The following is a 230,686-nucleotide window of genomic DNA, read 5'->3' on the forward strand; positions in this document are numbered from 1 at the left end:
GGACAAGATCCGCGGGCTGCGCAGGGGCACCTGCGCGGATACCGGCCACCGGCATGGATGTCATGGCCCCTCCCTCGGGATGGCTGCCGACGGCCCCAGCGCTCCTGGCCGCGCAAACCGTGATCGCCGACCACGTCAGGACAGCACCGCGCGAGCGGCGTTCGCACCGGGGCTCCACCCCAGCAGGACGCACCCACCGACGGCGGGACCGCAGCATCGGCGCCGCCGTAGTACGCGCTCGCGTCCTGTGAGGTCGAGCCCGAGCGGCTGATCCGCGATGCCGGCCACGGCTGAGTACGGGCAGAGCACGTCGAAGAAGCTCACAGCCCGCATGATGCGGGCGGGAAAGAGGCATCCATGGGTTCCGCCGGCGACTCGTGCAACAACGCCCGGGTCATGGACCTCTGGTACTGATCGAAACCGAAGGCCTCAGTGGCCGCGGTTCACCACCTGGGCCGAGGCCCACCTCACGCTCTTCGAGTACATCGACGGTGCGCTCGCCCGCGCGATCCGCGCAGTCATGGACGGGACTTGCTCACCGGAACGGGGCGGAGGGACAACGGACACCTCGACATCCACATCAGCCTTCGAAACAGCCCCGGTCATGCCCGCCGACCATGCTGCCGCACTGGGCAGCACCAAGATCCCGGAGGGACGACTGCTCGAGACGCCGTGCGGGCGGGCGGATCTCGACGTGTGAACCAGGCTGCCTCCCGCGGCCTGGCACCGCTGTTTGGCCGAACCGGGTGACCAAAAAAGCCCCTGACCCGCGTTTCCGCAGGTCAGGGGCCTTTATGCAAGGGTGAGTGACGGGACTTGAACCCGCGACATCCTGGACCACAACCAGGTGCTCTACCAGCTGAGCTACACCCACCACGACCGGTCTTGGTTTCCCTGACCGGCCGAGAAAAAGTGTACAGGGTCCGAAGGGGTGCTCGCGCCAGACTTTCTCCGGGGTCCCTCGGGGCCCCGGACATGCGTCATTCGGCGGGCAGCACGTGCTTCGCCGCGATGGCGCGCGCGGTGTCCGAGTCGGGGCCGGGCTGCGGGACGAAGATCGCCTCGCGGTAGTAGCGGAGCTCCGCGATGGATTCGCGGATGTCGGCGAGGGCGCGGTGGTTGCCGTTCTTCTCCGGGCTGTTGAAGTACGCCCGGGGGTACCAGCGGCGGGCCAGCTCCTTCACCGAGGAGACGTCCACGATGCGGTAGTGGAGGTAGTCCTCGAGGGCAGGCATGTCGCGCGTCAGGAAACCCCGGTCCGTGCCGACCGAGTTTCCGCACAGCGGGGCCTTGCCCGGCTCCTTGACGTGCTCACGTACGTAGGCGAGGACCTGTGCCTCGGCGTCGGCCAGGGTCGTGCCCTCGGCCAGTTCGTCGAGGAGACCGGAGGCCGTGTGCATCTGGCGCACCACGTCCGGCATCGTCTCCAGCGCCCGCTCCGGCGGGCGGATCACGATGTCCACCCCTTCGCCGAGCACGTTCAGTTCCGAGTCGGTGACCAGCGCGGCCACCTCGATGAGTGCGTCCTCCGACAGCGAGAGCCCGGTCATCTCGCAGTCGATCCACACCATGCGATCGTTCATGGCCCTAACCCTACGGCGCGCTGCGGCGCACGGGCAGATCCGGGACGGCGGTGACCTGCGTGGTGGCCTGGGACGGGGGCGGCCCGGAACCCTCGTCGGGTCCCGGGCCGCCCCGTCTCGCGTCATCGCCTCAGGGCGCGCTGCGCTGCCCCGGCAGGCGCCCGGCCGCGTACAGCTCGGTGCCCGTCTTGCCCGGCTCCGCCGACAGGGACGTCGACGGGCCCAGGGCGGTGGCGGCCGCCGTGCGGCGGGTCTGCAGCGGCACCGGGCTCTCCTGGTTCAGGACGGGCGACGGCCCGGCCTGGCCTGCGGAGCCGTCCACGTCCGACGGCCGTTCCGACTGCGGCCTGCGCGCGCGGTACGCCGCCCGGTACGCGGCCGGGGACGAGCCGAGCTGGCGCCGGAAGTGACCCCGCAGCGCGACCGGCGAACGGAAGCCGCAGCGTCCGGCGACCTCGTCGACCGAGTAGTCGGAGGTCTCCAGCAGCCGCTGCGCCTGCAGTACGCGCTGAGTGATCAGCCACTGCAGGGGAGCGCTCCCCGTGAGCGAGCGGAACCGGCGGTCGAAGGTGCGGCGGCTCATGTACGCGCGCGCCGCCAGCGTCTCGACGTCGAACTGCTCGTGGAGGTGCTCCAGCGCCCAGGCGACGACCTCCGCGAGGGGGTCGGCGCCGATCTCTTCGGGTAAAGACCGATCGAGATAGCGCTCCTGACCGCCGCTCCGGCGCGGGGGCACGACAAGACGGCGGGCCAGCGCGCCGGCCGCCTCGTTGCCGTGGTCCGTCCGCACGATGTGGAGACAGAGATCGATTCCGGCCGCCGTACCCGCGGAGGTCAGTACGTCTCCGTCGTCCACGAAGAGTTCTCGCGGGTCGACGTGGACCGACGGGTAGCGCTTGGCCAGCGTCGGTGCGTACATCCAGTGGGTCGTCGCCGGTCGGCCGTCCAGCAGTCCGGCGGCGGCCAGCACGAACGCGCCGGTGCACAGTCCGACTATGCGGGCTCCCTCCTCGTGCGCCCGGCGCAGCGCGTCGAGCGCCTCCTCCGGTGGCGGCGAGGTGATCGAACGCCAGGCCGGCACCACGACGGTGCCCGCCCGCGAGATCGCCTCCAGGCCATGCGGCGCGGTGAGTTCCAGGCCTCCTGTGGTCCGCAGTGGGCCTTCTTCGCCGCCGCACACCAGAAGTCGGTAGCGCGGCACGCCGGCGTCCTGGCGGTCAATCCCGAACACCGACAGCGGTATGGAACTCTCGAAGATGGGGCCGCCGCTGAACAGCAGCACCGCGACGATCTCCTTGCGGCGTCGCCCGGAAAGTTTCCGGGCCGCGGCTTCCGGCGCGGCAGTGGAGTCGTGGCTCATACTGCTAAGCCCCCCTCGGTGGTCGCGGCTCCTCGGTTGTGTCGCTCCTGCACGTTTCCCCTCGGTCCTGCACGAGTCCCCCGCCGTAAGACAGTCAAGATCGAATCTACTGTGTCCCGTGGCGCCAAGGTGACCAGTTCGGCAGTCGGCAGAATGTCGACATGGCAACTTGGCGTGAAGCATTCGATCACGAAGCGTTGCACTCGTGGGCCTTGCAGGGAAGTGCGCCTCGTGTCAGTGGCCAATCCCCATAGGGTGCGCGAGCCCTCCAGAGGGCTTTCGGTGCAGGTGGAACGGGGGTTGGGGGGTCGTTCGAGCAAGAGATGCGCGGGTGGCCGAAGTTGGCTGAAAAGAAGCGGGGGCGTGCGCGGAAACCGGTCAGTCAACCGGCTTCTTCCCTCCGCCGTGACGTCCGCCCCTGTGCGCCCCCGAGCCACTACTGCCCCGCAAGCCGTTCATGATGTGCGAGTCGGCCAAATCCTGCGTGCCGCGGTGCCGTGCGGGGCGCTCGGGCGGGACGCCGCCGCGAGGGGCGTCGCGCTGAATGTCCTGGTCGCGCGTGTCCCGGCCCTGGCTCTGGACGCGGGTGTCCGGATCCTGCGTGTCCCGGTTCCAGCCGCCCGCGTCCCACGCGATCAGGTTCTGCGGGGCGCGGTCCCAGGTGATCAGGTTCTCCGGGCGCCCGTCTCGTTCGGCCAGGTTTCCCGGGGTCCGCTCCCATGCGGCCGGGTTCGCGGTGTCATGGGCCTGTGCGTCGGGATCGCGTCCGTCCACATCCCGCCCGTCCGGATTCTGTGTGTCCCGGTCCCGTGCGTCCCGGTTCTGTGGGCCCCGGTCCCGTGCGTCCCAGTTCCGTGCGCCCCGGTCCTGTCCGTTCCGGCCCCCCGCGTTCCGGTCCCGCGCGGCGCGGCTCTGGTCGCTGCGGGGCCCGGTGCCGGGGCTCCGTGCGCCGGGGGTGGTCCCCTCGGTATGGGCCGTCTCGCCGTGGGCCCCGCCACCGCCGTCCCGAGGGCCGCCTCCCCTCTCCGTGCCGCCCGCTCCTCGATGGCCCCTGGCGCCCCCGTCGCCGCGATCCCGGGTGCCGGGGTCCGCCTCCCCGCGGGGCGCCTCGGCGCGACCCCGGCGGCCACGCCCGGGGCGGCCGTGGTGGTGGTGCGGGGCGCCTGCGTGGAGGCCTGTCCTGCTGTGCCGGGCCCGGGGCGAGGCCGGCTCATCCGCACGGAGGCGGGCCGCGACGCGCTCGGACTGGCGCAGCAGGACCAGGCAGGCACCGGTCACGGCCGCCAGGCCCAGTGCCGTACCGGCCGCGCCGGCGAGGGAGGTGCCGAACCAGACGAGGACGACGGGGACCAGGACGCAGCTGAAGGCCGCCCACCGCACCACCTCGCTCGCCGTGTCCGGCCCGGGCGCCGGGGAGGAGCGGTGGGACGCGGTCTCTGGTCCTGGCACGGTCTGCTCCCTGGTTCCCTGGTACTCCAGTGCTCTCCATGGCGGTGGCTCATCGGTTCAACGCGTGTTCGACCCGCCGGTCACCTACGAAAGGGCTTGAGCCTGGGTGAACCCTGTGCAAACCGCCTGTATGGGGCAGCAACCATTGCGTTAAGGGCGCCTCTCATGCATGCTCCGGGGAACGCCGCGCAGTGCGCGCGAGATCTGGGCAGAGGAGGCGTGCCGCCGTACCCTTGGGGGTATGGGGTCGGGAAGATGATTCCCGGACACAGCTCTGCCGCACGTTGTCGTCCCCACCACGAGGATCTAAACGCCGAGATACCCATGGCCGGTCACGAATTCTTCGATCCCGCGGACCGCAAGCGCCCGCTCGCCGATCCCACGGCGGCCGAGCCCCTGGCGGCGGAAGAACCCCGCCAGTCCTGCGATCCTGCCTTCAAGCACGGCGTCGTCGTCGGTTTCGACGGCTCGACGTCCAGCGAGCGCGCCCTCGCCTACGCGATCGGCATGGCCCACCGCTCCGGCTCGGGCCTGATCATCGTGCATGTCGCGAACCGGCTGCCCACCACGGTGTGGGCGGGCTGTGAACCACCGGTCTTCGTCGACGTGCCCGACCACCGCACCGAGGTGCTCGGCCTCGAACTCGCATGCGCCGAATACCTGGCCGAGGTGCCCTGGATCCTCGTCGAGCGCGGCGGTGACATCTGTCACGAACTCGAAGAGGTCGGACGGGAGTACGAGGCGGACGCGATCGTCGTCGGCTCCACGCACGGCATCGTCGGGCGCATCTTCGGCTCGGTGGCCGGACGGCTCGCGAAGCGTGCGCAGCGCCCGGTGATCGTCATCCCCTGACGCATCCTCCGACGCGCCCCTGACCTACCGTCAACTCCCTTTGGCGGGTGTCTGAAACGGCATGAATCTACTCGCGCGTAGAGGTGGTTTGTGCCCTTGTGAAGGGTACATACCGGTCACCGGACCAACCGCACGGCCGGTACCACGCAGCACAACTGCACATGCATGAAGGGAGCCCGCCGTGGACAAAGACGTCTCCGCGGGAAGCATCACCTCGACCCTCGGCCACCTCGCGCTCGGCCTCACCCTGTTGCTCTTCGGCCTCGGTAACACCCAAGTGATCGACGGCGTGACAGCGGCCGACTCCGTCTCCCTCGCCACCTATGTCGGTGGCATCGCGCTCTTCGTAGCCGGGCTGTTCGCCTTCCGCGACCACGACGCCTTCACCGGTACGGCCTTCACGGCGCTCGGCGCGTTCTGGTTCACCTGGGGCGTCACGGCCGGCACGCAGATGTCCGCCAACGCGACCGGTCTCTTCCTGCTCCTGTTCGCGCTCGTCGCGCTCAGTCTGACCGCCGGAGCGAGCGGCGCCCCCCTCCTCACCCGGGGAACGTACGCACTGCTCTTCGTCGCCCTTCTCCTGCTGGCCGTGGGGCAGTTCGGCGACAGCGGAGGGCTGGGGAAGGCCGGCGGCTGGTTCGCCGTCGCGGGCGGCGCGCTCGCCTGGTACGGGGCCACGGCGGCGATGGCTCACTGGCCCACCGCACTGCCCGGACGCGCCGCCGGCCGGGGGGTGACGGCCACCGGCTGACGTCGGCGCGGGCCGGGGCATGGGCGGCCCCGGCCCCCTGAAGGAACGGGTCCCTGTGCGGTGGTGGCGTGCACAGGGACCCGTTCTCGTTGCTTTGCGCCCAAACCGGTGCCGCTCTCGCGGCGGTGGTCGCGCGCCGCGGGGGTTCCTCAACGGTCGCTTCGGCGGGCCGGCGGATTTTTACTCCACCGTCACCGACTTGGCCAGGTTGCGCGGCTTGTCGATGTCGCGGCCCAGGGCCAATGCCGTGTGGTAGGCGAGGAGCTGGAGCGGGATGCCCATGAGGATCGGGTCCAGCTCGTCCTCGTTCTTCGGGACGACGATCGTCTGGTCGGCCTTCTCCTGCTCCTGGTGCGCCACCGCGAGGATCCGGCCGCTGCGGGCCTTGATCTCCTCCAGGGCGGCGCGGTTCTTCTCCAGGAGGTCGTCGTCGGGGACGATCGCGACCGTGGGCAGCGCGGGCTCGATGAGCGCCAGCGGGCCGTGCTTGAGCTCGGAGGCCGGGTAGGCCTCGGCGTGGATGTACGAGACCTCCTTGAGCTTCAGGGAGGCCTCACGGGCCACCGGGTAGCCCCGGACGCGGCCGATGAAGAGCATGGAGCGGGCCTCGGCGTACTCCTCGGCCAGCTTCTTGATCTCGTCCTCCTGCTCCAGGATCTCGGAGATCTGCGCGGGCAGCCTGCGCAGGCCCTCGATGATCCGCTTGCCGTCGCGGACCGACAGGTCGCGGGTGCGGCCGAGGTGCAGGGCGAGCAGCGCGAAGGCGACGGTCGTGTTGGTGAAGCACTTCGTCGAGACGACGCAGACCTCGGGGCCCGCGTGGACGTACATGCCGCCGTCCGCCTCGCGGGCGATCGCCGAGCCGACGACGTTGACCACACCGAGCACCCGCGCGCCCTTGCGCTTCAGCTCCTGCACGGCGGCCAGTACGTCGTACGTCTCACCGGACTGGGACACGGCCACGTACAGGGTGTCGGGGTCGACGACCGCGTTGCGGTAGCGGAACTCGGAGGCCGGCTCGGCGTCCGCGGGGATGCGGGCGAGCTCCTCGATCATCTGGGCGCCGATCATGCCCGCGTGGTACGAGGTGCCGCAGCCGAGGATCTTCACGCGGCGGATCTGGCGCGCCTCACGGGCGTCCAGGTTCAGGCCACCGAGGTGCACGGTGGAGAACCGGTCGTCGATGCGGCCGCGCAGTACCCGGTCCACGGCCTCGGCCTGCTCGTGGATCTCCTTGTGCATGTACGTGTCGTGGCCGCCCATGTCGTACGAGGCCGCCTCCCACTCCACGGTGGTCGGCTCGGCCGTCGTACGGGTGCCCTCGGTGGTGTACGTGCGGAAGTCGTCGGCCTTGAGGGTGGCCATCTCGCCGTCGTCCAGCGTCACTATCTGGCGGGTGTGGGTGACCAGGGCGGCGATGTCCGAGGCGACGAACATCTCCTTCTCGCCGATGCCGAGGACGACCGGGGAGCCGTTGCGGGCCACCACGATGCGGTCGGGGAAGTCGGCGTGCAGGACCGCGATGCCGTACGTGCCCTCGATCACCCGCAGGGCGTCGCGGACCTTGTCCTCGAGCTTCTCGGCCTGGGAGCGGGCGATCAGGTGGGTGAGGACCTCGGTGTCGGTCTCCGAGAGGAACTCGACACCGTCCGCCTCGAGCTTCTTGCGCAGGTCGGAGGCGTTGTCGATGATGCCGTTGTGGACGACCGCGACCTTGCTGTCGCCGGACATGTGGGGGTGCGCGTTCACGTCGGAGGGGGCGCCGTGGGTGGCCCAGCGGGTGTGGGCGATACCGGTCGTGCCCTTGAAGCGTGCGGGGACCTTGGCCTCCAGGTCACGGACCCGGCCCTTGGCCTTCACCATCTTCAGACCGGCTGACTTCGGCGTCGTGACGACGATGCCCGCCGAGTCGTAGCCGCGGTACTCCAGGCGCTGGAGGCCTTCGAGCAGCAGCGGTGCCACGTCACGCCTGCCGATGTATCCGACGATTCCGCACATATATATGTATTCCTCAGCCATAGACAATGCGGCGCAGCTGCCTGAGCGTGAGCTCCGGCGGCGCGACCGCGCGGTACTTCAGGTCCGCCTCGATCCGTTCGAAGATCGTCGCGTTGACCAGGCCCTGGGCCTGGAGCTCGCGGTGGCGGCGACGGACGTAGTCCTCGGTCGTCTCGTCGAAGTAGGCGAGCACGTCCTGGATCACCCGCAGTGCCTCGCCCCGGTTCAGGGGGGTGGAGCGCGTCAGGTGATCAACAAGTTCCTCGTGCACCCGTTGATCCTGGGGTACGAGGAGCCGATTCGCAAGAATCCTGCCCGATATCGGGCAAGTGGCTGTTGAAGGTCTTATGGGGGGCTGTTAGCAAGCTGTCCATCCTGCGTCTTGTGCCGCGTCGATTGCCGGGAGCAACTTCTGTGGCCATGGACATTCCACGCATGGGCGTACCGGAGAAGCTCGCCGAGCGCATGACCATGGCAGAGCAGCACGAGTATCTCCGCGCCAAGTTCTCCCGGCGCAACATGATCAGAGGCGGGGCCGTGACCCTCGGCGCCGTCGCGGGCGGCGCCTTCGTGCCCGGCGCCGTCGCACAGGCCGCTGTCCCGACGCAGGCCACCACCTCCTCGGCCGAGAAGATCGACGGCGCCCTCGTCGCCCCCTTCGGCCGTCACCTCGCCTTCGGTAATGACCCGCGTACGGAGATCACGGTCTCCTGGCAGGTTCCGGCCGCGGTGAAGAAGCCGTTCATCCGCATCGGAGCCCACCCCTGGGACCTCTCCCGCAAGATCGAGGCCGAGGTCCGCTCCCTCTACACCCCGGCGGGCGTCGGCGCGAGCGGCGACCACACGCAGTACTACCTGCACGCCAAGCTCACCCACCTGCGCCCCGGCAAGACGTACTACTACGGCGTCGGCCACGCGGGCTTCGACCCCTGCGCGCCCCACCTGCTGGGCACGCTCGGCACCTTCACCACCGCGCCCTCGCACGCCGAGCCGTTCACCTTCACGGCTTTCGGCGACCAGGGTGTCAGCTACCACGCCCTGGCCAACGACAGCCTGATCCTCGGCCAGAACCCGTCCTTCCACCTGCACGCCGGCGACATCGCCTACGGCGACCCGGCCGGCCAGGGCAAGACCTCCGACACGGTGTTCGACTCGCGCACCTGGGACCAGTTCCTCGCCCAGACCGAGTCCGTCTCCAAGTCCGTGCCGTGGATGGTGTCGTACGGCAACCACGACATGGAGGCCTGGTACTCGCCCAACGGCTACGGTGGCGAGGAAGCCCGCTGGACGCTCCCCGACAACGGTCCGGACAAGAAGAACCTTCCCGGCGTCTACTCCTTCGTCTACGGCAACACGGCGATCATCTCCCTGGACCCCAACGACGTCTCCTTCGAGATCCCGGCCAACCTCGGCATCTCCGGTGGCACCCAGACGAAGTGGTTCGAGGGCCAGCTGAAGAAGTTCCGTGCCGCGAAGGACATCGACTTCATCATCGTGTTCTTCCACCACTGCGCGTACTGCACCTCCACGGCGCACGCCTCGGAGGGGGGCGTGCGACAGGAGTGGGTGCCGCTGTTCGACAAGTACACGGTGGACCTGGTCATCAACGGCCACAACCACCAGTACGAGCGCACGGACGTCATCAAGGGCAACGAGATCACCAAGAAGCTGCCGATCGGCGACACGGCGTACTCCGAGACGGAGGGCGTGGTGTACGTCACGGCGGGTGCGGCGGGCCGCAGCCTGTACGCCTTCACTGCCCCGGACTCGTACGAGGGGCACGAGAACGAGGTCGAATCCGTGGCCTCCTTCATCAACCTCAAGGACGGCAAGCAGAACGAGACCGTCGCCTGGTCGCGCGTTCGCTACCTGAACTACTCCTTCCTTCGCGTGGACGTCACCCCCGCGCCGAAGGGCCACTACACCACCCTGAAGGTCCAGGGCATCGCCGAGACCGGTGACCGGATCGACCACTTCACGGTGGCGCGCAGGGCGAAGTAGCCCCACAGCCCGCCCGGAAGGCGGTCCGCGCCGGCGCTGTTCCTAGATGCGCCTGAGGACCGCCTGCTTGGCCAGGGCGAACTCCTCGTCCGTCAGGACGCCGCACCGGTGGAGGTCGCCCAGTTCGCGCAGGCGGCGGAGCAGGGCGTCGTGGTCGTCCTCCGGGGCGGTCGCGGCCGGCCGCTCCGTCGCCTGTGCGGCTTCCGGGGAGGCCGTGGGATGCGGGAGCCGGGCCTGCACCGCCGCCGCGACCAGCGCCATCAGCGGGTCCTTCTTGAAGCCCCACAGTTCGACGGAGTTGGGGTCGTACTTCGGCGGGGCCTTGGTCTCCGCGCCGCGGACGGTAAAGCGCAGGTAGCCGTTCTCCAGGCCGACCGCGGGGTGCCACTCGACGGTGGTGAGGTCGCTGAGGGCGAGCGAGCGGGCTCCGGCGGCGGACTTGGAGTCCTCGGTCTTCCAGTTCCACTCCAGGCGCACGTGCTCGCCGTCGAAGCTCGCGGTGCCGTCGCCGGCGGAGACGGACAGCGGCACGGAGGGGCCCGGGAGCAGATAGCTGTCGACCGGGTCGGCCGGCACCCGGTCCAGAAGCAGCGCGTCCCGGACCTCGTCCACGACGTACTCGGCGACGCCGTAGCGGTCGGACTCCACGGTGAGCTGGTAGGGGTCGTTAGGCTCGGCGAGTCTGCCGCCGGTCGCCTGGAGCAGCGGGTCGGCGCCGTCGCGCAGCCGGAGCCGCAACCGGCCGCTCTTCCTGCCTTGTTCGAAGGAAATCCCCGCCAACGCTCCCAGCGGGAGCGTCAGTTCACCCAAGGTTCTGCGGAGCAGGCTCACGTTCTTGTCGCGCCCCGGAGTCAGCCGCAGCGCGTCGCCGTCGAAGGTCCACGTCCCGTCCTTCTGGATGATTTCCGCCATGAGGGGGATTGTTTCACCGGGTCTGCGGAAGAGTGGTCTATACCCATTCGCAATTCATTTGCAGGGTCCTTCGAAGGGAGCGCATGTGAGACAGCACAGAACGCCCCGTCTTCTCGGTACGCTGCTGCTCGTGGCGGCCGCCGGTGTCTCAGTCGCCGGTGCCGCACACTCCGAGTCGGGCCGCACCGCGACCCCGCTCGGGCAGGTGGTGCCGGCCCCCGCCTCGGTCCACGCGGGCGGATCCCCGTACCGCATCACCGACGGCACCCGTATCCGGGTCGAGGACTCGCCTCAGGCCCGCCGGGTCGGCGCGTATCTGGCCGGCGTCCTGCGTCCCTCCACCGGGTACCGACTGCCCGTCACCACGCACGGCGCGGGCGGTATCCGGCTGCGGATCGCGGCGGGGCCGACGGGCGCCGAGGGCTATCGCCTGGACAGCGGACGGGACGGTGTCACCATCACGGCCGCCGCGCCCGCCGGGCTCTTCCACGGCGTCCAGACGCTGCGCCAGCTGCTGCCCGCCGCCGTCGAGAAGAACTCCGTGCAGCCCGGCCCCTGGCTCGTCGCGGGCGGCACCATCAAGGACAGCCCGCGCTACGGCTACCGCGGCGCGATGCTCGACGTCTCCCGGCACTTCTTCGGTGTCGCGCAAGTCAAGCGGTACATCGACGAGTTGGCCCTCTACAAGGTCAACAAACTGCATCTGCACCTGAGTGACGACCAGGGCTGGCGCATCGCGATCGGCTCCTGGCCGCGGCTCGCGACGTACGGAGGGTCCACACAGGTCGGTGGCGGGCACGGGGGTTACTACTCCAAGGCCGACTACAAGGAGATCGTGCGGTACGCGGCCTCCCGCTATCTGGAGGTCGTCCCGGAGATCGACATGCCGGGCCACACCAACGCCGCGCTCGCCTCGTACGCCCAGCTGAACTGCAACGGGACCGCGCCCCCGCTCTACACCGGCACCGACGTCGGCTTCAGCTCGCTGTGCGTGGCGAAGCCGGTGACGTACGACTTCGTGGACGATGTCGTGCGGGAGCTGGCGGCGCTCACGCCGGGCAGGTACCTCCACATCGGCGGGGACGAGGCCCACTCCACCAGCCACGCCGACTACGTCACCTTCATGGACAAGGTGCAGCCGGTCGTCGCCAAGTACGGCAAGACGGTGGTCGGCTGGCACCAGCTGACCGGGGCGCACCCGGTGAAGGGCGCCATCGCGCAGTACTGGGGGCTCGACGACACCAGTGCCACGGAGAAGGCGCAGGTCGCCGAGGCCGCGCGGAACGGCACGGGACTCGTGCTGTCGCCCGCCGACCGGGTCTACCTCGACATGAAGTACACCGCCGACACCCCGCTCGGGCAGGACTGGGCGGGCCTGGTGGAGGTGAAACGGTCCTACGACTGGGATCCGGGCGCCTACCTTCCGGGAGCGCCGGCTTCGGCGATCCGGGGCGTCGAGGCGCCGCTGTGGACGGAGACCATCGTCAAGGGGTCCGACATCGACTACATGACCTTCCCGCGGCTGCCCGGCGCGGCCGAGCTCGGCTGGTCGCCCGCGTCGACGCACGACTGGGACACCTACAAGGTGCGGCTCGCGGCGCAGGGGCCGCGTTGGGAGGCCCTGGGGATCGGCTACTACCGCTCGCCCCAGGTGCCCTGGCCCACGGCGTAGGCGCTCCGCTGGAAGTGCGGGGAGGTGCCGTCGATCGTCCGAGGTTCCCTCGTGGCCGGTCGCGCAGGTCTCAGGGCGCGGCCCAGAAAGGTGGGGCTCAGGAGGACCGTACTCCTGAGCCCCACCGGTTTCAGAGACCCGCGATCGGGTTCTTCAGGCTGCCGACCAGCTGGAGTGCGCCGGACGGATCGGCCAGGTCCACCATCTGCTTGTTGTTGCGCAGCTGGAGCCGGTTCAGGCAGGACAGCGCGAACTCGGGCGCGAACATGTCGTACTGCCGGAACTTGTCGGCGAGTTCGGGCGCCGACGCCTGGTACTCGCGCACGGACTCGGCGACCGTCCGCCAGAAGTCGCCCTCGTCGAGGATGCCCTCGTCGGCCAGGTCGGCCGCCAGGAAGCGGAAGAAGCAGTCGAAGACGTCCGTGAAGATGGACAGGAGTTTCTTGTCCTCGGGGACCTCGACGCGGATCCGCTCGACCACGGGCGGTAGCACCGCCTGCGGGTCCATGACGGCGATCTCCTCAGCGATGTCCTTGTAGATCGCGCGCTGCACGGCGCCGTCCTTGAGGACGAGGATGACGTTCTCGCCGTGCGGCATGTAGACCAGGTCGTAGGCGTAGAAGCTGTGCAGGAGGGGCGTGAAGTAGGCGCGCAGATAGCGGCGCAGCCACTCCACGGGGGGCAGCCCGGACCGCTCGATCAGCGCGCCCGCGAAGGAGGCGCCCGCGTGGTCGACATGGACGAGGGAGGCCATGGTGGCCAGGCTCTCGCCCTCCTGGAGCGAGGGGACCGGGCTCTCGCGCCACAGGGCCGCGAGCATCTTGCGGTACGGGGAGTAGCGGTCGGTGGCGGCCTCGTACTCCAGGTGGCGGTAGCCGACGGCGGCGCGCTCGCGGATGACCGACAGGCCGGTGGACTTGAGCACCGGGTCGTTCTCGACGAGCTGGGCCAGCCAGTCGTTGATCGCCGGCGTCGCCTCCATGTAGGCGGCGGACAGACCGCGCATGAAGCCCATGTTGAGGACGCTCAGCGCCGTCTTCACATAGTGCTTCCCGGGGCTGGTGGTGTTGAAGAACGTCCGGATGGACTGCTGGGCCAGGTACTCGTCGTCGCCCTCGCCGAGGCAGACCAGGTGGCGCCGGGCGACCTCGGCCGCGAAGGTCACCGAGAGCTTGTTCCACCACTGCCAGGGGTGGACGGGGATGAGGAGGTACTCCTCGGGGTCGAGGCCCTGTTCGGTGAGGGTGGCGGTGAACCGCTCGACCGTTTTGGCCCCCAGCTCCTCGCGCACGAAGGACTCGTACTCGATGCCCGCACCGGCGGTGAAGGAGGCCCGGGAGCGGTGCGCGGCCAGCCACACCAGCCGGATCGGGCTCGCGGTCTCGGGGGCGTACGAGAGGTACTCGTGCACGCCGAAGCCCAGCCGCCCGTTGTTGGCGACGAAGCAGGGGTGGCCCTCGGTCATGCCGGTCTCGATCTCCTGGAAGGAGGCCTTCGCGAGTTCGGCGGAGGGGATCTGCGGCTTGGTGAGTTTGAAACAGGTGCCCGAGAGGGTGGAGGAGATCTCCTCCAGGTAGACCGGCAGCACCTCGTCGCTCAGGCCCAGTGACGTCTTCAGCTCGATGAAGAAGTCGAGTGCGGCCAGCGGGAGTTCGGCCCCGTCGCGGTGGCGGGTGATCGACTCGGGGTCGACCTGCCAGTGGTCGAGGGAGCGGAGGGTGGCGGTGAAGCGGTAGCGGGTCAGGCCGTCGTCGCTGCGGACGACGTACCCGCCGTCGCCCTCGGGCTCCGGAGTGATGAGGCGCTCGTGCGCGAACTCGGCGAGGGCCTTGCGCACGAGAAGGCGGTTGGCGCGCTCCCAGCGCTCGGGGGAGAGGTGGGCCACGGCGTCGGCGAGGCTCATACGGTCACCCCCGCCGTCCGCTCGAACCGCTCCCGGGTGCAGAAACTCAGCAGCGCCCTTTTCTCCGGCTTCTGTATCTCGCGCTCGGGCACGAACCCGACGGCTTCGTTCAGCGCGTGCACGGCCGTGTTGCGCACGTCCGGTTCGACGACGACCCGCGCGGTCGTCGGGTCGGCGAACAGGTGCGCCATGACGGCGGTGATCACGGCCCGGGTGAATCCGTGCACGGGTGTGTCGGTGGGCGCGACCAGGAAGTGCATGCCGACGTCGCCGGGCTGCGGCTCGTACAGGCCGACGAGTTCGACGTGCGCCGGGTCGTAGCGCTCCATGAGGAAGACGGGCTCACCGTCCCGCAGACCGAGGAACGCGTCGTGGTACTCGCTGGCCGCGATGGCCATGTACTCGCGCTCCACGTCGTGCAGTTTCGCCTCCTGCATCATCCAGAAGGCGGCCTTGGGATGCGTCACCCAGCCGTGCAGCAACTCGGCGTCCTGGAGGGCGTCGAGGGGGCGGATGGTGAAGGTGCCCATGTCGGTGGTCGTGCCTGTACGGCTTGTGGTGCTCATACGCTGAACTCCTGGAACGCGATCGTCTTCTCGACCGGGTAGTACTCGGTGCCGAGCAGCTCACGGATGATGGACGCGTTGCGGTACGGGCCCATGCCCAGGTCGGGGCTGGTGATGCTGTGGGTGTGGACGCCCGCGTTCTGCAGGAAGACGCCGCCGCCCGTGGTATCGATGGCGTAGTTGCGGGCCACGTCGAAGTTGCCGCGGGTGTCGTAGCGCAGCCGCTCGCGGATGGGCTTCAGGAACTTGGGCTCGGCGTACTTGTAGCCGGTGGCCAGGATCAGGCCCTCGGAGCTCAGCTCGTAGTCCTTGCCCTGCTCCTCCTGGCGCAGGCCCAGGGTGTACGTGCCGTTCTCGTGGGCGGCCGTGTTCAGGGAGGAGTTGGTGAGCAGCCGCGTCGGGACGGGGCCGGCGAGGTTCTTCTGGTAGAGCAGATCGAAGATCGCGTCGATCAGCTCGCCGTCGATGCCCTTGAACAGGCCCTTCTGCTCCGTCTGGAGGCGGTAGCGGGTCGGCTCGGGCAGCGCGTGGAAGTAGTCGATGTACTCCGGGGAGGTCATCTCCAGCGTGAGTTTGGTGTACTCGAGCGGGAAGAAGCGCGGGGAGCGCGTGACCCAGTTCAGCCGGTAGCCGTGGACGTCGATCTCGCTGAGCAGATCGTAGTAGATCTCGGCGGCGGACTGGCCGCTGCCGACGAGCGTGATCGACTTCTTCGCCTGGAGCTCCCGCTTGTGCTGGAGGTAGCGGGAGTTGTGGATGAAGTCGCCGCCGAGGTCCGCGCAGGCCTCGGGGATGTACGGGGGTGTTCCGGTGCCGAGGACCAGGTGGCGGGCGCGGAACACCTCGCCGGCCGCCGTCCGCACGTGGTACAGATCGCCCTCGTACGTCACTTCCTCGACCGTCGTGCTGAAGCGGACGCTGCTCAGTTTCGAGGCGGCCCAGCGGCAGTAGTCGTCGTACTCGACCCGGAGCGGGTAGAAGTTCTCGCGGATGTAGAAGGAGTACAGCCGCCCTGACTCCTTGAGGTAGTTGAGGAAGGAGTACGGGGAGGTCGGGTCGGCGAGGGTCACCAGGTCCGACATGAACGGGGTCTGGAGGTGCGCCCCCTCCAGGAACATCCCGGAGTGCCACTCGAAGTCCGGCTTGGACTCGAGGAAGACGCCGTCCAGTTCGGCGATCGGCTCGGTGAGGCAGGCGAGGCCGAGGTTGAAGGGCCCGAGCCCGATCCCCACGAAGTCGTAGGTCTTTCCAGTGGCTTCGACGGATTCAGGAAGCGCGGTCAAGGGACTCTCCCAGGTACTGCTCGGCGTGGCCGGCGATCAGACCGAGCACGGCGGCGATGTCGTCGGTCGTGGTCTCGGGGTTGAGCAGGGTGAACTTCAGGTAGTGGCGGCCGCCCACCTTGGTGCCCGCGACGACGGCGTCACCGGAGGCGAACAGGGCCTTGCGGGCGTAGAGGTTGGCGCGGTCGATCTCGGCCGGGTCGGTGACGGCGGCCGGGATGAAGCGGAAGACGAGGGTGGACAGGGACGGCTCGACCACCACGTCGAAGCGGGGGTCGGCGGCGAGCAGCTTCCAGCCCTCCTGGGCCAGGTCGCAGACCTCGTCGAAGAGTTCGCCGATGCCGTCGGCGCCCATCACACGCAGCGTCATCCACAGCTTGAGGGCGTCGAAGCGGCGGGTGGTCTGCAGAGACTTGTCGACCTGGTTGGGGATGCGCTCCTGGACCATGCGGCGCGGGTTCAGGTACTCCGCGTGGTAGGTGGCGTGGCGCAGGGTGGCGGCGTCGCGGACCAGCACGGCGGACGAACTCACGGGCTGGAAGAAGGACTTGTGGTAGTCGACGGTGACGGAGTCGGCGCGCTCGATGCCGTCGAGGCGGTCCCGGTTCTTGAGGGAGGTGAGCAGTCCGCAGCCGTAGGCCGCGTCCACGTGCAGCCACGCGCCGAACCGGGCGCACAGCTCCGCGATCTCGGGGAGCGGGTCGATGGAGCCGAAGTCGGTGGTGCCGGCGGTGGCGACGACGGCCATCGGGATCAGGCCGTCGCGCTCGCAGCGCTCCAGCTCGTGGGCGAGGGCGAGCGTCTGCATGCGCTTGTTCTGGTCGACGGGGATCGAGACGACGCAGTCCGCGCCGAGACCCAGGAGTTTGGCCGACTTCTTGACGCTGAAGTGGCTGGCCTCGGAGGCGAAGATGCGGAGTCTGGCGGCGTGGTCGCCGGGTTCACCCCCCGCCTTGGCCTCCTCGCGGGCCAGCAGCAGGGCCTGGAGGTTGGACTGGCTGCCGCCGCTGGTGAACACGCCGTCGGCGGCCGGGCCGAGGCCGATGCGCTCGTTGGTCCAGTCGATGAGCCGGCGCTCGATGAGGGTGCCGCCGGCCGACTGGTCCCAGGTGTCCAGGGAGGAGTTGACGGCGGACAGGACGGCCTCGCCGAGCACGGCGGGTATGACCACCGGGCAGTTGAGGTGCGCGAGGTAGCGCGGGTGGTGGAAGTAGATCGCGTCCCGGAGGTAGACCTCTTCGAGTTCGTCGAGGACCGCGCTGGTGTCGTGCAGCGGGCGGTCCAGGTCGATCTGCTCGATACGGGGAGCGAGGGCGTCGACCGTGACACCCGTGAACGGTCGGTCGGTGGTGGCGAGTTTGGCCGCCACCCGCTCGATTCCTTCGGTCACGGAGCGGCGGTACCGCTCCGCGGTCGTGTCATTGAGCAGGTGCGAGCGCATGTGGGGGTCCTCCGTGCGGGAGAGTCCGAGCGGGACGGGTGGGGCGGGGGCTGAGCCGGGACGAGAAGCGGGGCGGGGTCCTGGCGTTCGACTTAGGTTAGCCTAACCTAAGTCGATCTGCGACCCCGCCCCACCTGTGACTTTTCGTGAACGGTCACTCCTGCTCGCGCAGTTGCTCCTCGGTCAGCCCGCGCCGCCAGTAGCCGACGAAGGTGACCCGCCTGCGGTCGATGCCGCGCTCGCGCACGAGATGACGGCGCATCTCCTTCACGCACCCGGACTCGCCCGCGATCCAGGCGTACGGACTCCCGGCGGCCGGAAGCCGGGCGGTGCGTACCGCGTCGACGGCCATGGGGGCCCCGCCGTCGCGAACGAGCCAGGTGATCTCCGCCTCGGCGGTGACCAGCAGGTCCTGGACGTCCTCGGCGTGCTGGACCTCCAGCCAGGCGCGGACGCGGGTGCCGGCGGGCAGGGACTCGAGGATCGCGGAGGCGGCGGGCAGCGCGGTCTCGTCCGCCCACAGGACGACCAGGTCGGTGTCGGCGGGCGGGCGGAAGCGGATCGCCCGGTTGTCCTCGACCGCCGGGCCGAGCAGTACGACGCGGTCACCGGCCGACGCGCGGGAGGCCCACCGGGACGCCGGCCCCGCGGGGACCTCGGCGTCCGGCTCCACGCCGTGCAGGACGAAGTCGATGTCGATCTCGCTCGTATGGCCCCGGGCGTCCCGGCGCAGCGCCCGCAGCGTGTACGAGCGCATCACCGCCCGTTCGTCGTCGGGGAGTTCGCGCCAGCCCTGCCACCAGCCGTCGCCCAGTTCGTAGGGGACGGCGGGCTCGGTCTGGCCGGGGTGCGGCAGGAAGAGGGAGAGGCTCTGGTCCCGGCCGTGGGAGGCGAAGGCCGGCAGGTCGTCGCCGGCGAAGGTGATCCGGACCAGCGACGGGCCGAGCCGCCTCGTCCGTACGACCTGGAGGGAGAAGAAACGGAACGGGGCGGCTACGGCCGTCGTCATAAGTGCTCCTGAGTCATCGTCAGGTGGTCACGTCAGATGGTCACGTCAGGGGTGTCAGGCGACCTTCTTGGCCTTCTCGATCGCCTCGGCGAGGTTGTCGAGGAGCGGGGTGCACTTGTCGTACGACACGATCGGCTCGGGGGAGCGGGCGATGACCTGGCCGGCCTTGACCGCGGGCAGCTTCTTCCAGGTGGCCTCGGTGATGTCGGCCGGCTGGATGGTCGCGCTGCGGTCGTCCATGATGATGATGTCCGCCGGGTACTTGTCGACGTTCTCCCAGCTCAGGTTCTCGAACCAGCCGCCGCTGGCCTTCAGGGCCTTGGCGGAGGGCTCGACGATGTTCACGCCGAGTGCCTTGAAGTACTCCAGGTCGATGGAGAGGTTCGAGCCGGAGACGTAGAAGATGTCCTGGCTCGCGGAACCGGCGAGCACCTTGATCTCGGGGCGGGCCTTGGCGGCGGCGCGCAGCCTCTCGGCGGCCGTCTCGAACTTCTTCTTCGCCTCGGCGATCTTGGCGGACTTCTCGTCGGCGCCCAGCGACACGGCGAGCGCGAGCATGCGCTGCAACGACACGGGCATCTGGCGGTCGTAGACGGAGATGCCGACGCTCGGGGCGAGCTTGAGGATCTTCGCCTTGGACTCCTCGGGGACGTACCAGAGGGTGCCCGCGGAGTCGAACATGGTGGAGAGCAGCACGTCGGGCGCGAGGGCCGCGTACTTCTCGATGTTGAACTGGCCCCACTCGTTGCCGAGGACGGTCAGCTTGCTGACGTCCATGTCGCCGGCCTGGACGTCGGCCTTGCCGTCCTTGGTCGTGGTCGGGCCGAAGACGCCCTTGACCTCGATGCCGTAGTCGTGGAGGGCGGCGGCGACACCGGTGAAGGCGACGATGTTCGCCGGGATCTTGTCCAGCTTCACCGTCGTGCCGCGGTCGTCCTTGAAGGTCCAGGGGCCGGACTTGGCGGCGGCGGCCTTCGTCGACTCCGAGCCACCGCTTTTGCCGTCGTCGTCGCCGCAGGCGGCGAGGACGGCACCGAGACCGAGGGCGCCGCCGGCGGCGAGGATGCCGCGTCGGGTGAGGTGGGTGGCACGGGCGTTGGACATGTGTGTGGCTGCTTTCGGCACGGGGCTGTAGCGCCCGCCGGACAAGTTCGAAGATAGGTTAGCCTAACCTCACTGCTTGTCCAGAGGGTGGCTGCCGTCCGCCGGAATCTGCGGGCCGCCTGTGTGAACGCCTGAGCGACGGCTTGGCCGTCGGGCCTCAACTCCCGTGTGACACGCGACGTTTTCAGACATGACGCGCACTCAATGAGGCAAGTGCTGCGCGCCCACGGGGTCAAACCTGAATACATCGGGGCGTAAAGGGAGCCGATGTGCGTAATGAACGTTGACTGGCTTAACTGATCATTTCAGATGCGCACGCCGCAGCGTCCCCGCCATCTGTGTCCCACGCAAGTCCCCCAGGGACGCGCCCCTATAGGTCCACGCGCTGAGGGCGGGCGTCTGTCCGCCCGAACGCCAGGACTTGGGCGAGCACCTTCCGCATCCGCTCGATGTCCTCGGCCGGCAAGTCGAGTTCTGCCTCGATCTCGGGGTCTTCCAGTTCCAGATTGTCGAGCGAGGCGGGGTTCAGCGACACCGTGAGCAGCCTGTCCGACAGAGCGATCTCCCGGACGCAGCCATAGGCCGTTCCGTGGTGTGGGGTCACGAGGCAATGGCTGTCGAGTCCGAGTGACACGTTCTGACGGGTTGGTTCGCCGATGTTGCTCATGAACAGCAGGAAGAAGCCCTCGCCGTCATTGTCCGCGGCGACGCCAACTTGCATCACGTCGTTATCTGGGTCGACCTCTGCCGCCACTGCGCGAGCAGTGAACCTGTGTGTCATGGCGCGGTTCCAGCAGGAGGCCCGAGCCTCCCGGCAGGCAGGTCGACCACCGTCAGAAACGACGTTCATCGGCCGAGGGCCCGGTGATCGTGGTGTCGGCGGCATGGCTGCCGTTCGGCGGAGGGGTCGCCGGGTAGGAGGCGGTCGGCGTCGCCGACGGTCTGCCGGGGTTCGTGTCCGGCGCTCCCTGGAAGTCGTTCCTCCAGGGAGTCGTCAGGTAGTTGGCGACCGGCTGAGGTCACCGCCGGTCAGGCCTCCGTGAACAGCTCCTCGCTGCTGGTGGCCGTGATGGCCCGGTCGAACCAGGTGCTGAGGGTGTTCAGGTCGGTGCAGTCGCTGATGCGCTCCCTGGTGGCTTCGGGGAGGTCGATGCCGCGGACTTCGAGGATGCGGAGGATGTCCTCGGCTCGGCCCTCGGCCCGCCCTTTGATGTGGGTCTCCTCGATGAGGGTGCCGCTGCCGGGGAAGCGGCTGGTCCACGTGGCCATCAGGTTCCTCCAGAGTGTGCGGGTCCGGGAGTCTCCCAGACCGATCTCGGTGTACTCCGCCCAGCCCTTCGCGGTCTCGCCGCTTGCCTTGGCGAGCGCCGTCGCCAGTGCGTCCAGTATCACAGGAAGAGCGGGGTCCTTGGCGTGGGTGAGCGCGGAGAAGACGGACAGGGGGATGTCCTGTGCCGCTTCCTCCGGGTCGGTGATCGCGGGGAGGTTGTCGGGGCCCAGGACCAGCGGGAAGACCGCGATGCTGGTGTGGTGGGGTGGGCCGATGCGGATGGGTTCAGCGGCCCAGGACGCCGTGGCCTTGTCCTGGCACACGACGAGCAGGACCGGGGGCAGTTGGTATTTCGCGTAGAGGTGTGCCAGGTAGTACGTCCAGCTGTTGAGCTTGTCGGGGTCCCGTCTGCCCTGGGCCTCGACGGCGAGCAGGTAGCTTCCGTCGTCCGCCGTGCGGATCCGTTGCAGGGTGTCCACGCGGCGGTCCATGGGCTTGATCTCGGTGAGATCGGTGTCCAGTGGCTCGACTGCCGTGGGCTGGGGTAAGTCGATGCCCGCCTTCGGGAGGGCCCGGGCGAACAGTCCCGGGTCCTCCCTGAAGATCCTGTGCATCACCTCGTGTGCTGAGCTGACCATGTGACGGACCGTAGTGGCCTCGATCCGTTTCCGTGGCTGGGCGGTGCGGGCTTCAGCCGATCGAGTGACTTTGCCTCTGTCCTATGCCGGAGAGGCACGGCTTTCGCGAGTCGCTCCAGCCCGGTGGGGACTCCGGCCGGGTCAGCCCACCAGCCCCAACTCCCGCGCGATCAGCATCCGCTGCACCTCGCTCGTGCCCTCGCCGATCTCCAGGATCTTGGAGTCGCGCCACATGCGGGCCACCGGGTACTCGTTCATGAAGCCGTAGCCGCCGTGGATCTGGGTGGCGTCCCGGGCGTTGTCGACGGCGATGGTGGAGGAGTAGAGCTTGGCGACGGCCGCCTCCTTCTTGAAGGGCTCGCCCGCGACGAGGCGGGACGCGGCGTCGCGCCAGCCGACGCGGGCCATGTGGGCCTTCATCTCCATGTCGGCGATCTTGAACTGGATGGCCTGGTTCGCGCCGATCGGGCGTCCGAACGCGTGCCGCTCCTTGGCGTACTTCACCGACTCGTCGACGCAGCCCTGCGCGAGGCCGGTCGCCAGGGCCGCGATGGCGATACGGCCCTCGTCCAGGATGCGCAGGAACTGGGCGTAGCCGCGGCCCTCCTCGCCGAGCAGGTTCGCGGCCGGGACGCGGACGTCGGCGAAGGACAGCTCACGGGTGTCGGAGGCGTTCCAGCCGACCTTCGAGTACGGGGCGGCGACCGTGAAGCCGGGGGTGCCGGACGGGACGATGATCGCGGAGATGAGCGGTTTGCCGTCGGGCCCCCGGCCGGTGACGGCGGTGACCGTGACCAGGCCCGTGATGTCCGTGCCGGAGTTGGTGATGAAGCACTTGCTGCCGTTGATCACCCACTCGTTCGTCGACTCGTCAAGGCGGGCCGTCGTGCGGGTCGCGCCCGCGTCCGAGCCGCCGTCCGGCTCGGTCAGGCCGAACGCGCCCAGGATCTCGCCGGAGCAGAGACGGGGAAGCCACTCCCGCTTCTGGGCCTCCGTGCCGAAGAGGTGGATCGGCATCGCGCCGAGCGAGACGCCCGCCTCCAGGGTGATGGCGACGGAGGAGTCCACCCGGGCGAGCTCCTCCAGGGCGATCCCGAGGGCGAGATAGTCGCCGCCCATGCCGCCGTACTCCTCGGGGAAGGGCAGTCCGAACAGGCCCATGCGGCCCATCTCCCGCACGATCTCGTACGGGAACTCGTGCCGCTCGTAGAAGTCGCCGATCTTCGGGGCCACGACGTCGTGGGCGAACTCCTCGACCGTACGGCGGAGTTCTTCGAGTTCGGGGGAGAGGCGGTGGTCCAGGGACATGGGGATCATTCCTTGTGGGAGAGGGCTTTGACCGTGCGGGACGGGCTGGGTCGGCCCAGTCGCTCGGCCATCCACACGCTGGTGGCGGTGAGGCGGGCCAGGTCGACACCGGTGTCGATGCCGAGGCCCTGGAGCATCCATACGAGGTCTTCGGTGGCGAGGTTGCCGGTGGCGGACTTGGCGTAGGGGCAGCCGCCGAGACCGCCCGCGGAGGCGTCGACGGTGGTGACGCCGTGCTGGAGAGCGGCCAGGGTGTTGGCGAGCGCCTGGCCGTAGGTGTCGTGGAAGTGCACACCGAGCGCGCTGGTCGGCACGCCCTCCTCGTTCAGCTCGGCGAGGAGGGTCTGCACATGACCCGGTGTCGCCACGCCGATCGTGTCGCCGAGGCTCAGTTCGTCGCAGCCCATGTCCATCAAGGCCTTGCAGACGCGTACGACCTGATGGATGGGTACGGACCCCTCCCACGGGTCGCCGAAACACATCGAGATATAGCTACGGACGTGCACCTTGTCCGCCTTGGCCCGGGACACCACCGGCTCGAACATGGCGAGAGACTCGTCGACGGTCCGGTTGAGATTCGCTTTCGCAAAGGATTCTGTCGCGCTGGCGAACACGGCGACATGGCGGGCGCCGAGAGCCAGCGCCCGGTCCAGACCCCGTTCGTTGGGCACGAGGACCGGGAGGTGCACCCCCGAGGACCTGCCCAGGTCGCTCACGAGCGGGAACAGCTGCTCCGCGTCCGCCAGCTGGGGCACCCACTTGGGGTGGACGAAGCTGGTGGCCTCGATGGTGGTCAGGCCCGAGTCCGCGAGCCGCCGGACGAACTCGGCCTTCACCTCCGTCGGCACGGTCGCCTTCTCGTTCTGCAGCCCGTCGCGCGCGCCGACCTCGTAGATCCGCACCCGCGCGGGCAGGTCCGGGGCCGGTACGACCATGGGGAGGCCGAGTTCGGGGGTGCTCATGTCGTCTCCTCGTACGGTGTCGTCTCCTCGTACGGCGTGATCACGGCCAGCACCTGGTCCATGGCGACCGTGGTGCCCGGCGTGACGTCCAGCTCGCTGACGGTCCCGGCGTGCGGGGCGGAGATGACGTGCTCCATCTTCATCGCCTCGACCACCAACAGGCTCTGTCCCGCGGTCACTTCGTCGCCCACGGCCACCTTCACGACGGTCACCGTGCCGGGCATGGGCGCGGTGAGCGAGTCCACCCCCGCGTGCGCCGCGCCGGTGAGGGAGGCGGCCACGGAGTCGTGGTCGCGCACGTGCCAGGCGTCACCCTCGCGGCCGAGCCAGGTGCCGTCCGGCAGGGCGGCGAAGGTGTGGGCGACACCGTCGAGCCGGAAGGTGAACCGGGATGCGGTGGGCCCGCCGGCGGGCACGGGGAGGCTTCCCCGGAGGGGCCGCTCCTCGCCGTCGAGCAGCAGCTCGACGCCGCCGTCCGCCGCGCGGCGGACGCGGACGGTCACGGGATCGTGCCCCGGCAGCCGCACGTGGTGTGCCGTCCAGGCAGGCTCGCCGCCCAGGCGCCAGCCGTCCGGCACGGAGAACGGATCGACCCAGCCGGTGGCTTCAAAGGCCCCGAAGGCCACCGGGGCCCCGGAAGCCCGGGGGCCGAGGTCCGCGTGGCGCAGCAGCGCCGCTGCCGCGTACACCTCCGCCGGGACCGGCCGCGCGGCGAGTCCGTCCGCCTCCCGCTCCACCAACCCCGTGTCCAGGTCCCCCGCCACCACCGCCGGATGCGCCAGCAGCCGTCGCAGGAACCCGGCGTTGGTCTGCACGCCGAGCGTGACCGTCTCCGCGAGGGCGGCGCGCAGCTTGCGCAGCGCGGTCGCGCGGTCCGGCCCGTACGCGATCACCTTGGACAGCATCGGGTCGTAGAGCGAACCGACCTCCGTGCCCTCGCTCAGCCCCGAGTCGGTACGCACGCCGTCGCCCTGGGGTTCGTGCAGGGCGAGCACCGTGCCGCCGGACGGCAGGAAGCCGCGTGCGGGGTCCTCGGCGCAGATGCGTGCCTCCACCGCGTGCCCGGTGAGGGTGATGTCCTCCTGCCCGTACGGCAGTCGCTCGCCCGCGGCGACCCGCAGCTGCCACTCGACCAGGTCGAGCCCCGTGACCAGTTCGGTGACCGGGTGCTCCACCTGGAGGCGGGTGTTCATCTCCATGAAGTAGTACGACGACGGGTCGGAGCCGGGGACGATGAACTCGACCGTGCCCGCGCCCTCGTACCCGCAGGAGCGGGCCGCCTGGACGGCCGCCTCGCCCATCGCGGCGCGGGTGCCGGCGTCGAGGAGCACGCTCGGCGCCTCTTCGATGATCTTCTGGTGGCGGCGCTGGAGGGAGCACTCGCGCTCGCCCAGGTGGACGACGTTGCCGTGGCCGTCGGCCAGGACCTGGATCTCGATGTGCCGGGGCCGGTCGACCCAGCGCTCGACGAGGAGGGTGTCGTCGCCGAAGGAGGCGCGGGCCTCGCGGCGGGCCGCGGCGATCTCCTCGCCCAGCGCCGACGCGTCCCGCACCAGCCGCATGCCCTTGCCGCCGCCGCCCGCCGACGGCTTGAGCAGCACGGGCATGCCGATCTCCCGTGCGGCCTCGGCCAGCTGGGCGTCCGTGAGGCCGCTGCCGGACGAGCCGGGAACGACCGGGACCCCGGCCGCCTTCACCGTCTCCTTGGCGCGGATCTTGTCGCCCATCAGCGCGATCGCGTCCGCGGGCGGGCCGATGAAGACGAGCCCGGCCTCGGTGCACGCGCGCGCGAACGAGGCGTTCTCGGCGAGGAAGCCGTACCCGGGGTGCACCGCCTGGGCCCCGGTGCGAGCGGCGGCTTCGAGGAGCCGCTCCACCGACAGATAGCTCTCTGCGGCCGGCGCCGGACCGATCCGTACCGCTGTGTCCGCCTCGCGCACATGCCGGGCGTCGGCGTCCGCGTCGGAGAAGACGGCGACCGAGCGCACGCCGAGCGCGCGCAGGGTGCGGATGACGCGTACGGCGATCTCGCCCCGGTTGGCCACAAGGACTGTGTCGAACATCTCGGGCACCCTCATCACATCCGGAAGACGCCGAACTGGGGGTCACCCAGTGGCGCGTTGGCGCAGGCGGTCAGTGCGAGCCCCAGCACCTGCCGGGTCTCCAGCGGGTCGATCACGCCGTCGTCCCAGAGGCGGGCCGTCGCGTAGTAGGCGCTGCCCTGCCGCTCGTACTGGGCGCGGATCGGGGCCTTGAAGGCGTCCTCGTCCTCGGCGGGCCAGGAGTCCCCGCGTGCCTCCAGCTGGTCGCGCTTGACGGTCGCGAGGACGGACGCGGCCTGCTCGCCGCCCATCACGGAGATCTTGGCGCCGGGCCACATCCACAGGAAGCGCGGCGAGTACGCCCGGCCGCACATCGAGTAGTTGCCCGCGCCGTACGAACCGCCGATCACCACGGTCAGCTTGGGCACGCGGGTGCAGGCGACGGCCGTGACCATCTTGGCGCCGTGCTTGGCGATGCCACCGGCCTCGTACTGACGCCCCACCATGAAGCCCGAGATGTTCTGCAGGAACACCAGGGGGATGCCGCGCTGGTCGCACAGCTCGATGAAGTGGGCGCCCTTCTGGGCGGACTCGGAGAACAGGATGCCGTTGTTGGCGACGATCCCGACCGGGTGTCCGTGGATGCGCGCGAAGCCCGTGACGAGCGTCTGCCCGAACTCCGCCTTGAACTCGGCGAAGCGTGAACCGTCCACCACGCGCGCGATGACCTCGCGTACGTCGTAGGGGGTGCGGGAGTCGACGGGCACCGCGCCGTAGAGCCCGTACGGATCCACCTTGGGCTCGACGGACTGCTCGACCGCCCAGGGGAGGGGCCCGCGCGCGGGGAGCGTGGCCGCGATGTTCCGTACGATCCGCAGCGCGTGCGCGTCGTCCTCCGCGAGGTGGTCGGTGACGCCCGACACACGCGCGTGTACCTCGCCGCCGCCCAGCTCCTCGGCGGTGACGACCTCGCCGGTGGCGGCCTTCACCAACGGGGGCCCGCCGAGGAAGATCGTGCCCTGATTGCGCACGATCACGGCCTCGTCGCTCATCGCCGGGACATACGCGCCACCGGCCGTGCACGAGCCGAGGACGGCGGCGATCTGCGGGATCCCCGCCCCCGACATCCGCGCCTGGTTGTAGAAGATCCGCCCGAAGTGCTCGCGGTCCGGGAAGACCTCGTCCTGCATGGGCAGGAAGGCGCCTCCGGAGTCGACGAGATAGACACAGGGGAGGCGGTTCTCGAGCGCCACCTCCTGTGCCCGCAGGTGCTTCTTCACGGTCATCGGGTAGTACGTGCCGCCCTTGACGGTGGCGTCATTGGCGACGATCACGCACTCGCGGCCGCTGACCCTGCCGATCCCGGCGATCACCCCCGCGGCCGGTGCCTGCCCGTCGTACATCCCGTGGGCGGCCAGCGGGGCCAGCTCCAGGAAGGGCGAGCCCGGGTCGAGGAGCGTGTCCACGCGCTCGCGCGGGAGCAGCTTCCCGCGCGCGGTGTGGCGCTCCCGGGCCCGCTCACCGCCCCCGAGGCGCGCCTCGGCGAGCTTGGCGCGCAGCTCCTCGCCGAGGGCGCGATGGGCCGCCTCGTTGGCCCGCCAGGCCTCCGACGCGGGATCTGCCGCGCTCGTCAGCTCCGGTGCTTCGTGCATGTCCCGCGGTCCCCTCACCAGTGGTCCACCAGTTAATGAGCGTTAACGCATGTCCTCCAGGTTAACGACCGCTAACCTCCCTGTCTAGAATTGCTTCCATGGCCACGAGAACCGACGCCCCCACCCGACGCGAGCAGATCCTCCGGGAGGCTGCCCGCCTCTTCGCCGAGCGCGGCTTCCACGGCGTCGGGGTGGACGAGATAGGAGCGGCGGTCGGCATCAGCGGCCCCGGTCTGTACCGGCACTTCGCGGGCAAGGACGCGATGCTCGCCGAGCTGCTGGTGGGGATCAGCGGGCAGCTGCTCACCGGCGGCAGGCGCCGGGTGGCGGAGGCCGACGGGGGTGCGGAGGCGGTCCTCGACTCGCTCGTCGAGGGTCACATCGACTTCGCGCTGGACGACCGTCCCCTGATCACCCTGCACGACCGAGAGCTGGACCGCCTGCGGGACAGCGACCGCAAGCTCGTACGGCAGTTGCAGCGGCAGTACGTCGAGCTGTGGGTGGAGGTCGTGCGCGAGGTGTATCCGGCCCTCACCGAACCCACCGCCCGCTCGGCGGTGCACTCGGTCTTCGGCCTCCTGAACTCGACCCCCCACCTCGGGCGGCCCGGGGCGCTGCCGGGGCGCGGCGTGACGGCGGCCCTGCTGCACCGGATGGCGCGGGGCGCCTTCGCGGCGGCGGCCGGGGACACCGTTCTTTGACACGGGTCCTCGACACGGGCCTTTGTGCATACGGGCTCCATGCATACGGGCTCCATGCGTGCGGGACGGGCTCTATGCGTGCGGGCTTTTGTGCATGCGGATTTTTTTGCCAGCGGCGGCTCTGTCCCCTGCGCCATGATGGCGCTCATGAACGGACACATGGCCATGAGCGAACAGGCTTCCGACTGGGTGACCCTCTTCCGCTTCGAGAACGTCCCCGGCTGCCCGCGGCCGGGGCGGCTGATGGCGGTTTGACTGCGTGACCGGGGCATCGACTGGGACCCCTTCGCCGTACGGGATGTACGGATCGACCTCATGTGCGGGGTCCGGTCGGACGGTCACTGGCACGGCACGGTCGTCGTCCGCGTGCGCGCCGACACCCTGCGCAGGCTAGGTCTCCATCCCGATCAGCCGACCTCGGCGCCGGCCGACCCGGTGCCGCCCAAGTGGTGGGGGCCATGGGCGCGTTGATCCGTGATCGCGGCTTTCTTCGGTCGCGTGCCGCCCGCGCTCGGTAGGTTCACGTCATGAGTGACGACGAGGACTACCTGGAGAAGAGTCCGGCAGCCGCACGGATGGGCAAGGCCGCCGAGTACCTGGTAGCGGCCTCGGCGATCCTCGCCACGGGCGGTGAGCTGAACGTCTCCACCTCGCTGGTGGACGACGAGGGGGTGGACCTCGTCTTCCACCGGCGCGGGAGCTCGGCGACGCTGGCGGTGCAGGTGAAGGCCCGGATGTCCACCGGGGCGCAGGTTCGCCAGGGCAGGCTGATGGCCTTCGTGCGTGCTCAGACCTTCCAGCCGCGGGCCGACCTGGACCTGCTGTTCGTCGCGGTGGATGTCGAGCGGGGAACGATCATGACCGCCTGGCTGATACCGAGCGGCACGTTCGGCGAGATGGTCGCCGAGCCCAGCGGCAGGGGGCGCTTCCGGTTCTCGGCGTCGATGAAGCCGGACTCCGAGGACCGCTGGACCCCGTTCCGGCTGACCGCCGCGGAACTCCCCCGGCGCGCTCTCGCCCGGCTGGCCGAGCGTGACGAGCGTCATGGGGGAGGCCGGCCGATGACTCTGGACGGTCGTCGTGACCGACGGGTAACCTGACATCTGAGCAAGCGCTTAGCCAAGGGACCGCAGCCATCCATTGAGCAACCCCGACGGCGAGCAACCACATCCGCGAGAGCGGCGCCGGTTCAGGCGCAGAGAGGGGCCGGCGGTGCGCCGTACGGTGTTCAACGAGGACCACGAGGCGTTCCGGGAGACCCTGCGGGCCTTCATAGAGGCCGAGGTCGTTCCCGTCTACGACGAGTGGTTCGCCGCGGGCCAGGCGCCGCGCGACTTCTACTACAAGCTCGCCGAGCTCGGCGTCTTCGGCATCCGCGTGGACGAGGAGTTCGGCGGCGCCGGCATCGACTCGTACAAGTTCGAGGCGGTGATGTACGAGGAGACCGCGCGCGCGGGTGTGCAGTTCGGCGGCTCCGGTGTGCACGTGCTGCTCGGCCTGCCGTACATCAAGATGCTCGCCACCGACGAGCAGAAGAAGCGGTTCCTGCCGAAGTTCGTCTCCGCCGAGGAGATGTGGGCCCTCGCGATGACCGAGCCGGGCACCGGCTCCGACCTCGCGGGCATGAAGACCACCGCCAAGCTCTCCGAGGACGGCACGCACTACGTCCTCAACGGCTCCAAGACCTTCATCACCGGTGGCGTGCACGCCGACCGCGTGATCGTCTGCGCCCGCACCTCCGCGCCCACGGCCGAGGACCGCCGTCACGGCATCTCCCTCTTCGCCGTCGACACCAAGTCCGAGGGCTACTCCATCGGCCGCAAGCTCGACAAGCTGGGCCTGAAGACCTCCGACACCGCCGAGCTGGCGTTCGTCGACGTGAAGGTCCCGGCCGAGGACCTCCTCGGCGAGGAGAACAAGGGCTTCTACTACCTCGGCCACAACCTCGCCTCCGAGCGCTGGGGCATCGCCTTCGGCGCGTACGCGCAGGCCAAGGCCGCCGTCCGGTTCGCCAAGGAGTACGTGCAGGAGCGCACCGTCTTCGGCAAGCCGGTCGCGCACTTCCAGAACACCAAGTTCGAGCTGGCCGCCTGCCAGGCCGAGGTGGACGCCGCCGAGGCCGTCGTCGACCGCGCCCTGGAGGCCCTGGACGCGGGTGAGCTGACCCCGGCCGAGGCCGCGTCCGCCAAGCTGTTCTGCACCGAGGTCGCGCACCGCGTGATCGACCGCTGCCTCCAGCTGCACGGCGGCTACGGCTTCATGAACGAGTACCCGATCGCCCGCCTGTACGCGGACAACCGCGTCAACCGTATCTACGGCGGCACCAGCGAGATCATGAAGTCGATCATCGCGAAGGACATGGGCCTCTAAGGCCCGCGAAAGATCACAGGAAACAACCGCACGATACAACTGACGCATGAGTCAGGCACTTGAGTCCCTGCTCGATCTGCTCGACCTGGAGCGGATCGAGCAGGACATCTTCCGCGGCCAGTCCCGCTCCGCCGTCGTCCCGCGCGTCTTCGGCGGGCAGGTGGCGGCGCAGGCACTGGTGGCCGCCGGGCGCACGGTCCCCGAGGACCGGCACGCGCACTCCCTGCACGCGTACTTCCTGCGTCCGGGGGATCCCGGCGCGCCCATCGTGTACACGGTGGACCGCATCCGCGACGGGCGCTCCTTCACCACCCGCCGCGTCGTCGCCATCCAGCACGGGCAGCCGATCTTCCACCTCTCCGCGTCCTTCCAGACGTACGAGGAGGGCATGGAGCACCAGGCCCCGATGCCGCCCGCGCCCGACCCGGAGACGCTGCCCACGGCCGCCGAACTGCTGCCGCTGTACGCCGATGTCATCAAGGACCCGTTCGTCGTCGAACGACTCCTCGAAGCGCGCGAGTCCGTCGATCTGCGCTACGTCGACGCGCCTCCGTACGGCACGGTCGGCGAGATCCGCGAACCGCACTCGCAGGTGTGGTTCCGCACCAACGGCAAGCTGGCCGACGATCCCCTCCTGCACGTCGTCCTCGCCACCTACGTCTCCGACATGACGCTCCTCGACTCGATCCTGCTCGCGCACGGGCGGGGCGGCTGGGTGACCGGGGACGTCGTCGGGGCCTCGCTGGACCACGCGATGTGGTTCCACCGCCCCTTCCGCGCCGACGAATGGCTGCTGTACGACCAGGAGTCGCCGTCCGCCTCCGGAGGCCGCGGCCTCGGCCAGGCCCGCATCTACACCCAGGACGGACGGCTCGCCATCTCGGTGATCCAGGAAGGCGTGGTCCGGGTGCCGAGGTGAGCTGCGCGGGCGGACCGTGGAGAAAGGAAGCGATGCGGAGCGCTTGTTCCCGTTGCGCCGCTTCCGAGTGAATGCGGCGGAAGCATGCCTGACGGACATGGCGGCAGGCTACGGTCGTCCTGTCCGGCGACGAATGCCGGACCTACCGCCAGACCTCTCGGGGGCTGGCTGACGCCGATGAAGCAGGAACCCGCGGTGGCGCCGCCAGTCGGCGCGGACCAGAATCTCCTTCTCGTTGGAACGGGGAGGGCGCCAAATCTGGGCGATGCTCGGCGATGTTCGCCGCCGTGACTTTCTCGGCGGCGTCTTCGCCGACCACGGGTGTCCAACAGGCGCGCGGGGGAGGCGGACCGTGTGGGGGCGCCCTTCAAACGCTACCTCCGGTACACCCCGGACACCGCCGTGAAGGCCGTGGTCCTGGAGGACTCGGCCGCCCTGATCGGCCTCGTCCTCGCGGCGGGCGGCCTGCTCGGCGGACAGCTCACCGGCTCCGGCGTCTGGGACGGCATCGCGTCTGTCTGCATCGGTCTCCTCCTGCTGTACGTCGCCCGGGTCCTCGGCCGCTCCAACGCCGAACTGCTGATCGGCCGCCCCCTCCCCAAGCCGGTGCGCGAGCGGATCCGGGCCGAACTGCTCGTCGTGGAGCACGTCGAGGCCGTACCGGAGCTCACGACCCTCGTGCAGGGGCCGCGCGAGGCGCTCGTCGCGGCCAAGGTCGACTTCAGGGACGTCTCGACCGCCGCCCAGATCGAATGGGCCTGCGAACAGGCGGAGGCCCGACTACGAGAGGCGTTCCCCGTGGTGAGCCGGGTCTACCTCGACCCGACACCGGGCTACCCCCAACGCCGCCAGGAGGGCCTGAACCCTTGGCCGTGACGGGGATTGCGCTCCCGGGCCGGGGCTGAGCCCCGGATCGCCGCCCACCCGAATCGTTCGGCTGCGGGCCGGTGGGGGCTGGTCGCCCAGTTCCCCGCGCCCCGTTTCTACAGGGTCGCCGCAGCCAGCAGATACGCCGTCAGCGGGTCGTAGAACCGCGGGCTGGTGACGTGGTCGTCCAGGGGGACCGTCACCTGGACCGTACCCTCGGACTCGGCGAGGAAGAGGGCCGGGTCGTTGCAGTCGGCGTAGCCGACGGAGTCGATGCCGAGCTGGCCCGCGCAGCCGGCCCAGCCGTGGTCCGCGACGACCAGGTCGGGCAGGGGCCGGCCCGCGCCCTCCAGGCCCTTGAGGATCGCGCGCATCGGCTCGCCCGAGTGGGTGTGCCACAGCGTGGCCCCGTGCTCCAGCACCGCCACGTCCGCGAACTGCATGACGTACCCCTCGTCCGTCTGCAGCCCGTCCGGAATGACGACGATCTCGCAGCCGGCGCCGCGCAGCGCGGCGGCGGTGGCACGGTGCACGTCGAGCAGGCCGCCGGGGTGGCCGGTCGCGAACAGCACCCGCTGCTCACCGTCCGCCGCCTTGCGCAGCCGCGCCGCCATCCGGTCCAGGGCGTCGACGGTCAGCTCGGGGTCGATGGTGTCCTGGCCGTAGCGGTACTCCGGGTCGTCGTTCACACCGCACCGCTCCGCCATCACGGCGAGCACGTCCTGCTCGTCGGTCCAGCGGTCTCCGAGTTCCAGGCCGAGCCAGAAGTTGCGGTCGCCGTTGGCGAGCTTGCGGTAGTGGGAAAGGTTGTTCTCGCGGGGCGTGGCGACGTCGCCCGCGATACGGGTCTTCACGAGGTGGTCGACGAGCTCGGCGCGGCTGGGGGTCCCGGATATCGGCATGCCCCCCATTGTGCCGGGGTGCTCCGCTGGGAGGGTGGTTGTCCTGCACCGTGGGATGTGGGTCACTCGGCGTGAGGCGGGCGTCGAGGGGTGTGTTTCCCAGGTTCGTTCCCGGTTCCTTCCCGGGTTCTCAGGTGTCCCTCAGTGCGAACCACAACTCCATCCGTACGTCCGCGTCGTCGAGGTCCGCCTCCAGCAACGCCGCACACCGTGCGATGCGTTGGCGGACGGTGTTGCGGTGGACGGAGAGGGCGACGGCCGTGCGGTCCCAACTGCCGTGCAGGGAGAGCCAGGTGCGCAGGGTCTCGGTGAGGGCGGGGGTGGCGGCGATGGGGGCGAGGAGGGTGCGCGCGTGGGCCGCGGCGTCGGCCGGCGGCACGAGGTCCGCCAGGGCGGGGCGCTCGCCGTGACGGACGAGGGGCGTGCGGGTCGCTCGGGCGCGGGCCAGGGCGCGGGCCGCCTGCCCGTCGGCGGACGCCCACTCGTGCGGGCCGACCGCCGCGCTGACCCCGCAGATCCAGCCCTTCTGCGCGGTCGGCTCGCGGTCGCCGGGGATGAGGACGCGTACGACACTCCCACCGGTGTCGATGAGCGCGGAGCCCAGTGCCGTCCCCAGCGCGGACGCGGCGACGGCGTCCGGCGCCGGGCCGTCCGCCGCGGGGCGGGCGTGCACGACGGTCCACCGGTCCCCGCCGAGCAGCGGGGCCACCTCCTCGGGCGCGGCGCCCAGCAGGAGCCGTACGAGCGCCGCCGAGCGCGCCGAGCCGCTCCCGCTCTGCTGTTCCCCGGTGAGGAGGGAGAGGAGGACGGCCGCGACGGAGGCGATGGTGTGGTCACCGGGGTCCCGGTGCGGTGCCGCGACCCCGAGGACGAAGCCCCGCCCGCCGCCGAGGGCGTACGCGGCCAGGTGGGTGCCGCCCACGGTGTCGGTGGCGGAGGAGGGGGTGGGAGTGGAGGCGGGAGTCGGGGCGGGGGGTGGAGTGGGGTCCTGGGGGACCGCGGGCCGGTGCGGCCCGGGGCGTACGACGGCGGCCAGGGCGCCGAGTGCGGCCACGGGGCCGTCCTGCGGTGTTCTTCCCGCGCGGGCCAGCTCCGCACCCTCCGGTCCGTACAGCACCGCCCAGCCGCGCACCCGCTGGGCCAGCTGCCGCAGCACCGCCGCCACCGGGTCCGGGCGCGCGGCGGCCGCCGCCAGACTCTGCTGGGCCTCCGTGACCCGCCGCAGCTCCGCCAGCCGGGCCTGCGCCATCAGCTGCCACACCGCGCGGGCCACGCCCGAGAAGGTGGTCTGGGGCGGGACCTCCAGCAGGGGCAGGCCGTAGGAGTCGCAGGCCGCGACCAGCGCGCGCGGGACCGTGTCGTGCACCGGCGCCAGGCCGAAGCCGAGCGCCGCGCCGCCCGCCGCCACGATCCGGGAGACGTAGTCGTCGAAGTAGGTGCCCGAGCCCGCCGCCTCCGGGATGTGCACCCCGGCGGTCAGCAGCAGCTCACCGCCCAGCAGATACGGGTACGGGTCCGCCATCTCCGACGTGTGCGCCCAGTGGATCACCGTGTCCGGGCCGACGGGGCCCGCGATGTGGCGCAGGCCGAGGTCCTCCCGGGCCAGGAGGGCGGACAGCGGGACCGGTGGGGTGGGTGGGACAGGCGGGACCGGCGTGGTGGATGTGGTGGATGTGGCAGATGTGTCCGGCATGGTGGACGTTCCCTCCATCCGGATCGGCTGCAATGGATGAAACGTACACTTCAGAGTCATCTTCCGGCCACCTAAGGTCAGTGCCGTCGGCAGCCGCGGGTACGGGCGTATGTCCCCGCGATCAGCTGCCGGACTCCCGGCCGGGTATCGCTCGCCCGGCCCGCGTCCCCACGTCCATCTGCACGACACGCCACCGATGAGTGCGCGAAGGAGGGCCCCCTATGGCCGTCGACTACACAGTGATCGTCATCTATCTGGCCGGCATGCTGGCCATGGGCTGGTGGGGCATGCGCCGCGCCAAGTCGAAGAGTGAGTTCCTGGTGGCCGGACGGCGCCTGGGCCCCGCGATGTACTCCGGGACCATGGCCGCGATCGTCCTCGGCGGCGCGTCCACCATCGGCGGCGTCGGGCTCGGATACAAGTACGGGCTCTCCGGCGCCTGGATGGTGTTCACCATCGGCCTCGGACTCCTCGCCCTCTCGGTGTTCTTCTCCGCCCGGATCGCCCGCCTGAAGGTCTACACCGTCTCCGAGATGCTCGACCTCCGCTACGGCGGCCGGGCCGGTGTCATCTCCGGTGTCGTCATGTGGGCGTACACCCTGATGCTCGCGGTCACCTCGACCATCGCGTACGCCACCATCTTCGACGTCCTCTTCGACATGAACCGGACGCTCGCGATCATCATCGGCGGCTCGATCGTCGTCGCGTACTCCACGCTCGGCGGCATGTGGTCGATCACCCTCACCGACATGGTGCAGTTCGTCGTGAAGACGGTCGGCGTGCTGCTGCTCCTGCTCCCCATCGCGGTGATCAAGGCCGGTGGGTTCAGCGAGATGAAGGCCAAGCTGCCCACGGAGTACTTCGACCCGCTGGGCATCGGCGGCGAGACGATCTTCACCTACGTGCTGATCTACACCTTCGGCATGCTCATCGGCCAGGACATCTGGCAGCGCGTGTTCACCGCCCGCAGCGACACGACCGCCAAGTGGGGCGGCACCGTCGCCGGCACCTACTGCCTGGTGTACGCCGTCGCCGGCGCCGTCATCGGCACGGCGGCCAAGGTGCTCTACCCGACACTGCCCAGCGCCGACACCGCCTTCGCGACCATCGTCAAGGACGAGCTTCCGGTCGGCGTACGGGGCCTCGTGCTCGCCGCCGCCCTCGCCGCCGTGATGTCCACGTCCTCCGGCGCCCTCATCGCCTGCGCCACCGTCGCCAACAACGACATCTGGGCCAAGCTGCGCGGGGCCGTACGGCCCCGGGGGGACGACCACGACGAGGTCAAGGGGAACCGGGTCTTCATCCTCGTCATGGGTATCGCCGTGATCTGTACCGCCATCGCCCTCAACAACGTCGTCGAGGCGCTGACCGTCGCGTACAACCTGCTCGTCGGCGGTCTGCTCGTCCCGATCCTCGGCGGACTGCTGTGGAAGCGCGGGACCGTGCACGGCGCGCTCGCCTCCGTCGTCGTCGGCGGGCTCGCGGTCGTCGGACTGATGGCGACCTACGGCATCCTTGCGAACGAGCCCGTCTACTACGGGCTGCTGTCCTCGCTGGTCGCGTACGTGATCGTCTCCCTGGCCACACCCGCGACCGACCCGGCGGTCCTGGCCGCCTGGCGCGAGCGGCTGGCGGGGCGCGGCGCGGATGCCGAGACCGAGACCGAGCCGGCGGCCGTGGTCGCCTAGCCGCCGCACGTCGCCCCAGCCCCCGAAGAGCTTCGGCCCGGCCGCCGCACGGCGACCGGGCCGGGCGGCCCCCGGTCAGCGGGGTCCGCGACACTGGAAAAGCATCACCTGTACGACGTATCACCCGTACCACCTGGAGGAGTCCGACGATGAGCAGCACCGAGTTCCCGGCAGCAGGCGACAGTCAGCCACGCGGCCCCGTCGACTCGTCCCGCGTCCCGCGGTACGCGGGCCCCGCGACCTTCGCCCGGCTGCCGCGCCTCGACGAGGTCGGCCGCGCCGACGTCGCCGTGGTCGGCGTGCCCTTCGACTCCGGGGTCTCCTACCGGCCCGGCGCCCGCTTCGGCGGCAACGCCATCCGCGAGGCCTCCCGCCTGCTGCGCCCGTACAACCCGGCGCAGGACGCCTCCCCCTTCGCCCTCGCCCAGGTCGCCGACGCCGGTGACATCGCGGCGAACCCGTTCAACATCAACGAGGCCGTGGAGACGGTCGAGGCCGCGGCCGACGAGCTGCTCGGCACGGGCGCTCGCCTGATGACGCTGGGCGGCGACCACACCATCGCGCTCCCGCTCCTGCGCTCCGTCGCCAAGAAGCACGGCCCGGTGGCCCTGCTCCACTTCGACGCGCACCTCGACACCTGGGACACCTACTTCGGCGCCGAGTACACGCACGGCACCCCGTTCCGCCGGGCGGTGGAGGAGGGGATCCTGGACACGGAGGCCCTCTCCCACGTCGGCACCCGCGGCCCGCTGTACGGCAAGCAGGACCTCACCGACGACGAGAAGATGGGCTTCGGCATCGTCACCTCGGCGGACATCTACCGTCGCGGCGCCGACGAGGTCGCCGACCAGCTGCGCCAGCGCATCGGCAACCGCCCGCTCTACATCTCCATCGACATCGACTGCCTCGACCCGGCGCACGCCCCCGGCACGGGCACGCCAGAGGCCGGTGGCATGACCTCCCGCGAGCTGCTGGAGATCCTGCGAGGACTGTCCTCCTGCAACCTGGTCTCCGCGGACGTGGTCGAGGTCGCGCCCGCGTACGACCACGCCGAGATCACGGCGGTGGCCGCGTCCCACACGGCGTACGAACTGACGACGATCATGTCCCGCCAGATCGCGGCGGCCAGGGCTCAGGAGGCCGGGAACAAGTGACTCACGAACACGACCTGGTGCTCCGTCCGTCGGCGGCGCAGACGGAGGCCGCGCTGAATCCGCCCCCCGGCCGCAACGGCGGAGACCTGGTCGTGGAGACCCTCGCCGGTCTCGGCGCCACGACCGTCTTCGGCCTGCCCGGCCAGCACGCGCTCGGCATGTTCGACGCCCTGCGCCGGTCCTCGTTGCAGTACATCGGACTGCGGGTGGAGAACAACGCGGGGTTCGCGGCCGACGCGTACGGCCGCATCACGGGTGAGGCCGCGCCCCTGCTGCTCTCCACCGGCCCGGGAGCGCTGACCTCCCTGGCCGCGCTCCAGGAGGCCGCCGCGGCCTCCGCCCCCGTCCTCGCCATCAGCAGCCAGATCCCCACCGCCGGGCTGGGCGGCGGACGCCACGGCTATCTGCACGAACTTCCCGACCAGCAGGCCTCGTTCAGGGGTGTCGTCAAGTCCGTCCACACGGTCCGTACGCAGTCGCAGATCCCCTCCGCGATCGCGGCGGCCTGGGAGTCGGCGCTGACCGCCCCGCACGGCCCGGTCTGGGTGGAGATCCCGCAGGACGTCCTGCTCGCCGAGACCCACCTGCCGCAGGTCACGGCTATGGACGCGACCCCGGAGGACGTCGTCCCGCGCCCCGAACTGACGGCGCTGGCGGCCCACTTGCTGTCCTCGGCGGCCCGCCCCGCGATCATCGCGGGCGGCGGGGTCGTACGGTCGGACGCGTCCGGCAAGCTGAGGTCCCTGGCGGAGAAGCTGAACGCGCCGGTCGTCACCACCTTCGGCGGCAAGGGCGCCTTCCCCTGGACCCACCCGCTCTCGCTCCAGTCCTGGCTGGAGGACCGGCACACCACGGACTTCCTGGAGGACGCGGACGTCCTGCTGGTCGTCGGTTCCGGCCTCGGCGAACTGTCCTCGAACTACCACACGTTCAAGCCCCGCGGCCGGGTCGTCCAGATCGAGGCCGACCTCGGCAAGCTGGAGTCCAACCACCCGGCGATCGGCATCCACGCGGACGCCAGGCTCGCGCTCTCCGCGCTCCTGGAGACCGTCGAGGACCGCCCCGACCCGACGGCCGCGGACCGCGTCCGGGCGCTGCTCGACCGGGTGGGGGAGCGCATCGCCGCACAGGAACTCACCCTGGAACAGGAGGTGCTGGCGTCCGTCCGCCGGGCCCTCCCGTCCACCTCCCCGTCCTTCTGGGACATGACCATCCTGGCGTACTGGGCGTGGTCCGCGTTCGACCCGCGCGGAAAGAACACCATGCACTCCGCCCAGGGCGCGGGCGGCCTCGGCTACGGCTTCCCGGCGGCCCTCGGCGCGGCGGCGGCCGACCCCACCCGCCCGGTCCTCGCGGTCTCCGGCGACGGCGGCGCGTTGTACTCGATCGCCGAACTCGCCACGGCGAGGCAGTACGACCTGAACGTCACCTGGCTGATCGTCGACGACGGCGGCTACGGCATCCTGCGCGAGTACATGACCGACGCCTTCGGCCAGCCCACGGCGACGGAACTGACCCGCCCCGACTATGTGGCGCTGGCCGAGTCCTTCGGCGTCCCGGGGGTCCGTACGACCCCCGAGACCCTGGAGGAGGACCTGGCCAAGGCCCTCGCGAGCCCCGGCCCGTCCGTGGTGCTGCTCCCGGCGGTGCTGCGGATGTTCGCGCCCACGCACCTCGGGAGCTGACGGCACGGTCGACCGCTACGGCCCGGTGGCCCGGGCCGTAGCGGTCGACCGCCGTCACGGCCGTCTACCAGATCGCGTCGACCCACTCCGGGTGGTCGATGAACGGGTTGCGGTTGTGCTGGTAGGTGTCGTAGATGACCTGGTTGCGCTTTTCCTCGAAGGCGCTCGGCGGGTCCTCGTCGCTCCACGCCTTGAGCACGGAGAGCTTGCCGATGTACGGGTTGCTTCCGTTGTTCACCTTCTCGTTGGGCTCCAGGTCGGCGAAGCCGTCGCCGCCGTCGTAGCGCACCGCCATGTAGAGGATCATGCGGGCCACGTCGCCCTTGTCCGCGTCACGCGGCTCGAACGAGTCGGAGTCGGTGAGGCTGCCGCCCCCGCCGCTGACCGTGCTGCCGCCGTTGTCGAAGTCCTTGTTGCCACGGATGCTGTTGACCTGGACGTCCGCGGGACGCAGGTGGTGCAGGTCCGTGCCGGGACCCGTCACCTCGCCGAAGTCGCCGTGGGACTTGGCCCACACGTGCTCGCGGTTCCAGTCGCCGACGTCTCCGCCGTTGAGCGACTTGGCGCGCGAGGTGCCGCTGTACAGCAGGATCACGTTGTTGCTGTTGTTCGGGTCCTGGTCGGTGACCATGAGCGCGTTCCAGACCGCGGAGTACGAGATCTTGGTCTGGCTGCTGATGATCGTGTGCAGCGAGGACTTCAGGCTGCTGCCGGTCTTGCCGATCGCGTTCTTGTAGTACGTGCTGTCGTACGCGGTCGTCGTGGCGCTCGCGGGAGTGGCGGTCATCGTCGGCAGGGTGAGGCCTACCAGGACGGCCGAGGTGGTCAGCGCCAGCGTCTTCCAGCGGCGTATGTGCGTGGCGGGCATGGTGGGGGCGTCCGTTCTACGCGGGTTGAATGAGCGGGCAACCGGAGCGTGACATGGACATGCGTTTCAGGGAATGAACGGAGCGTGTCGGTTGCGTGACGGAAACCGGCAAGTCGCTTGTTGTGGGCGCGATGTGACACACCGAAAGGCCCCTGACCGCAGGTGAATGGTCAGGGGCCCTTCGGCGTTCGTGAGGGAGTCAGTTCACGTCGGACGGGTCCAGGCGGTAGAGCGTCGAGGCCGACTGGGCCGACTGGTCGTTCTCCGACCCGGAGCTCGTGGTCGAACTCGACTTGGATGCACTCGACTCGGAGGACGAGGTCTTGCTGTAGGCGCTCTCCTTCACCGCCGTGGCGTTCTTCTGCACCCAGGCGGTGACGGCGGAGCTGACGCTGTTGTTGCCGCCCATGCCGCCGCCCATGCCCGAGCCGCCGACCTGGATGTAGTGCAGCTCGCCCTTCTTCACCAGTTCCTTGAGCTTGGCGACCGTCATGCCCTTGTCGGTGCCGGTGAAGCCGTACATGGAGATGACGGGCTTGTGGGTGCTCAGGATCAGCTGCCCGGCGCTCTGCGAATTGGACACCGCGAGCAGCCACTTGGCGCCGTCCTGGTGCTTCTCCAGGTACGAGATCAGCTCGCTGCTGGTCTCGCCGCCCATGCCGCCACCGCCGCCGAAGCCGCCGCGCTGACCGCCCGTGCCGCCCGGGGCGCCGCCGTTCTCGCCACCGGCCTGGCCGCCCGTGCCGCCGCCCGGGAACTCGCCGTTCTGGCCGCCCGTGCCGCCGCCCGTACCACCGCCGGGGAAGCCACCGTTCTCGCCGCCCTGCGGGGCGCCGCCGGGCAGTTCGCCGGTTCCACCGCCGCCGGGCGTCATCTGGCCGCCCTCCTGGCCGGCCGCCTGGCCGCCCTGCTGGGTGCCGCCGGGCATCTCGCCGCCGCCCGGACCACCCGCGTTGCCACTGGGACCGCCCCGTCCGCCGCCGCCGAAGCCGCCACCACCCGTGGACGGTCCCGCGGTCGGATTGGTGCCGCCCATGCCGCCGCCCGCGCCGCCCGCACTGGCCGGGACGGCGAACGAGTACGCCGCCGGGCCCGCGAGAGCCGCGACGACCGCCGCCGCCAGGGACGCGGCCAGCAGCCGTACGCGGTTGCCGGAGCGGAAGACGAACAGGCCGACGACGCCCAGCGCCATGACCACCGCGATGGCCGGCCACAGCCAGGTGTTCCAGTCGGTGGCCCGGCGCAACAGCACGACCGCCCAGATGCCGGTGACCGCGAGAGCGGCGGGCAGCACCCAGGACCAGCGGACGTCGCCGCCGCGGAAGGCACGCAGCAGCATGACGCCGCCGCCACCGCACAGGGCCGCGATACCGGGGGCGACCGCGGTCGTGTAGTACGGGTGCATGGTGCCCTCGGCCGTGGCGAACGTCAGGTAGTGCAGCAGCAGCCAGCCGCCCCACAGCACCAGCGCCGCACGGGTCGGGTCGATGCGCGGGGCGCGCCCGCACAGCACCAGGCCGCCGACGAGGGCGATGCCCGCGAAGGGGATCAGCCAGGAGATCTGGCCGCCCAGGATGTCGTTGAACAGCCGGCCGAGGCCCGCGGAACCGGAGAAGCCGCCGCCACCACCTCCGCCGCCACCGCCGTTGCCCTCACCGCCGAGGACGCGGCCCAGGCCGTTGTAGCCGAAGATCAGGTTCCAGGCGGTGCCGTCCGTCGAACCGCCGATGTAGGGACGGTCGTCGGCGGGCACCAGCGAGACGGCCGTCGCCCACCAGAAGCTGGACACGGCCAGGGCCACGGCGGCCAGCAGCAGGTTGCGGATCCGCTTCGCCCAACCGAGGTGCGACGCGTACAGGTAGACCGCGAAGACGGCGGGCAGCGCGATGTAGCCCTGGAGCATCTTCGTGTTGAAGGCGAGCCCGAAGCAGACGGCCGAGCCGAGCAGCGGCAGCAGCCTGCCGTCGCGGGTCGCGCGCAGTCCGAGGGCCGCGCCCGACACCATCAGGAGGAGGAGCAGGGTGTCGGGGTTGTTGTCGCGGTTGATGGCGACGGTGATCGGGGTGAGCGCGAGCACCAGCGCGGCGATCGCGGCGGCCGCGTGGCCGAACACCCGCTTCACGGAGGAGTGCAGGATCCAGATCGTGCCGAGGGCGGCCACGATCATCGGCAGCATCATCTGCCAGGTGCCGAAGCCGAAGATCCGGCACGACAGGCCCATGACCATGAGGGCGAGCGGCGGCTTGTCGACGGTCAGGAAGTTGCCCGCGTCGAGCGAGCCGAAGAACCACGCCTTCCAGCTCTGGGTTCCGCTGTAGATCGCGGAACTGTAGAAGCTGTTGAGGCCGGAGCCGGACAGGTTCCAGGAGTACAGCACCGTGGCCAGCGCCATGATCGCGATCAGGGCGGGGAGGGACCAGCGGGGCGCGGCGGATGTGGGCGACGGCTCCTGGGGCGGCGCGGCGGCCGGTGCGCCGGGGGCCACGGAGGGGCCGGGGGCCGGGGGCAGTGGGTCGGTGGCAGATGTCACCAGTGCACCGTGCACACCGCCGATGGGTACGGGCTGTGCTCTGTCTGGGGGCGAGCTGTGGATGGATGAGACGCGGGTAAGAGAGTCACTCCCTCGAATCTCTCTCCGACCCTCTCTCCGACCCTCTCGAATCCCGCTCCAAAGAACACCCGTACAACTTTCGGTCACCCAGACGAGTCATGAGAGGCGAGTGCGCCACAGGCGCGCTCGTATTGGTAGAAGGGGATGGGGAACCTCCATGACTCACCGGATATCCCGGCGTGCCCGTGTGCTCGCGGCGAGCCTCGGCGCCGGGGTGATCGTGCCGTTCGCGGCCGCCGCCGCACCGGCCGCCGCCGCCACGGCACCGCAGGTCAGCTGTACGTCGAGCAAGACGGGCCTGGCCGCCAAGCTGCAGAAGGACATCACCACGGCGCTCAGGGGCCGCGCCGGCACCGTCGCCGTCGGTCTCTACGACCGTACGACGAAGACCACGTGCTCCCTGCGGAGCAGCTCCGCGTACGACTCCGCCAGCGTCGTCAAGGCCACCGTGCTGGCCACGCTGCTGTGGGACGCCAAGAAGCACAACCGGTATCTGACCACCCGTGAGCAGAGCCTCGCCACGGCCATGATCACCAAGTCGGACAACAACGCCACCAGCACGCTGTGGAAGCAGCTCGGTGTGACCAAGGTGAAAGGTTTCCTCGCCGCTGCCGGGATGACCCAGACCAAGCCGGGTGCCAACAACTACTGGGGTCTCACCCAGATCACCGTCCGGGACGAGCAGAAGCTGCTCGCGCTGCTCACCGCCAAGAACTCGGTGCTGAGCGACAACTCCCGTGCCTACGAGCTGAAGTTGATGGGCAAGGTCATCTCCTCGCAGCGCTGGGGCACCCCGGCCGGAGCGCCCTCCTCGGTCGCCGTGCACGTCAAGAACGGCTGGCTGTCGCGTGCCACGCACGGCTGGCGCGTGCACAGCATCGGCACGTTCAACGGCGCGGGTCACGACTACATGATGACCGTACTGACGCAGGACAACAGCACCATGCAGTACGGCGTCAACACCATCCAGGCCGTCGCCAAGGCCATCCACAAGGACCTGGTGCCGGCCCCGTCCACGACCAGCGCGAGCGTGCTGCGGTACGTGCCCACGGCCAACCCCCAGGAAGCGATCCCGGCGGTGCCGTCCGCGGGCTGACGCTTCACGAGGCGGTCTCCCGCGCGTCACCCCGCCGTCCTACCGTGACCGGCATGCGTATGAGATCCGTACTCGCCACCGTCACCGCCGGCCTGGCGGCGGCCACCTGTGTGACCGCCGCCGCTCCGGCCGACGCCCACGGCGGCAGCGCCCCGGGCGTCCACGCCTGCTCGCCCGCCGTCTCGATCACGAGCTACTCCGACGCACTCGACAAGACGACGTACGACGGCACCTTCGTCGGCAACCTCTCCGTCCAGTGCGGCTACCGCACCGACACCGGCCTCGGTGTCTCCGAGGCGCAGGCCACCGTTCCTCTGGACTGAGCAGGAGTGACTCTGCTCAGCCGCACGCCCCGAACGGTCTTGGGCGTACTGGTCCCCGGCGTACTCATCCCCGGGGCAGCGACACGCATCCTGTGCGTGGTCCGGGCCCGGGAGGTCGGTTCCCTGCGCGACCTGGCCACATGGGTACGGCCAGAGGCGACGGGGAGGCCCTGAACCATCACTCCGGTGGAGCAGGGGCCCCGCACGCTGGCGCCGTACCCGGCGTCCCAGATCACACGATCACGCTAACCCGGACGGCCCAGTAGGCCGCAAGCCCGGAAGCCGACCGTCACACGATCGAGCTAAACCGCCCTCATGCACGCTCCCCGGCGAGCAGTTGCCAACCCCCGACGGCCGCCTCCTCGTCCTGGAGCGCGGCTTCACCGCGGGCGTCGGCAACACCGTCCGCCTCTACCTCGCCGACCTCCGCCACGCCACGGACACCCGCCGTGTCGACACCCTGACCGGCCAGGACGGCGTGCGGCTCGCCCGCAAGACACTTCTCGCCGACCTCGTGAACTGTCCTTCACTGGGCGCCCAGGCCAAGCAGCCCCAGCCCAACCCCCTCCTCGACAACATCGAGGGCCTGACGATCACCGGCCGCACCCCGGACGGCCGTCTCAAGCTCCTCCTGGTCAGCGACGACAACCAGAACGCCGTCCAGACCACCCGCCTGTACTCCCTGAGCGCCCGCTTGCCGCACACGGCGAACGGCTGATTATTGCGGAGGGATGAAATCCGCTTGTTTCAGCGTTGGTGCCTTCCGGTGGAGTGAGATCTACGGAAGGCACCGGCGTGGCATTTGAGCAAGGGGACAAGGGCGGCTGGGCACAGCGGCTCGCGGGGTACGCATGGCGGTACCCGAAGTACGTCCTGCTCGCGCTCGGCTCCTCGCTCGGCGGCATGGCGGTCCTGGCGGTCGTCCCGCTGATCACCAAGGTGATCATCGACGACGTCATCGGGAACCACAGCAAGCCCATGGCGCCCTGGGCGGGCGCGCTCATAGGCGCCGCCGTCCTCGTCTACGTCCTCACCTACATCCGCCGCTACTACGGCGGCCGCCTCGCCCTCGACGTTCAGCACGACCTGCGGACCGAGATGTACGGGACGATCACCCGGCTCGACGGACGACGCCAGGACGAGCTGTCCACCGGCCAGGTCGTCGGCCGCGCCACCAGCGACCTCCAGCTGATCCAGGGCCTGCTCTTCATGCTCCCGATGACCATCGGGAACGTGCTGCTCTTCCTGATCTCCCTCGGGATCATGGCCTCGCTCTCCTGGCCCCTCACCCTGGTCGCGCTCGCCGTCGCCCCCGCCCTGTGGGTCGTCGCCAAGCGCAGCCGCTCCAAGCTGCACCCCGCCACCTGGTACGCGCAGGCGCAGGCCGCCGCCGTGGCGGGCGTGGTCGACGGCGCCGTCAGCGGCGTACGCGTGGTGAAGGGCTTCGGGCAGGAGGAGCAGGAGACCGGGAAGCTCCGGGACGTCGGGCGGCGGCTCTTCGCGGGGCGGCTGCGGACCATCCGGCTCAACGCCAGGTACACCCCGGCCCTCCAGGCCGTGCCCGCCCTCGGCCAGGTCGCGATGCTCGCGCTGGGCGGCTGGCTCGCCGTACGGGGACAGATCACGCTCGGCACCTTCGTCGCGTTCTCCTCGTACCTCTCCCAGCTCGTGGGACCCGTACGGATGCTCGCCGTGGTCCTCACCGTCGGGCAGCAGGCCCGCGCGGGCGCCGAGCGCGTCCTCGAGCTCATCGACACCGAGCCGTCGATCAAGGACGGCACCAAGACCCTCCCGGCCGACGCGCCCGCGACCGTCGAGTTCGACGACGTGTCCTTCGCCTACGAGGGCACCTCGAAGAATCAGCCGGTGCTCGACGGGCTGAGCTTCGAGATCCGCCCCGGCGAGACCCTCGCCGTGGTCGGCTCCTCCGGCTCCGGCAAGTCGACGGTCTCGCTCCTGATACCCCGCTTCTACGACGTGACGCACGGCGCCGTCCTCATCGGCGGGCACGATGTCCGCGAGCTGACGCAGGAGTCGCTGCGCGCCGCGATCGGCCTGGTCCCCGAGGACTCCTTCCTCTTCTCCGACACCGTGCGCGCCAACATCGCCTACGGCCGCGCGGACGCCACCCAGGAGGAGATCGAGACCGCGGCCCGCGCCGCCCAGGCGGACCGTTTCATCGCCGAGCTGCCCGAGGGTTACGACACCAAGGTGGGCGAGCACGGCCTCACCCTCTCCGGCGGCCAGCGCCAGCGCGTCGCCCTCGCCCGCGCCATCCTCACCGACCCCCGCCTGCTCGTCCTGGACGACGCCACCTCCGCCGTGGACGCCCGCGTCGAGCACGAGATCCACGAGGCCCTCAAGGGGGTCATGGAGGGGCGCACCACCCTCCTCATCGCCCACCGCCGCTCCACCCTCAACCTCGCCGACCGCATCGCCGTCCTCGACGGCGGCCGCCTCGCCGAGATCGGCACCCACGAGGAACTCCAGCAGCGCTCCCCGCTGTACCGCCGGCTCCTGACCGACCCGGACGAGCTGGGCGGCGTCTCGCCCGGCCACGCCCTGCCCGCCGTGCCCCAGGAGGACACCTCCGTACGGGACGAGCTGGACGCCGAGTTCGACGCCGAGCGCGGGGTCACCCCCCATCTGTGGACCGGCGACCGGGAGCCCAAGGACAACGCCCTGTCCGGCATGCCCGCCACGCCCGAACTCCTCACCCTGGTCGAGGCGCTGCCGTCGGCCACCGACACCCCCGGCATCGACGAGGCGCGTGCGGTCAGGCCCGAGGAGTCGTACGGCCTGCGCAGGCTGCTGCGCGGCTTCGGCCTCCCGCTGCTCGTCAGCCTGGGTCTCGTGGCCGTGGACGCGGGCATGAGCCTGCTGCTGCCGGTGCTGATCCGGCACGGCATCGACCGGGGCGTCACCCGGATGGCGACCGGCGCGGTGTGGGCCGCCGCCGCGCTGGCGCTGGTCACCGTGCTCGTCCAGTGGGCCGCGCAGATCGGCGAGACCCGGATGACGGGCCGGACCGGCGAGCGGGTCCTCTACTCCCTGCGCCTGAAGATCTTCGCGCAGCTCCAGCGCCTCGGGCTCGACTACTACGAGCGGGAGCTGACCGGCCGGATCATGACCCGGATGACGACGGACGTCGACGCGCTGTCGACGTTCCTCCAGACGGGCCTGGTCACCGCCTTCGTCTCGGTCGTCACCTTCTTCGGCATCATGGGCGCGTTGCTGGTGATCGACGTACAGCTCGCGCTGGTCGTCTTCATCACCCTTCCGCCGCTGGTCATCGGCACGTTCTTCTTCCGCCGGGCGAGCGTGAAGGCGTACGAACTCGCCCGCGAGCGGGTGTCCGCGGTCAACGCCGACCTCCAGGAGTCGGTCTCCGGACTGCTGATCCTCCAGGCGTTCCGGCGCGAGCGCGTGGGCAGGCAGCGGTTCGCGGAGGGCAGCGACAGCTACCGCACGGCACGCATCCGCGGCCAGTGGCTGATATCGATCTACTTCCCCTTCGTGCAGCTGCTGTCGTCGGTCGCGTCGGCGGCCGTGCTGATCGTGGGCGCGCACCGGGTGGACGCGGGCACCCTCACGACGGGCGCGCTGGTGGCCTACCTCCTGTACATCGACCTGTTCTTCGCGCCCGTGCAGCAGCTCTCGCAGGTCTTCGACGGCTACCAGCAGGCCACGGTCTCGCTGGGCCGCATCCAGGAACTGCTCCAGGAGCCGACCTCGACGAAGGCCGCCGACGAACCGCTGGAGGTCCTTTCCCTGCGGGGCGACATCGCTTTCGAGGACGTCGACTTCGCCTACGGGGACGACGAGGAGGCGCTCAGCGCCGTCTCGCTGAGCATCCCGGCCGGACAGACCGTCGCCTTCGTCGGCGAGACCGGCGCGGGCAAGTCCACGCTGGTGAAGCTGGTCGCCCGGTTCTACGACCCGACGGGCGGGCGGGTGACGGTCGACGGCACGGATCTTCGCTCGCTCGACCTGACCTCGTACCGGCACCGGCTCGGCGTCGTCCCCCAGGAGGCGTACCTCTTCCAGGGGACTGTCCGGGACGCCATCGCCTACGGGCGTCCCGACGCGTCCGATGCCGAGGTGGAGGCCGCGGCCCGCGCGGTCGGCGCCCACGACATGATCGCCACGTTCGACGGCGGCTACCTCCATGAGGTCGCCGAGCGCGGTCGCAACCTCTCCGCCGGCCAGCGCCAGCTGATCGCGCTGGCCCGCGCCGAACTCGTGGACCCGGACGTGCTGCTCCTCGACGAGGCGACGGCGGCGCTGGACCTGGCGACGGAGGCCCTGGTCAACCAGGCCACCGACCGCATCGCCGGCCGCCGTACGACCCTCGTCGTCGCCCACCGTCTGACGACGGCCGCGCGCGCCGACCGGGTCGTGGTCATGGACCACGGCCGCGTCGCCGAGGACGGCACCCACGACGAACTCCTCCAACTGGGCGGCCACTACGCGGAGTTGTGGAGGACGTTCGTCGGGGCCCCGGAGGAGGAAGAGCCGGTTCCCTCATCGGCCTGAGAGGGAGCGTGCCCCGGACCTGTCAGTTCTTCGCCTTGATGCCGGAGATCTTCTTCGTGGCCAGGTCCGACTGCACGGTCAGATAGGTGTACGTGGGGTGCTGGGCGGAGCCCCAGGTCAGGCGCACCGTCGACCAGGTGTGGCCCGCGCCGCTGTCTCCCGCCGTCACCTTCCACGCCCGCGGTACGTCCTGTGCGCGCAGCACTCCGTCGGCGTGCTCGCGGCTCTCCCACTTCGCCAGGCGGGTGCGGAGATCCTTGGTCAGGTAGAAGGTGCGCAGCTGGGAGCCGAGGTGGCCGCTTCCCTCGTCGGTGACCGCGTCGATGTAGGCGCCGTAGAAGTCGGCCACCCGGTCGTAGGCGGGACCGTTGGCGCCGCTGCGGGCGGGCGGGGGAGCGCTGGAGCCGGCGAACGCGGGTACGGAGGCACCCGCGGTGGCGAGGAGCGCCGCGGCGACGAGCGCGCCGACGGCCGTACGTGAACGTGACGTGCGGGACATGGATGAGTACCTTTCGTTCGGTTTTCCGACCAGTTGGACACCGAACAAAGGGGTGTGGTTGCCCCAAACGCGGAAGAAAACCTCTGTCGGGTGAAGGCAACCATCCGATGTACGTCCTGCGTCCGTACACCAGTACGCTGAATGGCCGGGGGAGGACAACAGTGGACCGTGGTGGTGCGATACGCCGGCGCCTGGCGCTGGGTCTTGCGGTGTTGACCGCAGCCGGGCTGATGGCGTTGATGAGTCCGGGCAGCGCGCAGGCCGCCGACTCGGACTGCTCGGGGCGCAAGGTCAGAACGCTCAGCTTCTCGACCGGCTCCGTGCAGATCTTCAAGCGCGACGGCTATGTCTGCGCGATGACCATCCCGAAGGATCAGCAGTCCCGCAAGCGGACGATGTCCGTCAGCGTGCAGGCGCGCGGCAGCCGACCCGTGGTCGACCGGGGCAGCTTCTCGTACCACGCGGGTCCGGTGACCGTCCACGCGGGCCACCGCTGCGTCCGCGTCAAGGGCTCGGTCGGCTCCGGTTCGGTGAGCTCGAACTGGATCCTCTGCTGAGCCGGCCGAGTGCTTGACCGGCCGGGTGCCGATTCGGCCGAGACGCCGCCTTCCCTCCAGGGTTTTCCCCATCTCCCCTGGTGCGCCTGTGAGTTGCTCCGATAGCTTCCAGCGCACATCCGTTTCACAGGGGAGTGTGCATGCGCAAGGCGCTCAGATGGCTGCTGGCGCTCACGGTGCTCATAGGCACGTTGAGCACGGCGGGAGCGGCCACCGCCGCCCAGCCGGAGGCCGCACCAGGCACCACAAGCACGGACACCGACATCAAGGACCGGCTGCTCGCGATACCGGGCATGAGCCTGATCCAGGAGAAGCCGTACACCGGTTACCGCTTCTTCGTTCTGAACTACACCCAGCCGATCGACCACCGGCACCCGTCCAAGGGCACGTTCCAGCAGCGGATCACCGTGCTGCACAAGGACGTCTCCCGCCCGACCGTCTTCTACACCGGCGGCTACAACGTCTCCACGAACCCGGGCCGCCGTGAGCCCACCCAGATCGTGGACGGCAACCAGGTCTCGATGGAGTACCGCTTCTTCACCCCGTCCCGGCCCGATCCGGCCGACTGGTCGAAGCTCGACATCTGGCAGGCGGCGAGCGACCAGCACCGCATCTTCGAGGCCCTCAAGCCGGTCTACCGCCAGAAGTGGCTCTCCACGGGCGGCTCGAAGGGCGGCATGACCGCCACGTACTACGAGCGCTTCTACCCGCGCGACATGGACGGCGTCGTCGCCTACGTCGCCCCCAACGACGTGGTGAACGACGAGGACTCGGCGTACGACCGCTTCTTCAGGAACGTCGGCACCAAGGAGTGCCGCGACAAGCTGAACGCCGTGCAGCGCGAGGCGCTGGTGCGGCGCGCACCGCTGGAGAAGAAGTACGAGGCGTACGCCGCCGACAACGGCTACACCTTCACCACCATCGGAAGCCTCGACAAGGCGTACGAGGCGGTCGTGCTCGACTACGTGTGGGGCTTCTGGCAGTACAGCCTGCTCTCGGACTGCGCCTCGATCCCGGCCGACGCCGCGCACGCCACCGATGACGCGATCTGGGACTCCGTCGACACCATCTCCGGCTTCTCGGCCTACACCGACCAGGGCCTGGACACGTACACGCCGTACTACTACCAGGCGGGCACGCAGCTCGGCGCGCCCACGATCCACTTCCCGGCCATCGAGAAGAAGTACATCCGCTACGGCTACCAGCCGCCGCGGAACTTCGTGCCGCGCTCGATCCCGATGAGGTTCCAGCCGTGGGCCATGGCGGACGTGGACTCCTGGGTCCGCCACCACGCCGACCACATGCTCTTCGTCTACGGTCAGAACGACCCCTGGGGCGCGGAGCGCTTCCGGCTCGGCAAGGGCGCGCGTGACTCGTACGTCTTCACCGCCCCCGGTCTCAATCACGGTGCCAACGTCGCCGGGCTCGTCGCCGACGAGAAGGCCCTCGCGACGGCCCGCATCCTGGAGTGGGCGGGTGTCGCCTCGGCGACGGTCCAGGAGAACCCGTCGGCGGCCAGGCCGCTCGCGAAGTTCGATGCGAAGCTGGACCAGCGGGACATCGAGCGCGAGCCCGCGCTGCGACCGTAACCCGGTTCACCCGCCGCACCCCGGTTCACCGGCCGCGTCCGCCCCTCGGCTACACGGGGCGGGCGCAGCCCACCGGTCTGCTGCCGCCCAGTTGGACGTAGAGGGCCGTGGACGACGGGCACTCGGAGCGGTCGACGACCGCCGACGTCACCTTGTAGTCCGGGGGCTTCTTGCCCTTGCCGTCGCACGCGGTCTCCCGCACCTGCCCGTCACCGGAGCTGTAGACGCAGTCGCCGACGATGGTGCGGGGCCCGCCGCCTCCGCCCGGATCGCCGGGGTGCGGGGCCTCCAGCTTGCGCATGCAGGCGTACCCCTGGGGCACGACCCCGTCGCCGTTCTCGTCGGAGGCGGGCCGGGTCTCGCTGATGTGCAGTACGAAGTCCGTGGTCGCGGGGCACAGCGGCCCGTCGGCCACCTTGCCGTCGTAGCGGGCGATCACCCGCGCGGCGGCCCGTTCGCTGCTGCAGGGCACCTCGGTGAAGCTGGTCGTCCCGAAGGAACTGCACTCGTCGACCGCGAGGAACACCGCCCCGTAGCCCGAGGGCTGCGTCGATGTCGTCCCCGCGCCGGGCTCGGCGCTCCCCGACTCCGACCAGCGGTCGCACCCCGCGAGCGCGGCGACGATCAGCAGCAGCGCGCACACCACCCCAAGGCAACGCCGACCCGACGAGCTGGCTCGCATGGCTTCCCCCCGATACCCCCGCCCAGCGTGACCCGTCGCGACGGGCACACGCCAGACATCCGGGGTGCTTTGCGTCCTTTGGGGGGAGTGCGCCGGGTGTGCGTCGTAGGGCCTGTACGTCAATCCCCACCCGGGGCGGTACGTCGGCCCATACCGGACCTAGTACGTCAATCCATACCCGATCGGATACAGCGCCTTCGTCGGGTCGTCCGCCCGCTGCACCTCCACCGGCAGCCTCCCGCGGGGCCGCGCGCTGCCCGCGATCACCCTTGCGGCGGCGCGCAGTTCGACGTCCGTCCAGGAGTAGGTCGCCAAGCATGCGCGCACGTCGGGGAGTTGGGCCACGTCGTACGGGTTGCGGATCGCGATCGCGACCACCGGGACGCCGGTGGCGACGAGCCGCTCGACGAGGGTCTTCTGCGACCCGGTCGCCGTCACGTTGTACGTGCCGACGACGACCGCGTCCACACCCCCGGCCGCCGCCACCGCGTTGTCGATGCTCGCCGCGGAGGGTGCCGTTCCGGTGGACAGTGCCGTCGCTGTGAAACCCAGCTCGGTGAGGGCGGTCGCGAGGACGGTCGTGGGCGGTCCGTCGGTACCGGACGGCGAGGCGGGATCGGCGCCGACGACGAGAACGCGCGGGGTGCTCCGGCGTGAGAGCGGGAGCAGGCGCTCCTGGTTGACCAGCAGGGTCGTCGTGCGCTCGGCGATCCGGTCGGCCGCCCTGCGGTGCGCGGCGGTGCCGACCGTGTGGTCGACGCCGGAGTCGCTGACGTACGGATTCTCCAGCAGGCCCAGCCTGGCCTTGAGTCGCAGGACGCGCAGGACGGACTCGTCGAGGCGGGCCTCGGTGAGCTCGCCGCCGTGCACGGCGTTCAGGACCGCGTTCCAGGCCACGTGGATGGACGGCGGGTTGAGGAGCTGGTCGACACCGGCCTTGAGCGCCAGTACGGGGACGCGGTCGTCGCCGTACTTCGTCCGGACGCCCTCCATGCCGAGCGAGTCGGTCACCACGACCCCGTCGTAACCGAGTTCCTCGCGCAGGATGCCGGTGAGGATCGGGTGGGAGAGCGTCGCGGGGTCCCCGGACGGGTCGAGCGCCGGGACCATGATGTGGGCGGTCATGACCGAGTCGATGCCGGCGCGGACGGCGGCCCGGAAGGGCACGGCGTCGAGGGACGACCACAGCTCGCGGCTGTGCGTGATGACGGGGAAGCCGAAGTGGCTGTCGACGGCGGTGTCCCCGTGCCCCGGGAAGTGCTTCGCCGTGGCCGCGACCCCGGCGCTCTGATAGCCCTTCACCTCGGCCGCCACCAGCCCGGCCACGGCGTCCGGATCGGCGCCGAAGGAGCGTACGCCGATGACCGGGTTCGCCGGGTTGACGTTCACGTCGGCGACCGGGGAGTAGTCCTGTCGGATGCCGAGGGCGCGCAGCTCGGCGCCGCCGAGGCGCCCGACCGTACGGGCGTCCTCCCGCGAGCCGCCCGCGCCCAGCGCCATCGCGCCCGGGAACAGCGTCGCGGGCTTGCCCACCCGGGCCACCGCTCCGTACTCCTGGTCGGTGGAGATGAGGACGGGCAGCCCGCGCGGCTGGTCGAGCGACACCTTCTGGATGCCGTTCGAGAGGGCCGCGATCTGGTGCGGGTCACGGGTGTTGTGCGCCCAGGTGAAGTAGATGATCCCGCCGACGCGGTACTTGGCGATCAGCTCGGCGGCCGTCCTGACGCCGAGCTCCTGGAGGTTGGTGTCGATGTCGGTCTGGTCGGGCGCGGTGGCCGAGTGCCCGTACACGCGCATCACGAAGAGCTGGCCGACCTTCTCCTCCAGCGTCATCCGGGAGACGAGCGCGCGGAGTGACGATTCGTCAGGTCTCTCCTCGGCCGCCCGGACGGAGGTGGTGCTCAAGGTCAGGGCCGCAGTGGTCCCGGCGGTGGCGGCGAGAACGGTACGTCTGGACGGTCTGGAAGAACTCGATGACCGCACGTGCGCTCCTCCCTCATGAAGGAAACTTCCGAGGAGCCACGAATATCCGGGAAGTTTCTTCCAGTCAAGGGTGTGCACAGTATCCCGGGGAGGGGCCGTCACCGGCGCAGTTGGAGGGGGGCGCGCCGGTGACGGCGTGCTGCCGGCCGCAGGCGGCGGAGAGGGTGGTCAGCGTTCGCAGCCAGCAGCGAGGCCGACACCGCTCTGCGGAGACTCATCCGGCAGTGTGCGGATTGGACGAAGCGGCGCGGGTCGGGGTTCCCCGGTTTCCGCCGGTTCGGGGAATTGGTGCGGGTGGGGCGAATGGGTGGGACGGTTCGACGCCGGGCACGCGCAGACAGGTCCATTTGGCGGACGTTCCCACGCCGGAGCGGGTCGGGGAGCCAGCATGAGGGCATGGCCGTCGTCGACATCCCCGGTTCCAAGTCCATCACCGCGCGTGCGCTCTTCCTGGCGGCGGCGGCCGACGGGGTCACGACCCTCGTACGGCCGCTCCGGTCGGACGACACGGAAGGTTTCACCGAGGGCCTGACCCGGCTCGGCTACCGCGTCGGACGCACCCCGCACGCCTGGCAGATCGACGGCCGCCCCCAGGGCCCGGCGGCCACCGACGCCGACGTGTACTGCCGCGACGGCGCGACCACCGCCCGCTTCCTGCCGGCCCTCGCCGCCGCCGGACACGGCACCTACCGCTTCGACGCCTCCCCGCAGATGCGCCGCCGCCCGCTGCTCCCGCTCACCCGCGCCCTGCGCGACCTCGGTGTCGACCTGCGGCACGACGAGGCGGAGGGCCACCATCCGCTGCGGATCGCGGCGGCCGGCGTGGAGGGCGGTGACGTGACGCTCGACGCGGGCCAGTCCTCCCAGTACCTGACGGCCCTCCTGCTGCTCGGCCCGCTGACCCGCAGGGGCCTGCGCATCACCGTCACGGACCTGGTCTCGGCGCCGTACATCGAGATCACGCTCGCGATGATGCGGACGTTCGGCGCGTCCGTGCGCCGGGAGGGCGAGGTGTTCGTGGTCTCGCCCGGCGGCTACCGCGCCACCACCTGCGCCGTCGAGCCCGACGCCTCCACCGCGAGCTACTTCTTCGCCGCGGCCGCCCTGACCGGCCGCGAGGTGACGGTCCCAGGCCTGGGCACCGGAGCGCTCCAGGGCGATCTGGGCTTCGTCGACGTACTGCGGCGGATGGGGGCGCGGGTGGAGGTCGGCTCCGGCGGGACGACGGTCGCGGGCACCGGCGAACTGCGCGGCCTCACGGTCAACATGCGGGACATCTCCGACACCATGCCGACGCTGGCCGCGATCGCGCCCTTCGCCTCGGGCCCGGTCCGCATCGAGGACGTCGCCAACACACGCGTGAAGGAGTGCGACCGCCTGGACGCCTGCGCGGAGAACCTCCGGCGGCTGGGCGTACGGGTGGAGACCGGGGCCGACTGGATCGAGATCCACCCCGGTGCGGAACCCGTGCCGGGCGCGGAGATCAAGACGTACGGTGACCACCGCATCGTCATGTCCTTCGCGGTGACCGGACTCCGCGCGCCGGGCGGCGTCTCGTTCGACGACCCCGGCTGCGTACGGAAGACGTTCCCCGCCTTCCACGAGGCCTTCGCCGCCTGGGCCGGCCCGCTCGGGTGATCAGTGCGGGATGTCGTCGATCAGTTCGCGGGCGCCCTGACGCAACAGGGCGACGGCGACCGACGTGCCGAGTGTCGCGGCGTCGAGGCGGCCCGCCCACTCGTGGGCGTTCAGAACGGTCTTGCCGTCCGGGGTGAACACGCAGGCACGCAAGGACAGTTCGCCACTGCGGTGGGCCTTCGCGAAACCGGCGATCGGAGAGTTGCAGTGGCCCTGGAGGACGTGCAGGAACATCCGCTCCGCCGTGGCCTCGCGGTGCGTGTTCGGGTCACCGAGGTCGCTGATCGTCTCGATCACGTCGGTGTCGCCCTCACGGCACTGGAGGGCGAGGATGCCCGCCCCGATCGGCGGCATCATCGTCTCGGGCGACAGGATCTCCGTGATCACGTCCGCCCGGCCGATCCGCTCCAGCCCCGACACCGCCAGCATCAGCGCGTCCGCCTCACCCGCCGCCAGCTTCTCCAGCCGCCGGTTGGCGTTCCCCCGGAACGGCACGCACTCCAAGTGCGGGTGCGAGGCGGCCAGCTGAGCGCCCCGCCGTACCGACGAGGTGCCGATCCGCGTCCCCTGCGGCAGCTCGTCCAGCGTGAGCCCGCCCGGGTGCACCAGGGCGTCCCGGATGTCGTCCCGCGCCAGGAACGCGGCGAACATCGTCCCCGCCGGGAGGGGGCGGTCCGCGGGGATGTCCTTCACGCAGTGCACCGCGAGATCGGCCTCACCGGCCAGCAGTGCCGCGTCGACCTCCTTGGTGAACGCGCCCTTCCCCTCGACCTTGGCCAGGTCGCCCATCCACTTGTCACCGGTCGTCTTCACGGGCACGACCTCGGTGCGGATGTGCGGATGGAGCGCGCCCAACTCGGCACGGACACGCTCCACTTGGGCCAGGGCCATGGGCGAGTCGCGGGAGACGATACGGATCAGTTCCGGTGCCGACATGCGCTCCACGATAGCCCGTCGGCGAGGGGCGGCGAGCCGCGGGACGCCCGCCCGGGCGGGCGCGCGCGTCGCCCCGACCGGTCCTAGGCGGAGTCATTCAGCAGGCGCCCGAGGTGCTCCCGGCCCGGTCCCAGCAGCTCAGGAAGCGGCGCGATCCCCTCGTACCACCGCTTCTCGTACTCCCAGCACAGCCAGCCGTCCCAGCCCTCCCGGGAGAGGAGTTCCACACAGTCGGCGAGGGGCAGGACGCCCGCGCCGAGGGGGAGCGGGGTGGTGTCCTCGGCGGAGGCGATGTCCTTGACCTGGAGATAGCCGAGGTAGGTGCACAGGGCCGCGTAGGTCTCCGGCGGCTCCTCGCCGCCGAGCCAGGTGTGCATGATGTCCCACAGCGAGCCCACGTGGTGGTGGCCGACCAGGCCCAGGATCCTGATCGCGTCCGCGCCGGTGCGGTGCGAGTCATGGGTCTCCAGCAGGATCCGTACGCCCAGGTCGGCGGCGTACTCCGCGGCCGTGCCGAGCCGGCGAGCCGCCGTCGCGTCCGCCTCCTCGACGCTCTGCTCGGAACTCGCGCCCGGGAAGACGCGTACGAACGGGGCGCCGAGGTCGTGGGCGAGGTCGAGGAGCTCCTTGATCTCGGCGATCACGGTGTCGTCGTCGCCCGGCGCCGCCACCCGCGCGTAGCCCGCCACGCCCAGGATCTCGATGCCGCCCGCCTTGAACCCGGCGACCACCTCGGCCCGCTCGGCCGCCCCGATCCCGGGGTGCACCGGCTCCTCGGGATGCGCGCGCAGTTCCACTCCGTGGTAGCCGTGCGCGGCGGCGAGTCGTACGACGTCGGGGATGGGAAGCCCGGGCACGCCGAGCGTGGAGAAGGCCAGCTTCATGGGCATGGACCCTACCTTTTCCACAAGCACTGCGACGTGCCCTTTGTGTCGCTAAGATGCCGAAATCGCTGGCGTGCGGGCGGTGGTGGGAGACGTCGACTTCGACGGGACGACGGGAGAGGTCAGCTTCGACGCGAACGGCGATGTCCTGTCCCTGGTGGTGACCGTCCACCGGATGAGCGGCGGCACCTGGAAACCCGTGTGAGCCCGAGCGGTCACTCCTGCGGGGGGTGCAGATCCAACCGCCAGTCCTGACCGGTCAGGTCCGCTCCGAACGAGCGGTGCGGTTTCTCGGCGACGAGGACGAAACCGTGGCGCTGGTAGATGCGGCGGGCGGCGGAGAGCACGTCGTTGGTCCACAGGACCAGGTCCCGGTAGCCGCCGTCCCGCGCGAAGTCGATGACGGCCTCGACCAGGCGGTCGCCGATGCGCAGCCCGCGCGCGTCGGGCTCGACGAGGAGGAGGCGGAGGCGGGCGGTCCCGGGCGCGTCGTCGCGCACGCACATCACGCAGCCCACCGGCCGGCCGTCCAGCTCGGCGATCCACACCCGCTCCAGGTGCGGATCGTGGTCCTCGGCGAAGTCCGCCACGATCCGGGCGACCAGGCCTTCGTAGTCGGCGTTCCAGCCGTACTCGGCGGCGTACAGCGCGGCGTTGCGCTGCACGATCCAGCCGAGGTCGCCGGGTCCGGGGTCGCGCAGGACGACGTCCTCGCGGAGGGGCGGGCGCCCGGAGGAGAGCAGCGTGCGCACGGTCCGCATCGCCTCGGCGAGCCGGGGGCGGTCGTCGGCCGGCACGGTCGCCAGCAGCGCCCCCACCGATTCCCGTGAGCGCTCGTCCAGCAGGGACGCCGTCTCCCTGCCCTGTGCCGTGAGCGTGATGCGGCGCCGCCGCGGGTCCCGCTCCGAGGGCGTCCGCTCGATCAGGCCGTCCTGCTCGAACTTGTTCAGGATGCGGCTCAGGTAACCGGCGTCCAGGGACAGTTCGCCGCGGAGGTCGGCGGCGTCGGTGCGGGGGGAGTGGGCGAGCTCGTACAGCACACGGGACTCGGTGAGGGTGTAGGGGGCGTAGAGGTGGCGGCCGTAGTCGAGGGCCCCGATGACGTTCGTGTAGAAGCGGTTGAAGGAGCGGATGTCCTGGACGGTCATGATCACTCAACCCCGGATGGTCGGCGCTGGTTGTTCCGGTCTGGCTCAGCGGCCTTGGCTGCTCGGACCTGATAGTTGACTCAGTCAGAGGTATGTGCCGAGCCTACGGCTTCGGCCAAGCGCGGGCAACGGTCGTTCATCGCAGGCCTCTGCCGACCCTCGGTCGCCCCTAGGAGAGTGAAGTGGCGGGCCCGCCCCCGTGCGGGCCGCTGTTCGACGTCCAGGGGCTGCCCATCGGGGGCGGCTTCCGGGTCCCCGCGATCATCGTCTCGCCCTGGACGGTGGGGGTCGAGGAGCCCGACGTCAGTGACTGGCGGCGGTCGACGTTCGGCGACTTCACGTCGGCGTTCCGCTTCTCGGACGGGCGTCCGCGTCCGCCGTGGCTGCCGGACGACACGGCGGAGCAGCTGGAGAAGGCGAAGGAGGAGGTCGCGACCCTTCCGAAGCCGACGCTGCCCGGCGCCGACCAGTCGTTCCCCTCAGGAGAAGGGACACCGCCCGCACGTGTGATCGCGGGCCCGGGTGGGTGAGTGGGCGGGTCGGGGCCGTGCTGCGGCCCCCCAGGGGCGCGGGGAACTGCGCGCCAAGCCCCCACCGGCCCGCACCCGAAGAACGCACCGCGGGGGTCGGGGGGCGGAGCCCCCAGGCAGGGATGGGACGGGTAGGGGCGGCGGGGGCGGAAACCCCACGTTCAGACCCGCGGCACTCCCGTGGACCCCCGCACCATCAACTCTCCCCGCACCGTCGCGATCCCGCCCGGCGGCGGCTCCTCGCGGCCCATCGCGATACGCCCGGCCCGGGCCCCCGCCTCCGAGAGGGGCAACCGCACCGTCGTGAGCGATGGGACGGCGTCGATGCTGAAGGGGAGGTCGTCGAAGCCGGCGACGGACACGTCGTCGGGGATCCGCAGGCCCGACTCGCGCAGCGCGGCACACGCGCCGAGCGCGACGGTGTCGTTGGCGGCGACGACAGCCGTCAACGACGGGTCACGGCGCAGGAGTTCGAGGGTCGCCTCGTAGCCGGCGCGACGGTCGTAGCGCCCGTGCACCGTGCGGCGCGGATCGTCCTCGATGCCGTGCGCGGCGAGCGCGGCGCGGTGCCCCTCGAGGCGGTGCCGGGTCGTCGTCCGTTCCTCCGGGCCCGCGATGTAGCCGAGCCTGCGGTGGCCGAGCCCGATCAGATGCTCGGTGAGCTGCTGTCCGCCGCCCCGGTTGTCGAAGGTGAGCGCGATCGCCTCGGGGGCGTCGGGCGCGGGCGGCCGTCCGCACAGGACCACCTGGGTCCCCGCGTCCCCGAGCTTGCGCAGCTTCGCCGCGACCGCCGCCGCGTGCGGCGCGTCCTCGACGGCACCGCCCGTCAGGACGACCGCGGCGGCGCGCTGGCGCTGAAGGAGGGTGAGGTAGGTCAGCTCACGCTCCGGGGAGCCGCCGGTGTTGCACACGACCCCGAGCCGCTCGCCGCCCGCACGTCCCCCGGGCCCGCCGATCTCCGACTGGATCGCGGCCGCCATGATTCCGAAGAAGGGGTCGGCGATGTCGTTCACCAGGATGCCGACCAGGTCGGAGGTGGCGGCGGCCAGCGAACTCGCGGGTCCGTTCAGTACGTAGTCCAGGTCGTCCACCGCGCGCAGCACCCGCTCGCGCGTGGACGCCGCGACGGGATAGTTCCCGTTCAGCACCCGGGACACGGTCGCGGGCGAGACCTGCGCACGCGCCGCCACGTCCGCCAGGGTCACGGTCATCTCGTCGTCCTCCGGTCACGCATCTCGTAGCACCTCATCGTGCTCTTCGTGCTCGCTGTGCTCTTTGGCCTGCCGTACCCGTCGTACCTGTCGTGCTCGTACTGCTCGTAGTGCTCCATCCGACCGTGCCACGCCCCCTACGTCCAGCCGTCCGGACGGTCGAACATCTCGTCGTCCGTATGGTCTTGTCCAATCGGCTCGACAGAGGCTAACTTCTCCTTATGTAGAAAGCGCTTGCTGTCACGTTCACCAGTGGGGCGTACGCGGCGCGGAACCCGCGTACGAAGGGAATCACGTGACACGCAAGACGGTGCGAATCGCCATGAACGGCGTGACGGGGCGCATGGGCTACCGCCAGCACCTCGTCCGCTCGATTCTCGCCCTGCGCGACCAGGGCGGCCTCGACCTCGGCGACGGCACGGTGCTGTGGCCCGAGCCGGTCCTCCTCGGCCGCCGCGAGCACGCGCTGAAGGCGCTCGCCGAGCAGCACGGCCTGGAGCACTGGTCGACGGACGTGGACGAGGTCCTCGCCGACCCGACCGTGGAGATCTACTTCGACGCCCAGGTGACCTCCGCACGGGAGGAGGCCATCACGAAGGCCATCGCGGCGGGCAAGCACATCTACACCGAGAAGCCCACCGCCACCGGCCTCGACGGCGCCCTGGAGCTGGCCCGCCTCGCCCACGAGAAGGGCATCAAGCACGGGGTCGTGCAGGACAAGCTCTTCCTCCCGGGGCTGCTGAAACTCAAGCGGCTCATCGACGGGGGCTTCTTCGGGCGGATCCTGTCCATCCGCGGGGAGTTCGGGTACTGGGTCTTCGAGGGCGACTGGCAGAGCGCCCAGCGGCCCTCCTGGAACTACCGCGCGGAGGACGGCGGCGGCATCGTCGTCGACATGTTCCCGCACTGGGAGTACGTGCTCCACGAGCTGTTCGGCCGGGTCACCTCCGTCCAGGCGCTCACCGCCACCCACATCCCGCAGCGCTGGGACGAGCAGGGCAAGCCGTACGACGCCACGGCCGACGACGCCGCGTACGGCGTCTTCGAGCTGGAGGGCGGCGCCATCGCCCAGATCAACTCCTCCTGGGCGGTGCGCGTCAACCGCGACGAGCTGGTCGAGTTCCAGGTCGACGGGACGGAGGGGTCGGCCGTCGCGGGGCTGCGCAACTGCCGCGTCCAGCACCGCTCGGCGACCCCCAAGCCGGTCTGGAACCCCGACATCCCGGCCACCTACTCCTTCCGCGACCAGTGGCAGGAGATCCCCGACAACGCCGAGTTCGACAACGGCTTCAAGGCGCAGTGGGAGCTGTTCCTGCGGCATGTGTACGCCGACGCCCCCTACCACTGGGACCTCCTCGCCGGCGCCCGCGGCGTCCAGCTCGCCGAACTGGGGCTGAGGTCCTCGGCCGAGGGCCGCCGTCTCGACGTGCCGGAGATCTCGCTGTGACCATCCAACTGCCCTCCGTCGGCGGGCGGTTGAAGGCCTACGAGCCGCGTGCCGTCCCGCTCGCCCTCACCACCGGCGCGCCCTTCACCTCCCGTACGGTCTTCTCGGCCGCGCACGTCGTCGCCGACCCGTTCGCGGACGTCTCGCCCGACTCGGCCGCCGCCGTCGACTGGGACGCCACCCTCGCCTTCCGCCGCCACCTGTGGTCCCACGGGCTCGGCGTCGCCGAGGCGATGGACACCGCGCAGCGCGGGATGGGCCTCGACTGGGCGGGCGCGGCCGAACTCATCCGCCGGTCCGCCGCGGAGGCGAAGGCGGTCGGGGGCCGTATCGCGTGCGGTGTCGGCACCGATCAGCTCACCGGTCCGGCCTCGTCGGAGGAGGTGCGGACGGCCTACGAGGAGCAGCTCGCCCTCGTCGAGGAGTCGGGGGCGCAGGCCATCCTCATGGCCTCCCGGGCGCTGGCGGCGACCGCGAAGGGGCCCGAGGACTACCTGGAGGTCTACGGGCATCTGCTCCGCCAGGCGGCCGAGCCCGTGGTCCTGCACTGGCTCGGCCCCATGTTCGACCCGGCCCTTGAGGGCTACTGGGGCTCGGGCGACCTGGACGCGGCCACGGACGTCTTCCTGGAGGTCATCGCCGCCCACCCGGACAAGGTCGACGGCATCAAGGTCTCCCTCCTCGACGCCCAGCGCGAGGTCGACCTGCGCCGCCGCCTGCCGCAGGGCGTCCGCTGCTACACGGGTGACGACTTCAACTACCCCGAACTGATCGCGGGCGACGAGCAGGGCTTCAGCCACGCCCTGCTCGGCATCTTCGATCCGCTGGGTCCGCTCGCGGCCGAGGCGGTACGAGTGCTCGACACCGGTGACGTGAAGGGCTTCCGTGAGCTTCTCGACCCCACCGTCGAGCTCTCCCGCCATCTCTTCGAGGCGCCGACCCGGTTCTACAAGACGGGCGTCGTCCTGCTGGCGTGGCTGGCCGGGCACCAGGAACACTTCACCATGGTCGGCGGGCTCCAGTCGGCCCGCTCGCTGCCGCACTTCGCGCGGGCGTACGAGCTGGCGGACACCCTGGGCCTGTTCCCGAACCCGGAGCTCGCCGAGGCCCGGATGAAGACCCTGCTGGCTCTGTACGGAGTGACCTCATGAGCAGCCTCGCCCGTTTCTCCATCAACCAGATGACGGTCAAGCAGCTGTCGATGCCCCAACTGGTCGAGTCCTGCCTCGAGCTGGGGATCCCGGGCGTCGGACTCTGGCGTGAACCCGTCCAGTCGTACGGCCTGGACGCCACCGCCAAACTCGTCCGCGACGCCGGTCTGGCCGTCACCACGCTCTGCCGCGGCGGCTTCTTCACGGCGATCGACCCGCAGGAGCGGGCCCGCGCCCTGGACGACAACCGTGCGGCCGTCGACGAGGCCGCGACCCTCGGCACCGACACCCTGGTGCTGGTCTCCGGGGGGCTGCCGGCCGGCTCGAAGGACCTGCACGGCGCGCGGGAGCGGATCGCCGACGCGCTGGGGGAGCTGGGCCCGTACGCCGCCGAGCGGGGCGTGCGGCTGGCCATCGAGCCCCTCCACCCCATGTACGCCGCGGACCGTTGTGTGGTGTCCACCCTCGTCCAGGCCCTGGACCTCGCGGAACGCTTCCCGGCGGACCAGGTGGGCGTCGCCGTCGACACCTACCACATCTGGTGGGACGACACGGCTCCCGCCCAGATCGCCCGCGCGGGCGCCGGCGGCCGTATCCACACCTTCCAGCTCGCCGACTGGACGACTCCGCTGCCCGAGGGCGTCCTCAACGGCCGCGGTCAGATCGGCGACGGTTCGATCGACATGCGGGAGTGGCGGGGGTACGTCGAGGCGGCGGGATACTCCGGGCCCATCGAGGTCGAGCTGTTCAACGACGGGCTGTGGGCGCGCGACGGGCGGGAGGTGCTGGCGGAGACGGCGGCGCGGTTCGTGGAGCACGCCGGGTAGCCCCGTCGGCGGCCGCTGTCACTTCCGGGTCACTTCTTGCGTGCCGCCCGCTTGCTGAGGACCGTCAGCACGACCGGAACGAGCATCTCGATGACACGGGTGACCGTGGCCACCGGGATGCCCGTCTTCTTGGCGACGGCGTTCGCGACCGGCTTGCTCACCCTGGCCAGCACCCCGGCCATCAGACCGCCGGTGGCGAACCCGCCCAGGGTGGACACGCCCTGGAGCGGGGCCTCCTCCTCGGGCGCCGCCGCGGCCTCCTCCTGTACGGGGCCGGCGAGTGCCGAGACCGTGGTCCCGACCACCTCGTGGGCGCCCGCCGTGTCGGTCCCCAGCAGCCCCGCGATCTCCTGGAGCTTGTCGTCGCCCAGTTCACCGAGCACGTCGTCCTCGAAGGAGGAAGCGGAATCACTCATACCGGAAAGCATCCCGAAAAAATCCCGGAAGGCCGTGCAACCCTTCCCGCAGCCCGCGTGTCGTACTTGGCATCAGGACTTCTGGAGGGGGATCTGGGGGGATCGCGGGGGTTCTGATGTCGGAGGGGAAAACCGAGGGGCCTGGTCGACGGACCGGGCCCCTCGAAGCATGTCGGGCACCGGGCTAGAAGAACACCCCGCACCGCAGCAGCACATTCGCGTACGGCCGTGCCTCTCCCGTGCGGACGATCAGTTTCGCGCCCGCCGACAGCGACTTCAGTTCCTCGTGGGAGACCGTCGACAGCGTGGGGAAGCGGGCGTCCAGCAGGACCGTCGCCTCCGGGTTCGCCCCGCGGACCTCGTGCGCGGCCGTGGCGCCCTCCACCACGAGTTCCTCCAGCAGCCCGTCGAGCACCTCGGCGAAGGACGGCACCCCGGCCCGGAAGGCCAGGTCCACCACGCGCGGACCGGCGGGGATGGGCATCCCGGCATCGCAGACGAGCACCCCGTCCCCATGGCCCAGCTCGGCCAGCGCGCCCGACAGATGGCGGTTCAGGATTCCGGCCTTCTTCACAGGGATGCGACCTCCTCGGCCGTCGGGAAGGACTCCTGCGCGCCGGCGCGGGTGACCGCCGCCGCACCGACCCGGGCGGCGTACGCGGCCGCCTCGGCGAGCGGCTCGTCGAGCCCGAGCCGCCACGCCAGCGCCGCCGTGAACGCGTCCCCCGCGCCCGTCGTGTCCACCGTCTCCACCTTCACCGACGGCACCCGCGCGGCGCCCTCGGCGGAGGCCACCAGCGCGCCCCGCGCGCCCAGCGTGATCACCACCGAGCGCGGGCCGAGGGCGAGCAGGGCGGACGCCCAGTCCTCCGGCGAGTCCCCGAGATCCGTGCCGACGATCACCCGTGCCTCGTGCTCGTTCACGATCAGCGGATCGCAGGCCGCGAGCACCTCGGCGGGCAGCGCGCGCGGCGGCGACGGGTTCAGTACGAAACGGCTGCCGGGAGCGAGATTCCGTACGACCTCCACGACCGTCTCCAACGGGATCTCCAGCTGCGCCGAGACCACGCGGGAGGCCGCCAGGAGGTTTCCGGCGGACCGAACGTCCTCGGGTGTGAGGCGGCCGTTGGCACCGGGCGACACCACGATGCTGTTGTCCCCGGAGGGGTCCACCGTGATGAGCGCGACCCCGGTCGGCGCCCCGCCGACGAGCACGCCCGCCGTGTCGACCCCGGCCGCCCGCTGCGTCTCGAGCAGCAGCCGCCCGTGCGCGTCGTCGCCGACCCGGGCCAGCAGCGCCGTACGGGCTCCGAGGCGGCCGGCGGCGACCGCCTGGTTGGCGCCCTTGCCGCCCGGGTGGACGACGAGGTCGGAGCCGAGCACCGTTTCGCCGGCCGCGGGCCGCCGCTCGACCCGGATCACCAGGTCGGCGTTGGCCGAGCCCACGACCAGCAGGTCGTAGTCGTACATGAACTTTCTCCCTATGAAGGTGAGTCGAAGCAACGGGGCGAGCCGCCCGGCGGCGCGCGGAGGTGGTCCGCGTCGCGCTGCCCGGGCGGCCCGCTCAGATCATCCGCCGAAGCCGGCCACATTCTCCTTCGTGACCACCTTCACCGGCACCATTACCGTCTTCTCGACCTTCTTGCCCTCGGCGGCGTTCAGCGCGTTCTGCACCGCGATCCGGCCGAGCTCCTTCGGCTGCTGGGCCACGGACGCGTACATCGTGCCGTCCTTGACCGCCTTCAGGCCGTCCGGTTCGCCGTCGAAGCCGATGACCGAGACCGACGTGCCGGCCTTGGAGCCGAGCGCCTTGACCGCGCCGAGCGCCATCTCGTCGTTCTCGGCGAAGACGCCCTGGATGTCGGGGTGCGCCTGAAGCAGGTTCGTCATCACGTCGAGGCCCTTGGTGCGGTCGAAGTCCGCGGGCTGCCGGGCGACGACCTGGATGCCCGGGTAGGCCTTCAGGCCCTCGGTGAAGCCCGCGCCGCGCTCACGGCTCGCGGACGTTCCGGCCAGGCCCTGAAGGATCACGATCTTGCCCTTGCCGCCCAGCTTCTCGGCCATCGCCTTGGCGCCGAGCTTGCCGCCCTCGATGTTGTCGGAGGCGACCAGCGCGGCCGTGTCGGCCTTGTTCACGCCCCGGTCCACGCCGACGACGGGGATGCCGGCCTTGTTCGCGGAGCGGACCGCCGGGCCCGCCGCGTCCGAGTCCACCGGATTGACGATGATCGAGCCGAGACCCGAACTGGTGAAGTTCTGGAGCTGGTTGGCCTGCTGCGAGGCGTCGTTCTGCGCGTCCGTGACCGTCAGGTCCACGCCGAGCTTCTTCGCCTCCTGCTGGGCACCCGACTTGATCTGCACGAAGAACGGGTTGTTCAGGGTGGAGAGGGACAGGCCCACCTTCTTCGTCGCCGACGAGGAGGAGCCGTTGTGCAGGAAGGACATCGCACCGACGACGGCCGCCGCGACCACGGCCGCGATGATGTACGTCGCCGCCTGTTTGCCCCTGCCGCCCGGCGCACCCGCCCCGGCGGCCACCGGAGTCGACCCGGCCTTGCGCCGCACCGTGTCCAGCAGCACCGCCAGCGCGATCACGACACCGATGACGACCTGCTGCCAGAAGGCGGAGACGGAGAGCAGGTTCAGACCGTTGCGGAGCACCGCGAGTATGAGGGCGCCGATCAGCGTGCCGGACGCCTTGCCGGTGCCGCCCGCCAGGGAGGCGCCGCCGATGACGACCGCGGCGATCGCGTCCAGCTCGTAGCCCTGCGCGGCCTGCGGCTGCGCGGAGGAGAGCCGGGAGGCGAGCACGATGCCCGCGGCGGCCGCGAAGAGACCCGACAGCGCGTAGATCGCGAGCTTCTGCTTCTTCACCCGCAGACCCGAGAGGCGCGCGGCCTCCTCGTTGCCGCCGATCGCGTACATGGAGCGGCCGATGTAGGTACGGCCCAGGATCAGGGCGGTGATCAGGCCCATGACGACCATCACCAGGACGGGGACCGGCAGCCAGCCGCCGAGGGTGTCACCGAGGTGCGAGACCGAGTCGGGGAAGGCGATCGGCGAGCCCTGCGAGATCACCAGGGACAGACCGCGGCCCACCGACAGCATCGCGAGCGTCGCGATGAACGGCGGCAGCTTCCCGTAGGAGATCAGGACGCCGTTGACCAGGCCGCACGCGATGCCGGTCGCGACCGCGAGGATCACCGCGATCCAGACCGGGACGCCCTGCGATGTCGCCATCCAGGCGAGGACGGTGGCGGACAGCGCGGCGACCGAGCCGACCGACAGGTCGATGCCCGCCGAGACGATCACGAAGGTCACACCGAAGGCGAGGATGGCGGTCACGGCCGCCTGGACGCCGATGTTGAGCAGGTTGTCCGTCGTCAGGAAGTCGCCGGACAGCGCCGACATCGCGATGACGAGGGCGATGAGCGCGGTGAGCGCCCCGTTGTCGAGCAGAAGGCGGCGGACCGCCGAGGCGCCACTCGCGCCCGTAGTGCTCTTGAGCGTGTCAGTGGCCACGGGAGCCCTCCACAGCGGTAACAGAGTTGGTGGTCGGTGTACTGACGGCGAGTGCCATCACGGAGTCCTGGGTCGCCTCGTCGGCGGACAGTTCGCCCGCGATCCGGCCCTGGGCCATCACCAGCACCCGGTCGCTCATGCCGAGCACCTCGGGCAGATCGCTGGAGATCATCAGGACGGCCGCGCCGGCGGCCGTCAGTTCGTTGACGAGCTGGTAGATCTCGACCTTGGCGCCGACGTCGATGCCACGGGTCGGCTCGTCGAGGATCAGCACCTTGGTGTCGGCCAGCAGCCACTTGCCGATGACGACCTTCTGCTGGTTGCCGCCGGAGAGCGTGCGCACGTGCTGGCCGAGACCGGCCATCCGGACGCCGAGCTGCTCGGCGATCCGCGCGGCGGCCGCCCGCTGGCCCTTGAGGTCGACGAGTCCGCCATGGGTCGCCGCCCGCATGGTGACCAGGCCGAGGTTCTCCTCGACGGAGGCGTCCAGGAGCAGCCCCTGGCCCTTGCGGTCCTCGGGGATGAGCCCGATCCCGGCCGCCATCGCCGCGTTCACGTCGTGCCGCCGCAGCGCGGAACCGGCGACCTTGACGGCCCCCTTGTCGTACGGATCGGCCCCGAAGACCGCTCGCACGACCTCCGTACGCCCGGCCCCCACGAGCCCCGCGATTCCGACGACCTCACCGGCCCGCACCTCGAAACTCACGTCGTGGAAGACCCCGTCGCGGGTCAGCCCCTCGACGGTCAGCAGGGTGGCCCCGGAGCCGCCGTCACCGGTGGCCCGCTCGCGCGGATACTGCTGCTCGATCGACCGCCCCACCATGAGCCGTACGAGCTCGTCCTCGGTGGTGGAGGCCGGGACCTGCCCGACGCTCTTGCCGTCCCGGATGACGGTGACGCGGTCCCCCAGGGCGGCGATCTCTTCCAGGTGGTGCGTGATGAAGACGATGCCGACGCCGTCCTCGCGCAGCCGGCGCACGATGGAGAAGAGTTTTTCGACCTCTTCGGAGGTGAGCACCGCGGTCGGCTCGTCCATGATCAGCACGCGGGCGTTCAGGCTCAGCGCCTTCGCGATCTCGACCATCTGGAGACGTGCGATTCCGAGTTCACGCACCCGCGCGCGCGGGGACACGCTGACACCCACCCGCTCCAGCAGTTCGGCGGCCTCGGCCTCCATCGTCTTCCGGTCGATCAGCCCGTAGCGGCGCGGCTGCCGCCCCAGGAAGATGTTCTCGGCGACCGTCAGATCGGGAACGAGGTTGAACTCCTGGTAGATGGTCGCGATCCCGAGGCGCTCGGAGTCCTGCGCACCGTGGATGCGCACCTCCTCGCCGTCGACGAGGACGCGCCCGGAGTCGGGCTGGTAGGCGCCCGAGAGCATCTTGATGAGCGTGCTCTTGCCGGCACCGTTCTCGCCGAGCAGCACATGCACCTCGCCGCGGCGCAGATCGAAGTCGACGCTGTCGAGCGCGACCACGCCGGGGAAGGTCTTTCGGATGCCCTCGATGCGCAGCAACTCGTCCTGGTTGCTCACGACTTGCTCCTGTTCGTTGCGGGGGAGTGCGGGGTGGGGGCCGGTTCGCCGCACGAGCGGCGGACGACGAGACGGGCGGCGAGGGTGACCGACTGCGGGGGGCGCCCCTCGATCCGGTCGACGAGCGCGCGTACGGCGGCCCGCCCCAGCTCGCCGGTCGGCTGGGCCACCGCGGTGATCGGCGGATCGGTGTGCACGAACCACGGGATGTCGTCGAACGCCGCGAGCGCGATGTCCTCGGGAACCCGCAGCCCGCGCGCGCGGACCGCGTCCAGCGCGCCGAGCGCCATCAGGTTGTCGGCGGCGAAGACGACCTCGGGTGGCTCGGGCAGGTCGAGGAAGCCCTCGGTGACCCGCCGTCCGCTCTCGGCCTGGAAGTCGCCCTGGCCTATGTAGGCGTCCGGGAGCGGCAGCCCGTGCTCGGCCATGGCCTCCCGGAAGGCCTCGACGCGCTCGCTGCCGGTGGTGGTCGCCGCGGGCCCCGCGATGATCGCGAGCCGGCGGTGTCCGAGCCCGTGCAGATGCGCCACGAGATCCCGGACAGCCGTCCGGCCGTCCGCCCGTACGACGGGCACGTCCACGCCCGGGATCCAGCGGTCCACGAAGACCATCGGCGTCCCCGCACGCGCGGCGTCCAGCATCCCGGGCGAGCCGCCGTCGGCGGGGGAGACGAGCAGCCCGTCGATCCGCCGGTCCAGCAGGGTCCGTACGTGGTGGTCCTGGAGGTCCGGCCGTTCATCGGCGTTGCCGATGATCACGCTGTAGCCGAGGGCGCGGGCCTCCTCCTCGACGGAGCGGGCCAGCTCGGTGAAGTACGGGTTGAGTACGTCGCTGATGACCAGGCCGAGGGTGCGGGTCTGATCGGTGCGCAGGGAGCGGGCGACGGCGTTCGGGCGGTAGCCCAGGGTCTGTACGGCGGCCAGCACGCGGGTGCGTGCGTCTTCGCTGACCGACGGGTGATCGTTCAGGACGCGCGAGACCGTGGCGACGGATACGCCGGCCTCGGCGGCAACGTCCTTGATGCTCGCCATCGCCGCTCCACCTCCTCGTGGAATCGATTACATGGAGGATTGGAATCGATTACACGAGCATTAATCAAGACCTCAACCACATGCCGAGATCGGATCGTGATGAATCGCGCTCGGATGAGCGGGGTGAGATGGGGGGCCGGCCGGAGGTGCCGGGACGATGGAGTGAGGGACGGGGCGAGCCCGTCTGGCGGGACGCCCCGCGATCCGTCCCGGCTGTCAGTCGTCACAGGTACCTTCGGATCATGTCCAATCAGGCGGGGAACCGGCAGGTGCAACTGGCGGTTGTCGAGGGCGTGCTCGAGCGGATCACGTACGCCAACGAGGAGAACGGGTACACGGTCGCGAGGGTGGACACCGGCCGTGGCGCCGGCGACCTGCTCACCGTCGTGGGTGCGCTCCTCGGCGCCCAGGTGGGTGAGTCGCTCCGGATGGAGGGCCGTTGGGGCTCCCACCCGCAGTACGGCAAGCAGTTCACGGTGGAGAACTACACGACGGTCCTGCCCGCCACCGTCCAGGGCATCCGCCGTTACCTCGGCTCCGGTCTGGTCAAGGGCATCGGCCCGGTCTTCGCCGACCGCATCACCCAGCACTTCGGGCTGGACACGCTCCAGATCATCGAGGAGGAGCCGAAGCGCCTCATCGAGGTCCCCGGCCTCGGCCCCAAGCGCACCAAGAAGATCGCCGACGCCTGGGAGGAGCAGAAGGCGATCAAGGAGGTCATGCTCTTCCTCCAGACCGTCGAGGTGTCGACGTCGATCGCGGTGCGCATCTACAAGAAGTACGGCGACGCGTCGATCTCGGTCGTCAAGAACCAGCCCTACCGCCTGGCCGCCGACGTCTGGGGCATCGGCTTCCTCACCGCGGACAAGATCGCCCAGTCCGTCGGCATCCCGCACGACAGCCCCGAGCGCGTCAAGGCGGGCCTCCAGTACGCCCTGTCGCAGTCCGCCGACCAGGGCCACTGCTTCCTCCCCGAGGAGCAGCTGATCGCCGACGCGGTGAAGCTGCTCCAGGTGGACACGGGCCTGGTCATCGAATGCCTGGCGGAACTGGCGGAGCCGACCGAGGACGAGGGCGAACCCGGTGGCGTACGGGAGCCGGGCGTCGTACGCGAGAAGGTCCCCGGTCCCGACGGCGGCCCGGACACGGTCACGGCCGTCTATCTGGTCCCCTTCCACCGTGCCGAACTCTCCCTCTCGGCCCAGCTGTTGCGTCTCCTGCGCACCACCGAGGACCGGATGCCCGGTTTCCACGACGTGGCCTGGGACAAGGCACTGACCTGGCTGAAGGGGCGTACGGGCGCGGAGCTCGCACCCGGGCAGGAGGAGGCCGTCCGGCTGGCGCTCACCAAGAAGGTCGCGGTGCTCACCGGGGGCCCCGGCTGCGGCAAGTCGTTCACGGTCCGCTCGATCGTGGAGCTGGCGCGCGCCAAGCGGGCGAAGGTGGTGCTCGCGGCGCCGACGGGCCGGGCCGCCAAGCGACTCGCCGAGCTGACCGGAGCGGACGCCTCCACCGTGCACCGGCTCCTGGAGCTCAAGCCGGGCGGGGACGCGGCGTACGACAAGGACCGGCCGCTGGACGCCGACCTGGTGGTCGTGGACGAGGCCTCCATGCTCGACCTGCTGCTCGCCAACAAGCTGGTCAAGGCGGTGCCGCCGGGCGCCCACCTGCTGTTCGTCGGGGACGTCGACCAACTCCCCAGCGTCGGCGCCGGCGAGGTCCTGCGCGACCTGCTCGCCGACCGCAGCCCCATCCCCTCGGTCCGTCTGACCCAGGTCTTCCGCCAGGCCCAGCAGTCCGGAGTGGTGACGAACGCGCACCGGATCAACTCCGGGCAGCACCCCGTCACCGACGGCATGAAGGACTTCTTCCTCTTCGTAGAGGACGAGACCGAGGAGGCCGGGCGGCTCACCGTGGATGTGGCGGCACGGCGGATTCCCGCCAAGTTCGGGCTGGACCCGCGCCGGGACATCCAGGTGCTGGCGCCCATGCACCGGGGCCCGGCGGGCGCGGGCACCCTCAACGGCCTGTTGCAGCAGGCGATCACGCCGGGCCGCCCCGACCTCCCCGAGAAACGCTTCGGCGGCCGGGTCTTCCGGGTCGGCGACAAGGTGACCCAAATCCGCAACAACTATGAAAAAGGGGAGAACGGCGTTTTCAACGGCACCGTGGGCGTGGTCACCTCGCTCGACTCCGAGGAGCAGCGTCTGACGGTGCTGACGGACGAGGACGAGGAAGTTCCCTACGACTTCGACGAACTCGACGAGCTGGCCCACGCGTACGCGGTGACGATCCACCGCTCCCAGGGCAGTGAGTACCCCGCGGTGGTGATCCCCGTCACCACCGGCGCGTGGATGATGCTCCAGCGCAATCTGCTCTACACGGCGGTCACCCGGGCCAAGAAGCTCGTCGTCCTGGTGGGCTCCCGCAAGGCGATCGGCCAGGCGGTCCGCACGGTGTCGGCAGGCCGCCGCCACACATCCCTCGGCTACCGCCTCACCGCCTGACGCCCCCCGGGATTTCAGGGGCGCGGGGAACCGCGCGACCCGCCCCCGGGGAGGGAACACCCGGCCCCCGGGGAGAGCGGGCACTCACCCTCGCCCAGGCATCACAAAAAATGATCGATCAAATGAGTCGCAAAGGTCACACAGCACTTCCGGAACCAGGGCGAAGGGGGGCAGGATGAGCAGGTTGGCGGCACTGAGTGCCGCCAATAGGCCCAATGGTCGACCCCGAGTGCACTCTCCAGGGCCAAATGGGGGATGGTAGAGACAGTCAGGGCACCTCGAAGAAGAGGCACAACGTCGGTGAGGGATGACGTGAGCGACAACTCTGTAGTACTGCGGTACGGCGATGGCGAGTACACCTACCCGGTGATCGACAGCACCGTCGGCGACAAGGGCTTCGACATCGGGAAGCTCCGCGCCCAGACCGGGCTGGTGACGCTGGACAGCGGGTACGGCAACACCGCCGCGTATAAATCCGCGATCACCTACCTCGACGGTGAGCAGGGCATCCTCCGGTACCGCGGCTACCCGATCGAGCAGCTGGCCGAGCGCTCCACCTTCCTTGAGGTGGCCTCTCTGCTGATCAACGGTGAGCTGCCGAACGTGGACGAGCTCTCCACCTTCAAGAACGAGATCACGCAGCACACCCTGCTGCACGAGGACGTCAAGCGCTTCTTCCAGGGCTTCCCGCGCGACGCCCACCCGATGGCGATGCTGTCGTCGGTGGTCAGCGCCCTGTCGACGTTCTACCAGGACAGCCACAACCCGTTCGACGAGAAGCAGCGTCACCTTTCGACGATCCGCCTTCTCGCCAAGCTTCCGACGATCGCGGCGTACGCCTACAAGAAGTCGATCGGTCACCCCTTCGTCTACCCGCGCAACGACCTCGGGTACGTCGAGAACTTCCTGCGCATGACCTTCTCGGTCCCCGCGCAGGACTACGAGCTCGACCCGGTCGTCGTCGCCGCGCTCGACAAGCTGCTCATCCTGCACGCCGACCACGAGCAGAACTGTTCGACCTCCACCGTGCGTCTGGTGGGCTCGTCGCAGGCGAACATGTTCGCGTCGATCTCCGCCGGCATCAGCGCGCTGTGGGGCCCCCTGCACGGTGGCGCCAACCAGTCCGTGCTGGAGATGCTGGAGGGCATCCAGGCCTCCGGCGGCGACGTCGACTCCTTCATCCGCAAGGTGAAGAACAAGGAGGACGGCGTCCGTCTGATGGGCTTCGGCCACCGCGTCTACAAGAACTTCGACCCCCGGGCGAAGATCATCAAGGCGGCGGCGCACGACGTCCTCTCGGCGCTCGGCAAGTCCGACGAGCTGCTGGACATCGCGCTCAAGCTGGAGGAGCACGCGCTCTCCGACGACTACTTCGTCTCGCGCAGCCTCTACCCGAACGTGGACTTCTACACCGGTCTGATCTACCGCGCCATGGGCTTCCCGACCGAGATGTTCACGGTCCTGTTCGCCCTCGGCCGCCTCCCGGGCTGGATCGCCCAGTGGCACGAGATGATCAAGGAGCCCGGCTCCCGCATCGGCCGCCCGCGCCAGATCTACACGGGCGTCGTCGAGCGCGACTTCGTCCCGGTCGAGGCTCGCTAGGCCCAAGGCGCCCGCAAGAAAAACGGAAAGCGCCCTGCTACCGGTCCCCCCACGGGCCGGCAGTCAGGGCGCTTTCCTTGTCCCGGTGCGGATTCCCCCCACGGGATCCGGCCGGGCGTCTGTGGACAGCGCCTGAATCGCTGCGAGCGTGCTGACGCGTTGCTCCCGGCCGACCGGGCTGACCGGACCGGCCGCGAGCAAAACGAGCAAAACTCTCTGTACTACTGCGGTGCTGATGTGCTGCTGGGGTGCGGTCTGCCGGGACCCGTACCGACGGGAGGGCCGCTCAAAGCTCCCCGCTGCACGTGCCCCGGCAACGCAGTTCCGGGAACGTCCCCCAAGACATCCCCAGATGTCAGAGACGCCCCCCAAGACGTCTCCGGCATCGCCAACTTAGACTCACGAACCCCTTCGATGGTTACGTTCGCATCACTGTGATCTGCGTCTCTTGCATATGTCCTGAAGATACGCAAGAGACTGATATGGCAAACCGAGACCCAAGCGTAAGGAAGATGCGCGAGCCTTGTGAAGAGCTTATGTGAGGCTCCCGTTGGACTCTAGGGGGACTCTTACTCCGTCGTCATGAGAATGTCCTGAGTCGAAGGCTGTTCGTCACCACGAACACCGACGAGAAGGCCATCGCGGCCCCCGCGATCATCGGGTTGAGGAGTCCGGCCGCGGCGAGCGGCAGCGCCGCCACGTTGTATCCGAACGCCCACACCAGGTTGCCCTTGATCGTGGACAGGGTCTTGCGTGACAGCCGGATCGCGTCCGCCGCCACCCGCAGATCCCCCCGGACCAGTGTCAGGTCGCTCGCCTCGATCGCCGCGTCCGTGCCCGTCCCCATCGCGAGGCCGAGGTCGGCGGTGGCGAGGGCCGCCGCGTCGTTCACCCCGTCGCCGACCATCGCCACGGTCCGCCCCTCGCTCTGGAGGCGCTTGACGACGGCGACCTTGTCCTCGGGCAGCACCTCGGCGATCACATCCCCGGGGTCGATGCCGACGGCGTGCGCCACGGACCGGGCGACCGCCTGGTTGTCCCCGGTGAGCAGGACCGGTGTGAGCCCCAGGCCGCGCAGTGCGCGCACCGCCTCGGCGCTGGTCTCCTTGATCGCGTCGGCGACGGTCACGACACCGAGTGCCACCCCGTCCCGGGTGACCACGACCGCCGTACGTCCCTCCGTCTGCGCCTCGGTCTTGGCGCGGGCCAGCGCCTCCGGGAGCTCGTCTTCGTGGAGCCGTCCCACCTGGATGTCGTGACCCTCCACGCGCCCGCGTACGCCGAGCCCGGGGACGTTCTCGAAGTGCTCCACCGGAGGGAGGGCGCCAGTCCGCTCCTGAGCGCCCGCGGCGATCGCGCGGGCCACCGGATGCTCGGAGGCGTGTTCCAGGGCGCCTGCGAGCCGCAGGAGCTCCTTCTCGTCGGTGTCGGCGACGACGTACACCTCCCGCAGGGTCATCCGTCCCGTCGTCACCGTGCCGGTCTTGTCCAGGACGACCGTGTCGACGCGGCGCGTGGACTCCAGGATCTCTGGGCCCTTGATGAGGATGCCGAGTTGGGCGCCACGGCCCGTGCCGACCATCAGGGCGGTCGGGGTCGCGAGACCGAGAGCGCAGGGGCAGGCGATGATCAGCACCGCGACGGCCGCGGTGAAGGCGGCGACCGTGTCGCCGGTGACGCCGAGCCACACCCCGAAGGTGCCGAGCGCGATCACCAGCACCACCGGCACGAAGATCCCGGAGATCCGGTCGGCGAGGCGCTGCACCTCGGCCTTGCCGTTCTGCGCGTCCTCGACGAGTCGGGCCATCCGCGCGAGCTGGGTGTCGGCGCCGACCCGGGTCGCCTCGACGACGAGCCGTCCGCCGGCGTTCACGGTCGCGCCGGTGACGCCGGAACCCACCGTCACGTCCACCGGCACCGACTCGCCCGTCAGCATGGCGGCGTCGACGGCGGAGGAACCCTCCACCACCGTCCCGTCGGTGGCGATCTTCTCGCCGGGCCGTACGACGAAGCGGTCGCCCGTCGCCATCCGCGCGACCGGGATACGGACCTCACGGCCGTCCCGCAGCACCGCGACGTCCTTGGCCCCCAGCTCCATCAGCGCCCGCAGCGCCGCTCCGGCCCGCCGCTTGGAGCGGGCCTCCAGGTAGCGGCCCAGCAGGATGAACGCGACGACACCCGCGGCGACTTCCAGATAGATCGTCGACGACCCCTCCGTACGCGAGACGGTGAGGTCGAACCCGTGCCGCATGCCCGGCATGCCCGCGTGTCCCCAGAACAGCGCCCACAGGGACCAGCCGAACGCGGCGAGCGTGCCGACCGAGACGAGGGTGTCCATGGTGGCCGCGCCGTGCCGCGCGTTGGTGAGCGCGGCACGGTGGAAGGGCAGCGCGCCCCAGACCACGACGGGCGCCGCTAGGGTCAGCGAGAGCCACTGCCAGTTGTCGAACTGCAGCGCCGGGACCATCGACATCAGGACGACGGGGAGGGCGAGCAGGGCCGACACGACGAGCCGTTCGCGCAGGGAGGCGAGTTCGGGGTCCTCGTCGGAGCCGACGGCGTCGGTGGCCCGTTCCGGCGTTTCGAGGCGCGGCGGCGGGGGTTCCTCGGCCGTGTATCCCGTCTTCACGACGGTGGCGATGAGGTCGGCGACCTGTACCCCCACGGGGTATGAGACCTTCGCCTTCTCCGTCGCGAAGTTGACCGTGGCGGTGACGCCGTCCATGCGGTTGAGCTTCTTCTCGACGCGGGCCGCGCAGGAGGCGCAGGTCATTCCGCCGATGCTGAGCTCCACCTCCGACGGCGCGGCTGTCGCGGTGGTCGGGGTGGTCGCGGTGGTCTGCGCCGTCTCGGCTATGGCCGGCTCGGGTGCTGCGGTGGTCATGGTCGGGCTCCAGGGAATGAGCCGGGCCGTACGGAGCCAGTATCAGCTGGTCGGTACGGCCCGGTGTGGAGAGCTGCGTGAAGTGCTGGGTGGCGCGGGGCGAACGGGTGGTGCGGGTGATACGGGCGATATGAGGAACTGGAAGGCGCGGGGAGCGACTGCTGAGTGCGGGGCCGGTGACTCAGGCCTGGCCGGCGAGCTCGAAGCCCGCCTCGTCGACGGCGGCGCGCACGGCCTCCTCGTCGAGCGGCGCCGCGGAGACCACGGTCACCTCGCCGGTGGCGGCGACGGCCTTGACCGAGGTGACCCCGGGGATTTCGGAGATCTCGCCGGAGACGGAGCCCTCACAGTGCCCGCAGCTCATTCCGCTCACCTGGTAGACGGTCGTGACGGAACCCGGGGTGTCGGTCTGCGTGGTCATGGCGTACTCCTCGTCGAGGCGTGTGAGGTTCGGGTGACTTGCTCAGGTGACCAACACTATACCCCTAGGGGGTATTTCTCCAAGCAAAGTCGCGGCGTGTCAGAGAACGCACCCAGCCGACCCCCGCGAGCGCCACGATGATCAGGCCACCCACCGAGAACAGCGTGAAGAGATGTTTCTGCTCGTCGGTGGGGCCCTGGAGGTACCCCAGTCCGAACAGCGTCCGGTCGAGCCCCGTCGTGGTCAGCCGCGCGACCAGCCAGAGCGCGATGCCGTGTGTCGAGTCCCACAGGGCGTGCAGCAGCGACACGCCGGCGTAGGTGCCCGCGACCGGGCCGGCGTACTGGAAGCGCCCGTGCGGGTGGCGGTACGTGAGCAGCACCGCTCCCGTGATCGCCGTCCACAGGCCGTGCCCGAAGGGGGTGAGCAGTCCGCGCAGGATCTCCGTCTCCAGCAGAGCGCGCAGATCCAGTCCCTTGAGGGAGGCGGCGGCGTTGAACGCGTACCCCGCGCTCTCCAGCGCCGCGAAGCCGAAGCCGACGCTCGCGCCGAGCACGAGGCCGGCCCGCAGTCCCCGGAGCCGGGGGTGGCGGCGCAGGACGAACGCCAGCGCGGTCAGCTTCGCCGCCTCCTCGACCAGTCCGACGCCGACGCACCTCGACGGCGAGGGGTGGAGCAGGTGGTTCTCCATCACCGACGCGCCCAGCACTCCGAGGGTCCCGCCGGTCAGGAAGCAGCCGAGGATCACCTGGACACCGAGGTCGCGGCCGTGACGCTCGTACGCCCAGAGCGTGAAGACGACGGGGGCCAGGAAGCTGCCGAGCAGGATCAGGGTGGGCAGCAGTGTGGTGTTCCTCGTCGTGTACGTGACGATCGCCGTCAGCGTCCAGAGCGCGAGCCCGCCGCCCAGGCAGCGTCGCCACAGTCCGCTGCGGATCTGGGGGTACGACGGTGGGGGCTGCTGGGGTCCGGGAATGCGGGCCCGGGGCGCGCCGGGCGGCTGATTCTGGGTCACGGCTTGCCCCTTGGGCTCGGTCTGATTTATCCGAACCTTATGGCACATGTCTGCTTTGTCGCAGTATGGGGTACTCCACCGCGGCCGGGGCGCGAGTGGCCGCGCTCGACGACCGGGTCGCCGTGCGTGGTCAGGGGGTTGGGGCCGTGAACTCCGCGGCGCCGGTGGTGAGGTCCGCCGGGGTGAGTGTTCTGTCGCGGATCATCGGCTCCAGGTAGCGGAGCAGGACGTCCTTCAACTCTCGGATGTACGCCTCGCGCTCGGCTCCCTGGTTCGAGAGGACCAGCTCCAGGCCGGCCTTGTAGATGCCCAGGCACACGTGTGCGATGCGCGTGACCTCGGTGGCGGGTGCGTCGGACATGAGGGAGGAGAGCAGCCCCTCTATCCGCGAGATCAGGGTCGCGTGCAGGGCGTCGTGCTCCTCGGCGATCCGGCCCGGGATGTCGGGGCCGTGCATCAGTGCGAAGAACACGGGGTGATCGCAGTTGAAGGCGATGAACCGGTCGACCGCGGCGCCCACGGCCTCCTTCAGCGGGGTCGCGGGGTCGACCGGGGCCAGCGCCGCGCCGTACGTGTCGCGCATCTCGTGCATGAGCCGGTCGCCCAGTTCGATCGCGATGGCCTCTTTGTTCGGGAAGAACTGGTACAGCGTGCCCGGTGAGACGCCCGCCTCGCGGGCGATGGCGTTGGTGCTGGCGGCGGTGTAGCCAGTAGTGCAGAAGACGGAGGCGGCGGCCTCCAGCAGCTGGGCGATCCTGCGCTCGCCGCGGGCCTGCCGTCGGCGGGGCCGCTCGTCGGCCGTCTGCGCGTCGGTCATCTGTGCGTCGGCGGTCCGTGCGTCGACGGTCTGTCTGTCGGCGGTCTGCGCGTCGGCGGTCCGCTGTGTCTCGGGCTTGTCGGGCACGAGTTATCCCCAGCTCTCCGAACGTGATTGACAAACACGAGCGGTCGCTCGCATTCTAGTGAAACGCGAGCGATCTCTCGTGTTTGCCATTCTATGGCAATGGTCGACCCCTGCCGCCTGCGCACACGACCGAATGGTTGGACGGACGCCGCCGCGCGGACAGGGGTCACGGTGAAGGGGACACCGCACGATGACCGAAGTCAACAGCGCGGATGACGGCCACGGGAGCGGCGCGGGGCGCGGGCGGGGCGCGAGCGTCGACGCGAGCGCGGGCGACGAGCCGCAGGTGGGCGGAGGCCCGCCGGAGAGCGGAAGTCCGCCGGGGAAGAGCGGTCCGCGAGCGAGTGGCGGCCGGCGGGCGGGCGACGGCAGAGGGGTGAGCGACGGTCAACGCGTGAGCGGTGACCGAGGGGAGAGCGACGGTCAACGGGTGAGCGGTGGCCCGCGAACCGGTCGCGGTGTCCGGGTCGGTGGCTGGACCCGGTTCGTGACCGCGCGCCCCCGGCTCTCCCTGCTCGTCGCGCTGCTGCTCACCGCGCTCGCCGTGGTCGCCGGCAGTGGGGTCGCCGACCGGCTGGGCAGCGGTGGCTGGCAGGACCCGACCGCCGAGTCGACGTACGCGACCAAGGCGCTGGAGCGGGAGTTCCCCGCCTCGCAGCCCAATCTGCTGCTCCTGGTCGACTCGGGGCGTGCCACGGTCGACGCTCCTTCGGTCGCGGCCGAGGCGAAGCGGCTCGCGGCGCGGCTCGCCGGCGAGCGGGGCGTCACGGGGGTCGGTTCGTACTGGGCGTCGGGCGCACCGGCGCTGAAGGCGCAGGACGGCCACGAGGCGCTGATCGCCGCGCGCATCACGGGTGACGAGAAGACGGCGAGCGAGACCCTGGACCGCCTGGCGCCCTCCTACCGAGGGGCGCACGGGCCCGTCGAGGTCAGGGTCGGCGGCCCGGTCGCGGTGCAGCACGAGATGCAGACGACCATCCGCGAGGACCTGACCCGGGCCGAGATGATCGCCCTGCCGGTGACCCTCGTGCTGCTGGTGATGGTCTTCGGCAGCGCGATCGCGGCCCTGCTGCCGCTCGGCGTGGGCATCGTCGCGATCCTGGGCACGAACGCGATACTGCGCGGCCTCACCGAGTTCACCGACGTCTCGGTCTTCGCGATGAACCTCACCACGGCCCTGGGACTCGGCCTCGCCATCGACTACGCCCTGTTCATCGTCCGCAGATTCCGCGAGGAACTGGCCAAGGGCGCCGTGCCTTCCCCGAGCTCTCCCGCGCGCTCGAACAGGGAAGACGCCATTGCGGCCATCGCCACGACCCTGCGCACTGCGGGCCGCACGGTCCTCTTCTCCTCCCTCACGGTCGCCGTCTCCCTGGCCGCGATGCTGCTCTTCCCGCAGTACTTCCTGCGCTCCTTCGCCTACGCGGGCATCGCCGTGGTGCTGCTGGCCGCGGCCGCCGCCCTGGTCCTGCTCCCGGCGGCGCTGGTGCTGCTCGGCCACCGGGTGAACTCACTGGATCTGCGTCGCCTGTTCCGGCGTGGAAGGCCGGCGGCGAGCGCGGACGGGGCCGCCTGGGGACGCATGGCCTCACTCGTCATGCGCAGGGCGCCGGTCTTCGCCGTCGCCACCACCGTCGGGCTGATCGTGCTCGGACTGCCGTTCCTGGGCGTGAAGTTCGGCACCGCGGACGACCGCCAGCTGCCCTCGGGCGCCGAGTCCCACGTCGTCCAGCAGCACATACGGGACGGCTTCCCGGGCAGCCCCGGTGGCGCTCTGGAGGTGCTCGCGGAGGGCCGGGCGACCGAGGCCCAGTACACGGCCTACAAGGACCGGATCGCCGCGCTGCCCGAGGTGCTGCGGGTGGACGGGCCCCTGGCGCAGGGCGACTCGGCCTACTTCACGGTGCTGCCGAAGGGCGAGGCCGTCGGCGACGGAGCCCAGCGGCTGGTGCGCGAACTGCGGGCGACACCGGCCCCGTTCGACACGGCGGTGACCGGCACGGCGGCGGTCCTGGTCGACTCCAAGCACGCGATAGCCGACCGGCTCCCCTGGGCCGCGGCCTTCATAGCGATCGTCACCCTGCTCCTGGTCTTCCTCCTCACCGGCAGTGTGCTGATCCCGATCCAGGCGGTGCTGCTCAACGCGCTCAGCCTGACGGCGATGTTCGGCGCGGTGGTCTGGGTCTTCCAGGACGGCCATCTGTCGGGCCTGCTCGGCTTCACCAGCCCGGGATCGATAGAGACGACGCTTCCCGTCCTCATGTTCTGCGTCGCCTTCGGCCTCTCCATGGACTACGGAGTCTTCCTGCTCTCCCGGATAAAGGAGGAGTACGACCACACGGGCGACCATCGGGAGGCGGTCCGCTTCGGCCTCCAGCGCACCGGCGGACTCATCACCGCGGCCGCGGTCATCCTCGCCGTGGTGATGGTCGCGATCGGCACCTCACGCGTGACCAATACCAAAATGCTCGGCCTGGGCATCGCGCTCGCCGTGCTGATGGACGCGATGGTCGTCCGCAGCCTGCTGGTCCCGGCGGTCATGCGCCTCACGGGCCGCGCGACCTGGTGGGCACCGGGGCCGCTGCGGCGCTTCCACGACCGGTTCGGACTGAGCGAGGGGGAGGCGCAGCCGGACGGCACCGGGCAGGCGGACGACGCGGCGCACGACGGGGAGGACGACCGGCAGCACGACAGGGTGGGCGACCCGGAGGGCGGCAGGGAGGACGACCGGGAGCGGGACAAGGTCGAGGCGCGCGGATAGCGTTCGCTCCGGAAGGGTGATCTTCGGGCGGAGGGGCGAGACGCATGCGGGCAGTGGTGTTCGAGCGGTACGAGGAGCCGGCCGAGGTGCGCGAGGTGGCGGACCCGGTGCCCGCGGAGCACGGGGTGGTGGTGCGGGTCGAGGCCACGGGGCTGTGCCGCAGCGACTGGCACGGCTGGATGGGGCACGACCCGGACATCACACTCCCGCACGTGCCGGGCCATGAACTCGCGGGGACCGTCGAGGCGGTCGGCGCGCGGGTGACCGGCCGGCGCCCCGGCGACCGGGTCACCGTCCCGTTCGTCTGCGCCTGCGGGACGTGTCCCTCCTGTGCGGCGGGTGACCAGCAGGTGTGCGAGCGGCAGACCCAGCCGGGGTTCACCCACTGGGGTTCCTTCGCCCAGTACGTGGCACTCGACCACGCCGACGTGAACCTGGTGGCGGTGCCGGACGAGCTGTCCTTCGCTACGGCGGCGTCGCTGGGCTGCCGGTTCGCCACGGCGTTCCGCGCGGTGGTCGCGCAGGGCCGGGTGGCGGCGGGGGAGTGGGTCGCGGTGCACGGCTGCGGAGGCGTGGGACTGTCGGCGGTGATGATCGCGGCGGCGGCCGGGGCGCGGGTCGTGGCCGTGGACCTCTCACCCCAGGCCCTGGACCTGGCACGCAAGTTCGGCGCGGTGGAGGTCGTGGACGCCTCGCGGGCCGGAGACACGGCGGCGGCGGTCCGGGAGCTGACCGGCGGCGGTGCCCATCTCTCCCTCGACGCGCTCGGCTCCCCGGTCACCTGCGCGGCCTCGGTGAACGGTCTGCGCCGCCGGGGGCGCCACGTCCAGGTCGGTCTGCTGCCCGAGGACCCCGCGGTTCCGATGGCGCGGGTGATCGGCCTCGAACTCGAACTCCTGGGCAGCCACGGCATGCAGGCACACGCCTACCCCCGCATGCTCGAACTGGTCCGCGCCGGGGTCCTCCGCCCCGACCTCCTGGTCACCTCCGCCATCCCGCTGGACGCGGTCCCCGCGGCCCTGGCGGCGATGGGGACGGCGCCGGGGGCGGGGGTGACGGTCATCGAACCGTGGAGCTGAACCCGGCCAGGGGCTGTGCCCCGCACCTCGGCGAGGGGCGGGGCACAGCGCGTGGGCGCGGCGCGCGGCGCGTGGCGCCGTGAGTGCGTGTGGCGAGCGGGGCGGGGCGCGGGTCAGTCTCTTCGACCGCGGTTTCCGGGGCGGGAGGCGACCCAGGCGCGGACGGTGTCCGCGTACCAGTAGGGCTTCCCGCTCTCCACGTGGTCGGGCGGCGGCAGCAGTCCGTGCTTGCGGTACGACCGCACGGTGTCCGGCTGCACCTTGATGTGCGCCGCGATCTCCTTGTACGACCAGAGCCTACGGTCGGTCATGAGTGGCACCTCCCTGCGCGCGCCGCGGCGGCGGCCGGGGGGTGGCCGTCGGGGGAGCCGGGTGCTGCGCTGGCGATCACAAAGCCTGCGCCCGTTGAACGACACAGAGTGACCGCAGGACAGGGCCTGTTGGCCGGGTGTGACGCAAGACCCGCGTACACGCGACATGTGTGACAGGGCGGTGGTTTTTGTGACACGCGTGAGGCATTCGCGCCGAGGGGGCCGTCGGGACGTATGCGCGTCGGGGGCCGTTGGCGGGACGGGTGTGCCGTGCGTACGTGAGCGGTGGGCCGGACCTGCTCCAGGTCCGGCCCACCGGCTCCCCGCATCCCCCTCGGAAGGCGTCCGCATCCCCCGTCGGATCAGCCGCCGGAAGTTCAGCCTGCAATCAACGGAGGCCACCGGTCTTGGAAAAAATCGCACTCCGGTCACTTTGATCGCTCCGGTCGGGGGAGAGCACCAGGCTGGTCGCCTCCCCGGCCATCCGATCGGCCCCCGGCGGACCGGGCCGTGGAACCGGCTGAGCTTCGCGGGCCGCCGTGAACTCCCGTGGTGTGCACCCCGTCATCGCCCGGAACTCGCCGCTGAGATGGGCCTGGTCGTAGAACCCGCAGGCCGCTGCCGTCTCCGCCTGTGAGCGTCCCGCGGCGAGCAGTCGGCGGGCCCGTTCCAGGCGCAGCACCCGGGCCGCCGCCTTGGGGCCGAGCCCGATCTGCTCCCGGAAACGATTCTCCAACTGCCGTACGCTCCAGCCGACGTCCTCGGCGAGCCGGGCCACCGGTATCGCACCCCAGGTCCGTTGCAGCTGCGTCCACGCCCGCACCACCCGTGCCGAACCGGGCGTCCCCGCCGAGCGCCAGCGTACGAGGACGTCGTCCAGCAGTTCGAAGCGTGCCGGCCATCCCGGCAACGCGGCCAGCGCGGCGGAGAGTTCGCCGACGCTCCGCAGCCGGTTCCCGCCTGAGGCCGCCTCCCGCGAGCCCAGCACATGGGGGAGCTCGTCGGGATCCAGGGCGCGGTCGGCGAGTTCGTACTGCGGTGTGCCGAAGAGTGTGAACGCGGCCCAGGGGGCGAGCAGCACCTCGATGCCCGCCAGCCGTCCGTCGTGTTCGCCGACGGCCGCGGTGGTGGCCGGTCCCGAGAACACCGACCTGAGGGTGACCGGGGGACGGCCCACGCGTGAGATGCGCAGGGGCTGTTCGAAGCCCAGCAACAGGGTCGCCGCGCCGATCGGCGCCTCCAGCCTGCGCCGCGGCCGGTCGAGCGCGAGCCGGATCCCGCGGTAGCTGATCACCCCGGGCCGCAGTCGTGGATGGGGCCGTGCGAGGGCCGTCTCCCAGGCACCGCCGGGACCGTGCCCCGCCCGCGAGACGATGCGCGTCACCATCGGCCCTCCTGTCGCCGCCCGCACCCGGGGAACCCCCATGGTGCAACGCGGCACGGCGACGCCGGAAGGCCCGCCGAGCCCCGGGCTCTCGACGGGCCCCACGGCCCCCCCCCGCGGAGGGTCAGGCTCCGCGGGACGCTGTGAAGCGGTCACATCGGACGGTCAGGCCCCGCAGGACCTCAGGAACGCCCGGGTGCGCCGGGCGATGGGCAGCGGCTTGTCCGGCGGGCACGGGTACATGTCCTGCTCGACGATGGCGAAGAGTTCGACGTCGAGCTTCTGGGCGGCGGCGAGGACGGGTTCGAGCGCCGGTACACCGGACGGCGGTTCGCACATCACGCCCTTGGCCACCGCGGGCCCGAACGGCACCTCGTTCGCCCGCACCTCGGCCAGGACCAGCGGATCCACCTGCTTGAGGTGGAGGTAGCCGATGCGCTCCCCGTAGGTCTCGATGAGCTTGACGCTGTCGCCGCCGCAGTACGCGTAGTGGCCGGTGTCCAGGCACAGCGACACCAGGGAGGAGTCGGTCGCGTCGAGGAAACGCGTGACGTTCTCCTCGCTGTCGATGTGCGTGTCCGCGTGCGGGTGGACGACGATCTTCAGCCCGTAGCGCTCCCGCACCTCATGGGCGAGCCGCTCGGTCTGAGCGGTCAGATTGCGCCACTGCGTCGGCGTCAGCGCGCTGTCCTCCAGCACCTCGCCCGTCTTGTCGTCCCGCCAGAACGCCGGGATGACGACGAGGTGCTCGGCGCCCATCGCCTGGGTGAGCGCGGCGATGTCCGAGACGTGCGCCCAGGTGGCGTCCCACACCTCGGGACCCCGGTGGAGTCCGGTGAAGACGGTGCCGGCCGACACGGTGAGCCCGCGCCGCGCGGTCTCCTCCTTGAGCACCGCCGGATCCGTGGGCAGATAGCCGTAGGGGCCCAGCTCGATCCACTCGTACCCGGACTGCGAGACCTCGTCGAGGAAGCGCTGCCAGGGGACCTGCTGAGGGTCGTCCGGGAACCAGACGCCCCAGGAGTCCGGAGCCGAACCGATCCGGATGCGGGACAGTGAGGACTGAGGTGATGCCTGCGGTGACAACGACGTCATGGGCGTCAGCTTCGGGCGGCACGAGGGAGGTGTCAAGGCCTGGTCCGAATGTCCGGACAAACTGTTGACAGGGCTCCCCGCGCGGCGCTAGACCTTGGGGGAGCCGAAGCGAAGGGAACTCGATGGCGTACGACCTGATCACCATGGGGCGGATCGGTGTGGACCTCTACCCGTTGCAGACGGGGGTCCCGCTGGCGCAGGTGACGTCCTTCGGGAAGTTCCTGGGCGGCTCGGCGACGAACGTCGCGGTGGCCGCGTCCCGGCTCGGACGGCGTACGGCGGTGATCACGCGCACCGGTGACGACCCCTTCGGCGCGTACCTCCACGAGGCGCTGCGCGGCTTCGGCGTGGACGACCGCTGGGTCACCCCGGTCGCCGGGCTGCCCACCCCGGTGACTTTCTGCGAGATCTTCCCGCCCGACGACTTCCCGCTGTACTTCTACCGGCAGCCCAAGGCCCCAGACCTGGAGATCGACGCGCACGACCTCGACCTGGACGCCGTCCGTGAGGCGCGCATCTTCTGGGTGACCGGGACCGGCCTGAGCGAGGAGCCCAGCCGGACGGCGACGCTCGCCGCGCTCGCCCACCGCGCCAAGTCCGCCACGACGGTCTTCGACCTCGACTGGCGGCCCATGTTCTGGAACAACACAGCCCGCAACAGCACGGCCGGGAAGGACCCCGAGGACTCCGCCCGGGCCTTCTACGCCGAGGCCCTGCGCCACACCACCGTCGCCGTCGGCAACCTCGACGAGGTCGAGATCGCCACCGGTGTCCGCGAACCGCACGCGGCGGCCGAGGCCCTCCTCAAGGCGGGCGTCGAACTCGCCGTCGTCAAACAGGGCCCCAAGGGCGTCCTCGCCGTCCACCGCGACGGCACGTCGGCCGAGGTCCCGCCGCTCCCGGTGACGGTCCTCAACGGCCTCGGCGCCGGTGACGCGTTCGGCGGTTCCCTCTGCCACGGCCTGCTCGCCGGCTGGGACCTTGAGCGGATCATGCGGCACGCCAACGCGGCCGGTGCCATCGTCGCCTCCCGGCTGGAGTGTTCCTCCGCGATGCCGACCCCCGAAGAGGTCGAGGACGCGCTCACGGCGGGAGCGGTCCGATGAGGGCGGGACGCGTGGGACACGAGGGCGGAGACACCGTCCTGCCCCCTACTCCCTCCGCGCCGCTGGGCACCGTCGACGCGGCGGAGCTCGTCCGGCTGCGCGCCCACCGCCCCGAAGCCATCGCCGAGGCCGCCGCGCGCCGCCGGCGCCGCCCCCTCGTGGGCGACAACGGGCGGCTGATGATCATCGCCGCGGACCATCCGGCCCGCGGAGCGCTCGCCGTCGGCGACCGCAAGTTCGCCATGGCGAACCGTGCCGACCTGCTGGAGCGGCTCTGCCTCGCGCTCTCCCGCCCCGGCGTCGACGGCGTCCTCGCGACCGCCGACATCCTCGACGACCTGCTGCTCCTGGGCGCCCTCGACCGCAAGGTGGTCCTCGGCTCGATGAACCGCGGCGGCCTCCAGGGCGCCTCGTACGAGCTGGACGACCGTTTCACCGGCCACCGTCCGCAGGACATCGAGCGGCTCGGCTTCGACGCGGGCAAGCTGCTGCTGCGCATCGACTACGACGATCCGGGCTCGCTCAACACCCTCGAGTCCACCGCCCGCGTGATCGACGAGATGGCGGAGCGTCATCTCCCGGTCTTCGTCGAACCGTTCCTCAGCCGCCGCACCCCCGAGGGCAGGCTGGTCAACGACCTGAGTGCCGAGGCCGTCATCAAGTCCATCGCCATCGCCAGTGGCCTGGGCGGCAGTTCGGCGTACACCTGGCTGAAGGTCCCCGTCACCGACAACCCGGACGACATGGCCCGGGTCATGGAGACCTCCACCCTGCCCGCCGTCCTGCTCGGCGGGGATGTCGGCGAGGACCAGGAGAGCGCGTACGAGAAGTGGCGCGGCGCGCTCCAACTGCCCACCGTGCAGGGTCTGGTCGTCGGCCGCTCGCTGCTCTACCCGGCCGACGGGGACGTGACCGCCGCGGTGGACACCGCCGTAGGACTGCTGTGAGGACCCGATGACGGACCCCAGGACGCACTCGACGACGGACGTGCCCGGGAGCGGCGGCTTGTACGTGCCCAAGGGCGCCACCGCAGGCGGGCTGTACGCCGTCGACATCGACCCCAAGTACGCCGGCTGGACCCACAGCAGCCTGCGCGTGGTCGACCTCGGACCGGGCGGCACCCACACCTTCACCACCGGCGACAGCGAGTGGATCGTGCTTCCGCTGGGTGGCGCCTGTACGGTGCGCATTGAGGACGAAGAGTTCCAAATCCTGGGCAGGGAAAGCGTGTTCGCGGGGGTCTCCGACTTCGCGTACGTGCCCCGTGACGCCCGGGCCCAGATCGCCTCCGGTGCGGGAGGCCGCTTCGCCCTGGCAGGAGCGAAGTGCGAGCGCCGACTCCCCGCCCGCTACGGCCCCGCGCCGGAGGTCCCCGTCGAAGACCGAGGCAGTGGCAACTGCGCACGTCAGGTGCGCAATTTCGCCTCCGCCGACGCCTTCGAGTGCGACAAGCTCATCGCCGTCGAGGTCATCACCCCCGGCGGCAACTGGTCCTCGTATCCGCCGCACAAGCACGACGAGCACCGGCCCGGTGCCGAGTCGGAGCTGGAGGAGATCTACTACTTCGAGATCGACGGCCCGAACGGATTCGGCTATCAGCGCGTATTCCCTTCGCGCGAGGGCGGATCCGATGTCCTCGCCGAGGTCCGCACCGGCGATGCCGTCCTCGTCCCCGACGGATGGCACGGCCCGTCCATCGCCCAGCCCGGCCACACCATGTACTACCTGAACGTGATGGCCGGACCGGGCGAGGAGAGGGAGTGGCGGATCTGCTTCCACCCGGGACATCTAGAGAGCACAGAGGGATACCGATGACCTCAACGACGAGGCTGACGGTCGCACAGGCGCTGGTGCGCTTCCTGGCCGCCCAGTACACGGAGCGGGACGGCGAGCGGCGGCGGCTGATCGGCGCCACCTGGGGCATTTTCGGTCACGGCAACGTCGCCGGACTCGGCCAGGCGCTGGTCGAATACGCCGACGAGATGCCCTACCACCAGGGCCGTAACGAGCAGTCGATGGTGCACGCGGCGGTCGGCTTCGCACGCCAGTCCAACCGGCTGTCGGCGCACGCCGTGACCACCTCCATCGGACCCGGCGCCACCAACCTCGTCACCGGCGCCGCGCTCGCGACGATCAACCACCTCCCGGTGCTCCTGCTGCCCGGCGACATCTTCGCGACCCGCCCCGCCGACCCGGTCCTCCAGCAGCTCGAAGTCCCCTACGCGGGCGATGTGTCGGTCAACGACTGTCTGCGCCCGGTGTCGAAGTACTTCGACCGCGTCACCCGGCCCGAGGCGCTGATCCCCGCCGCCCTGCAGGCCATGCGCGTGCTCACCGACCCGGTCGAGACCGGCGCCGTCACGCTCGCGCTGCCGCAGGACGTGCAGGCGGAGGCGTACGACTGGCCGGAGGAGTTCTTCCAGGAGCGGACCTGGACCGTGCGCCGTCCGGCGGCCGACGCCTCCGAGCTGGCCGCCGCCGTCACGGCGATCCGCGAGGCCCGGCGCCCGCTGATCATCGCGGGCGGCGGGGTCCACCACAGCCGCGCCGAGGACGTGCTCGCCGAACTCGCCGCCACCACCCGCATCCCCGTCGCCTCCACACAGGCGGGCAAGGGATCACTGAAGTGGGACCACCCGCAGGACGTCGGCGGTGTCGGACACACCGGCACGGCGACCGCGAACGAGCTCGCCCGCACCGCCGACCTGGTGATCGGCGTCGGCACCCGCTACACCGACTTCACCACCGCCTCCGGCACCCTCTTCACCGCCTCGAACGTCCGCTTCCTGAACCTCAACATCGCTCCGTACGACGGTCACAAGCTGTCGGGGATCCCGCTGATCGCGGACGCGCGGGCCGGTCTTGAAGCGCTCACCGAGGCGCTGCTGCTGCACGGGCACCGCGTCGAGCCCGCGTACGCCACCGAGTACACGGACGACAAGGAGCGCTGGGAGTACCGCGTCGACGCGGCGTACGAGGCCGAGGACATCGACATCCGGCCCACCCAGCCGCAGGTCCTCGGCGTCCTCGACGAGCTCGTCACCGAGGACGACATCCTGATCAACGCGGCCGGCTCGCTCCCCGGTGACCTGCACAAGCTGTGGCGGGCCCGGTCGCGCGACCAGTACCACGTCGAGTACGGCTACTCGTGCATGGGCTACGAGATCCCGGCCGCGATCGGCGTCCGGATGGCGGCCCCCGACCGGCCCGTGTGGGCGCTGGTCGGCGACGGCACCTACCTGATGATGCCGACCGAGATCGTCACCGCCGTGCAGGAGGGCGTCGCGATCAAGGTCCTCATACTCCAGAACCACGGGTACGCCTCCATCGGCGGGCTCTCCGAGTCCGTGGGCGCCGAGCGGTACGGCACCGCCTACCGCTACCGCTCCGAGGACCGTACGTACACGGGGGCGCCGCTGCCCGTCGATCTCGCCGCCAACGCGGCCAGCCTCGGCATGCGGGTGCTGCGCGCGAAGACCGTCCGTGACCTGCGGGCGGCTCTTGCCGAGGCGCGCGCCGCGGACACTCCCACATGTGTCTACGTGGAGACCGAAACGGCAGACACAGTGTCGGGCGCGCCCCCGGCCCAAGCCTGGTGGGATGTACCTGTGGCCGAGACCGCGACCCGATCGTCGGCGGTCAAGGCACGTGAGGAGTACGACCGGCACGTCGCCGCCCGACGCCGCCATCTGTGAAGGAGTTTTTGGCCATGACGAAGACCGTCAACCACTGGATCGGTGGCAAGACTGTCGAGGGTGCGTCGGGTACGTACGGGCCGGTCACCGACCCGGCGACCGGCGCCGTGACCACCCGGGTCGCCTTCGCGACCGTCGACGAGGTGGACGCCGCGGTCGCCGCGGCCAAGGACGCGTACGCGACCTGGGGCCAGTCCTCGCTGGCCAAGCGGTCCACGATCCTCTTCAAGTTCCGGGCGCTGCTCGACGCGAACCGGGACGCGATCGCCGAGCTGATCACCGCCGAGCACGGCAAGGTGCACTCGGACGCGCTCGGCGAGGTGGCGCGCGGTCTGGAGATCGTCGACCTGGCGTGCGGGATCACCGTGCAGCTGAAGGGTGAGCTGTCGACCGAGGTGGCCTCCAAGGTCGACGTGGCGTCGATCCGGCAGCCGCTGGGCGTCGTCGCGGGCATCACGCCGTTCAACTTTCCGGCCATGGTGCCGATGTGGATGTTCCCGCTCGCCATCGCGTGCGGCAACACCTTCGTGCTGAAGCCGTCCGAGAAGGACCCGTCGGCCGCCATGAAGGTCGCCGAGCTGCTCGCCGAGGCCGGTCTGCCCGACGGTGTCTTCAACGTCGTCCACGGTGACAAGGTGGCCGTCGACCGCCTCCTGGAGCACCCGGACGTCAAGGCGGTGTCCTTCGTCGGCTCGACCCCGATCGCCCGCTACATCCACACCACGGCCTCCGCGAACGGCAAGCGCGTGCAGGCCCTGGGCGGCGCCAAGAACCACATGCTGGTGCTCCCGGACGCCGACCTGGATGCGGCCGCGGACGCCGCCGTGTCGGCCGCCTACGGCTCCGCCGGTGAGCGCTGCATGGCCATCTCCGCCGTCGTCGCGGTCGGGTCGGTCGGCGACGCGCTGGTGGAGAAGATCCGCGAGCGCGCCGAGAAGATCAAGATCGGCCCCGGCAACGACCCGGCCTCCGAGATGGGTCCGCTGATCACGGCCGTGCACCGCGACAAGGTGGCGTCCTACGTCACGGGCGCGGCGGCGCAGGGCTCCGAGGTCGTCCTCGACGGCACCGGGTACACGGTCGAGGGGTACGAGGACGGTCACTGGATCGGCCTCTCGCTGCTCGACAGGGTGCCGGTGACCTCGGACGCGTACAAGGACGAGATCTTCGGCCCGGTGCTGTGCGTGCTGCGCGTGGACACCTACGAGGAGGGTGTCGCCCTCATCAACGCGTCGCCCTTCGGCAACGGCACCGCGATCTTCACCCGGGACGGCGGCGCCGCCCGCCGCTTCCAGCTGGAGGTCGAGGCGGGCATGGTCGGCGTGAACGTGCCGATCCCGGTGCCCGTCGGCTACCACTCCTTCGGCGGCTGGAAGGACTCCCTCTTCGGGGACCACCACATCTACGGCAACGACGGCACGCACTTCTACACCCGCGGCAAGGTCGTCACCACCCGCTGGCCCGACCCGGCCGACGCCCCCACGGGCGTGGACCTGGGCTTCCCCCGCAACCACTGAGCACCCCCTGGTGCCCCGCCCTCCGTCCCGGGGGGCGGGGCACCGCCATGCTCGGCTCCCGTGTTCGCCGGGCATCCCGGAGTGCGACCAATCCTGGTGAATTTCGAGGCCTCGACTGCTGTTCTCGTCATGAGGTGATGAAACGGATAGCGGAGGCGGTTTGTTGTTGTGGCCTTCGAAAGCAAGGTCACATTCCGATAGGTCTTGATGATTGCAACATGTAGGCGTCGGGGCCTGGGAAAGTGATGTGACCTGCGTCGCTTTGGTGGTGCGGATTCCGTAGGTAAACGGCCATTGACGCAACGGTTTCCGTCAAGGTTCCATCAACGTCGGGAGCGGACGACGAGATGAACGACGCGAGCCGCCGGAGGCGATAGCGCTCCCGACCGAATCACCTGACGCACGAGTCGTCTTCTGACGCATAAGTCGATCGGAACCGCTTCATGACCGACACGCTCCGCCCTGTCGAGCAGGCCCTCCCGGACGCCGCCCCCACGGGCACCGGGAGCCCCCAAAAGCTCAAGCGTTCCATCGGCATCGTCGGCGGCACCCTGCTGACGCTCTCGTGCGTGACGCCCGCCTCCACGCTCTTCGTGGTCGTGCCCGACCTCTTCTCGTCCCTCGGCACGGCGACCGCGCTCACCATCGCGATCGGCTCGCTGCTCTGTATCGCCGTGGCGTTCTGCTACTCGGAGCTGGGCACCCTCATCCCCAGCGCGGGCGGCGAGTACGCCATGGTCTCGACGATGGCCGGACGACTCGCGGGCTGGCTGGTCTTCGTGCTCTCCCTCCTCGTCGTCATGATCGTGCCGCCGGTGATCGCGATGGGCACCGCGGACTACCTGGCGCCGATCGTGCACCTCAACCCGTCGATGGCGGGCGCGGGCGTGATGCTCCTGGCCACCCTCGCCGGCCTGCTCGACCTGCGGGCCAACGCCTGGATCACCGGCGTCTTCCTCGTCCTGGAGGTCATCGCGGCAGCCGTCGTGGCGGTGCTGGGCTTCACGCACAGCCAGCGCGGCGTGGGCAGCCTCACCTCGATGCAGGTGGCGGGCTCCGGCGGCCACACGGACACCGTGACGGCCATGCTGGTGGTCTCGGGGCTCGCGATCGCCCTCTTCATCACCCAGGGCTTCTCGACCGCCGTCTACCTCTCCGAGGAACTGGAGAACCCGCGCCGCAACGTCGCCCGTACGGTCCTGGCCACCCTCGCCATCTCGACCGTGATCATCCTGGTCCCGGTCGTCGCGATCACCATGGGCGCCTCGGACCTGTCCACCCTCACCGGCGGCGACATCAGCAGCATGGTCACCGCCTGGTCCAACTCCGCCGTCGGCACCTTCGTCAGCCTCTGCGTCGCCCTCGCGATCATCAACGCGGGCATCGTCATGGTCATCCAGAACTCCCGGGTGCTGTTCGCCTCCGCCCGTGACAAGGCCTGGCCCGAGCCGATCAACCAGAGCCTCTCCCGCCTCGGCCGCTTCGGCTCCCCGTGGGTCGCCACCCTCCTGGTGGGCGTCCCCGGAGCCCTCCTCTGCTTCGTCAACCTGGACACCCTGTACGGCGTCACGGGCGTCTCGGTGACCGCCATGTACCTGCTCGTCGCGGTCGCTGCCCTGCTCGCCCGGCGCGGCCAGCACCGCCACACCCCGGCCTGGCGCATGCCGCTGTGGCCCGCGATGCCGGTGCTCCTGATCGCGGTCCTCGCCTACATCCTGAGCCAGCAGGAGATGACGTACCTGCTGTGGACCGGCGGCATCACAGCCGTCGCCACCCTCTACTGGGCCTTCTACCTCCGCCCGCGCCGCGAGACCCGCTGGCTGGTGTCGATCCCCGAGGACGTCCAGGCCTGAGCCCTCCGGGGTGCACGCGAAGGCCCACGTCACCACCGCGCCCGTGACGGTGCCCGAGAGGGCTCGTACCACGGGCGCGGTATACGGGAGGGGCCTCGTACGCCCGGAGGAGGGGTGCGGGTTCAGACCGGCGGCTGCCTTCGTTGTCGGTGGCGGCCCGTACCGTTGACACATGGATCTTCGACTGCCCCGACTGCGCGGGCCCGCACGGCGAGGACGCCGACGGTGGCTCGCCGCCGTGGCCGCCGTCGTCGTGCTCGCCGGCGCCGGCACGTGGACCGCTGTCGCCTCGGACGACGGGCCGGCCGTCCACCGCACCGACCGTGTGATGACCACGGGCGCCGGGGTGAACATCGACACGTCGTTCTTCACCGCGGGCTCCGGCCGCCGCCCCGCCGTGCTCCTCGGGCACGGCTTCGGCGGCAGCAAGGACGACATGCGGAGCGAGGCGGAGCAACTCGCCCGCGACGGGTACGCGGTGATGACCTGGTCGGCACGCGGCTTCGGCCGTTCCACCGGCAAGATCGGGCTGAACGACCCCAAGGGCGAGGTCGCCGACGTCTCCAAGCTCATCGACTGGCTGGCCAAGCGGCCCGAGGTCCGGCTCGACAAGAGCGGCGACCCGCGCGTGGGAGTCGCCGGAGGCTCGTACGGCGGAGCGATCTCCCTGCTGGCCGCCGGGTACGACAAGAGGGTCGACGCGATCGCCCCCTCGATCACGTACTGGAACCTGGCGGACGCGCTCTTCCCGAACGACGTGTTCAAGAAGCTCTGGGCCGGCATCTTCATCAACTCCGGCGGCGGCTGCGACCACTTCGAGGCGCAGCTGTGCGCGATGTACAACCGGGTGGCGGAGTCGGGGAAGCCGGACGCCCAGGCGCGCGCCCTGCTGGAGCAACGCTCACCGTCCGCCGTCGCCGACCGCATCAAGGTGCCCACACTCATCCTTCAGGGCCAGACCGACTCCCTCTTCCCGCTCGGCCAGGCCGACGCGATGGCCAAGGCGATCCGGGCCAACGGTGCGCCTGTGGACGTCGACTGGATCGCCGGCGGGCACGACGGCGGCGACCCGGAGACGAGCCGCGTCGAGGCCCGTGTCGGCTCCTGGTTCGACCGCTATCTGAAGGACGACAAGAACGCCGACACCGGTCCCGCCTTCCGCATCACCCGCACCGGAGGCATCGACTCCACCGACGGTGCCGCGCAGCTGCGGGGCGCGAGCGGGGACGTCTACCCCGGCCTGGAGAGCGGCGAGCACGCCATCGCGCTGAGCGACGGCCGACGCGAGCAGACCTTCCAGAACCCCGCGGGCGCGAGTCCGCCCGCGATCTCCGCCCTCCCGGGACTCGGTGGCACCGGCGGCCTGTCCCAGTTGTCCGCGCTCGGGCTCGGGGTGTCCCTCGACTTCCCGGGCCAGTACGCGCAGTTCGACTCCGCGGCGCTCCGCCACGGCCTGCGGATCACCGGGTCGCCGACCGTGACCGTCCACGTCCGGTCGAGCACCGACGACGCGGTCCTCTTCGGGAAGGTGTACGACGTCGGGCCAGGCGCCACCCAGCCGGTACTGCCCTCGCAGCTGGTGGCGCCCGTGCGGGTGACCGGCGCGAAGGCGGGCAAGGACGTCACGATCGCACTGCCCGCGATCGACCACGAGGTCCAGAAGGGCCACCGGCTGCGCCTGGTCCTCGCCTCGACGGACCTCGGCTACGCCTCTCCGGCGGCCCCGGCGACGTACACGGTCTCCCTGAAGAGCGACCTGCACGTGCCCACCGCGCCCGGTGTGAAGACCGCCGCCGCCGCGCTGCCCTCCTGGGTGTGGTGGCTGCCCCTGGCCGGCGCGCTCGCCGCCGCCGCACTCCTGCTGACCGGCCGTCGCCGGACGGCTCCGGTCGCGCCCGACCCCGAGCTCGCCGAAGTCCCGCTCCAGATCACCGACCTGAGCAAGCGGTACGCGAAGTCGGCGGACCGGTACGCGGTACGGGACCTGTCGTTCCGCGTGGAGAAGGGCCAGGTCCTGGGCCTGCTGGGGCCGAACGGCGCGGGCAAGACGACCACGCTGCGCATGCTGATGGGCCTCATCAAGCCCGACGGCGGCGAGATCCGCGTCTTCGGGCACGCGATCAGGCCCGGCGCCCCGGTGCTCTCCCGGGTCGGGGCGTTCGTCGAGGGCGCGGGCTTCCTGCCGCACCTCTCGGGCCGCGAGAACCTGGAGCTGTACTGGCAGGCGACGGGCCGTCCGGCCGAGGACGCCCACATGGAGGAGGCGCTGGAGATCGCGGGCCTGGGCGACGCGCTGGCCCGCGCGGTCCGCACCTACTCCCAGGGCATGCGCCAGCGCCTGGCCATCGCCCAGGCGATGCTGGGCCTCCCGGACCTCCTCATCCTCGACGAACCGACCAACGGTCTCGACCCGCCCCAGATCCGCGAGATGCGCGAGGTCATGATCCGCTATGCCGCCGCGGGCCGCACGGTCATCGTCTCCAGCCACCTGCTGGCCGAGGTCGAGCAGTCCTGCACCCACCTGGTGGTCATGGACCGCGGCCGGCTGATCCAGGCCGGCCCGGTGAGCGAGATCGTCGGCTCCGGCGACACCCTCCTCGTCGGTACGGGCGCGCCCGTGGAGGGGCCGGTCGTCGACAAGGTCGGCGCGCTGCCCGGCGTGGCCTCGGCCGTCGCCGCCGAGGGCGGGCTGCTGGTCCGCCTCGACGAGGGCGGCAGCGCCGAACGCCTGCTCGTGGAACTCGTACGACTCGAAGTCCCCGTGCGTTCGGTGGGCCCCCACCGTCGGCTGGAGGACGCGTTCCTCACCCTGATCGGAGGCGCCGCATGAGCACGCTCGTCGAACGGGCCGAGACGGCGGACGGCTACCGGGCGCGGCACACGCTGCCGCTCCGCGTAGAGCTCCTGCGGCAGTTGAAGCGGCGCCGCACGCTCGTCATGGCCGCGATCCTCGCGGTGCTGCCCTTCGTCCTCGTCGTCGCGTTCGCGATCGGCGGTGACCCGGGCTCGCGCAACGGGCAGGTCACCCTGATGGACACGGCGACCGCGTCGGGCGCCAACTTCGCCGCGGTGAACCTCTTCGTCTCCGCGGGCTTCCTGCTGGTGATCCCCGTCGCGCTGTTCTGCGGGGACACGATCGCCTCCGAGGCGAGCTGGTCCTCGCTGCGCTATCTGCTCGCGGCCCCCGTACCGCGGGCCCGGCTGCTGTGGTCCAAGCTCACCGTCGCCCTCGGCCTCAGTCTCGCCGCGATGGTGCTGCTGCCGATCGTCGCCCTCGCGGTGGGCACGGCGGCGTACGGCTGGGGGCCGCTGGAGATCCCCACCGGCGGCGCGCTCCCCGCGGGCACCGCGGCCCAGCGGCTCCTCGTGGTCATCGCGTACGTCTTCGTGTCCCAACTGGTCACGGCGGGGCTCGCGTTCTGGCTGTCCACCAAGACGGACGCGCCCCTGGGCGCGGTCGGCGGCGCGGTCGGCCTGACGATCGTGGGGAACGTCCTGGACGCGGTCACCGCCCTCGGCCACTGGCGCGACTTCCTGCCCGCACACTGGCAGTTCGCCTGGGCCGACGCCATCCAGCCCAACCCGGAGTGGGGCGGCATGATCCAGGGCACGGCGATTTCGATAACGTACGCCCTCGTCCTGTTCGCCCTGGCCTTCCGGGGTTTCCGGCGCAAGGACATCGTGTCGTAGATCTCCGGAGCGTCACCTACCGGTCTCGACGACCGCCCTTCGTGGCCGCTTCGAGATCCATCCGCAACGCTCCGTAGCGCACATCCGGGCCCCCTCGGGCGTCACAGTCACAGACGTCGGCCCATGGACGTCGGCAGACAGGCGACTCACCGAGGGGGCACGGATGACACGGACGGGGAACGACGAACACACAGGGCGACCGCGGCGGCAGCCGAGGATCGGGCGACCGTGGCGACCGGTCGCCGCCCTGATCGGCCTGACGCTCGCGGGCGGCCTGCTCCTCACCGGCTGCGGCGCGAGCGACAGCAACGGCTCCAAGACGGACGGTTCGAACAAGTCCGGCGGACGCGGGTTCCCGCAGCCCGCCCCGAACCGGACCTCCGGGACCTCCCAGGGCGAACAGAAGGACACGCCGACGGGCGACGCGAGCCGCGAGTTCGCGCCGTCCCCCGACTACCTCTCCACCTTCGCCCTCGACGTCGACACCGCCTCCTACGGCTACGCCCGCCGCGCCCTCGCCGACGGCCGGCTGCCCGACGCGTCGACCGTGCGCCCCGAGGAGTTCGTCAACAGCTTCCGGCAGGACTACCGGCGGCCCGACGGCAACGGCTTCTCGGTCACCGTCGACGGCGCCCGCACCCGGGAGAAGGACTGGTCGCTGGTCCGCGTCGGCCTCGCCACCCGCGAAGCCGCCCAGAGCGGTGAGCGCCCGCCCGCCGCCCTCACCTTCGTCATCGACATATCCGGCTCCATGGGCGAGCCCGGCCGACTCGACCTCGCCCAGGACGCCCTCGGCGTGATGACGGACCGGCTGCGCGACGACGACTCGGTAGCCGTGGTCACCTTCAGCGACGAGGCCCGGACCGTGCTCCCGATGACCCGCCTCGGCCACCACCGCGACCGCGTCCACGACGTGATCAGGGGACTGGAACCGACGGAGTCGACCAATCTCGGCGCGGGCGTGCGCATCGGGTACGCCACGGCCGTCAAGGGCCTGCGCGAGGGCGCCACCAACCGTGTCGTGCTGATCTCCGACGCCCTCGCCAATACCGGCGAGACCGACGCGGACGCCATCCTTGAGAACATCTCCACCGCCCGCCGCGAACACGGCATCACCCTCTTCGGCGTCGGTGTGGGCAGCGAGTACGGCGACGCCCTCATGGAGCGCCTCGCCGACAAGGGCGACGGCCACACGACGTACGTCTCGAACCCCGAGGACGCCCGCAAGGTCTTCTGCGAGCAGCTTCCGCAGAACATCGACCTCACGGCCCGCGACGCCAAGGCACAGGTCGCCTTCGACCCGGGGACCGTCAAGCAGTTCCGGCTGATCGGATACGACGACCGCCAGGTCGCCGACGAGGACTTCCGCAACGACCGGGTGGACGGCGGCGAGGTCGGACCCGGCCACACGGTCACGGCTCTCTACGCGGTCCGCACCAGGCCCGGCGCCTCCGGCCACCTCGCCACCGCGAGCGTCCGCTGGCTCGACCCCGACACCCGCGCCCCGCACGAGGAGTCCGGCCAGCTGGAGACCGGCTCCCTCGACGAGGACCTGTGGACCTCCTCCACCCGCCTCCAGGTCGACGCCGTGGCCGCGTACTTCGCCGACGACCTGCGCACGGGCGACGACAAGGCGAACCCGCTGCCCGGCGCCCTCCCCCTGGGCGAACTCGCCGACCGCGCCCACCGGGTGGCGTCCGCCGCGGAGGACAAGGCGGTGGACGACCTGGCGGACGCGGTGGAGCGGGCGAGTGGACTCATGGGATAGCGGCGGCGTCGGTCCGGCACGGCGCTCACCACGCCGGCATCGAGTCCGAGTCCGACCGTCGCATTGAACTTCCTTTACGAGTGAGTAAGTTGACTCCCGAGTAAGAACCCTGCGACCTGGTGGAGCCGTGATGGGCGTACGCAAGGATCTGAAACGGGCGAAGCGGCGCACGGACCTCGCGTCCCGCGGTGAGGTCGAGCTGGTCAGGGACGGAACCGGCACGGTGCGCGAGGTCCGCGCCGCCCCCATGGCCCGCCCCACCACCGGCAGCGTCGCCGACCTGCCCTTCACCAACGCGGCCCAGGCGCCGGACGCCGTGGTCCTGCGCCGCGGGGACGGCGAAGGCCGGCGCCCGGTCACCGCGGCGGCCTTCGCCCGTGAAGTCACCGACACCGCCAAGGGGTTGATCGCGGTGGGCCTCGAACCGGGCGGCCGGGTCGCGGTGATGTCCCGTACGCGCTACGAGTGGACCGTCCTCGACTTCGCGATCTGGGCGGCCGGCGGCCGGTCCGTCCCTGTCTACCCGACCTCGTCGGCCGAGCAGGTGGAGTGGATCGTCCGGGACTCGGGGGCGCGCTTCGCGATCGTCGAGACGGTCCAGAACGCCGACACCGTGACCACCGCCACGGCCCGGCACCCCGAACCGCCGCGCGTGTGGCGACTGGACACGGACGCGCTCGCCGAACTCGCCGCCCTGGGACGGGACATCCCCGACGAGGAGGTCACCAAGCGCCGCGCCGCGCTCACCCCCGACACGGTCGCGACCCTCTGCTACACCTCAGGCACCACCGGACGGCCGAAGGGCTGCGTCCTCACCCACGCCAATCTGCACGCCGAGGCGGCCAACACGGTCGAACTGCTGCACCCCGTCTTCAAGGAGGTCACCGGCCAGACCGCCTCGACCCTCCTGTTCCTGCCGCTCGCCCACATCCTGGGCCGCACCCTTCAGATCGCCTGCCTGATGGCCCGCATCGAGCTGGGCCACTGTCCGAGCGTCAGACCGGACGAACTGCGGCCCGCGCTACGGGAGTTCCGCCCCACCTTCCTCGTCGGCGTGCCGTACCTCTTCGAGAAGATCCACGACACCGGCCGCGCCACCGCGGAGAAGATCGGCCGCGGTGCCTCCTTCGACCGCGCCGACCGCGTCGGCGTCCGCTTCGGGCAGGCGTATCTGAACAGGTTCCTCGGGACGGGCAAGGGACCCGGACCCGGCCTGTACGCCGCCTGGGCGCTGTACGACCTGCTGGTCTACCGCCGTGTCCGCAAGGAACTCGGCGGCCGTATGCGCTACGCCATCAGCGGCGGCTCCCCGCTCGACCGTGACCTCAACCTGTTCTTCTACGCCGCCGGAATCATCGTCTACGAGGGGTACGGCCTGACGGAGACCACCGCCGCGGCGACGATCGTGCCGCCCCTGCGGCCCCGCCCCGGCACCGTGGGCCTCCCGGTCCCCGGCACGGCGGTCCGTATCGCCGACGACGGCGAGGTGCTCGTCAAGGGCGGTGTCGTCTTCGGTGCCTACTGGAACAACGCGGCGGCGACGGAAGCGGCGCTGCGTGAAGGTTGGTTCGCGACCGGCGACCTCGGCGCCCTCGACGAGGACGGGTACCTCACCATCACCGGCCGCAAGAAGGACCTTCTCGTCACCTCAGGCGGCAAGAACGTCTCCCCGGCCGTCCTGGAGGACCGACTGCGCAGCCGCCCGCCGGTCGGCCAGTGCGTCGTCGTCGGCGACAACCGCCCGTTCGTCGCCGCGCTGATCACCCTGGACCCCGAGGCCCTCGCCCACTGGCTCACCGTCCGCAAACGGCCCGCCGACACCCCGCTGTCCGAACTCGTGGGGGATCCCGCTCTGCGCGCCGATGTCCAGAAGGCCGTGGACCACGCGAACGAGGCCGTCTCGCGCGCCGAGTCCATCCGCGCGTTCGCCCTGGTGGAAGGCGAGTTCAGCGAGGGCAACGGCCTGCTCACACCGTCCCTGAAGGTCAGGCGGCACGCGGTGACGGCGGCGTACGCGGCCGAGATCGAGGCGCTGTACGGGGGCTGAGGGCACGCAAAAAAGCGGGCCGCCGAGGTGCTCGGCGGCCCGCTCTCGCGGTGCTGGGATCAGTGGTTGTTGGTCCCGTTGCCCGAGAGGACCGGGATCTGGTCCAGGATGTGCGACAGCGGCTCGTCGCCCTTGGCCTGGGTCGAGTTCTCGACACACTGCTGGTTCTGCGGGGCCGACAGGATCGGGATGTCCTGCACGGTGACCGGGACGGCGCCCGCGACCCCGCCGAGGTTGAGCTTCGCCGGCAGGCCGATGCAGGGCTTGTTCAGCGAACCCTGGACCAGCGACAGCTGCGGGCTCATGTCGCCGAACGTGGCGGAGTTGCCGAACGACTGCTCGGCGCCGTTGCCGCTGACGGACGTCGTACCGCCGCCGTCGCCGATCGCCAGCGCCTGGGGGGCGGCCGTGGCCGAGATCCCGGCGATGGAAGCGGCGATAGCAGCGGTTGCCCACAGCTTCTTCATGTTCGTTCCCTTCGGAAAGCGGACTCCTGTTGGGGAGCTGCATGATCATTAACTGGATAGACCGCACAAGGGTTGCGGGTTATACCCCAAATGGCCCAGCGTGCGGAGGTTTCAACCGTGATGCGTGCGCCGGTGAGCCCCCGAGTCGCGGTCGGCGGTCATGTGTGCGCGGTGGGAAGGCCGACGGGCCGCCGAGAAGTCCGGCGGCCCGTCGACGAGAATCCCAGGAAGGGTATGGAGTGCTAGTGGTTGTTGACGCCGTTGCCCGAGAGGACCGGGATCTGGTCCAGGATGTGCGACAGCGGCTCGTCGCCCTTGGTCTGGGTCGAGTTCTCGACACACTGCTGGTTCTGCGGGGCCGACAGGATCGGGATGTCCTGCACGGTGACCGGGACGGCGCCGAGGACGGAACCGACGTTGCCCTTGACGGGCAGGCCGATGCAGGGCTTGTTCAGCGAGCCCTGGATGAGCGCCATCTGCGGGCTCATCCTGCCGTAGGTCGCCGAGTTGCCGAACGACTGCACCGCACCGTTGCCGCTGGTGGACGTCGTGCCATCGCCGTTTCCGATGGCCAGCGCCTGCGGCGCGGCGGCAGCGGAAGCGCCGACGACGGAAGCGGCGACCGCCGCGGCGGCCATAACCTTCTTGATCACTAGCTAGTCCCTTCTGGAGAAACCCCGTCCACCGGAGCGTCATGGTCAACTGCCGCGGACGCCCATGGTTGCTCCGGTTCACTCCGATGGCCCACATCGAAGAGTGATTCCGCGACCCGTGAGCGCTCTAAGGATTCCCGTGAATTCCCCGCCGGTGAACGGACCGATCGAGTGAATCGCCGCAACCAATCCAAGGCCGCCGGGTTGAGTGCGAGAGCAGGATCATGTGTCTCCGCCAGGAAAGGACCGAGAAATGTTCAAGAGGGCAATGGCCGCGGCGGCGGTCGCCGCTTCCGTCGTCGGTGTCTCGGCGGCGGCCGCGCCCCAGGCGCTTGCCATCGGTGACAGCGACGGCACCACGTCGGTCAGTGGGAACGGCGCCAAGCAGGCGTTCGGCGACTCCGTGACCAAGGGCAAGATGAGCCCCCAGCTCGGCCTGGCGCAGGGCACGCTGAACAAGCTCTGTGTCGGCCTGCCGGCCAAGGCGAACGCCGGTTCCCTCCTCGGCGCCGTCCCGGTCACCGTGCAGGACGTCCCGGTCCTGTCGGCCCCGCAGAACCAGCAGTGTGCCGAGAACTCGACCCAGGCCAAGGGCGACGAGCCGCTGTCGCACCTCGCGGACGACATCCCGGTCCTGTCCGGCAACGGCATGGGCAACCGCTGACCGTCGCCCTTTTCCGCGCCTGAAGAGCTCGGGCCCCCGCGCACCACGCGGCGGGGCCCGAGCTCTTCGGTGTCATATGGGCGGCTTATTCAAGGGAAGCGTTTCTTCTCGTGGGCACGTGTGAAGCTTCGGTGTTGATTCGAATGCGGGGCGATTCGAGTGAATTACCAAGCCGCACACGTTCTGTAGTTTCTTCCGACGTCTATCCCTCGTTTACAGCCTGCAGGTCATGGTGCGAGCCGTTCAAGTTGTGCTCGCTCGGTTTCGGCCGTCATAGGGGCATGACCGCAGAGAAGGGAAAGTACGTGAACCACAAGAAGAGCGCTGCTGTCGTCGCCGGCGCGATCATGACCCTGGGCATGGCCGCCCCGGCCTTCGCTGACTCCGGTGCCGAGGCCGCCGCCGTCGGGTCTCCGGGTGTTCTCTCGGGCAACGTGATCGAGGTCCCCGTGCACGTGCCCGTCAACCTGTGCGGCGACACGGTCGACATCGTCGGCCTGCTGAACCCGACGTTCGGCAGCGGCTGCGTCAGCGACTGACGCGCAGCACAGCAGCCTTCCCGGCTGTGTCCTGGCCGGCCTTGGGCGCTCTTTCGGCTCCAAGGCCGGCTTTCCTCACTTCTTCAAGCAGGAAGACAACGAGATTGCGACAGACCCTGAGTAGGGGAATGGTCGTGGCCGCGGCCGCGACGAGCATCCTGTCCCTGTACGGCAGCCCCGTGTTCGCCGACGCGGACGCGCAGGGCGGCGCGTCGGACTCGCCCGGCGTGGCGTCGGGCAACACCGTTCAGATCCCGGTGCATGTGCCGGTGAACGCGTGCGGCAACACCGTCGACGCGATCGCCGCGCTCAACCCGGCCTTTGGGAACTCCTGCGCCAACGGCTCGGGTTCACGCGGGTCGCACGGCAAGGAGAGTTCGGAGCCTTCGGAGCCTTCGGAGGCTTCGCACGGGTCGCAGGCGTCGCAGGAGCCGGCCCCCCACGAGAGCTCCTCCGACTACGGTTCCGGCTTCTCGGACGGCCACTACGGTTCCGGGTTCTCGGACGGCGGCTACGGTTCCGGGTTCTCGGACGACGGCTATGGTTCCGGGTTCTCGGACGACGACCGCGGTTCCGGGTTCTCGGACGGCCACTATGGTTCCGGGTTCTCGGACGACGACCACGGTTCCGGGTTCTCGGACGACGATTACGGTAGGGAGCCGGGCCAGTACGGCGGTCATTCCGGGTCCTCGGCGTACGGCGAGGCGCACGGCTCGCCCGGTGTCGGGTCGGGCAACACCGTTCAGCTCCCGGTGCATGTGCCGGTGAACGCGTGCGGCAACACCGTCGACGTGATCGCCGCGCTCAACCCGGCGTCCGGCAACAAGTGCGAGAGCGGTCACGGCTACGGCGACACCCCGCCGACGACGCCTCCCACGACACCACCCACGACACCCCCCACCACTCCACCGACCACCCCGCCGACGACGCCCCCCACGACGCCGCCGACGACACCTCCCACCACCCCGCCGACGACGCCCCCCACGACGCCGCCGACGACACCTCCCACCACTCCCCCCGGGAACCCGCCCACCCTGCCCCACACCGGCAGTGAGAACGTGCTCGCGGCCTCGGCCGCCAGCGCCGCACTGCTGATCGGCGGGACAGTGCTGTACCGACGAGGCCGAGCCGCGTCCCGTCGTTAGTACGACCCTCTGGGTGCCGGACGCCTCGCCGCGCCCGGCACCCGGGCTCGCGTCATCCATCGGGATCAAGGGACGCGGTCTCGGTTGGCGGGATTCGTCTTCATATGACTGAGTGTCAGTAGAGGGAAAAGTATGAACAACTGACGGAAAACGCGTCCGAGCCATGGGAGTCGGCGCACTCGGAGCTATGAGAGTGGAGAGGGGAGCAGGCATGGCCCCACGAAAACAACGGCCCCGAAGCGGAAGGCCGGCTGTCGTCGCGGCCGGCATCGTCGTCTCGGTCGCCCTGGCGGCCGGTCCCGGACACGCCGTCGGCGGTGCGCCGCGGGCCTCCGACCCCCCGGCGCCGACACCGACGACGGCGACGACACCGACGACGGTGAAACCCACATCCCCGACTCCGGCCTCGGTGAGACCGCCCGCGACGCCGACGACCGCTGTGCCGCCGACGAAACCCGAGCCCAAACCCGCCGAGCCGCTCTCCGCGTTCGGCGCCTACCTCGACTACGGCCCCCGGGGTGTGGCCCGGATCGCCCAGCTCAGCCAGTGGCTGGGCGGCGCCCAACTCCGTGTCGCGCACACGTATCTGCCGGGCGATCGCTGGAGCAACATCGAGGGATCGCCCGGTTTCCTCGACGTCTGGGCGGACTGGCGGCGCGAGCGGAAGGACCGGATGCTCGTCCTCAACGTGCCGATGATGGAGCGCAACGAGGAGAACGTCTCCGACGCCGAGGTCCGGATGCTGCTGCAGCAGGGTGCCGCCGGCGCGTTCGACCGGCACTTCCGCGCCCTCGCCCAGCGTCTGGTCGAGCTGGAGGTTCCGGACACCGTCATCGTCCTCGGCTGGGAGATGAACGGCATCACCTACACCCATCGCTGCGGGCCGGACCCGGAGGCGTGGAAGAGGTACTGGAACAGGATCGTCACGACCATGCGTTCGGTGCCGGGCCAGAAATTCCGGTTCGACTTCGCCCCGAGCCGCGGCCGGGACGCCGTTCCGTGGACGCAGTGCTATCCCGGGGACGACACGGTCGACATCGTCGGCATGGACTCGTACGACCAGCCGCGGGGGCTGTCGTTCGACGAGGAGGTGAACGAGCCGTACGGCCTTCAGGAGCACGTGGACTTCGCCAAAGCCCACGGTAAACCCATCTCCTATCCCGAATGGGGTCTCTTCCGCAACGGCGACAACGCGGCGTACATGAAACGCATGCTCGCGTGGATGGACGACCACAAACCGCTGTACAACACGGTGACCGACTACTGCCCGCACGGCGTCTGGCAGTGCCGCCAGAACCCGAGGGCGTCCCAGGTGTACCGCGCGGTGCTCTTCGGCCGCACCGACCCCACACCGCAGCCGACGACACCCGTACCCACACCCGTGACGCCGGTACCGACACCCGTACCGACGCCCGTACCGACCCCCGTGCCGACACCCGTACCGACTCCTGTGCCGACACCCGTGCCCACGCCGGTGGTGCCGCCCAGCTGTTCGCCTCTGGACCTGGGCGACTGGGTGGAGTACTGGCTCGGCGGGAAGCTCTGCCTGCGCTTCGACTGGTGGTCGCGCACCCGGTGACACCGGCCCGGCGGCAGGCCCCTCACGGCCTGCCGCCACCGCCACCGCTACCACCACTGCCACTGTCGGCGCCCGCGTCCGGCCCACCTCCACCCCGCTCCTTCCACCGGTGCACCAGCTCCTTGCCCCGGCCGCGCGCGGCGACGTCGCAGAGGACCGCCGACATCAGCGGCGCCGTACGTCGCCGGGCGAGCAGCAGCCGTTGGTTGACCACGGGTTCCGGGCGCCAGTGGTGCTTGTAGGGCTCGTCGCCGCGCAGCAGGCTCAGCGTTCCGCGTCCGCCGCCCTCGGTGTGCCGGGCGCAGGCGTTGAGCAGTATCACCGCCACGTCCGCCTTGCGCTCCCGCAGCCCCGGGTGGGCCCCGTACAGATAGCCGCCCGCCAGGCGTCGTGACAGCAGCGTGAGGTCCACGGCCATCACGGTGTCGTCCAGCCGGAACTCGGTGACCACGGCGTCCCCGGAGCGCACCATCGGGCCCACCGACCGCACCAGATGCTCGGAGAACCGCTCCTGGAGGTGTTCGGTCGTCACCTTCCGGCCCTGCCACTGGAGTCGGTGCAGTTCCAGCAGCCGGCGCAGCGCCGCGTCCACCTCGCCGTGCGGGACGTTCCGCTGTTCGATGCCGAGCGAGGCGAGCTTGCGCAGCTTGGCCCGGACGCGCTGGGCCTTGGACGAGGGCAGCCGGCCTACGAGGTCGTCCATGGAGGCGGCGGGCAGTTCCAGGCAGAGGGAGTCCCGTACCCGGCGGCGCGGTCCGCGCCAGCGCTCGTAGACCCGCTCCGCCGCTCCGCCGGGCCGTACCTCGCGGAAGTCGATCAGCGAGGTACGGGCGACCGCGGACAGGCCCTCGGTGAGTGCCGCGGCGGCGCGGTCGGTGTGCTCGTCGTCGGTCCCGTCGTCGATGAGGACGTCGGCGTAGTCGGAGATCGCCCCGCCGAGCGGGACGAGCACGGGCAGCGGACGGTGTGCGCGCATCAGGGGCGCGACCGCGCGGAGTTCGCCGCCCTCGCGGACCAGGACCAGCCGCAGGCGGCCGGGGGAGCCGTACGACAGCCACCAGGAGTGCAGCCAGGCGTGGCTCTGGAACGGGGTGGCGGCGGCGCACCGGTCGTACAGACGTCCCCAGGCAGGGGCGAGCGCGGCGAACTCCCCTTCGTCGATGACGACTTCGGACCGCAATGGTGTCCGGGTCGCGCATACCCCGGTCCGCAGCGCCCCGCTCACCGTGGACCGTGTCCGTCGCCGGCGGTGGCGGGGCTCGGCACGGAGGCCTGGAGCGCGGGGTCCGCGGTGCGCCGGGGACGGACCAGCAGGACCAGACCGCCCAGCAGCCCGCCGGCGCTCGCGCCGACCAGACCGGTGACTTTCGGGGAGGGCGAGGAGGCCGTGGTCGGCTTCGGCGCGCGGGAGAACTGCTGGAGTTCCACGTGGGTGCTGCTCTTGGTGTCGTTGGCGTGCCGGGTCAGGGCGCGCGCGACAGCGTTGGCCATGTCGGCCGCGAGGTCCGGGCGCGAGGAGGTGGCGGAGACGGCGACCATCGGCGCGTCGGGCGAGGTCGCTGTCTGCACGCTCTGCTCCAGCGTCTTCACCGGCACTCCGGCCCACACCTGCGCGTCCCCGAGCACCGCGAGCTGCGTGGCGACCCGGCCGTACGCCTGCGCGAAGCCGAGCGCCGACGCCGGGTCCGACGTCTCGGTCGGCACGACGATGACGTAACTCGTCGCCGTGTACGTCGGGGGCTTGAGCACGCCGTACGCGCCCCCGAGCGCGCCCCCGAGAAGGACGCCGGCGGCGAGCAGTGACCACGGCGGCAGGACCCGCCCGTGGGCGAAGGCCGCGCGCGCCGGACCTGAGGGCAGGGACGGGTCGGAGGGTCCGGACGGGCGGTGCGGCCGGGTGGGATTTTCGGTCATGAGGAACTCACTCCCAGAGAGGTGCAGGAGACGGCGGCCGCGTACACGTCCATGAGCTGTGCGGCGCTGCGGGTGATGCAGTAGTGGTGGGCGGCGTCCGATACCGAACGCGGCCCGGGGCCCTCCGCGCGGACCCGCAGGAGGGCTCGTACGAAGGAGTCGGCGCCGCCCTGGACCCGGCGGGCCCCCCGGGCGGCGCTCGGCGGCAGATCCTCGACGGCCGGGCAGGAGACGTAGAGCACGGGCAGCCCGGCCGCCATCGCCTCCACCACCGCGAGCCCGAACGCCTCCTCGGCGCAGGGCGAGCAGAGGACGTCCATGGCCGCTGTCAGCGAGGGCAGATCGGCGCCCGGGAGGCCGCCGCCGGGGCGCTCGCCGGTGAACAGCACCCTGTCCCTGACCCCGGCGTCGTGTGCCGTCCGCCGCAGCACGCTCTCCTCGGCGCCGCCGCCGACCAGCAGCAGCCAGTAGGTGCGGGGCAGTTCGGCCAGCGCGCGGATCAGGATGTCGAACCGCTTGCCGGCGGTGAGTCTTCCGACGCCGCCGACGACGTACGCGTCCTCCGGCAGTCCGAGACGGCGGCGGGTGCGTTCGCGCAGCACCGGGTCGAAGCGGAAGCGGGCGACGTCGATGCCGTTGGGCACGATCTCGATGCGGGGTTTGGGCACGCCCCAGCGCTGGAGCCGGTCGGCGACGGTCGGTGAGACGGCGACGGTGGCGTGGCCGAGGCGCTCGCTGGCCAGGTACAGGGCACGGACGCCCGCGCTCAGCCTGCGGCCCTCCAGCTGGGAGTCGCCGAGGGAGTGTTCGGTGGCCACGACGGCCTTCACCCCGGCCAGGCGCGCGGCGATCCGGCCGTACACGCAGGCCCGGTAGAGGTGGGTGTGGACGAGGTCGTAGCCGCCCGCGCGGATCAGCTTCACCAGGCGGGGGAGGGCGGCCAGGTCGCGATTGCCGGTCATGCCGAGGTGGACGACACGGACGCCGTCGTCGATGAGGCCGTCGGCGACCGCGCCCGGGTTGGTGAGGGTGACGACGTCGCACTCGACGGGCAGGTGGCGCAGGAGCAGGCGCAGTTGCTGCTCCGCGCCGCCGACGCCGAGGCCGGTGATGATGTGCAGGGCCTTCATCAGGCGCCCTCGACCGGCCGGCGCCGCAGCCGGTGCAGCTTGAGCTTCAGCAGCAGGCGTACGGAGCTGTCGTTCTGGCCGATGTGGACGCGGGGGAGGGCGTACGGGCCGGTCAGCGGGCCGGGGTCGATCGCGCAGCCGTAGGTGTATCCGGCGTCGCGTACGGCGTCGACGACCCGCTGGTCGACCGTTCCGTACGGGTAGCAGAAGCCCTGGATGTGAGCACCGATCAACTCCGAGAGCACTGCTCTGCTTTCGGCGACCTCGGCGTGCAGCAGCGCGTCGTCCGCCCGCGTCAGATCGACGTGGGTGAGCCCGTGCGAGCCGATCTCGATGCCCTCGGAGGCGGCGGCCAGCCGGATGCCCCGTTTGTCGAGCAGGCGCTTGCGGGGGCCGAGCGGGTCCCAGGCGTTCTCGCCGGCCAGCCGGCCGGGCAGGACGAAGAGGGTCGCGCCGCAGTCGTGCCGGCGCAGGACGGGCAGAGCGGCCTCGACGAAGTCGGCGTACCCGTCGTCGAAGGTGAGACCGACCAGGTCCCGGCCCGCACCGCGCGCGCGGGCGGCGAGAAGCTCGGACACGCTCACCCCGCGCAGACCGCGGCGCCGCAGCCAGCCGAGCTGGTGGTCGAGGCGGTCCGGGGCGACCGTGATGCGGTACGGGTCGTCGAAGCAGTCGCCCACGGAGTGGTACATCGCCACCCAGGGGGGCGCGTCGACGGAGCCGGTACCGGTACGTCTGACGCCGACGGTACGTCTGCTGCCGGAACGTCTGATGCCGTGGGTGCTGTCAGCGGAAACGGACATGCGGGAGCCTTCGTGTGACGGAACGGAGGGCGGGTGCGAGGGCCTGGACCCGCAGGGCCCAGGCCAGCAGGGCGAACACGACGGTCACGACCGTGCCGCCGGTGAGGAGACCGAGCAGGGGGGAGCGCACATGGCTCGCGCAGAACGTTCCCACGGCGGCGGCGACGAGCGCCGCGCGCACCGGTTTGCCGATTTCGGCGACCACGAGCCGGGTGCGGATCGGCACACTGCGCGCGCCCATGCCGTACAGCAGGAGCAGGGCGCTGAGGGTGATGCCGCCCGCGTTGGCCGCAGCGATCCCGCACACCCCCCAGGAGCCGACGGTCAGCGCGCCGATCCAGGAGGTCGCGACGATCCCCGCGGTCATCGCGAACAGCGGGTACCAGGTGGGCCGCCCCGAGGAGAAGTACGAGCGGACCAGCGCGCCCACCAGGGTGTGACCGAGCAGCCCGAGGGCGTACACGCGCATGACGGCGGCGGTGGCCGCGGTGTCCTGGGGGGTGAACGCGCCCCGCTGGAACAGCAGCTGGATGATCTGCGGCGCACACGCGATGACCGCCGCCGCGCCGAGCAGCACCGTGCAGGAGACGACGGCCAGATCGTGCTCCACCCGGCTGCGGGCGCGCGCGGTGTCGCCCTCGGCCATCGCCTGTGCCACCACCGGGAAGGTGACGGTGCACAGCATCAGCGAGAGCACCATCGGCATCTGCGCGACCTTCTGCGCGTAGTTCAGGTGCGAGATGGCGCCTGCGGGCAGTGAGGAGGCCAGGAAGCGTTCGATCAGGACCTGGGACTGACGGACCAGGGCGAAGAGCAGGACGGTGGTGACGAGGGTGAGGTCCATCGGTCGGGCGGCCTCGATCCTCTCGAGGCCCGCCTCCTTCTGGGCCGCGCCGCGTCGGCCGAGCTGCCGCCACAGGGAGGGAGCCTGCGCGACCACCATCAGCGCACCGCCCACCGCGACCCCGAGGGCCGCCGCGCGCACCCCCCAGCGCCCGCCGAGCACGAACATCGCCGTGATGATGCCGGTGTTGTACGCGACGTAGATCGCCGCGGGCGCGACGAACCTGCGGTGTGCCCGCAGCGCCGCGCTGCAGTAGCCGGCCAGGCCGAAGCTCAGGACACAGGTGGCCGTCAACCGGGTGCAGTCGACGGCGAGATGGGGGTCGGGCAGTCCGGGCGCGAGGGCTTCGACCAGGTAGGGGGCTCCGGCGATGAGGAGGGCTGCCGTGGCCATGAAGGCGAGCGTCAGACGGGGCAGGGTGGCGGCGACCAGGGCGCGGACCGGGTCGCCGACGGATCCCCGGGCGCGCTGGGCCACCGCCATGCTGAACGCCGGTACGAGCACGAAGGCGAGGCCGTCCTCGATCAGCAGCGTCGCCGCGAACTCCGGCACGGTCCAGGCGACCAGGAAGGCGTCGGTGTCGGAGTCCGCCCCGAACAGGTGCGCGAGGGCCTGGTCACGGCCCAGGCCCAGCAGGGCCCCGGCGATGGACAGGGCGATGGTGACGAGGGCGGCCCTGGCGAGGAAGCGGTTGGAGGAGGGTTCTGGGGGGTTCGGGGAGTCCGGGGAGTCCGGGGAACCTGGGTGGGGCGGGGAGTCCGGGGGTTTCGGGGGCGGGTCGGGTGTGGCGCGCGGGTCGGATGTGAGGCGTGTGCCGGATGCGGGGGGAGCGCTGCGGGCGGAGGGCAGTACGAGTGCGCCGCCGGGCTCGGAGCCGGCCTCTAAACCAGGCTCGTATCCGGCCTCGAAACCGGGCTCGAAACCGGGCTCGAAACCGGGCTCGAAACCGGCCTGGGCCCTGGTGTCGGGCCGGGGATCGGCGTCGCGACCGGCCGTCGCCCGGGGAGGCTTCACCGTCATCGCGCCGCGGCCTCCTCAGGCGAGGGGCGCAGCGATGAGCGGGACAGCGACGAGGGGGACACCGGTGAGGCTGGATCCATCAGCGCCCACCACGCCACCAGCCCGAAGACCACGGCCGTCAGCACGGTGGAAGGCCCGCCGATGTCCGCGTACACGAAGTCGAACAACTGCCAGACGAGCAGCCCGCACCCGACGAGCGCGCAGTCGAGGCCCGACGGGGTCCGCCGTACCCTGGCCAGCCCGGTCAGCGCGCACACCAGGAGGGCCGCCCAGCCGCCCGCGAGGGCGAGCAGCCCGATCAGGCCCTGCTCACTGAGGACGAGCAGGTACATGTTGTGCGGCGAGAGCAGCGGCTGTTTGCGGTAGGCGGAGCCCGCGCCCCCGATGTCGCTGCCCGAGGAGAGCGCGAGCGAGGCGTGGCCGTCGCGCTGATCGGGGAAGGCCTTCAGCCCGACGCCGGTCAGCGGGTGGTCGCGCCACATGTCGAGCGCCGCCGCCCACATCGTGTACCGGTCGATGACGGACTGGTCCGGGGCGTCGGTGACCTGCGTGATGCTGTCGATGCGCTCCTGGAGCATGGCCGTGCCGATACCGAACCCGCCCACCAGGACGACGCCGGCGGCGGCCACCGCGACGCCCACCTTGACCGCGCGCCGCAGACCCGCCAGCACCAACTGGGCGCCGCACGCGACCACGGTGGCGATCCACGCGCCCCGGCTGAACGACAGCGCGAGCGGCAGCAGCAGCGCCGGCACGCACACCAGGGCGGCCGTCCGCTGCCGCGGGGTGACCGGTCCGAGCGCCAGCGCCACTGCGCACACCAGCCCGAACGCGACCACGGTCGCCATGCCCATCACGTCCGTCGGCCCGAAGGTGCCCACGGCCCGGATGTCCTCGCCCATGTACGTGGCCCCGGTCCCGGTGACGTACTGGTGCACTCCGACGGCCCCCTGCCACAGCGCGAGACCGACGAACGACCAGGCGAGCAGCCGGAAGTCGCGGCGGTCGCGGACCGACAGCAGGACGGCCGCCGGGACCAGCACGAAGATCTGCAGATAGCGGGCGAGCCCGGTGATCCCGGCCCCGGGGCTCGCCGCCCCGGCCGCCGCGATCGCGATACCGACCACGGGCAGTCCGAGGACCACCGCGGCGGTACGGGACAGGGGGCGCCGACGGGCCCGTACGAGACGTACCGAGCAGCACACCACGGCCAGGGCGGACATGGCGTCCGCGAGGTTCGCGCCGCCCTCGGTGTCCGGCGCGACCGGCAGTCCGAGCAGGGCGATCACCGCGACGACGGGCAGGACGGGCAGCGCGCGCCGGAGTGCGGCGGTCAGCGGGGCGAGTGGCGGGACCGGCAGTGCCTGGCTCATCGGCTCAGCTCCCCGTCGGACGGACGAGCGAGGCGGCCGTGCGCAGCAGGATGCAGATGTCCTGCCACAGCGACCAGTTGTCGATGTACGCGTTGTCGAACCGGCAGCGGTCCTCGATGGAGGTGTCGCCGCGCAGACCGTGGATCTGGGCCAGGCCCGTGATGCCGGTCCGCATCCGGTGGCGGGCCGCGTAGCCGGGGTAGGTCTGGCTGAACTCGCCGACGAAGTAGGGACGTTCGGGGCGGGGGCCGACCAGGCTCATGTCGCCTCTCAGGACGTTCCAGAGCTGGAGCAGTTCGTCGAGCGAGGAGCGGCGCAGGAAGTGGCAGAAGCGGCCCATCTCCCGCTCGTCCGCGACACTCCAGCGGGTCGCGGCCTCGTGCGCGTCGACCGGGCGGTGGGTGCGGAACTTCAGCAGGGTGAAGGGCCGCCCGTCCTTGCCGATGCGCTCCTGCCGGAAGACCACGCCGGGCCCGTCGCTCAGCCGCAGCGCCGCAGCGCACATCAGCAGCAGCGGGCTGACCAGCAGGAGCAGCGTCCCGGAGACGACGACGTCGAGGAGCCGTTTGGCGAGGTTCCCGTGACGCCGTGAGACGTCGATCCGTTCGCAGGAGAACCCGGCGAGCCGGCTGCTCCCGGCCTTGTGCGAGGGGGAGTCCGCCGTGTGCGACGGGGAGTCCGCGTCGAGCTGCCACAGCGTGCAGCCCGCCTCGGCCAACGCCCTCAGCAGGGGGCCGTGTTCGCGGCGCGGTTCCACGACGAGCACGGCGCGCACGCTGTTCTGGATGAGGGCCCGCTGTACTTCCTCGCCGGTGGTCAGGACCGGCAGCCCGTCGGACCCGGCCGCCTGGTCGGCGACGACGCCCACCGGCCGCAGCCCGTAGCGAGGGTGGCGCAGTAACGCCGCGGCCACCCGTCGGCCGGTCGCCGCGGGGCCGATCACCAGCGCGGCGCTCGGGCGCAGGACCAGTGCCCTGCGCAGCCGCCAGTACACGGCGGCGCGGCCCGCGCAGCTCACCGCCGACTGAAGCACACAGCCCGCCGCCAGCGTGCGCGCGGACAGCGCGGTGGCCGGGACGAGCGCCGCCACCAGGGCCGCGAGCGCGCACCACGTCACCGCGATCCGCGCGCAGACGACCGGCAGTTCGTCCAGCACGGCGGGCACCGGCGCGGGGCGGTACAGGCCCGCGTGCGCGCTCAGCGTGAGGACGGCGAGCACCAGCGCGGCGACCAGCGGCGTGTGCGGCCGGACCTCGGCGAGCGCCAGAGCGGCGAGCAGCGCGGCGCCGCCGTCCGCGACGAGCAGCGGCAGCGGCGCGCCGCGCGAGACGGAGCGCCGCGCGAGATGCCGTACGAAGTGGCGCGCGGAGGGCGGCCGTTGTCCGGCCGGGAATCTGAAGCCCTCGTCGGCCCCGCGCGGAGGCATGACCGAGACGGACGAGAATCCGTACTCCCGGGGCTGTCCGCCGGGGGAGGGGACGGTGCTTTCCGCAGTCACGTGTGGCTGGACTCCCTGTACTCGGTGTGTTCTCCGCTCGCGGCGTGCGCGCCGGACGCCGGGGCGAGCAGCTCGCGGTACACCTCCGCGACCGCGGCGGTGGCGCGCCGTACGTCGTGCGCGGCCAGTACGTGGCGGCGCCCCTGGTGCCCGAGTGACGCGCGCAGTGGCGGATCGGCGAGCAGGGCGCGGATCGCCCGGGCCAGCGGGCCCGGTGCCCGCGCCGGGACCAGACAGCGGGTGTCGAGGCCCGACGGCAGACTTTCCCGGGCGCCGTCCACGTCCGTCAGCACGACCGGACGCCCGCAGGCCATGGCTTCCAGCGGGGCCAGCGCCATGCCCTCCCAGCGGGACGGCAGCACCACCAGATCGGCGGCCTGGTACCAGGGCAGGGCGTCGGGGGCCGGCCCGGCGAACAGAACTCCCGCGGGCGCCGTGGCCCGTAGGCGCCCGGTGTCCGGCCCGTCGCCGACCAGCACGAGCCGGGCGCCCGGCACCTGCCGGACCACCGTCCGCCAGGCCTCCAGCAGGACGTCCTGGCCCTTCTGCGGGCACAGCCGCCCGACGCAGACGACCAGCGGAGCGGCCGGATCGCCACCGGCTCGGGTGAGCAGGGGGATTCCGGCTCGTACGGTCGCCACGGCCGCCGGGTGGAAGTGCTCGGTGTCGATGCCGTTGGGGATCACGGCCCAGTGGGCCCTGATACCGGCGCGCACGCCGGTCGTACGCTCCGCTTCACTCACACACACCACCCGGGACGCCCAACGCGCCCCCCACCGCTCCCACTTCAGCGCGAGGGCCGCTGTGACCCCGTCGACCGCCTCGAAGGACCAGGCGTGCGGCTGGAACACGGTCGGCACCCGGCCGCGCACGGCCAGCCGCCCGGCGAGCCCCGCCTTGGCACTGTGCGCATGCACCACATCGGGCCGCGCCCGCGCGACGACCGGGGCGAGCCGCCGCACCTCCCGTGCCAGTCGCGGACCCGGCGCACGCGTCGCGGACCAGTGCCGTACGTCGCTGCCCAGGGCCCGCAGCGTGTGCGCGAGGTCGCTGTCCCGCGGGCAGGCCACCGTGACGTGCGCTCCGTCGGCGAGCTGTGCCTTCACCAGGTCGGTGAGCACTCGGGCGACTCCGCCGTCGACGGGCTGGGTGAGGTGCAGGACCCGTGGGGGGTCGGTCGATGGCAGGTACATGCGCGGGTTCCTCGCTAACGGGCTGCGCTCACGGGCGCGCGTCACTGCTGCGCGTCGACGGCGGCGAGCAGCGCTCCGGCCCAGGCCGCGTCCCGCTGCGAAACGAGCCGGACGCCCAACTGGTCACCCCTGCCTCGGATTTCACTGCCGAGATCGAGGGCGTCGGAGTCGCGGCCGGGAGTGTTCGAGTGGGCGGGCGCGCGTTCGGTCAACAGGCTCAGGTACCGCGGTGGCTCCGTCCGCTTCTCGTACGCCGTCGCGCGGCGCGGCAGCGGGCCCGGGGAATGACGCATGACCGGCGTTGCCCTTTCGGGAGAAAAGGTTCGGGACCAGCGGACGGACGGAAATCTGCGGATCTGATTCCGGCGTCTGATGCCAAGCAGCCTCAGGAGGTGGCCGACTCTAGTCGCTATCCGTATTAATTCGGAGAAACCTCACAAGTGTGTCGAAATAGTGAAGTCCGGCGGTCGCGGGATCACTCCTTTGGAGGCACAACCCGCGGGTGTGCCGCGCGTTGATTCCAGCGCCGGGCATCCCGCCCGGATGTTGGACAACTCCAAGGAGCACTTCTCCATGTCGCGTATCGCGAAGGGCCTGGCCCTGACCTCCGTTGTCGCCGCCGCCGTGGCGGGCACCGCCGGCATCGCCGCCGCCGACAGCGACGCACACGGCGCGGGCGCCCACTCGCCGGGCGTCCTGTCGGGCAACGTCCTGCAGGTTCCGATCGAGATCCCCGTCAACCTCTGCGGGACCACCGTCGACGCGATCGGCCTGCTGAACCCCGGGTTCGGCAACCACTGCGCCAACGACTGACGTCGGACCGGGCCCTTCCGCCGGCCGTCCTCCCCCACGGGAGGGCGGCCGGTCCGCGTCCGCCCCGAGCGGCGGGAGGGCGCCCTCGAATGGAGGGGCGGCGGCCCCGAATGGAGGGAAGGGGCATCAAGGGCCCGGCATGGCTTCCCACCAGCGACGACGGCGGTGACGGAGGGCCCGGGTCGTTACACGGGGCGTTCGATGGGTTGCAGGCGGCGACCGGTACTTCCACGGTGGGCATCAAGATCCGACGCACCATCGAAGGGAACATCCATGCGTGCTCTGCCCGCACGGCGCCTCGCGTCCTCCGTCCTCTGTGCCTCGCTCCTGCTCGGGATATCCGGGCCGGTCGCGCTGGCGGCCGACAGCGACTCGGCGCGTGGTCACACCCATGCGGCGGCACCCGTCCCCGGTGCGGACGCGTTGCTGGCGCAGGTGAAGTCGCTGGGCGCCATCGCCGGCGTCCTCGCCCCCGTCACCGATCTGCTCGACGCCGCGCTCAAGGCGGACAACGGCCAGCTCTCCGCCGACCAGGCGGCGAAGCTCGCCCAGGCCGGGAAGGACGCGATCGCCAAGGCCGCGGCGGCCGCTCCGGTCACCCCGCCGGCCACGACGACGCCCGCGTTGCCCGCGTTGCCCACTCTGCCGGCGACGCCGACGCTGCCCGCCGTACCCACGCTGCCCTCGTTGAAGAAGAGCGCCGAGGCGCACGACGACAGCGCCGTCGCCGGGGGCCAGGACAACAAGGCGCCGCACGACAAGGGTTCGCGTGCCCCGGCTGCCCGGGACCTCGCGGGCGACGCGCTCACCGCCCTCCAGAAGGCGGTCGACGCGCTCATCGCGGCGGCCACCTCGGGCGACGCCACCAAGGTGGTGCCCGCGGCCACGGCCGTGCTGACGGGCCTCGTCAACTTCGTCGTCGCGGTGGTCCTCGGCGGCGGCCTGCCCGCGGCGAACCTGCCCGGTCTGCCGCCGCTTCCCGCCTTGCCGACGCCCGCGCTGCCGACCCCTGCCCTGCCGACCCCTGCGCTCCCGAGCCTGCCGGCGGTCTGACCCCCTGAGTCGCCGCCCCGCCGTCGTGCCGACCCCAGCGGTCGGCACGACGGCTGTTTTGTGTGGGTGCACGACGGCTGTTTTGTATGTGTGTATGTGCGCAGGAAATTTCTGCACGCAGGGTTTCCGCCGCGTCCGGGGCTCGTTAGCCAGGACAAAGCGAAATCTCTCTCTGGTGACTTGAGTTGCCGAAGAAAGGAACACGATGAAGTCCCTGAAGGCTGCCGCTGTCGTTGCGGGGTCCATGGTCATCGCCGGTGCCGCCGCGCCCGCCTTCGCCGCCCAGGCCTCCGACCTCACGCCCACCAGCCTCAACGGCGCCCTGGAGACCCTCACCAGCCAACGCTCGCTCGACCTGGAGGATCTGCAGCCTCTGCGGCACCAGTCGGACGCGCTGGACACCGAGAACAAGAACTCGGTACTCAACGCCGTGAATGGCGCGACGAAGGCGATCAACTCGGCCGGTGGCCCCGCAAAGCTTCTCGGCGGACTTCCTCTCCAGCGCTGAGTGGTTCACTGTGGAGGCCCGTTTCATTTCATCGCGTGTCTTTCCGGGAGACGGTCGGACGCATCCCTAGGCTGAAGCGCACCGCCAAGGAAAGGACGGACGATGAACACTGCCAAGAAGGTCGCACTGCTTTTCGCCACCGCCGGAATGGCCGCGGGTGCAGCGGCGGGCAGCGCCGTCGCCGACACCGGTGCCCAGGGCGCGGCGACCCACTCTCCCGGTGTCGCCTCCGGCAACGTCATTCAGGTACCCGTGGACATTCCGGTGAACGTCTGCGGCCTCAGCGCCGACGTGATCGGTGCGCTGAACCCGGCGGCCGGGAACAGGTGTGCCGATCAGTGACGCCGTACGCGGGCTGAGCCGAAAGCGACGCCGTACGCGGGCTGAAAGGGCCGATTCCGCACCGTGCGGAGTCGGCCCTTCGTATTGTTCGAGACCGTCCCTCGTTCGTGTGGTCGCCCGCCTGGTTGTCGCCCGTCCGGGTGATAAAGGGGCGGGGCCTTTCGGGTGCGTCGATAGGGTTCCGCGGTGACCTCAACCTCAAGCCAAATGCGCCCTTTCCGGGCCGCCGATCTCGGCACGCTCGCCGTCATGGCGTTCAGTGGTGAAGCCCCCGACGGAGACATGCCCTATCTCCTCGCCTACTCCCTGGGTGACGGTGAAGGCGGCCCGGAGGCCTCCAGGGTCGCCGTTGAGCAACTGCTGCGCGACAACGGTCTGCCCGTCGGTGACACGCTCCTCGACGGGGCCAGGCAGCCCAGCCTGCCGCTCACCCTCCTCGTCGAGGCGGGCCAGGCCGTCGTCACCATGCCGTACCTCAACGCCCAGTGCCTCGTGCCGCCCGAGTGGCTCGTGGCGGTCGGCGAACGCGGCTACGCCTACTTCCTGTTCGCCACCCGCGCCTGGCCCGGCGCGGAGCCCGGCAAACCCGTCGCGCCGGAGAACCTGGCCGCCTTCGCGGGTGACGAGGGGACTCTGCTCAGCGCGGCGCACGTGCTCCTGCCGGCGCGCAGTCTGCGCGGCTGATGACACGGACCGCGGGTGGCAGCCGTGCGCTCGCCGTGCTGCTGGTGATCACCGGTGCGGCCGGTCTGCTCGCCGCGTGGGTCATCACGATCGACAAGTTCAAGCTGCTGGAGAACCCGAACTTCGTGCCGGGATGCAGCCTGAACCCGGTCGTCTCCTGCGGCAACATCATGAAGAGCCACCAGGCCTCGGCCTTCGGGTTCCCCAATCCGATGCTCGGTCTCGTCGCGTACGGCATCGTGATCTGTGTCGGCATGAGCCTGCTGGCGGGCGCCGGATTTCCGGGCTGGTACTGGCTGACCTTCAACGCCGGCACTCTCTTCGGCGTCGGATTCTGCACCTGGCTGCAGTTCCAGTCGCTGTACCGGATCAACTCGCTGTGCCTGTGGTGCTGTCTTGCCTGGGTCGCCACGATCATCATGTTCTGGTACGTGACGTCATTCAACGTACGCAATGAATTCCTGCCCGCGCCCGGTGGGCTGAGGAGATTCCTCGGTGAGTTCACCTGGGTTCTGCCGCTCCTGCATATCGGGATCATCGGGATGCTGATTCTGACCCGATGGTGGGATTTCTGGACAAGCTGACTAATTACTCGAGCTGAATATTCTGACGAGCTGACAATTGGGCCCGTCGGGGGAATCTTGAACTGAAGGCGTTCTCAGAATCGTTACCCGGTACGGACGCAGACCCCGAATCCTGAAAGGGACCGTGCCTGAGATGAAGCCGACCACTCGAGGAACTCTTGCCGCCGTCGTCACGGGCGTCGCGGCAGTGATGGGTGCCGCCGCCGCGACCCCGGCCGTCGCGGCCGAGACGGTCCCCGTCCGCGTGCCTCTGGACGGTGTGGAGCGTGCCCTCGGGCTGCCGACGCCCAAGATCGCCGGGGAGTTGCCGGTGCCCATGCCGGGCGGACCCGCAGGTGCCCGTCATGTCGAGGGACGGATGCTTCCGGAGCGGGCCGTTCCGCAGCTGCCGGTCGGCGCCGGACTGCCCGGGGCGGACTTCGGGGCGCCTCTTCCGCACCTCTTCGGGCACGGCTTCGAGCACCTCGGGGTCGACGCGCCCGCGGCCGCTCTGCCCACGCTGACGCCCGGGCTGTCCCCGGACCCCTCCTGAAGACGCGTCATCGTCACCGTCACCGAATCCGTTTGAGGAGAGAACATGTTCGTCAGCAGAGTGTCGAGCGGAGTTCCGGTGACCCGGCGGGGCGTGCTGCACGGCCTGCTGGTGTCGGCCGCCGCCGTGGCGCTGGCCCCGGTCGTCGCGGCCTCGCTGCCCGCGCGGCCACCCCGCCCCGAGGACCGCACATTCGACGAGATGTACCACGGCCGCCACCTGCTCGGCGCGAGGACCGGCAACGGCGGCCGGGCCGGAACCGCCGGCGGTCAGTGGCAGGTCACCGTGGACGGCCGCCCGCTGCACCTGATGCGCCGCGCGGACGGCAGCTACCTGAGCATGCTGGACCACTACCAGTCGTACCCGACCGCGCTCGCGGCCGCGCGCGCGGCCGTCGACGAACTGGGCCCCTCGGAGCGGCTGCGCGACACGGAAGCGGAGGGGAGCCCCCACCATGGCGTACACGCGTAAGGATGTCAGCACACTGACGGCCGCCGAGCGGCGCCGCTTCGTCGCCGCGATGCTGGAGGTCAAACGCCGGGGCGAGTACGACGAGTTCGTGCGGATGCACATCCAGTACTACGTCGCGGACGGTGACAGCGGACTGCGCGCGGCCCACATGGCGCCCTCCTTCCTGCCCTGGCACCGGCAGTTCCTGCTCGAACTGGAACGGGCGCTGCGCCGCGTGGACTCCGGGGTGAGCGTGCCGTACTGGGACTGGACGCGGGACCGGACGCCGACCTCCGCGCCCTGGACCCAGGACCTGCTCGGCGGCAACGGTCGGCGCTCCGACCGACAGGTCACGACCGGGCCCTTCGCCTACGCGAACGGGAAGTGGACCATCACGGAGGGGGTGACCGACGGCGAGTACCTCACCCGCGACTTCGGCCGCCCCGGCAACCCGATCGAACTGCCCACCCGCCGCGAGCTGGACTCGGCGCTCGCGGACCCCGTCTACGACACGGCCCCCTGGAACTCCACCTCCTCCAAGGGATTCCGCAACAGACTCGAAGGCTGGGGGAGCGGGTCCGGTGCCGCGTCCTGGCGCAACCACAATCGCGTGCACCGCTGGGTGGGCGGGGCCATGCTCGGCGGCGCCTCCGTCAACGACCCCGTGTTCTGGCTGCACCACGCCTTCGTGGACCTCCAGTGGTCCCGCTGGCAGCAGCGGCATCGCGGCGCCCGCTATCTGCCCGCCCGGCCGCCGGGTCCCGGCGACTCGCAGCGCGGACGGATCGTCGCGAGGCACGACAAGATGCCGCCGTGGGGCGTGACACCGGACAAGCTGGAGGATCACAGCGGGATCTACCGGTACGCGTAGCGATATCCGCGTAGAGGTGCCAGTACGCGTCGAGGCTGTGGCGAGGCCCCCGGCAGTGACCACTGCCAGGGGCCTCTCGCCCGCCTGCGCCGGCTGTCGACCTACGACCGGCGAGGGCGTGTCACTTGCCGTAGCCGCCGGGGCCGGGGTTGCCGAGGTCGTGGTCGCCGACGCTGGCGCAGGTGTTGCCGAAGGTCGGGTTCAGCAGTCCGGGGATGTCGACGGTGTCCCCGCACAGGTTGACGGGCACGTCGAGCGGGGCCTGGATGAGGTTGCCCGACAGGACACCGGGCGAGCCGACGGCGGCAGCCTGAGCGCCGGCGTCCGCCAGGGCCAGACCGGCGCCGCTGAGCACCACGGCCCCCGTGCCGAGAGCGACACCAGCTGCCTTCGCGATGCGAGACATCACGTTCTCCTTTGACTCGGTGAGTTGCGGCTGCTCGGACGCGACCGCACTCACCTTCAACGCGCCCGACCACGGCTGGTCACGGGCGTTCATCGGGGGATCACCCTCTACGAACAGGGCTTTCGCCACAGCTCGCGGTGCGCCCTCGACCGGCCCGGCCCGGCCACGAGGCTCAGCCGAGTCGGCGTACGGGGGCGCCCGCCAGGAAGGCCCGGATGTCCTCGACCGCCCCGCCGTAGTACGCCTCGTAGTTGGCCCGCGACACATACCCGAGATGCGGGGTGGCGAGGAGGCGCGGGGCCGAGCGCATCGGATGGTCGGCCGGGAGCGGCTCGATGTCGAACACATCCACGCCCGCTCCGGCGATCCGGCCCTCACGCAGGGCGGCGAGCAGCGCATCCTGGTCGACGATCGCCGCGCGGGAGGTGTTGACGAGGTAGGCGGTCGGTTTGAGGAGGGCCAGCTCGGCGGCGCCGATCAGACCACGGGTGCGCTCACCGAGCGCGAGGTGCACGGAGACGAAGTCGCTGCTCGCGAGCAACTCCTCCTTGGAGGAAGCCAGTTCCACCCCGACCTCTTCGGCGCGCTCCTTGGTGAGGTGCCGGCTCCACGCGCCGACCCGCATCCCGAACGCGAGACCCACCTGCGCCACCCGGCTGCCGATCTTCCCCAGCCCCAGCAGGCCGAGCCGCCGACCGTGCAGATCGGCGCCCACCGTGCTCTGCCAGGGGCCGCCCGACCGCAACGCGTCGTTCTCCGCGACGAGGCCCCGCGCAAGCCCCAGCAGCAGCGCCCAGGTGAGCTCCACCGGCGGTGTCGAGGCACTCGGGGTGCCGCACACGGTCACGCCCCGCGCCTCGGCGGCCGCGTAGTCGATCACCGTGTTGCGCATCCCGGAGGCGATCAGCAGCTTCAGCCGGGGCAACCGGGCCAGCAGCGACGCGGGGAAGGGCACCCGCTCCCGCAGCGTGACGACGATGTCGAAGTCCGCGAGTACGGCGGCCAGCGCGTCCTCGTCGCCGAAGTGCTCCCGGAAACCGACGACCTCCACGTCGTCCGCCACCGGCGACCAGTCGGCGACCTCGGTCGCCACGCCTTGATAGTCGTCGAGCACGGCACAGCGAAGCGGCATGTCAGTTTCCTCCCGTCCTCCCTGGTTCGAACGGACCCTACCCGAGCGGCGTTTCGACGTCCCGGCGCGGCGTCGGAGGAAGCGGCTGCTCCGGAAGCCGCGACGGCCGTTCGCCCGCCATGGCAGTATCTGGGCTCCATGAGTGCGTCCCCAGAGGTACGGAGCCTGCGCGCGGCGGTGTTCGCCGTGCTGTGCGTGCTGCTGGCCGCCGGGGGGCACGGGCTCGCCACCGGTCAGGCCCCGCCGCTGTGGGCGGACGGCGCCGGGCTCCTCGCCGTCTTCTCGGCCGGCTGGCTGCTGGGCGGACGCGAACGCTCACTCGTCGGGATCGGCGGCGGGATGCTGGCAGCCCAGGCCGGGCTGCACCTCGCCTTCGAGGCGGCCGGCCCGCGGATGGCGATGGACATGCACGGCGCGCACATGGCGAACCCAGCAGGGCACGCCATGACATCGCACGCCACCGCCGCCCACGTGGTGGCCGCCCTCCTCGTGACCTGGTGGCTGCGACGCGGTGAAGCCGCGTTCTGGTCCTTGCTGCGGCGCGCCGCGGCGCTCGTACCGGGGCTCGCCGCCTGGTGGCGGGTGCGCGCGGGGTGGTCCGCCGTACCGACCCGGCCGGCCGTCGTACGCCGGACCGCGCGGGAACCCCGGCCGCTTCGGCAACTGCTGCTGCGCCACGCGGTCTCCCGTCGGGGACCGCCGGCAGGGCTCGCGTACACGCCCTGACCGCATCCCCACCAGTACGGAGTTCCCCTGATGTCCCCGATTCGCACCACCCTGCGCCGGGCCGGCCTTGTCGCCGCCCTCACCACCACCGGTGTCCTGGCCGCCGCGGGCGCCGCCTTCGCGCATGTGACGGTTCACCCCGAGACCTACGCCAAGGGAGCCACGGACGGTGTTCTCACCTTCCGCGTCCCCAACGAGGAGGACACCGCGAGCACCACGAAGGTGCAGGTCTTCCTGCCGACGGACCACCCGGTCCTCGGTGTGCTCGTCACCCCCCAGGAGGGCTGGACGGCGCAGGTGACGACCACGAAGCTCAAGACCCCCGTCAAGACCGACGACGGCACCATCACCGAGGCCGTCTCGGAGATCACCTGGACCGGCGGCCGGATCCGGCACGGCCAGTACCAGGACTTCAACGTCGCCTTCGGCCAGCTGCCCGACGACACCGACCAGTTGAGCTTCAAGACCCTGCAGACCTACTCGGACGGCAACGTCGTCCGCTGGATCGAGGAGGAGAAGAAGGGCGCGGACGAGCCGGAGAACCCGGCGCCGGTGCTCACCCTGACCGCCGAGGACGCGGAGACGGGTTCCGGCGGGACCTCGGACGCGGCGTCGGGCTCCGCCCCGTCCTCGTCGTCGAGCTCGGCGTCGGCCGTCGCGGCCGGCTCGACGTCGAGCAGTGACTCCACGGCCCGTGGCCTGGGCATCGCCGGACTGGTCGTGGGTGTCCTGGGCCTGGCCGCGGCCGGCTACGCCCTCGCGCGCGGCCGGGGTGCACGCTCCGAGTAGGCGAGCGGCCTCTCACCGGTTCTCGCCGGGTCTCGTCGGCTCCCATCGGCCGATGACCCCCGCCGAGCGGTTGCCGTCCCGCCGACCTCGTCCTCCGTCGGCGGGACGGAATCTCCCACCAGCTCGTTCGTGAACACCGCGCGTCCGAAGCGAGTTGAGCCCGCGCATGAGTGGGCGGTGAGAAATTTCCGTACCCTCCCATGAAGCCTGTTGCCCGGATGCGAGGATGAGCCCGCCATGACTGCTGGGTGGTGTTCTCGCACGGTACGGGCCGCGGTGTTCGCGGTCGTCTGTGTGTTGCTCGCCGCCCTGGGGCACGTGATGATGTCCGGCGGCACGGTGCCCTGGTGGGCGTTGGGCGCCTCGGGCGCGGTGATCGGCGGCGCGGGCTGGTGTCTGGCCGGCCGGGAACGCGGACTGCCCCTGATCGTGTCCGCCGTGGTCGCGGCGCAGGCGGTACTCCACTCGGTGTTCTCGCTCGCGCAGTCTTCGGGATCCCTGGGAGTGTGGGGCGCGGCGGCCTCGGTCTTCACCGGCCACGACATGAACTCCATGCCCACGGGTCCCCTGTCCATGAGTTCTATGTCCCCGAACTCCGTGCCCATGGACTCGACCCGCATGGACGCCATGGACATGGGCGCCATGGACCACCTGGGGCACGCGGCGGACGGCACGTCGTCCTCGCTCGGCATGCTCGCCGCCCACCTGCTGGCCGCCCTGCTCTGCGGCCTCTGGCTCGCGCACGGAGAGCGCGCCGTCTTCCGTGTCCTGCGGGCCCTCGCCGGCCTGTTGGCCGCCCCGCTGCGCATGCCGCTCGCACTGCCCGCGCCGGTGAGCCGCCCGCGTCCGCGCGTCCGCCGCGACCGCTCCGCCCGCGTGCCGCGCCGGCTCCTTCTCGTCCACGCGATCACTTCTCGAGGTCCGCCCGCCGGGACCGCTGTCGTCTGAAGACAGCCGGTTCCCCGAGGCCGCCCCTGTGCGCCCCCGGGCCTCGGCCGTACGCCTTCGTGCGGCCGGTTTCGCTCACCGGACCCTCGGGCCGCCCTCGCGCGCCGGGTCCGGATCCCGGATGACCCGAGAAGGACACCAGGTGACCACTCCTGCCCTGCCCACCTCACGTGACGCGTCGCTGACGGCCTGGGCGCTGGCCGCCCGCGCCGGTGACCCCGACGCGGTCGACCAGTTCGTGCGCGCCCTGCACCGCGACGTACGCCGTTACGTCACCTATCTGGGCGCGGACCCGCAGACCGCCGACGACCTGGCCCAGGACACCTTTCTGCGCGCCCTCGGCAGCCTGCACCGTTTCGAGGGCCGCTCCTCGGCCCGTACCTGGCTGCTGGCCATCGCGCGCCGGGCCGTGATCGACAGCTTCCGCACCGCGGCGGCCCGGCCCCGGCTGGCCGACTCCGACGACTGGCAGCTCGCCGCCGAACGTGCCCAGCCGCGCGGCCTGCCGGGCTTCGACGACGGCGTCGCGCTCGACGAACTCCTGGCCGAACTGCCCGAGGAGCGCCGCGAGGCCTTCGTGCTGACCCAACTCCTCGGACTGCCGTACGCGGAGGCGGCCCTGGTGAGCGACTGCCCCATAGGTACGGTCCGCTCACGCGTGGCCCGTGCCCGCAGCGCCCTGATCGCCTCGCTGTCCGACGCCGAACGCTGTGGACTGCCCGAGCGGCGCGAGCTGGTCGGCGCGACGGCCTGACGGGCGCGGCCGGAAAGGGTCGCGGCCCCGGTCGCCTGGGGGCGGGCCGGGGCCGCGGCTCACGGAGTCACCGTGCTGCGGTCACTCACTGTTGAGTTGCCAAGGTGCGGTGCCACAAGGCTCAGTTCTGCGCCGGTGCCTTCTTCTTGCGGAGGAGGAGCACCGCAGCGCCGCCGATCACGACCAGGGCGACGGCGATGCCCGCGATGACCGGGGTCGCGCCGGAGCCACCGGTCTCGGCGAGGTTGGTGCCTCCGGTGGAGTCGGCGCTCGCAAGGGCCGGGCTCGGCTCACCGACGGTCTGGGTCGTGATGTCGCTCGCGCTGCCCTGTGTCTTGCAGTCGAGCATGCCGGTGAAGTGCTTCTCGAAATCGTTCGGACCCGTCAGCGTGAAGTCGTACGCCTGGTCCTCCTGCAGCGGGACCGTCACCGTCAGCGACTTGCCCGCGGCGACGGTGTGCTCGGCCCCCATCAGCTCGAAGGTGAACGGCGCGTCGCCCGTGACGGTCGCCGTGACGTCCACGCCGCCCTTGGCGCAGTTCGTCGTGGCGGACAGCGCCGGTATCGCGCCTTCCTTGGCCCAGTTCGCGGTCGCCGTCGCCGAGACCGTCGACTCGCTGGAGCCCGCGAGGATCTGTGTCTGGCTGCGGGTCCCCGAGGCGAAGGCCCGGCCGACCGGCACGGTCGTCGACGCCTGCACGGTCAGCGCCGCCGAACCGTCCGTGGCGTCCTTCGGCACGTCGAAGTAGAGCCGGCTGCCGTTCGTCGCCGAGGTGATCGCCTTGCCGTCCTTGCCGACGACCTTCACCCCACTGGCGGCGGCGTCCGCGGGCGGCGTCACCGTCACGCTGTCCGCGTCGGTGTGCACCGTGATCGGGCCGAGCCTCTCGCCGGCGTGACCGGAGACCGCGGGCGGGTCGAGGGTCAGCGAGGCCTTGGGCTCCGCCACGTTTTGCGCGTTCTTCTGCAGGTAGTCGGCGAGCTTCTCCGCCTTCGGGTCCACCGCGTCCACGTCGGCACCGTCCGAGTACCGCCAGATGGCCACCTGGGTGCCGGCCGCCGCGTCCTGCTCGGTGAGGCCGTGCGCACCGGCCATGTCGGCCAGCGCCGCGAGGTCGTTGACCTGTGGGTAGGAGTGCTGCAGGATCCAGCGGATCTTACCGGCGTCCTTGTTGCCGTTCAGCGAGGTGCCGCTCCAGGAGGTCTCCCGGTACTGGGCGTCCCGCTGGGTCGGGTTGTGGAGGTCGATGCAGTACGTCTGCAGCATGCCGCCGCCGTCGACGGACATCTCGAACAGACCGGCGGACACCTGCTGGTCCACGCCGTTGTCGTGGACCACCGCGGCCCCGTACGTCTTCAGACCGCCGATCGTCGCGCTCGCGCCGCCCTGACTCTGCGGGGCATCGGCGGCGGCGGCCGCGCCGGCGGTGGCCAGCGCCCCCGCGGCGACGAGCCCCGACACCAACGTCGCGGCGGCGAGGCGAGCGGCCCCGCGCGCGGACCACGCAGAGAACGAAGAAAACACAGAATTCCCCTTCGAGCAGGACCCGTTGACATGGGGGGACGGTCCCGCCAGCAGAATCAGAAGCCCCGTGAGCTATGCCCGGCATCCTAAGGACGTGGGCGCACCGCACTTCCCGGTCCTGCCGTCGGATAACCGATCCGAATCGGAATCGTTATCGGTCGGCGAGCCTGTGAGCTGCGCTTATCGACAAATCAATGCGGACTGTCCGGAACGGATTTGTCGATAAGCCGCAGTTCGGTCAGGTTCGCCAGGTCAGGGCGATTGCGTACCTGACGTCACGTCACTCCGGCGAGCTCCGGCTGCTGTTGGGAGGCGTCGAGGGAACGGCTCTCCGGCTCCGTCTCCCAGTTGGGCTCGGGCCGGGGGGACGCGGCCGTGTCCCCTTCCTTGTTCGGGCGCCGGAAGGCCGAGGTGCCGCGCGAGAGGTCGTGGCCGATGGCCACCGCGTCGATGTCCGCCGACGTCCAGCTCTGCCCTTCGCGTACCTCGGTACGCACCTTCAACCTGCCCTGCACGATGACGGGATCGCCCACCGACAGCGATGCGCCCACATTGGTGGCGAGCGCGCGGTTCGCCCACACGGTGAAGAAATTGGTGTGCCCGTCCGTCCAGGCGCTCTTCTCGCGGTCCCAGTACCGCGCCGTCACCGCCAGGCGGAACCTCGCCGACGCGCCGTTCGCCAACTCTCGGTACACCGGCTGCGTCGCCACGTTCCCCACCGCGCACACCATCGTCTCGTTCATGCCCGACCCCTCTCCCGTACGAATGCGTCTGTCGCGGCGAGCGCATGCGCTGCGTTCGCGTGCTCTGCGTCCACACGCTCTGCGTTCGCATGCGCTGCGATCGCCGCGAGTTCAGACTGCCTTCGTCGGGCCGGGCCCGCTGAGCCCTGTGTGCTACCGGCCGGTTGTGGACAACCGCGTCACCCGAAAGGGTGGATGGGCTTCAGCCCGTGGGGTGTCTTCTCGTCATCCGACCGGCGCCGACGCCCCCGTGACCTGCCCGTACTGCTCCCGTACCTCCCGATACCGCAGCAACTCCGCCGCCACCGGATCGAGTACCCGCGCCCTCCCGCACCCGGCGGCAGCTTCGCGCAGTCGCCGTTCCGCTTCGAGTCCGTATCGCCTGGCCGGTCCGCGCGCCGCCATCCTGCTGCCCCACTCGACGGCCGGGCCGCCGATGATGCCCGCCAACATCAGCAGCACCGGCACTCCGAGGTTCGGCGCCATGAACCCGATGATCTGCCCCAGCAGCCACAGCCCGCCGATGATCTGAAGAATCGTCATCGAGGCCTGCGCGAGCACGGCGGCGGGCCACCAGCCGGGCCGCGGCGGCCGCCCCATCGGAGTCGTGGCGCGCGTCGCCATCTCGTCCAGCGCCTCCGGCAGCCCCTGCGCACCGCGCACGGCCGCCTCACGCACCGCCTGCGCCCAGGGCACGGGGAGCCCGCGGGCCGCCCGGTCCGACACCGTACGCACCGCCTGTTCGACGCGCTGCCGGGCCGTGGCCTCCTCGTCCGCGGGTGCCCGTACCGACAGCCGGCCCGTCATCGAGTCCCCCCGGTCCTGGACCCAGCGCCACAGCCGCAGCCAGGGGGTGCCGCACGCGCGGTTGGCGTTGCGGCGCCACGCGCGCTCGGCCGCCTGACCGGCCGCCGTGGCACCCACCGCGTCCGCGAGCCGGTCCGCGAACTCGTCGCGCGCCTCCTCGCTGAGCCCCGTGCGCCGCCCCGTCGAGTAGACGGGACGCAGTCGCATGGCGGCCGCGTCGAGGTCGGCCGAAATTCGACGGGCGGCGGCGCCCCGCTCGGCCAGGAACAGGCCGAGCGACTCGCGCAGTTCACCGATGCCGTCCCCGGTGAGCGCGGACAGCGCCATCACGGTCGCGCCCGGTTCGCCGTACTCGCCCAGCGCGATCCCGTCCTCGTCGAGCAGTCGGCGCAGATCGTCGAGGACCAGGTCGGCGGCCTCGCCGGGCAGCCGGTCCACCTGGTTGAGGACCACGAAGGTGACCTCCGCGTGGCCCGCCATGGGTCGCAGATACCGCTCGTGGAGCATGGCGTCCGCGTACTTCTCGGGGTCGACGACCCAGATGACCGCGTCGACGAGCGCCAGGATGCGGTCCACCTGTTGGCGGTGCTGGACGGCTGCGGAGTCGTGGTCGGGCAGGTCCACCAGGACGAGGCCGTGCAGTTGCGCCTCCGCCTCCGGGCTCTGCAGGGGACGCCTGCGCAGCCGTCCCGGGATGCCGAGCCGGTCGATGAGGGTCGCCGCGCCGTCGCTCCAGCTGCACGCGATGGGCGCCGCGGTGGTGGGCCTGCGCACGCCCGTCTCCGAAATGGCCACCCCGGCGAGCGCGTTGAAGAGCTGCGACTTGCCGCTGCCGGTGGCTCCGGCGATGGCGACCACGGTGTGCTCACCGGAGAGTTTGCGGCGCGCCGCCGCCTCGTCGAGGACCCGGCTCGCCTCGGCGAGCGTCCCGCTGTCCAGCCGGGTGCGCGACTGCCCCACCAGCTCGCGGAGCGCTTCGAGGCGCGACCTCAGGGGTCCGTCGTACGCGAGCGGGAGCGGCGGCGTCTGTACGGCGGACTTGGTCTCCAGGGCCAGGGACGGGGCCTGTGCCTCCTGGCCGGTGGTCGTCTCGGACACGCGGCGGGCGATCAGCCCGTCGTCCCAGGCGGTCTCCGACTCGGCACGGGTGCAGGCGTCGTCGGGCTTCACACGTGTGTGCCCGGTGTCGTCCTTCACGCGTGTGTGCGCGCCGCCACGCGGGGCATCGAAGGCGACCTCCTGGTCCCGCTCGGCGTCCTCCGTCTCCGCCTTCGCTTCTGTACCCGCCTCCGCCTCGGCTGTCCCCTCCGGCTGCGCCTTCGTCACGGACTCCACGGGAGCCTCCGTCGCGGCCTCCCCGGCGGCGGGCTCGCCGTCCGCGGCTTCCGTGGCGAAGGCCTCCGGGGAGTCGGCCCGGGAACGAGAGCCTTCAGGGTGGCCGTTTTCGGAACTTCCCCGGCCGGACGTGCCGTCTTCGGGGGAATCGTCTCCGGGGTGGTCGGCGTGATCCGTGTGGTCTGTGACGGCAGTCACCGCGGTCACCTCTCCTTCTGCAGTACGGACAGCGCGGCGATGAGTTCGGCCTGGGGCTCTGGGTGTACGTCGAGGGCGTCGAGCGGGGCGAGACGGCGCTCGCGTTCGGTGTGCAGGGCCCTGTCGAGGTACTCGGCAAGGAGGCGCCCGCCCCTCTCGCGCAGCCGCAGGGCGCCGTGCGCGCCGAGCCGCTCGGCGAGCCCCTCGCCCGCGTTGCGTGCCCTGTGGCCGCCCAGGAGCGCGGTGGCCACCAGCGCGGCGACGACCTCGGCGTCCGGTGCCACGCTCTTGTCGAGGCGGCCGACCTCGTCCTCGGCGTACTCCTCCAGGACCCGCCGCCAACGCCGTACGGACATCCCGATCCGGTGCTCGGCGCTCTCCAGCGCCGGATCACGTTCCATCAGCCCCGGAGCGCCCGCGGCCGGTTCGCGCCGCCAGGCGTCGTCCACGCGCTCGTCGGCGGCCGTGACGGCGCACAGCAGGAGTGCGGCCAGGCTCTCGACGAGCGAATCGAGCAGTTCACCCGCGGTGCAGTCGAGCGGGTAGGCGCGCCACCGCTTGAGCGCGTCCCCGGAGAGCACGGCACCGGTTTGCAGACGCCCCTTCACGCGCGTGTACTCGCTGTCGTACGCCCCGTCGACGGCGGCGGTGAGCCGCAGCGCTGCCGCGTACTGCGCGGCGGCCGCACCGGCGAGCTCGGGCATCCGGGCCTTGAGCGAGTCGAGGACTCCTTGGGCCGTACGGGCCATCGCCGAGTGCCGGGCTCCGGGGTCCTGCGTCTGGTGGACGAGCCACGTGCGCAGCGGTGCGACGGCCGTGGCGGGCAGCAGGCCGCCGCCCCACGCGGACTCGGGCAGTTCCGGCACGGTGAAGCGGGGCACCTCGCCGAGCCCCGCCTTGGTGAGCAGGGCGCCGTACTGCCGCGAGACCTCGGACACCACCTGGTGGGGCACCCGGTCGAGAACGGTCACCAAGGTCGCCTTGTGCTCCTTGGCGGTACGCAGCAGATGCCACGGCACGGCGTCGGCGTACCGCGCGGCCGTGGTCACCATGACCCAGATGTCGGCAGCGCAGATCAGTTCGGCGGCGAGTACGCGGTTGTCGGCGACCAGGGAGTCGATGTCGGGCGCGTCGAGCAGGGCGAGGCCCCGGGGGAGGGTGTCGGCGGTTTCGATACGCAGGACCCGTTCACCGCGCTCCATGAGGGCCTGGAGGTCGTCGCCGGGTTCCTGGTGGGGCACCCACACGCGCGTGAGGTCGGGCAGCACCCGCATTCCGCTGAACCAGTGATGGTCCTCCGGGTGGCACACCAGTACCGGCGTCCGGGTCGTCGGCCGCAAGACGCCGGCCTCGCTGACCCGGCGTCCGACGAGGGAGTTGACGAGAGTGGACTTCCCCGCTCCCGTCGACCCGCCGATCACGGCGAGAAGTGGCGCTTCGGGTCCCCTCAACCGGGGCACCAAATAGTCGTCTAGTTGTGCGAGCAGTTCGTCGCGGTTGGCACGCGCGCGTGGAGCCCCCGCCAGGGGCAGCGGGAAGCGTGCGGCGGCGACACGGTCGCGCAGGGCGGAGAGTGCGTCGAGCAGCTGAGGCCGTACGTCCAAGGTCACCACATGCGAAGAATGCCCAATTTTGGAGGCTTTCTGAAGCATATGGCTATGTCTGCGCGCCGACAGGACACACGGGGCGGAAGGGACGACTGGGGCGCAGGCATAACGAGTGCACAACACCCGATGCGCGAGACGCCAAAAGCGGTGCACGATTCGTACCTGCCTGCGATTATCAGGACCGCTTCACTGAACCTCCACATTGAGCCACGGAGGCGAAGCGCCAGGGACAAGGACCCGGGAGCCCTATCCTTGTCCCCGGCAAGGTCACGGATCGGCCCACACCCGGGCACCACGAAACCGGCCACCACACCTGGCCCCCGTAGCTCAGTGGATAGAGCAGGCGCCTTCTAAGCGCTTGGCCGCAGGTTCGAGTCCTGCCGGGGGCGCTCTGTTCGTGCACTGCTTCCGCCCTCCCTCGGGGAGGGCGTTTTTGTGGCCTGTGATCCGAGCGCCGGTCGGGCAGGACGTCTCCGACACCGGCAGCGTCGTCGAAGTCGGCCTTGGATCCGGCGACTTCAGCGCCCTCGACGGCCTGGTGATCCGGGCTCAGGTCGCCGGGGGCTGCGCGAGGGCGTGAACGTGTTCGATCCATCCAGGTCCTCGTCGAAATCCCCTGGACGGCCGCCCGGGAGTGACGCCCGGTGCCCTCCCGTACCGCTACGCGGAGGTCCGCGTGGTGGTCGCGGCGATGGTTTCCAGCGAGCTGATGAGCAGGTCCCACAGGCGTTCGGTGTGCAGCTTCGTCGCCACGGAGGTGTTCGCCGGGCCCGAGCGGCCGCGGAAGTCGGTGACCGTCATGCCGTAGGTCGCCCTACCCCGCAGCTCGACCTCGACATGGGCCGGCGTGACCTCCATGAGGCTCGGGTCGATGGCCCGGCCGACCGCGCACGCGTCGTGGATGGTGGCCATCGCGCCGTGCACCTTGCCGACGTTGGCGTTGTAGTGGTCGAGGAGATCGACGACGAACCGGGACACGGGTGTGCCCAACGCCCCGATGCGGGCAAGCAGTTCAGGTGTGGCGGCGGCCTGTGCCGTCAGGTCGAGGCCGACCATGGTCAGGGGCCAGCCCGCCGAGAAGACGACCGCGGCCGCCTCGGGGTCGGCGTGGATGTTGAACTCGGCCGCCGGTGTGATGTTGCCGCGGGTGTACGACCCGCCCATCAGGACGACCTCCTTGACCAGTTCGGCGATACGGGGCTCCCGGCGCAGCGCCAGCGCGATGTTGGTCAGGGGCGCGGTGGGGACGAGGGTGATCTCACCGGGGTCGGCGAGGACCGTCTCGATGATCAGATCGACGGCGTGCCGGGGATCGGTCTGCATGGCCGGAGGGATGAAGGCGGGGCCGTCCATTCCGGTGTCCCCGTGGATCTCGGCTGCGAGGGTCTGGTCCCGGACGAGGGGACCGCCCGCACCGGCCGCGACCGGCACGCCGCGCAGGCCCGCCAGGGTGCAGACCTGCCGGGCGTTCAGGGTGACCTTCTCGATGGTCTGGTTGCCCGCGACGGTCGTGATGGCGACGATCTCGACGTGGGGATTCCCGGCGGCGAGCAGGATGGCGATGGCGTCGTCGAGCCCGGGGTCGCAGTCGATGATGATCTTCTTGGGCATGGGCGTCCTTCGGGGTGGGACGGGGATGCGGGCCGGATCACTGGGAACAGCATGCGCCAGGCCCACCCTGCCCTGGTCGGCCACACGCCACTCCTGCCGGCCCCACCCCGCCCCTGTCGCGAAGGCTCACCCGAGCCGATGCGAGGTGACTCACCTCAGCCGATGCAGATGATTCACCTCAGTCGATGCGAGGTCGCTCACCGGTCGCTCACCTCAGCGGATGCGAGGTCCTTCCCGACGCCTCGTCGATCTCGTCGTGCGCCTTGGTCAACAGCTTCATCGCCAGTTCGTTGAGCGCCCGCGCGCCCGCGACCTCCTCGCCGACTCTCGGCTGGTTGGAGTCGGAGGGGTGGCGGCTGGCGTACCCGTGAGCGCGTACCTCGTTCCCGTCGGGGAGCCGGAGGAGAGCGGCGGCGCGGGTGCGGTGGTCGTCCTCCTCGAACTCGATCTCGACGTGCCAGCCGACGGCGGTCCGTCCCTGCGCGGCGGCCGGTTGCGGCTGTGTCATCTGTGTCATTGCGATCACCTCCGAGGCGGGCCCCAGTCCCTGATACGGGCCTCGGCCCCTATTACCAGAGTGTGCTTCTTCCCCCGACTCCGCACGGGATGACGCCCGATGGCGACAAGGAGTGACCGAACGACTACCAACCGCCCGTGCCTGGGCTGTTGAACCGCCCGTGCCGAGCCCGTCGGACCGCCCGTGCCGAGCCCGTCGGACCAGTGACAGGCCGACTGTCGGCGCGCTCGGTGAACGGCCAGGTCACGGCCCCCTGACCGAACGGGTTTCCTTCGAGGGGTAGCCGTCAGGCAAGATGGGGTGTATCTGCCCACTGCCGATTTCAAGCGTCCGGACGGTTTCTCTTGGCTGAGTACATTTACACCATGCGCAAGACGCGCAAGGCGCACGGCGACAAGGTGATCCTCGACGACGTCACTTTGAGCTTCCTCCCGGGCGCGAAGATCGGTGTGGTCGGTCCGAACGGTGCCGGTAAGTCCACCGTTCTCAAGATCATGGCGGGCCTTGAGCAGCCCTCCAACGGTGACGCGTTCCTGTCGCCCGGCTACAGCGTCGGCATGCTGCTCCAGGAGCCCCCGCTCGACGAGTCCAAGACGGTCCTGCAGAACGTCCAGGACGGCGCCGCCGAGATCATGGGCAAGCTGCACCGCTTCAACGAGGTCGCCGAGCTCATGGCGACCGACTACTCGGACGCGCTCATGGAGGAGATGGGCAAGCTCCAGGACGACTTGGACCACGCCAACGCGTGGGACCTGGACACCCAGCTGGAGCAGGCCATGGACGCCCTGGGCTGCCCGCCCGGCGACTGGCCCGTCACCAACCTCTCCGGTGGTGAGCGCCGCCGCGTCGCGCTGTGCAAGCTGCTGCTCGAAGCCCCCGACCTGCTGCTCCTCGACGAGCCCACCAACCACCTGGACGCCGAGTCCGTGCAGTGGCTGGAGCAGCACCTCGCGAAGTACGCGGGCACCGTCGTCGCCGTCACCCACGACCGGTACTTCCTCGACAACGTCGCCGAGTGGATCCTCGAACTCGACCGCGGGCGCGCGCACCCCTACGAGGGCAACTACTCCACCTACCTGGAGAAGAAGGCCTCCCGCCTCAAGGTCGAGGGCCAGAAGGACGCCAAGCGCGCCAAGCGGCTCAAGGACGAGCTGGAGTGGGTGCGGTCCAACGCCAAGGGGCGTCAGGCCAAGTCCAAGGCGCGTCTGTCGCGCTACGAGGAGATGGCCGCCGAGGCCGACAAGATGCGGAAGCTGGACTTCGAGGAGATCCAGATCCCGCCGGGCCCGCGTCTGGGCTCCATCGTCGTCGAGGTCAACAACCTCTCCAAGGCCTTCGGCGAGAAGGTCCTCATCGACGACCTGAGCTTCACCCTGCCGCGCAACGGCATCGTGGGCATCATCGGCCCCAACGGCGCCGGCAAGACCACTCTCTTCAAGATGATCCAGGGCCTCGAGACCCCGGACTCCGGCACGATCAAGGTCGGCGAGACCGTCAAGATCTCGTACGTCGACCAGAGCCGCGAGAACATCGACCCGAAGAAGTCGCTGTGGGCCGTCGTCTCGGACGAGCTGGACTACATCAACGTCGGCCAGGTCGAGATGCCCTCCCGCGCCTACGTCTCCGCCTTCGGCTTCAAGGGTCCCGACCAGCAGAAGCCGGCCGGTGTCCTCTCCGGCGGTGAGCGCAACCGGCTCAACCTCGCCCTCACCCTCAAGCAGGGCGGCAACCTGCTGCTCCTCGACGAGCCGACCAACGACCTCGACGTCGAGACGCTGTCCTCGCTCGAGAACGCGCTGCTTGAGTTCCCGGGTGCGGCCGTGGTCGTCTCCCACGACCGCTGGTTCCTGGACCGGGTCGCGACGCACATCCTCGCCTACGAGGGTGACTCCAAGTGGTTCTGGTTCGAGGGCAACTTCGAGTCGTACGAGAAGAACAAGATCGAGCGTCTCGGCGCGGACGCCGCCCGCCCGCACCGTGCCACCTACAAGAAGCTGACCCGGGGCTGATCGATCTTGCGGCACATCTACCGCTGCCCGCTGCGCTGGGCGGACATGGACGCGTACGGCCACGTCAACAACGCGGTCTTCCTCCGCTACCTGGAGGAAGCACGTATCGACTTCCTGACCCGCCCGGACAAGCAGTTCAAGCAGGGGTCCGTGGTGGCGCGCCACGAGATCGACTACAAGCGGCAGCTCGTCCACCGGCGCGAGCCGGTGGACATCGAGCTGTGGATCACCCAGATAAGGGCCGCGTCGTTCACGATCACGTACGAGGTCAAGGACGCGGACCAGCTCTACGTCCGGGCCGCGACCGTGGTCGTGCCGTTCGACTTCGAGGCCCAGCGCCCGCGCCGCCTCACCGCCGAGGAGCGCGAGTTCCTGGCGGAGTACCGGGACGACCCGGCCGACGAGGCCGTCGCGGCATGACCGTGACCGCGCTGCACCTCACCGACGAGGGGGAGGCGGCGGACCTCGCCGCCTTCCTCGCCCGGCTGATCCACTACGACCGCGCCGCCGCCGTACGCCTCCAGGCGTCCGGCACCGCGCTCGCGGTCTTCGGCCGGCCGCCGTCGTTCGAGGTCCTCGCGATCCGTACGGCGCGGCTCGCCAAGCCGTACGAGAACGGTCTCGAGGTCACCCTCGACGTGACCGTCTCCGCCGGTGAACTCCTGGAGTCCATCGACGAGTCGGCGGCCACCGTCAGCGTTCCCGGGGCCGTCACCGGGCCGCCGTGGGCCGGGGTCCTGCCGCCCCGCGGAGGCTGGCAGCCGCAGCCGGGACTGCCCGGGCCGGACGCCGTGCGCGCGATGATCGCCACTGCGGTCGCCGAATTCCGGTCCCGTACGGGGGAGTTGGCGCCCGAGGCCCGTACGCGCGCCGAACTCGACCGCATCGGACGGGAGATCTGGTCCCGGCCGATCGGTGACACCGGCCTTCAGGTACGGGCCGTGCACGCGGCGCAGTCGCTCGGGTTCCTGTTGCCGGTGCGTCTGGCCGACCCGGGTGAGAGCCCGTTGGGGCTGTACTCGTCCGGGGCGTGGCTGCGGCTGCGTACGCCCTACGGATCGATCGCCGTCCGCAGGGCGGGACTCGGGGCACTGGACGTCAGCGTCCGCTGAAGCCCCGGGGGACGCTCTCAGCCGGCCGTGTTGATCATCGACGCCGCCGCGTACGTCAGGTAGTTCCAGAGCGTGTGCTCGTGCTCCTCGGAGAGGCCGAGCTCGTCGACGGCCACCCGCATGTGCGCCAGCCAGGCATCGTGTGCCGCCTGGTCGACGGCGAACGGGGCGTGCCGCATCCGCAGCCGGGGGTGACCGCGGTTGTCGCTGTACGTCGTCGGGCCGCCCCAGTACTGGATCAGGAACAGCGTGAAGCGTTCCTCGGCCGGGCCCAGGTCCTCCTCGGGGTACATGGCTCGCAGCAGCGGGTCTTCGGCCACTCCCTCGTAGAAACGATGCACGAGGCGCCGGAAGGTCTCCTCGCCGCCGACCTGCTCGTAGAAGGTCTGCTCCTGAAGCGTGCCGCGCCGAATCTCTTTCACCTCACCATCGTCTCAGACCGGGTGACCGAGGACGCAAGGCTTAGGACCAGCGGCCCAGAGCCCGCCCAGCGCCCCCGGCGGCCCGGCGGGTGCGGTGTTCGCCTCGCGGCCTGTCCCGCCGCACAGTGGAGGTATGAGCGCGCACGCTCTCGACCACGACCACGATCGTGATCACGACCTGGACAACCTCGCCGCCCTGGCGCGGGCCGCCCTGGTGCGCGAGATCGACCGGAGCGGGGCCTGGGCCGCCGACCCGGTGTGGCGGGCGGCGTTCGAGGAGGTCCCGCGCCACGTCTTCGTGCCGTACTACTACGTCGGTGCCGTGGGCGGCTTCGAGCGGGTGTGGGGCGAGGATCCCGACCCGCGCAGCCGGGAGCACTGGGTGCGCGGCGCCTACGCGGACGCCCCGCTGGCCACCCGGGTGCGCGACGGCGAGCTGGTCTCCTCCAGCAGCCAGCCGTCGCTGATGGCGATGATGCTGACCGCGCTGGAGGTACGGGAGGGGGACGCCGTCCTCGAGATCGGCGCCGGCACCGGCTACAACGCGGCGCTGCTCGCCCACCGTCTCGGCGACAGCCTGGTGACCACGGTCGACCTCGACCCGGAGATCACCGAGTCCGCACGCCGGCACCTGGCCACCGCCGGGTACCACCCGACCGTCGTCACCGCGGACGGCGCCCGCGGGGTCCCCGAGCGCGCCCCCTTCGACCGGATCATCGCCACCTGCACGCTGACCTCGATCCCGCGGCCGTGGCTCGCCCAGTGCCGTCCCGGCGCCCGCATCCTGGCGCCGCTGTCCACCGGCCTGATCGCGCTGCGCGTCCGGGACGCCGGGCATGCCCAGGGGCGCTTCCTGCACACGCCGGCCTACTTCGTGCCCCTGCGCGGCGCGAGCCGGCCCGAGGAGCCGGAGCCGCGGCAGCTGGGCGAGCTGCCGCGCCGGGCCCGCGGCGACGAGCTGTTCCGGTTCCTGCTGACCCTGGTGGGGAGCGGCCTCGACCCGTACGAGGCGTACGAGCTGTGGGAGCGCGAGAACCGGCCCGTGCGCGAGCGGTACGGGGTCACGGTCGACGGCGCGGACGCCTGGGCGTGGCTGGACGACCCCGAGGGGCCGTACGCCTGGCCGCTGCCGTGACTCCCGCCGTGGCTCCTGCCGGGATTCCCGCTGTGACTCCCGCCGTGACTCCCGCCGTGACTCCTGGCGCGGCCTTCGCCGTCAGCCTCGCCTGATGGTGATCGTCGTCCAGGCGCCGACGTGCACCCGGTCGCCGTCCTGGAGCGGGACCGGCACGAAGGGCTGGATGGGCTCCTCGCCGCCGTTGACCGTGGTGCCGTTGGTCGAGTTCTGGTCGACGACCGCCCAGCTGCCGTCCGGCTGCTGGACCAGGACCGCGTGCTGGTGCGAGACGCCCGGGTCCTCCGGGGGCACCGAGAGGTCGATGTCGGGGGTGTCGCCGGTGGAGTGCCGGCGGCGGCCGATCGTCATCTGGTTGCCGGTGAGCGGGCGCTGCTGCTCCGGTGAGTAGGCGGGCAGGTTCAGGCCCGCGGCCTCGGGGCCGGAGCGCTGCATCATCGCCATGAAGTACTCGCGGTCGGGACCGATCGTCGCGCTCCAGGACAGCGGCTGGCGCTGCTGCTGGTAGTCGGGACCGGGGCCGGGCGGGGCCTGGGTGGCGCCGGGCTGCGGATAGCCGTAACCGCCGCCCTGACCCATACCCGGACCACCCGGACCACCCGGACCACCCGGACCACCAGGGCGTCCGCCGGGCGAATTGCCCGACGGCGGGGAGATCACCCAGTCGTCGTCACCGCCGCCGAAGGACGGTCCCCCGGACTGCGGACCGCCGGGCCCGGGCGGGCCCTGCTGCGGGAACGCGGGCGCGGCCGGCTGCTGGGTGAAGGCCTGAGGGGCGCCGGGACCGCCGGGCGTGGGCCCGGGCGGCGGCGGAACCGGACGGGACGGGTCCGCACCGAAGCCGCCGGGACCGGGACCAGGACCACCGAAGCCACCGGGGCCGGCACCGGGACCGCCCGGGCCGGAAGGACCACCCGGGCGGGACGGGTCGCCGCGGAAGCCCGACGGATCCTGCCCGTAGGGCGGAATCGGTTCCGCGGGGCGGTTCATCTGCGAGGGCCGCGAGCTCTGGTAGTCGAACGGGTCATGACCGGGACCGGTCGCGGGGCCGGGACCGCCCGGCTGCCCCTGCCCCTGCGGAGACTGCTGGAAGCGCAGCGCCGGATTGGGCATGCCTGGCGCGGGCGACTGCGGACGCGGCGCCGCCGGGGTGTACGAGGTCGCCGTGTTCGTCAGGAAGTTCCACCGGCACTCCTCGCAGAACGGCGCACCGCCCTCGCGGGGCGTACGGCACTGCGGGCAGAGCTCCGCCTCGGGATTGGGCACGGCGGACAGGTGCGGGCGTCCACCGGGGGCGCCGGGTCCACCCGGGCCCCCGGGACCGGGCGGCGGGGGCGAGCCGGGCGGCGGATAGCCGTAACCGGCGGCGGGCGGCGGCGGTGGAGGGGGCGGAGGCACGGCACCGGCCATGCGGTGACCGCAGACCTCGCACCAGTCGTCGGAACCCGACTGGTGTCCGTTCGGGCAGGTCGGCATGTCGGCGCTTCCCCCTCTCCTTTTCCGGCCGTTATGACCGGGTTTCTCCAGTTCCCAGCGGGAACCGGGCTCGCTACTTCTTTACACGAACAGTCTTTGTGGACCGTGTCTCAAGGGTCATTTCGTCGGCCTCTTCGACCCTTGCCTTCAATCGCACAGTACCTGCCGCGGCGTCGACCACGTCCACCACCTTCGCAAGCAGTTTCGCAGTATCGGCGTTGCCCGACGCACTCGCGAGCTGAACGGCCCGGCCCAGCTTGGCCGTTGCCCCGTCGGCATCTCCCGATTTGCGCAGATCCAGACCCTGTTGGATGACTTGCGCCAGTTCCGCCTGACCTGTGTAGTGCGCGACCTGGGAGTTGATCCTCGTCGAGGCCACCATGTCGTCGGTCCACACCGCCTTGACGAGGCCCTGGGCGCCGAGGTTGTGCACGCTCCCGTCGCCCTGCGGCACGACGAGCGAGACCCGGGCGGCCAGCATCTCCTGGCCCACTCCGGCCGAGGGGACCTCGACGCAGACGTGGTAGTCGCGGGACTCGTCGCCCCAGGACCCGGTGGGGTAGTCGCCGGCGCGCGGGCCCGCCGCGGTGCGGCGGTCGGTCAGCTCCTCGACCGTGGGTGCCACTTGCTTGACGAACTTGATCTCGGTGCCGACCGGGGTCCACAGGCGCAGCGCGACGTCCGCGACCTCCTTGCCCATGGCCGTCTCCATCATCTGTGTGAAGTCGGCGGACAGGGCGGCCGGGTCCGCGACGATGTCGGCGGTGCCGAGCAGGGCCGAGGCGATCCCGGTGACCTCCTTGACCTCCCAGTCCGTACCCACTCCACGCGCGTCACACGTGAAACGTCCGGCACAGGAGTCGAGGGCGGCCTTGAGGTCCTGGGGCGACTCGTGTTCGTTGCGGCCGTCGGTGAGCAGGATGCCGTGCCGGATCGACACCTCGGCCGAGGACAGCAGTCGGTCGGCGAGGCGCAGCCAGGTGCCGATCGCCGTACCGCCGCCCGCGCTCAGCCTGCGCAGCGCCTCCTTGGCCTGGCCGCGGGTCGCCGCGTCGGCCACCGCGAGGCGCCCGCCCGCGGGGTAGACCTCCTTGGCGACGTGCGTGCCGCCGATCACCGCGAAGCGCACGCCGTCGCGCAGGGTGTCGATCGCGGCGGCCGTGGCCTCGCGGGCGCCCCGCATCTTGGCCGGCGGGTAGTCCATCGAGCCGGAACAGTCGACCATGATCGCCACGGCGGCGTCCGGGCCCCGGCCCGCCGCGTACAGGTGGGGCGCGCCGACCGCGCTCCCGACGGTGCCGCCGCCGGTGGCGCTCACCGTGACGATCGCGTTGACCTCACGGCCGCCCTCGGGCAGGTACTCGTTCTGGTACACGTCGACCGAGAACTGTGGCACGTTCGACTTCGAGAAATTGGCCATGCCTTCTTCGTCCCCCTCAAGACCTCCGGCGGTTGGCGGAGGCGATGACTGTATGCGGACCGGTCCCCTCCGGTCCGAGGCCGTCCCCGTGGGCACGGATTGCGCCTTTTCGCGGCCTCAGGCCGATCCTGCCCCCTGCGGCGGGGCCGGGAACGGCACGACGGCCACTGTTACGTTGTCGTGGCCCCCGCCGTCCAGGGCGTGACCCACCAGGACCTGGGCGCTGTGCAGGGGCCTTTCGGCGGCGTCCAGCGGCACGACCTCGGCCATCTCCTCGGCCGCCTCCGCGTAGTTCCACAGTCCGTCGGTGCACACCACCACCACACCCGGCCGGTCCGGCTTGAAAGAAGCGGTGTGCGGCTCCAGTTCGTACGCGTCCGCGCCGAGCCAGCCCGTGATGGCGTGGGCGCGATCGTCGGCGTACGCCTGCGCCTCGCTCATCAGGCCCGCGGCGACCATCTGCGCGGCCCAGGAGTCGTCCTCGGTGAGCCGGGCGGGGGGTGAACTGCGGTCGACGGGGACCCAGTAGGCGCGGCTGTCGCCGACCCAGCCGACGATCAGCAGGGCGGAGGTGACGACGGCGCCGACGAGGGTGCAGGCGGGCGCGTTCTGGTGCGGGGCGTGCTCCTCGTGCGCGGGGGGCGCCTCGGCCAGCGAGTTGACGGCCTCGGCGGCCGCGAGGATCGCCTCGTGCATGGCCTGCTGCGGGTGGGTGCCGAGCGGCAGCGCCGCCAGCAGCGCCTCGTTCGCCGCCCGGGACGCGGCGAGCGAGGCCTCGTCGGGGCGGGTCGCCGAGGAGACCCCGTCGCAGACGATCGCGACGACCGCGGGGGAGCCGTCCGGCAGCGCGGTCGAGGAGATCGCGAACGCGTCCTCGTTGCGGTGGTGGCGCAGACCCCGGTCACTGACCGCGGCCACCGCATCCAACTCCTGCTCCATGTGGTCCCGTTCGCGCGGCTGGGCGTGCCCGCAGTTCTCGCAGTAGCCGTCGCTGTCCACATGGCCCGAGCGGCAGGCGACGCACAGTTTGGTGCCCGCGGGGGGCGTGACGGGTGCGCCGAGGTCCGCGGTCCGCGGATCGACGACGGGTCCGGCGGGGGCTCCGGCCGGCGGGGCGAGCGGGTACTCGTCGGGCTCCGGGGGCCGGTCGAACCGTACGCCCGAGGGCTGCCCACCCGAGGGGTGGTCGCCCGGCTGCTGGGCCGCCGCGGACTCCGTGTCCGGGTGGGGGAGTTCGGAGCCGCCCGAGTCCGTGCCCCGGATGTCGGCCGCCCGGTGCACCGGCGCGGGCGTGTCGGAGCTCGCCGGCTCCGGCGCGAGGGGCCAGTCCAGGGACGCGGCGGCCTCGGAGGGGCGTGTCGACGAGCCGTTCATGGTGATCGTGGGGTGGTCCTGGGGCGGTGCGGGCACCGCCGACAGGTCGTACCCGCACGCACCGCAGAAACGGTCACCCGCCTCCAGGGGCTCCTCGCAACTGGGGCACCGCGAAAGGGCCGTCGGCTGGGGCATCTGGGACATCAATCACACCCACGTCCGGGGGCGGTAACGGTTGGCACGTTCCACCAGGTCGATCCTCTCCTCGCCGCCCCGCGCGAGGCGGGCCAGCGTGCGGTACGAACGCTCCAGTGCGAAACGCAGACCGCGCTCGTCCACCTCACTGCCGAGCAGCACCGGTCCGCCGCCGGAGTGCGGGGCGGAACTCCGGCTACCGGAGAGTACCCAGTCCAGGGCGCAGCCCAGGACCTCCGTCGACAACTGCTCGCGTCGCACCGCGTCCAGACCGTATCCGTCCAGAGCCTCGACCTGTCCGGCCGCCGCTGTCAGATCGTCCAGGAACGCCGCTGCCGCCGCCTCCTCGGCCAGCCGCTGCCGCAGCCGTGCCCGGACCGCCGCGACCCGCGCCGCCGTGTAGTGGATCGACGACTCCGGTACGGACTCCAGTGTGCGTACGGAGCCGCGGCGGTCGCCCGCCGCGAGCTGCACGCGGGCCAGGCCGAACGCCGAGCTGACATAGCTGGGGTCGGTCGTCCACACGAGGCGGTAGTACTCGCCCGCGTTGTCCAGCTGCCCGAGCACCTCCGCGCACAGGCCGAGGGCCAGCTTCGGCGCGGGCTCGCCCGGGAAGGCGTCGTAGATCGCGTCGAAGGACAGCGCCGCGGTCTCGTGCTCCCCGGTCGCCAGGGCCGCGACCCCCCGGTACCAGACCACCCGCCAGTCGTTGGGATGGTCCGCCTCCAGCGCCTCCAGTGCCCTGCTCGCACCGGCCAGTTCGCCCATCTCCAGCCGGGCCCGCAGCTCGCGCAGGCGCAGCTCCAGGGAGCCGGTGGGCGCCGCGTGCAGCGCGGTGATCAGCTCCGCGGGAGCCGAGGCCATCAGGCCCGCGAGGAAACCGGCGTTGGGGTCGCCCGGGTCGACCCGGGGGACCGGCAGCGCGAGCGCGGTCGCCGCGGCGTTCAGCGGCTTGACCAGGGCGGCCGGGACCGGAGCGGCCGGGACGGGAGCGGGTGCCAGGGGGAGCGGCGGGGTCCCGTTCACCCCCGCTCCGTTGCTGCCGGGGGGTGGCGCGGGCGCGCGCCTTCTCCCCCGCAGGGGCACCGCGCGTGCCCCCAGCCGTGACACGTCCCCGTCCAGCTTCCCGAACAACTCCGTGTCCGTGACCTTCAGTTCCGGCCCGAACAGGGTGGACAGGGCCGGGCGAGCCCGCCCCGTCTGGAGGGACACGACCTCCCTGAGCACACCCGTCAGCTGCTCCGCCATCTCCTGCGCGGACGCGAACCGGCGCGCCGGATCGGGGTCGGTGGCGCGCACCAGGAGCCGGTAGAAGGACTCGTACGTGCGGAAGACCTCGATGTTGTCCGGGTCCGGCAGGGAGTCCACGAAGACGTTCGTGTACCCCTGGAAGTCGAAGGTCAGCACGGCCAGGGTGCGGGCGACCGTGTAGAGGTCACTGGCCACCGAGGGGCCGACCTCGGCCACCTCCGGCGCCTGGTAGCCCACCGTGCCGTAGATGGCCGACTCGTCGTCGTCCATCCTGCGCACCGCGCCCATGTCGATCAGCTTGAGCTGGTCCTCGGTCTGGATCGCGTTGTCGACCTTGAAGTCGCAGTAGAGCAGATTGCGGCTGTGCAGATGGCCGAGCGCCTCCAGGGCCTCGATGCCGTACGCGCAGGCCTGCTCGACCGGCAGCGGATCGCGCTTGCCGTCCGCTGTCCGGCGGTCGTTGGCGATCTCCTTCAGCGACTTGCCGCCGACGTACTCCATGACGATGTACCCGTCCAGCGAACCCGTCCGCTGGTCCAGGTGCTCCACGAAGTTGTAGATCCGCACGATGTTGGAGTGCTCGATCTCCGCGAGGAAGCGCCGCTCGGAGATCGCCGCCGCCATCGCGTCCTGGTCGCCGGTGTCGAGCAGGCCCTTGAGGACCACCCAGCGGTCGGAGACGGCACGGTCGACGGCGAGATAGACCCAGCCGAGCCCGCCGTGCGCGAGACAGCCCACCACCTCGTACTGGCCGTGCACGATGTCGCCCGTGTGCAGCTTCGGCACGAACGAGTACGGGTGACCGCACTTGGTGCAGAACCCCTCGGTGCGCCCCACCCGCTCACCGCGCGAACGGCCCACCGGCGCCCCGCAGTCGGAGCGCGAGCAGAACCGCTTCCGCTCGGGCACCTCCGGGTTCTCCAGCACCATCGCGCGCGGGTCGGGCCGCGGTACGTCCGGCACCTGCACCAGCCCGACGCCGAGCCGTCCGCGGCCACTGGAGGCGGCGGTCGAGCCCGAGCTGCGCACCGACACCGAGCGGGCGCTCGCGTTGCCGGACAGCGAGCGCGACAGGCGCCCGGAGACCGAGCGCCGCGACTGGGAGGAGCGCGAGGACGTACGGGAACTGGAACTGCGGGAACTCGCCCGCGAGCTGCTGCCGGAGCCGCGCGAGCCCTTGCCGCCCGCCGTCAGTCCGGTCGGGGGCGAGCCCACCATGCCGTTCGAGGAGACGACCGGCGCGAGGCCGCACGTGTCGCAGTACAGCTCGCCGCCGCCCACGTCCTCGTACGACCCCGGGCAACCGGGCCGCTGGCACTTCTGCTGCTCACTCACACTGCATCACCTTCAACGCTCACGCGTGGGGCCCCCTACGGTCGGTGGGCCCGCCCTGTTCGGGCACCCGCGGGCTGAGCAGATCGACGGCGGCCCGCTGATAGCGCAGCACCGCCTCCTCCGCCACCCGCAGATCGCAGGGCGCGCTCCACAGCATGCGTCGGGCCGCGTCGTAGCGCTCGATGAGGAACGGGTCCTCCGCGAGGCCGTGCCGGGCCACCTTCGCCTTGTACGCGTCGAGGCGGCCGCGCAGCTCCGCGCGGACCGCGAGCGGCGCGGTGACCGCGGTCAACGACTCGCGGGCGCGCAGCAGCTCGTCCTCGGCCTTCTCCTCCAGCGCCTCCAGGAGGGGCGACAGACGGTGCCACTGGGCGTGCCTGCGGTACTCCGCGGCCGCCGCCAACTGCTCCTGCAGCACCGTCGGCGGCCCGCTGACGGCCGGCACCTCGGACGCGGCGATCTTCGCCAGCACCTCACCGCGGGCACTCCTCGCCTCCGCGAGCGTGCGGTCGGCGCGGCTGAGCACGTCCCGCAGCCGCACGAGACGGGCCTCCGCGTCCTGGCGGACGGTGAGCACCGCGTCGATCTCCCGGCGCACGTCCTCCAGCGCGCGCGCCTCGCGGTCGTACGTCGTCGTGTCGGGACGTCCGCCGCCGGGCGCCGAACTGCCCTTCGTGGGCACCCAGAAGGCCAGCGGGTCGGAGACGACCTGCTGACGCAGGGTGCTCAGCGTCCGGGTGATCCGCTCCAGGTCGTCGCCCGCCGGGTGCTCACCGGGGCGTACGCCCACGGAGTGCGCGAGCTGGCGGGTGCGCTGGAGCTCCGCGGCCAGTAAATCGATCCGGGCGGGCAGCGCGGACCAGACGGCGTCCGCTGCGACGACCATGTCGAGCGAGGACGCGTACAGCTCGTTCATCCGCTCCACCAGTGCGACCAGCGAGAACCGCTCGCTGAGCCTGCCGGTGCCGGAGAGCGTCGGCGCGTTCGCCGCGGCGGTGGCCGAGCCGGCGACCGTGATGCCCGCGCCGCGCAGCAGTTCGGTCAGGTCGACCAGGTCCTCGCGGCTCGACCAGCGCCGCCGGGAACGGATGTCGCGGGCGGAGCGCAGCGCGTCCGTGTACGCGTCGAAGTACGCCCACAGCAGCGTGATCGACGCGTCCGCGGTCGACCAGCGCTCCTTGGTCGTGCCCGTGAGCTCGGCGCCTTCGAGGAGTCTGCGGCCCGCGTGGTCCTGCAGGGCGAGGAGCGAGGTCTCGATGGCCTCGTGCTCCGCGCCGAGCCGCGCCAGCGCACGGTCCACCTCGTCCCGGTCCATCACCGGCTCGGGGGGTCCCGTGACGCCCATCGATCACCTCTCGCTCTCGGTCGTGCCCGTCGCTTGCGTTCCCGCCGGCCGCGTCGTCCGCGCCGCCGTTACCCGGTTTCCGTTACTTGTAGTGCGCCGTGGGCGGGGTCGCCGACGGGGAGTCCGCCTTCAGGGTCGCGGACAGCCACTTGGTGTACGAGGCCTGCCAGCCGCCGCTCTTGCGGTAGTCCACGAGTACCTGGTTGACCCGGCGTACCAGATCGTCGGCGCCCAACTTCATCGCCACGCCGTAGTAGTCCTCGGTGAAGGTCTTGCCCTTCAGTTCGACCGTCGGGTCCTGCGCCGCCTGGCTGGCGGCGAGCGCGCCGTCGGTCACCACGGCGTCGACCTGACCGAGCTGCAGCCGCACCAGGCAGTCGAGTTGGTTGGGCACGGTGGTGGTGATGTCGGCGGAGGCGGTGAGCGCGCCCGCCTTCTTGTCGGCCGACAGCTTGTCGTACGCCGTCGAGCCCGCCGCCGAGCAGATCCGCTTGCCCGCCAGCGTCTCGCCGTACCCCTTGATGTCCGAGGTCTTGGGGGCCAGTACCTGCTGCCCGGTCAGGAAGTAAGGGGCCGAGAAGGCCACGTCCTTGAGGCGGGAGCAGGTGATCGTCATGGTGCGCACCACCATGTCGACCTGACCTGACTTGATCGCGGGGATGCGCTGGTTGGTGGGGATGGCGTGGAAACGGACGGCGTTCGGGTCGCCGAGGATCTCCCTCGCGATCTCGTGCGCGAGATCGATGTCGAAGCCCTCCAGGTCGCTGCTCTTCGCCGTGTTGTTCGGATCGCGGTAGCCCCAGCGGTAGCTGTTCTGGTCGACGCCGACCGACAGATAGCCGCGCTGTTTGATGGCCGTGATCGTCTTGCCGCTGTCGTCGGAGGACGGGGAGGGGCTCTGGTCCTGCGGGTCGGTGCACGTGTCGGCCCTGGCCTGGACGGCCTGGCCCACGCCCTGGCCGCCGGTGCCCGTGCTGCCGTCCCCGCGGGCGCTGCTCAGCGGCAGCAACAGGGCGAAGACCGCGGTGACGACCAGGGCGAGGGCCATCGCACCCACGCCGCCCCAGCCCTTCAGGCTCGCCCTCAGACGTCGTGCGGTCATCGCCATGCCCCCTTTCACCGCTCCCCCTCTCACCGGTACTCCGAAAGCCTGCGTCCGATGCCCAGCAGGGCGCCCGCCGCGGCCAGCACCGCGAGGACGGCCGCGCCCGCGGGGAGCCCGCTCATCGCGTCCCGGCCGTTGCCGGCCGACTGCTTGAACTCACTCTCCTCGTGCGTCAGCGCCGCCGCGAGGTTGGTGTCCACGCCGTCGAAGCACTCACCGGTCGGCTTGTCGGCCGCCGAACCGATCACCTTGTTCAAAGCGCCCTGGTAGTCGCCCGAGTCGTCGGCCGTGCGGGCCTCCTGGTGGCGGGACTTCCAGACCTTCATGTTGGCCGTCGCGGCCTCGACGGGCTTCTTGCCCGCCGTGTCGTCGGCGAGGCCCTCGGCCACCGCCAGGCCCTTGGTGAGGGTCTTCATGTCCTGCTGGAAGTCGTAGTCGTAGAGGTCCATGACCTCCGTCGCGGACACCTGCTTGGTCTCCGCGCCCCGGCTGACCAGCGTCAGGTTCTCGTTGCCCCGCGCCTTCAGGGAGGCGATCCGGGCGTCGTGCAGCACGTTCAGAGAGCGGACCCCGTGGTCGTACGAGGAGTTCAGCCCGGCCCGGGCCACGCTGTGCCCGACCACCAGCCAGAGCAGCACCACCGCGGAGGCGGCCGTGGCGGCGACCAGTCCCTGGTTCAACACCCGGTTCGTACGGTGGTAATGGCGTCGCTGGGCCCAGATGAGCCCGCCGAGCGCGAGGACGCCGAGACCGATCGCGGCCCACGGATAGGGCTTCGCGTCGGCGTAGTCGGCGCTCAGCCGGGCGTTCTCCCGCTTGTAGAGATCCTCGGCCGCGGGGAGCATCTGCTGCTGCATCTTCTCGTTCGCGTACCGCAGATACGCGCCGCCCAGCGGGTAGCCCTGCCGGTTGTTGGCGCGGGCCCGCTCGATCAGGCCCTTGTACTCCGGCAGCAGCTTGTTGAGCTTGGCGATCGTGTCCGTGGACGGGGATCCCGGGTCGGAGTTGGCGGCGGCGGTGATGAGCCCCTGCGCGGCCGTCCGGATGTCCTTCTCGTACCGGTCGCGGGTGTCCGCGCTCTCCTGGCCGCCCGCGAGGAACCCGCTGGAGGCCGCGGTGTTGGCGTCCGCGAGCGAACGGTAGATGTCCGCGGCGCCGGCGCTCAGCGGCTGGCTGCTGTGCAGTACGTCGTCCGCCGCGCTCGAACGTTCCGTCATCTGCCAGGCGGTGACCGCGCCGAACGCGACGACCAGGAGGGTGAGGACGGCGCCGATGAGACGCAGCCGGCCCGGTTCCGTCGTCGCCGCGGCGCGCAGACGGTCCACGCCCTCCGCCCAGGCCGTGCGGCGTGCGGGGGCGGTGTCGGGCGCGGCGGGTCTGCCCGGTGGCGAGGGGGGCCCGGACCGCGGCGCCGTCGCTGTCGCCGTCGCGCCGTACTGGGCCGCTGCCGCGCCGGACTGCGGCGGGACGGCCGGCATCGTGGGCGTGGCCGGCTGCCCCGGTGGCGCCGTGCCCTTTGGCGGCTGTGTCACTTGACCTCCCCCATGGTCATCCGTCGGTCACCTCCCCCGCGTGCGCGGGAGCACGAAGAGAGGTGCACGGCCGCAAGTATCGCCGCCGGGACTGACATCCGCACAGGCCTTGACTCGATCTTGTTCGGATTGCAGCCCACCCTTCGTACAGCGGTGGCCCGTTCGGACGGCAGCGCGATGCGCGGGCGCTCCGCGCTGTCCCCCTGACCATGAATACGCCGCCTGTGTGTGTTCGGTTCCCTTTCGAATGTGCCGGTATTGGGGTGTGTGCGAGGGGTGGTCCTTTTGGGTGCGGCCGGTGGGGCCGTTCGCGCGGTTCCCCGCGCTCCTGGGCCGCGGGGCTGCGCCCCCGGCCCCCATCAAACGCCGGACGGCCCCAGGCTTTCAGGGGCGCGGGGAACCGCGCGACCAGCCCCCACGCACCCGCAGCCGACAGGACCACCCGGGGTCTGGGGGGAAGCCCCTCAACCCCCCTCGTAGAAGGCCCGTACGCGGGTGTGGACCTCGGTGGGGGCTTGGATGTGGTCCAGGCCCAGGAGGGCGGCGCCCAGCACGGGGCGGGACGAGATCACCTGGGGGACCGCCTTGGGGGCCTGGGCCGAGAGGAGTTCGCGGATCCGGTCGTCGAGTTGGGGATGGCGGGCGGCAAGGACACCGCCCCCCAGGAGGACGGGGGTCTCCTCGGCGAGGAGATCGAGGCGGGTCAGAGCGACCGTGGCCATCGCGACGACCTCGTCCGCGAGCCGGTCCACGAGAGCGCGAGCGACCTCGTCACCCTCCGCCGCCGTCGCGAACAGCACCGGAGTCAGTTCGTGCCGGCGGTCGTGCTCGATGTGCTCCAGGTGCAGCGCCTCGATCAGGGCGTACATGGAGGACAGACCGAAGTGGGCCGGGAGGGTGTGGGACAGGGCCGTGGGCCCGCCCCGGCCGTCCTCCGCGCGGGCCGCGAACCACAGGGCCTCCTCCGCCAGGCCCCAACCACCGCCCCAGTCCCCGGAGATCCGGCCGAGCGCCGGGAAACGGGCGGTGCGGCCGTCGGGCCGCATGCCGACACAGTTGATGCCCGCGCCGCACACCACGGCGACCCCGCGCGGCTCCGCTATCCCGGCGCGCAGGATCGCGAACGTGTCGTTGCGCACCTCCACGCTCGTGCCCCACGCGCGCGCGTGCAGCGCGGCCGCCAACTGCTCCTCCTCCACCGGGAGATCGGCGTTGGCGAGGCAGGCCGAGACATGGGCCACGGAGTCGACGCCCGCCTCGGCGAAGGCGTGGGCGACGGCCTCGCCCACGGCGTCCACGGCCGTGGCGACCCCGACCACCGGCGGCCGGAATCCCCCGCCGCGCGCGGCCCCGACCACCCGCCCGTCCACGGACACGACCGCGACGTCGGTCTTGCTGTTCCCCGCGTCGATGGCCAGGACCATGCCCGCAGGGCCGGATCCGGCGGCCGTCCCGGCGCCGGGTCCGGATGACGTCATGCCCACGCGAGGTGCTCCCGGTTGTGCGCGATCAGTTGGTCGGTGAGGGCGTCGGCGTACTCGTACTGGCCGATGAGGGGGTGGGCGAGGAGGGTCCGGAAGACCCGGTCGCGGCCGCCGCGCAGGGCGGCTTCCAGGGCCAGGTCCTCGTAGGACGTCACGGCCGCCATCAGCCCCGCGTACAGGGGGTCGACCGGCAGGACCGGCAGTGGCGTCGGGCCGTGCGGGCCGACGGCCGCCTGCACCTCGATCACCGCGTCGTCCGGGAGGAAGGGCAAGGTGCCCTTGTTGTAGGTGTTGACCACCTGGTACGGGCTGCCGCCCCCGCCGAGCAGCGCGGCGGCGAGGTCGACGGCCGCCTCGGAGTAGTACGCGCCGCCCCGCTTGGCGAGCAGCTCCGGCTTCTCGTCGAGCGCCGGATCGCCGTACATCTTCAGCAACTCCCGCTCCATCGCGGCGACCTCCGCCGCCCGTGACGGCTTCGTGCGCAGCTCTCGTACGACCTCGTCGTGCGCGTAGAAGTAGCGCAGGTAGTAGGAGGGGACCACGCCCAGGCGGTCCACGAGGGTGCGCGGCAGGCGCAGGTCGTCGGCGATCGTGTCGCCGTGTTCGGCCAGCAGCTTCGGCAGGACGTTCTCGCCCTCGGGGCCGCCGAGGCGCACCCCGGTCTCCCAGCTGAGGTGGTTGAGACCCACATGGTCCAGATGGACGTCCACGGGGGCGACCCCGAGCATCCCGGCGAACTTCCGCTGGAAACCGATCGCCACATTGCACAGCCCGACCGTCCTGTGGCCCGCCTGGAGCAGCGCGCGCGTCACGATCCCGACCGGGTTGGTGAAGTCGATGATCCAGGCGTCGGGGTTGGTACGGCGGACGCGCTCCGCGATGTCCAGCACCACCGGCACCGTGCGCAGCGCCTTCGCCAGACCGCCCGCGCCCGTCGTCTCCTGGCCGATGCAGCCGCACTCCAGCGGCCAGGTCTCGTCCTGCCGGCGGGCCGCCTGGCCGCCGACGCGCAGCTGGAGCAGGACCGCGTCGGCGCCCTCGACGCCCGCGTCCAGGTCGGAGGTCGTGACGATCCGGCCGGGGTGCTCCTGCTTGGCGAAGATGCGTCGCGCCAGGCCGCCCACCAGCTCCAGGCGGTCTGCGGCCGGGTCGACGAGGACCAGTTCCTCGACGGGCAGGGTGTCCCGCAACCGGGCGAAGCCGTCGATGAGTTCGGGTGTGTAGGTCGACCCTCCGCCGACCACGGTGAGTTTCATGTGTGTCAACCCTTCACTCCGGTGAGCGTGACGCCTTCGACGAACGCCTTCTGTGCGAAGAAGAACACGAGGATCACGGGGGCCATGACCAGCACGGTCGCGGCCATGGTGAGGTTCCAGTCGGTGTGGTGCGCGCCCTTGAACGACTCCAGGCCGTAGGAGAGGGTCCAGGCGCCGGGGTTCTCGGAGGCGTAGATCTGCGGGCCGAAGTAGTCGTTCCAGGCGTAGAAGAACTGGAAGAGGCCCACGGCGGCGATACCCGGCTTCGCCATCGGCAGGACGACCTTCAGCAGGGTCTTCAGGTCCCCGCAGCCGTCGACCTTCGCCGCGTCGAGGTACTCGTTCGGGATGGTCATCAGGAACTGGCGGAGCAGGAAGATGGAGAACGCGTCACCGAAGGCCATCGGGATGATCAGCGGCCACAGCGTGCCGGACAGGTCCAGCTGTTTCGCCCAAAAGAGGTACATCGGGATGATGACCACCTGCGGCGGCAGCATCATCATCGAGATGACCAGCATCAGTGACAGGTTCCGGCCGCGGAAGCGGAACTTGGCGAGGGCGTACGCGACGGGGATCGACGACACGACCGTCAGGACGGTGCCGGCACCGGCGTACAGCAGGGTGTTCTTCCACCAGGTGAGGAAGCCGGGGGTGTCGAAGACCTTGTGGTAGTTGCCCCACTCCCAGGTGTGCGGGATGAGATCGCGGCTGAGTGCCTGCGAGTCGCTCATCAGGGAGGTCAGGAAGACGAAGACGAAGGGGAGGACGAAGAAGAGGGCGGCGGCCACGCCCAGGGCGTGGATCGCGACCCACTCCAGGAGCGCCTTGCGGCGGGCGGTGCGCTCGGCGGGCGAGACCGGGGCCCGCAACTCCACGGGCTTGTCGAGTACTTGTGTCATGGCTGTCAGTCACCTGCCTGGATGAGACCGCCCCGGCGCCGCATCAGGAACGCGGTGAACACCATGGACAGGGCGAAGAGCACGAGCGCGACCACACAGGCGGAGCCGTAGTCGAAGCGCTGGAAGCCGAGGTTGTAGACGAGCTGCGGCAGGGTGAGCGTCGACTTGTCGGGGTAGCCGGGCTCGAACTGCGTACCGGCGCCCTGGATGACGCCCGACGCGACCTTCCCGGCGATCAGTGGCTGGGTGTAGTACTGCATGGTCTGGATCACGCCGGTGACCACGGCGAACATCACGATCGGCGAGATGTTCGGCAGCGTGACGTACCGGAACCGCTGCCAGGCCGAGGCGCCGTCCAGCTCCGCCGCCTCGTACTGCTCCGTCGGTACGTCGAGCAGCGCGGCCATGAAGATGACCATCAGGTCGCCGATGCCCCACAGGGCCAGCAGGGTGAGGGCCGGCTTGGACCAGCTGGGGTCGTTGAACCAGCCGGGGGCCGGGATGCCGACCTTCTCCAGGATCGAGTTGACCGGTCCCGTACCGGGGTTGAGGAGGAAGGCGAAGGCCATCGTGGCGGCGACGGGCGGGGCGAGGTAGGGGAGGTAGAAGAGGGTGCGGAAGACACCCGTGCCCGTCTTGATCTTCGTGATCAGCAGGCCCACGCCGAGTCCGAAGACGACCCGCAGGCTGACCATGACCAGCACCAGCCACAGGGTGTTGCGCAGTGCGGGCCAGAACAGCGGGTAGTGCTCGAAGACGTAGGTCCAGTTCTTCGTCCCGCTCCACGTCGGCGGTTTGAAGCCGTCGTAGTGCATGAACGAGAAATAGACGGTCGAGAGCAGCGGATAGGCGAAGAAGACCGCGAAGCCGATCAGCCACGGCGACATGAAGGCGAGGGTGCGCAGCGCCGATCGGCGCCGCTTCGATGCGAGGGTGACGGTGCTCATGTCCGTGCCCGTCTGCTACTTCGCCTGCGCGATGTCCGTGTCGATCTGCGCGGCGGTCGTCTGCAGACCCGCCTTCAGATCCTTCGCCTTGCCGCTCTCGTAGTCGTATCCGAACTGCTGGATCGTCACGAGGTAGGTGCCGCCGTTGATGGACGCGGGAGTCGTCGTCGAGTTCGGGTTCGAGGCGATGTCCAGGAACGTCTTGAAGCGCGGGTCGTACTTCAGCTTCGGCGACTTGAGCGCGGCCAGTGTGGAGGGGACATTGTGAATGGCGTTGGCGAAGCCGACCACCGCGTCCGTGTCCGTGGTCATGTATTTGACCAGTTCCCAGGCCGCGTTCTGCTTCTTGCTGGTGGCCGCGATACCCGCGATGGTGCCGGTGATGTAGCCCTTGCCGTACTGGTCGGCCTGGTCGTCGGGAACGGGCAGCGGGGCGACCCCGATCTCGAAGTCCGGCTTGGCGTCCTCGGCCATGCCGAGCCGCCATTCGCCGTCCAGCTGCATGGCGACCTGGCCGGTGTGGAAGGGGTGCTTGGGGCCCCATTCGTCACCGAGCTTGGAGCGGTACTTCTCCAGCTTCTGGTAGCCGCCGAGTTCGTCGACGAGCTTCTTCTGGAGGGTGAATCCGGCGGTGAAAGCGGGGTCCTTGGCGAGGTTCGACTTGCCGCTGCTGTCGAAGTACGTCGGGGAGAACTGGCCGAAGTAGTGCTCGGTGGTGGACTCCCAGCCGTGGTAGTTCGGCATGAAGCCCAGCTGGGAGTAGGAGTCGCCCTTGGAGACGGTGAGCTTCTTCGCGTCCGCCTCGAATTCGGACCAGGTCTTCGGGGGGCTGGAGATCCCGGCCTTCTTGAATTCGTTCTTGTTGTAGTAGAGGCCGTACGCGTCACCGAGCAGCGGAACCGTACAGCGGTTTCCGTCGAACTGGGTGTACTCGTTCATCGCCTTCGGGAAGGTCGTCGCCGGGTCGATTCCCGCCTTCTTGAAGAAGGGGTTGAGATCGACAAGGGCGCCGGAGGAGCAGAACTTGCCCACGTTGTTGGTGGTGAACGAGGAGATCACGTCGGGAGCCTTGTCGCCGCCGGAGCGCAGGGCCTGGTTGATCTTGTCGTCGGTCATGTTGGCGACGATGTTGACGTGGATGTTGGGGTGCGTCTTCTCGAAGCCCGCGACCAGGGCCTTCACGCCCGCGATCTCGCCGGGCGCGCTCCAGGCGTGCCAGAAGTTGATCGTCGTGTCCTTGGAGGCGTCGTCGCTCGCGCCCGAGGACGACTGGCCGGTGCAGGCGGTGGTGAGGAGGGCGAGCGAGGCGGAAGCGGCGAGAGCAGTGGCGACTTTCCTGGATATTCCGGGCATGACAGGGTCTCCCTACGGCAGGGCGGCGGTGGTGGTGTTCGCGGGACGGTTCGCGGGACGGGGTCGGTCGAGGGGTGGGACTCAGCGGGAGGTGTCGAAGACCTCGTCGCGGGTGGCCGCCAGCGCGCTTTCCAACGCGCCGCGCAGCACGGGGTGTTCGTGTACGTCGCCGACCACGAGGCGCGGTCGGGAGGCGGCCAGCTCCTCCAGCTCGGCCTGCACCAGGACGCGCAGCGGTTCGCCGCCGGCGGTGAGCGAGGCGCCGCTGAGCACGACGAGTTCGGGGTCGAGCACGGAGACGAGTGAGGCGAGACCGGTGGCGAGACCGGTCGCGTACGTCTCCAGGAGCCGCAGGTGCGGCCCCTCGTTGATGCGGGCGGCCTGTTCGACGAGGGCGGCGGCGACCTCGGCGTAGGGCCCGGTCGGCACCGGCTGGATGCCCAGCTCGCGGGCGAGCTTGGGAATGGCCTGGGAGCCGGCCAGCTCCTGGTATCCACCGCTGTTGGCCTTGGTCACCTGGCGTACGAGGGGTGCGCCGGGCACGGGCAGGAAGCCGACCTCGCCCGCGCCGCCGGTCCAGCCGCGATGCAGTCGGCCGCCGAGGACGAGGGCGGCGCCGAGGCCGCCCTCGTTCCAGAGCAGTACGAAGTCCTCGTGTCCGCGCGCCGCCCCGAGCCGCTGCTCGGCGATGGCCACGAGGTTGACGTCGTTCTCGTACTCGACGGGCATCGGCAGCGCGGCCGCGAGTTCGTCGAGGAGGCTGGGGGAGTGCCAGCCGGGCAGGTGGGAGGCGTACCGCAGACGGCCGGTGTTGGGGTCGAAGGCGCCGGGTGTGCCGATGACGAGCCGGTGGACGTCGCCGCGGGCCAGCCCCGCCGCCTTCACCGCGCCGTCGAGGGCGTCGGTGACCTGGCGTACGACGGGCTGCGCGGGGTGCCGGCCGGGGGTGATCAGCTCGTACTCACCCACCGTCTTCCCCGTCACATCGGCGACGGCGGCGAGGATGCGCTCGGGCGTGACGTCCAGGCCCGCCGCGTGGGCGGCCCTCGGATTGACGGCGTACAACTGGGCGTTGGGGCCCGGCCGCCCCTCGCTCGTGCCGGTGGCCAGCACGAGTCCGGCGGCTTCCAGCCGGGCGAGGAGCTGGGAGGCGGTGGGCTTGGACAGCCCGGTCAGCTTGCCGATCCTGGTCCGCGAGAGCGGTCCGTGCGCGAGCAGCAGATCGAGGGCGGCGCGGTCGTTCATGGCGCGCAGGACGCGCGGGGTGCCCGGCGTACCGGCGGATCCTGCCATGTTTGTCGACACCTGCCTTTCAACTGCCCAGTCGCTCAGCTTCCCAGGGTGGCCGCGGGGAAGTCCACTGCAAGATCATTGTTAGGAAAGTTTCCTATTGGTGGGAGGAAGGTAGGCCGAGGGCCGCGGAGGCGTCAAGAGAAACCGCCCGCGAGGCAACAGAGTCGTTACCTGGGCCGGAGGTCCGCATCCTCGCCCCGGACTTCCCCGGACGCACGAAGTCGCCCCCGCCGCAGACGAATCCGTCTGCCGCGGGGGCGACTTGGGGTGAGTCGGGGAGGACCCCGTCCTCGGTTACCTCACGTCGACGTAGTCGCCCGTGGCCGTCGCGGCGCCCGTGGTGGTGGTGCCCGCGAAGCTGTAGCGGTACGAACCGTCGGCGGAGGCCTTGACCGTGGTGGTCAGGGCGCCCTTGGTGCCGGAGGTCACGGTCTTGACCGTGGTGTAGGCCTTGGCGTTCTTGGCCTTGAACTGGAGGGCGACCCGCTGGCCCGTGTAGCCGGTGTAGGTGGTGGTGTCCCAGTCTGCGCGGGTCAGGGCGCCCTTGACGGTGAGGGTCCTGCCCTTCTTCACCGGCTCGGGGGTGGCGTCGGTGGTGAGCTTGGCGGCGCGCTTGACCTGGACGGAGCCGAGGGGGCCCCAGAGGTCGAAGCCGTACTCCGTGCTGACGTGACCGTCGGAGGCGTCGTTGTCCTGGGACGTGCGGCCGTAGAAGCCGGCGGCCTTCCAGGTGGTGGCGTCCGCCGCCTCGTACAGGTAGTCCTGCGGGGCGAGGGCGATGACCTCCGTGCAGGACTCCGTGACCGTGGTGGCGGTCGTGGTCGTCGCGGTGCAGCTCGGGGCGGCGTCGGGCTCCATCTCGTTGTAGATCTTCGAGAGGGAGGCGCCGCGGTAGAGCGTGATGCCCGCGGCGCTCGTCTTGTAGTCGATGACGAGATCGGCCGGACGGGTCAGGGTGTACGTGATCGGAACCTTCACCGTGCTGGTGGTGCCGACAACGATCGCCTTGCCGTTGTTGACCACCACGTTGGAGAAGGTGAGGTCCGGCGTGGCGGCCGACGCGGACGGCACGACCAGGGCGGACAGGGCCAGGGCACCGGAAACGGCGGCGCCTATGGCGAACTTGCGCATGGATTCCCCACATTCGAAGCGGGCCCCTGGGCGTGTAGCTCCAGAACAAGGGCCGCTGTTGGGGCGACAGTAGACGGCCGCCGGATGTGGCTGAAATGCGGGGGGCATGTGAAAGGCGTTAAATTCCGCGGCGGCCTTCAGGCGCATCACGGCTTCGTCACGATCGTCTGACGTGCAGGTGGGAGGGGTGCGGGACTTTGAGGTGATCTGCCCCGTGGGGAACGCTGATGCGCCCTCAAGAGGGGGGCGGCAGAGCCGATATCCGGTCACCTTCACAGGTTCCTGTTCCTAGGATCCGGCCACATGAGGGTGAACCGTTGGGGGAGGTTGTTGGCGGCTTTCTGGCGGGCCGCCGCGGGGCTGTGCATCCCGCTCATGGCGATCCAGCTGATTTTCGGGCTCTGGGACGACGGCTTCTCGTGGGCGGGCGTGGGCCGGCGGTCGGCCGACTGTCTTCTGGCCTGGGGGACCGTGAGTCTCGTATGGGCGGTGGTGGGGTGTCTGCTGTTGTCGAGGCGGGCGCGTGAGGCAGGCGTTCCGCTCGGGGTGGAGGCTCTCGCCGAGCGACAGACGTATCTGCTGCGTCCGGCGGAGGCCGCGGACGGGTGGCAGGAGCGAGTCCGTACGGAACTCACGGCGTCCGAGCGGGTGTTCCTCGTGGCCGAGAAGGGCCGGGAGGAGATCCGGTTCCGGTGGCGGCTGGGGCGGCGTGCGGAGGTGTACGCGTGGGGGGCGATGGTCTTCGACGCGACCTCGGGGACCGTCCTTCTCGACGTGCGGGACGGGGAGCACAACCTGGGGGTGGCGGGGCTGAGGAAGGGGTCGGCCTTCGGTGTGGTGTGCCGGACGGTGGGCCTGGGCGGACTTGTGGCCGTCGGCCCGGTCGCCCCGATCGAGCCGGATCTCTCGCCTTTTGAGGACAACTCCGCTTGAGGTCAACTCCCCTTGAAGGGGAGAGGGGTTCAGGTGGATGAACTGGCGAAGACCGCTGTGTCGAGTGTGGGGTACGGCGCGGGGAGCGGGAGCGGATCGCCCAGGTCGACCTTGATCTCGGAGTCGTAGTACGCCTTGGTGGGGTCGTCACCGGGGAGGATCGGGTCCGTATAGCAGTGGGCCGTCTTCGTGTCGCGGTTGATCAGGACGTAGACGGGGACGCCTGCGGCGGCGTGGGTGCGCAGTCTGGGGCCGGTGTCCGTCTCGTGATTGGTGGAGGTGACCTCGCCGACCAGGGCGATCATGTCGATGGGGTACCAGCCCTTGTGGGCTTTGAGGTACGACTCGTCGAGCTCGGTGGGCTCGCGGCGTAGGGCATAGAAGTCCGGAATGAGTAGGGACATGGTCAGGCCGTCCTTGTCGGCGGCCCGATAGCCGTTCCCCATGCCCACGAGGTGCCCGGCTGAGTCGAACTGAACGGCGAGCTTGAAAGCTCCGTTGTTGTGCTTGTGGTTCGGCTGCGGCGGCACGATGGCCATCCCCTCGACGTACTCGGGTCGAATCGGCGCCACCGACGCCTTTTCGATCGCGATCAACAGATCGATGGGGTCCTGCCTCGTCATGACCGGCTCCGTGATGGGTTCGGCGCTCATCGCTGTTCTCCTCGCCACGTCGATGCCAGGCTACGCCCGTGCTGGGTGCCCCGGCAGAACGATGGGCCGCCCCTGGATGCCTTCGGACCTGGGAACTCCGTACGCATTCATTCGAAGGAGCGTGCCGAACCGTTACGGCGGCCAGGGTGTAGTACATGCGAGGGGGCGACCCCCGGAACACCCGGGTGCCGCCCCCTCGCACGTACGGCCAGGACCTACTTCGGCGCGCTCGACGCGGCCGGGGCCGAGGCGGGGGCCGGGATGGGGGCGGTCGCCTCCGACTGGGGAGAGGCCGGGTTGCCGAGGACCGACGGGGCCGCCACCGCGGCGGTCGGGTCGACGGGCTCCTCCTCCAGAGGTGCCGTGGGGCCGCCCACGATGCGGATGTCCGCGGCGTCGAAGGCGCGCTTGATGCGCCAGCGCAGCTCGCGTTCGACGCTCATCGCCTTGCCGGGCATGGTCTTCGCTGAGACGCGGACGACCATCGAGTCGAGGAGCACGCTGTCGAGGCCCAGGACCTCGATCGGGCCCCACAGGCGCTCGTTCCAGGGCTCTTCCTTGGTCATCGCCTCGGCGACCTCGTCGAGGGTGCGCTTCACCTTGTCCAGGTCCTCGTTCGAGCGGACCGTGACGTCGACGCCGGCCGTGGCCCAGCCCTGGGAGAGGTTGCCGATGCGCTTGACCTCGCCGTTGCGGACGTACCAGATCTCGCCGTTGTCGCCGCGCAGCTTCGTCACGCGCAGGCCCACCTCTATGACCTCGCCGGAGGCGACCCCCGCGTCGATCGTGTCGCCGACGCCGTACTGGTCCTCAAGGATCATGAAGACGCCGGAGAGGAAGTCCGTGACCAGGTTGCGGGCGCCGAAACCGATCGCCACACCCGCGACACCGGCGGAGGCCAGCAGCGGGGCCAGGTTGATCTGGAACGTGCCCAGGATCATCAGCGCGGCGGTGCCCATGATCAGGAAGGAGGCGACCGAGCGGAGGACCGAGCCGATCGCCTGCGAGCGCTGCCGGCGGCGCTCGACGTTCACCAGCAGGCCGCCCAGGGCCGTGCCGTCGACCGCCTGGACCGTGCGGGTCATGCGATCTATCAGCTTGGTGATCGCCCGCCGCACCACCACTCTCAGTACCCCCGCGATCACCAGGATCAACAGGACGCGCAGACCGATCGCCAGCCACGTGGACCAGTTCTGCTCGACCCAGCTGGCGGCGTTGGTCGCGCTCTGCTGGGCGTCCTGAAGCGTGGCGGTCGTCGGGTCCGTCGTCGCCGAGGGGGACGGCGACGGGGTGGACCCCGAGGCCAACAGGGCGGTCAAGAACACGGAAGGTACCTCCAGGTGTAGCGGTCCGCCCGCGGCTCGGGGACATGTGAGGGCAGCGGCGGGCAGAACCACCACACTAACGGGGCAACGCGCGAGGCTCGTTGCAATGTTCGAGGGAGAGACCGTACTCACCTGGGGATGAAAGAGGGTGTGGTCGAAAACACTCCCAGCCCGTTACCGGGACATGGTGGCGCTTCCACCAGGCAAGAGGGGAGACTGACTGCAGATCGTCCCGGCGCGAGCCACGCGCCGCCGGCGTACAAGGAGGCATCCGTGCCGCACGTCCTGGTCCTCAACGCGTCGTACGAGCCACTCGGCGTCGTACCGCTCCGCCGCGCGCTCGTCCTCGTCCTCGAGAACAAGGCCATCTGCCTCGAGGAATCCGGCGCCTTTATGCACAGCGCAACCGTTACTGTCCCCGCGCCCAGCGTGGTCCGGCTGAAGAGGTTCGTACGGGTCCCTTACCGGGGGCCCGTTCCGCTGACCCGTCGGGCACTGTTCGCCCGCGACGGCGGCCGGTGCATGTACTGCGGTGGCGTCGCAACCAGCGTCGACCACGTCATCCCGCGCTCCCGCGGAGGTCAGCACGCCTGGGACAACGTGGTGGCGTCATGCCGCCGCTGCAACCACACCAAGGCCGACCGCCACCTGGTCGAGATCGGCTGGCGCCTGCGCCACAAACCCGCCCCGCCGACGGGGCTCGCCTGGCGCATCATCGGAACGGGGCATAGGGACCCGCGCTGGCTGCCCTACCTGCAGCCGTACGGCGCGGAGGATGCGATGGCCCGGATCGACGGCATTTCCGCCTGACGATCCGGGCCTTTGTGTTCCCCCGGCCCCGGTACCCGTAGTCCGCCCCGTGCGGCCCCGCTCAGCCGCGGGGTCCTTCGGGGCGGGCGCCGCGCACCGCGTAGAGTGCCGAGCCCAGTACGTAGAGTGCGAGGGCGGCGGCCCAGGCGCCGGCCTGTGGGCCCGGCTGCATGGGCCAGGTGAGGATTGTCTCCCCGCTCATGCGCGGCGAGGCGGCCGACAGGTACACGGCGCTGAAGTACAGCATCGTCGGCATCCAGCTCGCCCGGGCGCCGAACAGCACCGCCCCGGCCGCCGTGATGCCGACGGCGCCCAGTGTGTTGCGGACCATCCCCGCCGAACCGAACACCTGTGCTTGTCCGGGTACGGCGAGCGCGAGCACCGTCGCCGCGAGCGCGGTGAGGACCAGCAGATGAGCCAGGCGTCTCGGCCACCAGGGGCGTACGGCGGTGTCGTCCAGGTCCCGCGCGTAGGAGTGGAGGCTCAGCCCGATCGCCGCCGAGGCCAGCAGCGGGGCGAGGGAGAGCAGCGGGACCCTGCGGTACGGGTCGAGGAAGGCGTCCGGGCGGCCCGCCACCCAGAGGGTGAGAAGGGCGGCACAGGCGAACGCGGCCAGGGTGGTCGGGAGGGCGCGGGAGCGGGCGTAGAGGGCGAGCCCGGTCGGCGGGGTGACGCTGCGCGGGGAGTTCACAGGGACGGGACCTCGCTCGGGTTCGGGTCGCAGTCGTGAGCCGTGGCGAAGTAGCGGCTGAGCAGGGCGCGGCGCTCGTCGCCGGTCATGGCGGTGAGGTGCGCGTACGCCTTGTCCTCGGCGCGGAACGTCGCGAGTTCCTTCGTGTCACCCTGCCGCCGGGCGACCGCCACACTGTGCTTGCGCAGGTCTTCCTGACCGGAATCCGGGGCCAGCCAGCGCAGGACCACCGTGTCGGTGACCCGCACCCGCTGCGCGGACGGCGGCTCCTCGCACTCCGGGCGGACCAGCAGCACGGCGGCCTCCCAGGCGTACCGCTGCGGATCGGTCACCTTGCCGCGGACGGCGCTCCAGCCGAACGGGGTGAGCATCGGCAGTTGTGCCTCGTCCTCGCGCGGGGAGCGCGGCAGGTCCTCGAAGCGCACCGGCAGGTTCCGCACGCCCTTCAGCCGGCCGGTGAGACCGGACAGCGCGTGGGCCACGTCCGGCAGCATGCCCGGGTGGACGGCGTTGACGCAGACACGCGGGGTGGTGGAGTCGTCGCACACCTGGCGGTGGGCGAGCGGGTTGTCGCGCAGCATGCCGTCGCCCGTGTGGACCAGGACGACCGCGGCGCCGACCGCGATCGCGAGCGGCAGCAGCGCGGTGGCCCGGCGGTACGAGGCATGGGCCAGGGCCGCGGTCGCGGCGAGCCCGGCCGGCCACAGGGCCGATACGAGCGGGTACCACCAGACCGGGACGTCGTCGTCGCCGACCAGGCTCAGGTAGGCGGGGGCGAGGCCGTGGAGGTCCGACTCGGAGAGACCGAGGGTGCCGTACAGGACGTATCCGCAGATCGCGAGCGTGGGAGCGGTCAGCCGCCAGGGCAGCAGCCGCCCGGCCACCTGACCGAGCAGCGTGCACGCGGCGATCGAGAGCGCGGCCCCGGCGAAGACGGTCGGGACCGGGCCGCCCGCCGACGCGTACGGCGCGCAGGCGAGCAGCACGCCGGCCACCGCCACGAGGTAGGCCGCCGCCAGCCAGCAGGCGAGCGGCAGGGCGGCCGTCAGGAGCTGGGCGAGCGGCGTACGAGCGGTCGAGGCCCGCAGTTCCGTCATCCGCAGCCGCCGTTCCCGGCCGCCCTGCCATGCGCCGGCCGCGAGCGCGAACGGAACGCCGATCACGCCGGCCGCGGTGCTCAGCTTGCCCGTCGTCACACCCCAACTGCCCTGCCACTGCGCCGATGTGGCGGCGAGCGTCCAGGCGAGAGCGAGCAGCAGCGCCCCGGCCGCACAGGGGGCGAACCCGCGCAGGGACTCGACCCGGAAGGGGTGGGGGGCGGAACCCGCTCTTTGGACGGAACCCGCTCTCCGGACGGAACCTACTCTCCGGGCGGGCGCCTCCGGGGGCGGCGCGTGCTCCCCGTGGGGCTGGATGCGTACGTTCACCGGGCTGCCCCCGTCGAGGCGCGGTGGCCGCGCAGGACCGTGGTGTAGCCGCGCTCGGTCGCGTTGCCGTCGGACTCGTGGCCGTCTGCGCCGAGGGCGGCGAGGGACTGGGGTGTCCCGCGGTAGGCGACGTGGCCGGCCTCGATCAGGGTGACGTCCGTGCAGGCCGCGGCCACGTCCTCCACCAGGTGGGTGGAGACGATCACCGTGGCGGTCCGGCCCAGCTCCCGCAGCAGCGCCCGGAACTCCACGCGCTGCTCGGGGTCCAGACCCGCGGTGGGTTCGTCGAGGAGCAGGACGCGGGGGTCGTTCACGACGGCCTGGGCGATGCCGACGCGCCGGATCATGCCGCCGGACAGCGTTTTGACCTTCGCGTCGATACGGTCGGCGAGCCCGACCCGGGCGACGGCGTGCTCGACCGCGGCCGGGGCGGCAGCGGCCGGTACCTCCTTCAGCCAGGCCACGTACGCCACGAACTCCCGCACCGTGAACCCCGGGTAGTACCCGAAGTCCTGTGGCAGGTACCCCAGTTCGCGGCGGACCGCAGCGCGCTTGTGCCGGTGACGGAGGTCGCTGCCGAGCATCCGCACCCGGCCCGCGGTGGGCTCCGCGATCGTCGCCAGGACCCGGATGAGGGAGGTCTTGCCCGCGCCGTTGGGGCCGAGCAGACCGTGGACGCCGGGGCCGAAGTCCAGGTCGACGGCGTCCAGCGCGGTGGTCCTGCGGTGCCGCACGGTCAGCCCCGAGACTCGTATGGAAGCGGTCGCGGCGCCCATGGCGTCGTCCGTCGTCGAAGTGCCGGGCCTGCCACGGGGGTTCACATCGTCTCCAGACGGTCGTACGCGGAACGGCGCGCGGCGAGGAGGAGGGCACAGAGCGCGGCCGCGGCGGCCCAGCCCCACTGCGGCGAGGCTCCGGTGAAGTAGAGGGAGAGTTGCTGCGCGAGACGGGCTGTCAGGCCGGGGTCGGGGGCCGTGAGGAGGGGCGCCGCAAGGGCGAGCAACCAGCCGCCGCCGACCACCGCGGAGGCGGTACGGCAGCTCACGTACCCGGACAGCGCCAGCGTGGCCAGTGTCAGGGCGAGCCCAGGCAGCAGCCAGGCGGCCGCCGCGGGTGCCTGTGGCAGGCGCGGGTCGGTGGCGGGGAGCAGCAGCCCCGCCAACGTCAGCAGCGGCACGCTCACCGCGAGTACGGCGGCCGTCCGCATCAGCATCAATCGCAGGCCGCCGGAGGGCGACGTCGCGACGATCTCGTGCAGTGGATCGGCGTGCCGCCCGTACGAGAGGGCGACCCCCGCCACGGGCACGACCGGAGCCACGGCCAGCAGCAACGGCCGTGTGCCGTCGAAGCCGCCGCCGTAGGCGAGCGCGAGCGCCCCCACGGCGACCAGCGCGACGGCCCCCGCCCAGGCGCCGCGCAGGGCGGGCCCGGCCGCCCAGAGGATCCGCCCGAGCCGCCCCCCGACGGCTCGGGGGCGCCTTGCGGCGGCGGGTGCGGTCGGTACGGTCGGTACGGGGGGTGCGGTCGGTACGGCGGGGACGGAAGGTGCGGTCGGCAAGGAGTGTGCAGTCGGTACGGCGGCGGGGGTCGGCGCCGACGCGGAGGGCGAGGCGGCCGTCGCGTGCCCGGCCGCCGTGGCCGGTGCCGACTCGAGTACCGCCGTCAGCACCGCGTCCCGCACCTCCGCGAGCACCGCCCCCGCCGCCCCCTCCCGGGCCGCGCGCGAGACCCGCGCGGCGCACGTGCCGCAGCCTTCCAGGTGTTTCTCCAGGGACCAGGCGTCCGTCTCCGGAAGGGAGCCGTCCGAGTAACGGGCGACGACGTCGTCGGACGCGTGCCAGCCGGTCATGCCGTGCCTCCCAGCAGCGAGGGGTCCAGGAACGGGGCCGAGGGCGGATTCAGGTGCGCGAGCGCCGCGCGGAGTTCCGCGCGGGCGCGCCTCGCCCGGGTCTTGACCGTGCCCTCCGGGATACCGAGCAGCCGGGCGGTCTCGCGGGTGGTCAGCCCGTCGACGACCGTGGCGCGCAGCACCTCGCGGAGTTCGGGCGAGATGCGGTCCAGGGCCGTGCCCACGTCCCCGTACTCCAGGCCCGCCAGCACGCGCTCCTCGGCGGAGGGCGCGGGCGCGGGCGCCGTGTACTCGACGCGCTCGGCCCGCTCCTGCACCCGCCGCGCGTCGACGAGCCGTCGTGCCGCGATCGTCCACAGCCAGCCGCCCGCCTCAGCGCCGCGGTGCGCGGCTGCCGACCGCCACACGGTCACGAAGGTGTCCTGCAACACCTCCCGCACGACCTCGGGATCGCCGCACCGCCGTGTCAGCCGTGTGTGCAGCCACCCGGCGTGCCGGTCGTACAGCGCGGCCATCGCCGCCGAGTCCCCGTCCGCCACGGCCCGCAGCAGCGCCGCGTCCGTCACGTCCTCCCGGTGGCCCCCCATGGGGCGGAACAGTCTCACACCCTGTCTATCGGCCCCCGCGAGCCCATCGGTTCACACCACGGCACATCGCTTTACGGCAGTCCCGAGCCGTCGCGAGCAGTCCTGAGCAGTGCCGAGCCGTCCGGCGCGCCGCGTCCCCCGCGCCGCGTCCCGCACGCCGCGTCCCGCACGCCGGCACTCGCGCGTGCCCGCGCGCCGTGTGGAGCGCTCCCGCGCCGGGTACGGTCTGTGACCAAACGCACCTTGTCCGTCCTCGTACGTCTGCCCCGGCGTCCGCTGGGTAGAGCTGCGGTAACCCGCTTCCCGCCGTACGACGACAAGGAGACCCCCGTGGCCGCATCGGCACACCTTCTGCTCTCGGCCCTCTCCAAACGCCCGACGGAGCCCTCCGTCGAGCCCCACGTATGCGTCTTCAGCGCCGAGGGCTCCTCCGCCGAACCGCCGCTGACCAGCGAACCTCCCCTCCCCGACGCCGAGCCGCTGACCAGCGAACCGCCGCTGGCCGACGCCGCGCACCTGACCAGCGAGCCCGTCTCCACCGGCGCCGCCACGGACATCTCGGGGGTATAGATGGCGCCTCGCCCGCCCGCGGACCGCTCGCCCGTCGGTTCCTCGCCGGCCGGCCCTCCCGACCCGCACGCACCGCTGGCGCGGCTCGCCGCACTGCACGGCGTCGCCACCTCCTACAGCCCCTCCCCGGACCGTACGGTCGCGGCCACGGACACCGCGGTCGCCCTGGCCCTGGCGGCGCTCGGCGTCGACGTGAGCACCCCGGACGCCGTCCGCGCGGCCCTCGCAGCCAAGGAGGCCGAGACACGGGAGCGGCTGCTGCCGCCGACGGTGGTGTGCTGGGGAAACAGCCCGCCCGCCGCGCTCGCCGGACTGCCGACCGGCACCCGGCTGCGCATCACCACCGAACAGGGCGAGACCCGCGCCGCCGCCGAGCAGCTCCCGCCCGGCGTCCACACCCTGCACGCCACCGCCCCCGACGGCCGCACCGCCGAGGCCCACCTCGTCGCCGCCCCCGCCCGGCTGCCCGCGCCGCCCGGACGCACGTACGGACTCCTCGTCCAGCTCTACTCCCTCCTCTCCCGGCACTCCTGGGGCATGGGCGACCTCGGCGACCTCGCCGAGCTCACCGCCTGGGCCGGCCGGGCGCTCGGCGCAGGATTCGTGCAGGTCAACCCCCTGCACGCGGCCGTACCCGGCATCCCCACCGACCCCTCCCCGTACCGGCCCTCCTCCCGCCGCTTCCCCGACCCGGTCCATCTGCGGGTCGAGGCCATCCCCGAGTTCGCCTACGTCGACGACCCGGACCGGGCAGGGGCGCTGCTGGAGCGCGCCGAGCGACTGCGCGAATCCGTGCTCCACAAGGGCGCGTTGATCGACCGCGACGCCGTGTGGGAACTCAAGCGCGAAGCGCTGGAACTGGTGCACGCGGTGCCGCTCGGCCCCGGCCGGCGCGCCGCCTACGTCGACTTCCTCGCCGAGGAGGGCGAGGCGCTGGAGGACCACGCCACCTGGTGCGCGCTCGCCGAGGCGTACGGCCCCGAGTGGCAGCGGTGGCCGGTGGGCCTGCGTGACCCGCGCTCACCCGAAACCACCCGCGCCCGCGGCGAGTTGATGGACCGCGTCGACTTCCACAGCCGCCTCGCCTGGCTCACCGACGCCCAGCTCGCCATCGCCCAGCGCTCCGCGCGCGACGCCGGGATGGCGGTGGGCCTCGTGCACGACCTCGCGGTCGGCGTGCATCCCGGCGGAGCCGACGCCTGGGCGCAGCAGGAGTACTTCGCGGCGGGCATGTCCGTCGGCGCGCCCCCGGACGCCTTCAACGCACGCGGCCAGGACTGGGGTCTGCCGCCCTGGCGCCCGGACCGCCTCGCCGCCTCGGGCTACGCCCCCTACCGCCGTCTTCTGCGCGCCCTCCTCCGGCACGCGGGCGCCCTGCGCATCGACCATGTGATGGGCCTGTTCCGGCTCTGGTGGGTGCCGCAGGGACAGCCGCCCACCGAGGGCACGTACGTCCGCTACGACGCCGAGGCCATGCTCGCGATCCTGGCCCTGGAGGCCTCGCGGGCCGGGGCCCTGGTGATCGGCGAGGACCTCGGCACGGTCGAGCCCGGCGTACGCGAGACGCTGCACGAGCGCGGGGTGCTCGGCACCTCGGTGCTGTGGTTCGAACGGGACTGGGACGGCGACGGGAAGCCCCTGCCCCCCGAGCGCTGGCGCCCCGACTGCCTGGCCACCGCCACCACGCACGATCTGCCGCCCACGGCCTCGCGGCTCACCGGCGACCACGTCGAACTCCGCGACCGGCTCGGCCTGCTCACCGGCTCCCTGGAGGACGAGCGGACCGCGGCCACGGCGGACACGGGGGAGTGGCTGGCGCTGCTCGCCCGCCTCGGGCTGCTGCACGGGGCGGGCGACGCGGGCTCGGCGGTGTCGGAGGAGGCCGAGATCCAGGCCGTGCACCGCTTCCTGCTGCGCACCCCGGCCCGCATGATCGGCGTGTGGCTCCCGGACACGGTCGGCGACCGGCGGCCGCAGAACCTGCCGGGCACGTGGGACCAGTACCCGAACTGGCGGCTGCCCATCGCCGACGCGGAAGGCCGCCCGGTGACCCTGGAGGAGCTGGCGGCCTCGCCGCGGCTGTACGCGCTGATCGACGTGCTGCGGGGACGGGCCGGGGGTCGCGGTGGACGTGATGGCCGCGCGAGCGATGACCGGGGGAGCGACGAAAGGGGGAGCGGTGAACGGGGTGATGGTGGGAGCGCGCGTGGGCGTGACGGAGGCGTGTGAGCGGACGTGACCGAGGGGTGTGAGCGGGGCGGCCGAGCGGGGGTGCGGTCTCCGTACGGCACCCCGGGCGCGCGACTCATTCAGGTGTTCGCTACGTTTGCACCGTGGACAAGAAGAACGCCCTGCGCGCCGGCGCCCTGGCTTCCGGTACGACGCTGATGATGCTGCTCATGTCGTCCCCCGCGCTCGCGCTGACCCGCGACGACGGTGACGACCCCGGCAAGGGCCTGAGCGTGATCGAAACGCTCGGCCTCTACGTCGTGACGCCGATCGTCCTGTTCCTGGTCATCGCGGGCCTCGTGATGGTCCTGGACAAGTCCGACAAGCAGCCCAAGCGGACCTGATTCCGGCTCGCTTCCTGAAGCCCCGGCCGCGCGCCGAGGCCTGGATCCTTCTCGATCGAGGGAGTCCGCGCACCCACCGGGTGCGGGGGCTCCCTCGACGTGTTTTCGGAGTCCCTCGACGTGTTTTCGGGGAAGCTCTTTCGGGGCCCGTCACGGATGCGGCGCCGTGAGATACCGCTGCACCGTCGGCGCCAGCCACGCCACGACCTCTTCGCGGGGCAGCGCGACGGCGGGCGGGAACCGCAGGACGTAGCGGGCCATCGCCATGCCCAGCACCTGTGAGGCGGTCAGCGCGGCCCGTGCCGGCGCCTGCTCCGGGTCGGGGCACACGCGCAGCGTGACCGGCAGGAGCTGGTCCCGGAAGATGCCCTGCATGCGCGCGGCGCCGTCCGGATTGGTCACGCCGACCCGCAGCAGCACGGTGAGGACCTCGTTCTCCTCCCAGAGGTCGAGGAAGTGGCCCACCAGGACGCGGCCCACCTCGTGCGGGTCCAGTCCGTCCGGGCCCGGCAGCCGCAGGTCGACGTCGAGGACCGCGGCGAACAGTCCCTCCTTCGAGCCGTAGTACCGCATCACCATCGACGGATCGATCCGTGCGTCCTTGGCGATCGCGCGGATCGTGGCGCGCTCGTATCCGTCGGCGGCGAAGCGTTCGCGCGCGGCGGTGAGGATGGCGGTGCGGGTGGCGTCCGAGCGGCGGGCCGCGGGGGACGGGGCGGGTGCGGGGGGTTCCTTGTCGGGCATGCCAACAACCGTAGGCCAACACTTGTTGACAGTCCAGAGTGGGCTCCTTATGTTGGTAAACAAGCGTTGGCCAACAAACGTTGACCAACAAGTGTTGGCATCAGGAGGCCGCCATGAACGGCAAGACGAACGGCAAGACGAACGGCAAGGTGAACGGCAAGGCGAACAGCGCCACCACGTCCCGGAACGTGATCGTCGTCGGCTCCGGTCCCACCGGCCTCCTGCTGGCCGGAGACCTCGCCGCCGCCGGTGTCCCCGTCACCCTCGTCGAGAAGCGCCCGCACGGGATCAGCAACCTCTCCCGCGCCTTCGTCCTGCACGCCCGTACCCTGGAGCAGCTCGATGCCCGCGGTCTCGCCGACGAGCTGGAGAGTCACGGCCGGACCGTCGACCGCATCCGCCTCTTCGGCCGGCTCTCCGTCGCCCTCGACACGCTCCCCTCCCGCTTCAACCACCTGCTCGTGATCCCGCAGTACGAGGTGGAGCGGGCGTTGGAGCGGCGGGCGGTCGAGGCCGGAGTGCGGTTCGTGTACGAGACCGAGGTGACCGGACTGCGCCAGGACGCGGCGGGCGTCACGCTCGAGGTCCGCGCTGCGGACGGGGCGGCGGGGGAGCTGGTGGCCGCGTACGTCGTCGGGGCGGACGGGATGCGCAGCGCGGTGCGTGAGGCGGTGGGGCTGCCGTTCCCCGGGAAGTCGGTCATCCGGTCCGTGGTCCTCGCCGACGTCCTGCTCGCCGAGGAGCCGGAGTCGATCCTCACCGCCAACGCCGTCGGCGACGCCTTCGCCTTCATGGTGCCCTTCGGCGACGGCTACTACCGCGTGATCGGCTGGCACCGCGGCCGTGACGTCCCCGACAGCGCGCCGCTCGGACTCGACGAGGTCAAGGAGATCGTCCGGCTCTCCCTCGGCCATGACTACGGCATGCACGACGCCCGCTGGATGTCCCGCTTCCACAGCGACGAGCGCCAGGCACCCGCGTACCGGGTCGGACGGGTCTTCCTCGCCGGTGACGCCGCCCATGTCCACACCCCGGCCGGCGGGCAGGGCATGAACACCGGCCTCCAGGACGCGGCGAACCTCAGCTGGAAGCTCGCGCTGGTCGTCAACGGCCACGCGGACACGGACCTGTTGGACACCTACCAGGCCGAGCGTCACCCCGTCGGCAAGGCGGTGCTGCGCAGCAGCGGCGGGATCGTCCGGCTCGCGATGGCCAAGTACCCCTGGACGCTGGCGCTGCGCTCCGCGCTCACCACGGTCCTCAACGGCGTCGGCCCCGTGGGCCGGAAGGCGGCGGGTCAGATCACCGGCATCGGTTTCGCCTACCGGGCCCCGCGCGGTTCTCACGCCCTCGTCGGCACCCGGGTCCCCGACGTCGCCCTGAAGGACGGCCGCCTCTACGAGGCCCTGCGCGGCGGCCGGTTCGTCCTCGTCGCACCGACGGCGGCCGTCCGGGCGTACGGCCTGGACGACCTCAACGGCCGCAAGGACCGTCTCACCGTGGAGAGCTGGGCGAGCGACCGGCGTACGACCCTGCTGGTGCGGCCCGACGGATATGCGGCCTGGGCCGCCGAATCCCCTGACGCGGCGGCCGTCGAGAGGGCGTTGGCGGCGGCACTGGGCGAGGACCGGTCGTCGAACCGATCATGACCGATGGTGACGGTTCACGGCGATCGCGACCATGCGGTTGACGCGTCCGCAACACGGACCCGCATGCCACCCATGGCGGTTCCGGGAGCCCGGTGCGGTTCAGCCAGGACAATCCGATCACCGGGTCCGCCGCCTGGACCGCCGCGTTGCCGCTGATGGCACTGGCTCAGGTGCTGGGCCGGCTCGCCGTGATACGCGTCAGGCCGAGCCGGGTCGCCACGGCGGGCTGAGGTCCTCAGGGCCGGGTTCGGCCGACCCGGCCGAGACCCTAGGCGCCGGTGCCCATCAGCAACTCGCGCAACAGGGCCGCCAGTTGACCGGCTTGCTCCTCGTCGAGGTGGGTCAGGGCCTCCGTCTGGACGGCGAGCCCCGCGCCGACGGCCTCGTCGATGAGCCGCAGCCCCTTGTCCGTGAGCGTCACCTGGAGTCCGCGCCGGTCGTGCGGGTCCGGGGAGCGCCGTAGCAGCCCCGCGCGTTCCAGCTTGTCCAGGCGCCCGGTCATTCCGCCGGTGGTGAGCATGAGCGTCGCCGAGAGCTGCCGGGGCGAGAGGGTGTACGGGGCGTCCGAGCGGCGCAGGGTCGCGAGCACGTCGAACTCCCCGCGCGAGATCCCGTAGGGCGCGTACGCCTTCTCCATCCGGTCGCCCATCGTGCGGGCGAGCCGGAAGACGCGGCCGAAGACCTCCATCGCGGCGGTGTCGAGGTCCGGCCGGACGGTGGCCCACTGCTCGATGATCGCGTCGACCGGGTCCTGGGGCGTCTTCATGGGGGCGAGTATCCGCCGAGGGGTCGATTGCCCGCAAGAAAGTAGCTTGACTAAAAGTTGCTTAGAGCTAAGCTACTTTCCACTGACCTACTTTGGAATCGGGTGCCTCATGGCCGCGAACGCGAACCGTCCCGCCCTCATAGCCCTGACCGCGCTGGCCCCCATCTCCTGGGGCAGCACCTATGCCGTCACCACGGAGTTCCTCCCCGCCGACCGCCCCTTGTTCACCGGGGTGATGCGAGCCCTGCCCGCCGGGCTGTTGCTCCTCGCGCTGGCCCGGGTGCTGCCGCGCGGCGCCTGGTGGGGGAAGGCGGCGGTGCTGGGCGCGCTCAACATCGGCGCCTTCTTCCCGCTGCTGTTCCTCTCCGCGTATCGGCTGCCCGGCGGCATGGCGGCGGTCGTCGGCTCGGTCGGGCCGCTGTTCGTCGCGGGCCTCGCGGCGCTGCTGCTCGGTGACCGCCCGACCCTGCGGACGCTCCTGACCGGTATCGCCGCGGCCCTCGGTGTCAGCCTCGTCGTGCTGAAGGCGGCGGGTGCGCTGGACGCGGTGGGGGTCCTCGCGGCGCTCGCCGCGACCGCGTCGATGTCCACCGGCACGGTGCTCACCAAGCGGTGGGGCCGGCCGGACGGGGTCGGTCCGTTGGCGCTCACCGCCTGGCAGTTGACGGCGGGCGGGCTGCTGATCGTCCCGGTCGCCCTCCTCGTCGAGGGCGCGCCGCCCGCGCTGGACGGCCGGGCGGTCGGCGGATACCTCTACCTCGCCCTGGCGAACACGGCGGTGGCGTACTGGCTCTGGTTCCGGGGCATCGGCCGGCTCAGCGCCACCCAGGTCACCTTCCTCGGCCCGCTGTCGCCGCTGACCGCGGCCGTCATCGGCTGGGCGGCGCTGGGGCAGTCGCTGACGCCGCTGCAGGTGGCGGGGATGGTACTGGCGTTCGGGGCGACGGTGTTCGGTCAGGTCGGACCGCGTCAGCTCGGGCCGCGTCAGCTCGGGCCGCGTCAGCTCGGGCCGCGGGGCGGGCGGCCGGCTCCCGCTGGATCGTTCAGTTCTTCTGAAAGGAGTGATCGAAAAGATTCGATGGGCGTGACGGTTCCCGCCTTGCGACGGTAGTCGGGCCCCGGGGACACGGCTTCACACCCCACCAGGGGCACTCGGCGGCCGGGTGGACCGCCATTCTCGCCATGGTGGAGGCGGGGATGGCGGTGGCGCTGGTGCCGCGGGTGGCTCGCGTGCGGCGGGAGGGCGTCGTGATGCGCGAACTCACCGGTGACCGCCCGCACCGGCATGTGGTGGCGGTGCGGCGCGGGCGCAGGAGGGCGCGGCGGTGGGGCGGGTGCTGGAGGCTTTGCGGGAGGCGGCTGCGGGGCTGGGGGAGCGGCGATAACGTCACGTCGTCCGCGCGTGACGTAATTCCCCGTCCCCCGTCCCCCGTCCCCCGACCTTCGTCCCCCATCCCCCCTCATCCCCCATCCCCCCATTCCCGGATTCCTGGAGGTTCCTGTGGTCGACGGTGTGTGTCCTGGCTGCGGGAAGGCGCTGGCCGGGCGGACCGGGCGCAAGGGGCGGAGTTCCGTGTACTGCTCGGCCGCCTGTCGGCAGAGGGCGTACCGGGAGCGGCGGGCGGCGCCCGCGGACACCGCCCAGGGGCTCATCGAGGAGGTCGGGCGGCAGGTCCGTGAGCTGGTCCCGGCACCGCCCGCCGTCTTCTACTCCGGGGTGAGCGAGCTGGCCACCTCCGTGGGACGGCTGCGGCGCATCGCCCGGACGGCCCGCGACACGGCGGATCCCGGTACGGCGGACCCCGTCATGGACGAGCGCGTCATGGGCGAGCCCGGTGCGGTGGATTTCGTCACGACCGGTCCCGTTACGGAAGTGGGCCTCGCGGAGAGCGACTTCGCCGCGCTCGTCGAGTCGTACCGGCGCGAACTGCGCGTGCACTGCTACCGGATGTCGGGCTCGTACGACGATGCCGAGGACCTCGTGCAGGAGACCTTCCTGCGGGCCTGGCGGGCCCGGGACGGGTTCGCGGGGCGGGCGAGCGTACGGACGTGGCTGTACCGGATCGCCACCAACGCCTGCCTGGACTTCCAGCGGCGCACGGCGCGCCGCCCACAGCGGTACGAGCCGCTGCCCGGGATGAACCACGGCGGCGCCGAGCCCCCGGCCCGCGTCACCTGGCTCCAGCCCTACCCCGACGACGACCTGCCCTCGACCGAAGAGCAGCCCGACGTGCTCGCCGTCTCCCGGGAGACCATGGAGCTCGTCCTCCTCGCCGCGATCCAGCATCTGCCGCCCCGCCAGCGCGCCGTCCTCGTTCTGCGCGACGTCCTGGGGCTGGCCGCCGCGGAGACCGCCGCGGTACTGGACATGACCGTCGCCTCGGTCAACAGCGCGCTGCAACGGGCCCGGCCCACCCTGCGCGACCACCTGCCCCGCCGCCGCGCCGAGTGGACCGCGGAGGCGGACGTCCGTGAGCGCGAGATCCTGGCGCGTTACATGGCCGCCGCCGAACGCCTCGACCTCACCGAGGTCGCCACCCTGCTCAGCGAGGACATCACGCTCACCATGCCGCCGAACCCGTTCTGGTTCGTCGGCCGCGAGGCGCTCGTGGAGTTCCTGTCCGTCAGCCTCGACCCCGCCTCCCCGATGTTCCTCGGCCACTGGCGCCATTTGCCCGCCCGCGCCAACGGACAGCTCGCGGCGGGGGGTTACGTCCGGCGCCCGGGCACGACCGTCTACCGCGCGCAGGTCCTCGACGTCCTCCGTATCGAGGGCGACCGGATCGTGGAGATCACCTCCTTCGAGCCGCATCTCTTCCCGGCGTTCGGACTGCCGCTGCGGCTGCCCGCCGACCGATGAGTGAGAGACGGCGCGTACGTCTGCATGACCGACTCGTACGGCCGACGTGGCCGGCCGATTCGCACGGGCCGCTCCGACAACCCACCTCATGGAGGTTCACCATGCTGCTCACCGACAAGACCGCGGTCATCTACGGCGCCGGCGGATCCATCGGCGGCGCCGTCGCCCGTACCTTCGCCCGCGAGGGTGCCCACGTGCACCTCGTGGGGCGCACGGCGGCGACGCTCGACGCGGTGGCCAAGGACATCGAGGCGGAGGGCGGCCACGTCGGGACGGCGGTCGTCGACGCGCTCGACGAGGCGGCGGTCGAGGCGCACATCGCGTCGCTGGACGCCGTCGACATCTCCTTCAACCTCGTCACCCGGGGTGATGTGCAGGGTGCCTCGCTGCTCGACATGCCCGTCGACGACTTCGTACGCCCGGTCGTCACCGGCATCCGCGCCAACGTCGTCACCGCCCGCGCCGCCGCCCGCCGTATGGCCGAGCGGGGCTCCGGCGTGGTCCTCACGCTCAACAGCGGTTCGGCGCACGGCAGTCCGATGATGGGCGGAACGGGTCCGGCCGACGCGGCGATCGACACGCTGGTACGCAACCTGGCGATGGAACTGGGGCCGCGTGGGGTGCGGGCCGTGGGCCTGTGGGCGGCCGGTGTGCCCGAGACGCTGACCCGCGAGAAGCTCGCCGCGGTCGACAGCGCCATGGCCCTCGACGAGAACGCCCTCCAGGGCCTGCTCGCGAACCTGGCCGGAATGCGCATGACCCGCCGCAACCCCACCCTCTCCGAGATCGCCGCGACCGCCGCCTTCCTCGCCTCCGACCACGCGGGCGGCATCACCGGCACCTTCGTCAACGTCACCGGCGGGATGTTCCCGGGCTAGGACGATCGGCCGGAACGATCGGCTAGGACGACCGACGGCCGCGGCGGTCGCGCCACCACGTGCGGGCCCACAGCACATGCACGCCGCCGAGCGCCACCACGACGGCCGTCGCGTCGAGGCGCACGGCGGGGGAGTGGCCGGGGCCCAGGTGCGCCACCGCGCGGGCGAACAGCGTGATGTCCGCGGGCAGGGTGACGGTCGCGAGGAACGCGAGACACAGCGTGGTGCCGACGACGAGCACCACGCTGTACGCGCGCACCGCCCGCCGTTCGTGGGCGGGGAGTTCGAGGCTGGGGTCCGGGGCGGTGGTACGGCGCAGCGCCCGCCGTGCCGCGTACTTCGTGTACGCCACCCCGTCCCCGTACAGATCGCGGCAGCGCGTCAGGTCCTGGAGCACGAAGTACAGGTCCGTACGCATGAAGACCATGAGCTGGAAGGGGAGGGGGAGCAGGGCGAGCAGGGCGACGGCGGCCAGGATCCGGCGGGGGGTGCCGTGCGTGGCGCCCGCGGCGAGGGCGGCCAGGGAGGCGGCGGTGAGGTTGGTCGCGATCCCGGCGAGGTAGGCGGTCAACCGGTGGCGGCGCGGGGCGAGTTCGATGCCGCTGATGTCCGTCTGCATGACCAGGAACTGCAGGCGCGTGCCGAGGCGCATCCGGCCGGGCACGCCGGTCGCCCGGGCGGTCACCAGGTGCGCGCACTCGTGGAGCAGCAGGAGCGTCCAGCCGAAGCCCGCGCCGAGCGCGATCACCGCGCTGCCGTGCGGGCTCCAGAGGAGGGTGTGGTAGCTGAGGGGAACGGGTGGGCGGGTGAGCAGGGTGGTGGTGATCAGCAGGGCGATGAGGACGGGCAGGGCCGGGCTGAGCACCCAGCGCACGTGGCGGGGCCTGATCCGGGCGAGCGTCGGCTTCGGCGGGGGTGGCGAGTCCACTTCCCGTCCGTCCACCTCGGCGACGAACCCCAGGTCCACCAGCGCCTCGACGAAGTCGGGTACGTCGATGTCGTCGCCGGTGGTCTCCCGCAGCCGCTGTCTGACCTCGGCGGTGCTCAGCCCCTGCCCGAGCAGGTCCAGCGCCTGCTTGCCGACCTCGGGCAGCGCGACGAACCGGCCCGTCGCCAGCCGGCCGACGATCCACTCGTCGCCGTCGGGGCGGGAGTCGAGGGCGTGCAGGCGCACGCGGTTCACGCGCGCTCCCCGGCCGCGCCGGTGGCTCCGCTCGTGCCGGTAGCCCCGTCGGCGGGTCCGTCGCCGCACGCCGGGCAGTCGGGCCGCCGGGGGAATCGCTGCAGCACCGGGTCGCCCGGCAGCATCAGGTTCATCCCGAAGCGGAAGCCGGGGTCGAGCGCCGGGACGCCGGTCAGGAGGGCCAGGGCCGCGTGGGCGAGCAGTCCGCCGGACAGGCCCGCGGTGACCGCGGTCGCGGGGTTCCACGGCAGGTGCGGGGAGGCGACCCCGTCGTCCTGGCCGGGCGCCAGGCGCAGCTCGCGGCGGGCCACCTCACCGGCCCGCAGACACTCCCAGCAGGCACCCCGGCCCGGTACGTGGACCCCGGCCGTCACCAGCGGGCCGCGGTAGCCGGCGTCGACCCAGGGCAGGTCCGCGGCCAGACAGACACGGTTCGCCCAGCGACGGATGTCGTCGGGACGGTCGGCGGCGAGGACGAGAAGGTCGTACGAGCCCCGCGCCGGGGGAGGGACGCCGGGTGCCCCGGCCTGTTTCGGCTCGCTCGGGGCTTGGGGCGGTCCGGCCTGGTTCGGCCGGCTCGGGACCTCGGACGGTCCGGCCTGTTTCGGCTCGCTCGGGGCTTGGGGTGGCCCGGCCCGTTTCGGTTCGTTCGGGGCTTCGGGTGCCCCGGTCCGTATCAGCTCCGCCAGGTCCGCCGGGTGCCGTATCTCCCGGCGCTCCCCTGTCACCGTCACGTCCGAGTTCAGCGCCCGCAGGGTGGCGAGCGCGGCCGTCACCTTCGGGCGGCCGAGGTCCGACTCGCGGAAGAGGGGCTGGCGGTTGAGGTTGGACAGCTCCACCACGTCCGGGTCCACGCAGTGCAGACGGCCGACCCCGGAGGCGACCAGGCTCTGCGCGGCGTACCCGCCCGTGCCGCCGACGCCGACCAGCAGCACCCGGGCCCGGCGCAGCCGGAGCTGGGCGTCCCAGGGGCTCGTCCGGGGGCCGAGGTCCATCCAGCGCAGCAGCGGCACCCCCCGGCTGTAGCGCAGCCGTTCCCGCTCGGACACCGGCACGGGCGCCGCCGCGTCCTCCACGAACCCGGCGTCGAGCAGGTCCGCCATCGCCAGCCGGACGTCCTCGGGCGTGAGGTCGGGAAGTTCGCGATGCGCCCTCAGCACCTCGCCGACCACCGCCGACGGCTCCCGCGCTCCGTCCATCGTCTCGACCAGCGTCCAGACCCAGCCCTGCGGGTCCTCGATCTCGGCGCCGATACCGTGGATGACGCTGCCGATGCGGACGTTGCCGTCGATCGTGCGGTACGGCCGGTGCTCGGGCTTGATCCGGGGCCTGCGGAGCGTGTCGACCGGCACCGTCACCAGGACCCCTTCCCGTTACAGGTACATGCCTTGACACTCTGGTCCCCCGAGTCGAGCCTTGACAAGACGCGGTCGGCGATCGCGCCCGCAACGCTCAACGTCCCTACTGACGAGAGGAGTTGGGGTGCCCACCAAGATTGTGATCCGCCCGTTGGACAAGAAGGAGACCACGGGCGACAGCAGCGGAGGCAACGGCGGCTGATCCGTTTCGCCGGACAGGTCCCAGGCCACCGCAGAGCGCACACAGAGAGGGGGCCACATGGCCGCCAAGATCGTGATCCGTCCGCTGGACAAGAAGGAGACCACCGGGGACAGCAACGCGAACGGCACCTGACCGGAGCCCGGCATGCGGGGAACCCCGTATCCCACCCTCGGTGAGCTGCTGCGACGCGCTCGCGCGACGGTGGCGGCACGGCCCGGTGCACTGCGGTTGCGTGCCGTCGGGACCTCGCGTGCCGGCCGGCCGCTGTGGCTGCTGTCGGCCGGACACGGCCCCCGGCACATCCTCACGGTCGCCGGCGCGCACGCCAACGAACCGGTGGGCGGGGTCACCTCGCTCTCCCTGGCCGAGAGGTTCGCGCGGGAGCCCGCGCTGCTCCAGGAGTCCGGCTGCACCTGGAACTTCCTGCTCTGCCTCGACCCCGACGGCGCGAGCCTCGCCGGGCGATGGCTGACCGCACGACCCGCCGAGGGACGGCCTGATGAGAGGCTGCCCACCGAGGGACGGCCCGGTGAGGGACCCGCGGCCGAGGCCTCGCCGACCCTCCGGAGCTACTACCGGCGCTTCTACCGGCCCGCCTTCGCCGCGCAGCCCGAGTTTCCGCCCGTCGCGAGTGACCCGCGTCCGGTGATGCCGGAGTCCGAGGCATTGGTGCGGCTCATCGACGAACTGCGCCCGGTCGTGCAGTTCTCGCTCCACGGCGTCGAAGTGGGAGGATCCTTTCTGCAGTTGACTCGCGCGGTGCCGGGGGCGGCGGCCACCTACCGTGGGATCGCGGCGGACCTCGGCATTCCCCTGGAACACCGGCCCTTCGACGGCATGGGATGGCTGGCCGAGAGTCCGGGCGTGCTCGTCCTGCCGGACAGCGGCCCCACCGAGGAACGGGACCCGTCCGGCTTCACCTCGCAGGCGACCTGGCTGTACGCGATGCGGCACGGCACCGTGTCGGCGGTCGTCGAGGCGCCCTTCTGGAGCGTGGCGGGCGTCAGCGATCCCCGGCCCGTCGCCGAGCCCCGGCGCGAGGTCGCGGAGGCGAGCGAGATCCTGCTCGGCCGGGCCAAACAACTGGAGGCGGTGGTCGGGGAACTGGGGCCCAGATCACCCGGTACCCCCGAGGAGATCGCCCACTTCACCGCAGCCCGCGAGCTCATGGACATCGGCCCCGGAGTCGTGGACACCTGGAACTCCGCCGAACTCGCCACCACGATGGGCAACGCCGTCTCGCTCGGCGTCGCCGCCCGGCGGATCCCGCTGCGCGCGGCGGCCATGATGCGGCAGGCCCTGGGCGGCGCTCCCGCGCTGGACACCCTCGTGGAGGCCTGGGCGCGGGAGCTGGCGAGCACCTTCGACGCCCGCTGGGTCCCCGTGGCCGACCAGAGCGAGCTCCAGATCCGCACGATGCTCGCACTCGCCCGCGCCCTGGTGTGACCCCGGGCGCCCCCACATGCCCGCACGCCCGCGCATGCGAAAGGGGGCTCCCGGCACGACGCCGGGAGCCCCCGCTCACGTACGACCGACTACGCGGACACTGCCGCCGCGTCCGCCGCCTGAGCCTTCAGCGCGCGCTCGATCCCGGAGCGGGACTCCGAGATCAGGCGCCGCAGGGCCGGGGTGGGCTCGGCCGCGGCCAGCCACGCGTCCGTCTTGGCGAGGGTCTCCTCGGAGACCTGGACGGACGGGTAGAGACCGACCACGATCTGCTGGGCGATCTCGTGCGAACGGGCGTCCCAGATGTCCTTCACCACGGAGAAGTACTTGTCCGTGTACGAGGCGAGCAGTTCACGCTGGTCGGTCTGCGCGAAGCCGCCGATCACCGCTTCCTGCACGGCGTTCGGGAGCTTGTCGGACTCGACGACCGCGGCCCAGGCCTCCGCCTTCGCCTCCTCGGTGGGACGCGAGGCCCGGGCCGTCTCCGCGTGCCGCTCACCGGCCGCCGTCTTGTCGCGCTCCGCCTCGGCGCCGATCTCCGCCTCGTCATAGCGCCCGACCGCCGCGAGCCGCTGGACGAACGCCCAGCGCAGCTCGGTGTCGACAGCGAGGCCCTCGATGGTCTCCCGGTCCTCCAGCAGGCCCTCCAGGAGGTCCAGCTGCTCCGGCGTACGGGCGGTCGCCGCGAAGGCACGCGCCCAGGCGAGCTGGTGGTCGCTGCCGGGCTCGGCGGCGCGCAGGTGCGCGAGCGTCGCGTCCGTCCAGCGGGTCAGCAGCGCCTCGCGGGCCGTCGGGTCGGCGTACAGCTCGATCGCCATCTTCACCTGGCGCTGCAGCGACTGCACGACACCGATGTCGGACTCCTTGCCGATGCCCGACAGGACCAGGGACAGGTAGTCGCGGGTGGCGAGCTCACCGTCGCGGGTCATGTCCCAGGCCGAGGCCCAGCACAGGGCACGGGGCAGGGACGACTCGAAGTCGCCGAGGTGCTCGGTGACGAAGGCGAGCGAGTCCTCGTCGAGGCGGACCTTGGCGTACGACAGGTCGTCGTCGTTGAGCAGGAAGACCGCCGGGCGGCCCTTGCCGACCAGGTCCGGTACGGCCGTCAGCTCGCCGTCGACGTCCAGCTCGACACGCTCGTCGCGCACCAGCCTGCCGCTGTCGTCGTCGAGGTTGTAGAGGCCGATCGCGATGCGGTGCGGGCGGAGGGTCGGCTCACCCTTGGCACCCTCCGGGAGCGCCGGGGCCTCCTGACGGATCGCGAAGGAGGTGATGACCCCGTTCGCGTCGGTCTCGACCTCCGGCCGCAGGATGTTGATGCCGGCGGTCTGGAGCCACTTCTCCGACCAGGTCTTCAGGTCGCGCCCGGAGGTCTCCTCCAGGGCGCCCAGCAGATCGCTGAGGCGCGTGTTGCCGAAGGCGTGCCGCTTGAAGTACGCCTGCACGCCCTTGAAGAACTCGTCCATGCCGACGTAGGCGACGAGCTGCTTCAAGACGCTCGCCCCCTTCGCGTAAGTGATGCCGTCGAAGTTGACGAGGACGTCGTCCAGGTCGTTGATCTCGGCCATGATCGGGTGGGTGGACGGCAGCTGGTCCTGCCGGTACGCCCACGTCTTCATGGAGTTGGCGAAGGTCGTCCAGGAGTGCGGCCAGCGCGACTGGGGGGCGTAGGCCTGGCAGGCCGCCTCGGCGTAGGTGGCGAACGACTCGTTCAGCCACAGGTCGTTCCACCACTCCATGGTGACCAGGTCGCCGAACCACATGTGGGCCAGCTCGTGCAGGATCGTGGCGGCCCGCACCTCGTACGATGCGTCGGTCACCTTGGACCGGAACACGTACTGGTCGCGGATCGTCACCGCGCCCGCGTTCTCCATCGCGCCGGCGTTGAACTCCGGCACGAAGAGCTGGTCGTACTTCTTGAACGGGTACGCGTAGTCGAACTTCTCCTGGAACCAGTCGAAGCCCTGCCGGGTGACCTCGAAGATCGCGTCCGAGTCGAGGAACTCGGCGAGCGAGGGCCGACAGTAGATGCCGAGCGGCACGCTCTGTCCGTCCTTCTCGTACACGCTGTGCACGGAGTGGTACGGCCCGACGATCAGCGCGGTGATGTACGTGGAGATCCGCGGCGTCGGCTCGAAGACCCAGGTGTCGTCCTTGGGCTCGGGCGTCGGGGAGTTGGAGATCACGGTCCAGCCGGTGGGCGCCTTCACGGTGAACTGGAAGGTGGCCTTCAGGTCGGGCTGCTCGAAGCTCGCGAACACCCGGCGCGCGTCCGGGACCTCGAACTGGGTGTAGAGGTAGGCCTGCTGGTCGACGGGGTCGACGAAGCGGTGCAGGCCTTCACCGGTGTTGGTGTATGCGCAGTCGGCCACGACCCGCAGGACGTTGCGGCCCTCCAGGAGCCCCAAAAGCGCGATCCGCGAGTCCTCGAAGACCGCGGCGGGGTCGAGGGGGTCCCCGTTCAGGGTCACCTCGTGAACGGCGGGAGCCACCAGGTCGATGAATGTCTCCGAACCGTTCTCCTCGACGTCGAAGCGCACCGTGGTAACGGACCGGTAGGTGCCGCCCTCCTGCGCGCCCGAGAGGTCGAGATCGATCTCGTACGAGTCAACGGTGAGCAGCTTCGCCCGCTGCTGCGCCTCTTCCCGGGTCAGGTTTGTGCCAGGCACGCGGTCATCTCCTCGTTATGTGACGGTTGCGCCATCCTTCCATGGGACCTGCACGGATGCGATGTCCGTTACCCGCCGGTGCCAGGCACGCGCGGGCGCGAGCCTGGAGACATGACGACGCACACGACGACCGACATGACGACGTACACGGCACGTCCCATCGACCCGGCGGTCCTGAAGGATCTCCGCACAGCCGACGATGCGGACCGTCCGATGGTTCCCTTCACGGACGAGGAGGGCGACGCGCCGCTGCGCTGCTGTCTGCGGCGCAGTGAACCGGGCGAGCGCATCGCCCTCGTCTCCTACGCGCCGCTGCGCCGCTGGGCCGCCGAAACAGGCGCCCACCCGGGCGCGTACGACGAACAGGGTCCGGTCTTCATCCACGCCGACGAGTGCCCGGGCCCCGACCCGCAGGGCCGTCCCTTCCCGGGTGGCCGTCGCACGGTCCGCCGCTACTCCGCCGAGGGCCACATCCTGGGCGGCCGTCTGGTCGAGAACCCCGAGGCCTTCGACGAGGCCTTCACGGAGGCATTCGCCGACCCGGAGGTGGCGCTCGTCCACGTGCGGGCCGTGGAGTACGGGTGCTTCCTCTACGAGGTGCGGCGGGCGTGAGAAGGGGCGGTCACCGTGCGGTGACCGCCCCCGAGGCGCGTGGTGCGGGCGTCAGCCCTTGAGCTCCGCCGCCACCAGCTCCGCGATCTGGACCGCGTTCAGTGCGGCGCCCTTGCGGAGGTTGTCGTTGGAGACGAAGAGGGCGAGAGCGTGCTCGGCCGTCTCGTCGGCGCGGATGCGGCCCACGTAGGACGCGTCCTTGCCGGCGGCCTCGAGCGGGTTCGGGATCTCGGAGAGGGCGACGCCCGGGGCGCCGGCCAGCAGCTCGGTCGCGCGCTCCACGCTGAGCGGACGCGCGAAGCGGGCGTTCACCTGGAGGGAGTGGCCGCTGAACACCGGGACGCGGACACAGGTGCCGGAGACCTTGAGGGCGGGGATCTCCAGGATCTTGCGGGACTCGTGGCGGAGCTTCTGCTCCTCGTCCGTCTCGTGCAGACCGTCGTCGACGATCGACCCCGCGAGCGGGAGCACGTTGAAGGCGATGGGGCGCTTGTAGACCCCCGGCTCGGGGAAGTCGACCGCGTCGCCGTCATGGGTCAGCTTGTCGGCGTCCGCGGCGACCTTCAGTACCTGGCCGTGCAGCTCGGCCACGCCCGCGAGGCCGGAACCGGACACCGCCTGGTACGTCGCGACGACCAGCGCCTCGAGCCCCGCCTCCTCGTGCAGCGGCTTCAGGACCGGCATCGCGGCCATCGTCGTGCAGTTCGGGTTGGCGATGATGCCCTTGGGGCGGTCGGCGATCGCGTGCGGGTTCACCTCGGAGACCACCAGGGGCACCTGCGGGTCCTTGCGCCACGCCGAGGAGTTGTCGATCACGACCGCGCCCTGCGCGGCGACCTTCTCGGCCAGCGCCCTGGAGGTCGCGCCGCCCGCGGAGAACAGCACGATGTCCAGGCCGGAGTAGTCCGCCGTCGCCGCGTCCTCCACCGTCACACCGTCGAGCACCGTCCCGGCCGAACGCGCCGAGGCGAACAGCCGCAGCTCCTCGACCGGGAACTCCCGCTCGACGAGGATCCTGCGCATGACTGTGCCGACCTGACCGGTGGCTCCGACGATTCCGACCCTCACGGCGACTCCCTTAGCGTGCGTTTTACGTGGTCCAGCGCTTCCATCATGCGTCTGACCCGTCCCCGCGTGTCCAATCCTTTGCCCGTGCCGCCCGAGGAGTGGGACACGTCCGCCCTTCGGCATCGCCGCGGCATCCGAAAGAAAACCGTCCGTCGGCCGCCGGGAACCGCAAGCCGTACGGCGTGGGCGTCCTCACCGGCCCCGGCCCGGTGTGACGTACGACTCCTTCACGTATGGCCGAACGTTTTGGCCCGCACCGGCGTCGTAGAGGAAACGCGGGAGGGGAGGGGCGGAGTGCTGCGCAGAAAGGCACGCCGGGTCCAGGGGGCGGACGATCCCCTGGACGCGGCCCAGGAACGCCGGGTGCGGGCGGTGCTCGCGCTCGGTGGCGTACCGCAGGCGGACCTGCCGGACGGGGTGCAGCAGGTGCGCCTGCGGTTGCTGGAACGCGCGGCGAAGGGGGACGAGGCGCCGCGTGACGTGTCCGCGTGGGCGGCGGTCGTCGCCTCGAACCTGGCGATGGACTGGCACCGGGCCAAGCGGCGCCAGGAGCGGCTCGGCGAGCGGCTGGCCTCGCTGCGCCAGCCCGCGGACGCCCGTGACGAGGACTCCAGCGTGCTCTCGCTCGCCGTGGCGCAGGGCCTGGACGAGCTGCCCGACGCCCAGCGACAGGTCCTCGTCCTGCGTTTCTACGCCGATCTGTCCGTGCGCGGGATCGCCGAGGAGCTCGGCATCCCCGAGGGGACGGTCAAGAGCAGGCTGCACTCGGCGGTCCGCGCCCTGCGCGCCCGCCTGCACGAGGACGAGGTGGTGTGACGTGGCCGAGTACGAGGGAGTGGACGCGCTGTTGGCCGCGATCACTGACGAGGCGCTGCCGGAAGGGGCCGGCGACGACCCGGAGTTCATGGCCGAGCACCGGAAGGCGGTGGCCGATGTGGCGCTGCTGCGGGAGCAGTTGGCGGTCATCGGGGACGCGCTGACGGACCGTGCGGAGGAAGCGAAGCCGGTCCCGGTACGGGCCCCCAGAAAGCGCACCCGCCGCCCCGAAGGCGCCCCCAGGAACCGCGGGCGCCGTCCCCTAGCCCTGGTCCTGGGCACCCTCGTCGCGGCCACCGTGGCCGCGATGGTCGTCGGCATGGGCTGGCTCCTCGCGCACAACGGGGCAGGCGCGTCGGACGCCAGCGGGGCCAAGGCGGCCGACAGCGGGACCGCGGGCGGCAGTGCCTCGCTCAGCGCCCCCGGGTATCTGGCCTGCGCCCGGCTCGTGGCGGAGGGCACGGTCGCCGACGTCGAGCCGCTCCCCGGCACCACGGAGAACCGGATCACCCTCCACGTGGACCGCTACTACAAGCCCGAGAAGGGGAAGGCCGAGGTCGTCCTCGTCCTGGACGAGGACGTGGCTCCCCGGCCGCGCGAGGGCGAGCGGGTACTCGTCACCCTCCAGGACGATCCGGCGACACCGACCGGCTGGACCACGGGGGAGAAGGCCATCGCCGACGAACGGGCGTGGATCGTGAAGGCGCTGCCCGCGTCCCGCACCCTCACGTGCCCATGAAGAGGGCACGTGCCTGTGAGGAAGGCACGTGCCCGTGAAGAAGGGCGGGCGCCCGTTTCCGGACGCCCGCCCCTCGTAGGTCAGCCGGTTGCTACGGGGTGACCTTCTCGATCTTCACGCTGCCGAGGCCGGCGGCCGTGCCGCGGGCGTTCACCAGCTGGACCCGGCCGAAGAACTCGCGTCCCTCGGGGGCCGGCGCGGCCGCGGTGACCTCGCCGGACACCGTCGCCGTACCGCCCGTGGCGAGCTTCACCGGCGCCGACTCGTCGACCTTGACCGAGCCGAGCGCGGAGGAGAAGAACACGTCACGGTAGTCGTACGCGGTCGAGCCCGACGGGACCGAGTAGCCCACGACCTCGATGGTGTACGTACCGGCGGCGGGGTTGGGGATGGAGACGGCCTCCTCCGAGTCGCCGTCCGCGGACTGCGCGACCTGCTTGCCCGCGGAGTCGTACACCGTCAGGTCCAGGTCGGCGGCCGTGTCCGAGACGTTGCCGATGGCGACGTCGAGCGACGCGGCGCCGGCCGGCACCTCGACCGTGCTGGTCTGCGTGGCGCCGCCCGCGATGGTCGGCCGGGCCGTCTTCGAGGAGCCGAGCGGGCCGCCCTTGAGGGTGCCGTCGAGCGCCGCGAAGCCGTTCGTCACCTTCCAGGAGGCGGTGACCGGCGTGCCGACCTTGGCCTCGGGGACCGTCACGACGGCCGGGTCGAAGGCCGCGCCGAGCACGGTGGCCTCCAGCTTGTACGGGTTGTCGAGCAGCGGCGAGGTACGGCGCGCCTCGACCTCGACCTCCCAGACACCGGGCTGCGGGTCCGCGTACGAGCGCACGTCGGGCTTGCAGCCGTTGGTGTTCGGGTAGTTGCTGTAGCAGTACGGCGTGCCGGTGTCCTCGACCGGGACACCGTAGGGGTGGATGGAGATGAACCGGGTCTGGCTCAGGTCCTTCAGCCCGCCGATCGCGACCTCCAGCGCCTTCGCGCCCTCGGGCACGGTCAGGAAGTACGACTTCGTGCTGTTGCGCTGCACCGAACTCGACGCGGAGTAGCTGTACTTGAGCGGCGTGGAGACCACGACCGTCGTCAGGATCTGCTTGTCGATGCCCTCGGTCCGCGGGTCGTCGACCTCGAGGATCGCGCTCTTGATGCCGGTCGAGGAGGCCTTCGCGGCGACCTTGACGGTGACCGGCTTGTTCAGTTCGAGCTTGACCTCGTCGGAGCCGACGATCCGGAAGGTGTCACCGGCGTTGTTCTCGAAGTGCAGCTCATGGCGGATCGCCTTGTCCGGGCCGGACGTACGCGTGATGGTGATGTCGTACGACTTCTTCACGCCGACCTTGAGGCCGCCCTCGCGGTCGTAGAGGCCGGTGCCGAAGCCCGGGGTCTTCAGGGCGTAGTCGATCGCGGTGTCGACGGGGGCCTTGACGACGTAGTTGGAAGGCGCAGCGTCGTGGGCGGTCGCGTCGTCCTTGATCGACTTCCACGCGTCCACGATGTTGATGAGGCCCGCGCCCTCCTCGTACGCCTGCACACCCTTGATGTGGTCGGCGGTAGAGGTGAGGGCCGTGCGCAGCTTGGCGGGCGTCAGGGCGATGCCCTTCTGCTTGGCGGCGCTCAGCAGCAGCGCGGACGCGCCGGCGGCCTGCGGGGAGGCCATCGAGGTGCCCTGGAGCATCGAGTAGCCGGCCGGCAGGGAGTAGCCGGCCTGGGCGACCGGGGAGCCCGGCAGCCAGGTCTGCGTGGTGTTGATCGCGGCGCCGGGCGCGGTCAGCGTCGGCGTGAAGCCGCCGTCCTCACGCGGACCGCGCGAGGAGAACGGCATCATCGCGTACTTCTTCTCCACGACGGAGCCGTAGTTGGCGGCCCAGGTGTCCTTGGAGATGGACGCGCCGACCGAGATGACCTTGTCGGCCAGGCCGGGGTCGCCGATGGTGTTGGCGCCGGGGCCGGAGTTGCCCGCGGAGATCACCAGCTGGACACCGTAGGTGTCGATGAGACGCGTGTAGAGCTCGGAGCGCGCGTTGTTGCCGTCGTTCAGCGCGGGCAGGCCGCCGATGGACATGTTCACGATGTCGACGCCGTGGTTGACGACGAGGTCGATCATGCCCTCGGTGAGCGCGACGTTGGTGCAGCTCGGGCCGAACACGCAGGCGCGCGACGAGACGATCTTCGCGCCGGGGGCGGCGCCGTTCATCTTGCCGCCGAACAGGCCGTTCGCGGACGTGATGCCGGCGACGTGCGTGCCGTGCTCGCTCGCGATCAGACCGATGTTGACGAAGTCGGCCTTCTTGCCGACCCAGTCGCCCCCGTAGGGGTCCATCGGCACGTCCTTGCGGATCTGCACGACGAACGGCTGGCTCTCGACGACGTCGGTGGCCGGGTTGTCGGTCCCGAAGTGACCGATCTGGTAGCCGTCCTTGTACGGCTTCATCGCGGTGTCGTCGCTGAAGTCGTGGTTGTTGTTCACGTCGACGGTGACGGTGCCGGCCGCCGGGTCGTACAGGACGCCCCACGCGTCGGTGGTGTCGCCGTCACGGTTCACGTCGCCCGCGGCGTCGCCGCCGGCGGTCGCGGACTCCCGGAACGTGCTGATCTCGTACGAGCCCGCCGGGGCCGTCCAGCTCTGGCCGCCGTAGGTGAAGGCGGGCCCGGAGACCGCGCTGACCATGGGCCGCCAGCTCAGGTCGTTGTCGAGGATCGGGTCGGTCGAGGTGACCCAGTCGACGATCTTGCGCTCGCCGGTGGTGGTCTTCTGCAGCGCCGGGTGGCTCAGGTCCACACCGGAGTCGAGGATGCCGATGGTGACGCCCCGGCCGTCCGCCTTCGGGTTCTTCTTCACGAAGTCGACGGCGCCTGTCTCGAAGGACGGGTTGTACGGGTTCTCGGCGGGGGTGTTCTTGTCGGGCGCGGCGTAGGTCTTCGTGGCCTTCGTAGAAGCGCCCTTGACCGTGTCGGCGCTCGGCGTCGGGTCGTCGAGCGCGATGTCCTGGCGCAGGTCGATGCCGTGCACCGAGGTCAGCTTGGTGGCGGCGGCGATGGCAGCGTCGGCCTTGGCGGTCGGGACGGTGGCCCGGACGTAGCCGACCTTGTCGTACGTCTGGCCGACGGAGCCGCCCTTGACCGCGTCCATCTCCCGGGCGACCTGCTCGGTCTGCCCGGGAGCGGTGGCGATCATCATCGTGACGTTCTTCGCGCCGTCGGCCTTGGCCTCGGCGAGGAGGTCCGCGTCGTCCGAACCGAGCTTGGCGCTCGCGGACTTGGTGCCCGGATCGGGCGTGGCGGGTGCGTGGTCCGCGGAGAAGGCCATGGGTATCGGCCCGGCCGCGGAGAGCGCGGCCACCAGGCCCGCGGCCACGGCGATGCGGGCCACGCGTCTCGCGCCCGATATCGGTGCGCGCTGAGGATCGGTCATCAGCATCCCTTGTAGGTAAAGGAACGAGCGTGGAGTGACCGGTCCCGACGTTCCCACGGGACGCGATCACATCAGTCCGGTATGTGGACCCGGATGACCGCTCAGCTTTACCTAAGGGGCAGTTGTTTGGGGAGAGTTGACCGGGGCGGGATGGAGCCATGGCGTACTTCCGCCATACGTCACGACGGTCAAAACGCAATATGACAGGACATCAACAAGCATCGACAAGCATGGTCGGCCAATCCCCGGCCGCCCCTCGCCCGCTCCCGGCCGCTCAGGCCTCCCGCGTGCGCGCGTAGTGGCGGGACGCCTTCGCGCGGTTACCGCAGGCCGCCATCGAGCACCAGCGACGGGTGCCGTTCCGCGAGGTGTCGAAGAAATGCAGGATGCAGGTGTCGTGGGCGCAGCGGCGGATGCGGTCGGGGGCGGTGTCGAGCAGTCCGAGGTAGTCGCGGGCGGCGAGCCAGGCGGGCCCCCAGGACGGGTCGCCGAACTCCGCTTCCTCGCCGGGTCCCCGGCCGGTCAGCGTCAGGCGGACGCGGCCGTGCGCGAGAACGGCGTCGATCCGGGCGGCGGCTTCCTCCAGGGTGCCGTCGACGGCCGAGCGCAGGGCGTCGCGGGCTTCTCGTACATGCAGCAGCACGGCGTCGTCGGCCGGGAAGTCCAGCCCGTTCGCCGCCAGCCACACCGCCAGGCCCCCGGTGTCCGTGAGCAGGTCCTGCGTCACTCCCTCGCGGTTCCAGCGGGTGTTGAGCAGGTCGAGCGAGACCGGCTCGCCGGTGAGCGGACGGGGATCGGCGGTGGTGGGCATGGGGAGCTCCCTTCGGTGCTAACCGCTCAAGGGTAAGTCACTGGTTGACGCTCCCCAATCTAACCCCTAACCTCAATGACAGGGGTTAGCCCTTCTCTGGGGGCGGCCCATGACAGACGGGACCGTCATGACCTTGCGCACCGGCCACATCGGCCTGAACGTCACCGACCTCGACCGCTCGCTCGCCTTCTACCGCGACGTCCTCGGCTTCGGAGTGATCGCCGAGGGCAAGGAGGAGGAGCGGCGGTACGCGTTCCTCGGCTCCCTCGCCGGAGACGGCAGCCCGGTGCTCACGCTCTGGCAGCAGGCGCGGGGTTCGTACGACAAGGCCCGCGCCGGCCTGCACCACCTCGCCCTCGAAGTGGACTCGGTCGACCAGGTCAGGGAGTACGAGACGGCCCTGCGGGACTACGGCGTCGACTTCGCGTACGAGGGCGTGGTTGCCCACCGGGAGGGCTCGGCGTCCGGCGGCATCTTCTTCCACGACCCCGACGGCACCCGCCTCGAGATCTACGCGCCGAGTGGGTCGGAGGGGGCCCCGGTGCCCTCCGACACCGCCCCCACCTGCGGTTTCTTCTAGGGTCTGTGGAGAGCGGGGCATGTCATGACGTACCACCGCGGCTCACGGGCCGTACAGGAGCGGGTGGGGGTGCGCGAGGCCGCCGACCATGTGGGGCGGTCCGTCGGACAGGGCATCCGCCCCGTGGCCGCCGCCTTCCTCGAACTCCAGCCGATGCTGGTGGTGGGCGCGGCCGACCCGGTGGGCGGAGCGGTGTGGGCCTCGCTGCTCACCGGCGAGCCCGGGTTCGTACGGGCGACGGGTGTGCGGCAGATCTCGGTCACGGGCGGCGGTCCGCGCGAGAGCGACCCACTGGCGCGGGCGCTCGCCACCCCGGGCACCTCCGTCGGCACGATCGCGCTCGACCCGCGCACCCGCCGCCGTATGCGCCTCAACGGCCGGGCCCGCCCGACCCCCCGCGGCTTCGCCGTCGAGGCCGACCAGGTCTTCTCCAACTGCCCGAAGTACCTGCAGAAGAGGGAGTCGTACGAGAAGGCCGAGCGTCCGCCCGGCATGCCCCGCAGGTCCACCGCACTCTCCCCCGGGCAGCGGCGGTTCGTCGAGTGCGCCGACACCTTCTTCCTGGCCACCGTCCACGCGCACGGCGCCGACGCCAGCCACCGGGGCGGCAACCCAGGATTCGTCCACGTCATCTCACCGCACGAGCTGTACTGGCGCGACTACCCCGGCAACTCCATGTTCCTGACCCTTGGCAACCTGGAGACGGACCCGCGGGCGGGGCTGCTCTTCCTGGACTGGGCGGTGGGTACGGTGCTGCAACTGACGGGCACGGCACGCACGGAGTACGCGGCCGACGGGGAGCGCACGGTCGGCTTCACCGTCACCGAGGTCGTCCAGACACCTGCCGCCAGCCCGATCCGCTGGTCGCCGCCGGAGTACTCGCCGGCCAACCCGTCCCCGCCGTAGGCGACTTGCCCCGCCCCGGTGCCGTAACGTCTGGGCATGCCGAAGCAGTTGAGGGTGGCGGCCTACGCCGTATGCGTGCGGGACGGGCGGATGCTGCTGGCCCGCTGGGTCGCGGGTGACGGAAGCAGGCGGTGGACCCTGCCGGGCGGCGGCATGGACCACGGCGAGGACCCCTACGACACCGTGATCCGCGAGGCCGAGGAGGAGACGGGCTACGCCGTCGAGCCCCTCGCGCTGCTCGGCGTCGACTCCGTCCTGCGTTCGCACCCGCGCCGACTCGGCTCACCCAACGACTTCCACGCCCTGCGGATCGTCTACGAGGCCCGTGTCACCGGCGGCGAGCTGCGCCACGAGACGAACGGCTCCACCGACATGGCGGCCTGGCACCCGCTCGACGAGGTACCCGCCCTCGACCGGGTCGCGCTGGTCGACGTGGGACTGCGGCTGTGGCGGGAACGACCGCCCCTCGGCCGCGTCGGCTCCTGAGAGGCGGGAGAGTACCGGCGGGGACCGCCGGGAATGGGGCCCTACCCCGGAAAATGAACACGGAGTGACCGCGTCCCGGCCGTTCGGAGAGGGGTCGTGGACGCGCAGGGTGTTCCAAGATCCACGTTCGGTGATCGGCGTCGGCCGTTGCCGCCTCGTTAACGTCCAGGTCACCCCCGGTGCCAACGATCCAGTATGAGCGGGGAGTTACCGCAACGAGCCCCCCGCGACCACTGCCGACGCGTTCGCACTCGGGGAGATCGCGCCATGTCGCGCATACGCTCTGTCGCCACTTCCGCCGCCATGAACCGCCGTACCCTGCTCGCCGCCACCGGGGCGGTGACCCTCTCCGCGGGCATCGGCTACGCCCTGCGCCCCGACTCCGAGGCGCACGCCGCCACCACCGGCACCGGTGAGTCCGCCGTCGCCGTGTCCCGGCAGGCGCCCGCCGCGCCCCTCGCTCCCTACGAGCGCGGCACCACCCTGGAGAGCGTGGCCGCGCCGCGCTCCGGCTCGGGCGGCTACCGGCGGCTCGGTGACGGCCCCGCCTGGAAGCGGGTCGTTCGCGGCGACCTGGCCGCGGCCAAGTCGGGCCGGGCCGACCGGCGCACCGCGCTCGCCGCGTTCGTGCAGTTCACCGACCTGCACCTGATCGACGTCCAGCACCCGCTGCGGCTCGAGTACCTGCGCACCGGCGCCGCCAACGCCTGGCGTCCGCACGAGTCGCTGACCGTGGCCGGCGCCGTCTCGCTCGTCGAGCGGGTCAACGCGCTGCGGGGCGCCCCCGTCACCGGCTCCCCGCTGCACTTCGTCATGACCACCGGGGACAACACGGACAACAACTCCAAGACGGAGCTGGACTGGTTCCTGAAGGTCATGAGCGGCGGCCGGATCAGCCCCAACAGTGGCGACCCGCGGCACTACGAGGGCGTCCAGAACAGCGGCCTCAAGCTGTACTGGCAGCCGGACGCGGCCCTGCGCGACGCCGACAAGCAGCGCGGCTTCCCGCACCTGCACGGCTTCCTCGCGGCCGCCATCCGTGAGCTGCGCAGCCCCGGCCTCGGCCTGCCCTGGTACTCCACGGTCGGCAACCACGACGCGCTGCCGCTGGGCTGCTACCGGCACGGCGACTCCTTCCTCGCCGAGTTCGCCGTCGGCGGCAAGAAGCTGATGACGCTGCCCGCCTCGGCGAGCGTCGCCCTGCGCGCCGCCATCAAGAACGACAAGGACCCCAAGGGCACCCAGCTCAGGGACCTCCTCAAGACGCACGCGCGGGAGCTGCGCTCGGTCACCCCGGACGAGTCGCGCGCCCCCTTCACGCCCGCCGACTACCTCAAGGCGCACCTCGACCCCGCGCACACCGGCCCCGGTCCGATCGGCCACGGCTACTCACAGGCCAACCTCGCCGCGGGCACCCAGTACTACGCCTTCCGCATCTCCGACGACATCATCGGCATCAGCATCGACACCACCGACCCGGGCGGCCACTACATGGGCTCCATCGGGACGACCCAGCTGCGCTGGCTGGACAAGACGCTGAGCGACAACAAGGACTCGTACGCCATCGTCTTCAGCCACCACACCAGCAAGTCGATGACCAACCGCCGCGTCGACCCCGCGCACCCGAGCGACAAGCGCCACGGCGGCGAGGACGTGGTCGCCACGCTCGCCAAGCACCGCAACGTGCTGGCCTGGGTGAACGGCCACACCCACAAGAACGAGATCATCGCGCACTCCGCGCCGAACCACGGCTCCTTCTGGGAGATCAACACCGCCTCCCACGTCGACTTCCCGCACCTCGCCCGCATCATCGAGGTCGTCGACAACAAGGACGGCACGCTCTCCCTGTTCACCACCCTCATCGAGTCCGCGGCCCCGCACCGCACGGACTTCTCCGACCTCAGCCAGACCGGCCTCGCGGCCCTCTACCGCGAGCTCGCCTTCAACTCCCCGGGCCGCAGCACCGAACTGGCCGGCGCCTCGCGGGACCGCAACACGGAGCTCGTACTGAAGAAGGCCTGAGGAAACCCGAAGAACGGCCGAAATCCACTCAACCGGCGTACAGGCGGGCAACCTTCACATCGGTCCGCCGAGTCCCTCCCCCCGACCAGGGTTCACCGGTGAAGGGGGAACGGCATGTCAGTGCGTACGGGACTGGTGGCGGCGACGGCGGTGGCGCTCGCGGCCACTCTGGCGGGGCCCGCGGTGGCGGCTCCCGCCGGAGCCGCTCACCACGGCGCGACCCGCGCCGCCATGGACGCCGCGGTGAAGGCCGGGGTGCCGGGCGTGACAGCGACGGCGCGGGACGCCGACGGCACGTGGTCGGCCACGGCGGGCGTGGGCGACGTGCGGACGCACACGCCGCGCGGCACGGCCGACCACTACCGCGTGGGCAGCATCACGAAGACGTTCGTGTCGACGGTGCTGTTGCAGCTGGAGGCGGAGCGGCGGCTGTCGCTGGACGACAAGGTGGAGAAGTGGCTCCCGGGCGTGGTCCGGGGCCATGGCCACGACGGACGCCGGATCACCGTCCGTCAGCTCCTCAACCACACCAGCGGCATCTTCAACTACACGGCGGACGACGACTTCGCCCGCACGTACTTCCTGAAGGACGGCTTCTTCGAACACCGCTACGACACGAAGACGCCCGAGGAACTCGTCGCGATCGCGATGATCCACAAGCCGCTCTTCGCGCCGGGCACGTCATGGAGCTACTCCAACACCAACTACGTGCTGGCCGGCATGGTGATCGAGAAGGTCACCGGCCACTCCTACGCCACGGAGATCCGCCGCCGCGTCATCGAACCGCTCGGCCTGCGCGCCACGTCCGTCCCCGGCACCAGGACGACGCTCCCACGGCCCAGCAGCCACGCGTACTCGAAACTGGCCCGGACGACGACGGGCCCGACGTACGACGTCACGCGGCTCAACCCCTCCCTGGCCTCCTCCGCCGGAGAGATGATCTCCGACTCCGCCGACCTGAACCGCTTCTACGCGGCCCTGCTGGGCGGCCGGCTCCTTCCGCCGAAGCAACTGAAGGAGATGAAGACCACGGTGAAGGCCGACGAGATCCCGGGCGCCCGCTACGGCCTGGGTCTCATCGACCGCAAGCTCAGCTGCGGGGTCCATGTGTGGGGCCACGACGGCGGCATCCACGGCTCGACGTCCTCCGCCGTGACGACGGCGGACGGCCGCCACTCCCTGGCCTTCAACTTCAACGGGGACTGGTCGGGGGACAGCGATGCGGTGATCGAGGGCGAGTTCTGCCACAAGTAGACCTCCGAACGGCCTTCTTGACGCAGGTCACCGCAGCCTTCGGCCGATCGGCACTCCAGAGGTACTCGTCGATCAGGTCCTCGGCCTCGTGGAACGAGCCCGGCATCCGGTAGCAGTACGCCACCAGCTCACCTCGGTACGGTTCGAGGCCCACTGCGCCATCATGACGGCGGACAGGGGGTGCCCGGACCCCACGGGCAACCCGCACGAGGAGGGGCCGCCGGATCGCCGGCGGCCCCTCCTCTCCCCTCCTGGTACCGCCCCGGTCCGTTGCTACCGGGGCAGGACCACGACATACGCGGCCGGATCCCGGTCGTTCGCCGCCATCAGCGCGGTGCGGACCACCGCCGCCTGCTGCTCCCTCGCGTCGCGCAGCTTGCGCGGGGTGACGTGGACGACCGTGATGCCCAGCCGCTCCAGATGCTCGCGCTTGCGGGCGTACTCCGACCAGAGGGCGTCGTCGTCCTGCCGATGTCCCGGCCGGGGCGCCCGGGTGTCCAGCTCCAGGGCCACCGCCTGCTCGGGCCAGTACGCGTCGAGGCCGCCCAGGTGGGGCCCGCCCGGCAGACGCAGGTCGACGTTCCAGACCGGCTCGGGCAGGCCGTACTCCCGCACCATCCGGTAGAGCCGGTCCTCCGCGATCGCCCGGCCCTCCGCCAGCAGCGAGTCCACCGCGTCCACCACATGCGGCCGGCTCAGCAGCCGCGCCTGCGTCAACTCACGCACCACCGCGGCCGGTTCGCAGTGCCCGGCGCGCACCGCCTCCGTCAGCAGGCGCCGTACCGTGCCCGTGTCCGACAACTCCGCCACCGCGTCGGCGAGGGCGCGCGGCACCGGGGCGACCGGGACACCCGTGAGGTACGAGGGGGCGGGCAGCGAAGGCGTACGGACGATGTGCGCGCAGCCGTGCGAGCGCAGTCGGCGCAGCCGGGGGACCAGGACGTCGATCTTGTCGAGGGCGGTCAGCGGGGGCGACGAGGTGAACCCGTGCAGGGTCAGCGCCGCCAGGCCCGTGATCAGCGCGTCCGCGTACGGCCGTGGGGCGTGCGGTTCCTCGGCGCCCGGCTGGACGGGGATGCCCGGCGCCGGCTCAGGGGCCGGGGTGCGGCCCGCGAACAGCAGGACGGCGTGCAGGCGTTCCTCGGAGGTGGGCGGCCCCGGGTGGAGGAGGAAGACGCCGGGGAGGATCTGCTGCCAGGGACCGCCCGGCCGGCACCGCTCGGTGGTGTCGGCGGCCGTGATGCCGTGGCTGCGCAGCTGAGAGGCGGTCAGGACCCGCCGCCGCGTGGGGGACAGGTGACGGAGGGGGCGGGGGAACAGTGGGGTGTTGTGGTTCATGACCGGGGGTTTCCCGCGCCCGATCCGTCCCCTAACCGCTGTTACACGCCCGTCGACAAATCCGGACAAGCTCGCCCTAAAGTACGGGCGTTCGACTGCCGAAAGACGCTGGTCCGGATCGGGGTTACGGGGCCCGGTGCGCGGGTTCGGTAACGGGGCTCCGGGCGGCCGCACGGGCGGCCCGGAGCCCCGTCGTTTCCCGGCCGTTGTCGCTACGAGCCCGCCGCCGTGTCGCACGCCTGCCCCCGCAGGGCGCGCGCCAGGTCGTCCCGTGCCTCCAGGACCAGCCGGCGCAGGGCCGGTGCCGCGTCCTCGTGGGCGGTGAGCCAGGCGTCCGTCGCGTCCAGGGTCTCCTGGGAGTCCCGCAGGGACGGGAACAGGCCCTTGACCACATCCATGCCGATCTGGATGGACCGCTCGGCCCAGACGCGCTCGATGGCCGCGAAGTACTTCGCGGCGTAGGGAGCCAGAAGATCCCGCTGGGAGGGCTGTGCGAAGCCCGCGATGGTCGCCTCGACCAGCGCGTTGGACAGCGCGTCCGACTCGACGACCTGCGCCCAGGCCTGGGCCTTGACCGCCGCCGAGGGGCGGGCGGCGAGGCAGCGGACCTGGTGGCGCTTGCCGGAGGCCGTGTCGTCGCGGGCCAGTTCGGCCGCGAGGAGGGACTCGTCGGCGACGCCGTGCGCGGCCAGCGGTTCCAGGAGCGCCCAGCGCAGCTCCTGGTCGACGTCCAGGCCGTCGACCTTGGCGGTGCCCTCCAGGAGGTGCAGCAGCAGTTGCAGATCGGCCTGGTCGGAGGCGACCGTCGCGAAGAATCGGGCCCAGGTCAGCTGGTGCTGGCTGCCGGGCTCGGCGAGCCGCAGTTCCTTCAGGGCGCCCTGGGCGAGCAGCCGGCCGCCCTCCGCACGCCAGTCGGGGGCCGCGTAGTGGACGAGCGCCGAGTGCGCCCAGGCGTGCAGCATCTGCAGGACGCCGATGTCGGACTCGCGGCCCGCGAAGCGCAGCACCAGGCCCACGAAGTCCCGGGCCGGCATCAGCGCGTCCCGGGTGAGGTTCCACAGCGCCGACCAGCACAGCGCGCGGGCGAGCGGGTCGGTGATGTCGCCGAGCCTCTCGCGCAGCGTGGCCAGCGAGTTCTCGTCGAAGCGGATCTTGCAGTACGTGAGGTCGTCGTCGTTGACGAGGACCAGCTCGGGGGCGTCCGCGCCGACCAGCTCCTCGACCACCGTACGGGGGCCGACGACGTCGACCTCGGCGCGCGCGTACCGCACCAGAGAGCCGTCGGCGTCCTCACGCCGGTACAGGCCCACCGCGACGCGGTGCGGGCGCAGTTCGGGGTGCGACTCGGGGGCCTCCTGGAGCACGGCCAGCTCCGTGACGCGGCCCTCGGCGCTCAGGATCACCTGCGGGGTGAGGGAGTTCACCCCGGCCGTCTGGAGCCAGGCCCGCGACCAGGTGGCCAGATCGCGCCCGCTGGTCTCCTCCAGCGCCGACAGCAGATCGCCGAGGCGCGTGTTGCCGTAGGCGTTCCGCTTGAAGTAGCGGCGCGCGCCCTCCAGGAACGCGTCCTGGCCGACGTACGCGACGAGCTGCTTGAGCACGCTCGCCCCCTTCGCGTACGTGATCCCGTCGAAGTTGAGCTTGGCATCCTGGAGGTCGTGGATGTCGGCCGTGATGGGGTGGGTGGAGGGCAGCTGGTCGGCGCGGTACGCCCAGGCCTTGCGGCGGTTGGCGAAGGTGATCCAGCCGTTCTCGAAGCGGGTCGCCCCGACCAGCCCGAACGCGCCCATGAAGTCGGCGAAGGACTCCTTGAGCCACAGGTCGTCCCACCACTCCATGGTGACGAGGTCGCCGAACCACATGTGCGCCATCTCGTGCAGGATGACGTTGGCCCGGCCCTCGTACGAGGCCTGGGTGACCTTGCCGCGGAAGATGTACTCCTCGCGGAAGGTGACGAGCCCCGGGTTCTCCATCGCGCCGAGGTTGTACTCGGGCACGAACGCCTGGTCGTACTTCCCGAACGGGTACGGGTAGTCGAAGTGGTCGTGGAAGAAGTCGAGCCCCTGCTTGGTCACCAGGAACACGTCGTCGGAGTCGAAGTGGGGCGCAAGGCCCTTGCGGCACATCGCGCCGAGCGGGATCTCCAGCGTCGTACCGTCGTCGAAGGTGCGCGTGTAGCTGTCCGTGACGTAGTGGTACGGGCCCGCCGCGAACGCGGTGATGTACGTGGAGATCGGCTTGGTCTCGGCGAACCTCCACACACCGTCGACGAGTTCACCGACGCCGTTGCTCCAGACCGTCCACCCCTCCGGGGCCCGCACCTCGGCGCGGAAGGGGGCCTTGAGGTCCGGCTGCTCGAAGTTGGCGAAGACGCGCCGGGAGTCGGCGGGCTCGTACTGGGTGTAGAGGTAGACCTCGCCGTCCTCGGGGTCGACGAAGCGGTGCATGCCCTCGCCGGTGCGGGAGTAGGCGCACTGCGCGTCGACGACCAGCTCGTTGTCGGCCCGGAGGTCCTCCAGCCGGATGCGGGAGCCGTCGAAGACCTCGCCGGGGTCCAGGTCCTTGCCGTTGAGCGACACGGCCGTGACGCTCGGTGCGAGCAGGTCGGCGAAGCTCGCGGCGCCCGGCTCCGCGCAGCGGAAGCGGATCGTGGTCACCGAGCGGAAGGTGCGCGGCTCGGCCTCGATGTCGCCCAGGGCGGAGCGCAGGTCGAGGGAGACCTCGTAGCCGTCCACGGACAGCAGCGCTGCCCGCTCCTGGGCCTCGTCGCGGGTCAGATTCTCACCGGGCACGGGCGGCACTCCCTCGGGGCGTCATGGGATGGACATGGATTTTGCGGAACGGACAGGAGCGATCCTGCCATGTGCCCCTGACGCGGGACAGCCGGGAACGAGGCGTGACACCCGGGAATGAGGCGAGCGGCCTCCGGCGTTGCTGCGGGAAACACCGCTTTCCGAGGAGAACCATGCCCGAGACCGCCTCCACCAAGACCCCTGTCGACTTCTGGTTCGACCCGCTGTGCCCCTGGGCCTGGATGACCTCGCGCTGGGTGCTGGAAGTGGAGAAGGTCCGGGACATCGAGGTCCGCTGGCACATCATGAGCCTCGCGGTTCTCAACGAGGACAAGCTGGACCAGCTGCCCGAGGAGTACCGGGACATGCTGGCCACCAAGGCCTGGAAGCCGATCCGGGTGGTCACCGCCGCCTGGCAGAAGCACGGGGAGGACATCCTCGGCCCGCTCTACACCGCGCTCGGCACCCGCATCCACAACCAGGGCGAGGGCCCGACCATCGAGGCGATCGCGGGCGCGCTCGAGGACGTAGGCCTCCCGGCCTCCCTGCTCGACTACGCCGACCAGGAGGACTTCGAGTTCGACGCCGAGCTGCGCGCCTCCCACAAGGAGGGCATCGACAAGGTCGGCCAGGAGGTCGGCACCCCGGTGATCGCGCTCCCCGGCGACGACGGCGAGCAGATCGCCTTCTTCGGCCCGGTCGTCACGCCCACCCCGCAGGGCGAGGCCGCGGCCAAGCTGTGGGACGGCACGCTGCTGGTCGCCTCGACCCCCGGCTTCTACGAGATCAAGCGGACCCGCACGAAGGGCCCGGACTTCAGCAACCTGTAGGAGTTACTCGGGTTCGGGGATCCGGATGTGGTGGTCAGGGGTTCCGGCGCACTTGGTGAACCCGGTGCGGACATGCCGGCAGCCCGGCGCCACGCACATCAAGTAATTGTCGACGTTCCGTTTGACCAGGCGGTTCTTGAGCCACTGCTTCTCGTCAGCGACGAGCGGACGGTGCCCCTCGTTCGAGTCGCAGGTGTGGCAGTAGTACGGCTTCTCGCTCGGCATCCCGCAACGATGCCCCGGAAGCCCGCATACCGTAAGGCCCCGTGAGGCTCCTTTTCGCTCCTCACGGGGCCTTCGCGGCAGTGCCGAACAGACCCGGACGGCGGGCTTCCGCCGGAGCGCGCACGCGAGCGCGCCCCGGCGGGAATACTGGCGGGTCATGAGTACGACGAACATGACCCACAGCGCCGTGAGTCCCGCAACCTCAGTGAGCACGACCCTGCTGCTCGCCCGGCACGGCCGGACCGTCTGGTATGCCGAGAACCGCTACGCCGGAGTGAGCGACGTCCCCCTCGCCGACGAGGGCCACGCCCAGGCCGAGGCGCTGGGCCGCTGGGTCGCCGCGCACCCCGTGGACGCCGTCTGGACGTCGACCCTCTCGCGCGCCGTCGCCACGGCCGAGCCCGCCTGCCGCGCCCTCGGTCTCACCGCGCACCGCGAACCCGCCTTGCGCGAATGCGACTTCGGGGTGGTGGAGGGCCATACTCTCGCCGAGTTCGAGGCCGAGAACCCGGCCCGGGCGAAGGCGTTCCGGGTCGACCCGGTGTCGTACCCCTTCCCGGAGGCGGAGGACCCGCGCACCGCGGCGGCCCGCGGGGCGGCCGTCCTGCGCCGGATCGAGGCCGCGCACCACGGCGAACGCGTCCTGGTCGTCGCCCACAACACGCTGCTCCGGCTGGTGCTCTGCTCGCTGCTGTCCATCCCGCTGGGCGAGTACCGCAGGGTCCTCCCGCGGCTGCGCAACGCCGCGGTCACCGAACTGCGCATGACGGACGGGGCCGCCGCGCTGCTGTCGCTCAACGTGCCCTGCGAGTGACGCGGGCCGGGTACACAGGAGGGCCCCCGCGAGTCACGTCCTCGCGGGGGCCCTCCGTTTCTCCGCCTGCCACGTGAAAGGTGAGAAGACGATCACGAGCAGGACGTTTTTCATCTGCCTCAGGGGGTGATCAGCAAGACGTTCGCGCGGGACCTGGCCGCCTCGTATCGCCGGGCCACGTCCTGCCAGTCGACGACCTGCCACATCGCGTCGATGAAGTCGACCTTCTGGTTGCGGTACTGGAGGTAGAAGGCGTGCTCCCAGGCGTCGAACACCAGGATCGGCACCGAGCCCTGCCCCACGTTGCCCTGGTGGTCGTAGATCTGCTCGACGACGAGGCGACCGCTGAGCGGCTCGTGGGCGAGGACGCCCCAGCCGGAGCCCTGGGTGGTCGCGGCGGCCTTCGTCAGCTGCGCCTTGAACCCGGCGAAGGAACCGAACGACTCGGTGATCGCGTCCGAGAGCTCTCCCACACCGTCCACGGCGAGGGGCTCACCGCCGCCGTTCCCGCTCATGTTCGTCCAGTAGATGCTGTGCAGGATGTGGCCGGAGAGATGGAAGGCCAGGTTCTTCTCCAGACCGTTGACCGCCCCCCACGACTCCTTGTCACGCGCCTGAGCGAGCTGCTCCAGCGTGTCGTTGGCCCCCTTCACGTACGCCGCGTGGTGCTTGTCGTGGTGCAGCTCGATGATCTCGGGGCTGATCACGGGTGCGAGCGCGGCGTAGTCGTACGGCAGCTCAGGGAGCGTGTAGACGGGCATGTCGGGGTCCCCTCCGGCCTCGTAAGACCTTATTGCACATAACTTGCAACTGCACGTTAGCAACAAAAAGACCCTCGTGCAGGTCGCACGAGGGTCTTTCGGGGGAGCGGGAACGGTCAGCGGGCCGCGCGTGCCCGCTGCCAGGCGTATCCGACGGCCGCCAGGAACAGCGTCATGCCGCCCGTCGAGTACAGCTGCACCCGGGTGTCCGGCTGCCGGGCCATCAGGACGAAGATCGCGGCCATGCCGGCCAGCGCCACCCAGGTCAGCGCCGGGAACAGCCACATCCGCACGACCAGCTTCTGCGGTGCCTCGCGCTCCACCCGGCGCCGCAGCAGCAGCTGCGAGACCGCGATGAAGATCCACACGACCAGGATCACCGCGCCGATCATGTTCAGCAGCCAGGGGAAGACGTCGTCCGGCCGCCAGTAGCTCAGCAGCACGCACACGAAGCCGAAGACGCAGGAGACGAGCACCGCGACCCGAGGGACCCCGGCCGAGACCCTGCCGAGGACCTTCGGGCCCTGGCCGCGCTCCACCAGCGAATAGGCGATGCGCGAGGAGCCGTAGATGTTGGCGTTCATCGCCGAGAGCAGCGCGACGAACACGACCACGTTCATCAGCTGACCGGCGCCGGGGATGCCCAGGTGGTCGAGGGCGGCGACGTAGGGGCCCTTCTCGACGACCTCCTTCGAGTCCCAGGGGACCAGCGTGACGATGACCGCCATGGAGCCGATGTAGAAGAGCGCGATGCGCCACATCGCCGTACGGACGGCGCGCGCGACGCCCTGGACCGGGTCCTGCGACTCGGCCGCCGCGATGGTGACCGTCTCCAGACCGCCGTACGCGAAGACCGACGCGAGCAGACCGACGACCAGCCCCTCGCTGCCGTGCGGGAGGAAGCCGCCCTGGCCGGTGAGGTTCGAGGTGCCAGGGGAGTCTGTGCCGGGGAGCACGCCCGCGACGGCCAGCACACCCAGCACCAGGAACAGGCTGATCGCGCCGACCTTCAGCGCGGCGAACCAGAACTCGAACTCGCCGAAGTTCTTCACGGCGGCGAGGTTCGCGACACAGAAGACCACCATGAACAGGGCGACCCAGGCCCACTCGGGCGTACCCGGCAGCCAGCCGGTGACGATCTTCGCCGCCCCGATCCCCTCCAGCCCCACGGCCGTGCAGAGCAGCACCCAGAAGGACCACCCCGCGGTGAAGCCCGCCCACGGTCCGATCGCCCGCTCGGCGTGCGCCGAGAACGAGCCCGAGGACGGATACGCGGCGGACATCTCGCCGAGCATCCGCATCACCAGCATGACCAGCAGACCGGAGACCGCGTACGCGATCACGATCGACGGTCCGGCGGCGGCGATCCCCGCGCCGGACCCCACGAACAGGCCGGCGCCGATCACACCGCCGAGGGCGATCATCGACAGATGGCGCTGCTTGAGGCCGTGGGACAGCGCAGCGGGTGCGTCGGGAGCGGTGGGTGGGGTGTCGAGGGTGGTGCGGGACATGAGAGCGGGTGGTCCCTTACGTGCGAGTGGGCAAAAGCGCCCACAGTCTGGGCAGCCTCTCCGCTCAGCGGGAGAGGCTGCCCACTATGCGGACACCCGTGGTACGGAGCGTGAGATTTCCTTTACTCGGCCACGGACGTGTAGTGCGAGGTGTCGCCCTCGATCGAGTAGCTCTCCTTGCCCTATGTTCTCCGGCCGGGTGACGTACGACTGGAACAGGTCGAGCAGCTTGCGGGACTCGCCCACCGACAGCCCGGCGATCCGCTGCGCGAACCCGCCGATGAACAGCCCGCGCTCACCGGATGGGGTCCCCCCTGCTCGAGCGAAGCCGAGAGCTTGGGGGAGGGCGGACCCGGACGACGGGATGGGCGGTACGGAACCTGATGGACGTGAACCGGGCGCGCTGGGCGGCCTGTTCCTCGTCGATCTGCTCGTCGGGCACCGCGTAGTCGTAGTCGTTGGTGTGCTCGGCCCACAGGGTGTCGGCGAGCGCGCGCAGCGGGGCGGGCAGGTCCCGGTAGGCGGCCGCCGAACTGGCGATCAGGGTCTCGCCGCCGTACGGCGGGATCGTGATGCTGCGCAGGGTGCTGGCCTGGGGCGGGTTGGGGACGAAGGTCACGTCGGTGTGCCAGTGGTTGGCGCGCCCGCGCTCGCCCTTGTGGACGTCGAGGGCCTCGCGGATCGCGGTGACCTGTTCGTCGTCGAGCGGCTTGGAGATGTCTACGCCGGAGACCCGGGCGCCTGTGTGCGCGGTGACCTTGCTGATCTCGAGGGACCTGCGGGGTCCTTTCAGGCGAGCGCGGGCTGGAGGTACTGGTTGGCGGGGCGGGGGAGGCCGTAGCGCTCCCGGAGGGTCCGGCGCGGTCCGTACTCCGTGCGGAGCAGGCCGCGGGCGCGCAGGACCGGGACGACGTGGTCGACGAACAGACCGAGGCCGGAGGGAAGTACGGCGGGCATGATGTTGAAGCCGTCGGCGGCGCCGCGCGTGAACCACTCCTCGATCGCGTCGGCGACCTGCTCCGGCGTGCCGGCGAAGGTGAGGTGCCCGCGCCCGCCGCCGAGCCGCCCGATCAGCTGCCGCACGGTGAGCCGTTCGCGGCGGGCGAGTTCGACGACGAGGGTGCAGCGGCTCTTGGCGCCCTCGATGACGTCCTCGGGAGGCAGGTCCGCGGGGAGCTGGGCGTCCAACGCCAGCGTTCCGGGCTCCAGCTGCAGCAGGTGCTCCAGACGGTCCACGCCGTGCGTGTACACGATGTGGTCCTCCAGGATCTGCTCGTTCGCCCGCGCCTCGGCCCGCGTCGAGCCGAGCACCGGGACGATGCCGGGCAGCACCTTGATGTGCTCGGGGTACCGGCCGGCCGCCGCCGTACGGGACTTGAGGTCCGCGCAGAAGGCCTGGCAGCACGGAGGGCCGGTGGCGCTCCCACGGCTCGCGCAGCAGGACGTGCATCCGGATCCGGGTCAGCGCGTCCAGCGTGCCGAACGGCTCGTCGGTCAGCAGGAGTTCGAGCTCACGGACGAGCGAGCGGGCCAGGGCCGCGCGCTGGGCCTCGCCGCCGGAGTGAACCGGGCGCAGTAGTCGGTCACCGAGGCAGGGGAGAGGCCGGTCAGCCGGGCGACGGTGCTGCGCGCCACCGGGCCGTGTTCCAGGACTGAGCGCAGGATGACGCCGGCGCTGGTGCGGCGGCGGTCTCCGGCGGTGGCGCGGTGGGGTGTCGCGGGAGGGGAGAGAGCCAGGGAGGTACGAGGCATGGCGCTTCCTGGGGAGCGTGTCCGAAACGGTCGCGTCGTGGCGAGCCGGATGCGCTCCGCCCGCCCTACCCGGGGCGACAGGTGGCGGTGCCCTGGCGTCGCAGGTCGACATGGCGACGCGACGCGAAGTTCTCAGCCTGGGCAACCATGCCCTGAAGAGTAGGTCTCCCCCCGATTCCGGCCAGAGGAGCCGTCTCCCGACCGTCGGTCCGCCCGAGCTCCCAGGGGCGCGGGGAACCGCGCGACCGGCCCCACCCACCCGCGGACGGACGAAGACGCCCAGCGGCGCGAATTGGCGGGACCCTACAGGCCGCGCTCGGACCTCTCCGCGGACAAAACCATCCCACCTCAGTGACCAGCATCACGCCCCGATAGGTGTATGCGGCCTCCTTTGTAAGGGCTCCACCAAGTCCCGGATCCCCGCTTTGTCGATCGCACACGGTGATCCACCCGCCCCCCTGGGATAGCGTCACCGTGTCCCGACCCCCCCGTCACCCGCCGGAGTCCCCATGAGCACCGCTGCCGCCACCCCCCGCCAAGGCATCCGCCCCGGCGAGGTCCTCGCCGACCTGCTCCCGGCCTCCCGCGTCAGGGACATCACCCTCGTACTCGGCGGAGCGGCCCTCACCGGCCTCGCCGCGCAGATCTCCCTGCCCGTGCCGGGCTCCCCGGTCCCGGTGACCGGCCAGACCTTCGCCGCGCTCCTCGTCGGCACGGCCCTCGGCGCGGGCCGCGGCTTCCTCTCGCTCGCGCTCTACGCCCTCGTCGGCATGGCCGGCATGCCGTGGTTCGCCGACGGCGGTTCCGGCACCGCCGCCCCGTCCCTCGGCTACATCCTCGGCATGATGCTCGCCTCCGCCGCCGTGGGCGCCCTCGCCCGCCGCGGCGCCGACCGCTCGTTCCTGCGCACCGCGGGCACGATGCTGCTGGGCGAGGCGATCATCTACGCGGCCGGCCTCCCGTACCTGGCCGCCGCCACCGGCATGTCGCTGAGCGCGACCCTCGCGGCGGGGTTCACCCCGTTCCTGATCGGCGACGCCCTGAAGGCGGCGCTGGCGATGGGCGTCCTGCCGACCGCCTGGAAGTTCCTCGACCGCTGAGGCCGTAGTCCCCTCGCCAGAGGCTCGCCGGGTCGTACTCCCAGTACGACCCGGCGAGCCTCTTGCGTTCACGACTGCGGCTGCCGGCGGGGCCGCCGCTGGGCCCACCACATTCCCGCCGCCCCGACGGAGACGAGCGCCGCCCCCGCCGCGCCGAGCGGCAGCAGGTCACTCCCGGCGCCGGTCTTGGGCAACTGGTCACCGCCCGGTGTCACCGGCTTGTTCTCGGTGTCGAGCAGCAGCGGAGTGGCCGGAGCGTTCGGCGACGGGTTCGTCGTACCGAACGGCACCGGGCCCTGCTGCCAGAACGTCTTCTTTCCGGCGCTGTCCTGCACCGGCAGGCAGATCTTTCCGGTCTTGCTCAGATCGAAGGTCGCGGCGACGGCGTACGACTGCGACTTTCCGGCCGCGAGATTGCCGACATCGCACACGAATCCACTGTTCGAACCCTTGGGCAGATCCTTGTCCGCCATGGCGGAACAACCCTTGACGCTCTTGACCTGTAGGCCGTCGAATCCGACCACCAAAAGCCGGATCTTTCCGCTGTCCTTGGTTCCCTCATTCTTCACCGTGGCGGTCAGCGCCGTTTCGTGCGAGCTGTTGTCCACCGAGATCTTCTCGGGCAGCAGCGTGGTCAGCTTCACCCCCGCAGGCGCCGGGTCCATGGCCTTTCCCCCCTTGCTGCTCCCCGGTCCCTGGTCGTCCGCGACGGCGGTGAAGGAAAGGATCATCACGGCCGAGAAAGATGCCGTGAGCAGCGATCCCGCGATGGTCGTCGTGTGACGAGAACTCATGTTCGCCCCCCTTGGCTGCGCCTGAATTCGCAGTACTTGAAGAGGTACCACAAGATTTCTCCGCACTATGCTGGTACGGCATGAAGTGTGACCATTGTGTTTCTGCTGTGGTGGACGATTGTGGCGGGTGTTGAGGGGGTGCAGGGGATTGACGGGGAATACGAGTGGCGGTGTTCCGGGATTATTGGTGACGGGTCGATATCGGCTGGCCGAGAGTATTGGCCAGGGGGGAATGGGGCGGGTGTGGCGAGCCACCGACGAAATGCTCGACCGGCAGGTCGCCGTCAAGGAAATGCGGATCGACGGACTCGACCCGGAGGACACCCGAACCCGCCGCGAACGCACCCTGCGCGAAGCCAGGGCCACGGCCCGGATCGACCATCCCAACGTCGTGCGCATCTACGACGTCGTGGACCAGGGCGAGCGGCTGTGGATCGTCATGGAACTCGTCGCCGGCCGTTCCCTCGAACAACTCGTGGTCGACGACGGACCGCTCGACCCGCCCGCCGCGGCCCGTATCGGACTCGAACTGGTCGCGGCCCTGCGCCAGGTGCACGCCGGGGGAGTACTCCACCGGGACATCAAGCCGGGCAACGTTCTGGTCGAACGGCGCGGACATCGTGTCGTCCTCACCGACTTCGGCATCGCCGCGCTCCAGGACGCGGAGGCGCTCACCATGGTCGGCATGCTGGTCGGCTCTCCGGACTACATGGCACCCGAGCGTGTCTCCGGACGCCCCCAGGGTCCGCCGTCCGACGTCTGGTCGTTGGGGGCGACGCTCTGCGCGGCCCTCGGCGGCCGCTCTCCGTTCTCCCGTTCGACCACCCTGGCGACGTTGCACGCGGTCCTGTACGAGGAGCCTGAACTCCCCTCCACGGCTGGTGACTTGGGGGAGATCCTGGCCGCCCTGCTGGAGAAGGAGCCGTCGACCCGACCGGGTCTGGCGGAGCTCGAGACGGCGTTGCGCCCGATCGCCTTCCCCCGACCGGAGGAGACCGAGTCCCCGGAAGCGGGGTTCGTACCCGAACCGGCGGCGGAATCAGCGAAATCACCGGAATCACCGGAAGTGCCAGAGGCGCGGGAACCATCGGTGGCGGCAGAGGCGCGGGAGATAACGGAGGCACCGGGGGCATCCGAGTCGCCAGAGGCATCCGCGATGTCAGAGGCATCCGAGACGTCGGAGGTGGGAGGGGCGGCCGAGGCTCCGGATGTACTGGGGACTCCGGGGTTGCCGGGGACTCCGGGGTCGCCGGGGATGCCGGAGGTACCGGGGACGTCGGGGATGCCTGAGGCACCGGAAGCCACGCCGCCCCCCGTCCCCCCGTTCCACCAGGAGTCGCCCACGCGCGCGCTCCTGGATGTGAGCCTCATACGCGCGGCGCAACACCTTCCGCCCCGGCGAGCCCCCGAGCCGCCCCCCGAACCAGCCTCCGAGCCGGACCCCGTACAGGACGCCATCCCGGAGCCCGCCCCCCTACCCGATCCAACCCCCGAACCCCCACCCCCACCCGCGCCCACCCTCGCCCCCGAACCCACACCCGCCCCCGCCCCTGAGCCCAGCGCACCCTCACCGCTTCCCGAACCCCCCTCCCTCGCCACGCACACCACGGTCTCCCGCGCGGTGGTCATGCCGCCGGGCGAGTTCCCCGGCCCTGCCGTGCCCTCCGTCCCACGGCGGGGCCGGCGCCGGATGGGCCTGGCCGCCGCCGGTGGTGTGGTGATCGTGGGAACCGTCGTCGGGCTCGTCATGACGCAGACGGGCGGCTCCTCCCACGACACGACCGGCGCCTCCACTTCGACCTCGGATTCGACCTCGCCATCGGCCTCGTCGACGTCGCCGAACTCCACGCGGACCTCCTCCACCGACCCCTCCTCCCCACCCCCCACCGTCGACGGCACGTCACGCCCGCCGAGCCTGCCGGCGGGCGCCCGGAAGGAGGCCGGACTGTACGCGTGGGTGCCGCCGCAGGGCTGGCAGCGGGTGGCGCAGAGCGGTTCCGAGGTGCACTACACCTCGCCCGACCGCGCGCAGGAGATCGTGGCCAACGCGACCCCGGCCCGGGGTGACCTGCTGGCGCAGTGGCAGCAGGCGGAGGTGGGCACCAGCAAGGGTCTGAACTACCGCCGGATCCGCCTGGAGCGCACCACGTTCCGCGGCGCGCCCGCGGTCGTCTGGGAGTACACCGTCACGGCCAGGGGCAGGCTCTGGCACGTCCGGCTGCTCGGCTTCCGCTCCGGCGGCACGTCGTACGAGATCAGCACCTGGTACCACCCCGACATCGAGGCGACCGCGCTCCCCGTCTACGACGCGGTCAAGAAGAGCTTCACGCCCCTGTGAACGGGGAGGGGCCCGGCGGCAGCTGCCGCCGGGCCCCTCCCCGTTACCGATTCCGCCGGAATCCGCGTCCGCGTGCTCAGGCCTCCGACGCGGCGTCGACCGGCTCCTTGGCGCCCACCGGCGCGCCGACGCCCGCGGGCTCGGTCGCCGCGGAGCCGCCGAGCTTCTGCTTCACGACGGCGATCGCGAGCACGACCGCGGCGACGAGCAGCGACAGCAGTACGGTCTCGCGTCCGTCGTGTTCCGTGTCGGTCAGCATGTAGCCGAGGACGAAGACGATCAGCGCGGCCGTCGCCCAGGTCAGGTAGGGGTACAGCCACATCTTCACGACCAGCTTCTCCGGCGCCTCGCGCTGGATGATCTTCCGCATCCGCAGCTGCGAGAAGCAGATGACCAGCCAGACGAACAGGGCGACCGCGCCGGAGGAGTTGACGAGGAAGAGGAAGACCGAGTCCGGGAACTTGTAGTTGAAGAAGACGGCGACGAAGCCGAAGACGACCGAGACGACGATCGCGGCCATCGGGACACCGCGCGAGGTGGTCTTCGCGAACACCTTGGGCGCGTCGCCGCGCTCGCCGAGCGAGAACGCCATCCGGGAGGCCGTGTAGAGGCCGGAGTTCAGGCAGGACAGCACGGAGGTCAGCACGATGAAGTTCATGATCTCACCGGCGTGCGCGATGCCGAGGGAGTCGAGGGCTGCGACGTAGGAGCCCTTGTCCTTGATGGAGGGGTCGTTCCACGGCAGCAGGGACACGACGACGAGGATCGAGCCCAGGTAGAAGACGCCGATGCGCCAGATGATGCTGTTGGTGGACTTGGTGACGGCCCGCTGCGGGTCCTCGGACTCACCGGCGGCGAGGGTCGCGATCTCGCTGCCCATGAAGGAGAAGACGACGAGGAGCACGCCGGTGAGGATCGCGCCGGGCCCGTGCGGCAGGAAGCCGCCGTGCTCGGTCAGATTCCCCAGGCCGGCCTTCGGGGCGTCGACACCCGGCAGCACGCCGAAGATCGCGAGTCCGCCGACGATGACGAACGCGCCGATCGCCACGACCTTGATCCCGGCGAACCAGAACTCGAACTCGCCGTACGAGCCGACGGAGACCAGGTTGGTCGCGGTGAGCACGACCATCACGATGAGCGCCCAGCCCCACTGCGGTACGCCGGGCATCCACCCTTCGAGGATCTTGGCTCCCGCGGTCGCCTCGACGGCCAGCACGACCACCCAGAAGAACCAGTACAGCCAGCCGATCGAGAAACCGGCCCAGCGCCCGAGCGCGCGGTCCGCGTGTGCGGAGAACGAACCGGAGGTGGGGTTCGCGGCGGACATCTCGCCGAGCATCCGCATCACCAGCACCACGAGCGTGCCGACGAGGGCGTAGGAGAGGAGGATTCCGGGGCCCGCGGTGGCGATACCGGAGCTGGAGCCCACGAAGAGGCCGGCTCCGATGACGCCACCAATGGCGATCATGGTCAGATGACGGTTCTTGAGGCCTGCCTGGAGGCCCGAACCGGGTTCTCCGGGGCCTCCGGGGCCGCTTGCGGCCTTTGTGGGGGTCGGCTGCGAGGTCATGAGGGGGATTCCTTTGCGCCGGGTGAGCAGATTCCCGTACGAGCGGTGTACGGGCCCGAGCGGGTCCTTGTAGGGACCCTGTAACGAGCCGGTCCAGTGAATCGGAGGCAAAGGAATTCGTGAACCTTTGAATCCAGATCGTTACTTGAGGTTTCCTTGAGGTTTGTAGCCTTGCTCACAGTTTTCGCTGGCGACACCCGGCGAGGTCGGTCCGAAACGGCCGTGTCACACTCGGACCATGCGCGTGTATCTCGGCTCTGATCATGCCGGTCTCGAACTCAAGAACCACCTCGTCGAGTGGCTCAAGGCCGCCGGGCATGAGCCCGTCGACTGCGGGCCCCTCATCTACGACGCCCAGGACGACTACCCGCCGTTCTGCCTCCGCGCGGCGGAGCGTACGGCGGCCGATCCCGAGGCGCTCGGCATCGTGATCGGCGGCTCCGGGAACGGGGAGCAGATCGCGGCGAACAAGGTGGACGGGGTTCGTGCCGCGCTCGCCTGGAGCGAGGAGACCGCGTCGCTGGGGCGGCAGCACAACGACGCCAACGTGGTGGCGGTGGGTGCGCGGATGCACTCCCAGGAGGAGGCGACGAAGTTCGTGGAGGTCTTTCTCTCCACGCCGTTCTCCGGTGACGAGCGCCACATTCGCCGCATCGACATGCTGTCGGCGTACGAAAAGACCGGCGACCTCCCGCCCATCCCGCCCCACCACCCCCAGCAGGCCTGAGCCTTCGACCGAGGGCGAGCGGGGCTTCCCCACGCCTCTACAGGCCCGGGGCCGCGCCCCGGTTCCCCGGCCGTCCGTCGTTCGTCGGCCGCGGGTGGGTGGGGGTTGCTCGCGCAGTTCCCCGCGCCCCTGAGGGATCGGGGCTGCGCCCCGGTTCCCCGGTCGCGCGTCGTTCGTCGGCCGCGGGTGGGTGGGGGTTGTTCGCGTAGTTCCCCGCGCCCCTGGGGGATCGGGGCTGCGCCCCGGTTCCCCGGCCGTCCTTCGTTCGTCGGCCGCGGGCCGGTGGGGCTGGTGGCGCAGTTCCCCGCGCCCCTGAAAGCCCTCACCCTGGCCCGCATCACTCAGCCCGTCCGGCGTTTGAGGACGAGGCCGTTCAGGCCGATGGGGGAGGTCCGGGCGGATGCCCGCAGGGGTGCAGGGGGCGGCAGCCCCCGGGGGTTCGGGGTTGAAGGGGCGGAGCCCCTGGGGATGGGACGGGTAGGGGCGGCGGGGGCGGAACAACAACCCCCGAGCCGTCGACGCCGTGGAAGACACTGCCGCACGAGGAGGACCCCGTGCCCGAGGGGCACACGATTCACCGGCTGGCCGAGGACTACGAGGCCAGATTCGGCGGCGGGCCGACCCGCGTCACCAGCCCCCAGGGCAAGTTCACCGACGCCGCCGCCCTCCTCGACGGCACCCCCCTGGAACACGCCGACGCCCACGGCAAACACCTCTTCCTCGCCTTCCGCGCCGCCGACTGGATCCACATCCACCTCGGCCTCTTCGGCAAGGTGAACTTCGGCGATGCCCCCGCCCCGCCCCCCACCGACACGGTCCGCCTCCGCCTCGCGAACGCCACGTCGTACGTCGACCTCCGCGGCCCCACCACCTGCGCCCTGATCACGGACGACGAGAAGCAGGCGATACACGCCCGCCTCGGCCCGGACCCCCTCCGCGCCGACGCGGACCCGTCGGCGGCGTACCACCGCGTCTCCCGCAGCCGTACGACGATCGCCGCCCTCCTCATGGACCAGAAGATCATCGCGGGCGTCGGGAACGTCTACCGCGCAGAAGTCCTCTTCCGGCACGGCATCGATCCCTACCGCACGGGGAAGGACATCACCCCGACGCAGTGGGACGCGATCTGGACGGACCTGGTGGCACTCATGCGCGAGGGCGTCCGCAACAACCGCATCGACACCGTCCGCCCGGAACACACCCCGGAGGCCATGGGCCGCCCACCGCGCGTGGACGACCACGGCGGCGAGGTGTACGTGTACCGCAGGGCCGACCTGCCCTGCCACATCTGTGGCGGCGAGATCCGCACCGCCGGTCTCGCCGCCCGCAACCTCTTCTGGTGCCCGGCCTGCCAGAAGAGCTGAACTTGGGATCGACCCCCTGGGGCTAGAACCCGTGGGGCAACCAGGGCGCGACCGTCGACGAGAAGCCCACCGAGGCCTCCGCGAGCGCGCCCTGCCGCAACTCCCGCACCCGCCCCGCCGCCGCGAGCGAGGCCAGGGACACCCCGCCGAGATACGCCGCCCCCAACTCCCGTACGGACAGCGCGAGATCGGCGGTGTCCGACGTACGCACACAGGTCGCGCCCTTGGTGTCCCCGGTGAGCCGCCAACGCCCCTCGTTCCAGGGGCAGAACACGTCCTCCACCTCGAACACCACGTCCACCGGCGCCTGATACGTCCGCGCCTCCAGCGCGGCACCGACGTCCACGAGCCGCACATGCAGCGCGTCCCGCATCCGCACCGCGCAGCGGCGGATGTCGGACACCATGTACTGCCACGCCTCGTCGACGGGGCGACCGTACGCGTGCAGCGTGGACGTCAGGTCGATCTCGAAGAGGAACCGCCACAGCGCCGCGTGCGCCGCCGGGTCGAGCGCCTCCAGTTGGTCGAGGCGGACGGTGAACCCGGCCCCGCGGTGGTCGCCGTCCTGCTTGATCCGGAACCGGGCGTAGCCCACGACCTCGTCGTCCCGCTCGGCGACCACGCACTGCAACGGCGACGCCCCGTCCCGCTCGCTCTCCGGGTCAAGCAGCATCGCCCGGTCCCAGTCGGGCCGCCGCGCCAGCATCCCGGGCCGGCCCGGGACCAGCCGCGCGTACACCGCCTCGCAGGCGTCGAGCACATCGGCGGGCGCGGCGTACCGCAGACGTACGTCATCGGTGCCGGGCGGTACGGACAGACGTACCCGGGTCGTGTCGATCTCGACGTTGTACTGGTGGGTCGCGATGCCGTAGCCGAACCGGCCGTAGATCACCGGCTCCGACGCGGTCAGTACGGCCAGCGGTTCGCCCCATGAGCGGATGTCGTCCAGCTGCCGCCGCATCATCGAACTGAGCAGCCCGCGCCGCCGGTGGGTGGCCGCGACGCTCACCATCGTGATGCCCGCGGCCGGTACGGAGGTGCCGCCGGGGACGGTGACCAGGAAGGAGAACGCCCCCGCGGTGCCCACGCACTGGTCGCCGTCCCAGATCCCCAGGAAACGGTCGTACTCTGTGAGCGCGTTCATCACCTCGCGCTCCTCGGACGACTCCGGTACGCCCCCGAACGCGCGGACCAGGTTGTCGTACCACGTGTCCCACTCGGGCTGCCGCAACACCCGCAAGTCAGTCGTCATACGCCATGACTACCAGGGCAATGCGGTACGAGCGAGGGAATTTCCCCCACCTCCGGAGGCGGCGTGCACTGTGATGTTGAGCGCTCGGACGGGGGACAAGTGGGACCTCCCGTGCCAAGCACCTGGTCCGATGGATAGGGTCCCGAACTAATGGCAGCAGGACGAGAGCGGCGCGCGGAAGCCGAGACGTTCACGGCCCGGTTGAAGAAGCAGTGGCACCGGGCCCGCACCGGCGTGCGCAGATCCGCCGTCGACTACTTCCGCGGCGACGGTTCGGACTGGATCGCACTGGCCGGTCTGCTGCTGACCATCCCCGTGATCGCGGCCACGACGCTGATGAACTCGGTCTGGTGCTCCCCGGCCGCGCTGGTCCTGCCGATCGTCGCGGGCGGCCTTCTGCTGCGCCCCGCCAGCCTGCTCGGTCTGTACGCGGCCGCCGCCACCGCGCTGATAGTGGAGTCGGTGAAGCTGGGCCCGTACACCGAGGGCCCCTCCCGGGTCACCCCGGGTGTGGTCCTGGTGGTCGCGGCCTGCGGCTTCTTCGGCCTGCTGATCGCCCAGTTCCGCAGCCGGGTCGGCGTGCCCTGGCGGCGCGGCGGCACCATGCTCTTCGACCTGCGCGAACGCATCCGGGTGCAGAGCAAGCTGCCGGGCCTGCCGCTGGGCTGGCACCGGGAGATGGCGCTGCGCCCGGCGGGCGGTCAGTCGTTCTCGGGGGACTTCGTCGTGGCCGCACGTACGAACAGCGGCCGAACGCTCGAAGTCGTTCTGACCGATGTGTCCGGAAAGGGGATGGATGCGGGGTCGCGCGCCCTGCTCCTCTCCGGAGCATTCGGCGGCTTGTTGGGATCGCTCCCACCCCACGCCTTCCTGCCCGCCGCGAACGGTTACCTCCTGCGCCAGGACTGGGACGAGGGCTTCGCCACGTCGATCCATCTGGTCCTGGACCTGGACTCCGGCGACTACGAACTCTTCTCCGCCGGGCACCCGCCGGGCCTTCAGCTCAGCGCGGGCAGCGGGCGCTGGGAGGAGAAGGCCGCGGAGGGGCCGCTCCTCGGGGTGTACGACGGTGCCCAGTTCGACCCCGTCAAGGGTTCCCTGCGACCTGGGGACGTCCTGATGCTCTTCACGGACGGTCTGGTGGAAACCTCCGACCGTGACATCGTCGAGGGCATCGACCGCCTCACCGGCGAGGCCGACCGCTATGTCGCGGGCGGTTTCCACGGCGCCGCGTGGCACCTCATCGAGGCGGTCGCCAAGGACGTCAACGACGACCGAGCCCTCCTCCTGATCTGCCGGGACGGCGCCACGGCAATCCGCTGACGACTCCGCGTCCCGCCCGCGGGCGGGTGGGGTTCTCCCCACCAGGAGTCGGCGGTCCGCCTCATGGTCCCACCCCCCTCCACATCCGTACGTTCGAGACATCACCCGAGCGAACAGACGAATGCGGCGGAAGGACGGACCCCTCATGGGCCTGCGGAAGAAGCGCCACGAACACGCGAACGCGGTCGCGGCCGACCCGGGTCCGACCACCGACTGGGCCGTCGAACTCCGCGGCGTACGACGTCAGTACGGCCGTGGCGGCAACACCGTCCACGCCCTGCGCGGCCTCGACCTCGCCCTCCCCCGCGGCAGCTTCACCGCGATCATGGGCCCCTCGGGCTCCGGAAAGTCCACGTTCCTCCAGTGCGCGGCCGGCCTCGACCGCCCCACCGCCGGCACCGTCCACCTCGGCGGCACGGACATCACCCGCATGAGCGAGAACAAGCTGACCGCCCTGCGCCGCACCCGCCTCGGCTTCGTCTTCCAGGCCTTCAACCTCCTCCCCTCCCTCACGGTCGAACAGAACGTCGTCCTCCCCACCCGCCTGGCGGGCCACCGCCCCGACCGCCACCGCGCCGCCGAGGTCCTCGCCCAGGTCGGCCTCGCCGACAAGGCCCGCCGCCGCCCCGGCCAGCTCTCCGGCGGCCAGCAGCAACGCGTCGCGATCGCCCGCGCCCTGGTCACCCGCCCGGACGTGGTGTTCGCGGACGAGCCGACGGGAGCCCTGGACACGACCACGGCCGCCGAGATCCTCGGCCTGCTCAGGGGAGCCGTCGACGGCCTCGGCTCGACGGTCGTCATGGTCACCCACGATCCGGCGGCCGCCGCCTGGGCGGACCGCGTCCTGTTCCTCGCCGACGGCTCGATCGCCGACCACCTCGAACGCGCCTCGGCCCAGCACATCGCCGCCCGCATGACATCGCTCACCACCCCCGCGTACGCCCGAGCGGCAGCCTGATGACCAGGTCCGCACGCCTCCCCAACGGTCTCGCCCGCGCCGCCCTCCGCTTCAGGCCCGCCGGTTTCGTGGGCACGTTCGTCGCGCTCGCGATGGCCGCACTCGTCGTCGCGGCCTGCGGCATCCTCCTGGAGACGGGCGTACGGGCATCCGTGCCGCCCCAGCGCTACGCCCATGCCCCGGTCGTCGTCGCCGCCGACCAGCGCGCCCATCTCGTCAGCGGCCACGGCGAGGACCGCGAGGACGAGACCACCCAGGTCCCGGACCGGGCCCGCCTCGACAACTCCCTCGTGGCGAAGGCCGCCTCGGTACCGGGAGCGCGTACGGCGGTCGCCGATGTGACCTTCCCCGTCCAGGCCGACGCGGACACGACCGGTACCGCGCACACGACCGGTACCGCACACGAGGCCCGTACCGCGCATGGCTGGGGTTCCACGGCCTTCACCGGCGAGAAGGTCGTGTCCGGCCGCGCCCCCGGCCCCGGTGAGGTCGTCCTTTCCGACGCCCGGGGCAGGGCCGTCGGCGACCGCGTCACGCTCACCACCGCCGACGGACCCCACACCTTCCGTGTCTCCGGCACGACCGCCCCACAGCCGACGCCCACCGTCTGGTTCGCCGACGCCGAGGCCGTACGCCTCTCCGCGTACCCGGGCCGGGTCGACGCCATCGCCGTCCTCCCCAAGGACGGCGTCCGCGCCGAGACACTGAAGTCCCAGGTGGCGCGGGCCCTCGGCGCCTCCTCGGGCGCGCGGGTGCACACCGGCGACGACCGGGGCGCCGTCGAGAACGCCTCGCTCGCCGAGGCCAGGGAACTGCTCACCGGGCTCGGCGGCTCCTTCGGGGGCGTCGCCACCGTGGTCGCCGTCTTCACCGCGGCCGGTACCGTCGCCCTCTCGGTCGGCCAGCGCCGCCGTGAGTTCGCGCTGCTGCGCGCCATCGGCACGACCCCGCGGCAGATTCGCCGCACGATCGCCACCGAGGCCCTGCTCGTGGCCCCCGCGGCGGGAGCGGTCGGCTGCCTCCCCGGTATCGGCCTCGCCCATTGGTGGTTCGGACAGCTGAAGGACAAGGGCGCGGTCCCCGAGACCGTCGAACTGTCCGTCTCGTACATCCCGCTGCTCACCGCCGTGGGCACCGTGCTGCTCACCGCGCTGCTCGCGGGCTACATGGCGGCCCGCCGTTCCTCGCGGATCAAACCGGGGCTCGCGCTCGGCGAAGCGTCCGTGGAACGGCTGCGGCCGGGCTGGATCCGTACGCCGCTGGGGCTCGCGGCGGCGGCCGGCGGCTTCGTCTGCGCGGGCCTCGCCGCCTCCCTGACCGGCGAGGACGCGGCCAACGCGGCGCTCGGCGTGGTCATGCTCTTCATGCTGGCGGTGGCCTTGCTCGGACCGCTGGTGGCGCGTGTCTGCGCCGCCCTGTTCGGGCTGCCGCTGCGCGGCGCGGGCGCCTCCGCCGCGCTGGCCGCCGCCAACTCCCGTACGAACGCCCGCCGACTGGCCTCCGCGATCACCCCGATCGTGCTCGCCATGGCCTTCTCCTCGGTGCTCGTGTTCATGCACACGAGCGAGGAGCGGGCCACCCAGGAGCAGCAGCGCCGCGGCATCGTCGCCGATCACATCGTCACCTCGGACACCGGTCTCGCCCCGGACGCGGTGGCACGGGCCGCCCGCACGCCCGGCGTGACCTCGGCCGTGGGCCTGCTGAAGACGGCGGTACTGGTGCCGGTGAGCGGCTCACTGGAGTCGGCCACCGCCCAAGGGGTCACCGGATCCGTGCGGGAACTCGCCGCCGTCCAGGACCTGGACGTCCGGCAGGGCGCCCTCTCCCTGAAACCGGGCGAGGTCGCGATGGACGCCTCGCTCGCGGACAGCGCCCACGCCGAGGTGGGCGACCGGCTCGCGCTCCGCCTGCCCGACGGCACCAGGGTGTCCCCGACGCTCGTGGCGACGTACGGCCGGGGCCTGGGGCTGTCCCAGGTCACGTTCGCGAGGGCCGACCTGGCGCGTCACGTGACCGACTCCTTCGACAGCGAGATCTGGACGAAGGGCGGCACGGCGGCCGGTCTCTCCGGGCTCGGCACGGTCCTCGGCCGCGCCGACCACACCGTCGCCGAGTCCCGGGACCGCGCGCTCAACGCGTGGGCGAACACCGTGATGGCGGCGGTGCTCGGCGGATTCGCGGCCGTCGCCGCCGCCAACACCCTCGTGATGACGGTCCTCGACCGGCGCGACGAACTCGGCACGCTCCGGCTGATCGGCTCCACCCGCCGCCAGGTGCTGCGCATGATCCGCTGGGAGGCCCTGCTGGTCGCCCTGGCCGGCATCGTCCTCGGTACGGCCATCGCGCTCGCCACGCTGGTGCCGATGATGAAGGGGCTGACCGGGCAGGGACCGTACATCCCGCCCCTTTTGTACGGGTCCTTCGCCGGGGCGGTTGTCATGCTCGGTCTGACGGCGGTCACCGTCCCCGCCCGCGCGGCGCTGCGGCGGGAGACACTGGAGGGGTGACGCAGACTCTCCTGACCCTGGCCGAAATAGAGGCCCTCGCCCGTACGGCGCATGCCGCCCAGACCGACAAGGCGGGGCGGCCGTACACCGAGCACCTGCAGGCCGTCGCGGACGGGGTCCGTGAGCGCGGGGGCGACGACGAGCAGATCGCGGCGGCCTGGCTGCACGACGCCGTCGAGGACGACGTGCTCTCCGAGGACTGGCTGCGCGAGGCCGCGCTGACCGGGCGGACGAAGGACATCGTGCTCGCGCTGACCAAACGCGAGGGAGAGCCCCCGGAGTCGTACGCGAAACGCATTCGTACGACTCCGGGAGCTCTCGTGGTAAAAGCCTCGGACCTGGCGCACAACGCCGATCCGGCCCGGCTCGCGGTCCTCGACGAGCACACCCGCGCGCGGCTGACCAAGAAGTACGCCGCGCTGCGGGCGCTGCTGGGACTGCCGCCGGGCTGACAGCGGCCGTGCCGGGCCGACCGTGGTCGTACCGGGCCGACGGTGGTTACGCCGGGGTCCTGGCTCGTTCGCGGGCCAGCTCCGTGGCGTCCCGCCTGAACGCCCACTCCATGCTGGGCTCCATCGCGAAGCGGAAGACCCGCCGGACCGGCGCCGTGCACAGCAGGGTGACGGCCACGCCCGCGACGAGGGTCACGAAGATCTCGCCGAGCGGCCGGTGCAGCCACTTGTGGTCGAACCAGCCCCAGTAGTCGCCGCCCTTGACCAGGAAACCGTGCAGCAGATAGCCGTACAGCGTGCCCGCGCCGAGCGCCGTGAACCACGTCCTGCGGCGCGGCACCCAGGCGAAGAAGCACGCGGTGAGCACCAGCGAGCAGCCGAGGAGGGCGAGCACCATCACGGGGCCGACCCACCAGGGGACACCCAGCTCCTGGGCGCTGTCGCGGTGGTAGAACCAGCCGGGGTTCATCCGCGGCACCGCCCACCAGCTCACGACCAGCGCGGCGGCGAACACCGGCACCGACAGGATGCGCACCTCGCGGCGGCGCACCAGCTGGAAGTGCTCGGGCTTCATGCACAGGCCCAGCACGAAGAACGGCAGGAACTGGAGCGTCCGCTGCAGATCCAGGTCGTCACCGATGGACGGCGAGGTGGTCGCGAGCATGGCCACGAGGAGCGCGAGCGGAAGCGGCCAGCGGACCAGCTTCCACAGCGGCGTCGTCAGCCGCCAGATGAACAGCGCGCACAGGAACCAGGTGAGGAACCAGGGGTCGAGCAGGCTGACCGGCAGCGAGGGATCGTCGTCGGCCCAGCGCTTGAACAGGACGTACGCCACTTCGAAGACGACGTACGGCACGGCGACGCCGGTGACCAGGCGCTTGAGCCGGTCGGCGCGCATGTCGAAACTGCGGGAGAAGTAGCCGGAGATGATGATGAAGGCCGGCATGTGGAAGGCGTACACGACCATGTACGCGGCTTCGAGGATGCGGCTTTGACCCTTCAGGGGCTCCCAGGCATGGCCTATGGCCACGAGCACGATCGCCAGGTACTTGGCGTTGTCGAAGAAGGCGTCGCGCGGTTTGCCGGGCTGGGTGGCGGTGGCGGCCGTGGGGGCGGTGGCGGCCGTGGCGCCGGCCGGCTTCGAAGTCCGGTCGGACGGCAGGCTCGGGGCCGAGCGCGCGGTCGGCACCCCCTCCACAGGCCGCTCTGCCGGGGGGAGCGGCGTTCGACGGGGACCGTTCGGGTGGAGCGAGTTCGTCACGAAGCCTCCCACCAGAAACCGCGGGGAGCGGAGGGAGCGGGGGAGACGATCCAGGACCTTGCTGCTCTTGCGGGGGACGAGGCGGCGTGGAACATCTGAGGCACCCTAGCGTTGTCTGTGTGTCTTCGTAAAACTCCTGACGTTATTCCTGCCTATCACGTGTGAGTTCGTCCGTGAGTAACGTTTCGAGTACCCCAGGATTTGACGATTTCCCCTTACCGCGCACGACAGTTGTGGTGCCGTTCTGTCCGTATTCGTCACGACTAATTGGTGCATAACACTCGCGGGCGACTCTGGTGAAATGTCCATTCTTCGGTGTCTTCGGGGTCATCTTCCGGGCGCCCTCGGGGGATTTCTCGCCGGGCCTGTGGCAACAATTGGAAATTCCTGCAAACGGGATGTGTGGACACGGCAGCGATCCCTCGGAATTTCCCATGCGGGCGTACGGTCGAATTACCGTACGGGGTCGCGCAGTTGGTCCGCCACGGGAGGGTGGGGGAGTGCGGTTCCCAGGCGGCCCTGGCCGACGATGCGTCACCTGCGGCATACGGGGGCCGCGTTGGTGGCACGATGGTTCTGGCGGGGGTGTGTGGGGCTGCACCCCCGGGCCGGGAGAGCGGACCGACCGTAGGGTGTGATCAGTTGTGGCCATTTCGCTGTCAGTGGTACTGCTGTTGGCGATCATCCTCGTGGTGCTGATCCGAGGGGGATCGATCAAGGCGGGGCCCGCCATCGTCGCGGTGCTCTTCGGCTTCTTCCTCGCATCGACCGGAATGGCTCCGTCCATCCAGCGGTTCCTGGACTCGATAGCACAGACGATCAACTCGATCAGTTTCTGATCCCTGGTTCTGATCTCCGGGCGGGACGGGCCGGCGCCTTCACCGCCCCCATTCGTGGACGCGGACCCGACGGCCGCGCCCCGGGTCGACCGCGCTCTCCACACCGGCTCGATCAGCGATTCGGCCGACCGGGAAATCCCTCGGGATCCGACCGGTCGGCGGAACGACCGGCAAAACGATCGGTGATCCGACCGGTGGACAAAACGACCGGCGATCCGACCCGCCCGGAAAACGATCAGGGCCGGGCCGGAGGAGCGATCCTCCGGCCCGGCCCCGAGCCGTATGGAGCGGGCGACGGGAATCGAACCCGCGTAGCTAGTTTGGAAGACTAGGGCTCTACCATTGAGCTACGCCCGCACAGGGAGCACCGCAGGTCAGTGACCCCGGCACAGGAGGCATCGTAGCGGGTCGGACCCCGTCCCCGCACACCCCGTTCCGCGGCCCCGCGGACGCTCGTGAAATGCGGCAGCCGCGCTGTCTCCGGGCATGTACCCTACGTGTCGCACCGACGGGGTGTGGCGCAGCTTGGTAGCGCGTCCGCTTTGGGAGCGGAAGGCCGTGGGTTCAAATCCCGCCACCCCGACCACCAGCCGGTTCCGGCGACACGTCAGGTGACGGATCAGGCGAGCGAACAGATGCCCGACAGTCGATGGCCGGGATCGCAAGATCGCCTTTTGGGGCGTGTACCGCCTGCGGTTACTATGCAGGTTGCGCGCCCGTGTGTCTGCACTGTTACGTCTCTCAAGGGCCGCGAATCCGCTGAGGCTCTGCCTGATCTCGGCAGAAACAAACAGCAGAACCCCGCAGCAGTACCCCCAAGAAGTCAGCCACAAGGAGACCGAACCGTGAAGAGCGCCGTGGAGAACCTGAACCCGACTCGGGTTCGGCTCACTGTTGAGGTGCCCTTCGAGGAGCTCAAGGACAGCCTCGACGCGGCGTACAAGAAGATCAACCAGCAGGTCACGGTGAAGGGCTTCCGGAAGGGCAAGATCCCGGCGCGCGTCATCGACCAGCGGTTCGGTCGCGGCGCCGTGCTCGAAGAGGCCGTCAACGACGCGCTCCCGAAGTTCTACACCGAAGCGGTCAACGAGGCTGAGCTGAACGTCCTCGGCCAGCCCGAGGTCGACATCACGGAGCTGAAGGACGGCGAAACGCTGAACTTCACCGCCGAGGTCGACGTCCGCCCGACCATCGAGATCCCGGACTACTCCGGCATCGAGGTCGAGGTCGACGCAGTCGAGGTCGCCGACGAGGACGTCGAGAAGGCCGTCGAGGAGCTCCGTGAGCGCTTCGCGTCCACCTCGCCGGTCGAGCGCGCCGCCCAGGACGGCGACGTCGTCACGATCGACCTGGAGGCCAAGGTCGACGGAGAGGTGCTGGAGGACGGCGTCGCCTCCGACGTGTCCTACACCATCGGCTCCGGCGAGCTGCTGGACGGCATCGACGAGGCCGTGAAGGGCCTGGAGGCCGGTGGCGAGGCCACCTTCGCCTCCGAGCTCAAGGGCGGCTCGGCGGCCGGCAAGGAGGCCGAGGTCACCGTCAAGGTCACCCAGGTCGCCGCGCGCGAACTGCCCGAGCTCGACGACGACTTCGCGCAGCTCGCCTCCGAGTTCGACACCCTCGACGAGCTCAAGGCGGACAGCCGCAAGCGCCTCGAGAACATGAAGCAGTACGACCAGGCCACGCAGGCCCAGGAGCGTGTCCTGGAGAAGCTGCTCGAGCTGGTCGAGGTCCCGGTCCCCGAGAAGCTGCTCGAGGACGAGATCAACACCCGTAAGCACAACCTCGAGCACCACCAGCTCGGCCAGATGGGCCTCGACCTCGGGAAGTACCTGGAGATCCAGGGCAAGACCGAGGAGGAGTTCGACGCCGAGACCAAGGAAGCGGCGATCAAGGGCATCAAGACCCAGTTCGTCCTTGACGAGCTCGTCAACAAGGAGAAGCTGAACGTCAACCAGGAGGAGCTCACCGAGCACCTCATGCGGCGTGCGGCCTCCTCCGGCATGTCCCCCGACCAGTTCGCCCAGGCGGTCGTCGAAGGCGGCCAGGTCCCGATGCTGGTCGGCGAGGTCGCCCGCGGCAAGGCCCTCGCGGTCGTCGTCGAGGCCGCCACGGTCAAGGACACCAACGGCGAGGTCGTCGACCTCGACGACGAGGAGGACGAGACCGAGTCGGCCACCGAGGTCGTCGCCGAGGTCACCGACGGTGACGAGGCCTCCGAGGAGAAGCCCGAGGCGTAAGCCGGCGGCGCTTCAGCAGCTGTACGACGGCCCCCGGGGACACTTGTGTCCCCGGGGGCCGTCGGCCTTCAGGGGCGCGGGGAACTGCGCGCTCAGCCCCCACAGGGCCGCAGGCGCGTCTGCCACGGACGGTCCATCGGCGGGTGCGGCTTGTGGTGGGTCGCTCGCGCAGTTCCCCGCGCCCCCGACGGGGCGCAGCCCCGCCAAACCCCCTGTCCAACCCAGCGGAGCGCATGCGCTCACAGCGAACAGTTCCTTCTGCGGGATTCCCCGGAGGGACCCGCGCGTTAGGGTCCATGAATACGAGGGCAGGGGAGTCCCCGAAGCCGCCCCGGGCGGTTGTCGCACCGGGGTCCCACGCCCCCAGCAGAAGACGTGAGACGGCCCGGCGCCGTCGTAAGACGAGCAGGTGGATACGTGACGAATCTGATGCCCACAGCTGCCGGCGAACCCTTCGGTGGTGGCCTCGGCGACCAGGTCTACAACCGACTGCTCGGCGAGCGGATCATCTTCCTCGGCCAGGCGGTCGACGATGACATCGCCAACAAGATCACGGCGCAGCTGCTGCTCCTTGCCTCCGACCCGGACAAGGACATCTACCTCTACATCAACAGCCCCGGCGGATCGATCACGGCCGGCATGGCGATCTACGACACCATGCAGTACATCAAGAACGACGTGGTGACGATCGCCATGGGCATGGCGGCCTCGATGGGTCAGTTCCTGCTCAGCGCGGGCACCCCCGGCAAGCGCTTCGCCCTGCCGAACGCCGAGATCCTGATCCACCAGCCCTCGGCAGGCCTCGCGGGTTCCGCGTCGGACATCAAGATCCACGCCGAGCGGCTGCTGCACACCAAGAAGCGGATGGCCGAGCTGACCTCCTTCCACACCGGTCAGACGGTCGAGCAGATCACTCGTGACTCGGACCGCGACCGTTGGTTCGACCCGATCGAGGCCAAGGAGTACGGCCTCATCGACGACATCATGCCCACCGCTGCCGGTATGCCGGGCGGTGGCGGCACCGGGGCGGCGTAAGCCCCTCAGCGCCCCCCAGGGCGGCGCGTGGCCCCTCTGCCGCTCTCCGGGCACTCCCCGTGCCCCGGAGCGGCGCAGACGGCCCTCCAGCGCCCCCAGCCGACCGCCCCAGGCTCTTACAGGCTCTTCAGGAGACACAGTGAACGACTTCCCCGGCAGCGGCCTCTACGCCCGCACGCAGGCCGAGTACACCGGTCCTCGTGCGGAGTCCCGCTACGTCATCCCGCGCTTCGTCGAGCGCACCTCGCAGGGCGTGCGTGAGTACGACCCGTACGCGAAGCTGTTCGAGGAGCGCGTGATCTTCCTCGGCGTGCAGATCGACGACGCCTCCGCCAACGACGTCATGGCGCAGCTGCTGTGCCTGGAGTCGATGGACCCCGACCGTGACATCTCGGTCTACATCAACAGCCCCGGTGGCTCGTTTACGGCCCTCACGGCCATTTACGACACGATGCAGTTCGTGAAGCCCGACATCCAGACGGTCTGCATGGGTCAGGCGGCCTCGGCCGCCGCGATCCTGCTGGCCGCCGGCACGCCGGGCAAGCGCATGGCGCTCCCGAACGCCCGTGTGCTGATCCACCAGCCGTACAGCGAGACCGGCCGCGGCCAGGTCTCGGACCTCGAGATCGCGGCGAACGAGATCCTCCGGATGCGCGCGCAGCTGGAAGACATGCTGGCCAAGCACTCGACCACGCCGATCGAGAAGATCCGCGAGGACATCGAGCGCGACAAGATCCTCACCGCTGAGGACGCGCTCGCGTACGGCCTGATCGACCAGATCATCTCCACCCGCAAGATGAACAGTTCCGCGATCGTCTGACGTATCGCTGTATCGTCTGCCGCTCGTCTGTCGCCCGTTGGCGCGGTTCACGACAAAGTGAACCGTGCCAAGGGGGGCCCGAACGGGGGGCTCGGCAAGGTACCGTCGGACATAAGGCAGCACCAGGAGCCGCTGGACCTAGGCGTCTCCCAGGCGAAGGGGAAGCACACCGTGGCACGCATCGGTGACGGCGGCGATCTGCTCAAGTGCTCGTTCTGTGGCAAGAGCCAGAAGCAGGTCAAGAAGCTCATCGCAGGCCCCGGTGTGTACATCTGCGACGAGTGCATCGATCTCTGCAACGAGATCATCGAAGAAGAACTCGCGGAAACGAGCGAGGTCCGCTGGGAGGAGCTCCCGAAGCCCCGCGAGATCTACGAGTTCCTCGAGGGGTACGTGGTCGGCCAGGAGTCGGCCAAGAAAGCCCTCTCGGTCGCGGTGTACAACCACTACAAGCGGGTCCAGGCCGGTGAGAACGGCGGCGGTCAGAACCGGGACGACGCCATCGAGTTGGCGAAGTCCAACATCCTCCTGCTGGGCCCCACGGGCTCCGGCAAGACTCTGCTCGCCCAGACGCTCGCACGCATGCTCAACGTCCCGTTCGCCATCGCCGACGCGACGGCGCTGACGGAGGCGGGGTACGTCGGCGAGGACGTCGAGAACATCCTGCTGAAGCTCATCCAGGCGGCCGACTACGACGTCAAGAAGGCCGAGACGGGCATCATCTACATCGACGAGATCGACAAGGTGGCCCGTAAGAGCGAAAACCCGTCGATCACGCGAGACGTGTCCGGCGAGGGCGTCCAGCAGGCGCTGCTCAAGATCCTGGAGGGCACGACGGCCTCCGTTCCGCCCCAGGGCGGACGCAAGCACCCCCACCAGGAGTTCATCCAGATCGACACGACGAACGTCCTGTTCATCGTGGGCGGCGCCTTCGCGGGCCTGGAGAAGCTCATCGAGTCGAGGGCGGGTGCCAAGGGCATCGGCTTCGGCGCGACGATCCGCTCCAAGCGCGAGCTCGAGTCCAAGGACCAGTTCGAGGCCGTCATGCCCGAGGACCTGGTGAAGTTCGGCATGATCCCCGAGTTCATCGGCCGGCTGCCCGTCATCACCTCGGTCCACAACCTCGACCGGCCGGCGCTCCTCCAGATCCTCGTGGAGCCGCGCAACGCGCTCGTGAAGCAGTACCAGCGCCTGTTCGAACTCGACGGCGTGGAGCTGGACTTCGAGCGCGAGGCCCTGGAAGCCATCGCCGACCAGGCGATCCTCCGCCAGACCGGCGCGCGCGGCCTGCGCGCCATCATGGAGGAGGTCCTCCAGGCGGTGATGTACGAGGTTCCCTCGCGGAAGGACGTGGCGAGGGTCGTCATCACGGCGGACGTCGTCCTGTCCAACGTCAACCCGACGCTGATCCCGCGCGACGCCCGCGGGCGCGGCCCGGGCGAGCAGAAGACGGCGTAACCGCCACCGCACGGACGTACGGCGAAGGGGCCCCGGTCAACCGACGGGGGCCCCTTCGCCGTTGCTGTGCTCGCGGTTGACGCGTGCGGTCAGATCTTCACGCGGACGTCGTTGCGGAGCTTGGCCGCGGTCGTGGCCGCGTCGTCCAGCGAGCCGCTCTTGCCGGTGAGGAAGGCGGCGATGTCGACCGAGGTGACGGAGGCGACCGTGCTGTGGTCGCCCCAGACGCACAGGGGCACCTTCACGGTCTTGGGAGCGCCCGCCGTCGAGGTCGACGAGTCGGTGTTCGTGATCTCGGCCGCCTGGCACTTCAGGATGCCGTTGCTGAAGCCGGAGGGCTTGAACTCCTGCGGGCTGCCGATCAGCTTGCCCTTGGTCTTGTCCTTGCTCTGATCCTTCTCGGACTCCGTCTTCAGCTTGGCGAACATGGCGTCGACGACGGCCTCCGGGTCGGCGATCGTGCCGTACACACCGCTGAAGGACAGGTTCTTCGCGGTCAGGCCCGTGCCGTTCGCGTAGCCCGCGCCGACGCCCTTGGCGTTCTTCACGCCCCACTTCTCGAAGTCCTTGATGTCGCTGTCGGAC

General features: G+C 71.0%; 193 protein-coding genes, 4 tRNA genes and 10 pseudogenes (2 of these 207 only partly in view). 97 read left to right on the plus strand and 110 right to left on the minus strand.

The genetic code is table 11. The annotated features are described in order from the left end of the window. From ACZ69M_RS00285 to ACZ69M_RS00310, 6 genes are all read right to left on the minus strand, one after another. Positions 1–64, minus strand: partial view of a hypothetical protein gene (locus ACZ69M_RS00285; RefSeq protein WP_470045732.1) — the 5' end (the start) only. The gene continues 164 nt to the left of window position 1, outside the view; the window shows 64 of its 228 coding nt (coding positions 1–64); its start codon is at positions 62–64; the stop codon falls past the left edge of the window. A gap of 71 nt (positions 65–135) precedes the next feature. After that, positions 136–324, minus strand: coding sequence for a hypothetical protein (locus tag ACZ69M_RS00290; protein WP_470045733.1), 189 nt, complete (start codon positions 322–324; stop codon positions 136–138). 477 nt (positions 325–801) lie between these two features. Continuing rightward, positions 802–874 (minus strand) — tRNA-His (locus ACZ69M_RS00295). A gap of 106 nt (positions 875–980) precedes the next feature. Further along, positions 981–1,583 carry an oligoribonuclease gene (orn, locus tag ACZ69M_RS00300; protein ID WP_470045734.1) on the minus strand — a complete coding sequence of 201 codons (603 nt, stop codon included), beginning with the start codon at positions 1,581–1,583 and terminating at the stop codon, positions 981–983. Positions 1,584–1,713: 130 nt separating this feature from the next. Continuing rightward, positions 1,714–2,943 carry a helix-turn-helix domain-containing protein gene (locus ACZ69M_RS00305; RefSeq protein WP_470045735.1) on the minus strand — a complete coding sequence of 410 codons (1,230 nt, stop codon included), beginning with the start codon at positions 2,941–2,943 and terminating at the stop codon, positions 1,714–1,716. 378 nt (positions 2,944–3,321) lie between these two features. Continuing rightward, positions 3,322–4,392, minus strand: a complete 1,071-nt coding sequence (locus ACZ69M_RS00310) for a hypothetical protein (protein ID WP_470045736.1) — start codon at positions 4,390–4,392, stop codon at positions 3,322–3,324. A gap of 324 nt (positions 4,393–4,716) precedes the next feature. On the opposite strand from ACZ69M_RS00310, the gene ACZ69M_RS00315 reads away from it, so the two are divergent. Both ACZ69M_RS00315 and ACZ69M_RS00320 read left to right on the plus strand, forming a co-directional pair. Further along, entirely contained in the window at positions 4,717–5,244 is a 528-nt protein-coding gene (locus ACZ69M_RS00315; protein ID WP_054232865.1) for a universal stress protein, read from the plus strand. Positions 5,245–5,425: 181 nt separating this feature from the next. Then, positions 5,426–5,995 (plus strand): GPR1/FUN34/YaaH family transporter, encoded by a 570-nt coding sequence (locus ACZ69M_RS00320; protein WP_470045737.1) that lies wholly within the window; start codon positions 5,426–5,428, stop codon positions 5,993–5,995. Positions 5,996–6,175: 180 nt separating this feature from the next. Here the strand turns inward: ACZ69M_RS00320 and glmS are convergent, their stop codons facing one another. Continuing rightward, entirely contained in the window at positions 6,176–7,993 is a 1,818-nt protein-coding gene (glmS, locus tag ACZ69M_RS00325; RefSeq protein WP_099922510.1) for a glutamine--fructose-6-phosphate transaminase (isomerizing), read from the minus strand. A 13-nt stretch (positions 7,994–8,006) separates the two neighbouring features. Then, a complete protein-coding gene (locus ACZ69M_RS00330; protein ID WP_470045738.1) occupies positions 8,007–8,264 on the minus strand; it encodes a hypothetical protein in 258 nt (85 codons plus the stop codon). Between the two features lie 164 nt (positions 8,265–8,428). Here ACZ69M_RS00330 and ACZ69M_RS00335 point away from each other — a divergent pair, with 164 nt between their 5' ends. Beyond that, positions 8,429–9,994, plus strand: coding sequence for a purple acid phosphatase family protein (locus ACZ69M_RS00335; RefSeq protein WP_470046316.1), 1,566 nt, complete (start codon positions 8,429–8,431; stop codon positions 9,992–9,994). 42 nt (positions 9,995–10,036) lie between these two features. On the opposite strand, the gene ACZ69M_RS00340 is transcribed toward ACZ69M_RS00335, so the two are convergent. Continuing rightward, a complete protein-coding gene (locus tag ACZ69M_RS00340) occupies positions 10,037–10,906 on the minus strand; it encodes a DUF4429 domain-containing protein (protein ID WP_470045739.1) in 870 nt (289 codons plus the stop codon). Between the two features lie 85 nt (positions 10,907–10,991). Between ACZ69M_RS00340 and ACZ69M_RS00345 the strand changes: the two genes are divergently transcribed. Beyond that, positions 10,992–12,578 (plus strand): beta-N-acetylhexosaminidase, encoded by a 1,587-nt coding sequence (locus ACZ69M_RS00345; protein ID WP_470045740.1) that lies wholly within the window; start codon positions 10,992–10,994, stop codon positions 12,576–12,578. A gap of 130 nt (positions 12,579–12,708) precedes the next feature. Here ACZ69M_RS00345 and ACZ69M_RS00350 read toward each other — a convergent pair whose 3' ends face one another. From ACZ69M_RS00350 to ACZ69M_RS00405, 12 genes are all read right to left on the minus strand, one after another. Beyond that, positions 12,709–14,481 (minus strand): IucA/IucC family protein, encoded by a 1,773-nt coding sequence (locus ACZ69M_RS00350; protein ID WP_470045741.1) that lies wholly within the window; start codon positions 14,479–14,481, stop codon positions 12,709–12,711. Next, positions 14,478–15,047 (minus strand): GNAT family N-acetyltransferase, encoded by a 570-nt coding sequence (locus tag ACZ69M_RS00355; protein ID WP_470045742.1) that lies wholly within the window; start codon positions 15,045–15,047, stop codon positions 14,478–14,480. The genes ACZ69M_RS00350 and ACZ69M_RS00355 overlap by 4 nt, the downstream gene beginning before the upstream one ends. Next, positions 15,044–16,330, minus strand: a complete 1,287-nt coding sequence (locus ACZ69M_RS00360; RefSeq protein WP_470045743.1) for a lysine N(6)-hydroxylase/L-ornithine N(5)-oxygenase family protein — start codon at positions 16,328–16,330, stop codon at positions 15,044–15,046. The genes ACZ69M_RS00355 and ACZ69M_RS00360 overlap by 4 nt, the downstream gene beginning before the upstream one ends. After that, positions 16,314–17,771: a lysine decarboxylase DesA gene (gene desA / locus ACZ69M_RS00365; protein WP_470045744.1), complete on the minus strand. Its 1,458-nt coding sequence runs from the start codon at positions 17,769–17,771 to the stop codon at positions 16,314–16,316. Before desA ends, ACZ69M_RS00360 begins: the two co-directional genes overlap by 17 nt. Positions 17,772–17,925: 154 nt before the next feature. After that, complete coding sequence (locus tag ACZ69M_RS00370; RefSeq protein WP_470045745.1) at positions 17,926–18,780, minus strand: siderophore-interacting protein; 855 nt, start codon at positions 18,778–18,780, stop codon at positions 17,926–17,928. A gap of 54 nt (positions 18,781–18,834) precedes the next feature. After that, positions 18,835–19,884, minus strand: coding sequence for an ABC transporter substrate-binding protein (locus ACZ69M_RS00375; protein WP_470045746.1), 1,050 nt, complete (start codon positions 19,882–19,884; stop codon positions 18,835–18,837). 370 nt (positions 19,885–20,254) lie between these two features. Further along, positions 20,255–20,638: an Imm10 family immunity protein gene (locus ACZ69M_RS00380; RefSeq protein ID WP_470045747.1), complete on the minus strand. Its 384-nt coding sequence runs from the start codon at positions 20,636–20,638 to the stop codon at positions 20,255–20,257. 275 nt (positions 20,639–20,913) lie between these two features. Continuing rightward, positions 20,914–21,792, minus strand: coding sequence for an RpnC/YadD family protein (locus ACZ69M_RS00385; RefSeq protein ID WP_470045748.1), 879 nt, complete (start codon positions 21,790–21,792; stop codon positions 20,914–20,916). 141 nt (positions 21,793–21,933) lie between these two features. Beyond that, positions 21,934–23,094: an acyl-CoA dehydrogenase family protein gene (locus ACZ69M_RS00390; protein ID WP_470046318.1), complete on the minus strand. Its 1,161-nt coding sequence runs from the start codon at positions 23,092–23,094 to the stop codon at positions 21,934–21,936. Positions 23,095–23,105: 11 nt separating this feature from the next. Further along, the gene (locus ACZ69M_RS00395) at positions 23,106–24,062 is read right to left on the minus strand and encodes a hydroxymethylglutaryl-CoA lyase (RefSeq protein ID WP_470045749.1); all 957 of its coding nucleotides are present in this window, start codon (positions 24,060–24,062) and stop codon (positions 23,106–23,108) included. After that, a complete protein-coding gene (locus ACZ69M_RS00400; protein ID WP_470045750.1) occupies positions 24,059–26,125 on the minus strand; it encodes an acetyl/propionyl/methylcrotonyl-CoA carboxylase subunit alpha in 2,067 nt (688 codons plus the stop codon). Before ACZ69M_RS00400 ends, ACZ69M_RS00395 begins: the two co-directional genes overlap by 4 nt. A 14-nt stretch (positions 26,126–26,139) precedes the next feature. Then, positions 26,140–27,756 carry a carboxyl transferase domain-containing protein gene (locus ACZ69M_RS00405; RefSeq protein WP_075029220.1) on the minus strand — a complete coding sequence of 539 codons (1,617 nt, stop codon included), beginning with the start codon at positions 27,754–27,756 and terminating at the stop codon, positions 26,140–26,142. A gap of 98 nt (positions 27,757–27,854) precedes the next feature. Here ACZ69M_RS00405 and ACZ69M_RS00410 point away from each other — a divergent pair, with 98 nt between their 5' ends. From ACZ69M_RS00410 to ACZ69M_RS00430, 5 genes and pseudogenes are all read left to right on the plus strand, one after another. Further along, positions 27,855–28,457, plus strand: coding sequence for an SACE_7040 family transcriptional regulator (locus tag ACZ69M_RS00410; RefSeq protein WP_470045751.1), 603 nt, complete (start codon positions 27,855–27,857; stop codon positions 28,455–28,457). 527 nt (positions 28,458–28,984) lie between these two features. Next, complete coding sequence (locus tag ACZ69M_RS00415; RefSeq protein ID WP_470045752.1) at positions 28,985–29,557, plus strand: hypothetical protein; 573 nt, start codon at positions 28,985–28,987, stop codon at positions 29,555–29,557. 112 nt (positions 29,558–29,669) lie between these two features. Then, positions 29,670–30,827, plus strand: coding sequence for an acyl-CoA dehydrogenase family protein (locus ACZ69M_RS00420; RefSeq protein WP_470045753.1), 1,158 nt, complete (start codon positions 29,670–29,672; stop codon positions 30,825–30,827). 46 nt (positions 30,828–30,873) lie between these two features. Next, complete coding sequence (tesB, locus tag ACZ69M_RS00425; RefSeq protein ID WP_352046951.1) at positions 30,874–31,746, plus strand: acyl-CoA thioesterase II; 873 nt, start codon at positions 30,874–30,876, stop codon at positions 31,744–31,746. Positions 31,747–32,063: 317 nt separating this feature from the next. Next, positions 32,064–32,622 (plus strand): annotated as a pseudogene (locus tag ACZ69M_RS00430) (cation diffusion facilitator family transporter); the annotation flags it as partial. Between the two features lie 107 nt (positions 32,623–32,729). Here ACZ69M_RS00430 and ACZ69M_RS00435 read toward each other — a convergent pair. Together ACZ69M_RS00435 and ACZ69M_RS00440 are read right to left on the minus strand one after the other, a co-directional pair. Beyond that, positions 32,730–33,515, minus strand: a complete 786-nt coding sequence (locus ACZ69M_RS00435) for a phosphatase (RefSeq protein ID WP_470045754.1) — start codon at positions 33,513–33,515, stop codon at positions 32,730–32,732. 130 nt (positions 33,516–33,645) lie between these two features. Beyond that, the gene (locus ACZ69M_RS00440) at positions 33,646–35,226 is read right to left on the minus strand and encodes a PucR family transcriptional regulator ligand-binding domain-containing protein (RefSeq protein WP_470046320.1); all 1,581 of its coding nucleotides are present in this window, start codon (positions 35,224–35,226) and stop codon (positions 33,646–33,648) included. A gap of 203 nt (positions 35,227–35,429) precedes the next feature. On the opposite strand from ACZ69M_RS00440, the gene ACZ69M_RS00445 reads away from it, so the two are divergent. The 3 genes from ACZ69M_RS00445 to ACZ69M_RS00455 all read left to right on the plus strand — a co-directional run bounded on the left by ACZ69M_RS00445 (position 35,430) and on the right by ACZ69M_RS00455 (position 39,735). Continuing rightward, a complete protein-coding gene (locus ACZ69M_RS00445) occupies positions 35,430–36,896 on the plus strand; it encodes a sodium:solute symporter family protein (RefSeq protein ID WP_470045755.1) in 1,467 nt (488 codons plus the stop codon). A 149-nt stretch (positions 36,897–37,045) separates the two neighbouring features. Next, positions 37,046–38,050: an agmatinase gene (gene speB / locus ACZ69M_RS00450; protein ID WP_470045756.1), complete on the plus strand. Its 1,005-nt coding sequence runs from the start codon at positions 37,046–37,048 to the stop codon at positions 38,048–38,050. After that, positions 38,047–39,735: a thiamine pyrophosphate-binding protein gene (locus ACZ69M_RS00455; RefSeq protein WP_470045757.1), complete on the plus strand. Its 1,689-nt coding sequence runs from the start codon at positions 38,047–38,049 to the stop codon at positions 39,733–39,735. The genes speB and ACZ69M_RS00455 overlap by 4 nt, the downstream gene beginning before the upstream one ends. Before the next feature lie 64 nt (positions 39,736–39,799). Here ACZ69M_RS00455 and ACZ69M_RS00460 read toward each other — a convergent pair whose 3' ends face one another. Further along, positions 39,800–40,603 (minus strand): endonuclease I family protein, encoded by an 804-nt coding sequence (locus ACZ69M_RS00460; protein ID WP_403695733.1) that lies wholly within the window; start codon positions 40,601–40,603, stop codon positions 39,800–39,802. 199 nt (positions 40,604–40,802) lie between these two features. Beyond that, positions 40,803–43,133: an ArnT family glycosyltransferase gene (locus tag ACZ69M_RS00465; RefSeq protein ID WP_470045758.1), complete on the minus strand. Its 2,331-nt coding sequence runs from the start codon at positions 43,131–43,133 to the stop codon at positions 40,803–40,805. Between the two features lie 238 nt (positions 43,134–43,371). On the opposite strand from ACZ69M_RS00465, the gene ACZ69M_RS00470 reads away from it, so the two are divergent. The 4 genes and pseudogenes from ACZ69M_RS00470 (at position 43,372) to ACZ69M_RS00485 (ending at position 49,169) form a co-directional block, all read left to right on the plus strand. Further along, entirely contained in the window at positions 43,372–44,310 is a 939-nt protein-coding gene (locus ACZ69M_RS00470; RefSeq protein ID WP_470045759.1) for a serine hydrolase, read from the plus strand. Between the two features lie 53 nt (positions 44,311–44,363). After that, positions 44,364–44,633, plus strand: a complete 270-nt coding sequence (locus ACZ69M_RS00475) for a hypothetical protein (RefSeq protein WP_470045760.1) — start codon at positions 44,364–44,366, stop codon at positions 44,631–44,633. Positions 44,634–44,976: 343 nt separating this feature from the next. Next, positions 44,977–45,351: pseudogene (locus tag ACZ69M_RS00480) on the plus strand (esterase-like activity of phytase family protein); the annotation flags it as partial. A 77-nt stretch (positions 45,352–45,428) separates the two neighbouring features. Continuing rightward, positions 45,429–49,169 (plus strand): ABC transporter ATP-binding protein, encoded by a 3,741-nt coding sequence (locus ACZ69M_RS00485; RefSeq protein WP_470045761.1) that lies wholly within the window; start codon positions 45,429–45,431, stop codon positions 49,167–49,169. 22 nt (positions 49,170–49,191) lie between these two features. Here the strand turns inward: ACZ69M_RS00485 and ACZ69M_RS00490 are convergent, their stop codons facing one another. Continuing rightward, positions 49,192–49,668, minus strand: a complete 477-nt coding sequence (locus tag ACZ69M_RS00490; RefSeq protein WP_470045762.1) for a hypothetical protein — start codon at positions 49,666–49,668, stop codon at positions 49,192–49,194. A 230-nt stretch (positions 49,669–49,898) separates the two neighbouring features. On the opposite strand from ACZ69M_RS00490, the gene ACZ69M_RS00495 reads away from it, so the two are divergent. Then, positions 49,899–50,225 carry a hypothetical protein gene (locus ACZ69M_RS00495; protein WP_470046322.1) on the plus strand — a complete coding sequence of 109 codons (327 nt, stop codon included), beginning with the start codon at positions 49,899–49,901 and terminating at the stop codon, positions 50,223–50,225. A 140-nt stretch (positions 50,226–50,365) separates the two neighbouring features. After that, complete coding sequence (locus tag ACZ69M_RS00500) at positions 50,366–51,814, plus strand: S28 family serine protease (RefSeq protein ID WP_470045763.1); 1,449 nt, start codon at positions 50,366–50,368, stop codon at positions 51,812–51,814. 49 nt (positions 51,815–51,863) lie between these two features. On the opposite strand, the gene ACZ69M_RS00505 is transcribed toward ACZ69M_RS00500, so the two are convergent. Next, positions 51,864–52,496 (minus strand): hypothetical protein, encoded by a 633-nt coding sequence (locus ACZ69M_RS00505; protein ID WP_470045764.1) that lies wholly within the window; start codon positions 52,494–52,496, stop codon positions 51,864–51,866. Between the two features lie 159 nt (positions 52,497–52,655). After that, complete coding sequence (locus ACZ69M_RS00510; protein ID WP_470045765.1) at positions 52,656–54,479, minus strand: glycoside hydrolase family 3 protein; 1,824 nt, start codon at positions 54,477–54,479, stop codon at positions 52,656–52,658. 396 nt (positions 54,480–54,875) lie between these two features. Here ACZ69M_RS00510 and aroA point away from each other — a divergent pair, with 396 nt between their 5' ends. Further along, positions 54,876–56,117 (plus strand): 3-phosphoshikimate 1-carboxyvinyltransferase, encoded by a 1,242-nt coding sequence (gene aroA, locus ACZ69M_RS00515; RefSeq protein ID WP_470045766.1) that lies wholly within the window; start codon positions 54,876–54,878, stop codon positions 56,115–56,117. Here the strand turns inward: aroA and hemC are convergent, their stop codons facing one another. Continuing rightward, positions 56,118–57,053 (minus strand): hydroxymethylbilane synthase, encoded by a 936-nt coding sequence (hemC, locus tag ACZ69M_RS00520; RefSeq protein ID WP_470045767.1) that lies wholly within the window; start codon positions 57,051–57,053, stop codon positions 56,118–56,120. A gap of 83 nt (positions 57,054–57,136) precedes the next feature. After that, positions 57,137–57,937 carry a sugar phosphate isomerase/epimerase family protein gene (locus ACZ69M_RS00525; RefSeq protein WP_470046324.1) on the minus strand — a complete coding sequence of 267 codons (801 nt, stop codon included), beginning with the start codon at positions 57,935–57,937 and terminating at the stop codon, positions 57,137–57,139. 82 nt (positions 57,938–58,019) lie between these two features. Between ACZ69M_RS00525 and ACZ69M_RS00530 the strand changes: the two genes are divergently transcribed. Continuing rightward, a complete protein-coding gene (locus tag ACZ69M_RS00530; protein WP_470045768.1) occupies positions 58,020–58,142 on the plus strand; it encodes a hypothetical protein in 123 nt (40 codons plus the stop codon). Between the two features lie 10 nt (positions 58,143–58,152). Here ACZ69M_RS00530 and ACZ69M_RS00535 read toward each other — a convergent pair whose 3' ends face one another. Then, complete coding sequence (locus ACZ69M_RS00535) at positions 58,153–59,085, minus strand: bifunctional helix-turn-helix transcriptional regulator/GNAT family N-acetyltransferase (protein ID WP_470045769.1); 933 nt, start codon at positions 59,083–59,085, stop codon at positions 58,153–58,155. A gap of 194 nt (positions 59,086–59,279) precedes the next feature. Here ACZ69M_RS00535 and ACZ69M_RS00540 point away from each other — a divergent pair. Continuing rightward, a pseudogene (locus ACZ69M_RS00540) lies at positions 59,280–59,595 on the plus strand (phospholipase); the annotation flags it as partial. A 181-nt stretch (positions 59,596–59,776) separates the two neighbouring features. Here ACZ69M_RS00540 and ACZ69M_RS00545 read toward each other — a convergent pair. Further along, positions 59,777–60,826, minus strand: a complete 1,050-nt coding sequence (locus ACZ69M_RS00545; RefSeq protein ID WP_470045770.1) for a LacI family DNA-binding transcriptional regulator — start codon at positions 60,824–60,826, stop codon at positions 59,777–59,779. 295 nt (positions 60,827–61,121) lie between these two features. Between ACZ69M_RS00545 and ACZ69M_RS00550 the strand changes: the two genes are divergently transcribed. The 3 genes from ACZ69M_RS00550 to ACZ69M_RS00560 are packed head-to-tail and all read left to right on the plus strand — an operon-like array spanning position 61,122 to position 64,251. After that, positions 61,122–62,273 carry a Gfo/Idh/MocA family protein gene (locus ACZ69M_RS00550; protein ID WP_470045771.1) on the plus strand — a complete coding sequence of 384 codons (1,152 nt, stop codon included), beginning with the start codon at positions 61,122–61,124 and terminating at the stop codon, positions 62,271–62,273. Further along, positions 62,270–63,424, plus strand: a complete 1,155-nt coding sequence (locus ACZ69M_RS00555) for a dihydrodipicolinate synthase family protein (protein ID WP_470045772.1) — start codon at positions 62,270–62,272, stop codon at positions 63,422–63,424. Before ACZ69M_RS00550 ends, ACZ69M_RS00555 begins: the two co-directional genes overlap by 4 nt. Further along, positions 63,421–64,251 carry a sugar phosphate isomerase/epimerase family protein gene (locus ACZ69M_RS00560; protein WP_470045773.1) on the plus strand — a complete coding sequence of 277 codons (831 nt, stop codon included), beginning with the start codon at positions 63,421–63,423 and terminating at the stop codon, positions 64,249–64,251. Before ACZ69M_RS00555 ends, ACZ69M_RS00560 begins: the two co-directional genes overlap by 4 nt. Before the next feature lie 29 nt (positions 64,252–64,280). Here ACZ69M_RS00560 and ACZ69M_RS00565 read toward each other — a convergent pair whose 3' ends face one another. The 6 genes from ACZ69M_RS00565 to ACZ69M_RS00590 form a co-directional block, all read right to left on the minus strand. Then, a complete protein-coding gene (locus ACZ69M_RS00565; protein WP_470045774.1) occupies positions 64,281–64,667 on the minus strand; it encodes a DUF937 domain-containing protein in 387 nt (128 codons plus the stop codon). Between the two features lie 184 nt (positions 64,668–64,851). After that, entirely contained in the window at positions 64,852–65,241 is a 390-nt protein-coding gene (gene rbsD, locus ACZ69M_RS00570) for a D-ribose pyranase (protein ID WP_470045775.1), read from the minus strand. Further along, entirely contained in the window at positions 65,238–66,137 is a 900-nt protein-coding gene (locus ACZ69M_RS00575) for a ribokinase (protein ID WP_470045776.1), read from the minus strand. The genes rbsD and ACZ69M_RS00575 overlap by 4 nt, the downstream gene beginning before the upstream one ends. Before the next feature lie 99 nt (positions 66,138–66,236). Continuing rightward, on the minus strand, positions 66,237–68,189 hold the full coding sequence (locus tag ACZ69M_RS00580) for an ABC transporter permease/substrate-binding protein (protein ID WP_470045777.1): 1,953 nt from the start codon (positions 68,187–68,189) through the stop codon (positions 66,237–66,239). Then, on the minus strand, positions 68,179–69,723 hold the full coding sequence (locus ACZ69M_RS00585; protein WP_470045778.1) for a sugar ABC transporter ATP-binding protein: 1,545 nt from the start codon (positions 69,721–69,723) through the stop codon (positions 68,179–68,181). The genes ACZ69M_RS00580 and ACZ69M_RS00585 overlap by 11 nt, the downstream gene beginning before the upstream one ends. Beyond that, positions 69,720–70,754, minus strand: coding sequence for a LacI family DNA-binding transcriptional regulator (locus ACZ69M_RS00590; protein WP_452966018.1), 1,035 nt, complete (start codon positions 70,752–70,754; stop codon positions 69,720–69,722). Before ACZ69M_RS00590 ends, ACZ69M_RS00585 begins: the two co-directional genes overlap by 4 nt. 242 nt (positions 70,755–70,996) lie before the next feature. Between ACZ69M_RS00590 and recD2 the strand changes: the two genes are divergently transcribed. Both recD2 and ACZ69M_RS00600 read left to right on the plus strand, forming a co-directional pair. Continuing rightward, entirely contained in the window at positions 70,997–73,261 is a 2,265-nt protein-coding gene (gene recD2, locus ACZ69M_RS00595; RefSeq protein ID WP_470045779.1) for an SF1B family DNA helicase RecD2, read from the plus strand. 312 nt (positions 73,262–73,573) lie between these two features. After that, positions 73,574–74,863 (plus strand): citrate synthase, encoded by a 1,290-nt coding sequence (locus ACZ69M_RS00600; protein WP_054231840.1) that lies wholly within the window; start codon positions 73,574–73,576, stop codon positions 74,861–74,863. Positions 74,864–75,443: 580 nt separating this feature from the next. Here the strand turns inward: ACZ69M_RS00600 and ACZ69M_RS00605 are convergent. The 4 genes from ACZ69M_RS00605 to ACZ69M_RS00620 form a co-directional block, all read right to left on the minus strand. Then, positions 75,444–77,747, minus strand: coding sequence for a heavy metal translocating P-type ATPase (locus ACZ69M_RS00605; protein ID WP_470045780.1), 2,304 nt, complete (start codon positions 77,745–77,747; stop codon positions 75,444–75,446). Positions 77,748–77,928: 181 nt separating this feature from the next. Continuing rightward, a complete protein-coding gene (locus tag ACZ69M_RS00610; RefSeq protein ID WP_067370468.1) occupies positions 77,929–78,168 on the minus strand; it encodes a heavy-metal-associated domain-containing protein in 240 nt (79 codons plus the stop codon). A gap of 64 nt (positions 78,169–78,232) precedes the next feature. Next, positions 78,233–79,183: a PrsW family intramembrane metalloprotease gene (locus ACZ69M_RS00615; protein ID WP_470045781.1), complete on the minus strand. Its 951-nt coding sequence runs from the start codon at positions 79,181–79,183 to the stop codon at positions 78,233–78,235. 130 nt (positions 79,184–79,313) lie between these two features. Beyond that, positions 79,314–80,000 carry a TetR/AcrR family transcriptional regulator gene (locus ACZ69M_RS00620; RefSeq protein ID WP_470046326.1) on the minus strand — a complete coding sequence of 229 codons (687 nt, stop codon included), beginning with the start codon at positions 79,998–80,000 and terminating at the stop codon, positions 79,314–79,316. A gap of 574 nt (positions 80,001–80,574) precedes the next feature. Between ACZ69M_RS00620 and ACZ69M_RS00625 the strand changes: the two genes are divergently transcribed. Then, positions 80,575–82,848 carry an MMPL family transporter gene (locus ACZ69M_RS00625; protein ID WP_470045782.1) on the plus strand — a complete coding sequence of 758 codons (2,274 nt, stop codon included), beginning with the start codon at positions 80,575–80,577 and terminating at the stop codon, positions 82,846–82,848. A gap of 44 nt (positions 82,849–82,892) precedes the next feature. Continuing rightward, entirely contained in the window at positions 82,893–83,927 is a 1,035-nt protein-coding gene (locus tag ACZ69M_RS00630) for a zinc-dependent alcohol dehydrogenase family protein (protein WP_470045783.1), read from the plus strand. 113 nt (positions 83,928–84,040) lie between these two features. On the opposite strand, the gene ACZ69M_RS00635 is transcribed toward ACZ69M_RS00630, so the two are convergent. From ACZ69M_RS00635 to ACZ69M_RS00645, 3 genes are all read right to left on the minus strand, one after another. Beyond that, the gene (locus ACZ69M_RS00635) at positions 84,041–84,238 is read right to left on the minus strand and encodes a helix-turn-helix transcriptional regulator (protein WP_054231835.1); all 198 of its coding nucleotides are present in this window, start codon (positions 84,236–84,238) and stop codon (positions 84,041–84,043) included. Between the two features lie 388 nt (positions 84,239–84,626). Beyond that, positions 84,627–85,625: a helix-turn-helix domain-containing protein gene (locus tag ACZ69M_RS00640; RefSeq protein WP_470045784.1), complete on the minus strand. Its 999-nt coding sequence runs from the start codon at positions 85,623–85,625 to the stop codon at positions 84,627–84,629. Between the two features lie 162 nt (positions 85,626–85,787). After that, positions 85,788–86,717, minus strand: coding sequence for a sugar phosphate isomerase/epimerase family protein (locus ACZ69M_RS00645; protein WP_470045785.1), 930 nt, complete (start codon positions 86,715–86,717; stop codon positions 85,788–85,790). Positions 86,718–86,839: 122 nt separating this feature from the next. Between ACZ69M_RS00645 and iolC the strand changes: the two genes are divergently transcribed. From iolC to ACZ69M_RS00695, 10 genes are all read left to right on the plus strand, one after another. Next, positions 86,840–87,823 (plus strand): 5-dehydro-2-deoxygluconokinase, encoded by a 984-nt coding sequence (gene iolC / locus ACZ69M_RS00650; protein ID WP_470045786.1) that lies wholly within the window; start codon positions 86,840–86,842, stop codon positions 87,821–87,823. Beyond that, a complete protein-coding gene (locus ACZ69M_RS00655; RefSeq protein ID WP_470045787.1) occupies positions 87,820–88,770 on the plus strand; it encodes a Cgl0159 family (beta/alpha)8-fold protein in 951 nt (316 codons plus the stop codon). Before iolC ends, ACZ69M_RS00655 begins: the two co-directional genes overlap by 4 nt. Positions 88,771–88,777: 7 nt before the next feature. Then, entirely contained in the window at positions 88,778–89,638 is an 861-nt protein-coding gene (gene iolB, locus ACZ69M_RS00660; RefSeq protein ID WP_470045788.1) for a 5-deoxy-glucuronate isomerase, read from the plus strand. Beyond that, the gene (gene iolD / locus ACZ69M_RS00665; protein WP_470045789.1) at positions 89,635–91,518 is read left to right on the plus strand and encodes a 3D-(3,5/4)-trihydroxycyclohexane-1,2-dione acylhydrolase (decyclizing); all 1,884 of its coding nucleotides are present in this window, start codon (positions 89,635–89,637) and stop codon (positions 91,516–91,518) included. The genes iolB and iolD overlap by 4 nt, the downstream gene beginning before the upstream one ends. 14 nt (positions 91,519–91,532) lie before the next feature. Continuing rightward, positions 91,533–93,035 (plus strand): CoA-acylating methylmalonate-semialdehyde dehydrogenase, encoded by a 1,503-nt coding sequence (mmsA, locus tag ACZ69M_RS00670; RefSeq protein WP_470045790.1) that lies wholly within the window; start codon positions 91,533–91,535, stop codon positions 93,033–93,035. 443 nt (positions 93,036–93,478) lie between these two features. Then, the gene (locus tag ACZ69M_RS00675) at positions 93,479–94,888 is read left to right on the plus strand and encodes an APC family permease (protein WP_470045791.1); all 1,410 of its coding nucleotides are present in this window, start codon (positions 93,479–93,481) and stop codon (positions 94,886–94,888) included. Between the two features lie 172 nt (positions 94,889–95,060). Then, entirely contained in the window at positions 95,061–97,718 is a 2,658-nt protein-coding gene (locus tag ACZ69M_RS00680) for an alpha/beta fold hydrolase (protein WP_470045792.1), read from the plus strand. Then, positions 97,715–98,578, plus strand: a complete 864-nt coding sequence (locus ACZ69M_RS00685; RefSeq protein WP_470045793.1) for an ABC transporter permease — start codon at positions 97,715–97,717, stop codon at positions 98,576–98,578. The genes ACZ69M_RS00680 and ACZ69M_RS00685 overlap by 4 nt, the downstream gene beginning before the upstream one ends. 163 nt (positions 98,579–98,741) lie before the next feature. Next, on the plus strand, positions 98,742–100,346 hold the full coding sequence (locus ACZ69M_RS00690) for a vWA domain-containing protein (RefSeq protein ID WP_470045794.1): 1,605 nt from the start codon (positions 98,742–98,744) through the stop codon (positions 100,344–100,346). Between the two features lie 130 nt (positions 100,347–100,476). Continuing rightward, positions 100,477–102,393 carry an AMP-dependent synthetase/ligase gene (locus ACZ69M_RS00695; RefSeq protein WP_470045795.1) on the plus strand — a complete coding sequence of 639 codons (1,917 nt, stop codon included), beginning with the start codon at positions 100,477–100,479 and terminating at the stop codon, positions 102,391–102,393. A 59-nt stretch (positions 102,394–102,452) separates the two neighbouring features. Here ACZ69M_RS00695 and ACZ69M_RS00700 read toward each other — a convergent pair whose 3' ends face one another. Together ACZ69M_RS00700 and ACZ69M_RS00705 are read right to left on the minus strand one after the other, a co-directional pair. Beyond that, entirely contained in the window at positions 102,453–102,860 is a 408-nt protein-coding gene (locus ACZ69M_RS00700) for a rodlin (RefSeq protein ID WP_470045796.1), read from the minus strand. Positions 102,861–103,102: 242 nt separating this feature from the next. Further along, positions 103,103–103,513, minus strand: a complete 411-nt coding sequence (locus ACZ69M_RS00705; RefSeq protein WP_470045797.1) for a rodlin — start codon at positions 103,511–103,513, stop codon at positions 103,103–103,105. Between the two features lie 253 nt (positions 103,514–103,766). On the opposite strand from ACZ69M_RS00705, the gene ACZ69M_RS00710 reads away from it, so the two are divergent. The 4 genes from ACZ69M_RS00710 to ACZ69M_RS00725 all read left to right on the plus strand — a co-directional run bounded on the left by ACZ69M_RS00710 (position 103,767) and on the right by ACZ69M_RS00725 (position 107,440). Beyond that, entirely contained in the window at positions 103,767–104,177 is a 411-nt protein-coding gene (locus ACZ69M_RS00710; RefSeq protein WP_470045798.1) for a rodlin, read from the plus strand. 281 nt (positions 104,178–104,458) lie between these two features. Further along, positions 104,459–104,716 carry a chaplin gene (locus ACZ69M_RS00715; protein ID WP_470045799.1) on the plus strand — a complete coding sequence of 86 codons (258 nt, stop codon included), beginning with the start codon at positions 104,459–104,461 and terminating at the stop codon, positions 104,714–104,716. A gap of 128 nt (positions 104,717–104,844) precedes the next feature. Beyond that, positions 104,845–105,861, plus strand: coding sequence for a chaplin (locus ACZ69M_RS00720; RefSeq protein ID WP_470046327.1), 1,017 nt, complete (start codon positions 104,845–104,847; stop codon positions 105,859–105,861). A 211-nt stretch (positions 105,862–106,072) separates the two neighbouring features. Then, the gene (locus ACZ69M_RS00725; protein ID WP_470045800.1) at positions 106,073–107,440 is read left to right on the plus strand and encodes a glycoside hydrolase family 26 protein; all 1,368 of its coding nucleotides are present in this window, start codon (positions 106,073–106,075) and stop codon (positions 107,438–107,440) included. A 22-nt stretch (positions 107,441–107,462) separates the two neighbouring features. Here ACZ69M_RS00725 and ACZ69M_RS00730 read toward each other — a convergent pair whose 3' ends face one another. The 9 genes from ACZ69M_RS00730 to ACZ69M_RS00770 form a co-directional block, all read right to left on the minus strand. Continuing rightward, complete coding sequence (locus ACZ69M_RS00730; RefSeq protein ID WP_470045801.1) at positions 107,463–108,620, minus strand: GNAT family N-acetyltransferase; 1,158 nt, start codon at positions 108,618–108,620, stop codon at positions 107,463–107,465. A 41-nt stretch (positions 108,621–108,661) separates the two neighbouring features. Beyond that, positions 108,662–109,354, minus strand: coding sequence for a YveK family protein (locus tag ACZ69M_RS00735; protein WP_470045802.1), 693 nt, complete (start codon positions 109,352–109,354; stop codon positions 108,662–108,664). Continuing rightward, positions 109,351–110,484, minus strand: a complete 1,134-nt coding sequence (locus ACZ69M_RS00740; protein WP_470045803.1) for a glycosyltransferase — start codon at positions 110,482–110,484, stop codon at positions 109,351–109,353. The genes ACZ69M_RS00735 and ACZ69M_RS00740 overlap by 4 nt, the downstream gene beginning before the upstream one ends. Then, on the minus strand, positions 110,484–111,176 hold the full coding sequence (locus ACZ69M_RS00745) for a polysaccharide deacetylase family protein (protein WP_470046329.1): 693 nt from the start codon (positions 111,174–111,176) through the stop codon (positions 110,484–110,486). The genes ACZ69M_RS00740 and ACZ69M_RS00745 overlap by 1 nt, the downstream gene beginning before the upstream one ends. Positions 111,177–111,270: 94 nt before the next feature. Further along, positions 111,271–113,151, minus strand: coding sequence for a murein biosynthesis integral membrane protein MurJ (gene murJ, locus ACZ69M_RS00750; protein ID WP_470045804.1), 1,881 nt, complete (start codon positions 113,149–113,151; stop codon positions 111,271–111,273). Beyond that, positions 113,148–114,524, minus strand: coding sequence for an O-antigen ligase family protein (locus ACZ69M_RS00755; protein WP_470045805.1), 1,377 nt, complete (start codon positions 114,522–114,524; stop codon positions 113,148–113,150). Before ACZ69M_RS00755 ends, murJ begins: the two co-directional genes overlap by 4 nt. Positions 114,525–114,528: 4 nt before the next feature. Next, positions 114,529–116,022 (minus strand): exopolysaccharide biosynthesis polyprenyl glycosylphosphotransferase, encoded by a 1,494-nt coding sequence (locus ACZ69M_RS00760; protein WP_470045806.1) that lies wholly within the window; start codon positions 116,020–116,022, stop codon positions 114,529–114,531. Beyond that, the gene (locus ACZ69M_RS00765; RefSeq protein WP_470045807.1) at positions 116,019–117,215 is read right to left on the minus strand and encodes a glycosyltransferase; all 1,197 of its coding nucleotides are present in this window, start codon (positions 117,213–117,215) and stop codon (positions 116,019–116,021) included. The genes ACZ69M_RS00760 and ACZ69M_RS00765 overlap by 4 nt, the downstream gene beginning before the upstream one ends. Before the next feature lie 41 nt (positions 117,216–117,256). Further along, on the minus strand, positions 117,257–117,508 hold the full coding sequence (locus ACZ69M_RS00770; RefSeq protein ID WP_470045808.1) for a hypothetical protein: 252 nt from the start codon (positions 117,506–117,508) through the stop codon (positions 117,257–117,259). A gap of 280 nt (positions 117,509–117,788) precedes the next feature. Here ACZ69M_RS00770 and ACZ69M_RS00775 point away from each other — a divergent pair, with 280 nt between their 5' ends. From ACZ69M_RS00775 to ACZ69M_RS00815, 9 genes and pseudogenes are all read left to right on the plus strand, one after another. Then, complete coding sequence (locus ACZ69M_RS00775) at positions 117,789–118,028, plus strand: chaplin (protein WP_470045809.1); 240 nt, start codon at positions 117,789–117,791, stop codon at positions 118,026–118,028. A gap of 273 nt (positions 118,029–118,301) precedes the next feature. Continuing rightward, positions 118,302–119,081 carry a hypothetical protein gene (locus ACZ69M_RS00780; protein WP_470045810.1) on the plus strand — a complete coding sequence of 260 codons (780 nt, stop codon included), beginning with the start codon at positions 118,302–118,304 and terminating at the stop codon, positions 119,079–119,081. A gap of 205 nt (positions 119,082–119,286) precedes the next feature. Beyond that, a complete protein-coding gene (locus ACZ69M_RS00785) occupies positions 119,287–119,589 on the plus strand; it encodes a hypothetical protein (protein WP_470045811.1) in 303 nt (100 codons plus the stop codon). 102 nt (positions 119,590–119,691) lie between these two features. After that, positions 119,692–119,931 (plus strand): chaplin, encoded by a 240-nt coding sequence (locus ACZ69M_RS00790; protein WP_470045812.1) that lies wholly within the window; start codon positions 119,692–119,694, stop codon positions 119,929–119,931. Between the two features lie 186 nt (positions 119,932–120,117). Then, positions 120,118–120,615 (plus strand): DUF5949 family protein, encoded by a 498-nt coding sequence (locus ACZ69M_RS00795; protein WP_470045813.1) that lies wholly within the window; start codon positions 120,118–120,120, stop codon positions 120,613–120,615. After that, complete coding sequence (locus ACZ69M_RS00800; RefSeq protein WP_470045814.1) at positions 120,615–121,199, plus strand: vitamin K epoxide reductase family protein; 585 nt, start codon at positions 120,615–120,617, stop codon at positions 121,197–121,199. The genes ACZ69M_RS00795 and ACZ69M_RS00800 overlap by 1 nt, the downstream gene beginning before the upstream one ends. A 133-nt stretch (positions 121,200–121,332) precedes the next feature. Further along, positions 121,333–121,722: pseudogene (locus ACZ69M_RS00805) on the plus strand (hypothetical protein); the annotation flags it as partial. Between the two features lie 54 nt (positions 121,723–121,776). Continuing rightward, the gene (locus tag ACZ69M_RS00810; RefSeq protein WP_470045815.1) at positions 121,777–122,202 is read left to right on the plus strand and encodes a tyrosinase family oxidase copper chaperone; all 426 of its coding nucleotides are present in this window, start codon (positions 121,777–121,779) and stop codon (positions 122,200–122,202) included. After that, a complete protein-coding gene (locus tag ACZ69M_RS00815) occupies positions 122,186–123,052 on the plus strand; it encodes a tyrosinase family protein (protein WP_470045816.1) in 867 nt (288 codons plus the stop codon). The genes ACZ69M_RS00810 and ACZ69M_RS00815 overlap by 17 nt, the downstream gene beginning before the upstream one ends. Before the next feature lie 121 nt (positions 123,053–123,173). Here the strand turns inward: ACZ69M_RS00815 and ACZ69M_RS00820 are convergent, their stop codons facing one another. Both ACZ69M_RS00820 and ACZ69M_RS00825 read right to left on the minus strand, forming a co-directional pair. Then, positions 123,174–123,458 (minus strand): chaplin, encoded by a 285-nt coding sequence (locus tag ACZ69M_RS00820; RefSeq protein ID WP_470045817.1) that lies wholly within the window; start codon positions 123,456–123,458, stop codon positions 123,174–123,176. A gap of 172 nt (positions 123,459–123,630) precedes the next feature. Next, positions 123,631–124,590, minus strand: coding sequence for a D-2-hydroxyacid dehydrogenase family protein (locus ACZ69M_RS00825; protein WP_470045818.1), 960 nt, complete (start codon positions 124,588–124,590; stop codon positions 123,631–123,633). Between the two features lie 138 nt (positions 124,591–124,728). Here ACZ69M_RS00825 and ACZ69M_RS00830 point away from each other — a divergent pair, with 138 nt between their 5' ends. From ACZ69M_RS00830 to ACZ69M_RS00845, 4 genes are all read left to right on the plus strand, one after another. Next, the gene (locus ACZ69M_RS00830) at positions 124,729–125,316 is read left to right on the plus strand and encodes a hypothetical protein (protein WP_470045819.1); all 588 of its coding nucleotides are present in this window, start codon (positions 124,729–124,731) and stop codon (positions 125,314–125,316) included. 30 nt (positions 125,317–125,346) lie between these two features. Further along, complete coding sequence (locus ACZ69M_RS00835; protein ID WP_470045820.1) at positions 125,347–126,105, plus strand: YcnI family copper-binding membrane protein; 759 nt, start codon at positions 125,347–125,349, stop codon at positions 126,103–126,105. Positions 126,106–126,342: 237 nt separating this feature from the next. Beyond that, positions 126,343–127,053, plus strand: coding sequence for a hypothetical protein (locus ACZ69M_RS00840; RefSeq protein WP_470045821.1), 711 nt, complete (start codon positions 126,343–126,345; stop codon positions 127,051–127,053). A 121-nt stretch (positions 127,054–127,174) separates the two neighbouring features. Next, on the plus strand, positions 127,175–127,807 hold the full coding sequence (locus tag ACZ69M_RS00845) for a sigma-70 family RNA polymerase sigma factor (protein ID WP_470045822.1): 633 nt from the start codon (positions 127,175–127,177) through the stop codon (positions 127,805–127,807). A gap of 121 nt (positions 127,808–127,928) precedes the next feature. Here the strand turns inward: ACZ69M_RS00845 and ACZ69M_RS00850 are convergent, their stop codons facing one another. The 4 genes from ACZ69M_RS00850 to ACZ69M_RS00865 form a co-directional block, all read right to left on the minus strand. Continuing rightward, positions 127,929–129,332: a Cys-Gln thioester bond-forming surface protein gene (locus ACZ69M_RS00850; protein WP_470045823.1), complete on the minus strand. Its 1,404-nt coding sequence runs from the start codon at positions 129,330–129,332 to the stop codon at positions 127,929–127,931. A gap of 275 nt (positions 129,333–129,607) precedes the next feature. Beyond that, complete coding sequence (locus ACZ69M_RS00855) at positions 129,608–130,075, minus strand: single-stranded DNA-binding protein (RefSeq protein WP_470045824.1); 468 nt, start codon at positions 130,073–130,075, stop codon at positions 129,608–129,610. Between the two features lie 225 nt (positions 130,076–130,300). Then, positions 130,301–132,424, minus strand: a complete 2,124-nt coding sequence (locus ACZ69M_RS00860) for a YfjP family GTPase (RefSeq protein WP_470045825.1) — start codon at positions 132,422–132,424, stop codon at positions 130,301–130,303. After that, a complete protein-coding gene (locus ACZ69M_RS00865; protein WP_470045826.1) occupies positions 132,421–134,028 on the minus strand; it encodes a dynamin family protein in 1,608 nt (535 codons plus the stop codon). The genes ACZ69M_RS00860 and ACZ69M_RS00865 overlap by 4 nt, the downstream gene beginning before the upstream one ends. A gap of 310 nt (positions 134,029–134,338) precedes the next feature. On the opposite strand from ACZ69M_RS00865, the gene ACZ69M_RS00870 reads away from it, so the two are divergent. Continuing rightward, a tRNA-Arg gene (locus ACZ69M_RS00870) sits at positions 134,339–134,411 on the plus strand. A 53-nt stretch (positions 134,412–134,464) separates the two neighbouring features. After that, on the plus strand, positions 134,465–134,602 hold the full coding sequence (locus tag ACZ69M_RS00875; RefSeq protein WP_470045827.1) for a hypothetical protein: 138 nt from the start codon (positions 134,465–134,467) through the stop codon (positions 134,600–134,602). A gap of 80 nt (positions 134,603–134,682) precedes the next feature. Here ACZ69M_RS00875 and ACZ69M_RS00880 read toward each other — a convergent pair whose 3' ends face one another. Then, the gene (locus ACZ69M_RS00880) at positions 134,683–135,633 is read right to left on the minus strand and encodes a nucleoside hydrolase (protein WP_470045828.1); all 951 of its coding nucleotides are present in this window, start codon (positions 135,631–135,633) and stop codon (positions 134,683–134,685) included. 208 nt (positions 135,634–135,841) lie between these two features. Continuing rightward, on the minus strand, positions 135,842–136,150 hold the full coding sequence (locus ACZ69M_RS00885) for a DUF1876 domain-containing protein (RefSeq protein ID WP_470045829.1): 309 nt from the start codon (positions 136,148–136,150) through the stop codon (positions 135,842–135,844). A gap of 344 nt (positions 136,151–136,494) precedes the next feature. On the opposite strand from ACZ69M_RS00885, the gene ettA reads away from it, so the two are divergent. The 3 genes from ettA to ACZ69M_RS00900 are packed head-to-tail and all read left to right on the plus strand — an operon-like array spanning position 136,495 to position 139,271. Beyond that, a complete protein-coding gene (gene ettA, locus ACZ69M_RS00890; RefSeq protein ID WP_470045830.1) occupies positions 136,495–138,159 on the plus strand; it encodes an energy-dependent translational throttle protein EttA in 1,665 nt (554 codons plus the stop codon). A 6-nt stretch (positions 138,160–138,165) separates the two neighbouring features. Then, complete coding sequence (locus ACZ69M_RS00895; protein ID WP_470045831.1) at positions 138,166–138,579, plus strand: acyl-CoA thioesterase; 414 nt, start codon at positions 138,166–138,168, stop codon at positions 138,577–138,579. A 2-nt stretch (positions 138,580–138,581) separates the two neighbouring features. Continuing rightward, on the plus strand, positions 138,582–139,271 hold the full coding sequence (locus ACZ69M_RS00900; RefSeq protein WP_470046331.1) for a DUF8010 domain-containing protein: 690 nt from the start codon (positions 138,582–138,584) through the stop codon (positions 139,269–139,271). Positions 139,272–139,288: 17 nt separating this feature from the next. On the opposite strand, the gene ACZ69M_RS00905 is transcribed toward ACZ69M_RS00900, so the two are convergent. Continuing rightward, positions 139,289–139,693, minus strand: coding sequence for a globin (locus ACZ69M_RS00905; protein ID WP_054231791.1), 405 nt, complete (start codon positions 139,691–139,693; stop codon positions 139,289–139,291). 133 nt (positions 139,694–139,826) lie between these two features. On the opposite strand from ACZ69M_RS00905, the gene ACZ69M_RS00910 reads away from it, so the two are divergent. Then, the gene (locus ACZ69M_RS00910; protein WP_470045832.1) at positions 139,827–140,828 is read left to right on the plus strand and encodes a methyltransferase domain-containing protein; all 1,002 of its coding nucleotides are present in this window, start codon (positions 139,827–139,829) and stop codon (positions 140,826–140,828) included. Positions 140,829–140,909: 81 nt separating this feature from the next. Here the strand turns inward: ACZ69M_RS00910 and ACZ69M_RS00915 are convergent, their stop codons facing one another. The 14 genes from ACZ69M_RS00915 to ACZ69M_RS00980 all read right to left on the minus strand — a co-directional run bounded on the left by ACZ69M_RS00915 (position 140,910) and on the right by ACZ69M_RS00980 (position 160,164). Next, the gene (locus tag ACZ69M_RS00915) at positions 140,910–142,304 is read right to left on the minus strand and encodes an FHA domain-containing protein (protein ID WP_470045833.1); all 1,395 of its coding nucleotides are present in this window, start codon (positions 142,302–142,304) and stop codon (positions 140,910–140,912) included. A 73-nt stretch (positions 142,305–142,377) separates the two neighbouring features. Continuing rightward, positions 142,378–143,724, minus strand: coding sequence for a vWA domain-containing protein (locus ACZ69M_RS00920; RefSeq protein ID WP_470045834.1), 1,347 nt, complete (start codon positions 143,722–143,724; stop codon positions 142,378–142,380). 117 nt (positions 143,725–143,841) lie between these two features. Continuing rightward, positions 143,842–145,245, minus strand: coding sequence for a PP2C family serine/threonine-protein phosphatase (locus ACZ69M_RS00925; protein WP_470045835.1), 1,404 nt, complete (start codon positions 145,243–145,245; stop codon positions 143,842–143,844). Beyond that, positions 145,246–147,819, minus strand: coding sequence for a serine/threonine-protein kinase (locus ACZ69M_RS00930; RefSeq protein ID WP_470045836.1), 2,574 nt, complete (start codon positions 147,817–147,819; stop codon positions 145,246–145,248). 19 nt (positions 147,820–147,838) lie between these two features. Next, positions 147,839–149,164: a hypothetical protein gene (locus ACZ69M_RS00935; RefSeq protein WP_352050986.1), complete on the minus strand. Its 1,326-nt coding sequence runs from the start codon at positions 149,162–149,164 to the stop codon at positions 147,839–147,841. A gap of 82 nt (positions 149,165–149,246) precedes the next feature. Continuing rightward, on the minus strand, positions 149,247–150,266 hold the full coding sequence (locus tag ACZ69M_RS00940) for a glutamate ABC transporter substrate-binding protein (RefSeq protein ID WP_470045837.1): 1,020 nt from the start codon (positions 150,264–150,266) through the stop codon (positions 149,247–149,249). Positions 150,267–150,295: 29 nt separating this feature from the next. Further along, complete coding sequence (locus tag ACZ69M_RS00945) at positions 150,296–151,747, minus strand: hypothetical protein (protein WP_470046333.1); 1,452 nt, start codon at positions 151,745–151,747, stop codon at positions 150,296–150,298. 518 nt (positions 151,748–152,265) lie between these two features. Next, positions 152,266–153,279: an N-acetylglucosamine kinase gene (locus ACZ69M_RS00950; protein ID WP_470045838.1), complete on the minus strand. Its 1,014-nt coding sequence runs from the start codon at positions 153,277–153,279 to the stop codon at positions 152,266–152,268. After that, positions 153,276–154,541, minus strand: coding sequence for a 6-phospho-beta-glucosidase (locus ACZ69M_RS00955; protein ID WP_470045839.1), 1,266 nt, complete (start codon positions 154,539–154,541; stop codon positions 153,276–153,278). The genes ACZ69M_RS00950 and ACZ69M_RS00955 overlap by 4 nt, the downstream gene beginning before the upstream one ends. Before the next feature lie 5 nt (positions 154,542–154,546). Continuing rightward, on the minus strand, positions 154,547–155,440 hold the full coding sequence (locus tag ACZ69M_RS00960; protein ID WP_470045840.1) for a carbohydrate ABC transporter permease: 894 nt from the start codon (positions 155,438–155,440) through the stop codon (positions 154,547–154,549). Positions 155,441–155,445: 5 nt separating this feature from the next. After that, positions 155,446–156,387, minus strand: coding sequence for a carbohydrate ABC transporter permease (locus tag ACZ69M_RS00965; protein WP_067370321.1), 942 nt, complete (start codon positions 156,385–156,387; stop codon positions 155,446–155,448). Between the two features lie 15 nt (positions 156,388–156,402). Next, positions 156,403–157,740, minus strand: coding sequence for an ABC transporter substrate-binding protein (locus ACZ69M_RS00970; protein WP_470045841.1), 1,338 nt, complete (start codon positions 157,738–157,740; stop codon positions 156,403–156,405). Positions 157,741–157,821: 81 nt separating this feature from the next. After that, a complete protein-coding gene (locus tag ACZ69M_RS00975; protein ID WP_470045842.1) occupies positions 157,822–159,033 on the minus strand; it encodes an ROK family transcriptional regulator in 1,212 nt (403 codons plus the stop codon). A 294-nt stretch (positions 159,034–159,327) separates the two neighbouring features. Then, on the minus strand, positions 159,328–160,164 hold the full coding sequence (locus ACZ69M_RS00980; RefSeq protein ID WP_470045843.1) for a hypothetical protein: 837 nt from the start codon (positions 160,162–160,164) through the stop codon (positions 159,328–159,330). Between the two features lie 303 nt (positions 160,165–160,467). Here ACZ69M_RS00980 and ACZ69M_RS00985 point away from each other — a divergent pair, with 303 nt between their 5' ends. Continuing rightward, positions 160,468–161,097, plus strand: a complete 630-nt coding sequence (locus ACZ69M_RS00985; protein ID WP_470045844.1) for a hypothetical protein — start codon at positions 160,468–160,470, stop codon at positions 161,095–161,097. A 29-nt stretch (positions 161,098–161,126) separates the two neighbouring features. On the opposite strand, the gene ACZ69M_RS00990 is transcribed toward ACZ69M_RS00985, so the two are convergent. Continuing rightward, the gene (locus ACZ69M_RS00990) at positions 161,127–161,750 is read right to left on the minus strand and encodes a Uma2 family endonuclease (RefSeq protein WP_470045845.1); all 624 of its coding nucleotides are present in this window, start codon (positions 161,748–161,750) and stop codon (positions 161,127–161,129) included. A 215-nt stretch (positions 161,751–161,965) separates the two neighbouring features. Beyond that, positions 161,966–163,075: a mechanosensitive ion channel family protein gene (locus tag ACZ69M_RS00995; protein WP_470045846.1), complete on the minus strand. Its 1,110-nt coding sequence runs from the start codon at positions 163,073–163,075 to the stop codon at positions 161,966–161,968. Between the two features lie 273 nt (positions 163,076–163,348). Here ACZ69M_RS00995 and ACZ69M_RS01000 point away from each other — a divergent pair, with 273 nt between their 5' ends. Further along, positions 163,349–163,885: an HNH endonuclease gene (locus tag ACZ69M_RS01000; RefSeq protein ID WP_067370302.1), complete on the plus strand. Its 537-nt coding sequence runs from the start codon at positions 163,349–163,351 to the stop codon at positions 163,883–163,885. A 61-nt stretch (positions 163,886–163,946) separates the two neighbouring features. Here ACZ69M_RS01000 and ACZ69M_RS01005 read toward each other — a convergent pair whose 3' ends face one another. The 5 genes from ACZ69M_RS01005 to ACZ69M_RS01025 are packed head-to-tail and all read right to left on the minus strand — an operon-like array spanning position 163,947 to position 168,439. Beyond that, on the minus strand, positions 163,947–164,576 hold the full coding sequence (locus ACZ69M_RS01005; protein ID WP_470045847.1) for a hypothetical protein: 630 nt from the start codon (positions 164,574–164,576) through the stop codon (positions 163,947–163,949). Further along, positions 164,573–166,003: a hypothetical protein gene (locus ACZ69M_RS01010; RefSeq protein WP_470045848.1), complete on the minus strand. Its 1,431-nt coding sequence runs from the start codon at positions 166,001–166,003 to the stop codon at positions 164,573–164,575. The genes ACZ69M_RS01005 and ACZ69M_RS01010 overlap by 4 nt, the downstream gene beginning before the upstream one ends. Continuing rightward, a complete protein-coding gene (locus tag ACZ69M_RS01015) occupies positions 166,000–166,779 on the minus strand; it encodes an ATP-binding cassette domain-containing protein (RefSeq protein ID WP_470046335.1) in 780 nt (259 codons plus the stop codon). The genes ACZ69M_RS01010 and ACZ69M_RS01015 overlap by 4 nt, the downstream gene beginning before the upstream one ends. Positions 166,780–166,820: 41 nt before the next feature. Continuing rightward, entirely contained in the window at positions 166,821–167,852 is a 1,032-nt protein-coding gene (locus ACZ69M_RS01020) for a zf-HC2 domain-containing protein (protein WP_470045849.1), read from the minus strand. Continuing rightward, on the minus strand, positions 167,849–168,439 hold the full coding sequence (locus tag ACZ69M_RS01025) for an RNA polymerase sigma factor (protein ID WP_470045850.1): 591 nt from the start codon (positions 168,437–168,439) through the stop codon (positions 167,849–167,851). The genes ACZ69M_RS01020 and ACZ69M_RS01025 overlap by 4 nt, the downstream gene beginning before the upstream one ends. Before the next feature lie 330 nt (positions 168,440–168,769). Here ACZ69M_RS01025 and ACZ69M_RS01030 point away from each other — a divergent pair, with 330 nt between their 5' ends. The 3 genes from ACZ69M_RS01030 (at position 168,770) to ACZ69M_RS01040 (ending at position 171,582) form a co-directional block, all read left to right on the plus strand. Then, complete coding sequence (locus ACZ69M_RS01030; RefSeq protein ID WP_067370291.1) at positions 168,770–169,009, plus strand: hypothetical protein; 240 nt, start codon at positions 168,770–168,772, stop codon at positions 169,007–169,009. Continuing rightward, on the plus strand, positions 169,010–171,238 hold the full coding sequence (gene malQ, locus ACZ69M_RS01035; RefSeq protein ID WP_470045851.1) for a 4-alpha-glucanotransferase: 2,229 nt from the start codon (positions 169,010–169,012) through the stop codon (positions 171,236–171,238). Positions 171,239–171,342: 104 nt separating this feature from the next. Then, positions 171,343–171,582 (plus strand): hypothetical protein, encoded by a 240-nt coding sequence (locus tag ACZ69M_RS01040; RefSeq protein WP_054231770.1) that lies wholly within the window; start codon positions 171,343–171,345, stop codon positions 171,580–171,582. 150 nt (positions 171,583–171,732) lie between these two features. Here the strand turns inward: ACZ69M_RS01040 and ACZ69M_RS01045 are convergent, their stop codons facing one another. Next, entirely contained in the window at positions 171,733–172,326 is a 594-nt protein-coding gene (locus tag ACZ69M_RS01045; protein ID WP_470045852.1) for a TetR/AcrR family transcriptional regulator, read from the minus strand. 113 nt (positions 172,327–172,439) lie between these two features. Between ACZ69M_RS01045 and ACZ69M_RS01050 the strand changes: the two genes are divergently transcribed. Together ACZ69M_RS01050 and ACZ69M_RS01055 are read left to right on the plus strand one after the other, a co-directional pair. Beyond that, positions 172,440–173,975 carry an FAD-dependent monooxygenase gene (locus ACZ69M_RS01050; RefSeq protein WP_470045853.1) on the plus strand — a complete coding sequence of 512 codons (1,536 nt, stop codon included), beginning with the start codon at positions 172,440–172,442 and terminating at the stop codon, positions 173,973–173,975. 92 nt (positions 173,976–174,067) lie between these two features. Next, positions 174,068–174,205 (plus strand): hypothetical protein, encoded by a 138-nt coding sequence (locus tag ACZ69M_RS01055; RefSeq protein WP_470045854.1) that lies wholly within the window; start codon positions 174,068–174,070, stop codon positions 174,203–174,205. Between the two features lie 38 nt (positions 174,206–174,243). On the opposite strand, the gene ACZ69M_RS01060 is transcribed toward ACZ69M_RS01055, so the two are convergent. Beyond that, entirely contained in the window at positions 174,244–174,741 is a 498-nt protein-coding gene (locus ACZ69M_RS01060) for a MarR family winged helix-turn-helix transcriptional regulator (RefSeq protein ID WP_470045855.1), read from the minus strand. A gap of 109 nt (positions 174,742–174,850) precedes the next feature. Between ACZ69M_RS01060 and ACZ69M_RS01065 the strand changes: the two genes are divergently transcribed. The 4 genes and pseudogenes from ACZ69M_RS01065 to ACZ69M_RS01080 all read left to right on the plus strand — a co-directional run bounded on the left by ACZ69M_RS01065 (position 174,851) and on the right by ACZ69M_RS01080 (position 178,479). Beyond that, positions 174,851–175,852 carry an EamA family transporter gene (locus ACZ69M_RS01065; protein WP_470045856.1) on the plus strand — a complete coding sequence of 334 codons (1,002 nt, stop codon included), beginning with the start codon at positions 174,851–174,853 and terminating at the stop codon, positions 175,850–175,852. Positions 175,853–175,869: 17 nt separating this feature from the next. Continuing rightward, positions 175,870–176,126 (plus strand): annotated as a pseudogene (locus tag ACZ69M_RS01070) (LysR substrate-binding domain-containing protein); the annotation flags it as partial. Positions 176,127–176,242: 116 nt separating this feature from the next. Then, positions 176,243–177,601, plus strand: coding sequence for a sigma-70 family RNA polymerase sigma factor (locus ACZ69M_RS01075; protein ID WP_470045857.1), 1,359 nt, complete (start codon positions 176,243–176,245; stop codon positions 177,599–177,601). A gap of 101 nt (positions 177,602–177,702) precedes the next feature. Beyond that, on the plus strand, positions 177,703–178,479 hold the full coding sequence (locus tag ACZ69M_RS01080) for an SDR family NAD(P)-dependent oxidoreductase (protein WP_470045858.1): 777 nt from the start codon (positions 177,703–177,705) through the stop codon (positions 178,477–178,479). 22 nt (positions 178,480–178,501) lie between these two features. Here the strand turns inward: ACZ69M_RS01080 and ACZ69M_RS01085 are convergent, their stop codons facing one another. Further along, positions 178,502–179,662, minus strand: coding sequence for a hypothetical protein (locus tag ACZ69M_RS01085; RefSeq protein ID WP_470045859.1), 1,161 nt, complete (start codon positions 179,660–179,662; stop codon positions 178,502–178,504). Further along, positions 179,659–181,014 carry a HesA/MoeB/ThiF family protein gene (locus tag ACZ69M_RS01090; protein WP_470046337.1) on the minus strand — a complete coding sequence of 452 codons (1,356 nt, stop codon included), beginning with the start codon at positions 181,012–181,014 and terminating at the stop codon, positions 179,659–179,661. Before ACZ69M_RS01090 ends, ACZ69M_RS01085 begins: the two co-directional genes overlap by 4 nt. A 352-nt stretch (positions 181,015–181,366) precedes the next feature. Between ACZ69M_RS01090 and ACZ69M_RS01095 the strand changes: the two genes are divergently transcribed. Continuing rightward, on the plus strand, positions 181,367–182,668 hold the full coding sequence (locus ACZ69M_RS01095) for a M14 family zinc carboxypeptidase (RefSeq protein WP_470045860.1): 1,302 nt from the start codon (positions 181,367–181,369) through the stop codon (positions 182,666–182,668). 89 nt (positions 182,669–182,757) lie between these two features. Here ACZ69M_RS01095 and pepN (ACZ69M_RS01100) read toward each other — a convergent pair whose 3' ends face one another. After that, complete coding sequence (gene pepN, locus ACZ69M_RS01100; RefSeq protein WP_470045861.1) at positions 182,758–185,337, minus strand: aminopeptidase N; 2,580 nt, start codon at positions 185,335–185,337, stop codon at positions 182,758–182,760. A 135-nt stretch (positions 185,338–185,472) separates the two neighbouring features. Here pepN (ACZ69M_RS01100) and ACZ69M_RS01105 point away from each other — a divergent pair, with 135 nt between their 5' ends. After that, on the plus strand, positions 185,473–185,949 hold the full coding sequence (locus tag ACZ69M_RS01105) for a DUF1203 domain-containing protein (protein WP_470046339.1): 477 nt from the start codon (positions 185,473–185,475) through the stop codon (positions 185,947–185,949). Positions 185,950–186,000: 51 nt separating this feature from the next. Here the strand turns inward: ACZ69M_RS01105 and ACZ69M_RS01110 are convergent, their stop codons facing one another. Then, a complete protein-coding gene (locus tag ACZ69M_RS01110; protein ID WP_470045862.1) occupies positions 186,001–187,017 on the minus strand; it encodes an aspartate-semialdehyde dehydrogenase in 1,017 nt (338 codons plus the stop codon). A 294-nt stretch (positions 187,018–187,311) separates the two neighbouring features. On the opposite strand from ACZ69M_RS01110, the gene ACZ69M_RS01115 reads away from it, so the two are divergent. Both ACZ69M_RS01115 and ACZ69M_RS01120 read left to right on the plus strand, forming a co-directional pair. Beyond that, positions 187,312–187,833, plus strand: coding sequence for a sigma-70 family RNA polymerase sigma factor (locus ACZ69M_RS01115; protein WP_382117810.1), 522 nt, complete (start codon positions 187,312–187,314; stop codon positions 187,831–187,833). A gap of 1 nt (position 187,834) precedes the next feature. After that, on the plus strand, positions 187,835–188,572 hold the full coding sequence (locus ACZ69M_RS01120; protein ID WP_470045863.1) for a hypothetical protein: 738 nt from the start codon (positions 187,835–187,837) through the stop codon (positions 188,570–188,572). A gap of 91 nt (positions 188,573–188,663) precedes the next feature. Here ACZ69M_RS01120 and ACZ69M_RS01125 read toward each other — a convergent pair whose 3' ends face one another. Together ACZ69M_RS01125 and ACZ69M_RS01130 are read right to left on the minus strand one after the other, a co-directional pair. Next, the gene (locus tag ACZ69M_RS01125) at positions 188,664–191,981 is read right to left on the minus strand and encodes a S8 family serine peptidase (RefSeq protein ID WP_470045864.1); all 3,318 of its coding nucleotides are present in this window, start codon (positions 191,979–191,981) and stop codon (positions 188,664–188,666) included. Between the two features lie 274 nt (positions 191,982–192,255). Next, positions 192,256–192,792, minus strand: a complete 537-nt coding sequence (locus ACZ69M_RS01130; RefSeq protein WP_470045865.1) for a CGNR zinc finger domain-containing protein — start codon at positions 192,790–192,792, stop codon at positions 192,256–192,258. 127 nt (positions 192,793–192,919) lie between these two features. Here ACZ69M_RS01130 and ACZ69M_RS01135 point away from each other — a divergent pair, with 127 nt between their 5' ends. The 5 genes from ACZ69M_RS01135 (at position 192,920) to ACZ69M_RS01155 (ending at position 198,040) form a co-directional block, all read left to right on the plus strand. Next, positions 192,920–193,372, plus strand: coding sequence for a VOC family protein (locus tag ACZ69M_RS01135; protein ID WP_470046341.1), 453 nt, complete (start codon positions 192,920–192,922; stop codon positions 193,370–193,372). A gap of 24 nt (positions 193,373–193,396) precedes the next feature. Then, positions 193,397–194,278 (plus strand): pyridoxamine 5'-phosphate oxidase family protein, encoded by an 882-nt coding sequence (locus tag ACZ69M_RS01140; RefSeq protein ID WP_470045866.1) that lies wholly within the window; start codon positions 193,397–193,399, stop codon positions 194,276–194,278. Positions 194,279–194,314: 36 nt separating this feature from the next. Next, positions 194,315–194,764, plus strand: a complete 450-nt coding sequence (locus ACZ69M_RS01145) for an NUDIX hydrolase (protein ID WP_319744344.1) — start codon at positions 194,315–194,317, stop codon at positions 194,762–194,764. Positions 194,765–195,031: 267 nt separating this feature from the next. Then, complete coding sequence (locus ACZ69M_RS01150; protein WP_470045867.1) at positions 195,032–196,786, plus strand: TIGR03767 family metallophosphoesterase; 1,755 nt, start codon at positions 195,032–195,034, stop codon at positions 196,784–196,786. Between the two features lie 114 nt (positions 196,787–196,900). After that, positions 196,901–198,040, plus strand: a complete 1,140-nt coding sequence (locus ACZ69M_RS01155) for a serine hydrolase domain-containing protein (protein WP_470045868.1) — start codon at positions 196,901–196,903, stop codon at positions 198,038–198,040. A gap of 273 nt (positions 198,041–198,313) precedes the next feature. On the opposite strand, the gene ACZ69M_RS01160 is transcribed toward ACZ69M_RS01155, so the two are convergent. Further along, a complete protein-coding gene (locus tag ACZ69M_RS01160; RefSeq protein WP_470045869.1) occupies positions 198,314–199,378 on the minus strand; it encodes a hypothetical protein in 1,065 nt (354 codons plus the stop codon). Positions 199,379–199,590: 212 nt separating this feature from the next. Beyond that, positions 199,591–202,170: an aminopeptidase N gene (gene pepN / locus ACZ69M_RS01165; RefSeq protein WP_470045870.1), complete on the minus strand. Its 2,580-nt coding sequence runs from the start codon at positions 202,168–202,170 to the stop codon at positions 199,591–199,593. A 173-nt stretch (positions 202,171–202,343) separates the two neighbouring features. Here pepN (ACZ69M_RS01165) and ACZ69M_RS01170 point away from each other — a divergent pair, with 173 nt between their 5' ends. Continuing rightward, positions 202,344–203,000: a mycothiol-dependent nitroreductase Rv2466c family protein gene (locus ACZ69M_RS01170; RefSeq protein WP_470045871.1), complete on the plus strand. Its 657-nt coding sequence runs from the start codon at positions 202,344–202,346 to the stop codon at positions 202,998–203,000. A gap of 3 nt (positions 203,001–203,003) precedes the next feature. Here ACZ69M_RS01170 and ACZ69M_RS01175 read toward each other — a convergent pair whose 3' ends face one another. Then, positions 203,004–203,225, minus strand: a complete 222-nt coding sequence (locus tag ACZ69M_RS01175) for a hypothetical protein (protein ID WP_470045872.1) — start codon at positions 203,223–203,225, stop codon at positions 203,004–203,006. A gap of 157 nt (positions 203,226–203,382) precedes the next feature. Between ACZ69M_RS01175 and ACZ69M_RS01180 the strand changes: the two genes are divergently transcribed. After that, complete coding sequence (locus tag ACZ69M_RS01180; protein WP_470045873.1) at positions 203,383–204,039, plus strand: histidine phosphatase family protein; 657 nt, start codon at positions 203,383–203,385, stop codon at positions 204,037–204,039. Positions 204,040–204,158: 119 nt separating this feature from the next. On the opposite strand, the gene ACZ69M_RS01185 is transcribed toward ACZ69M_RS01180, so the two are convergent. The 6 genes and pseudogenes from ACZ69M_RS01185 to ACZ69M_RS01210 all read right to left on the minus strand — a co-directional run. Continuing rightward, the gene (locus ACZ69M_RS01185; RefSeq protein WP_470045874.1) at positions 204,159–204,800 is read right to left on the minus strand and encodes a superoxide dismutase; all 642 of its coding nucleotides are present in this window, start codon (positions 204,798–204,800) and stop codon (positions 204,159–204,161) included. Between the two features lie 116 nt (positions 204,801–204,916). Beyond that, positions 204,917–206,311, minus strand: a complete 1,395-nt coding sequence (locus ACZ69M_RS01190; protein WP_470045875.1) for an amino acid permease — start codon at positions 206,309–206,311, stop codon at positions 204,917–204,919. A gap of 122 nt (positions 206,312–206,433) precedes the next feature. Beyond that, positions 206,434–207,104 (minus strand): annotated as a pseudogene (locus tag ACZ69M_RS01195) (TauD/TfdA dioxygenase family protein). Beyond that, positions 207,101–207,709, minus strand: a pseudogene (locus ACZ69M_RS01200) (LLM class oxidoreductase); the annotation flags it as partial. The pseudogenes ACZ69M_RS01195 and ACZ69M_RS01200, both read right to left, overlap by 4 nt. Before the next feature lies 1 nt (position 207,710). Then, positions 207,711–207,872: pseudogene (locus ACZ69M_RS01205) on the minus strand (sulfonate ABC transporter ATP-binding protein); the annotation flags it as partial. Beyond that, a pseudogene (locus tag ACZ69M_RS01210) lies at positions 207,872–208,063 on the minus strand (sugar kinase); the annotation flags it as partial. The pseudogenes ACZ69M_RS01210 and ACZ69M_RS01205, both read right to left, overlap by 1 nt. Before the next feature lie 509 nt (positions 208,064–208,572). On the opposite strand from ACZ69M_RS01210, the gene ACZ69M_RS01215 reads away from it, so the two are divergent. Continuing rightward, positions 208,573–209,163, plus strand: coding sequence for a biotin transporter BioY (locus tag ACZ69M_RS01215; RefSeq protein ID WP_470045876.1), 591 nt, complete (start codon positions 208,573–208,575; stop codon positions 209,161–209,163). Positions 209,164–209,231: 68 nt separating this feature from the next. On the opposite strand, the gene ACZ69M_RS01220 is transcribed toward ACZ69M_RS01215, so the two are convergent. After that, the gene (locus ACZ69M_RS01220; RefSeq protein ID WP_470045877.1) at positions 209,232–209,957 is read right to left on the minus strand and encodes an LPXTG cell wall anchor domain-containing protein; all 726 of its coding nucleotides are present in this window, start codon (positions 209,955–209,957) and stop codon (positions 209,232–209,234) included. Between the two features lie 184 nt (positions 209,958–210,141). On the opposite strand from ACZ69M_RS01220, the gene ACZ69M_RS01225 reads away from it, so the two are divergent. After that, positions 210,142–212,295 (plus strand): serine/threonine-protein kinase, encoded by a 2,154-nt coding sequence (locus tag ACZ69M_RS01225; RefSeq protein WP_470045878.1) that lies wholly within the window; start codon positions 210,142–210,144, stop codon positions 212,293–212,295. 76 nt (positions 212,296–212,371) lie between these two features. On the opposite strand, the gene ACZ69M_RS01230 is transcribed toward ACZ69M_RS01225, so the two are convergent. Next, positions 212,372–213,865: an amino acid permease gene (locus ACZ69M_RS01230; protein ID WP_470045879.1), complete on the minus strand. Its 1,494-nt coding sequence runs from the start codon at positions 213,863–213,865 to the stop codon at positions 212,372–212,374. Between the two features lie 238 nt (positions 213,866–214,103). Here ACZ69M_RS01230 and ACZ69M_RS01235 point away from each other — a divergent pair, with 238 nt between their 5' ends. Beyond that, positions 214,104–214,592, plus strand: a complete 489-nt coding sequence (locus ACZ69M_RS01235; RefSeq protein ID WP_470045880.1) for a ribose-5-phosphate isomerase — start codon at positions 214,104–214,106, stop codon at positions 214,590–214,592. A 342-nt stretch (positions 214,593–214,934) separates the two neighbouring features. On the opposite strand, the pseudogene ACZ69M_RS01240 reads toward ACZ69M_RS01235, so the two are convergent. Next, positions 214,935–215,148: pseudogene (locus ACZ69M_RS01240) on the minus strand (hypothetical protein); the annotation flags it as partial. Here ACZ69M_RS01240 and ACZ69M_RS01245 point away from each other — a divergent pair. Beyond that, entirely contained in the window at positions 215,147–215,956 is an 810-nt protein-coding gene (locus ACZ69M_RS01245) for an Fpg/Nei family DNA glycosylase (protein ID WP_470045881.1), read from the plus strand. The pseudogene ACZ69M_RS01240 and the gene ACZ69M_RS01245 sit on opposite strands and share 2 nt — an antisense overlap. A 22-nt stretch (positions 215,957–215,978) precedes the next feature. Here the strand turns inward: ACZ69M_RS01245 and ACZ69M_RS01250 are convergent, their stop codons facing one another. Then, positions 215,979–217,208: a GNAT family N-acetyltransferase gene (locus ACZ69M_RS01250; protein ID WP_470045882.1), complete on the minus strand. Its 1,230-nt coding sequence runs from the start codon at positions 217,206–217,208 to the stop codon at positions 215,979–215,981. 150 nt (positions 217,209–217,358) lie between these two features. On the opposite strand from ACZ69M_RS01250, the gene ACZ69M_RS01255 reads away from it, so the two are divergent. The 4 genes from ACZ69M_RS01255 (at position 217,359) to ACZ69M_RS01270 (ending at position 222,448) form a co-directional block, all read left to right on the plus strand. Further along, positions 217,359–218,531 carry a PP2C family protein-serine/threonine phosphatase gene (locus ACZ69M_RS01255; protein WP_470045883.1) on the plus strand — a complete coding sequence of 391 codons (1,173 nt, stop codon included), beginning with the start codon at positions 217,359–217,361 and terminating at the stop codon, positions 218,529–218,531. A gap of 145 nt (positions 218,532–218,676) precedes the next feature. Beyond that, entirely contained in the window at positions 218,677–219,489 is an 813-nt protein-coding gene (locus ACZ69M_RS01260; protein ID WP_470045884.1) for an ABC transporter ATP-binding protein, read from the plus strand. Next, positions 219,489–221,996, plus strand: coding sequence for an ABC transporter permease (locus tag ACZ69M_RS01265; RefSeq protein ID WP_470045885.1), 2,508 nt, complete (start codon positions 219,489–219,491; stop codon positions 221,994–221,996). The genes ACZ69M_RS01260 and ACZ69M_RS01265 overlap by 1 nt, the downstream gene beginning before the upstream one ends. Then, positions 221,993–222,448, plus strand: a complete 456-nt coding sequence (locus ACZ69M_RS01270; RefSeq protein ID WP_470045886.1) for an HD domain-containing protein — start codon at positions 221,993–221,995, stop codon at positions 222,446–222,448. The genes ACZ69M_RS01265 and ACZ69M_RS01270 overlap by 4 nt, the downstream gene beginning before the upstream one ends. 46 nt (positions 222,449–222,494) lie before the next feature. Here the strand turns inward: ACZ69M_RS01270 and ACZ69M_RS01275 are convergent, their stop codons facing one another. Continuing rightward, positions 222,495–223,709, minus strand: coding sequence for an acyltransferase family protein (locus ACZ69M_RS01275; RefSeq protein ID WP_470045887.1), 1,215 nt, complete (start codon positions 223,707–223,709; stop codon positions 222,495–222,497). 644 nt (positions 223,710–224,353) lie between these two features. On the opposite strand from ACZ69M_RS01275, the gene ACZ69M_RS01280 reads away from it, so the two are divergent. Next, entirely contained in the window at positions 224,354–224,548 is a 195-nt protein-coding gene (locus tag ACZ69M_RS01280; RefSeq protein WP_054231893.1) for a hypothetical protein, read from the plus strand. A gap of 283 nt (positions 224,549–224,831) precedes the next feature. On the opposite strand, the gene ACZ69M_RS01285 is transcribed toward ACZ69M_RS01280, so the two are convergent. Beyond that, positions 224,832–224,905, minus strand: a tRNA-Gly gene (locus tag ACZ69M_RS01285). Between the two features lie 152 nt (positions 224,906–225,057). Between ACZ69M_RS01285 and ACZ69M_RS01290 the strand changes: the two genes are divergently transcribed. The 5 genes from ACZ69M_RS01290 to clpX all read left to right on the plus strand — a co-directional run bounded on the left by ACZ69M_RS01290 (position 225,058) and on the right by clpX (position 230,101). Beyond that, positions 225,058–225,134, plus strand: a tRNA-Pro gene (locus ACZ69M_RS01290). Between the two features lie 259 nt (positions 225,135–225,393). Then, complete coding sequence (gene tig, locus ACZ69M_RS01295; RefSeq protein ID WP_470045888.1) at positions 225,394–226,788, plus strand: trigger factor; 1,395 nt, start codon at positions 225,394–225,396, stop codon at positions 226,786–226,788. A 429-nt stretch (positions 226,789–227,217) separates the two neighbouring features. Then, a complete protein-coding gene (locus ACZ69M_RS01300) occupies positions 227,218–227,823 on the plus strand; it encodes an ATP-dependent Clp protease proteolytic subunit (RefSeq protein ID WP_266421778.1) in 606 nt (201 codons plus the stop codon). 139 nt (positions 227,824–227,962) lie between these two features. Then, positions 227,963–228,643, plus strand: coding sequence for an ATP-dependent Clp protease proteolytic subunit (locus ACZ69M_RS01305; protein WP_054231896.1), 681 nt, complete (start codon positions 227,963–227,965; stop codon positions 228,641–228,643). 171 nt (positions 228,644–228,814) lie between these two features. Next, a complete protein-coding gene (gene clpX, locus ACZ69M_RS01310) occupies positions 228,815–230,101 on the plus strand; it encodes an ATP-dependent Clp protease ATP-binding subunit ClpX (protein ID WP_054231969.1) in 1,287 nt (428 codons plus the stop codon). A gap of 89 nt (positions 230,102–230,190) precedes the next feature. On the opposite strand, the gene ACZ69M_RS01315 is transcribed toward clpX, so the two are convergent. After that, positions 230,191–230,686, minus strand: the final stretch of a protein-coding gene (locus tag ACZ69M_RS01315; protein WP_470045889.1) for a hypothetical protein. 536 nt of this gene lie beyond the right edge of the window; the window shows 496 of its 1,032 coding nt (coding positions 537–1,032); the start codon falls outside the window, past its right edge; it ends in the stop codon at positions 230,191–230,193.

It is taken from the genome of Streptomyces sp. NPDC107454, from assembly GCF_055582885.1.

Bases quoted from the DNA above. Each gene is read 5' to 3' on its own strand.
- orn (WP_470045734.1), bottom strand. From the start codon at position 1,583: ATGAACGATCGCATGGTGTGGATCGACTGCGAGATGACCGGGCTCTCG.
- ACZ69M_RS00305 (WP_470045735.1), bottom strand. From the start codon at position 2,943: ATGAGCCACGACTCCACTGCCGCGCCGGAAGCCGCGGCCCGGAAACTT.
- ACZ69M_RS00315 (WP_054232865.1), top strand. From the start codon at position 4,717: ATGGCCGGTCACGAATTCTTCGATCCCGCGGACCGCAAGCGCCCGCTC.
- glmS (WP_099922510.1), bottom strand. From the start codon at position 7,993: ATGTGCGGAATCGTCGGATACATCGGCAGGCGTGACGTGGCACCGCTG.
- ACZ69M_RS00335 (WP_470046316.1), top strand. From the start codon at position 8,429: ATGGGCGTACCGGAGAAGCTCGCCGAGCGCATGACCATGGCAGAGCAG.
- ACZ69M_RS00340 (WP_470045739.1), bottom strand. From the start codon at position 10,906: ATGGCGGAAATCATCCAGAAGGACGGGACGTGGACCTTCGACGGCGAC.
- ACZ69M_RS00350 (WP_470045741.1), bottom strand. From the start codon at position 14,481: ATGAGCCTCGCCGACGCCGTGGCCCACCTCTCCCCCGAGCGCTGGGAG.
- ACZ69M_RS00355 (WP_470045742.1), bottom strand. From the start codon at position 15,047: ATGAGCACCACAAGCCGTACAGGCACGACCACCGACATGGGCACCTTC.
- desA (WP_470045744.1), bottom strand. From the start codon at position 17,771: ATGCGCTCGCACCTGCTCAATGACACGACCGCGGAGCGGTACCGCCGC.
- ACZ69M_RS00370 (WP_470045745.1), bottom strand. From the start codon at position 18,780: ATGACGACGGCCGTAGCCGCCCCGTTCCGTTTCTTCTCCCTCCAGGTC.
- ACZ69M_RS00375 (WP_470045746.1), bottom strand. From the start codon at position 19,884: ATGTCCAACGCCCGTGCCACCCACCTCACCCGACGCGGCATCCTCGCC.
- ACZ69M_RS00385 (WP_470045748.1), bottom strand. From the start codon at position 21,792: ATGGTCAGCTCAGCACACGAGGTGATGCACAGGATCTTCAGGGAGGAC.
- ACZ69M_RS00395 (WP_470045749.1), bottom strand. From the start codon at position 24,062: ATGAGCACCCCCGAACTCGGCCTCCCCATGGTCGTACCGGCCCCGGAC.
- ACZ69M_RS00400 (WP_470045750.1), bottom strand. From the start codon at position 26,125: ATGTTCGACACAGTCCTTGTGGCCAACCGGGGCGAGATCGCCGTACGC.
- ACZ69M_RS00405 (WP_075029220.1), bottom strand. From the start codon at position 27,756: ATGCACGAAGCACCGGAGCTGACGAGCGCGGCAGATCCCGCGTCGGAG.
- ACZ69M_RS00410 (WP_470045751.1), top strand. From the start codon at position 27,855: ATGGCCACGAGAACCGACGCCCCCACCCGACGCGAGCAGATCCTCCGG.
- ACZ69M_RS00415 (WP_470045752.1), top strand. From the start codon at position 28,985: ATGAGTGACGACGAGGACTACCTGGAGAAGAGTCCGGCAGCCGCACGG.
- tesB (WP_352046951.1), top strand. From the start codon at position 30,874: ATGAGTCAGGCACTTGAGTCCCTGCTCGATCTGCTCGACCTGGAGCGG.
- ACZ69M_RS00435 (WP_470045754.1), bottom strand. From the start codon at position 33,515: ATGCCGATATCCGGGACCCCCAGCCGCGCCGAGCTCGTCGACCACCTC.
- ACZ69M_RS00440 (WP_470046320.1), bottom strand. From the start codon at position 35,226: ATGGAGGGAACGTCCACCATGCCGGACACATCTGCCACATCCACCACA.
- ACZ69M_RS00445 (WP_470045755.1), top strand. From the start codon at position 35,430: ATGGCCGTCGACTACACAGTGATCGTCATCTATCTGGCCGGCATGCTG.
- speB (WP_470045756.1), top strand. From the start codon at position 37,046: ATGAGCAGCACCGAGTTCCCGGCAGCAGGCGACAGTCAGCCACGCGGC.
- ACZ69M_RS00460 (WP_403695733.1), bottom strand. From the start codon at position 40,603: ATGCCCGCCACGCACATACGCCGCTGGAAGACGCTGGCGCTGACCACC.
- ACZ69M_RS00470 (WP_470045759.1), top strand. From the start codon at position 43,372: ATGACTCACCGGATATCCCGGCGTGCCCGTGTGCTCGCGGCGAGCCTC.
- ACZ69M_RS00475 (WP_470045760.1), top strand. From the start codon at position 44,364: ATGCGTATGAGATCCGTACTCGCCACCGTCACCGCCGGCCTGGCGGCG.
- ACZ69M_RS00490 (WP_470045762.1), bottom strand. From the start codon at position 49,668: ATGTCCCGCACGTCACGTTCACGTACGGCCGTCGGCGCGCTCGTCGCC.
- ACZ69M_RS00495 (WP_470046322.1), top strand. From the start codon at position 49,899: ATGGCGTTGATGAGTCCGGGCAGCGCGCAGGCCGCCGACTCGGACTGC.
- ACZ69M_RS00500 (WP_470045763.1), top strand. From the start codon at position 50,366: ATGCGCAAGGCGCTCAGATGGCTGCTGGCGCTCACGGTGCTCATAGGC.
- ACZ69M_RS00505 (WP_470045764.1), bottom strand. From the start codon at position 52,496: ATGCGAGCCAGCTCGTCGGGTCGGCGTTGCCTTGGGGTGGTGTGCGCG.
- aroA (WP_470045766.1), top strand. From the start codon at position 54,876: ATGGCCGTCGTCGACATCCCCGGTTCCAAGTCCATCACCGCGCGTGCG.
- hemC (WP_470045767.1), bottom strand. From the start codon at position 57,053: ATGTCGGCACCGGAACTGATCCGTATCGTCTCCCGCGACTCGCCCATG.
- ACZ69M_RS00525 (WP_470046324.1), bottom strand. From the start codon at position 57,937: ATGAAGCTGGCCTTCTCCACGCTCGGCGTGCCCGGGCTTCCCATCCCC.
- ACZ69M_RS00535 (WP_470045769.1), bottom strand. From the start codon at position 59,085: ATGACCGTCCAGGACATCCGCTCCTTCAACCGCTTCTACACGAACGTC.
- ACZ69M_RS00545 (WP_470045770.1), bottom strand. From the start codon at position 60,826: ATGACCGTGACCCTGGCGGACGTGGCGGCGCGTGCGCAGGTCTCGCCC.
- ACZ69M_RS00560 (WP_470045773.1), top strand. From the start codon at position 63,421: ATGAGCAGCCTCGCCCGTTTCTCCATCAACCAGATGACGGTCAAGCAG.
- ACZ69M_RS00565 (WP_470045774.1), bottom strand. From the start codon at position 64,667: ATGAGTGATTCCGCTTCCTCCTTCGAGGACGACGTGCTCGGTGAACTG.
- ACZ69M_RS00575 (WP_470045776.1), bottom strand. From the start codon at position 66,137: ATGTACGACTACGACCTGCTGGTCGTGGGCTCGGCCAACGCCGACCTG.
- ACZ69M_RS00590 (WP_452966018.1), bottom strand. From the start codon at position 70,754: ATGGCGAGCATCAAGGACGTTGCCGCCGAGGCCGGCGTATCCGTCGCC.
- recD2 (WP_470045779.1), top strand. From the start codon at position 70,997: ATGTCCAATCAGGCGGGGAACCGGCAGGTGCAACTGGCGGTTGTCGAG.
- ACZ69M_RS00605 (WP_470045780.1), bottom strand. From the start codon at position 77,747: ATGACCACCGCAGCACCCGAGCCGGCCATAGCCGAGACGGCGCAGACC.
- ACZ69M_RS00610 (WP_067370468.1), bottom strand. From the start codon at position 78,168: ATGACCACGCAGACCGACACCCCGGGTTCCGTCACGACCGTCTACCAG.
- ACZ69M_RS00620 (WP_470046326.1), bottom strand. From the start codon at position 80,000: ATGACCGACGCGCAGACGGCCGACGAGCGGCCCCGCCGACGGCAGGCC.
- ACZ69M_RS00630 (WP_470045783.1), top strand. From the start codon at position 82,893: ATGCGGGCAGTGGTGTTCGAGCGGTACGAGGAGCCGGCCGAGGTGCGC.
- ACZ69M_RS00635 (WP_054231835.1), bottom strand. From the start codon at position 84,238: ATGACCGACCGTAGGCTCTGGTCGTACAAGGAGATCGCGGCGCACATC.
- ACZ69M_RS00640 (WP_470045784.1), bottom strand. From the start codon at position 85,625: ATGGTGACGCGCATCGTCTCGCGGGCGGGGCACGGTCCCGGCGGTGCC.
- ACZ69M_RS00645 (WP_470045785.1), bottom strand. From the start codon at position 86,717: ATGACGTCGTTGTCACCGCAGGCATCACCTCAGTCCTCACTGTCCCGC.
- iolC (WP_470045786.1), top strand. From the start codon at position 86,840: ATGGCGTACGACCTGATCACCATGGGGCGGATCGGTGTGGACCTCTAC.
- ACZ69M_RS00655 (WP_470045787.1), top strand. From the start codon at position 87,820: ATGAGGGCGGGACGCGTGGGACACGAGGGCGGAGACACCGTCCTGCCC.
- iolB (WP_470045788.1), top strand. From the start codon at position 88,778: ATGACGGACCCCAGGACGCACTCGACGACGGACGTGCCCGGGAGCGGC.
- iolD (WP_470045789.1), top strand. From the start codon at position 89,635: ATGACCTCAACGACGAGGCTGACGGTCGCACAGGCGCTGGTGCGCTTC.
- mmsA (WP_470045790.1), top strand. From the start codon at position 91,533: ATGACGAAGACCGTCAACCACTGGATCGGTGGCAAGACTGTCGAGGGT.
- ACZ69M_RS00675 (WP_470045791.1), top strand. From the start codon at position 93,479: ATGACCGACACGCTCCGCCCTGTCGAGCAGGCCCTCCCGGACGCCGCC.
- ACZ69M_RS00680 (WP_470045792.1), top strand. From the start codon at position 95,061: ATGGATCTTCGACTGCCCCGACTGCGCGGGCCCGCACGGCGAGGACGC.
- ACZ69M_RS00685 (WP_470045793.1), top strand. From the start codon at position 97,715: ATGAGCACGCTCGTCGAACGGGCCGAGACGGCGGACGGCTACCGGGCG.
- ACZ69M_RS00690 (WP_470045794.1), top strand. From the start codon at position 98,742: ATGACACGGACGGGGAACGACGAACACACAGGGCGACCGCGGCGGCAG.
- ACZ69M_RS00695 (WP_470045795.1), top strand. From the start codon at position 100,477: ATGGGCGTACGCAAGGATCTGAAACGGGCGAAGCGGCGCACGGACCTC.
- ACZ69M_RS00700 (WP_470045796.1), bottom strand. From the start codon at position 102,860: ATGAAGAAGCTGTGGGCAACCGCTGCTATCGCCGCTTCCATCGCCGGG.
- ACZ69M_RS00710 (WP_470045798.1), top strand. From the start codon at position 103,767: ATGTTCAAGAGGGCAATGGCCGCGGCGGCGGTCGCCGCTTCCGTCGTC.
- ACZ69M_RS00715 (WP_470045799.1), top strand. From the start codon at position 104,459: ATGACCGCAGAGAAGGGAAAGTACGTGAACCACAAGAAGAGCGCTGCT.
- ACZ69M_RS00720 (WP_470046327.1), top strand. From the start codon at position 104,845: ATGGTCGTGGCCGCGGCCGCGACGAGCATCCTGTCCCTGTACGGCAGC.
- ACZ69M_RS00725 (WP_470045800.1), top strand. From the start codon at position 106,073: ATGGCCCCACGAAAACAACGGCCCCGAAGCGGAAGGCCGGCTGTCGTC.
- ACZ69M_RS00735 (WP_470045802.1), bottom strand. From the start codon at position 109,354: ATGACCGAAAATCCCACCCGGCCGCACCGCCCGTCCGGACCCTCCGAC.
- ACZ69M_RS00740 (WP_470045803.1), bottom strand. From the start codon at position 110,484: ATGAAGGCCCTGCACATCATCACCGGCCTCGGCGTCGGCGGCGCGGAG.
- ACZ69M_RS00745 (WP_470046329.1), bottom strand. From the start codon at position 111,176: ATGTACCACTCCGTGGGCGACTGCTTCGACGACCCGTACCGCATCACG.
- murJ (WP_470045804.1), bottom strand. From the start codon at position 113,151: ATGACGGTGAAGCCTCCCCGGGCGACGGCCGGTCGCGACGCCGATCCC.
- ACZ69M_RS00755 (WP_470045805.1), bottom strand. From the start codon at position 114,524: ATGAGCCAGGCACTGCCGGTCCCGCCACTCGCCCCGCTGACCGCCGCA.
- ACZ69M_RS00765 (WP_470045807.1), bottom strand. From the start codon at position 117,215: ATGTACCTGCCATCGACCGACCCCCCACGGGTCCTGCACCTCACCCAG.
- ACZ69M_RS00770 (WP_470045808.1), bottom strand. From the start codon at position 117,508: ATGCGTCATTCCCCGGGCCCGCTGCCGCGCCGCGCGACGGCGTACGAG.
- ACZ69M_RS00775 (WP_470045809.1), top strand. From the start codon at position 117,789: ATGTCGCGTATCGCGAAGGGCCTGGCCCTGACCTCCGTTGTCGCCGCC.
- ACZ69M_RS00780 (WP_470045810.1), top strand. From the start codon at position 118,302: ATGCGTGCTCTGCCCGCACGGCGCCTCGCGTCCTCCGTCCTCTGTGCC.
- ACZ69M_RS00785 (WP_470045811.1), top strand. From the start codon at position 119,287: ATGAAGTCCCTGAAGGCTGCCGCTGTCGTTGCGGGGTCCATGGTCATC.
- ACZ69M_RS00790 (WP_470045812.1), top strand. From the start codon at position 119,692: ATGAACACTGCCAAGAAGGTCGCACTGCTTTTCGCCACCGCCGGAATG.
- ACZ69M_RS00800 (WP_470045814.1), top strand. From the start codon at position 120,615: ATGACACGGACCGCGGGTGGCAGCCGTGCGCTCGCCGTGCTGCTGGTG.
- ACZ69M_RS00810 (WP_470045815.1), top strand. From the start codon at position 121,777: ATGTTCGTCAGCAGAGTGTCGAGCGGAGTTCCGGTGACCCGGCGGGGC.
- ACZ69M_RS00815 (WP_470045816.1), top strand. From the start codon at position 122,186: ATGGCGTACACGCGTAAGGATGTCAGCACACTGACGGCCGCCGAGCGG.
- ACZ69M_RS00820 (WP_470045817.1), bottom strand. From the start codon at position 123,458: ATGTCTCGCATCGCGAAGGCAGCTGGTGTCGCTCTCGGCACGGGGGCC.
- ACZ69M_RS00825 (WP_470045818.1), bottom strand. From the start codon at position 124,590: ATGCCGCTTCGCTGTGCCGTGCTCGACGACTATCAAGGCGTGGCGACC.
- ACZ69M_RS00830 (WP_470045819.1), top strand. From the start codon at position 124,729: ATGAGTGCGTCCCCAGAGGTACGGAGCCTGCGCGCGGCGGTGTTCGCC.
- ACZ69M_RS00835 (WP_470045820.1), top strand. From the start codon at position 125,347: ATGTCCCCGATTCGCACCACCCTGCGCCGGGCCGGCCTTGTCGCCGCC.
- ACZ69M_RS00840 (WP_470045821.1), top strand. From the start codon at position 126,343: ATGACTGCTGGGTGGTGTTCTCGCACGGTACGGGCCGCGGTGTTCGCG.
- ACZ69M_RS00845 (WP_470045822.1), top strand. From the start codon at position 127,175: ATGACCCGAGAAGGACACCAGGTGACCACTCCTGCCCTGCCCACCTCA.
- ACZ69M_RS00855 (WP_470045824.1), bottom strand. From the start codon at position 130,075: ATGAACGAGACGATGGTGTGCGCGGTGGGGAACGTGGCGACGCAGCCG.
- ACZ69M_RS00880 (WP_470045828.1), bottom strand. From the start codon at position 135,633: ATGCCCAAGAAGATCATCATCGACTGCGACCCCGGGCTCGACGACGCC.
- ACZ69M_RS00885 (WP_470045829.1), bottom strand. From the start codon at position 136,150: ATGACACAGATGACACAGCCGCAACCGGCCGCCGCGCAGGGACGGACC.
- ACZ69M_RS00910 (WP_470045832.1), top strand. From the start codon at position 139,827: ATGAGCGCGCACGCTCTCGACCACGACCACGATCGTGATCACGACCTG.
- ACZ69M_RS00915 (WP_470045833.1), bottom strand. From the start codon at position 142,304: ATGCCGACCTGCCCGAACGGACACCAGTCGGGTTCCGACGACTGGTGC.
- ACZ69M_RS00920 (WP_470045834.1), bottom strand. From the start codon at position 143,724: ATGGCCAATTTCTCGAAGTCGAACGTGCCACAGTTCTCGGTCGACGTG.
- ACZ69M_RS00935 (WP_352050986.1), bottom strand. From the start codon at position 149,164: ATGGGCGTCACGGGACCCCCCGAGCCGGTGATGGACCGGGACGAGGTG.
- ACZ69M_RS00940 (WP_470045837.1), bottom strand. From the start codon at position 150,266: ATGACCGCACGACGTCTGAGGGCGAGCCTGAAGGGCTGGGGCGGCGTG.
- ACZ69M_RS00945 (WP_470046333.1), bottom strand. From the start codon at position 151,747: ATGCCGGCCGTCCCGCCGCAGTCCGGCGCGGCAGCGGCCCAGTACGGC.
- ACZ69M_RS00950 (WP_470045838.1), bottom strand. From the start codon at position 153,279: ATGACGTCATCCGGACCCGGCGCCGGGACGGCCGCCGGATCCGGCCCT.
- ACZ69M_RS00955 (WP_470045839.1), bottom strand. From the start codon at position 154,541: ATGAAACTCACCGTGGTCGGCGGAGGGTCGACCTACACACCCGAACTC.
- ACZ69M_RS00960 (WP_470045840.1), bottom strand. From the start codon at position 155,440: ATGACACAAGTACTCGACAAGCCCGTGGAGTTGCGGGCCCCGGTCTCG.
- ACZ69M_RS00965 (WP_067370321.1), bottom strand. From the start codon at position 156,387: ATGAGCACCGTCACCCTCGCATCGAAGCGGCGCCGATCGGCGCTGCGC.
- ACZ69M_RS00970 (WP_470045841.1), bottom strand. From the start codon at position 157,740: ATGCCCGGAATATCCAGGAAAGTCGCCACTGCTCTCGCCGCTTCCGCC.
- ACZ69M_RS00975 (WP_470045842.1), bottom strand. From the start codon at position 159,033: ATGGCAGGATCCGCCGGTACGCCGGGCACCCCGCGCGTCCTGCGCGCC.
- ACZ69M_RS00980 (WP_470045843.1), bottom strand. From the start codon at position 160,164: ATGCGCAAGTTCGCCATAGGCGCCGCCGTTTCCGGTGCCCTGGCCCTG.
- ACZ69M_RS00985 (WP_470045844.1), top strand. From the start codon at position 160,468: ATGAGGGTGAACCGTTGGGGGAGGTTGTTGGCGGCTTTCTGGCGGGCC.
- ACZ69M_RS00990 (WP_470045845.1), bottom strand. From the start codon at position 161,750: ATGAGCGCCGAACCCATCACGGAGCCGGTCATGACGAGGCAGGACCCC.
- ACZ69M_RS01015 (WP_470046335.1), bottom strand. From the start codon at position 166,779: ATGGGCGCCGCGACCGCTTCCATACGAGTCTCGGGGCTGACCGTGCGG.
- ACZ69M_RS01020 (WP_470045849.1), bottom strand. From the start codon at position 167,852: ATGACCGGCTGGCACGCGTCCGACGACGTCGTCGCCCGTTACTCGGAC.
- ACZ69M_RS01025 (WP_470045850.1), bottom strand. From the start codon at position 168,439: ATGGGGGGCCACCGGGAGGACGTGACGGACGCGGCGCTGCTGCGGGCC.
- malQ (WP_470045851.1), top strand. From the start codon at position 169,010: ATGGCGCCTCGCCCGCCCGCGGACCGCTCGCCCGTCGGTTCCTCGCCG.
- ACZ69M_RS01045 (WP_470045852.1), bottom strand. From the start codon at position 172,326: ATGCCCGACAAGGAACCCCCCGCACCCGCCCCGTCCCCCGCGGCCCGC.
- ACZ69M_RS01050 (WP_470045853.1), top strand. From the start codon at position 172,440: ATGAACGGCAAGACGAACGGCAAGACGAACGGCAAGGTGAACGGCAAG.
- ACZ69M_RS01060 (WP_470045855.1), bottom strand. From the start codon at position 174,741: ATGAAGACGCCCCAGGACCCGGTCGACGCGATCATCGAGCAGTGGGCC.
- ACZ69M_RS01065 (WP_470045856.1), top strand. From the start codon at position 174,851: ATGGCCGCGAACGCGAACCGTCCCGCCCTCATAGCCCTGACCGCGCTG.
- ACZ69M_RS01080 (WP_470045858.1), top strand. From the start codon at position 177,703: ATGCTGCTCACCGACAAGACCGCGGTCATCTACGGCGCCGGCGGATCC.
- ACZ69M_RS01095 (WP_470045860.1), top strand. From the start codon at position 181,367: ATGCGGGGAACCCCGTATCCCACCCTCGGTGAGCTGCTGCGACGCGCT.
- ACZ69M_RS01105 (WP_470046339.1), top strand. From the start codon at position 185,473: ATGACGACGTACACGGCACGTCCCATCGACCCGGCGGTCCTGAAGGAT.
- ACZ69M_RS01125 (WP_470045864.1), bottom strand. From the start codon at position 191,981: ATGACCGATCCTCAGCGCGCACCGATATCGGGCGCGAGACGCGTGGCC.
- ACZ69M_RS01130 (WP_470045865.1), bottom strand. From the start codon at position 192,792: ATGCCCACCACCGCCGATCCCCGTCCGCTCACCGGCGAGCCGGTCTCG.
- ACZ69M_RS01135 (WP_470046341.1), top strand. From the start codon at position 192,920: ATGACCTTGCGCACCGGCCACATCGGCCTGAACGTCACCGACCTCGAC.
- ACZ69M_RS01140 (WP_470045866.1), top strand. From the start codon at position 193,397: ATGACGTACCACCGCGGCTCACGGGCCGTACAGGAGCGGGTGGGGGTG.
- ACZ69M_RS01145 (WP_319744344.1), top strand. From the start codon at position 194,315: ATGCCGAAGCAGTTGAGGGTGGCGGCCTACGCCGTATGCGTGCGGGAC.
- ACZ69M_RS01150 (WP_470045867.1), top strand. From the start codon at position 195,032: ATGTCGCGCATACGCTCTGTCGCCACTTCCGCCGCCATGAACCGCCGT.
- ACZ69M_RS01155 (WP_470045868.1), top strand. From the start codon at position 196,901: ATGTCAGTGCGTACGGGACTGGTGGCGGCGACGGCGGTGGCGCTCGCG.
- ACZ69M_RS01160 (WP_470045869.1), bottom strand. From the start codon at position 199,378: ATGAACCACAACACCCCACTGTTCCCCCGCCCCCTCCGTCACCTGTCC.
- ACZ69M_RS01170 (WP_470045871.1), top strand. From the start codon at position 202,344: ATGCCCGAGACCGCCTCCACCAAGACCCCTGTCGACTTCTGGTTCGAC.
- ACZ69M_RS01175 (WP_470045872.1), bottom strand. From the start codon at position 203,225: ATGCCGAGCGAGAAGCCGTACTACTGCCACACCTGCGACTCGAACGAG.
- ACZ69M_RS01180 (WP_470045873.1), top strand. From the start codon at position 203,383: ATGAGTACGACGAACATGACCCACAGCGCCGTGAGTCCCGCAACCTCA.
- ACZ69M_RS01185 (WP_470045874.1), bottom strand. From the start codon at position 204,800: ATGCCCGTCTACACGCTCCCTGAGCTGCCGTACGACTACGCCGCGCTC.
- ACZ69M_RS01190 (WP_470045875.1), bottom strand. From the start codon at position 206,311: ATGTCCCGCACCACCCTCGACACCCCACCCACCGCTCCCGACGCACCC.
- ACZ69M_RS01215 (WP_470045876.1), top strand. From the start codon at position 208,573: ATGAGCACCGCTGCCGCCACCCCCCGCCAAGGCATCCGCCCCGGCGAG.
- ACZ69M_RS01220 (WP_470045877.1), bottom strand. From the start codon at position 209,957: ATGAGTTCTCGTCACACGACGACCATCGCGGGATCGCTGCTCACGGCA.
- ACZ69M_RS01230 (WP_470045879.1), bottom strand. From the start codon at position 213,865: ATGACCTCGCAGCCGACCCCCACAAAGGCCGCAAGCGGCCCCGGAGGC.
- ACZ69M_RS01235 (WP_470045880.1), top strand. From the start codon at position 214,104: ATGCGCGTGTATCTCGGCTCTGATCATGCCGGTCTCGAACTCAAGAAC.
- ACZ69M_RS01250 (WP_470045882.1), bottom strand. From the start codon at position 217,208: ATGACGACTGACTTGCGGGTGTTGCGGCAGCCCGAGTGGGACACGTGG.
- ACZ69M_RS01255 (WP_470045883.1), top strand. From the start codon at position 217,359: ATGGCAGCAGGACGAGAGCGGCGCGCGGAAGCCGAGACGTTCACGGCC.
- ACZ69M_RS01260 (WP_470045884.1), top strand. From the start codon at position 218,677: ATGGGCCTGCGGAAGAAGCGCCACGAACACGCGAACGCGGTCGCGGCC.
- ACZ69M_RS01265 (WP_470045885.1), top strand. From the start codon at position 219,489: ATGACCAGGTCCGCACGCCTCCCCAACGGTCTCGCCCGCGCCGCCCTC.
- ACZ69M_RS01300 (WP_266421778.1), top strand. From the start codon at position 227,218: ATGCCCACAGCTGCCGGCGAACCCTTCGGTGGTGGCCTCGGCGACCAG.